Source organism: Leifsonia sp. 1010, assembly GCF_031455295.1.
Taxonomy (GTDB): domain Bacteria; phylum Actinomycetota; class Actinomycetes; order Actinomycetales; family Microbacteriaceae; genus Leifsonia.
Genome location: NZ_JAVDSL010000001.1, coordinates 1852743 through 2080389 on the forward strand (window position 1 = coordinate 1852743; position 227647 = coordinate 2080389).

Annotated in this window: 211 protein-coding genes, 1 tRNA gene and 1 pseudogene (2 of these 213 only partly in view); 125 read left to right on the forward strand and 88 right to left on the reverse strand. The window is 69.7% G+C overall.

Features of this window, described 5'->3' with window-relative positions; translation table 11 throughout:
* Together J2Y42_RS08970 and J2Y42_RS08975 are read left to right on the forward strand one after the other, a co-directional pair.
* Window positions 1–1102 carry the 3' portion of a sodium:proton antiporter gene (locus J2Y42_RS08970; protein WP_309857084.1) on the forward strand. It extends 854 nt beyond the left edge of the window, so 1102 of the gene's 1956 nt are visible here — the last part of the coding sequence; the start codon falls outside the window, past its left edge; its stop codon occupies window positions 1100–1102.
* Between the two features lie 223 nt (window positions 1103–1325).
* A complete protein-coding gene (locus J2Y42_RS08975) occupies window positions 1326–2174 on the forward strand; it encodes a hypothetical protein (RefSeq protein WP_309857086.1) in 849 nt (282 codons plus the stop codon).
* 169 nt (window positions 2175–2343) lie between these two features.
* Here J2Y42_RS08975 and J2Y42_RS08980 read toward each other — a convergent pair whose 3' ends face one another.
* Both J2Y42_RS08980 and J2Y42_RS08985 read right to left on the reverse strand, forming a co-directional pair.
* Window positions 2344–4107, reverse strand: a complete 1764-nt coding sequence (locus tag J2Y42_RS08980; RefSeq protein WP_309857089.1) for a biotin carboxylase N-terminal domain-containing protein — start codon at window positions 4105–4107, stop codon at window positions 2344–2346.
* A gap of 94 nt (window positions 4108–4201) precedes the next feature.
* Window positions 4202–4840 (reverse strand): Maf family protein, encoded by a 639-nt coding sequence (locus tag J2Y42_RS08985; RefSeq protein ID WP_309858092.1) that lies wholly within the window; start codon window positions 4838–4840, stop codon window positions 4202–4204.
* 24 nt (window positions 4841–4864) lie between these two features.
* Between J2Y42_RS08985 and J2Y42_RS08990 the strand changes: the two genes are divergently transcribed.
* The 4 genes from J2Y42_RS08990 to J2Y42_RS09005 all read left to right on the forward strand — a co-directional run bounded on the left by J2Y42_RS08990 (window position 4865) and on the right by J2Y42_RS09005 (window position 9290).
* Window positions 4865–6157 (forward strand): class I SAM-dependent RNA methyltransferase, encoded by a 1293-nt coding sequence (locus J2Y42_RS08990; RefSeq protein WP_309857092.1) that lies wholly within the window; start codon window positions 4865–4867, stop codon window positions 6155–6157.
* Window positions 6158–6299: 142 nt separating this feature from the next.
* On the forward strand, window positions 6300–6959 hold the full coding sequence (locus J2Y42_RS08995; RefSeq protein WP_309857094.1) for a response regulator transcription factor: 660 nt from the start codon (window positions 6300–6302) through the stop codon (window positions 6957–6959).
* Entirely contained in the window at window positions 6946–8271 is a 1326-nt protein-coding gene (locus tag J2Y42_RS09000; RefSeq protein WP_309857097.1) for an ATP-binding protein, read from the forward strand. The genes J2Y42_RS08995 and J2Y42_RS09000 overlap by 14 nt, the downstream gene beginning before the upstream one ends.
* Window positions 8268–9290, forward strand: coding sequence for a hypothetical protein (locus J2Y42_RS09005; RefSeq protein WP_309857100.1), 1023 nt, complete (start codon window positions 8268–8270; stop codon window positions 9288–9290). Before J2Y42_RS09000 ends, J2Y42_RS09005 begins: the two co-directional genes overlap by 4 nt.
* Before the next feature lie 333 nt (window positions 9291–9623).
* Here J2Y42_RS09005 and J2Y42_RS09010 read toward each other — a convergent pair whose 3' ends face one another.
* Together J2Y42_RS09010 and J2Y42_RS09015 are read right to left on the reverse strand one after the other, a co-directional pair.
* Window positions 9624–9872 carry an acyl-CoA carboxylase epsilon subunit gene (locus J2Y42_RS09010; RefSeq protein ID WP_309857102.1) on the reverse strand — a complete coding sequence of 83 codons (249 nt, stop codon included), beginning with the start codon at window positions 9870–9872 and terminating at the stop codon, window positions 9624–9626.
* Window positions 9869–11491, reverse strand: a complete 1623-nt coding sequence (locus J2Y42_RS09015) for an acyl-CoA carboxylase subunit beta (RefSeq protein WP_309857105.1) — start codon at window positions 11489–11491, stop codon at window positions 9869–9871. Before J2Y42_RS09015 ends, J2Y42_RS09010 begins: the two co-directional genes overlap by 4 nt.
* 76 nt (window positions 11492–11567) lie before the next feature.
* Here J2Y42_RS09015 and J2Y42_RS09020 point away from each other — a divergent pair, with 76 nt between their 5' ends.
* Together J2Y42_RS09020 and J2Y42_RS09025 are read left to right on the forward strand one after the other, a co-directional pair.
* Window positions 11568–12347, forward strand: coding sequence for a biotin--[acetyl-CoA-carboxylase] ligase (locus tag J2Y42_RS09020; RefSeq protein WP_309857107.1), 780 nt, complete (start codon window positions 11568–11570; stop codon window positions 12345–12347).
* Window positions 12348–12353: 6 nt separating this feature from the next.
* Window positions 12354–12902 carry a PH domain-containing protein gene (locus J2Y42_RS09025; RefSeq protein ID WP_309857110.1) on the forward strand — a complete coding sequence of 183 codons (549 nt, stop codon included), beginning with the start codon at window positions 12354–12356 and terminating at the stop codon, window positions 12900–12902.
* Here the strand turns inward: J2Y42_RS09025 and J2Y42_RS09030 are convergent.
* On the reverse strand, window positions 12864–13442 hold the full coding sequence (locus J2Y42_RS09030) for a GtrA family protein (protein WP_309857113.1): 579 nt from the start codon (window positions 13440–13442) through the stop codon (window positions 12864–12866). The genes J2Y42_RS09025 and J2Y42_RS09030 overlap by 39 nt on opposite strands.
* A gap of 120 nt (window positions 13443–13562) precedes the next feature.
* Here J2Y42_RS09030 and J2Y42_RS09035 point away from each other — a divergent pair, with 120 nt between their 5' ends.
* Window positions 13563–14705 carry a 5-(carboxyamino)imidazole ribonucleotide synthase gene (locus tag J2Y42_RS09035; RefSeq protein ID WP_309857116.1) on the forward strand — a complete coding sequence of 381 codons (1143 nt, stop codon included), beginning with the start codon at window positions 13563–13565 and terminating at the stop codon, window positions 14703–14705.
* A gap of 42 nt (window positions 14706–14747) precedes the next feature.
* On the opposite strand, the gene J2Y42_RS09040 is transcribed toward J2Y42_RS09035, so the two are convergent.
* Together J2Y42_RS09040 and purE are read right to left on the reverse strand one after the other, a co-directional pair.
* On the reverse strand, window positions 14748–16106 hold the full coding sequence (locus tag J2Y42_RS09040; protein WP_309857119.1) for an LCP family protein: 1359 nt from the start codon (window positions 16104–16106) through the stop codon (window positions 14748–14750).
* Window positions 16107–16116: 10 nt separating this feature from the next.
* Window positions 16117–16620 carry a 5-(carboxyamino)imidazole ribonucleotide mutase gene (gene purE, locus J2Y42_RS09045; protein WP_309857124.1) on the reverse strand — a complete coding sequence of 168 codons (504 nt, stop codon included), beginning with the start codon at window positions 16618–16620 and terminating at the stop codon, window positions 16117–16119.
* A 149-nt stretch (window positions 16621–16769) separates the two neighbouring features.
* Here purE and J2Y42_RS09050 point away from each other — a divergent pair, with 149 nt between their 5' ends.
* Window positions 16770–18017, forward strand: coding sequence for an acyltransferase (locus J2Y42_RS09050; protein ID WP_309857127.1), 1248 nt, complete (start codon window positions 16770–16772; stop codon window positions 18015–18017).
* On the opposite strand, the gene J2Y42_RS09055 is transcribed toward J2Y42_RS09050, so the two are convergent.
* From J2Y42_RS09055 to rfbB, 3 genes are read right to left on the reverse strand one after another with little or no spacing between them, the layout of a single operon-like run.
* Window positions 18002–19150: a glycosyltransferase family 1 protein gene (locus tag J2Y42_RS09055; protein WP_309857130.1), complete on the reverse strand. Its 1149-nt coding sequence runs from the start codon at window positions 19148–19150 to the stop codon at window positions 18002–18004. The genes J2Y42_RS09050 and J2Y42_RS09055 overlap by 16 nt on opposite strands.
* Entirely contained in the window at window positions 19147–19995 is an 849-nt protein-coding gene (gene rfbD, locus J2Y42_RS09060; RefSeq protein WP_309857132.1) for a dTDP-4-dehydrorhamnose reductase, read from the reverse strand. The genes J2Y42_RS09055 and rfbD overlap by 4 nt, the downstream gene beginning before the upstream one ends.
* Window positions 19995–20984: a dTDP-glucose 4,6-dehydratase gene (gene rfbB / locus J2Y42_RS09065; RefSeq protein WP_018190037.1), complete on the reverse strand. Its 990-nt coding sequence runs from the start codon at window positions 20982–20984 to the stop codon at window positions 19995–19997. The genes rfbD and rfbB overlap by 1 nt, the downstream gene beginning before the upstream one ends.
* A gap of 106 nt (window positions 20985–21090) precedes the next feature.
* On the opposite strand from rfbB, the gene J2Y42_RS09070 reads away from it, so the two are divergent.
* Genes J2Y42_RS09070 through rfbA form a run of 3 tightly spaced genes read left to right on the forward strand, consistent with a single transcriptional unit; the run spans window position 21091 to window position 25642 of the window.
* Window positions 21091–24174 carry a hypothetical protein gene (locus J2Y42_RS09070; RefSeq protein WP_309857138.1) on the forward strand — a complete coding sequence of 1028 codons (3084 nt, stop codon included), beginning with the start codon at window positions 21091–21093 and terminating at the stop codon, window positions 24172–24174.
* Window positions 24146–24769, forward strand: coding sequence for a dTDP-4-dehydrorhamnose 3,5-epimerase family protein (locus J2Y42_RS09075; RefSeq protein WP_089874802.1), 624 nt, complete (start codon window positions 24146–24148; stop codon window positions 24767–24769). Before J2Y42_RS09070 ends, J2Y42_RS09075 begins: the two co-directional genes overlap by 29 nt.
* Window positions 24770–24772: 3 nt before the next feature.
* Window positions 24773–25642, forward strand: coding sequence for a glucose-1-phosphate thymidylyltransferase RfbA (gene rfbA, locus J2Y42_RS09080; protein WP_309857142.1), 870 nt, complete (start codon window positions 24773–24775; stop codon window positions 25640–25642).
* Between the two features lie 48 nt (window positions 25643–25690).
* Here the strand turns inward: rfbA and J2Y42_RS09085 are convergent, their stop codons facing one another.
* The 8 genes from J2Y42_RS09085 to J2Y42_RS09120 form a co-directional block, all read right to left on the reverse strand.
* Window positions 25691–27064: a glycosyltransferase family 4 protein gene (locus J2Y42_RS09085; RefSeq protein WP_309857144.1), complete on the reverse strand. Its 1374-nt coding sequence runs from the start codon at window positions 27062–27064 to the stop codon at window positions 25691–25693.
* Between the two features lie 16 nt (window positions 27065–27080).
* The gene (locus J2Y42_RS09090; protein ID WP_309857147.1) at window positions 27081–27938 is read right to left on the reverse strand and encodes a glycosyltransferase family 2 protein; all 858 of its coding nucleotides are present in this window, start codon (window positions 27936–27938) and stop codon (window positions 27081–27083) included.
* 14 nt (window positions 27939–27952) lie between these two features.
* Entirely contained in the window at window positions 27953–29191 is a 1239-nt protein-coding gene (locus J2Y42_RS09095; RefSeq protein WP_309857150.1) for an ABC transporter ATP-binding protein, read from the reverse strand.
* 10 nt (window positions 29192–29201) lie between these two features.
* Complete coding sequence (locus J2Y42_RS09100) at window positions 29202–30104, reverse strand: ABC transporter permease (protein WP_309857153.1); 903 nt, start codon at window positions 30102–30104, stop codon at window positions 29202–29204.
* Window positions 30105–30198: 94 nt separating this feature from the next.
* Window positions 30199–31308, reverse strand: a complete 1110-nt coding sequence (locus J2Y42_RS09105) for a glycosyltransferase family 2 protein (protein WP_309857156.1) — start codon at window positions 31306–31308, stop codon at window positions 30199–30201.
* A gap of 20 nt (window positions 31309–31328) precedes the next feature.
* Complete coding sequence (locus J2Y42_RS09110; RefSeq protein ID WP_309857159.1) at window positions 31329–33365, reverse strand: glycoside hydrolase family 99-like domain-containing protein; 2037 nt, start codon at window positions 33363–33365, stop codon at window positions 31329–31331.
* 20 nt (window positions 33366–33385) lie between these two features.
* Window positions 33386–34210, reverse strand: a complete 825-nt coding sequence (locus J2Y42_RS09115) for a rhamnan synthesis F family protein (RefSeq protein ID WP_309857162.1) — start codon at window positions 34208–34210, stop codon at window positions 33386–33388.
* A 3-nt stretch (window positions 34211–34213) separates the two neighbouring features.
* The gene (locus tag J2Y42_RS09120) at window positions 34214–34450 is read right to left on the reverse strand and encodes a hypothetical protein (RefSeq protein ID WP_309857165.1); all 237 of its coding nucleotides are present in this window, start codon (window positions 34448–34450) and stop codon (window positions 34214–34216) included.
* Between the two features lie 232 nt (window positions 34451–34682).
* Between J2Y42_RS09120 and J2Y42_RS09125 the strand changes: the two genes are divergently transcribed.
* The 3 genes from J2Y42_RS09125 (at window position 34683) to J2Y42_RS09135 (ending at window position 40201) form a co-directional block, all read left to right on the forward strand.
* Window positions 34683–36680, forward strand: coding sequence for a hypothetical protein (locus J2Y42_RS09125; RefSeq protein WP_309857168.1), 1998 nt, complete (start codon window positions 34683–34685; stop codon window positions 36678–36680).
* Window positions 36681–36752: 72 nt separating this feature from the next.
* Window positions 36753–39230: a glycosyltransferase gene (locus J2Y42_RS09130; RefSeq protein WP_309857170.1), complete on the forward strand. Its 2478-nt coding sequence runs from the start codon at window positions 36753–36755 to the stop codon at window positions 39228–39230.
* Complete coding sequence (locus tag J2Y42_RS09135) at window positions 39227–40201, forward strand: glycosyltransferase family 2 protein (RefSeq protein WP_309857173.1); 975 nt, start codon at window positions 39227–39229, stop codon at window positions 40199–40201. The genes J2Y42_RS09130 and J2Y42_RS09135 overlap by 4 nt, the downstream gene beginning before the upstream one ends.
* Before the next feature lie 19 nt (window positions 40202–40220).
* Here J2Y42_RS09135 and J2Y42_RS09140 read toward each other — a convergent pair whose 3' ends face one another.
* From J2Y42_RS09140 to J2Y42_RS09155, 4 genes are all read right to left on the reverse strand, one after another.
* Entirely contained in the window at window positions 40221–41759 is a 1539-nt protein-coding gene (locus J2Y42_RS09140) for a DUF2142 domain-containing protein (protein WP_309857174.1), read from the reverse strand.
* Window positions 41760–41835: 76 nt separating this feature from the next.
* A complete protein-coding gene (locus J2Y42_RS09145) occupies window positions 41836–43380 on the reverse strand; it encodes a DUF2142 domain-containing protein (RefSeq protein ID WP_309857177.1) in 1545 nt (514 codons plus the stop codon).
* A 126-nt stretch (window positions 43381–43506) separates the two neighbouring features.
* Window positions 43507–45051, reverse strand: a complete 1545-nt coding sequence (locus J2Y42_RS09150; protein ID WP_309857180.1) for a DUF2142 domain-containing protein — start codon at window positions 45049–45051, stop codon at window positions 43507–43509.
* 130 nt (window positions 45052–45181) lie between these two features.
* A complete protein-coding gene (locus J2Y42_RS09155) occupies window positions 45182–46354 on the reverse strand; it encodes a hypothetical protein (protein WP_309857183.1) in 1173 nt (390 codons plus the stop codon).
* Window positions 46355–46564: 210 nt separating this feature from the next.
* Here J2Y42_RS09155 and J2Y42_RS09160 point away from each other — a divergent pair, with 210 nt between their 5' ends.
* Genes J2Y42_RS09160 through J2Y42_RS09170 form a run of 3 tightly spaced genes read left to right on the forward strand, consistent with a single transcriptional unit; the run spans window position 46565 to window position 48640 of the window.
* Complete coding sequence (locus J2Y42_RS09160) at window positions 46565–47452, forward strand: glycosyltransferase family 2 protein (RefSeq protein WP_309857186.1); 888 nt, start codon at window positions 46565–46567, stop codon at window positions 47450–47452.
* Between the two features lie 52 nt (window positions 47453–47504).
* Window positions 47505–48242 carry a glycosyltransferase family 2 protein gene (locus J2Y42_RS09165; RefSeq protein WP_309857188.1) on the forward strand — a complete coding sequence of 246 codons (738 nt, stop codon included), beginning with the start codon at window positions 47505–47507 and terminating at the stop codon, window positions 48240–48242.
* Window positions 48239–48640, forward strand: coding sequence for a DUF2304 domain-containing protein (locus tag J2Y42_RS09170; RefSeq protein WP_309857191.1), 402 nt, complete (start codon window positions 48239–48241; stop codon window positions 48638–48640). Before J2Y42_RS09165 ends, J2Y42_RS09170 begins: the two co-directional genes overlap by 4 nt.
* A gap of 33 nt (window positions 48641–48673) precedes the next feature.
* Here the strand turns inward: J2Y42_RS09170 and J2Y42_RS09175 are convergent, their stop codons facing one another.
* Genes J2Y42_RS09175 through manA form a run of 3 tightly spaced genes read right to left on the reverse strand, consistent with a single transcriptional unit; the run spans window position 48674 to window position 52517 of the window.
* Window positions 48674–49963, reverse strand: coding sequence for an exopolysaccharide production protein (locus J2Y42_RS09175; protein WP_309857193.1), 1290 nt, complete (start codon window positions 49961–49963; stop codon window positions 48674–48676).
* Window positions 49964–49972: 9 nt separating this feature from the next.
* On the reverse strand, window positions 49973–51316 hold the full coding sequence (locus J2Y42_RS09180; RefSeq protein ID WP_309857194.1) for an O-antigen ligase family protein: 1344 nt from the start codon (window positions 51314–51316) through the stop codon (window positions 49973–49975).
* Window positions 51317–51359: 43 nt separating this feature from the next.
* A complete protein-coding gene (gene manA, locus J2Y42_RS09185) occupies window positions 51360–52517 on the reverse strand; it encodes a mannose-6-phosphate isomerase, class I (protein ID WP_309857197.1) in 1158 nt (385 codons plus the stop codon).
* A 115-nt stretch (window positions 52518–52632) separates the two neighbouring features.
* On the opposite strand from manA, the gene J2Y42_RS09190 reads away from it, so the two are divergent.
* Window positions 52633–53811: an acyl-CoA dehydrogenase family protein gene (locus tag J2Y42_RS09190; protein WP_309857200.1), complete on the forward strand. Its 1179-nt coding sequence runs from the start codon at window positions 52633–52635 to the stop codon at window positions 53809–53811.
* Here the strand turns inward: J2Y42_RS09190 and J2Y42_RS09195 are convergent.
* Window positions 53786–54295 (reverse strand): hypothetical protein, encoded by a 510-nt coding sequence (locus J2Y42_RS09195; RefSeq protein WP_309857203.1) that lies wholly within the window; start codon window positions 54293–54295, stop codon window positions 53786–53788. The genes J2Y42_RS09190 and J2Y42_RS09195 overlap by 26 nt on opposite strands.
* A gap of 95 nt (window positions 54296–54390) precedes the next feature.
* On the opposite strand from J2Y42_RS09195, the gene galE reads away from it, so the two are divergent.
* The 4 genes from galE (at window position 54391) to J2Y42_RS09215 (ending at window position 60635) form a co-directional block, all read left to right on the forward strand.
* Complete coding sequence (gene galE / locus J2Y42_RS09200; RefSeq protein ID WP_309857206.1) at window positions 54391–55353, forward strand: UDP-glucose 4-epimerase GalE; 963 nt, start codon at window positions 54391–54393, stop codon at window positions 55351–55353.
* A gap of 186 nt (window positions 55354–55539) precedes the next feature.
* A complete protein-coding gene (locus tag J2Y42_RS09205; RefSeq protein WP_018190075.1) occupies window positions 55540–55863 on the forward strand; it encodes a WhiB family transcriptional regulator in 324 nt (107 codons plus the stop codon).
* A gap of 73 nt (window positions 55864–55936) precedes the next feature.
* On the forward strand, window positions 55937–59206 hold the full coding sequence (locus J2Y42_RS09210) for a glycosyltransferase (RefSeq protein ID WP_309857208.1): 3270 nt from the start codon (window positions 55937–55939) through the stop codon (window positions 59204–59206).
* A complete protein-coding gene (locus J2Y42_RS09215) occupies window positions 59199–60635 on the forward strand; it encodes a DUF5719 family protein (protein ID WP_309857211.1) in 1437 nt (478 codons plus the stop codon). Before J2Y42_RS09210 ends, J2Y42_RS09215 begins: the two co-directional genes overlap by 8 nt.
* 41 nt (window positions 60636–60676) lie before the next feature.
* On the opposite strand, the gene J2Y42_RS09220 is transcribed toward J2Y42_RS09215, so the two are convergent.
* Entirely contained in the window at window positions 60677–61120 is a 444-nt protein-coding gene (locus tag J2Y42_RS09220; protein WP_309857212.1) for a metallopeptidase family protein, read from the reverse strand.
* A 42-nt stretch (window positions 61121–61162) separates the two neighbouring features.
* Between J2Y42_RS09220 and J2Y42_RS09225 the strand changes: the two genes are divergently transcribed.
* The 4 genes from J2Y42_RS09225 (at window position 61163) to J2Y42_RS09240 (ending at window position 64936) form a co-directional block, all read left to right on the forward strand.
* Window positions 61163–61372, forward strand: coding sequence for a DUF3499 family protein (locus tag J2Y42_RS09225; protein ID WP_026307082.1), 210 nt, complete (start codon window positions 61163–61165; stop codon window positions 61370–61372).
* A 65-nt stretch (window positions 61373–61437) separates the two neighbouring features.
* Window positions 61438–62859 carry a phosphomannomutase/phosphoglucomutase gene (locus J2Y42_RS09230; protein ID WP_309857216.1) on the forward strand — a complete coding sequence of 474 codons (1422 nt, stop codon included), beginning with the start codon at window positions 61438–61440 and terminating at the stop codon, window positions 62857–62859.
* Window positions 62860–62906: 47 nt separating this feature from the next.
* Window positions 62907–64385: an adenosylhomocysteinase gene (gene ahcY / locus J2Y42_RS09235; protein ID WP_309857218.1), complete on the forward strand. Its 1479-nt coding sequence runs from the start codon at window positions 62907–62909 to the stop codon at window positions 64383–64385.
* Entirely contained in the window at window positions 64385–64936 is a 552-nt protein-coding gene (locus J2Y42_RS09240) for a GNAT family N-acetyltransferase (protein ID WP_309857220.1), read from the forward strand. Before ahcY ends, J2Y42_RS09240 begins: the two co-directional genes overlap by 1 nt.
* 13 nt (window positions 64937–64949) lie before the next feature.
* Here J2Y42_RS09240 and J2Y42_RS09245 read toward each other — a convergent pair whose 3' ends face one another.
* The gene (locus J2Y42_RS09245) at window positions 64950–65630 is read right to left on the reverse strand and encodes a cyclase family protein (RefSeq protein ID WP_309857222.1); all 681 of its coding nucleotides are present in this window, start codon (window positions 65628–65630) and stop codon (window positions 64950–64952) included.
* A 41-nt stretch (window positions 65631–65671) separates the two neighbouring features.
* Entirely contained in the window at window positions 65672–66511 is an 840-nt protein-coding gene (locus tag J2Y42_RS09250) for an RDD family protein (protein ID WP_309857223.1), read from the reverse strand.
* Between the two features lie 17 nt (window positions 66512–66528).
* Here J2Y42_RS09250 and J2Y42_RS09255 point away from each other — a divergent pair, with 17 nt between their 5' ends.
* On the forward strand, window positions 66529–67524 hold the full coding sequence (locus tag J2Y42_RS09255) for a stage II sporulation protein M (RefSeq protein WP_309857226.1): 996 nt from the start codon (window positions 66529–66531) through the stop codon (window positions 67522–67524).
* A 13-nt stretch (window positions 67525–67537) separates the two neighbouring features.
* On the opposite strand, the gene J2Y42_RS09260 is transcribed toward J2Y42_RS09255, so the two are convergent.
* Genes J2Y42_RS09260 through J2Y42_RS09280 form a run of 5 tightly spaced genes read right to left on the reverse strand, consistent with a single transcriptional unit; the run spans window position 67538 to window position 73112 of the window.
* The gene (locus J2Y42_RS09260) at window positions 67538–68869 is read right to left on the reverse strand and encodes a DUF58 domain-containing protein (RefSeq protein ID WP_309857228.1); all 1332 of its coding nucleotides are present in this window, start codon (window positions 68867–68869) and stop codon (window positions 67538–67540) included.
* 9 nt (window positions 68870–68878) lie between these two features.
* Window positions 68879–69886 (reverse strand): MoxR family ATPase, encoded by a 1008-nt coding sequence (locus J2Y42_RS09265; RefSeq protein ID WP_309857231.1) that lies wholly within the window; start codon window positions 69884–69886, stop codon window positions 68879–68881.
* Window positions 69887–71176 carry a DUF4350 domain-containing protein gene (locus J2Y42_RS09270; protein WP_309857233.1) on the reverse strand — a complete coding sequence of 430 codons (1290 nt, stop codon included), beginning with the start codon at window positions 71174–71176 and terminating at the stop codon, window positions 69887–69889.
* Window positions 71173–71832 (reverse strand): DUF4129 domain-containing protein, encoded by a 660-nt coding sequence (locus J2Y42_RS09275; protein ID WP_309857236.1) that lies wholly within the window; start codon window positions 71830–71832, stop codon window positions 71173–71175. The genes J2Y42_RS09270 and J2Y42_RS09275 overlap by 4 nt, the downstream gene beginning before the upstream one ends.
* Window positions 71817–73112 carry a hypothetical protein gene (locus tag J2Y42_RS09280; protein WP_309857239.1) on the reverse strand — a complete coding sequence of 432 codons (1296 nt, stop codon included), beginning with the start codon at window positions 73110–73112 and terminating at the stop codon, window positions 71817–71819. The genes J2Y42_RS09275 and J2Y42_RS09280 overlap by 16 nt, the downstream gene beginning before the upstream one ends.
* Before the next feature lie 180 nt (window positions 73113–73292).
* Between J2Y42_RS09280 and mtrA the strand changes: the two genes are divergently transcribed.
* The 5 genes from mtrA to hpf all read left to right on the forward strand — a co-directional run bounded on the left by mtrA (window position 73293) and on the right by hpf (window position 78967).
* Window positions 73293–73976: an MtrAB system response regulator MtrA gene (mtrA, locus tag J2Y42_RS09285; RefSeq protein ID WP_309857241.1), complete on the forward strand. Its 684-nt coding sequence runs from the start codon at window positions 73293–73295 to the stop codon at window positions 73974–73976.
* A 15-nt stretch (window positions 73977–73991) separates the two neighbouring features.
* Window positions 73992–75626, forward strand: coding sequence for an MtrAB system histidine kinase MtrB (gene mtrB / locus J2Y42_RS09290; RefSeq protein WP_309857245.1), 1635 nt, complete (start codon window positions 73992–73994; stop codon window positions 75624–75626).
* On the forward strand, window positions 75623–77332 hold the full coding sequence (locus J2Y42_RS09295; protein ID WP_309857246.1) for an LpqB family beta-propeller domain-containing protein: 1710 nt from the start codon (window positions 75623–75625) through the stop codon (window positions 77330–77332). The genes mtrB and J2Y42_RS09295 overlap by 4 nt, the downstream gene beginning before the upstream one ends.
* A 98-nt stretch (window positions 77333–77430) precedes the next feature.
* Complete coding sequence (locus tag J2Y42_RS09300; protein WP_309857248.1) at window positions 77431–78174, forward strand: phosphoribosyltransferase family protein; 744 nt, start codon at window positions 77431–77433, stop codon at window positions 78172–78174.
* Between the two features lie 91 nt (window positions 78175–78265).
* Window positions 78266–78967 (forward strand): ribosome hibernation-promoting factor, HPF/YfiA family, encoded by a 702-nt coding sequence (gene hpf / locus J2Y42_RS09305; RefSeq protein ID WP_309857251.1) that lies wholly within the window; start codon window positions 78266–78268, stop codon window positions 78965–78967.
* Window positions 78968–79044: 77 nt separating this feature from the next.
* On the opposite strand, the gene bla is transcribed toward hpf, so the two are convergent.
* Window positions 79045–79983 carry a class A beta-lactamase gene (bla, locus tag J2Y42_RS09310; protein WP_309857254.1) on the reverse strand — a complete coding sequence of 313 codons (939 nt, stop codon included), beginning with the start codon at window positions 79981–79983 and terminating at the stop codon, window positions 79045–79047.
* Window positions 79984–80084: 101 nt separating this feature from the next.
* On the opposite strand from bla, the gene J2Y42_RS09315 reads away from it, so the two are divergent.
* Together J2Y42_RS09315 and secA are read left to right on the forward strand one after the other, a co-directional pair.
* Complete coding sequence (locus J2Y42_RS09315; RefSeq protein WP_309857256.1) at window positions 80085–80666, forward strand: alpha/beta fold hydrolase; 582 nt, start codon at window positions 80085–80087, stop codon at window positions 80664–80666.
* Between the two features lie 81 nt (window positions 80667–80747).
* A complete protein-coding gene (gene secA, locus J2Y42_RS09320) occupies window positions 80748–83558 on the forward strand; it encodes a preprotein translocase subunit SecA (protein WP_309857259.1) in 2811 nt (936 codons plus the stop codon).
* A gap of 61 nt (window positions 83559–83619) precedes the next feature.
* Here secA and J2Y42_RS18685 read toward each other — a convergent pair whose 3' ends face one another.
* Entirely contained in the window at window positions 83620–83913 is a 294-nt protein-coding gene (locus J2Y42_RS18685; protein WP_396427143.1) for an Rv3235 family protein, read from the reverse strand.
* Window positions 83914–84398: 485 nt separating this feature from the next.
* Here J2Y42_RS18685 and J2Y42_RS09330 point away from each other — a divergent pair, with 485 nt between their 5' ends.
* A complete protein-coding gene (locus J2Y42_RS09330; protein ID WP_309857265.1) occupies window positions 84399–85892 on the forward strand; it encodes a histidine kinase N-terminal domain-containing protein in 1494 nt (497 codons plus the stop codon).
* Window positions 85893–86024: 132 nt separating this feature from the next.
* Here J2Y42_RS09330 and J2Y42_RS09335 read toward each other — a convergent pair whose 3' ends face one another.
* Window positions 86025–86273, reverse strand: a complete 249-nt coding sequence (locus J2Y42_RS09335) for a WhiB family transcriptional regulator (RefSeq protein ID WP_018190103.1) — start codon at window positions 86271–86273, stop codon at window positions 86025–86027.
* Window positions 86274–86498: 225 nt separating this feature from the next.
* On the opposite strand from J2Y42_RS09335, the gene J2Y42_RS09340 reads away from it, so the two are divergent.
* From J2Y42_RS09340 to J2Y42_RS09370, 7 genes are all read left to right on the forward strand, one after another.
* Window positions 86499–86939: a hypothetical protein gene (locus tag J2Y42_RS09340; protein WP_309857280.1), complete on the forward strand. Its 441-nt coding sequence runs from the start codon at window positions 86499–86501 to the stop codon at window positions 86937–86939.
* Between the two features lie 35 nt (window positions 86940–86974).
* Window positions 86975–87730 (forward strand): DUF1684 domain-containing protein, encoded by a 756-nt coding sequence (locus J2Y42_RS09345; RefSeq protein ID WP_309857283.1) that lies wholly within the window; start codon window positions 86975–86977, stop codon window positions 87728–87730.
* Between the two features lie 57 nt (window positions 87731–87787).
* Window positions 87788–89284, forward strand: a complete 1497-nt coding sequence (locus J2Y42_RS09350) for an ABC transporter substrate-binding protein (protein ID WP_309857285.1) — start codon at window positions 87788–87790, stop codon at window positions 89282–89284.
* 86 nt (window positions 89285–89370) lie between these two features.
* Window positions 89371–90333, forward strand: coding sequence for an ABC transporter permease (locus tag J2Y42_RS09355; protein WP_309857289.1), 963 nt, complete (start codon window positions 89371–89373; stop codon window positions 90331–90333).
* The gene (locus J2Y42_RS09360; RefSeq protein WP_309857291.1) at window positions 90330–91205 is read left to right on the forward strand and encodes an ABC transporter permease; all 876 of its coding nucleotides are present in this window, start codon (window positions 90330–90332) and stop codon (window positions 91203–91205) included. The genes J2Y42_RS09355 and J2Y42_RS09360 overlap by 4 nt, the downstream gene beginning before the upstream one ends.
* Window positions 91202–92017 (forward strand): ABC transporter ATP-binding protein, encoded by an 816-nt coding sequence (locus J2Y42_RS09365; RefSeq protein ID WP_309857293.1) that lies wholly within the window; start codon window positions 91202–91204, stop codon window positions 92015–92017. Before J2Y42_RS09360 ends, J2Y42_RS09365 begins: the two co-directional genes overlap by 4 nt.
* Window positions 92014–92778 carry an ATP-binding cassette domain-containing protein gene (locus tag J2Y42_RS09370; RefSeq protein WP_309857296.1) on the forward strand — a complete coding sequence of 255 codons (765 nt, stop codon included), beginning with the start codon at window positions 92014–92016 and terminating at the stop codon, window positions 92776–92778. Before J2Y42_RS09365 ends, J2Y42_RS09370 begins: the two co-directional genes overlap by 4 nt.
* Here the strand turns inward: J2Y42_RS09370 and bcp are convergent.
* From bcp to J2Y42_RS09395, 5 genes are read right to left on the reverse strand one after another with little or no spacing between them, the layout of a single operon-like run.
* Window positions 92775–93251 (reverse strand): thioredoxin-dependent thiol peroxidase, encoded by a 477-nt coding sequence (bcp, locus tag J2Y42_RS09375; protein WP_309857299.1) that lies wholly within the window; start codon window positions 93249–93251, stop codon window positions 92775–92777. The two genes, J2Y42_RS09370 and bcp, sit on opposite strands and share 4 nt — an antisense overlap.
* A 4-nt stretch (window positions 93252–93255) precedes the next feature.
* Window positions 93256–94767 carry a DUF2142 domain-containing protein gene (locus J2Y42_RS09380; protein WP_309857301.1) on the reverse strand — a complete coding sequence of 504 codons (1512 nt, stop codon included), beginning with the start codon at window positions 94765–94767 and terminating at the stop codon, window positions 93256–93258.
* Window positions 94764–95807, reverse strand: coding sequence for a Gfo/Idh/MocA family oxidoreductase (locus J2Y42_RS09385; RefSeq protein WP_309857303.1), 1044 nt, complete (start codon window positions 95805–95807; stop codon window positions 94764–94766). The genes J2Y42_RS09380 and J2Y42_RS09385 overlap by 4 nt, the downstream gene beginning before the upstream one ends.
* Entirely contained in the window at window positions 95807–96901 is a 1095-nt protein-coding gene (locus tag J2Y42_RS09390; RefSeq protein ID WP_309857306.1) for a DegT/DnrJ/EryC1/StrS family aminotransferase, read from the reverse strand. Before J2Y42_RS09390 ends, J2Y42_RS09385 begins: the two co-directional genes overlap by 1 nt.
* Window positions 96898–97482: an acyltransferase gene (locus J2Y42_RS09395; protein WP_309857309.1), complete on the reverse strand. Its 585-nt coding sequence runs from the start codon at window positions 97480–97482 to the stop codon at window positions 96898–96900. The genes J2Y42_RS09390 and J2Y42_RS09395 overlap by 4 nt, the downstream gene beginning before the upstream one ends.
* 270 nt (window positions 97483–97752) lie before the next feature.
* On the opposite strand from J2Y42_RS09395, the gene J2Y42_RS09400 reads away from it, so the two are divergent.
* From J2Y42_RS09400 to J2Y42_RS09410, 3 genes are read left to right on the forward strand one after another with little or no spacing between them, the layout of a single operon-like run.
* Window positions 97753–98820 (forward strand): UDP-N-acetylglucosamine 2-epimerase, encoded by a 1068-nt coding sequence (locus tag J2Y42_RS09400; RefSeq protein ID WP_309857311.1) that lies wholly within the window; start codon window positions 97753–97755, stop codon window positions 98818–98820.
* Complete coding sequence (locus J2Y42_RS09405) at window positions 98810–100120, forward strand: hypothetical protein (protein WP_309857313.1); 1311 nt, start codon at window positions 98810–98812, stop codon at window positions 100118–100120. The genes J2Y42_RS09400 and J2Y42_RS09405 overlap by 11 nt, the downstream gene beginning before the upstream one ends.
* Window positions 100117–101178, forward strand: coding sequence for a glycosyltransferase family A protein (locus J2Y42_RS09410; RefSeq protein ID WP_309857315.1), 1062 nt, complete (start codon window positions 100117–100119; stop codon window positions 101176–101178). Before J2Y42_RS09405 ends, J2Y42_RS09410 begins: the two co-directional genes overlap by 4 nt.
* Before the next feature lie 9 nt (window positions 101179–101187).
* On the opposite strand, the gene rsgA is transcribed toward J2Y42_RS09410, so the two are convergent.
* Together rsgA and aroA are read right to left on the reverse strand one after the other, a co-directional pair.
* On the reverse strand, window positions 101188–102252 hold the full coding sequence (gene rsgA / locus J2Y42_RS09415) for a ribosome small subunit-dependent GTPase A (RefSeq protein ID WP_309857318.1): 1065 nt from the start codon (window positions 102250–102252) through the stop codon (window positions 101188–101190).
* Window positions 102249–103616, reverse strand: coding sequence for a 3-phosphoshikimate 1-carboxyvinyltransferase (gene aroA / locus J2Y42_RS09420; protein ID WP_309857321.1), 1368 nt, complete (start codon window positions 103614–103616; stop codon window positions 102249–102251). Before aroA ends, rsgA begins: the two co-directional genes overlap by 4 nt.
* Before the next feature lie 154 nt (window positions 103617–103770).
* Between aroA and J2Y42_RS09425 the strand changes: the two genes are divergently transcribed.
* Both J2Y42_RS09425 and J2Y42_RS09430 read left to right on the forward strand, forming a co-directional pair.
* Window positions 103771–104382 (forward strand): sigma-70 family RNA polymerase sigma factor, encoded by a 612-nt coding sequence (locus J2Y42_RS09425; protein WP_172823274.1) that lies wholly within the window; start codon window positions 103771–103773, stop codon window positions 104380–104382.
* Window positions 104379–104624 (forward strand): zf-HC2 domain-containing protein, encoded by a 246-nt coding sequence (locus tag J2Y42_RS09430; protein ID WP_018190122.1) that lies wholly within the window; start codon window positions 104379–104381, stop codon window positions 104622–104624. The genes J2Y42_RS09425 and J2Y42_RS09430 overlap by 4 nt, the downstream gene beginning before the upstream one ends.
* Window positions 104625–104649: 25 nt before the next feature.
* On the opposite strand, the gene J2Y42_RS09435 is transcribed toward J2Y42_RS09430, so the two are convergent.
* Window positions 104650–105432 carry a VOC family protein gene (locus tag J2Y42_RS09435; protein ID WP_309857324.1) on the reverse strand — a complete coding sequence of 261 codons (783 nt, stop codon included), beginning with the start codon at window positions 105430–105432 and terminating at the stop codon, window positions 104650–104652.
* Window positions 105433–105519: 87 nt separating this feature from the next.
* Between J2Y42_RS09435 and J2Y42_RS09440 the strand changes: the two genes are divergently transcribed.
* The gene (locus tag J2Y42_RS09440) at window positions 105520–106425 is read left to right on the forward strand and encodes a formylglycine-generating enzyme family protein (RefSeq protein ID WP_309857326.1); all 906 of its coding nucleotides are present in this window, start codon (window positions 105520–105522) and stop codon (window positions 106423–106425) included.
* A gap of 67 nt (window positions 106426–106492) precedes the next feature.
* Here the strand turns inward: J2Y42_RS09440 and J2Y42_RS09445 are convergent, their stop codons facing one another.
* Window positions 106493–110365: a multifunctional oxoglutarate decarboxylase/oxoglutarate dehydrogenase thiamine pyrophosphate-binding subunit/dihydrolipoyllysine-residue succinyltransferase subunit gene (locus J2Y42_RS09445; RefSeq protein WP_309857329.1), complete on the reverse strand. Its 3873-nt coding sequence runs from the start codon at window positions 110363–110365 to the stop codon at window positions 106493–106495.
* A gap of 135 nt (window positions 110366–110500) precedes the next feature.
* On the opposite strand from J2Y42_RS09445, the gene J2Y42_RS09450 reads away from it, so the two are divergent.
* The gene (locus J2Y42_RS09450; protein ID WP_309857331.1) at window positions 110501–111940 is read left to right on the forward strand and encodes a GuaB1 family IMP dehydrogenase-related protein; all 1440 of its coding nucleotides are present in this window, start codon (window positions 110501–110503) and stop codon (window positions 111938–111940) included.
* Window positions 111941–112048: 108 nt separating this feature from the next.
* Here the strand turns inward: J2Y42_RS09450 and J2Y42_RS09455 are convergent, their stop codons facing one another.
* From J2Y42_RS09455 to J2Y42_RS09470, 4 genes are all read right to left on the reverse strand, one after another.
* On the reverse strand, window positions 112049–113494 hold the full coding sequence (locus tag J2Y42_RS09455; protein WP_309857334.1) for a DHA2 family efflux MFS transporter permease subunit: 1446 nt from the start codon (window positions 113492–113494) through the stop codon (window positions 112049–112051).
* A gap of 75 nt (window positions 113495–113569) precedes the next feature.
* Window positions 113570–114121, reverse strand: a complete 552-nt coding sequence (locus tag J2Y42_RS09460) for a TetR/AcrR family transcriptional regulator (protein ID WP_309857336.1) — start codon at window positions 114119–114121, stop codon at window positions 113570–113572.
* 59 nt (window positions 114122–114180) lie between these two features.
* The gene (locus J2Y42_RS09465; RefSeq protein WP_309857338.1) at window positions 114181–115218 is read right to left on the reverse strand and encodes a hemolysin family protein; all 1038 of its coding nucleotides are present in this window, start codon (window positions 115216–115218) and stop codon (window positions 114181–114183) included.
* The gene (locus tag J2Y42_RS09470) at window positions 115211–116533 is read right to left on the reverse strand and encodes a hemolysin family protein (RefSeq protein ID WP_309857340.1); all 1323 of its coding nucleotides are present in this window, start codon (window positions 116531–116533) and stop codon (window positions 115211–115213) included. The genes J2Y42_RS09465 and J2Y42_RS09470 overlap by 8 nt, the downstream gene beginning before the upstream one ends.
* A gap of 229 nt (window positions 116534–116762) precedes the next feature.
* On the opposite strand from J2Y42_RS09470, the gene J2Y42_RS09475 reads away from it, so the two are divergent.
* Window positions 116763–117140: a VOC family protein gene (locus J2Y42_RS09475; protein ID WP_309857342.1), complete on the forward strand. Its 378-nt coding sequence runs from the start codon at window positions 116763–116765 to the stop codon at window positions 117138–117140.
* Window positions 117141–117179: 39 nt separating this feature from the next.
* Here J2Y42_RS09475 and J2Y42_RS09480 read toward each other — a convergent pair whose 3' ends face one another.
* Both J2Y42_RS09480 and J2Y42_RS09485 read right to left on the reverse strand, forming a co-directional pair.
* Window positions 117180–118259 carry an NADH:flavin oxidoreductase/NADH oxidase gene (locus J2Y42_RS09480; protein ID WP_309857346.1) on the reverse strand — a complete coding sequence of 360 codons (1080 nt, stop codon included), beginning with the start codon at window positions 118257–118259 and terminating at the stop codon, window positions 117180–117182.
* An 8-nt stretch (window positions 118260–118267) separates the two neighbouring features.
* Window positions 118268–118885 (reverse strand): HAD family phosphatase, encoded by a 618-nt coding sequence (locus J2Y42_RS09485; RefSeq protein ID WP_309857348.1) that lies wholly within the window; start codon window positions 118883–118885, stop codon window positions 118268–118270.
* An 86-nt stretch (window positions 118886–118971) separates the two neighbouring features.
* Between J2Y42_RS09485 and J2Y42_RS09490 the strand changes: the two genes are divergently transcribed.
* From J2Y42_RS09490 to J2Y42_RS09510, 5 genes are read left to right on the forward strand one after another with little or no spacing between them, the layout of a single operon-like run.
* Window positions 118972–119829, forward strand: coding sequence for an ADP/ATP-dependent (S)-NAD(P)H-hydrate dehydratase (locus J2Y42_RS09490; protein WP_309857351.1), 858 nt, complete (start codon window positions 118972–118974; stop codon window positions 119827–119829).
* Between the two features lie 57 nt (window positions 119830–119886).
* Window positions 119887–121227 carry a hypothetical protein gene (locus tag J2Y42_RS09495; RefSeq protein WP_309857354.1) on the forward strand — a complete coding sequence of 447 codons (1341 nt, stop codon included), beginning with the start codon at window positions 119887–119889 and terminating at the stop codon, window positions 121225–121227.
* A gap of 15 nt (window positions 121228–121242) precedes the next feature.
* Window positions 121243–121551 carry a thiamine-binding protein gene (locus J2Y42_RS09500; RefSeq protein ID WP_309857356.1) on the forward strand — a complete coding sequence of 103 codons (309 nt, stop codon included), beginning with the start codon at window positions 121243–121245 and terminating at the stop codon, window positions 121549–121551.
* A 1-nt stretch (window position 121552) separates the two neighbouring features.
* Window positions 121553–121789 (forward strand): hypothetical protein, encoded by a 237-nt coding sequence (locus J2Y42_RS09505; RefSeq protein WP_309857359.1) that lies wholly within the window; start codon window positions 121553–121555, stop codon window positions 121787–121789.
* Window positions 121790–121798: 9 nt separating this feature from the next.
* Window positions 121799–123094, forward strand: a complete 1296-nt coding sequence (locus J2Y42_RS09510) for an MFS transporter (RefSeq protein ID WP_309857362.1) — start codon at window positions 121799–121801, stop codon at window positions 123092–123094.
* A gap of 15 nt (window positions 123095–123109) precedes the next feature.
* On the opposite strand, the gene J2Y42_RS09515 is transcribed toward J2Y42_RS09510, so the two are convergent.
* The 5 genes from J2Y42_RS09515 to J2Y42_RS09535 all read right to left on the reverse strand — a co-directional run bounded on the left by J2Y42_RS09515 (window position 123110) and on the right by J2Y42_RS09535 (window position 128877).
* Entirely contained in the window at window positions 123110–123763 is a 654-nt protein-coding gene (locus J2Y42_RS09515; RefSeq protein ID WP_121259696.1) for a response regulator transcription factor, read from the reverse strand.
* A 32-nt stretch (window positions 123764–123795) separates the two neighbouring features.
* Window positions 123796–125013 carry a hypothetical protein gene (locus tag J2Y42_RS09520; protein WP_309857367.1) on the reverse strand — a complete coding sequence of 406 codons (1218 nt, stop codon included), beginning with the start codon at window positions 125011–125013 and terminating at the stop codon, window positions 123796–123798.
* Entirely contained in the window at window positions 125010–126176 is a 1167-nt protein-coding gene (locus tag J2Y42_RS09525) for an ATP-binding protein (protein WP_309857370.1), read from the reverse strand. Before J2Y42_RS09525 ends, J2Y42_RS09520 begins: the two co-directional genes overlap by 4 nt.
* A gap of 16 nt (window positions 126177–126192) precedes the next feature.
* The gene (locus J2Y42_RS09530) at window positions 126193–127398 is read right to left on the reverse strand and encodes a homoserine O-acetyltransferase (protein WP_309857373.1); all 1206 of its coding nucleotides are present in this window, start codon (window positions 127396–127398) and stop codon (window positions 126193–126195) included.
* Window positions 127399–127554: 156 nt separating this feature from the next.
* On the reverse strand, window positions 127555–128877 hold the full coding sequence (locus tag J2Y42_RS09535) for a bifunctional o-acetylhomoserine/o-acetylserine sulfhydrylase (protein WP_309857376.1): 1323 nt from the start codon (window positions 128875–128877) through the stop codon (window positions 127555–127557).
* A 140-nt stretch (window positions 128878–129017) separates the two neighbouring features.
* Here J2Y42_RS09535 and J2Y42_RS09540 point away from each other — a divergent pair, with 140 nt between their 5' ends.
* Complete coding sequence (locus J2Y42_RS09540) at window positions 129018–129791, forward strand: SDR family oxidoreductase (RefSeq protein ID WP_309857379.1); 774 nt, start codon at window positions 129018–129020, stop codon at window positions 129789–129791.
* A gap of 1 nt (window position 129792) precedes the next feature.
* A complete protein-coding gene (locus J2Y42_RS09545) occupies window positions 129793–130497 on the forward strand; it encodes an ion channel (protein ID WP_309857382.1) in 705 nt (234 codons plus the stop codon).
* Window positions 130498–130514: 17 nt separating this feature from the next.
* On the opposite strand, the gene J2Y42_RS09550 is transcribed toward J2Y42_RS09545, so the two are convergent.
* Both J2Y42_RS09550 and J2Y42_RS09555 read right to left on the reverse strand, forming a co-directional pair.
* Complete coding sequence (locus J2Y42_RS09550) at window positions 130515–131309, reverse strand: aminoglycoside adenylyltransferase domain-containing protein (protein ID WP_309857385.1); 795 nt, start codon at window positions 131307–131309, stop codon at window positions 130515–130517.
* 2 nt (window positions 131310–131311) lie between these two features.
* Window positions 131312–132772: an MFS transporter gene (locus J2Y42_RS09555; RefSeq protein ID WP_309857388.1), complete on the reverse strand. Its 1461-nt coding sequence runs from the start codon at window positions 132770–132772 to the stop codon at window positions 131312–131314.
* A gap of 42 nt (window positions 132773–132814) precedes the next feature.
* Here J2Y42_RS09555 and J2Y42_RS09560 point away from each other — a divergent pair, with 42 nt between their 5' ends.
* The 6 genes from J2Y42_RS09560 (at window position 132815) to J2Y42_RS09585 (ending at window position 137002) form a co-directional block, all read left to right on the forward strand.
* Window positions 132815–133336: a phosphoribosyltransferase gene (locus J2Y42_RS09560; protein WP_018190148.1), complete on the forward strand. Its 522-nt coding sequence runs from the start codon at window positions 132815–132817 to the stop codon at window positions 133334–133336.
* Between the two features lie 8 nt (window positions 133337–133344).
* Window positions 133345–134037 carry a uracil-DNA glycosylase gene (locus J2Y42_RS09565; protein WP_309857391.1) on the forward strand — a complete coding sequence of 231 codons (693 nt, stop codon included), beginning with the start codon at window positions 133345–133347 and terminating at the stop codon, window positions 134035–134037.
* 34 nt (window positions 134038–134071) lie between these two features.
* Entirely contained in the window at window positions 134072–134650 is a 579-nt protein-coding gene (locus J2Y42_RS09570) for an N-acetyltransferase family protein (RefSeq protein ID WP_309857393.1), read from the forward strand.
* Between the two features lie 115 nt (window positions 134651–134765).
* The gene (locus J2Y42_RS09575) at window positions 134766–135791 is read left to right on the forward strand and encodes a hypothetical protein (protein WP_309857396.1); all 1026 of its coding nucleotides are present in this window, start codon (window positions 134766–134768) and stop codon (window positions 135789–135791) included.
* Between the two features lie 19 nt (window positions 135792–135810).
* The gene (locus tag J2Y42_RS09580; protein ID WP_309857399.1) at window positions 135811–136362 is read left to right on the forward strand and encodes a DUF2781 domain-containing protein; all 552 of its coding nucleotides are present in this window, start codon (window positions 135811–135813) and stop codon (window positions 136360–136362) included.
* A gap of 73 nt (window positions 136363–136435) precedes the next feature.
* A complete protein-coding gene (locus tag J2Y42_RS09585) occupies window positions 136436–137002 on the forward strand; it encodes a hypothetical protein (protein WP_309857402.1) in 567 nt (188 codons plus the stop codon).
* A 554-nt stretch (window positions 137003–137556) separates the two neighbouring features.
* Here the strand turns inward: J2Y42_RS09585 and J2Y42_RS09590 are convergent.
* The 5 genes from J2Y42_RS09590 to J2Y42_RS18695 all read right to left on the reverse strand — a co-directional run bounded on the left by J2Y42_RS09590 (window position 137557) and on the right by J2Y42_RS18695 (window position 139607).
* Window positions 137557–137835, reverse strand: a complete 279-nt coding sequence (locus J2Y42_RS09590; protein WP_309857403.1) for a hypothetical protein — start codon at window positions 137833–137835, stop codon at window positions 137557–137559.
* A 110-nt stretch (window positions 137836–137945) separates the two neighbouring features.
* Entirely contained in the window at window positions 137946–138872 is a 927-nt protein-coding gene (locus tag J2Y42_RS09595; protein WP_309857406.1) for a hypothetical protein, read from the reverse strand.
* On the reverse strand, window positions 138827–139012 hold the full coding sequence (locus J2Y42_RS18690) for a hypothetical protein (RefSeq protein ID WP_396427151.1): 186 nt from the start codon (window positions 139010–139012) through the stop codon (window positions 138827–138829). Before J2Y42_RS18690 ends, J2Y42_RS09595 begins: the two co-directional genes overlap by 46 nt.
* Window positions 138931–139254, reverse strand: coding sequence for a hypothetical protein (locus J2Y42_RS09600; RefSeq protein ID WP_309857408.1), 324 nt, complete (start codon window positions 139252–139254; stop codon window positions 138931–138933). The genes J2Y42_RS18690 and J2Y42_RS09600 overlap by 82 nt, the downstream gene beginning before the upstream one ends.
* 179 nt (window positions 139255–139433) lie before the next feature.
* On the reverse strand, window positions 139434–139607 hold the full coding sequence (locus J2Y42_RS18695; RefSeq protein WP_396427144.1) for a recombinase family protein: 174 nt from the start codon (window positions 139605–139607) through the stop codon (window positions 139434–139436).
* 144 nt (window positions 139608–139751) lie between these two features.
* Between J2Y42_RS18695 and J2Y42_RS09605 the strand changes: the two genes are divergently transcribed.
* A complete protein-coding gene (locus J2Y42_RS09605; RefSeq protein ID WP_309857411.1) occupies window positions 139752–139982 on the forward strand; it encodes a hypothetical protein in 231 nt (76 codons plus the stop codon).
* 7 nt (window positions 139983–139989) lie between these two features.
* On the opposite strand, the gene J2Y42_RS09610 is transcribed toward J2Y42_RS09605, so the two are convergent.
* The 4 genes from J2Y42_RS09610 to J2Y42_RS09625 form a co-directional block, all read right to left on the reverse strand.
* Window positions 139990–140337: a multidrug efflux SMR transporter gene (locus J2Y42_RS09610; RefSeq protein ID WP_309857413.1), complete on the reverse strand. Its 348-nt coding sequence runs from the start codon at window positions 140335–140337 to the stop codon at window positions 139990–139992.
* Between the two features lie 206 nt (window positions 140338–140543).
* Entirely contained in the window at window positions 140544–141317 is a 774-nt protein-coding gene (locus J2Y42_RS09615) for a hypothetical protein (RefSeq protein WP_309857415.1), read from the reverse strand.
* A complete protein-coding gene (locus J2Y42_RS09620; RefSeq protein ID WP_309857418.1) occupies window positions 141314–142231 on the reverse strand; it encodes an ABC transporter ATP-binding protein in 918 nt (305 codons plus the stop codon). Before J2Y42_RS09620 ends, J2Y42_RS09615 begins: the two co-directional genes overlap by 4 nt.
* Window positions 142228–142653, reverse strand: a complete 426-nt coding sequence (locus J2Y42_RS09625) for a GntR family transcriptional regulator (protein ID WP_309857421.1) — start codon at window positions 142651–142653, stop codon at window positions 142228–142230. Before J2Y42_RS09625 ends, J2Y42_RS09620 begins: the two co-directional genes overlap by 4 nt.
* Window positions 142654–142777: 124 nt before the next feature.
* Between J2Y42_RS09625 and J2Y42_RS09630 the strand changes: the two genes are divergently transcribed.
* The 3 genes from J2Y42_RS09630 to J2Y42_RS09640 all read left to right on the forward strand — a co-directional run bounded on the left by J2Y42_RS09630 (window position 142778) and on the right by J2Y42_RS09640 (window position 146808).
* Window positions 142778–143917, forward strand: a complete 1140-nt coding sequence (locus J2Y42_RS09630) for an alpha/beta fold hydrolase (protein WP_309857423.1) — start codon at window positions 142778–142780, stop codon at window positions 143915–143917.
* Window positions 143918–143926: 9 nt separating this feature from the next.
* The gene (locus J2Y42_RS09635; protein ID WP_309857426.1) at window positions 143927–145354 is read left to right on the forward strand and encodes an amidase; all 1428 of its coding nucleotides are present in this window, start codon (window positions 143927–143929) and stop codon (window positions 145352–145354) included.
* A 77-nt stretch (window positions 145355–145431) separates the two neighbouring features.
* On the forward strand, window positions 145432–146808 hold the full coding sequence (locus J2Y42_RS09640) for an aminotransferase class V-fold PLP-dependent enzyme (protein WP_309857429.1): 1377 nt from the start codon (window positions 145432–145434) through the stop codon (window positions 146806–146808).
* A 7-nt stretch (window positions 146809–146815) separates the two neighbouring features.
* Here the strand turns inward: J2Y42_RS09640 and J2Y42_RS09645 are convergent.
* Window positions 146816–148613, reverse strand: a pseudogene (locus J2Y42_RS09645) (gamma-glutamyltransferase family protein).
* A 2-nt stretch (window positions 148614–148615) separates the two neighbouring features.
* Window positions 148616–148990, reverse strand: coding sequence for a DUF1844 domain-containing protein (locus tag J2Y42_RS09650; protein ID WP_018190162.1), 375 nt, complete (start codon window positions 148988–148990; stop codon window positions 148616–148618).
* Window positions 148991–149258: 268 nt separating this feature from the next.
* Here J2Y42_RS09650 and infC point away from each other — a divergent pair, with 268 nt between their 5' ends.
* From infC to J2Y42_RS09720, 14 genes are all read left to right on the forward strand, one after another.
* Complete coding sequence (infC, locus tag J2Y42_RS09655) at window positions 149259–149915, forward strand: translation initiation factor IF-3 (RefSeq protein WP_081626596.1); 657 nt, start codon at window positions 149259–149261, stop codon at window positions 149913–149915.
* Window positions 149915–150109 (forward strand): 50S ribosomal protein L35, encoded by a 195-nt coding sequence (gene rpmI, locus J2Y42_RS09660; RefSeq protein ID WP_018190164.1) that lies wholly within the window; start codon window positions 149915–149917, stop codon window positions 150107–150109. Before infC ends, rpmI begins: the two co-directional genes overlap by 1 nt.
* Before the next feature lie 46 nt (window positions 150110–150155).
* Complete coding sequence (gene rplT / locus J2Y42_RS09665) at window positions 150156–150548, forward strand: 50S ribosomal protein L20 (protein WP_309857432.1); 393 nt, start codon at window positions 150156–150158, stop codon at window positions 150546–150548.
* A gap of 153 nt (window positions 150549–150701) precedes the next feature.
* On the forward strand, window positions 150702–151502 hold the full coding sequence (locus tag J2Y42_RS09670) for an RNA methyltransferase (protein WP_309857435.1): 801 nt from the start codon (window positions 150702–150704) through the stop codon (window positions 151500–151502).
* An 85-nt stretch (window positions 151503–151587) separates the two neighbouring features.
* A complete protein-coding gene (pheS, locus tag J2Y42_RS09675) occupies window positions 151588–152628 on the forward strand; it encodes a phenylalanine--tRNA ligase subunit alpha (RefSeq protein WP_309857438.1) in 1041 nt (346 codons plus the stop codon).
* Window positions 152628–155171, forward strand: a complete 2544-nt coding sequence (gene pheT / locus J2Y42_RS09680) for a phenylalanine--tRNA ligase subunit beta (protein ID WP_309857441.1) — start codon at window positions 152628–152630, stop codon at window positions 155169–155171. The genes pheS and pheT overlap by 1 nt, the downstream gene beginning before the upstream one ends.
* A 313-nt stretch (window positions 155172–155484) precedes the next feature.
* Window positions 155485–156543 (forward strand): N-acetyl-gamma-glutamyl-phosphate reductase, encoded by a 1059-nt coding sequence (gene argC, locus J2Y42_RS09685; RefSeq protein WP_309857443.1) that lies wholly within the window; start codon window positions 155485–155487, stop codon window positions 156541–156543.
* Window positions 156544–156586: 43 nt separating this feature from the next.
* The gene (gene argJ, locus J2Y42_RS09690) at window positions 156587–157741 is read left to right on the forward strand and encodes a bifunctional glutamate N-acetyltransferase/amino-acid acetyltransferase ArgJ (RefSeq protein WP_309857446.1); all 1155 of its coding nucleotides are present in this window, start codon (window positions 156587–156589) and stop codon (window positions 157739–157741) included.
* Window positions 157741–158688 (forward strand): acetylglutamate kinase, encoded by a 948-nt coding sequence (gene argB / locus J2Y42_RS09695; protein ID WP_309857450.1) that lies wholly within the window; start codon window positions 157741–157743, stop codon window positions 158686–158688. Before argJ ends, argB begins: the two co-directional genes overlap by 1 nt.
* Before the next feature lie 26 nt (window positions 158689–158714).
* A complete protein-coding gene (locus J2Y42_RS09700; protein ID WP_309857453.1) occupies window positions 158715–159941 on the forward strand; it encodes an acetylornithine transaminase in 1227 nt (408 codons plus the stop codon).
* Between the two features lie 37 nt (window positions 159942–159978).
* Window positions 159979–160935: an ornithine carbamoyltransferase gene (gene argF / locus J2Y42_RS09705; RefSeq protein ID WP_309857455.1), complete on the forward strand. Its 957-nt coding sequence runs from the start codon at window positions 159979–159981 to the stop codon at window positions 160933–160935.
* Complete coding sequence (gene argH, locus J2Y42_RS09710; RefSeq protein ID WP_309857458.1) at window positions 160932–162392, forward strand: argininosuccinate lyase; 1461 nt, start codon at window positions 160932–160934, stop codon at window positions 162390–162392. Before argF ends, argH begins: the two co-directional genes overlap by 4 nt.
* Window positions 162392–162514: a hypothetical protein gene (locus tag J2Y42_RS09715; RefSeq protein ID WP_018190175.1), complete on the forward strand. Its 123-nt coding sequence runs from the start codon at window positions 162392–162394 to the stop codon at window positions 162512–162514. The genes argH and J2Y42_RS09715 overlap by 1 nt, the downstream gene beginning before the upstream one ends.
* Window position 162515: 1 nt before the next feature.
* Window positions 162516–163145 carry a DNA-3-methyladenine glycosylase gene (locus J2Y42_RS09720; RefSeq protein ID WP_309857462.1) on the forward strand — a complete coding sequence of 210 codons (630 nt, stop codon included), beginning with the start codon at window positions 162516–162518 and terminating at the stop codon, window positions 163143–163145.
* Between the two features lie 22 nt (window positions 163146–163167).
* Here J2Y42_RS09720 and J2Y42_RS09725 read toward each other — a convergent pair whose 3' ends face one another.
* Window positions 163168–163773: a hypothetical protein gene (locus J2Y42_RS09725; protein WP_309857464.1), complete on the reverse strand. Its 606-nt coding sequence runs from the start codon at window positions 163771–163773 to the stop codon at window positions 163168–163170.
* Window positions 163770–164399 (reverse strand): DNA-binding protein, encoded by a 630-nt coding sequence (locus J2Y42_RS09730; protein ID WP_309857467.1) that lies wholly within the window; start codon window positions 164397–164399, stop codon window positions 163770–163772. Before J2Y42_RS09730 ends, J2Y42_RS09725 begins: the two co-directional genes overlap by 4 nt.
* A 258-nt stretch (window positions 164400–164657) precedes the next feature.
* Here J2Y42_RS09730 and tyrS point away from each other — a divergent pair, with 258 nt between their 5' ends.
* From tyrS to xerD, 8 genes are all read left to right on the forward strand, one after another.
* Window positions 164658–165896, forward strand: coding sequence for a tyrosine--tRNA ligase (gene tyrS, locus J2Y42_RS09735; protein WP_309858097.1), 1239 nt, complete (start codon window positions 164658–164660; stop codon window positions 165894–165896).
* Between the two features lie 22 nt (window positions 165897–165918).
* Window positions 165919–166080: a hypothetical protein gene (locus J2Y42_RS09740; RefSeq protein WP_309857470.1), complete on the forward strand. Its 162-nt coding sequence runs from the start codon at window positions 165919–165921 to the stop codon at window positions 166078–166080.
* Window positions 166067–166867 carry a TlyA family RNA methyltransferase gene (locus tag J2Y42_RS09745; protein WP_309857473.1) on the forward strand — a complete coding sequence of 267 codons (801 nt, stop codon included), beginning with the start codon at window positions 166067–166069 and terminating at the stop codon, window positions 166865–166867. Before J2Y42_RS09740 ends, J2Y42_RS09745 begins: the two co-directional genes overlap by 14 nt.
* A 98-nt stretch (window positions 166868–166965) precedes the next feature.
* Entirely contained in the window at window positions 166966–167883 is a 918-nt protein-coding gene (locus J2Y42_RS09750) for an NAD kinase (protein WP_018190182.1), read from the forward strand.
* Window positions 167876–169618 carry a DNA repair protein RecN gene (recN, locus tag J2Y42_RS09755; protein WP_309857476.1) on the forward strand — a complete coding sequence of 581 codons (1743 nt, stop codon included), beginning with the start codon at window positions 167876–167878 and terminating at the stop codon, window positions 169616–169618. Before J2Y42_RS09750 ends, recN begins: the two co-directional genes overlap by 8 nt.
* A gap of 40 nt (window positions 169619–169658) precedes the next feature.
* The gene (locus J2Y42_RS09760) at window positions 169659–171386 is read left to right on the forward strand and encodes a CTP synthase (protein ID WP_081626597.1); all 1728 of its coding nucleotides are present in this window, start codon (window positions 169659–169661) and stop codon (window positions 171384–171386) included.
* On the forward strand, window positions 171386–172045 hold the full coding sequence (locus J2Y42_RS09765; RefSeq protein ID WP_309857480.1) for an NUDIX hydrolase: 660 nt from the start codon (window positions 171386–171388) through the stop codon (window positions 172043–172045). Before J2Y42_RS09760 ends, J2Y42_RS09765 begins: the two co-directional genes overlap by 1 nt.
* The gene (xerD, locus tag J2Y42_RS09770; RefSeq protein ID WP_309857483.1) at window positions 172042–172947 is read left to right on the forward strand and encodes a site-specific tyrosine recombinase XerD; all 906 of its coding nucleotides are present in this window, start codon (window positions 172042–172044) and stop codon (window positions 172945–172947) included. Before J2Y42_RS09765 ends, xerD begins: the two co-directional genes overlap by 4 nt.
* 100 nt (window positions 172948–173047) lie before the next feature.
* Here the strand turns inward: xerD and J2Y42_RS09775 are convergent, their stop codons facing one another.
* Window positions 173048–173566 carry a GNAT family N-acetyltransferase gene (locus J2Y42_RS09775; protein ID WP_309858101.1) on the reverse strand — a complete coding sequence of 173 codons (519 nt, stop codon included), beginning with the start codon at window positions 173564–173566 and terminating at the stop codon, window positions 173048–173050.
* Window positions 173567–173681: 115 nt separating this feature from the next.
* Between J2Y42_RS09775 and J2Y42_RS09780 the strand changes: the two genes are divergently transcribed.
* From J2Y42_RS09780 to der, 7 genes are all read left to right on the forward strand, one after another.
* Window positions 173682–174581, forward strand: a complete 900-nt coding sequence (locus J2Y42_RS09780) for a ParA family protein (RefSeq protein ID WP_309857486.1) — start codon at window positions 173682–173684, stop codon at window positions 174579–174581.
* A complete protein-coding gene (locus J2Y42_RS09785) occupies window positions 174565–175431 on the forward strand; it encodes a ScpA family protein (RefSeq protein ID WP_309857488.1) in 867 nt (288 codons plus the stop codon). Before J2Y42_RS09780 ends, J2Y42_RS09785 begins: the two co-directional genes overlap by 17 nt.
* Window positions 175421–176059 carry an SMC-Scp complex subunit ScpB gene (gene scpB / locus J2Y42_RS09790; RefSeq protein ID WP_018190190.1) on the forward strand — a complete coding sequence of 213 codons (639 nt, stop codon included), beginning with the start codon at window positions 175421–175423 and terminating at the stop codon, window positions 176057–176059. Before J2Y42_RS09785 ends, scpB begins: the two co-directional genes overlap by 11 nt.
* Window positions 176049–176801, forward strand: a complete 753-nt coding sequence (locus J2Y42_RS09795) for a pseudouridine synthase (protein ID WP_309857492.1) — start codon at window positions 176049–176051, stop codon at window positions 176799–176801. The genes scpB and J2Y42_RS09795 overlap by 11 nt, the downstream gene beginning before the upstream one ends.
* 277 nt (window positions 176802–177078) lie before the next feature.
* Window positions 177079–178167: a prephenate dehydrogenase gene (locus tag J2Y42_RS09800; protein WP_309857495.1), complete on the forward strand. Its 1089-nt coding sequence runs from the start codon at window positions 177079–177081 to the stop codon at window positions 178165–178167.
* Complete coding sequence (gene cmk, locus J2Y42_RS09805; protein WP_309857498.1) at window positions 178164–178835, forward strand: (d)CMP kinase; 672 nt, start codon at window positions 178164–178166, stop codon at window positions 178833–178835. Before J2Y42_RS09800 ends, cmk begins: the two co-directional genes overlap by 4 nt.
* On the forward strand, window positions 178828–180333 hold the full coding sequence (gene der, locus J2Y42_RS09810; RefSeq protein WP_309857501.1) for a ribosome biogenesis GTPase Der: 1506 nt from the start codon (window positions 178828–178830) through the stop codon (window positions 180331–180333). The genes cmk and der overlap by 8 nt, the downstream gene beginning before the upstream one ends.
* 136 nt (window positions 180334–180469) lie before the next feature.
* Here the strand turns inward: der and J2Y42_RS09815 are convergent, their stop codons facing one another.
* Window positions 180470–182395, reverse strand: coding sequence for a hypothetical protein (locus tag J2Y42_RS09815; protein WP_309857504.1), 1926 nt, complete (start codon window positions 182393–182395; stop codon window positions 180470–180472).
* A 252-nt stretch (window positions 182396–182647) separates the two neighbouring features.
* Here J2Y42_RS09815 and J2Y42_RS09820 point away from each other — a divergent pair, with 252 nt between their 5' ends.
* The 3 genes from J2Y42_RS09820 to J2Y42_RS09830 all read left to right on the forward strand — a co-directional run bounded on the left by J2Y42_RS09820 (window position 182648) and on the right by J2Y42_RS09830 (window position 187235).
* Window positions 182648–185089 (forward strand): glycosyltransferase family 2 protein, encoded by a 2442-nt coding sequence (locus J2Y42_RS09820; protein WP_309857507.1) that lies wholly within the window; start codon window positions 182648–182650, stop codon window positions 185087–185089.
* Entirely contained in the window at window positions 185089–186696 is a 1608-nt protein-coding gene (locus J2Y42_RS09825) for a carbohydrate-binding protein (protein WP_309857509.1), read from the forward strand. Before J2Y42_RS09820 ends, J2Y42_RS09825 begins: the two co-directional genes overlap by 1 nt.
* Before the next feature lie 465 nt (window positions 186697–187161).
* Window positions 187162–187235 (forward strand) — tRNA-Pro (locus J2Y42_RS09830).
* Window positions 187236–188372: 1137 nt separating this feature from the next.
* Here J2Y42_RS09830 and J2Y42_RS09835 read toward each other — a convergent pair.
* A complete protein-coding gene (locus tag J2Y42_RS09835) occupies window positions 188373–189818 on the reverse strand; it encodes a Shedu immune nuclease family protein (protein ID WP_309857512.1) in 1446 nt (481 codons plus the stop codon).
* 358 nt (window positions 189819–190176) lie between these two features.
* Here J2Y42_RS09835 and J2Y42_RS09840 point away from each other — a divergent pair, with 358 nt between their 5' ends.
* Window positions 190177–190887, forward strand: a complete 711-nt coding sequence (locus tag J2Y42_RS09840) for a hypothetical protein (RefSeq protein WP_309857515.1) — start codon at window positions 190177–190179, stop codon at window positions 190885–190887.
* Window positions 190888–190975: 88 nt separating this feature from the next.
* Here J2Y42_RS09840 and J2Y42_RS09845 read toward each other — a convergent pair whose 3' ends face one another.
* The gene (locus J2Y42_RS09845) at window positions 190976–191635 is read right to left on the reverse strand and encodes a hypothetical protein (RefSeq protein WP_309857518.1); all 660 of its coding nucleotides are present in this window, start codon (window positions 191633–191635) and stop codon (window positions 190976–190978) included.
* A gap of 270 nt (window positions 191636–191905) precedes the next feature.
* Entirely contained in the window at window positions 191906–193024 is a 1119-nt protein-coding gene (locus J2Y42_RS09850; RefSeq protein ID WP_309857521.1) for a hypothetical protein, read from the reverse strand.
* Window positions 193025–193664: 640 nt separating this feature from the next.
* Here J2Y42_RS09850 and J2Y42_RS09855 point away from each other — a divergent pair.
* A complete protein-coding gene (locus J2Y42_RS09855; RefSeq protein WP_309857524.1) occupies window positions 193665–194726 on the forward strand; it encodes a serine/threonine-protein kinase in 1062 nt (353 codons plus the stop codon).
* Window positions 194727–194953: 227 nt separating this feature from the next.
* Here the strand turns inward: J2Y42_RS09855 and J2Y42_RS09860 are convergent, their stop codons facing one another.
* The 3 genes from J2Y42_RS09860 to J2Y42_RS09870 all read right to left on the reverse strand — a co-directional run bounded on the left by J2Y42_RS09860 (window position 194954) and on the right by J2Y42_RS09870 (window position 198175).
* The gene (locus J2Y42_RS09860) at window positions 194954–197557 is read right to left on the reverse strand and encodes a LuxR C-terminal-related transcriptional regulator (protein ID WP_309857527.1); all 2604 of its coding nucleotides are present in this window, start codon (window positions 197555–197557) and stop codon (window positions 194954–194956) included.
* 94 nt (window positions 197558–197651) lie between these two features.
* Complete coding sequence (locus tag J2Y42_RS09865) at window positions 197652–197897, reverse strand: hypothetical protein (protein WP_309857530.1); 246 nt, start codon at window positions 197895–197897, stop codon at window positions 197652–197654.
* Window positions 197894–198175 carry a DUF4242 domain-containing protein gene (locus J2Y42_RS09870; protein ID WP_309857533.1) on the reverse strand — a complete coding sequence of 94 codons (282 nt, stop codon included), beginning with the start codon at window positions 198173–198175 and terminating at the stop codon, window positions 197894–197896. The genes J2Y42_RS09865 and J2Y42_RS09870 overlap by 4 nt, the downstream gene beginning before the upstream one ends.
* A 228-nt stretch (window positions 198176–198403) precedes the next feature.
* Here J2Y42_RS09870 and J2Y42_RS09875 point away from each other — a divergent pair, with 228 nt between their 5' ends.
* Window positions 198404–198976, forward strand: a complete 573-nt coding sequence (locus J2Y42_RS09875; RefSeq protein WP_309857535.1) for an RNA 2'-phosphotransferase — start codon at window positions 198404–198406, stop codon at window positions 198974–198976.
* Window positions 198977–198993: 17 nt separating this feature from the next.
* On the opposite strand, the gene J2Y42_RS09880 is transcribed toward J2Y42_RS09875, so the two are convergent.
* Window positions 198994–199212 carry a hypothetical protein gene (locus J2Y42_RS09880; protein WP_309857538.1) on the reverse strand — a complete coding sequence of 73 codons (219 nt, stop codon included), beginning with the start codon at window positions 199210–199212 and terminating at the stop codon, window positions 198994–198996.
* Between the two features lie 102 nt (window positions 199213–199314).
* Here J2Y42_RS09880 and J2Y42_RS09885 point away from each other — a divergent pair, with 102 nt between their 5' ends.
* From J2Y42_RS09885 to trxA, 4 genes are all read left to right on the forward strand, one after another.
* The gene (locus J2Y42_RS09885; protein ID WP_309857541.1) at window positions 199315–199764 is read left to right on the forward strand and encodes a GNAT family N-acetyltransferase; all 450 of its coding nucleotides are present in this window, start codon (window positions 199315–199317) and stop codon (window positions 199762–199764) included.
* Between the two features lie 110 nt (window positions 199765–199874).
* On the forward strand, window positions 199875–200432 hold the full coding sequence (locus J2Y42_RS09890; protein WP_309857545.1) for a PadR family transcriptional regulator: 558 nt from the start codon (window positions 199875–199877) through the stop codon (window positions 200430–200432).
* Between the two features lie 5 nt (window positions 200433–200437).
* Window positions 200438–202156: an AarF/UbiB family protein gene (locus J2Y42_RS09895; protein ID WP_309857549.1), complete on the forward strand. Its 1719-nt coding sequence runs from the start codon at window positions 200438–200440 to the stop codon at window positions 202154–202156.
* 38 nt (window positions 202157–202194) lie between these two features.
* On the forward strand, window positions 202195–202569 hold the full coding sequence (gene trxA, locus J2Y42_RS09900) for a thioredoxin (protein WP_309857552.1): 375 nt from the start codon (window positions 202195–202197) through the stop codon (window positions 202567–202569).
* A gap of 358 nt (window positions 202570–202927) precedes the next feature.
* Here the strand turns inward: trxA and J2Y42_RS09905 are convergent, their stop codons facing one another.
* The 4 genes from J2Y42_RS09905 to J2Y42_RS09920 all read right to left on the reverse strand — a co-directional run bounded on the left by J2Y42_RS09905 (window position 202928) and on the right by J2Y42_RS09920 (window position 205472).
* Window positions 202928–203908 (reverse strand): hypothetical protein, encoded by a 981-nt coding sequence (locus J2Y42_RS09905; protein WP_309857556.1) that lies wholly within the window; start codon window positions 203906–203908, stop codon window positions 202928–202930.
* A complete protein-coding gene (locus tag J2Y42_RS09910; RefSeq protein WP_309857558.1) occupies window positions 203905–204060 on the reverse strand; it encodes a hypothetical protein in 156 nt (51 codons plus the stop codon). The genes J2Y42_RS09905 and J2Y42_RS09910 overlap by 4 nt, the downstream gene beginning before the upstream one ends.
* A 1-nt stretch (window position 204061) precedes the next feature.
* Window positions 204062–204370: a hypothetical protein gene (locus J2Y42_RS09915; protein ID WP_309857561.1), complete on the reverse strand. Its 309-nt coding sequence runs from the start codon at window positions 204368–204370 to the stop codon at window positions 204062–204064.
* 82 nt (window positions 204371–204452) lie between these two features.
* Complete coding sequence (locus J2Y42_RS09920; RefSeq protein ID WP_309857563.1) at window positions 204453–205472, reverse strand: LacI family DNA-binding transcriptional regulator; 1020 nt, start codon at window positions 205470–205472, stop codon at window positions 204453–204455.
* 198 nt (window positions 205473–205670) lie between these two features.
* Between J2Y42_RS09920 and J2Y42_RS09925 the strand changes: the two genes are divergently transcribed.
* The 8 genes from J2Y42_RS09925 (at window position 205671) to J2Y42_RS09960 (ending at window position 217176) form a co-directional block, all read left to right on the forward strand.
* A complete protein-coding gene (locus J2Y42_RS09925) occupies window positions 205671–206984 on the forward strand; it encodes an ABC transporter substrate-binding protein (protein WP_309857565.1) in 1314 nt (437 codons plus the stop codon).
* Window positions 206985–207069: 85 nt separating this feature from the next.
* Window positions 207070–208032 (forward strand): sugar ABC transporter permease, encoded by a 963-nt coding sequence (locus J2Y42_RS09930; protein ID WP_309857567.1) that lies wholly within the window; start codon window positions 207070–207072, stop codon window positions 208030–208032.
* On the forward strand, window positions 208029–208862 hold the full coding sequence (locus tag J2Y42_RS09935) for a carbohydrate ABC transporter permease (RefSeq protein WP_309857569.1): 834 nt from the start codon (window positions 208029–208031) through the stop codon (window positions 208860–208862). Before J2Y42_RS09930 ends, J2Y42_RS09935 begins: the two co-directional genes overlap by 4 nt.
* A gap of 5 nt (window positions 208863–208867) precedes the next feature.
* Window positions 208868–211189 carry a family 78 glycoside hydrolase catalytic domain gene (locus tag J2Y42_RS09940; RefSeq protein ID WP_309857570.1) on the forward strand — a complete coding sequence of 774 codons (2322 nt, stop codon included), beginning with the start codon at window positions 208868–208870 and terminating at the stop codon, window positions 211187–211189.
* A 66-nt stretch (window positions 211190–211255) separates the two neighbouring features.
* On the forward strand, window positions 211256–212419 hold the full coding sequence (gene rhaI, locus J2Y42_RS09945) for an L-rhamnose isomerase (protein WP_309857571.1): 1164 nt from the start codon (window positions 211256–211258) through the stop codon (window positions 212417–212419).
* Window positions 212420–212421: 2 nt separating this feature from the next.
* A complete protein-coding gene (locus J2Y42_RS09950; RefSeq protein ID WP_309857572.1) occupies window positions 212422–214458 on the forward strand; it encodes a bifunctional aldolase/short-chain dehydrogenase in 2037 nt (678 codons plus the stop codon).
* Window positions 214455–215921: a rhamnulokinase family protein gene (locus J2Y42_RS09955; RefSeq protein ID WP_309857573.1), complete on the forward strand. Its 1467-nt coding sequence runs from the start codon at window positions 214455–214457 to the stop codon at window positions 215919–215921. Before J2Y42_RS09950 ends, J2Y42_RS09955 begins: the two co-directional genes overlap by 4 nt.
* Complete coding sequence (locus J2Y42_RS09960; RefSeq protein ID WP_309857574.1) at window positions 215914–217176, forward strand: alpha-hydroxy acid oxidase; 1263 nt, start codon at window positions 215914–215916, stop codon at window positions 217174–217176. The genes J2Y42_RS09955 and J2Y42_RS09960 overlap by 8 nt, the downstream gene beginning before the upstream one ends.
* 652 nt (window positions 217177–217828) lie before the next feature.
* Here the strand turns inward: J2Y42_RS09960 and J2Y42_RS09965 are convergent.
* The gene (locus J2Y42_RS09965) at window positions 217829–218122 is read right to left on the reverse strand and encodes a hypothetical protein (protein WP_309857581.1); all 294 of its coding nucleotides are present in this window, start codon (window positions 218120–218122) and stop codon (window positions 217829–217831) included.
* Window positions 218123–218228: 106 nt separating this feature from the next.
* On the opposite strand from J2Y42_RS09965, the gene J2Y42_RS09970 reads away from it, so the two are divergent.
* The 4 genes from J2Y42_RS09970 to J2Y42_RS09985 all read left to right on the forward strand — a co-directional run bounded on the left by J2Y42_RS09970 (window position 218229) and on the right by J2Y42_RS09985 (window position 221286).
* Entirely contained in the window at window positions 218229–218711 is a 483-nt protein-coding gene (locus J2Y42_RS09970) for a MarR family transcriptional regulator (RefSeq protein WP_309857583.1), read from the forward strand.
* Window positions 218708–219394: an NAD(P)-binding domain-containing protein gene (locus tag J2Y42_RS09975; protein WP_309857584.1), complete on the forward strand. Its 687-nt coding sequence runs from the start codon at window positions 218708–218710 to the stop codon at window positions 219392–219394. The genes J2Y42_RS09970 and J2Y42_RS09975 overlap by 4 nt, the downstream gene beginning before the upstream one ends.
* A gap of 52 nt (window positions 219395–219446) precedes the next feature.
* On the forward strand, window positions 219447–220493 hold the full coding sequence (locus tag J2Y42_RS09980) for an LLM class flavin-dependent oxidoreductase (protein WP_309857588.1): 1047 nt from the start codon (window positions 219447–219449) through the stop codon (window positions 220491–220493).
* 133 nt (window positions 220494–220626) lie between these two features.
* Window positions 220627–221286 carry a hypothetical protein gene (locus J2Y42_RS09985; protein WP_309857590.1) on the forward strand — a complete coding sequence of 220 codons (660 nt, stop codon included), beginning with the start codon at window positions 220627–220629 and terminating at the stop codon, window positions 221284–221286.
* A 106-nt stretch (window positions 221287–221392) separates the two neighbouring features.
* Here J2Y42_RS09985 and treS read toward each other — a convergent pair whose 3' ends face one another.
* Window positions 221393–223678: a maltose alpha-D-glucosyltransferase gene (gene treS / locus J2Y42_RS09990; protein WP_396427145.1), complete on the reverse strand. Its 2286-nt coding sequence runs from the start codon at window positions 223676–223678 to the stop codon at window positions 221393–221395.
* A 78-nt stretch (window positions 223679–223756) separates the two neighbouring features.
* Entirely contained in the window at window positions 223757–224188 is a 432-nt protein-coding gene (locus tag J2Y42_RS09995) for a hypothetical protein (RefSeq protein WP_309857597.1), read from the reverse strand.
* A gap of 102 nt (window positions 224189–224290) precedes the next feature.
* On the opposite strand from J2Y42_RS09995, the gene J2Y42_RS10000 reads away from it, so the two are divergent.
* The 5 genes from J2Y42_RS10000 to nhaA form a co-directional block, all read left to right on the forward strand.
* Window positions 224291–224635 (forward strand): metalloregulator ArsR/SmtB family transcription factor, encoded by a 345-nt coding sequence (locus tag J2Y42_RS10000; RefSeq protein WP_309857598.1) that lies wholly within the window; start codon window positions 224291–224293, stop codon window positions 224633–224635.
* Complete coding sequence (locus J2Y42_RS10005; protein ID WP_309857599.1) at window positions 224635–225543, forward strand: SRPBCC family protein; 909 nt, start codon at window positions 224635–224637, stop codon at window positions 225541–225543. The genes J2Y42_RS10000 and J2Y42_RS10005 overlap by 1 nt, the downstream gene beginning before the upstream one ends.
* An 81-nt stretch (window positions 225544–225624) precedes the next feature.
* Entirely contained in the window at window positions 225625–226800 is a 1176-nt protein-coding gene (locus tag J2Y42_RS10010) for an alcohol dehydrogenase catalytic domain-containing protein (RefSeq protein ID WP_309857600.1), read from the forward strand.
* Window positions 226801–226875: 75 nt separating this feature from the next.
* Window positions 226876–227169 (forward strand): hypothetical protein, encoded by a 294-nt coding sequence (locus J2Y42_RS10015; RefSeq protein ID WP_309857601.1) that lies wholly within the window; start codon window positions 226876–226878, stop codon window positions 227167–227169.
* A gap of 79 nt (window positions 227170–227248) precedes the next feature.
* Window positions 227249–227647, forward strand: partial view of a Na+/H+ antiporter NhaA gene (gene nhaA, locus J2Y42_RS10020; RefSeq protein WP_309857602.1) — the start only. It continues 1494 nt past the right edge of the window; the window shows 399 of its 1893 coding nt (coding positions 1–399); its start codon is at window positions 227249–227251; its stop codon lies beyond the right edge, outside the window.

Genomic DNA, 227647 nt, shown 5'->3' on the forward strand with positions numbered 1-227647 from the left:
CGGCATCGTGCAGGACGTGCAGGACGACCACTCCGGCGTGGGCCCTGCCATCGGTGTCGCCGCGGGCGCGCTCGTGCTCACCATCCTGGTGCGCGCGGCGTTCGTCGCGCCGCTGCTCGCTCTGCTCGCCCGTCGCAGTAAGCGGGGGCAACGGATCCGGCCACGCCTGGAGCAATTGCAGGAGCACCTGACCGATCCGGAAGCGGTGCGGCGCGGCATCGCCGAGCGCCTTGCCAAGCCGGGGGAGCAGCGGGCGCTCGCCGCCGGCCCGTCGGCGTTCGACGGGGATGCGGGCGACGTCGGAGACGAGTCCGGCGCGGGATCGGGTGCCGACGTGCCGGCGGATGCTGCGCCCGACGCTGCCGCCGTTGCGTCGTCTGCGGTCCCGGCGACCGTGGTCCCCGATCCGGCGTTTCCGGACCCGGCCTTCCCGGACCCGGCCTTCCCGGACCGCGCCTTCGGCGACTCCGAGGGCCGTCGCCCGATCTCGCCCAAGCAGGCCGAACGGCGTCGTCGCCGGCTCGCGCGTCGCGGCATCCCGACGGTCGAGAACCTGACGCGCTTCGGCACACGCCTCCGACGGCTTCTCGCCGACATCGAGTACTTCACGGGTGCGCCGCTCGGCTGGCGCGAGGGCACCATCGTGGTGTGGGCGGGGATGCGCGGCGCGGTAACCGTCGCGGCCGCACAGTCGCTGCCCGGCGAGACCCCGGGGCGATCGGTCCTCGTGCTCATCGCCTTCCTCGTGGCTGCCGGCTCCCTGCTGCTCCAGGGCGGCACTCTCGGCCTCGTGCTCAAGGCCGTGAAGCCCGCGGCGGCTGACCCGGAGGCCGAGCGGCTGGAACGGCGCAAGCTGATGGAGCTCCTCTACGAGGCGGCGAAGACCGTCCCGGTGCCGAAGACCACCGAGCGCACGCCGGAGGCGTTCGCCGAGCACAAGAAGGCGCGCCTCGCCCAGCTGCGTGCCCAGCGCGACGCCCTCCTCGACGCGCGCGACGACGGCGCCTTCAGCGCCGACGTCCTCGCCGGCGCTCTGAGCAACCTCGACGCCGACGAGATCAGCATCGACCTGAAGGGCGACCCCACGGAGGCCACCGGCTGACGCGTGCCGCTGGCCGGCCCGCGAAACGGAGGTGTTTCCGCCGGTTTCCCCTTCCGATCTCCTCCGGTCGTGGCGTTCCGGCGGCGTGTCGGCTCCGATCTCCTCCCTTCCGTCCTCCGGGACGCGAGGTGTCCACAGTCGACACCCGAGGGGATCTCTCCACAGATCGCCCCCGTCCGTCCTGACGGCAGGCGCCCTTCCGCAGGATGGGGATATGGATTGGATGACGGAACTCACTCGCCTCGGCGGCGCAGCGTCGCTCGGCCAACTGAAGGAGGCCGGGGCACGAGGGCACATCCTGTCCGCCGCCGTCCGCGAGGGTCGCCTGGTGCGGCCGCGGAACGGCCGCTATGCCCTTCCCGGAATCGGTGAGGCCGCGCTCACGGCGCTGCGGACCGGTGGCCGCCTGGCGTGCGTCACCGCCGCGCGCACATACGGTCTGTGGGGCGGAAGGGACGAGCGGACGCATCTGCTGATCCCTCCGCATGCGGGGCGCTCAGCGGCCGTCGATGATCGGACAGTCCGTCATTGGCGTCCCGCGGAACGGCACCACGAAGTGTGGCGGGTCTCACTGGCCGATTGTCTCCGCAGCGTCGTGCGGTGCGCAGACGAAGAGACCGCCGTCGCCGTGCTCGATACGGCGATTTCGAGTGGCCAGATGACCCGGCATCGGCTGCGACGGATCTTCGCGGATGAACCGCTGCAATCCAGGAACATCGCCAAACGCGCACGGCCAGGGTCCGACTCGGGTGTCGAATCCGTGCTGCGTCAGCGTCTCACCGCCCGCGGACATATCGTCGAGCAGCAACTGGCCGTCGACGGAGTAGGTCGGGTGGACGCCCGCGTGGATGGCGTGCTCTATCTGGAGATCGACGGCTTCGAGTTCCACGCCGATCGCGAAGCGTTCGAGCGCGATCGCCGCCGCGATGTGGTCATGACGCTGAGGGGTCTGCCGAGATTGCGGCTGACGGCGCGTCAGGTGCTTCGGAGCCCGGAGGCGACGGTGGCGACCGTCGAGGAGTTGCTCGGGTCGCTGGAAAGGGAGGAGTTCCGTCGTGCGGCGGCGGGATGACGCGCGAAAGGGAGGAGCTTCCGGCCGGGTGTCGGCGGTGCTCCTCCCTTTCGGAAGGTGGTTGGCGGCGGGCCGGGCGCGCGTGATGGCGCGGCTCGGGAGACGGACGCCGGTGTCAGACGACGCGGTGGTGTTCGACGATGCGGTGGTGTTCGACGATGCGGTGGTGTCAGACGATGTTGAGCAGCAGGTGGCCCGACGAGACCGTCTCGCCGACGCTCGCGTTGATGCCGGAGACGGTGCCGTCCTTGTGGGCGGTCAGCGGCTGCTCCATCTTCATGGCCTCGAGCACGAGCACCAGGTCGCCCTTGACGACCAGGTCGCCGTCGGCGACGGCGACCTTCACCACGGTCGCCTGCATGGGAGCGGTGACGGAGTCGCCGGTGGCCGTGTCGACCGCGTGCGCGGCGCCGCGGCGGCGCGGAGCGGGCGCTCCGGACGGCTCGCCGGCACCACCACTGAGGAGCCGAGCAGGGAGGGAGACCTCGATGCGCTTGCCCTCGACCTCGACGACGACGTTGCTGCGACGCTCAGCGGCGGGCTGGTCGCCGAGCTCGCCCGACCACGGCTCGATCTCGTTGACCCACTCGGTCTCGATCCAGCGGGTGTAGACGGAGAACGGCTCGCCGTCCTGAGGTGCGAAGGCCGGGTCGCGCACGATGGCGCGGTGGAAGGGGAGGACGGTCGGGAGGCCCGCCACCTCGAACTCGTCCAGCGCGCGACGGGAGCGCTCGAGGGCCTCCTCGCGGCTGGCACCGGTCACGATGAGCTTGGCCAGCATGGAGTCGAACGAGCCACTGATCACGTCGCCCGCCTGGATGCCGCTGTCGACGCGGACGCCGGGGCCGCTGGGGGCCTTGAACACGTGGACGGGCCCAGGGGAGGGGATGAAGCCGCGGCCGGCGTCCTCACCGTTGATGCGGAACTCGAACGAGTGGCCGCGGGGGGCCGGGTCGTCGTAGTCGAGCTCGCCGCCCTCGGCGAGTCGGAACTGCTCGCGGACGAGATCGATGCCGGTGACCTCTTCGGAGACGCAGTGCTCGACCTGAAGGCGGGTGTTCACCTCGAGGAAGGAGACGGTGCCGTCCTTGCCGATGAGGAACTCGCACGTCCCGGCGCCCTGGTAGCCGACCTCTTTGAGGATGGCCTTGGACGACGAGTAGAGCTTCTCGGTCTGCTCGGGGGTCAGGAACGGCGCGGGCGCCTCCTCGACGAGCTTCTGGTGGCGGCGCTGCAGCGAGCAGTCGCGGGTGGAGACGACGACGACGTTGCCGTAGGCGTCCGCGAGGCACTGGGTCTCGACGTGACGCGGCTGGTCGAGGTACTTCTCGACGAAGCACTCGCCCCGGCCGAAGGCGGCGATCGCCTCACGCGTGGCCGACTCGAACAGCTCCGCTACTTCCTCACGGGCGCGGGCGACCTTCAGGCCGCGGCCGCCGCCGCCGAACGCCGCCTTGATGGCGACGGGGAGGCCGTAGACGTCGACGAAGTCGAGCACCTCAGCGGCGTCCTTGACCGGATTGAGGGTTCCGGGGGCCAGCGGCGCGCCCACCTTCTCGGCGACGTGACGCGCCGAGACCTTGTCGCCCAGGCGCTCGATGGCGTCAGGGGAGGGGCCGATCCAGGTCAGCCCGGCATCGATGACGGCGCGGGCGAAGTCTGCGTTCTCGGCAAGGAAGCCGTAACCCGGGTGCACGGCGTCCGCGCCGGAGCGGCGCGCGACCGACAGGAGCTTGTCGATGACGAGGTACGTCTCGGCGCTCGTGGTCCCGTCCAGCGCGTACGCCTCGTCAGCGAGGCGGACGTGGAGGGCGTCCCGGTCCTGGTCCGCGTATACGGCGACGGAGGCGATCCCGCTGTCCTTCGCCGCACGGATGACGCGGACGGCGATCTCGCCGCGGTTGGCGATCAAAACCTTGGTGATACGTGGCACAGTTCCCTAGCCTATTGCTCGAAATCGGAGTCGATTTGGGCGATCCCCACAAAAATGGGCGACCGAAGACTCCGGCAGCCTACAACGCCTTGCGTCAGTGGCCGCGGTTCCAGAGCGAAGTCCACGACACGCCCAGCTCGCGAACGAGCTCCCGCAGCGTCGAGAGGGAGAGCCCCACCACGGTGCTCGGATCGCCGTCCACCCGCGTGATGAAGGGACCACCGAGGCTGTCGATCGTGAACGATCCCGCAACCTCGAGCGGCTCGCCGCTCGCCACGTAGGCGTCGATCTCGTCGTCGGTGACGTCCGCGAACGTGACGGAGGCGACGGCGGTCGCGCCGGCCGCGGCGTTCTCCCGCCCGTCGCGGTGGTCGATGAGCCAGTGGCCGGAATGGAGCGTCCCCGTGCGTCCGCGTTGCTGCATCCACCGCTCGCGGGCGACCTCGGGCAGGTGGGGCTTGCCGTGGATGGCGCCGTCGATCGCGAAGGCCGAGTCGCCGCCCAGGATCAGGCCGTCGATCGGCTCACCGTCCAGGGTGCCGCGCACCGCCTCCGCCTTCAGCCGAGCGAGGAACTGGACCATCGCGTCGGCGCTCAGCGGGCCGTGCTCGGCCTCCGCTGCGGCGACGGCCGCCGGTTCGTCGACGTGCGAAGGGACGACCACCGGCTCGACGCCGGCGGCGCGCAGCAACGCGAGGCGGGCGGGCGAGGTGGAGGCGAGGTAGAGGCGCATGGTCACCTGTGGGATGCTCGAAGGATGCCCCAGAAGGACGAGGTCGAACTCGACATTACCAACGTGGCCCACGGCGGGGTGTTCGTCGCACGCCATGAAGGCCGGGTCGTCTTCGTGCCCGACACGATGCCGGACGAGCGGGTGCGCGTCCGCATCGCGGACACCAGCCACGAGCGGTTCTGGCGCGGAGAGGTCGTGGAGGTCGTCGAGCCCGCACCGGAACGGCAACCGCACGTGTGGGGAGCCGCTGCCATCGAGCGCCGTCCCGCCGATCGTGCGGGCGGCGCCGAGTTCGGGCACATCCGCCTCGAGCACCAGCGTGAGCTGAAGCGCCGCGTGATCGAAGACGCGCTGCAACGCACCGCCAAGCTGTCCGCCGACGCCATCGCCACGGCAGGGGTGGACGGAGAACGGGTCCGGGTGGAGGCGGTGGACGGCGAGACGGTCGACGGCACCGGATGGCGCACCCGCGTCCGCCTGCAGGTCGACGGCACCGGCCGCCTCGGTCCGTACGCTCAGCGCTCCCACACCGTCATCCCCGTCACCGACCTGCCCCTCGCGACCGACGCCGTCCAAGAGGCCACCCCGTTCGGGCAGCTGTTCCCCGGAGCCGAGTCGGTCGATGTCGTCGCCACCGGGCTCGGCGCCTCGCATGTGCTCGTCAACGACAAGCCCGTACGCTCCGGCCGCCGGAACGTCCGCCCGCGGCGCCGCCCCGTCCCCATCCGCGAGCGCGTCGGAGACCGCGAGTTCCGCCTGGACGCACGCGGCTTCTGGCAGGTGCACCGCGGCGCGGCGCAGACCCTGACGAGCGCGGTGCAGTCCGCTGTCGACGAGGCGCTCTTCGACCCCCGCGCGGCGAACCTCGACCTGTACGGCGGCGTCGGCCTCCTCGCGGCCGCTCTGGGCGACCGCTTCGGCTCGACGCTCCGCATCACCTCCGTCGAGAGCGACGAGGCCGCAACCGACGACGCGGCCGAGAACCTCGCCGACTGGGTCGGCGCCTCGGCGATCACCGACCGTGTCGAGCGTTACGTCACCCGGCTCGCGGGCGAGGCATCGGCGGCCGAGCGCGCCCGGCTCCGTGCCGCGACGGTCGTGCTCGACCCGCCCCGCTCCGGGGCCGGTCGCGAGGTCGTCGACGCGATCGCCTCCCTCTCGCCCGCCCAGGTGGTCTACGTCGCCTGCGATCCCGTCGCGCTGGCCCGCGACCTCGCCTTCTTCGCGGGGCGCGGCTACGACCTGCGCGGGATGCGCGCCTTCGACCTCTTCCCGAACACCCACCACGTCGAAGCCGTCGCCACCCTCACCCGCTGACGCGCTGACCCGCTGACCCGGCGACCCGCTGACCGACTGGCGCGCGGGCGCGCCGTCGCGCGTCGACGACCGAGCCCGCGCACCCGGACGCGCTGGCGCCCGGACGACCGTCCGCATGCATTCACCCCCTACGATGGTCAACATGGTGCGGGTGGCAATCGTCGATGATCACGAGTCCGTGCGTCTCGGGCTGAAGGCGGCCTGCCAGGACGCCGGGTACGACGTGATCGTCACCGCGCCCACGGTGGACGACTTCGTCGCCCAGCTCGGCTCGCAGGAATGCGACGTGGTCGTCCTCGACCTGTCCCTGGGCGACGGCTCGAAGGTGACCGACAACGTCAAGCGGGCCCAGGCGACCGGGGCCGCTGTGCTGGTGCACAGCATCGCCGACCGCGTCGCGAGCGTTCGCGAGGCGCTCGCCGCCGGAGCTGCAGGCGTCATCCCGAAGTCATCGCCCACCACCACCGTCATCAGCGCCATCGCCACCGTCGCCCGCGGCGACGTCCTGAACAACCTCGAGTGGGCGACGGCGATCGACGCCGACAGCGACTTCGCCAAAGCGCAGCTCGGGCGTCGCGAGCGCGACGTCCTCCACCTATACGCCTCCGGACTCCCCCTGAAGGCGGTCGCCGCCCAGCTGGGAATCGCGAACTCCACCGCCCGCGAATACCTCGACCGCATCCGCGTGAAATACGTGGAGGTCGGCCGGCCGGCGCCGACGAAGGTGGACCTCCTCCGACGCGCCGTGGAGGACGGCATCCTTCCCGGGCTCGACCCCGAGACGGGCAATGAGCGCTCCTAGCGGGGTTCGCCCCGGGGCGCCGCTCGAACCGGCCAAGCCCCGCAACCCCCTCAGCCGGGCGCGGATCGAGCGCATCTCCGACCGGACCGTGTCGGCCTTCGGGCTCGTCTTCGGCCTGCAGACCCTGCCGACGGCCCTCGGTCAGCTCAGCGCCCTCCGCGAACCGTGGGGTGCCGTCTGGATGATCGTCGTGTTCGGCGGCCTCGCCCTCACCGTGATCCTGGCGATCGTGCAGCGCGGGGTGAAGATCGCGATGGGCGTCCTGTCCATCCTGTACCTCGCCGCCATCGTCACGTGGCCGCTGCTCGTCCGCGACCCGAGCGCGTTCAGTTCGGACAAGCCGTGGCTGTGGTTCCTCTGCTCGGTGTTCACCGCGTTCGCCGCGGTCGCCTACCCGCTCTGGCTCGCGATCGTGTACACCTTCGTCGCCCCCATCGCCTACGGCGTCGTCCGGGCCCTGCCCGCCGGCGGCGGCGTCGGGTTCGAGCTGGCGGCGCTCGACACCATCTACGCCGTCATCCTGGGCGGTGTCATCCTCGCGATCATCGCCATGATGCGGCAGGCGTCCAGCGCCGTGGACGCGGCCCAGAGCCAGGCTCTCGCGCGCTACGCCACGGCTGTCCGCCAGCACGCCACCGAGGTGGAGCGCGTGCAGGTCGACGCCATCGTCCACGACAGCGTTCTGACGACCCTCCTCTCGGCCGCGTCCGCCCGGTCGCCGGAGCAGAAGGAGCTCGCCGCCGCGATGGCCGCCGATGCGATCGGGCACCTCCACGCGGCCGAGGCGTCGACTCCGGAGGACCAGTCCCTCGTCGGCCTCAGCCAGCTCGCTGAGCGGCTGGCGACCTCCGCCAACGCCTTCTCGTCGCCGTTCGCCGTCGAGGTGCGCGACGTCGAGGTGCACATGCTGCCCGTGAATGTCGCGGAGGCGGTCTACTCGGCTGCCGTCCAGGCGATGGTGAACAGCATGCAGCACGCCGGCGGCCCGGAGGTGCACCGCAGCCTGTCGATCCGCGGGGGCGGCCCCGCGGCCACCGTCGAGATCATCGTCGGCGACGACGGACGCGGGTTCACCGAGGCGGAGGTCCCGGCGGAGCGGCTCGGCCTGCGGATCAGCATCCGCGACCGTCTGGCCAAGGTGGGTGGCCGTGCGAACATCCGCTCGGAGCCGGGTGAGGGAACGACGGTCACGATCCTCTGGCCCTCAGCCGAGCCGCAGCCCGTCGGTGCGCAGGCGCCCGGAGCAGCGCGCTCCGACCAGCAGGGGTCCTTCGCCCCGCGTGAGCCCCGCGAGACGGAGGCGGCGGAGTGATCACCCTCAACCGCGTCCTCTTCCTGATTCTCGGCGCGCTCTTCTCCGCCTATCATCTGTTCCTCGCGCTGTCGTCGTTGTGGATGCCGCGCTCCGCCGGTCCGATCGTCGTCGCGATGGTGCTCTACGGCGTCGCGACGGTGATGAGCCTGTGGCCGACCAGCCCGACGAAGATGCCGCTCTGGCTCGCCGCGTTCGACCTCGCTGTGTGCGTCGTCATCCCGATCCTCGTGACGAGCCAGCTGGACGCGTCGAAGGACAACGGGTACGCCACGTGGTACGTCGCCGCGGTCGGAACGCTGATGACCATCTGCGCGGTCCGTCGGCAGCAGATCGTCGCGTGGGCCGGGGTCGCCTTCCTCGCCGTGCAGACGGTCGTCTGGGCCGGTCTCGGCGCACTCGCCGGGTTGGGCGTCATCGGGTCGGTCGTGTGGGTCGGTGTGGCCGTCGTGATCTCCGGCTCGCTCGCGAAGGCCGGCCGGGACGCCCTCCAGTTCGCTCGAGCAGAGCGCGAGGCGACCGAATGGCAGGCCGCGCAGGAGGCGCACGTCATGGAGCGCCAGCTGCGCCTCCGGCAGACGTATCGCGTCGCCGCCCCGATGCTCGCAGAGATCGTGCGTCGCGGGGGAGACCTCACCGAGGCGGAGCGCCGCGAGTGCCGCTACCTGGAGGGTGCGATCCGCGACGAGATCCGCGGACGCCGCCTGCTCAATGACGACGTCAGGCGCGAGGTGATGGACGCCCGTCGCCGCGGTGTCGTCGTTAGCCTGCTCGACGAGGGCGGTATCGACGACCTCGACCAGCGCGGCCTCGAGACCGTGCTGCGGCGACTGGCGGACGCCATTCGCGGGACGACCACGGACAAGCTGATCATCCGGACCGTCCCCCGGTCGTCGAAGACCGCGGTGACGGTGGTCGGCCTGCGGATGTCGGACGACGGCGCGGCGAACGCGCTCGGCGCGGAGTCGGAGGACGACGAGGTCGACCTCTGGCTGGAGATCCCCCGGCCGGTCGGCTGACCCTTCCGAGAACGGAACACGCCTCTTAACGAGGAGAAAGGGGCCGACACCCGAATTGTCGGCCCCTTTTCAAACCCCGAGTCAGGGCGACAACCCGAATATCGCCCTGACTCGCCCCCAAAGCACTCGCCCGCTTACCCTAGTCGGCGAGTGATTGGCGGTGTGACTCACGAGGAGAGACACCTAGCAATATCTATAGTGGCTTCGCTCTCAGAAAATACATAGTCGTCATTTTGGAGGACACCTGGGGGACATTTCACGACCCCCGTTCGTGGCACACGCCGAAGAATCCGCGTGTCCCTTACTTGGGGGACGCCCCGATCGGGGTACATCTCAGCCCGAGAACGACCGCCAGGCACCCGCGCCGGGCCGGAGCTCGCCGCGGAGGCTGCGCTGCGTGCGTGCCCAGGCATCCGGGCCCCGCTCGGCCCTGGCCTTCCGACCGGCGGCCGCCTGCTCGGCGGCGGCAGCGGTCAGGACGGCGGTCACGGCGGCGATCTCCTCCGCGGTCACACCGCGGGTGACGAAGCGCAGCTGCGACGGATCGAGCGGCGCGCCGCCCTGGGCGTCGTTGCCGCTCACAGCGGGATGTTCCCGTGCTTCTTCGGGGGCAGCGTCGCCCGCTTGGTGCGCAGCGCGCGCAGCGCCTTGATGACCGACACGCGCGTCGCCGCCGGCTCGATCACGCCGTCGAGCTCTCCGCGTTCGGCGGCGAGGAACGGGCTCGCGACGTTGTAGGTGTACTCGTTGGCGAGCTTCGTGCGGACGGCCGCCACATCCTCGCCGGCCTCCTCCGCCCGTTTGATCTCACCGCGGTAGAGGATGTTCACCGCGCCCTGGCCGCCCATCACCGCGATCTCGGCGGTGGGCCACGCGAGGTTCATGTCGGCGCCGAGCTGCTTGGAGCCCATGACGATGTAGGCGCCGCCGTACGCCTTGCGGGTGATGATGGTCACCAGCGGCACGGTCGCCTCGGCGTACGCGTACAGCAGCTTCGCGCCGCGCCGGATCACGCCCGTCCACTCCTGGTCGGTGCCAGGCAGGTAGCCGGGCACATCCACCAGGGTGAGGATCGGGATGCTGAAGGCGTCGCAGAAGCGGACGAACCGGGAGGCCTTCTCGCCCGCGTCGATGTTCAGCGTTCCCGCCATCGCGCTCGGCTGGTTTGCGACGATGCCCACCGACCGGCCCTCGACACGGGCGAACCCGATGACGATGTTGGGCGCGAACAGCGGCTGGATCTCGAGGAACTCGCCGTCGTCGACAACGCCCTCGATGATCGTCTTCACGTCGTAGGGCTGGTTCGGGGAGTCGGGGATGATCGTGTTCAGCCGACGGTCGGCGTCGGTGATCTCGAGCTCCGGCTCGGACTGGAACGTCGGGAGCTCGGCCAGGTTGTTCTGCGGCAGGTAGCTGAGCAGGGTCCGCGCGTAGTCGAGCGCGTCCTCCTCGTCGGAGGCGAGGTAGTGGGCGACGCCGGAGACCTTGTTGTGGGTCAGCGCGCCGCCGAGCTCCTCGAAGCCGACGTCCTCGCCGGTGACCGTCTTGATGACGTCCGGGCCGGTGACGAACATGTGGCTCGACTTGTCGACCATGATGACGAAGTCGGTGAGGGCGGGGGAGTACACGGCGCCGCCGGCGGCCGGGCCCATGACGATGGAGATCTGCGGGATGACGCCGGAGGCCGCGGTGTTGCGCCGGAAGATCTCGCCGTACTTGCCGAGGGCGACGACGCCCTCCTGGATGCGGGCGCCGCCGGAGTCGAGGATGCCGATCATCGGAACGCCCGTCTTGAGCGCGTGATCCATGACCTTGATGATCTTCTCGCCGGCGACCTCGCCCAGGGAGCCGCCGAAGATGGTGAAGTCCTGGCTGAACACCGCGACGTTGCGGCCGTGAATGGTGCCGACGCCGGTGACGACCGCGTCGCCGTAGGGACGCTTGGCCTCCATGCCGAAGGCGTGGGTGCGGTGGCGGACGAACTCGTCGAACTCCACGAAGGAGCCCTGGTCGAGCAGGAGGTCGATGCGCTCGCGGGCGGTCAGCTTGCCCTTGGCGTGCTGCTTCTCGATCGCCGCCTGACCGCTCGCGGTGACGGCCTCGTGGAACCGTTCCTTCAGGTCGGCGAGCTTGCCGGCGGTGGTGGTCAGGTCGGGGAGCTGATCGGTCTGACGAGGTTCGGTGTCGGTCACGTCGTTCACTCTACCGGCCAGCCGAATGGCCGTGCCGTTGACGAAACCCTACAAATCCACCGCCCCGCGCTGGCAGACTGGTCCAGTGCGAGAGACTGACCCCGTCGACTTCCGACGCAGCCGAACCATCGTCCCCGTGCTCGAGGTGCTCCCCGAGGCCGGTTCCACCAACGATGTCCTGAGCGCCCGTGCCGGCGACCTCCCGGACCTCGCGGTGATCGTCACGGGCAATCAGACCGGTGGTCGCGGCCGGCTCGGCCGGGTCTGGGTGACGCCGCCGGGACGGGCCCTGGCGATCTCCGTGCTGCTCAAGCCGGTCGGCCTGCCGCCCGAGTCGTTCGGCTGGTTCCCGCTGCTCGGCGGGCTGGCGATGAGCCGCGCGCTCGGCCGGTTCGTCCCCGGCGGGGTGCAGGTGAAGTGGCCCAATGACGTCCTCATCGAGGGCGACAAGGTGTGCGGCATCCTCGCCGAGCTGCTGCCGGGGATGTCGGGACTGGTCATCGGCGCCGGCGTCAACCTCACGCAGACGCGTGACGAGCTCCCGACCGAGACGTCGACCTCCTTGGCTCTCGCGGGCGCGCACGATGTCGACGCGGATGCGGTGCTCTCGGCCTACCTCATCCAGCTGACGACGCTGTACCGCGAGTTCCTGGCCGCCGGGGGCGATCCGCTCCGCAGCGCGCTGCGCGACGAGGTCGCGGAGGCCTGCCACACGATCGGCCGGCCGGTCCGTGTGCAGCTGCCGTCCGGCAACGACCTTCTCGGCACCGCCGTCGGCATCGACGAGAGCGGTCGGCTGATCGTGGAGTCGGATGCGGGCCGCACCGCAGTGGCGGCGGGCGACGTGACGCACCTGCGGTATTAATGGAGCATGAGCAGCAGCCCGGACGGGATACCCGCCCAGCCGCCCGAGCGCGTGGTGGCCCGGCTGCGTTCGAACGCCCGCCGGCTGTTCTTCCCGAGCCTCGTGCTGATCGCGACCGCCGGCGCGGTCGGATACCTCGCGGGCCGGGTCGGTGAGGTCTGGGAGATCGTCCTGCTGTGGTCCGCGGCGGCCGCTGTCGTGCTTCTTCTCTTCCTCCTGCCGCTCGCTGCCTGGCTGAGCCGCCGCTACACGATCACCAATCGCCGTCTGATCATCCGGCACGGGTTCTTCGTACGCGTCCGTCAGGAGCTGCTGCACAGCCGCGGCTACGACGTGAGCGTGCGGCGGACCTGGCTGCAGAGCCTGTTCCGGTCCGGCGACGTGCTGATCAACTCGGGCCTCGACCATCCCGTCGTCCTGAAGGATGTGCCGAAGGCAGACCAGGTCCAGCGCGCGCTGTCCGAGCTCATGGACCACTCGCAGACCGTCGTGGCCGTGCGGCGTCAGCAGTCGCAGTCAGTCTCCGACGAGACCACGGTCTGGGGCGCTCGCTAGGGTCGAGCCGGTGATCGGCGCCTTCTCGCGGCCGAGTGACGGCACGTGCGGCCGCGCCGAAACCGGTGCGCGACGGCCGGCGCGTGCGACCGCGCGGTCGGGCGAGAACACCCACCAGCGGTAGAACGCGAACCGGAACACCGTGCCGAGCGCGAGACCGACCACGTTGTTGGAGATGTTGTCGGCAAGCAGGCTCTGGTAGCCGAGCAGGTAATGCGACACCCAGACGCAGAGGAGGGGGATCGCCATGCCCGCCAGGCTCACGATGAAGAACTCGATGCCCTCGCGCGTGGCGTTCTCGTTGCGGTTGCCGGAGAACGCCCAGTACCGGTTGCCGATCCAGTTGGTGCCGATGGCGACCAGCGTCGCGATCGCCGTCGAGAAGAGGGTCTTGTGCGGCACGTTCACGAGGACGAAGACCATCAGCACGTTGAACACGAGCAGATTGACCACGAAACCGACGGCTCCGACCGCGCCGAACTTGATCAGTTGCGGAAGGAGCCGCGCTCGGCGCGCCGGTGTGCTGGTCTCGGTCGTCATGCCCCTGCTCTGAGATGCGGGAAGATGGTCAATGCGTTCGTCACAGTACGCGGACCAGGTTTCGCGTTCCTGTGAGTTCCCCCCGGCCAGCATGAAAAGTATCAGAGGAGCGGATGGTCCATGGCTAGTCACATCGTCGGAGTAATCGGCGGAGGTCAGCTGGCACGGATGATGATTCCCCCGGCGATCGAGCTCGGGGTCGACATCCGTGTGCTGGAGGAGGCGGAGGGCATGAGCGCCGACATCGCCGCGTCGGGCGTCGGCGACTACCGTGATCTCGACACGGTGCTCGCGTTCGCCGAGACCGTGGATGTGGTCACCTTCGACCACGAGCACGTGCCGCAGGCGATCCTCCGGGAGCTGGTGTCCCGCGGCATCCCCGTGCATCCGGGACCCGACGCGCTGCTGTACGCGCAGGACAAGCTGCAGATGCGGGCCAAGCTCAGCGAGCTGGGGCTGCCGGTGCCGGACTGGGCCGCGGTGGAGTCCGCGGACGAGCTGGGCGCCTTCCTCGCCGACCACGGCGGCCGGGCGGTCGTGAAGACCGCGCGCGGCGGCTACGACGGCAAGGGCGTCCGCGTGGTGTCCGACGCGAGCGGGGCCGACGACTGGTTCCTGGCGCTCGCCGAGGACGGCCGTGGTGGCGCGCTCCTGGTCGAGGAGCTCGTGCCGTTCCAGCGGGAACTCGCACAGCTCGTCGCGCGCCGTCCGTCGGGGGAGATCGCGGCGTGGCCGGTCGTCGAGACCGTGCAGCGCGACGGCGTCTGCGCCGAAGTGCTCGCGCCGGCCCCGGGAGCGGCAGGCCGGGTCGCGGAGGCGGCCGCCGACATCGCGCGCAGCGTGGCGGCGGGACTCGGGGTCACCGGGGTCCTCGCCGTCGAGCTGTTCGAGACGACGGATGGGCGGGTGCTGATCAACGAGCTGGCGATGCGCCCGCACAACAGCGGCCACTGGTCGATCGAGGGCGCCGTGACGAGCCAGTTCGAGCAGCACCTGCGCGCCGTTCTCGACCTGCCGCTGGGGTCGACCGAGCCGCGCGCCGACTGGTCGGTCATGGTGAACATCCTCGGCGGCCCGTCGGAGGGCAGCCTCCAGGACCGTTACCCGGCCGCGCTCGCTGCGCATCCCGAGGCCAAGTTCCACGGCTACGGCAAGGAGCCGCGGCCCGGCCGCAAGGTCGGTCACGTGACGGTCGTGGGCGGGGAGGATGTCGAGGACGTCGTGTACCGCGCTCGCGCGGCGGCCGCCTTCTTCGAGGGCTGACCTGGGCTGGCCGAGTCGAGCCGAAGGGCGGCCGGCTGCCGGTCAGCTCCCCTTCGGCTTCGCCGTGGCGGGGTTGACCGCCTGGCGCACCAGCTCCTGGATCTGCGCGTAGTCCGGCTCGGTCGGGTTGACCGTCGGCGGCACCAGTTCCAGCTGCTGCACGGGCAGCTTGCGCGTCTTCATGCCCAGGTCGACGAAGTAGCCGAGCATCGACTGCGGGATGTCGGTCTTCATCACCTGCGCGCCGGCCGTCGCGATGCCCTGGAACTTCGACACCACGTTGACCGGGTTGACCTGTTTCAGGATGGCGTCCTGCAGCTGCCGCTGACGGGCCATGCGGTCGTAGTCGCTGGAACCATGGCGGGCGCGGGCGTACCACTGGGCGTGGTAGCCGTCGAGATGGCGCTTGCCCGGCTCGATCCACTCGGCGACGCCGTTGAGGTTCTCGTCGCCCCCGATCGGCACACGGTCGGTGACGGTGACGTCGACACCGCCGAGCGCGTCGATGAGGTCGGCGAAACCCTGCATGTCGATGAGGACGTAGTACTGGATCTTCAAGCCGGTCGCGCCTTCGAGGGCGTCGCGCATGGCCTCGATGCCCGGCTCGCTCTTGTTCTTCTTCGCGTTGGGGTACAGGTCCGGCTTGTACAGCTCCACCTCGGTATAGATGGAGTTCAGCTGGCAGACGTCCACGTCGCAGCGGTCGTTGTAGCCGTAGCCGTCCGGGTACTCCTCGTGCAGCGGCGACGAGGCCGGGAAGGGCACGGGGTCGAGGTCGCGTGGCAGGCCGACGGTGACGGCCTGACCCGTGTTCGCATCGATGCTGACGATGGACATGCTGTCCGGGCGCAGCCCGTCGCGGTCGGGGCCGGCGTCGCCGCCGAGCAGCATGATGTTGTACCGGCCGTCGACGGGAGGCTGTGACGGCCCGGCCGAGAAGATGTCGCCGAGCGCGCCCCGGGCGGACCCGGCGACGACCGACGCATAGCCGGCCGTGCATGAGAGCCCGACGAGGACGAGCACCGAGAACGCGGCGATCCAGCCGCGGGCGTTCGGCGCGGTTCGGATGAGGCGCACCAGGCGCAGGGTGTCGAGCGTGAGCACGACCCACAGCACCGTGTAGACGATCAGCAGGGTCTGGACGAGGGTCAGGCTCCCCGCCTGCGTGAAGAGCGTGTAGATCGACGACGGCGAGACCAGGTAGACGACCAGCGTCACGATGCCGAGCAGCCAGAGCAGGAGCGTGGCCAGCACGCCGACCCGGCCGAGGAGGCGGTTCCCGGCGACGACCTGGGCGGAGCCGGGCAGCAGGATGTTCATGGTGACCAGCCACCAGCCCCGCTTCGTCATCGTCTGGGACGAGGAGGCGTCGGGGTGGCGCAGCGGCGTGGCGATCGTCATCGGGCGGTTCTCACAGCTGGGCTTGCAGGGCCTGGTTCTTCTGCTCGACGCTCGCCTCGAGGTCGGCGGCGAAGCGCGCGAGAGCGTCGGCGAGGGCGTCGTCGGAGGTGGCCAGGATCTTGACGGCGAGGAGGCCCGCGTTGCGTGCGCCGCCGATGGAGACGGTCGCGACCGGCACTCCGGCGGGCATCTGGACGATGGAGAGCAGGGAGTCGAGTCCGTCGAGGCGGGCGAGCGGCACCGGGACGCCGACGACGGGGAGGGTCGTGACCGCGGCCAGCATGCCGGGAAGATGCGCTGCGCCGCCCGCTCCGGCGATGATCACCCGGACGCCGCGTCCGGCCGCCTCCTTGCCGAAGGCGATCATCTTCTCCGGGGTGCGGTGGGCCGAGACGACCTCGACCTCGTGCGCGACGCCGAACTCGGTGAGCAGGCGCGAAGCCTCCTGCATGACCGTCCAGTCGGAGTCCGATCCCATGACGACGGAGACCAGCGGTGACGTGGATGCAGGCATAGCGAACATGGTAGGTGCCGCCTGCCATGTGGCCGTGCCGCCACGCGGATGGCCGCTCTCTCGCATCCAGCTGACCCCTGAACGGGTCACAGGAACTGCCCAGGGCCGATGGGTACCGTCGCCCGCCTATGACGGGTACAGGTGTAACGGTGGCAGACAAGACGAAACAGACGACGGGCGGCCGTTTGGCCGCGCTGGACGGTCTGCGCGGCATCGCCGCGGTGGTCGTCCTGCTGCACCATGCCATGTACACGAACCCGGACTTCCCGGGCGCTCCGGGCACCGGGTCCGCGCCGACCGGATCTGCGATGTGGTGGATCAGCTACACGCCGCTGAAGCTCGCGACCGCCGGTGTCGAGTCGGTCATCGTCTTCTTCGTGCTCTCCGGCCTGGTGGTCACGCTTCCCGTGATCCGCCACCGCGGTTTCGACTGGGTCGCCTACTTCCCTCGCCGCGCCGTCCGGCTGCTGGTCCCGGTCATGGCGTCCGTCCTGCTGGCCGCCGTCTGGGTGATGGCCATCCCGCAGGTGTCCACCCAGCCGAAGGGCACCTGGCTGAGCAGCTCCTCCACGCCGAACTTCAGCTGGGAGTACATCGTCAAGGCCTGGGACCTCCTGGGCGGCGACGGGCAAATCAACAACCCGCTGTGGTCGCTCCGCTGGGAGCTGCTGTTCTCGCTCGCCCTGCCGATCTTCGCGGTGGCGGCCCTCGCCGTGCGGAAGTGGTGGATGGGCGCCCTGGCCGCCGCGTGCGCCTTCACCTACCTGGGCGTGCACGCCGATTCCGGTGCGCTGCAGTACCTGCCGGCGTTCTTCGTCGGCGCGGTCATCGCGGTCCGCCTCGAGGCGGTGCGCAACGTCGCCGACCGCATCAACACGCACTGGTACCGCCACCCGCTGTGGGCAGCGCTCACCGTGGCCAGCATGCTGCTGCTGATCGCCCCCTGGCTGGTCGGGCCGAACGTCGGCGAGATCCCCGAGCTCGAGCCGGTGCTGAAGGGACTGGTGCCGCTCGCCGCGGCCGGGCTCGTGGTGGCAGCGCTCGGCTGGAAGCCGCTCCGCGCCGTGCTCGACACGCGCCCGGTGCAGTTCACCGGGACGATCTCGTTCAGCCTCTACCTCGTGCACGTGCCGATCCTGATCTTCAGCACCTACCTGTTCGCGGACGAGCCCTGGTACGTGCCTCTGCTCTTCGGCATCCCGGTCGCGGTCGTTGTGGCCGTCGGCTTCACCTGGCTGATCGAGAAGCGCAGCCACGGCTGGTCGAAGGCCGTCGGCAACTGGGCGTCCGACCGGTACCGCACCTGGTTCGGCCGTGACGACGAGACCGACGAGCGAGCGTCGGGGGCGACGGCCGACGAGCGCACTGCGCAGGAGGCGGGTCAGAGGTCGGCGTGAAGCTGCCAGACCCGCTCGGCGGAGTCACGCCAGCTGAACGCGCGCGCACGGTCGGAGGCGAGCACCCGGAGACGGGCGCTCAACTCGGCGTCTGACAGCACGCGGCCGATGGCGGCTGCGAGACGCTCGGCATACGGTTCGTCGTCCTCACCCGGAGCGGGACGCTCGACCAGCACGCTCGCGCCTGCGGCGACCTCGACGAGGGCGGCGTCATCCGAGTGGATGACGGGCAGACCGAACTTGAATGCCTCCACGATGGGGAGGCCGAACCCTTCGGCGACGCTCGGGTACACGAAGAGCGTCGCACGGTCGAGGGCGACGGCCAGGTCTCCGTCGTCGAGGCGGCCGAGCGGGCGCACACGATCCTCCGGAAGTCCGGCGGCCGCGGCGACCCCCGTCGCGGAGCTTTCGCCGACGCGGTCGCGTCCCGCGATCAGCAGGGGAATGCCCTGCGCCTCGGGGCGCGCGATCGCGCGGATCAGGGGCGCGATGCCCTTCCGCGGCTCGACCGTGCCGAGCGTGAACGCGTACCGCTCGGGGAGATCCAGGCGCGCCGCGCGCTCGTCGGCGTCGGCCGGCAGGCGCAGGGCGGTGGCGGGAGCCCCGCCGATCACGCGGATGCGGTCGCCGAAGTCGAGGTACTCGCCGAGCCGGTCGGCGACGGCGTGGGTCGGCACGACGATCGCGTCGGCGTGCTTCCTGGCACGCTTCGCCATCGTCTTCGTCCAGATCGTCGCCGCGGACCCGAGCGATTCGGGATGCGTCCACGCGAGAGTGTCGTGGATGGTGACCGCGATCTGCTGCGGGGTGTCCAGCTGCACGTGCTTCTTCAGCGGTGCGAGAAGGGTCGGAGCGTGCAGCATCCCGGGCGGGCCGCCGACCGACAGACCCGACTGCCAGGCCAGGGCCAGCTCCCGCCGGGCGAGCGGCAGGCGGGTGACAGCAGCGACACCCGGAAGGCGGTCGCGGACCGCCTGCACCTGCTCGTCGCTCACGTGCGAGACGATCGCCTCGACATAGCAGTCTCGCGGCGCCGTGGCGATGAGCTGACGGGTGAGCTCCTCCGTGTACCGGCGCGCGCCGCCGGGCTCGTCTCCGACGAGCTCGTCGACGATCACACGGAGAGTGGTCATTCCGCGAAGAGGCCTTCCGCCGTCGCCGCGGCGAGGGCGTCCTCCCACGGACGCAGGGGAGCGAGGCCGGCACGGGCCCAGCCGTCGTGGCCCAGCACCGAGTACGAGGGGCGCGGAGCCGGCCGGACGAAGGTCGAGCTGTCGGTGGGCTTCACGCGCTCCGGGTCGAGCCCGGCCTGCGCGAAGACCGCACGGGCGAACCCGTACCAGCTCGTCTGACCCGAGTTCGTGCCGTGGTACACCCCGGCCGGGGCATCGCTGTCGAGCAGCGCGACGATCTGCGCGGCGAGGTCGCCCGTCCACGTCGGCTGGCCGAGCTGGTCGTCGACCACGCTGACGCTCTCGTGGCTGCCCGCGAGCTTCACCATCGTCTTGGCGAAGTTCGGGCCGCCCGCGCCGTAGAGCCAGGCGGTGCGCACGACGAACGTGCCGTCGGGATGCGCCGCGAGCGCGAGCTCCTCGCCCGCGGCCTTCGTGCGGCCGTAGGCGTTGATCGGGTCGCGCGGGGTGTCTTCCGCGTACGGCTCCGTCGCGTGGCCGTCGAAGACGTAGTCGGTCGAGACCGTCACGAACCGTGCGCCGTTGCGTGCGGCGGCGATCGCGAGGTTCTCGGTGCCGAGCGCGTTGATGGCGTAGGCGTCGTCCTCGTGCGTCTCGGCGTCGTCGACCTTGGTGTAGGCCGAGGCGTTGACGATCACGTCGTGGCCGGCGGCGGCCGCGAGCACGGCGTCACGGTCGGTGACGTCGAGGTCGGCACGGGAGAGCGCCGTGACGTCGCGGTCGGCCAGCGCCTTCTGCAGGTCCTGGCCGAGCATCCCGGCCGCGCCGGCGATGAGGATGCGCATCAGTTGTCGAGCGCGGCGCGGGCCTTCAGCGGCTCCCACCACGCGCGGTTGTCGCGGTACCACTGCACCACATCGGCGAGGCCCTGCTGGAACGGCACCAGCGGCTCGTAGCCCAGCTCGGACTGGATCTTCGAGATGTCGACCGAGTAGCGGAGGTCGTGGCCGAGCCGGTCGGCGACGCGGTCGACGTACGACCAGTCCTTGCCGGTGGCGTCGAGCAGCAGCTGGGTGAGCTCCTTGTTGGTGAGCTCGGTGCCGCCGCCGATGTTGTAGATCTCGCCCGCGCGGCCGTTCACGAGCACCATCGCGATGCCGCGGGTGTGGTCGTCGACGTGGAGCCAGTCGCGGATGTTGTTGCCCTCGCCGTACAGCGGGACGTGCTTGTCGTCGATCAGGTTCGTGACGAACAGCGGGATGACCTTCTCGGGGAAGTGGTACGGCCCGTAGTTGTTGGAGCACCGCGTGATCGAGAGGTTGAGCCCGTGCGTGCGGAAGTAGCTGCGCGCGAGCAGGTCGCTTCCGGCCTTCGACGCCGAGTACGGCGAGTTGGGCTCGAGCGGGCGGTCCTCCGCCCACGAGCCCTCGGCGATCGAGCCGTAGACCTCGTCGGTCGAGACGTGCACGAAGCGCTTGAGGTTGTTGCGCAGCGCGGCGTCGAGCAGCTGCTGCGTGCCGAGGACGTTGGTCTCGACGAAGATGGAGGCGTCGCGCACGGAGCGGTCGACGTGCGACTCCGCCGCGAAGTGGACAACCGCATCCACCGTGGGGAACAGCTCGTCGAGCAGGCCGCCGTCGCGGATGTCGCCCTTCACGAAGGTGTAGCGAGGCGAGTCGGCCACCGGCGCCAGGTTGGCGAGGTTTCCGGAGTACGTGAGCGCGTCGAGCACGACCACCTCGGCGCCCTCCAGGCCCGGGTAGGCATCCTGCAGGGTGCGACGGACGAAGTTGGAGCCGATGAAACCGGCGCCGCCGGTGACGAGAATCTTCATGGGGATGTTGGGTGCCTTCTCCTACGATGGTCGCGAGCAATCCTAGCGAAAGTGTTCCCGGGCCACCTGAGACTCTGCAGCGCACCCCACGACGACTTGGAGACCGATGACCCGCCGCGTCGACCTGATGGACATGCTCGCGCTCTCGCGCGACTTCCTGCGCGACCCCGCGAAGCGCCAGGCGCTGCGGGCCGCCGCCGCCGCGTATGACGCGCAGCGAGGTGCTGAGAGCGCCCCCGCGCCCGCCGACGTCGTCGAGCAGACGCCGGCCGCTCCCGTCCGCCCGTCGTCGCCGTATCGCGGGCTGACGCCGTTCTCGGAGTCGTTCCTGCACTGCACCATCGCCGACGCGGACGCCGCGCTCGACCTGGTGCTGCCCGAGCTGCATCCCGACGGCATCTTCGCCGGGGTGAAGACGGCGCTCGAGTTCGCGGCGGGGCTCGGCCGACGTCTCGGCCTGCCGGTCCGGATCGTCCTCCTCAAGCCGACGGACCAGGCCGACGCGATCCGCGCGCGCCTCGAAGCGTTCGGGATCGGCGACGCCGCCATCGTCTCCGGCGACGAGATCGACTCCGCGACGTTCTCGCGGTCCGATCTCTGGGTCGCGACGCACTGGTGGACTGCGCACGCCCTGGATGTCGCCGCGCGCACCGGCCGGATCGACGCGTCCGACGTCGTGTACCTCATCCAGGACTACGAGCCGGGATTCGTCGGCTGGTCGACGGACTCCGCGGTGGCCGAGTCGACGTACCGCGCTGGCTTCACCCCCGTGGTGAACTCCACGCCGGTCGCCGCCTACCTGGCCCGCAGCGGAGCGCCCGAGGTGGACCCGGACTTCGTGTTCGCGCCCTCCTTCGACCTCGACGCCCTGCGGGAGACGGCCGAGGCGCGTCGCCGGGCGGACACGGTGCGCATCTTCTTCTACGGTCGCACCGCGCGTCCGCGCAACATGTACGGGCTGGGGCTCGCGGCCCTGCGGTACGCCTCGCGCCGGCTGGCCGCCGAGGGCATCCCGGCGTCGTTCGTCATGGCCGGTGAGGACGGCCCTGATGTCGACCTCGACGGCGCCGTGCTGGTCAACCGCGGCGTGCTGACGCGCGACGACTACTTCGCCCTGCTCTCGGAGGTGGATGTCGGCCTGAGCCTGCAGGCCAGCCCGCACCCGAGCCACCCGCCGTTCGACCTGGCGATCTCGGGGGCCGTCTCGGTGACCAACGACGTGGACGGCGCTCGCGGCGGCCTCCACGAGCGCCTGCGCGCGGTCGAGGCGCGACCGGACGTGCTCGGGGAGGCGCTCGTCGCCGCCGCCCGGCAGGCGCTCACCGAGGATCCGGGGGAGTGGGCGGCGCCCGCCGCCCTCGGCCGCCCCTTCGCCGAGGTCGTCGACGCTGTCGCCGCGGCGCTCGGCGATCGTCTCGGCCGAAGCGCCCGGCCCGTCGATGTCGCGGCGCCGGTGCCTGCGCGCGAGTCCGTCCCGTACAGGCCGGCGGCCGATTCCGGCGATCGGACCGACGGTTCGACCACCCTGACCGTCGACCCGAGCCGGGGAGTCGGCGACTCGTGGGCGTCGGAGGCGAACCGCCTGCTCTCCAGGGTGTCCACGCGCCACGCGCTCCTCCTCGACCCCGCCGTGCGGCTGGACGACGACGCGGCCGCCGAACTGCTGCGCGTCGCCGTCTCGACCGGTGCCGCGTTCGTCCAGCCCGTGATCGTGCGGGAGTCGGGGACCGTCGTGGACGCCGGGGCCGTCTTCGCCTCCCGCGGCGCCCCGCCCCTCCGGCTGTTCGAAGGGCACCTCCCCGCCGACCTGCCGGCGGGGGAGTCGCTCCCCGCTCGCGTCGTCGTCTCCCCAGCGGTCCTCGTCGACCTCGCCGTGTTCGACGGATTCGCCCCCGGAGAGCCGGCGGACGTCGCGCTCGCCCGGGCCAGCGTCGGGAGCGGCGCCGTCGTCGCCCTGCGCGCACGCGCCGAGGTCGCCGACGCCCACAGCCGCCGGCTGGTCGCCTCGCCTTCCAGCCGCACGGCCTGGAGCGGGCTGCCGAGCGAGAGCCTGGTCGAGCCCACCCCGTCGGCGGTGTACGGGCACGCCGGGCTCGCCCTGGTCGGACTGGCGGGCGATCCGGTGCCGGACCTGCGCCGCCGCATCGTGCGCAACGACTTCGACGACGTGGCGCGTCGCGCCCGGCCGATCCTGGTGCGCGAGGCCGAGCAGGGCCCGGCCGACGCATCCCGCGCGCTGCGCTGGTCGATCCGCAGCGGCGCTCCGCTCGGCCCGGAGGGGCGGGTCTGGGGCGACACCTACTTCGCGGAGGACCTCGCCGCGGCCCTGCGCGAGCGCGGCCAGCAGGTCGTCATCGACACCCGGGAGTCGATGGTGCGGCCGGACTCCGACCACCTCGACGACGTGTCGATCGCGCTGCGCGGGCTCTACCGCCTGCCGACCAATCCGGCGGCCGTCAACATCCTCTGGGTCATCAGCCACCCCGAGCTCGTGACGCTCGACGAGATCGAGAGCTACGACCTGGTCTTCGCGGCCGGGCCGCGGTGGGCGGAGCGGATGGATGCGCTGTCGGCGGTCCCCGTGCGTCCTCTGCTGCAGGCCACCTCGCCGGCACGCTTCAGTCCTGAGAGGTCGGATCCGGCGCTGGCCTCCGACGTGCTCTTCGTCGGGAAGACGCGCAACGTGTTCCGTCCCGTCGTGCGCGACGCCGTCGAGGCGGGAGCCGACCTGGCGGTGTACGGCGACGGATGGGAGCGGTTCATCGACCCGGCGCACATCCGGGCCGAGTTCCTGGACAACGACCGGGCCTCCGCCGCCTACGCCAGCGCACGGATCGTGCTCAACGACCACTGGCACGACATGGCGGCGGAGGGATTCCTCTCCAACCGGCTGTTCGACGCGGTCGCAAGCGGGGCGCGCGTCGTCACGGACCCGATCGACGGTCTCGAGATCTTCGGAGGTGCGGCCCGCGCCTACGCCTCGGTGGACGAGCTGCGCGAACTGATCAGCTCGGAGGCCGGCTGGCCCGACGGGCAGGCGATGGCGGCCATCGTCGAGAGCATCCGGCAGCAGCACTCGTTCGGCGCCCGCGCGGACGTCCTGATCGAGGCCGCGCGCGAGACGGCGCGGCTGCTCAGGAGGCCCTTGCTAGACTCCTCGGGTGCAAATCCGCGAGCTCTCCATCCCTGACGCCTACGAAGTGACGCCGCAGCAGCATGCGGACGACCGCGGCGTCTTCTTCGAGTGGTACCGCTTCGACCGGCTGGAGGAGGCGGTCGGGCACCCCCTGAACCTGCGCCAGGCCAACAGCTCGGTCTCCAAGCGCGGTTCGGTGCGCGGCATCCACTTCGCGGACATCCCGCCGAGCCAGGCCAAGTACGTCACCGCCCCCAAGGGTGCGGTCCTCGACTTCGTCATCGACATCCGCGTCGGGTCGCCGACGTTCGGGAAGTGGGACAGCGTTCTGCTCGACGACGTCGACCGCCGCGCTATCTACGTGGCCGAGGGCCTCGGGCACTGCTTCGTCGCACTCACGGAGGGCGCGACCGTCAGCTACCTCGTCACCGACACGTACAACCCGACCCGCGAGCACGGCATCAACCCGCTCGACGCGGACATCGCCCTGCGCTTCCCGGACGAGGCGGGCGAGCCCCTGCTCTCCCCGAAGGACACCGACGCACCCGGCCTGCACGAGGCCGCCGAGGCGGGGCTCCTCCCGACGTGGGAGGCCGCACGCGCCTTCTACGCGTCACTCGACCAGGCAGCGAACCAGGGAGGCAAGTAACCCATGCGCGGAATCATCCTGGCCGGCGGATCCGGCACGCGGCTCTGGCCGATCACCAAGGGCATCTCGAAGCAGCTGATGCCGATCTACGACAAGCCGATGATCTACTACCCGCTGTCGACGCTGATGATGGCGGGCATACGCGAGATCCTCATCATCACGACGCCGGAGTACAACGAGCAGTTCCAGGCGCTGCTCGGCGACGGATCGTCGCTCGGCATCCGGCTCGAGTACGCGGTCCAGCCGTCGCCCGACGGCCTGGCACAGGCCTTCATCATCGGCGAGGAGTTCATCGGCGACGAGTCCGTCGCGCTGGTGCTCGGCGACAACATCTTCCACGGCGCCGGCCTCGGCTCGTCGCTGCGCAACCACAACGACATCGATGGCGCGCTGATCTTCGCGTACCACGTCAGCAACCCGACGGCGTACGGCGTCGTCGAGTTCGACGACAGCTTCACCGCGCTCTCGATCGAGGAGAAGCCGACCACTCCGAAGAGCAACTACGCGGTCCCGGGCCTCTACTTCTACGACAACTCGGTGGTCGAGATCGCCAAGACGATCACGCCGAGTGCGCGCGGTGAGCTGGAGATCTCGACCGTCAACGAGCGCTACCTCAACGCCTCGAAGCTGCAGGTGCAGGTGCTCGACCGCGGTACGGCGTGGCTCGACACCGGCACATTCGAGTCGATGATGCAGGCGTCCGAGTACGTGCGCGTGATCGAGGATCGCCAGGGCTTCAAGGTCGGCTGCATCGAGGAGATCGCCTGGCGCGCCGGGTGGATCGATGACGAGCAGCTCGCCGAGCTGGCCAAGCCGCTCGTGAAGAGCGGCTACGGCACGTACATCATGGCGCTGCTCGCAGCCGAGTCCTGAGGCTGCTCAGACCGTAGCGGCCCGACCGGCTTATTCGATCGGCTCGGCCTATTCGGGCCGTTCGGGCGCCCGCCCACGGAGGCGGGCGACCCACTCGCCGGCCAGGCGCAGTGGGGCGGTGACCCGCCACGACGAGCTCGACTCCATGCCCGCGATGCGCTTCCGCAGGTCGGCGGTGATCTGGTTGCGCTGCGAGATGACCCCGCGGACGCGGTCCGCCGCCGGGTAGGGCGCCCGCACGTAGCGCACCAGCGGTTCCAGGGTGGTCGACCAGTGCATCCGCCCGGCGAATGCCCGCACGTTCTCGCGGATCCGCCCACGCTCCGCATCGTCGAACAGCAGCTCGCCGAGCGCGGCCTCCAGCGCCTCCACGTCCTGCGGCGGCACGACGCGTCCGAGTCCGTTGTCGCGGATGAGCGGCGCGAAGGTGTCGCCATCGGTGGCGACGACCGGCAGGCCCGCCCACCAGTAGTCGAGCACCCGGGTGCGGAAGCTGTAGGCCGTCTCGATGTGCTCGAGGTGGGTGCTCACGCCCAGGTCGGCGTCCAGCAGGAAGTCGGCGCGCTGGTCGTAGGGAACCCAGGTCTCATTGAAGAAGACCACGGAGTCGGTCAGTCCCAGCTCGTCGGAGAGGCGGCGCGCGGCGCGCTCCATCTCCATCTGCGGCACGTCCGGGTTGGGGTGCTTCACGCCCAGGAAGAACAGCCGGACCTCCGGGTGCTCCTTCGCCAGCCGGCCGACCGCTGAGATCAGCGTGAGCGGGTCGAACCAGTTGTAGACACCGCCGCCCCACAGGATGACCTTGTCGTCCGGTCCGATGCCGTCGACGACGCCGCGGATGCCGTGGGCCTTCTGCACGGGCGGGGCGTCCTGTATTCCGAACGGCGCCACATCCAGCAGGTTGCGGAGCGTGGGGTCGGCCGCGTAGGTGGCCGGGTTCACCCGGGTCATCGCCGCGAGCTGACCGAGCCAGAAGTCGCGCTGCTTCTCCGAGGCGCACACCATGAAGTCGGCGCGCTCGATCTGGTCGTTCATGACTTCGACGGAGTCGACGGAGGATGCGTAGTAGTCGGCCTCGGGGAGGTCGCGGCCCTGCTCCAGCCACTCCAGGTGCACGGGGTCGTAGATGTCCGCGACGATGAGCACATCCATCGCCTTGAGCCACGTGTGCGTGCGGAGGATGTGGCCCTGGATGATCACGACATCCGCCCACTCCGCGTGGGGCTTCAAAGCGTCCTGCCCGGCGTGGACGATGGTGAACTCCGGCGAGGTGACGGTCGCGCCGACCGTGGAGGCGAGCCGCACCTCTCCGACGGCACTGAGCGCCTGGGCGACGTGCCACGCCCGGATGGCCGGGCCCGCCATCCGCTCGCCGATCGTGTCGGGTGTCACGATGAGGATGCGTTTCGCGCGATTCTCCATCAGTCGGTCGTTCCTCTCATCGGGTGACCCACCACTGCCGCACGCGCAGGCCGACCCACAGGACCACGCGGACGGGCAGCAGGTACCAGCCGGTGTATTTGCGCGACAGATAGCGGTACGCGCTCTCGTGATGGACGGCCTCCATGCGCCGGGAGGCGGTGCTCGTCGAGTGCGCTCCGGTGTGCACGACGCTCGCGGTCGGCGCGTAGAGGTTGGCCCAGGCGGCCTTGCTGAGGCGGGCGCCGAGGTCGACGTCCTCGAAGTACATGAAGTACGAGGTGTCGAAGCCGCCGATCTGCTCGTAGGCGTCGCGACGCACGACCAGGCACGCACCGGACAGCCAGCCGACCGGACGGACGGCGTCGCTCTCGTAGTCGACCCCGCGGTAGCGTCTCGTCCACGGGTTGCCGGGCCAGATGCGGCCGAAGATCGCGTGACCGACCCCCGTGCGGAGCGAGGGGAGGCTGCGGGCGGACGGATACACCGTTCCGTCGACGTTCAGGATGCGCGGCCCGGCGGAGCCCGCGGCCGGCCGTTCGCGCAGCACGCGCACCAGCTCGTCCACCGATCCGGGGGAGAACTCGACGTCCGGATTGGCGATGACCAGGAACTCCGCGTCGGACGATCCGTGCCGGACGCCCTCCTCGATCCCACCGCCGTAGCCCAGGTTCTCGTCGAGGGCGAGGAACTCCGCACCGAACTCGGCGCACGCCTCCCGCTCCACGGTCGTGTCGGCCGAGGCGTTGTCGACAACGACGATCTGGGCCGGCTGGGCCGTCGCGGTCCGTGCTGAGCGCAGGAAGGCGCGCAGCACCTCGCCGGTGTTGTGGGTGACGGTGACGATCAGGACGGAGGGGGAGTCGGCTCCGGGCATCTCAGCGCAGGGCCTCAGTCGTCGACGATCGAGAAGGTCGGCTTGGCGTACAGCATCCCCACCGTCGACGGATCCTGGGCGACATCGAAGCTGGTCGCCTGGGGGAGGTCGGCGAAGTGGCGGCCCGTCGGGTCCATCAGGGACACGTTGACGAAGTACTTGCCCGGGCCGAACTGCGGCCGCTGCAACCGCAGCTGCAGGGTCTGCGGCCCGGTCGACGCGGGCAGGTCCGTCCCGGCGCGCGGCGTCGAGGTGCCCAGGACGACCTGACCCATGGCGTTGTCGATCTGGACGCCGCAGGTCCAGCCCTCGACGGGCTGGTAGTGATCGATCTGCATGGTGATGAGGAGGTCGTCGTCGCGCTCCAACGGGGAACCGACGGTCTTGCCGTCCGGCTTCGCGGAGACCACGTTGATGCGGGCCTCGCGCTCCGGGGCGGTCAGACGGCCGTTGGCGTCGACCTCCGTCACGCGGCGCTCCTCGAGGATGTCGCGGAACTGCGACACCGCGTCACGCGGCTCCCCGTCGAACACGATCTCGCCCTGGTTGAGGAGGATGGCGCGGTCGCACAACTCGATCACCTGGCTGAGGGTGTGCGTCACCAGGATGATGGTGCGCCCCTCCTCCTGGAACGAGCGGATCTTGTCGAGGCACTTGCGCTGGAACGCCTCGTCGCCGACAGCGAGGACCTCGTCGACGAGCAGCAGGTCGGGGTCGGTGTGGACGGCAACGGCGAAGGCCAGACGCACGTACATGCCGGAGGAGTAGAACTTCACCTGGGTGTCGATGAAGTCGCCGATGCCCGAGAACGCCACGATGTCGTCGAACCGGGCCTCGGTCTCGGCGCGGCTCAGCCCCATGATCGAGGCATTGAGGTAGACGTTCTCGCGACCGGTCAGGTCGGGGTGGAACCCGGCCCCCAGCTCCAGCAGCGCCGCGATGCGGCCGCGTCGGCTGACGGTGCCGCTCGTCGGGTCGACGATGCCGCCGATGACCTTGAGCAGCGTCGACTTGCCGGAGCCGTTGTGACCGATCAGGGCGACGGTGTGACCGGCGGTGATGGTCGCCGAGACGTTCCGCAGCGCCCAGAACTCCTCGCGATGCTTCCGGCCGCGGCCGAAGGCGACGAGGCGCTCCTTGAGGGAGTTGTCCTTGCGCAGCACGAAGCGCTTCGAGACATCGTCGATGACGACGATCTCCGGCGAGCTCTCCGCGGTGCGGGTCTCCGGGCGGGTGGTGAGTTTGTCCGTCATACCGTGCTTCCTAGAGAGCCTGCGCGAAGTTGCCCTGGAGGCGCTGGAAGACGCGCTGGAAGGACACCAGCAGCACCAGACCGATGACGAAGGCGATGCCGAGGCGCAGAGCGAGGCCGGCGGGGTACTCCGCGGTGGCCTGGCCGCCCATCCAGAACGCCTTCTGGAAGCCGAGGACCGCCAGCGTGATCGGGTTGTCGGTGTAGATCTCGAGCGCGAGGCTCGGGCCGAGGATGTCCTTGACCATGCTCCACGAGTAGACGATGGGGGAGGCCCAGAGCAGGAGGAGCAGCAGCACCTCCACCAGATACTGGATGTCGCGCAGGTAGACGTTGAGTGCCGAGAGCAGCAGGGCGAAGGCAGTGCCGTAGACCAGCAGCACCAGCAGTGCCGGGAAGAAGTAGAAGAAGTCCGGCGACCACGGAAAGGAGCCGAGGATCGCTGTGAAGATCAGCAGGATCCCGAGCTGGATGGCGAAGTTGAACAGTGCCGATCCGACGCTCGCCAGCGGGAACACCTCGCGGGGGAGGTACACCTTCTTGATCAGTCCGGCGTTGCCCACGATCGAGGCGGTACCGCCGCCGATGATCTCGCTGAGCAGGCCGTAGGCCGTCAGACCGGTGAAGACGTACACCGCGAACTCGGGGATGCCGCGCTCGGCGGACAGGAACTTGCCGATGACGATGTAATAGATGAACAGCTGCGTCAGCGGCCGGATCAGTGTCCAGACGAAGCCGAGGGCGCTGTCCTTGTAGCGGGACTTCAGGTCGCGCCGGACGAGCAGCGAGAGCATCTCGCGGTGCGAGAAGATCTCCTTCAACGCGGCGATCGACCGTCGGCCGGTGGGCGAGGCGGCTCCGACCGGCGCCAGTTTCTGGCGGGAGAGAGCCTCGAATCGCGCCTGGGCTGACATGCACTTCTTTTCGTCGGGGGCGGGGGACCTCGCAAGTATAGTCGGCCGCTCCCGGACCCGGCCGTGCGCCGCCTGAGTGCCCTGGGAGGCGGAATCAGGCGTGGTCGCGGCGGCCGGAGCGCTGCCGGACGACCCGGGCGACCTTGGCGGAGAGCCGTTCGTCGGCGCGCTGCCGTGCCTCCGTCAACGCGGCGGAGAGTTCGGCGATGTGCGCGTTGAGGGCTCCGACCTGATCGCTCAGTTCGAAGATCATGTCGCGCTCGCGCACGCCCTGCCGCTCCAGCTCCCGGATGCGCAGCTCCATCGCGCCGAGCTCCCGGCCGTACGCGTACTCCTGCGCGTACGCCTGCTCGTCCACGAGCTCGTCGGGGACGGGCGACGGCCAGCGGTCGGCGATCCGCCGCTCCAGCCGGAAGGAGCCGTCGGCGAGCCCGCGCTCAAGCTCTTCGGAGGTCGGATTGCGCACCAGGTAGGACGCCAGCAGGGAGCCGGCGCGGAGCCGGCGGTAGTCGCGCATCCCGTGATGGTTGGGGCTCGGCGTGAGCTCGGGGTTGCTCTCGTAGGCGCGGCCGGCGTTCTCGACCTTGTGGGCGAACTGCCGCCACGAGCGCCACGGGAAGTGGAGCACCTCCACCGCGTAGGCGGGGTCCGGCTCGCCCGTGCTCTCGAGGTTGACGAAGTGGTTGCCCTGCGCGACCTCGATCTCGGGGTCGCCGACGTGTACGGCGTCCGGCGTGGAGTGGGCGTGCAGTCCGACCGCGTTCAACTGCTCGACCGACCGCTCGTCGCGGTAGATCAGTCGCTGCAGACCGGTGCCGGCCAGGGCGGCCGGCCCCGTCATGTCCACGACCGGGACGGTGAACGCACGGAGCGCCGGGTCGATGTGCTCGAACGCCTGCTTGAGCGTGAGCGCCGGGTCGCGGGTGACCCAGAACTCGTCGGCGTCGGCGTTGACGACCCAGTCCGCTCCGTACCGGGTGGCGGCGTCGCGCGCCATCCCCGTGACGACGGAGCTCTGCTGCTTGCGCTGCACGGGATCGTGGCGCAGGTCGATCAGGCCGCGCTCGGCGAACTCGCCGAGGATCTCCGCGGTGCCGTCGACGGAGCCGTTGTCCGTCACGATCAGGATGTCGACCCCCTGATCGAGATGGTGCTCGATCATCGGCCGGATGATGTCCGCCTCATCGCGGACCATCACCGTCATAGCGAGTTTCACGGGTTTCCTTACCTGAGGAGCGCATCCTTCACGGCGAGCAGGAACGTCCGGCCGAAGCGCTGCGACGGTTCGAGCACAGCAGACTCCGCCCACTCGTTCCACGCGTTCACGAAGACGATGCGATGTTCGGGTTCACGGTCGGCGACGGCGGAGATGGCCGAGTTCAACCAACGCCGGAACGTGTACGGATTGGAACCATACCAGAGGTCGGGTCGCCATTGGCGGCGCGCCGTGTTGTCGAAATTGACCATCACGCCGGGGTAGCGTTCGTCCTCCACGGGCTCGCGGAGGACGAGCTCCGAGGTGACCGCCATCTCGGGATAGCTGAGCACGTGCCCCTCGAAGCGCGGGTCGAAACGGTCGAGCTTCTCGAGGTCGACGGTGGTCCAGCGGCGATTGTGCGGAGCGAACTCGAGGAAGGCGTCGATCCCGTAGTCCGAGAGGGCGCCGTCGATGCCGTCCATCTCCCGCCCCACGTCGACCGTGGCGATGTGGAGGCCGGGCAGGCCCTCCTCGACGGCGCGCTCCCGCCAGCGCTGCAGCGTCTGCGGGAAGTCGGGCAGCTGGGCGATCTTGTACACGGCGACCAGCGGCTTGCCGTCGACGCGGATGTACCGCGGATCGAGGAGCAGGTGCATGACGTCCTCGATGAACTGCTCCGCCGGCACCTGGTCGTAGTCCTGGGCGATGAGGATGCTGGACTCGCTGCCGTCCCAGCGCCGCGACCAGTTCTCGTTGGCCCACATCAGACAGAACGGCTGGTCCCCATCGGCGGCGTGCAGCCGCTCCACGGGCAGGTCCATGAGCTTCTTGCCGGAGAACCAGTAGTAGTAGTACATGAAGCCCTCGATGCCGGCGGACCGGGCGAGGTCGTACTGCCGATCCCGCACACCCTCCACCGAGAGGTCGTAGAAGCCCAGTTCCGAGGGGAGCAGCGGCTGGTTGTGCCCTTCGAAGATGGGCCGTGCCGCCGTGACGTTCGACCACTCGGTGAACCCCGGTCCCCACCACTGGTCGTTCTCGGGGAAGGTGTGGAACTGCGGCAGGTAGAAGGGGATGACGCGGGCGCGCGCCGTGCGGTCGGCGTCCAGCTCGAAGTGCCGCCAGCTGTCGTCGGCGGGGGCCTCGATGGTCCCGCGGCCGGCGATCCGGTAGCCCGCCTCGAGCGTCACCAGCCCGAGCGCGCGCTCGACCGCGTGCGCGGTCGTCCCGTCGACCTGACCGGCCTCCGGCTCGAAGTCCTCCGCGTCCATGGCGAACGCCCGGAGTCCCTGAAGCAGGAAGCCGCGGATCCAGTACACGGAGCCCGAGGCGAAGCGGAGGTCGTGCTCGCTGACCGAGAGCTGCAGGCGGCGCATGAGGGCTCGCGTCCGCTCCAGGTCGCCGCCCCAGAACTCCGTGCCGACGATGTCCTCGTCCGCGGTGACGATCCCGACGCTCGGGTCTTCCGCGAAAGCGCCGAGCACGGTCTGCACGTTGTCCGCCGAGCCGAGCACGGTGCCGTAGAGAGAGGAGCGCCAGTCGTCGCCCGTGCCGGACAGTTCCGCGTGCTCCTCCCGCCAGGTGCTCTTCTTCGTGTGCACCTTGAGGACGAGCTCGTACGGGTCGAGCAGCCCGGCGTTGACGACCTCGACCATCGGCAGGATGTCGCGGCCGTGATTCGCGACGGGCAGCACCGCGACGTGTCCGGCCAGCGGGACGCCATCCAGAGGGAGGTCCAGCTCCTCGCCGCTCGCGTTCGTGACGATGAGGTCGAACGGCACCGGGATGTTCCGCAGCTGTTCGCACAGCTCGGCCACCAGATCCGTGTAGAAGACGTGCATCAGCACGCCGATCCGGGCGGGTGCCGCCGGGTACTCGTACCGCGACGCCCACGCGTCCGGCAGCGTCGGCCGGAGCTTCCCGGTGCGACGATCCACCCAGGCCGCGTGGTCCGCCGGGTGGGGCTGCGGCGGGATGACCGTCTCGCGCGGAGCGATGCCGCTCGCCGCGATCTGGAACGCTGCGCTGATGTTGCGGCGGATCTGCCGTCCTCTGGATGCCACGGGCGCTCCTTCCTGGCCGCTCACAGCCACTCGTCGACGTCGGCGCCGAACCGCTCGCGGATGATCTCGGGGGCCAGACGGGCGTCCGGCGTGACGGAGGGGTCACGCACCAGTTCCCGCTTGACGAACGGGAAGCCGAGCTCGACCAGTCGCCGCCACCCGGTGATGACCGGGTTGTCGGTGGGCGACACGACACGCTCCGAGTCGAACCACGCGCGCGACGTCAGGCCCTCTGCGCGCAGGAGGCGGCTGAAGCCCAGCTCGTAATCGCCGATGATGCTGGTCTTGTCGTCGAGGTGCTTGATATTGCGCCAGAACTGACGGATCGCGGGATCGGCGAGCACGCCCCCGTGGAAGCCCAGCAGGTAGCTCTGCAGGTGCGGCACGATCTGCCGCGTGTTCGTGGCGCCCCAGACGTCGGCGGCGGTCCCCTCGAAGGAGTCGATCATCCCGTCGAGCGGTGCGAACGGGCCGAGCATGGAGTCGTTGACGAGGATCACATTGCGGCGCTTCGCGACGGAGCGGAACCGGTCGAGGCCGACGGCCCAGGAACCGAAGTCGTAACCGATGTTGGGCTTGCGCACGACGATCGTCGACTCGGGCAGGGGAGTCGGCCAGCGCAGCGGCGAGCGGTCGTCCGATGCGCGGACCACGATGGACGGGTAGCCGGCCGCATCGAGGGCGCCGACCAGCTCGCCGAGCGAGCGGCTCACCTGGTTGTCGGTTCCCCAGCTGGCGACGATGGCGATGCGGTCGCCGGCGGGCGGCCGGGCCGGTCCGCGCTCGACCGTGACATCGCGGCGGACGAGATCGAGGACGCGCTCGGAGGCGCGGTGCGGGGCCACCCGTCAGCCCCGGCGCGCGAGCATGCGGAGCGGCTTGGTGATGCGCCACGACATCGACGAGCGCATGGCGGTGACCTGCTTCCTGTAGCGCTCCGCCTGCTCCTCGGCCGCCGTCACCTGACGCCGGAGGTCGTCGATCGTCGGCGCGTTGGACGCGAGCTCGGCGCGCAGCGCGCGGATCTCGCGCCGGGCGGCGGCCAGCTCGTCGTCCGTGGATGGACGGGAAGGGGTGGAAGCCATCGGAACCGTTCTCTCTGCCGTGCGTGTGCCCCTGCCATCTTACGAGGGCCGCCTCCGTGCCCCTCAAAGAGGGGCAGTCAGAGGAGCGCGACAGCCCGCTCAAATGCTGGGAAAGCGCCGAGAGCTGACGTACTCTGATGGCGGATGCGCCCGCCGACCCGGTGCATCCGGGCCGCCCGGCGCCGCGAGAGTGCGCTGGGGAGTGCTCCCGCCGACCAGGGAACCCCCAACCATGAAGCGAGTCCTCTCCATCCTCGGGACGCTGCTGCTCGCCGTCGCCGTGCTCGTTCCGGTGACCCAGCTGCTGCCGGCTCCGTCGGCAGAGGCGGCGAGCGGAAGCGACTTCCAGCCGGGCTACATCATCAGCGACGAGAACTTCTACGATCCGGCCGCGATGACGACCGCCGAGATCCAGTCGTTCCTCAACTCGCGCGTGCCGAGCTGCCAGTCGGGGTACACCTGTCTGAAGAGCTTCACACAGAGCACCTACAGCCGGGGCGCGGACCCGATGTGCCGCGCGTACAGCGGGGCGTCGAACGAGTCGGCCGCTCAGATCATCTTCAAGGTCCAGCAGGCGTGCAGCATCAGCGCCAAGGCGATCCTGGTCACGCTCGAGAAGGAGCAGGGGCTCGTCTCCTCGACCGCCCCGACCGCATCCCGCTACCAGATCGCGATGGGCTACGCCTGCCCCGACACCGCACCGTGCGACTCGGAGTACTTCGGCTTCTACAACCAGGTCTACAAGGCGGCGTGGCAGTTCAAGCGCTACGGCAACCCGGCGGGCACCAGCAACTTCTTCACCTGGATCCCGGTCGGCGGCGTCGCGAACATCCAGTACAGCCCGAACGCGGCCTGCGGCACCAAGGCGGTGCAGATCCAGAACGCCGCCACCGCGGCGCTCTACTACTACACGCCGTACACGCCCAATCCGGCGGCCCTCGCCAATCTCTACGGCACGGGCGACGGATGCTCGGCGTACGGAAACCGCAACTTCTTCCGCATGTACACCGACTGGTTCGGCTCGACCACCGCGCCGCACTACGGCTCGTTCGACAGCGCAGCGGGCGCCTACAAAGGCATCCAGATCAGCGGGTGGTCCTACGACCCGAGCACGGCGGCGTCGTCGTACATCTGGGTGAACGTGGACGGCCAGGGCGGCCCGTACAAGGCAGACAAGCCACTGAGCTGGTTCAACAACATGTTCCCGAACTACGGGGCGAATCACGGATTCTCGGAGCTGATTCCCGCGTCGCCGGGCGATCACCAGGTCTGCGTCTACAACGTCCGCGGCTCCAACAACTCGCTTCTCGGGTGCAAGTACGTGACCGTCCCGTATGGTTCGGGGAGCCTCGACACTGCGGCGGGCACCTGGGGTGGCGTCCGCCTGACGGGCTGGGCTGTCGACTTCGCGACGACGGCGCCCGCCTACATCTGGGTCAACGTCGACGGTCAGGGCGGTCCGTACAAGGCGGGCAACCCGACCAGCTGGCTGAACAACTACTACCCGGGCTCGGGCGTCAGTCACGGCTTCGACGTCACCGTCCCCGCCTCACCAGGGGCGCACAAGATCGACGTCTACGGCGTCTACGGAACCCAGAACGTCCTGATCAAGAGTGTGACCCTCGCGGTGCCGCGCGGGACGGGATCGTTCGACTCGGTGACGGCTGTGCCGGGCGGAGTGCAGATCGCGGGCTGGTCGGCGGACTACACCTCGCCGGCGCAGTCCTACGTCTGGGTGAACGTCGACGGCGCCGGCGGCGCCTACAAGACCAACAAGGCGCTGAGCTGGCTGCCCAACCTCCTCCCCGGCATCGGACAGGGCAACGGGTTCGACCTGTTCATCCCGGCGGTGAAGGGGACGCACCAGATCTGCGTCTACGGCGTCGGCGGCACCACCCTGCTGAGCTGCAAGAACGTCACCGTGACCCAGTCGGATGCGGCGGCGCTCGACGGCGTCGAAGCGGTCGCCGGCGGTATCCGGGTCCACGGCTGGGCGGTCGACCTCACCCAGCGGAGCGCTTCGTCGTACGTCTGGATCAACGTCAATGGCGTGGGCGGACCGGCCAAGGCCAACCTGCCGGTCAGCTGGTTCAACGGCCTCTATCCCGGGGCCGGGATCTACCACGGCTATGACGTGACCCTTCCGCGGCCTCCGGGCACCTACTCGGTCTGCGTGCAGACGAGCACCGGATACACACAACTCGGCTGCCGCTCCGTGACCGTGCGCTGACGGTCGCGGCGCAGCCGTCGCCGGGGGGCCGATTGCTAAGATCGGTTTCCGCAAGCGAACAGGAAGGCCTCTATGCCGAACCTCCGTCCCGGCGTCGTCTCCGTCGTTCTCGTGAACTTCCGCGGGACCGACGACACCCTCCAGGCGATCCGTCATCTGCGTGAGCAGGACTGGCCCGCCGAGCGTCTCGAGATCGTCGTCGTCGAGAACGGTTCGGGGGACGACAGCGCCGAGCGGCTGCGCGCGATCGAGGGGATCACGCTGATCGTCTCGAAGAAGAACCTCGGGTTCGCCGGCGGCTGCAACCTCGGTGTGCGGTCGTCCTCCGGCGACATCGTCGCCTTCCTGAACAACGACGCCCGTCCGGATGCGCGGTGGATCGCGGCCGCCGTCGAGCGCTTCGGCGAGAGCAGCGCGATCGGTGCGGTCGCCAGCAAGGTGCTCGACTGGGACGGCGAGCTGGTCGACTACATCGGCTCGGCGCTGACCTGGTTCGGTCAGGGCTACAAGCCGCTCACCGCCCAGCCCGTCCCCTCCAGCGCCGACGAGCCGGCCGACGTGCTGTTCGGCACCGGGTCGGCGATGTTCGTCCGCCGCGACGTCTACGACGCACTGGGCGGTTTCGACGAGCGCTACTTCATGTTCTTCGAGGACGTCGACCTCGGCTGGCGTCTCAACCTCCGCGGCTGGCGCTACGTCTACGAGCCGCGTTCGCTGGCGTACCACAAGCACCACGCCTCGATGAGCAAGTTCGGGGCGTTCAAAGAGACCTACCTGCTGGAGCGCAACGCGCTGTACACGCAGTACAAGAACCTCGGGGATGAGGCGCTCGCCGACGCGCTGCCGGCCACCCTCGCGCTCGCCGTCCGACGCGCGGTGGCCAAGGGCGACCTCGACTCCGCCTCCTTCGACCTCCGCAAGGGCGGCGACGACGCGCCGACGCAAGAGGTGTCGCGCGAGACCCTGGCCGGTGTCTTCGCCATCGACCAGTTCGTCGAGAACCTGCCGTCGCTGGCCGAGTCGCGGCGCGAGATCCAGGCATCCCGGGTCGTCTCGGACGCGCGGCTGTGGTCGCTGTTCGGCCAGACGGATGCGCCCTCGTTCCAGAACGATCACTATCTCGAGGGCTACGACAAGCTGGCGACCGCGTTCGCCGTCACCGAGCCGCCCCAGGTGACCCGCGTGCTCATCATCACCGGCGACCCCATCGGCGAGAAGATGGCCGGCCCCGCCATCCGCGCCTGGCACATGGCCGAGGCGCTCTCCGCCGACAACGAGGTCACCCTCGTCTCGCTCGCGGGCGTCGAGCCGGTCTCCGCGCCGTTCCGCGTCGCGCATGTCCGGCCCGGAGACGACCGTGCGATGAAGCCGTTCGAGCGCGAGGCCGACGTCATCGTCTTCCAGGGCCTGGCGATGGCGCTGTTCGACAGCATCCGCACCACCGACAAGATCATCGTCGCCGACATCTACGACCCGATGCACCTCGAGCAGCTGGAGCAGGGCCGCGAGCTCGGAGCCGCTCAATGGAAGAAGCAGGTCGGCGACGCGACGGACGTCCTCAACGAGCAGCTGGAGCGCGGCGACTTCTTCCTGTGCGCGTCGGAGCGCCAGCGTCACTTCTACCTCGGTCAGCTGGCGGCCCTCGGCCGCGTGAACCCGTCGGTGTACGAGACCGACCCGGACCTCGAGCGGCTGATCGACGTCGTACCGTTCGGGCTCTCCAGCACCCCGCCGCGGCACGAGCGCGAGGTGCTCAAGGGCGTCCGGCCGGGCATCGGCGTCGAGGACAAGGTGCTGCTGTGGAGCGGCGGGCTCTACAACTGGTTCGACCCGACATCCCTCATCCGGGCCGTCGCCGCGCTGAACGAGACGCACCCCGACGTCCGGCTGTTCTTCCAGGGCACCAAGCACCCGCATCCCGGTGTCCCGGAGATGGGCATCGTCGCGGAGTCGCGGGCGCTCGCCCGCGAACTCGGCGTGCTCGACAGTGCTGTGTTCTTCAACGACTCGTGGGTCGACTACGCCGACCGGCAGAACTACCTCACCGAGGCGGATGCGGGCGTCAGCACGCACTTCGCCCACATCGAGACCACCTTCTCGTTCCGGACCCGCATCCTCGACTACCTGTGGGCCGAGCTGCCCATGGTGGTCACCGAGGGCGACCACTTCGCCGATCTGGTGCGCGAGGAGAAGCTCGGCATCGTGGTCCCGTCCGGCGATGTCGCCGCCCTGCGCGACGCGCTGGAGAAGATCCTCTACGACGAGGCGTTCGTGAAGGCCGCGAAGCGCAACATCCGTCGCGTGCGCGAGCGGTACTTCTGGGAGAACGTCCTGCGCCCGCTCACCGCGTTCGTCGCCGACGCCCGGCACGCGCCGGACCTCGTCGAGAGCGGCGCCGTGCGGTCGTCGCGTCCGGTCGCCGGGCGGGCCGTGCGCCGCAAGAAGCACGGCATCCGCCATGACGTCGGGCTGTTCTTCCACTACCTGAGCAACGGCGGCCCGAAGGTCGTCGCCAAGAAGATCACCAGCCGGGTCAAGCGGTCGCTGTGACCCGTCCGTCGGTCTCGGTCGCGCTGTGCACGTACAACGGCGCGGCCTTCCTCGACACCCAGCTGCGGTCCATCCGGGCTCAGACGCGGCCGCCTGCGGAGATCGTGGTCTCCGACGACGGCTCGGCCGACACGACGGTGGCGGTCGCGGAGACCGCGCTCGCCGGGTTCGCCGACGCCCGCATCCTCCGCAACGAGGTCGCTCTGGGGGTGGTCCGCAACTTCGAGCAGGCGGTCACGGCCACCCACGGAGACCTGATCGCACTCAGCGACCAGGACGACGTGTGGATGCCGGACAAGCTCGAGCGGATGGCCGCGCGCTTCGCCGACGATCCGTCGCTCCTGTTCCTCCACACCGACGCGCGGCTGATCGACGGCGTCGGACGGCCGGCGGGGGCGACCCTGTTCCAGTCGCTCGAGGTGTCGCGCGCCGACCGCGACAGCATCCACGCCGGTGACGCCTTCCGGGTCTACCTGCGCCGCAACCTGGCGACAGGCGCGACGGTCGTCTTCCGCCGGTCCCTCCTGGAGGCCGCCCTGCCGTTCCCGGACGAGTGGGTGCACGACGAATGGCTGGCGATCATCGCGGCGGCTCTCTCGGGCGCCGACGTGCTCGAGGACCCGCTGACCGACTACCGTCGCCACGGCTCGAACCAGATCGGGGTCGCCGACCCGACGCTCCGGGGCAAGGCGGCGCGGGTCCTGCAGGCTCGCGGCGACCGCAACCGCGGGCTGGCGCGACGGGCCGACCTGCTGGTCGCCCGTCTCGAAGCACTGGGGGAGCGCATCCCCACCTCGTCGATGGCGCTGGCCAGGCGGAAGCGGGAGTTCGAGACCGCACGCGCCGCCATGCCGCCCGCGCGGATCCTCCGGGTAGCGGCCGTAGCTCGGCTGGCCGCGCGCGGCGACTACGCGCGCTTCGCCAGCAGGGGCAACGCGGACATCGTCCGCGACCTGCTGCAGCCGGCCTGACCGAGCGCTGCGCTCCGAGTCAGCGGGACTCGACCGCTCCTGCTTCCGTCGGCGTGGATTCCGGCGAGGCGTCCACCGGGTCCGCGAACATGCGCGGCAACGCACGCCACAACGCGACCGTCGCTGGGATCAGGACAGCCGCCATGATGACGACCAGCCCGATCGTCCCGCCGGGCGGCAGCCAACTCGGCCGGAACAGCGCGTGGAGCCAATTCGAGTCGACGACGGCGTAGCGACGAACCACGGCGGCAAGGGCGACGAACTGGCCGACGGACACCAGAACCAGGATCGCCCGGAGGACACTCACCGTTCGGCGCGGCCCACCGAGCCGCGCGGTGTCGAGCGCCAGTCCGCCGGTGATCGCGAGCATCAGGAGGACAGCGAGGACGTACCGGCCCTGCCAGACATCGCCGACCTGTCGCCAGAGGGCGACCTGTGTCACAACCGGGATGACCACCATCGCGCCCACGAGCCCCAGCGTCACCCACCTCTCGCGGCCGCGGCCGAGCACGACGGGGAGCAGGCAGAGCGCGAAGATGAGGCAGGTCCACAACGCCGGCACGAATTGCGGCATCCCGTAGTCGACGGCGCCCTGGCCGGCCATCTGCTGCCAGTACCGCACCGTCTCCTCGAGCATGTTCTGCGCGACGATCAGCCTGTTCCCGGCCACGGGTGCCCCTGCCCCGGGGCGTACGGCGTTCTCCGGCCGTGTGAACCAGAGCAACGCGCCGACGCAGATCACCGCGAGAAGAACGGCCACGATCCACGTCGACCTGCGGCGGAGGAGCTCACGCCAGTCGCTCCTGTTCATCACCGCGATGACCGCCGCGGCGGCGAGCACGACCCACAGCAGTGCCAGGCTGCGGCCGCCGGTCACGAACAGGGTCGAGATCACCGCGCTGGCTCCCGCGAGGCCCAGCAGCCATCCCGTGGGCCTGAGCCGTGCGAGCACGAACAACGACACGAGGAGAGCGCCCGCCGAGGCGACCTCCATGCCATTCGGATTGACCGAACCGCCGAGGAAGAGGACCTCGGGATTGATCACGGCGAGGCCGAGCAGCCATGCCCAGCGGCGGCCGGGGAACGCCGCGAGCAAGGCAGCCGTGACGGCGAAGGTCAGCGCCGTCAGCGCGGCGGAGAGGATGCGCATCCCATAGATGGCGGGCAGACCCTCGGACACCAAGGTGGGCAAGCCGACGGCCAGGTAGTAGATCGGGCTGTTCGTGTCGGCGGTGCTCCACAGGCTGCGCGTCTCGTCTCCGCCGGCGGGATCGCTCGTGCATGCCGGAGTGCGGTCCATACGGCCGGCGTAGCACGAGAGCACTCCCGTGTTCTGCGCACCGGGGATCTTCAGGTAGGCGGGAACCTGGAAGTTCGAGTCCGTTCCGACGATCTCGCCGCGCACCGCCGCGGCCGCCCGGATGGAGTGCGACGCCTCGTCCGGAACGGCGTACAACGGGGTGGCCAGCGCCCACACGGTCATCAGCCCGAAGAGGACCACGAAGACGGCGGAGAAGAGGCGCCACGGGAAGCGGGCGAGGGCGGCTACGGGGCTCATGATGGAGAACTTTCGGTCGCCCCGTTGTCGGTTGGGGACGCACCATTCTACCAATCAGGCCGACGATCGTCCTGACTTACGACACCCCGGAGGCCGTGGTGACGAGGGCAGGCGGGCGTGTCACCGACCGTGCCAGAAGGATGACCCCGGCGACGGTCCCGATGGCGAACACGACCGTCACGGGCAGCCATCCGCCCGGCGGTTGCCAGTGCGGTGAACGGACCAGGTCGAGCCATGTGGTGTTCCAGGACAGGCCGATCACGTAGCGGCGGAGCACCCAGATGAACGCTGCCAGCTGCCCGATCGCCACCGCACTGAGGGAGATCCACACGACCCGACGGCCGACACCCGACATCGATGCACCCGGAAGGCCGTCGTCCAGGCTCCTGCCCGCGACCATCACCAACAGGACGGCGAGAGCCAGTGTGTACCGGCCCTGCCAGATGTATCCAGCGTCGTGGACGACGGCGGCCTGCGAGAACGGTGGAACCAGGACGAGCACGAGGGCGATCATCCCGAGCGCGAGACCCGTCCGCCGACGTGTCACCGCGGCGCCGAAGAGGAGCGCCGCCCCGCCGACCGCCGCCACGACGGCGACGGTGAGGGCCGGCGCCGGCGACTCCAGCCACCCGAACTGCCCGATCCACCCGACCATGAACGAGAACGTCTGGTCGAGGGTCGTCGAGAAACCCTGCGACCAGCTGCTGCCCCCGCCGACCGGCTGGTACGAGGGCGTGAGCGCACGAGGGCGCAGGTAGTAGAGGGCCGCTCCTGCCGCGATGAGCGCGACGAGTACCGCCGCGGCGACCACCCACCAGACCCGCACCACCGCGCGCAAGGCTCCGGGCGACGCGATCAGCAGAGCGGCGACGAGAGCCACGAGCAGCCAGAGGATGGCGATGCTCCTGGTGAAGATCAGAAGGGCCCCGATGACGACGACGGCGCCGACGACGAGCGGGGTGAAGAGTGACGGCGGACGCGAGAACAGCAGCGTCAGCAGGGCGAAGGAGGCGACGGTGGCGGCGATCTCCAGACCGTTCGGGTTGAGTGTGCCTGACAGGAACAGCGCCATGGGCGTGAGACCGACACCGAGGGCTGCCGCGGTCCAGCGCCAGCGTGGCAGTGCGCGCACCGCGGCGAACGCCACCCCGAGCAGGACGGCGCACAGGAGGGCGCTGACGAGGCGCATCCCGTACAGGGCCTTGGACTCGTGCAGGAACAGGCTGGGCCAGCCCGTCAGCACATAGAACACGGGCGTGTTCGCCGTCGCGGACGAGTGCCCGGTCACGATGGGATCCGCGGCCGGAAGCGGCGCGACGCAGGCGGGGGTCTGTGTGATGACCCGCTTGAAGCAGGCCATCCGGGTCTCAAGCTGGGCGAAGTACTGCGGAACGCGAAGGTCGATGGTGCCGGGCGCGCTCCGCGAGGCCGGGCCGTCGAGCTGTCCGTGTGCTGCTGCGAATGCCCGCATGGCGTGGGCGGGCTCGTCCGGGCTGCCCCCTTGCGGAGTCGCGAGCGAGAAGGAGGCCATGAGGACGAAGAGGATGCCGGCGGCGATGCCGAAGACCCGTGCAAGCACTTTCGGCGTGGCCGGCGTCTCCGGGTTCTCGCTGTCGGTCACAGGTCTCCTTGGGATGTCGGACTCGGCTGACCCGCCGATGCCAGGTCCGATGGTGCGCGGCGGTGCCCCACCGGAAGGACCAAGTGGACATTACCAGTGGGACCCCGCGCGTCCCGTGGACGCTGCTCAGGCAGTCCCGGCCGGCGTGAGCGGGCGCGGGTCGCGCGGCCACACGGACGCCGTGAGGAGGACACCACTCGCCACGAGCACCACCCCCATGAGTCCGAGCCAGAGCAGGTTCCCGCCGGGAGGCGTCCAGGGCGCTCCGCCGAGAAGGAACAGCTTGAGCGTTCCGTTCCCGCCGACGGAGTAGCGTCGCAGCGTCGCCTCGAAGGCCCACCACTGGGCGCCGACGCCGACGGCAGCGACCAGGAGGATCAACCGTCGGAACGTCGTCGCCCCGATCAACTCGGCGCGCGGCCCGAGAAGAGCGGCAGCACCGACGACGAGGCAGAGGAAGAGCGGGAGGTTGTAGCGGCCCTGCCAGATGAGGCCGCCACCGTGGATGTAGACGGCCTGCACGATCGCGGGGAACAGCAGGAAGGCGGCGACCAGGATCGCCAGCGCGAGCAGGCGCCGCCCCCGGAGCACGAGGAGCGCGCTTACGACGAGTGCGGCGATTCCGGCCCCGTAGACGTAGATCACCACGTCGGGGGCGGGGGTGTCCAGCCAGCCGAACAGACCGATGAGACCCTGCCCGTAACCCACGGTTCCGGTGAACACGCGAAGGAATCCGGTCACCGGTGATGCGCCGACTCCCGGGAAGTGGAGCGCCTCCTCCGGCTTCGCGATCGCATTGGCCAGCGAATTGGATCCCAGGGTCCAGGCGAGGGCGCCGACAACGAACAGTGCCGAGACGGCAATGGCGACGAGCGTCGCCCGGCGGCGCACCAGTGCGAGGAATCTGGTGCGAGGGATCAGAACGAGCGGCGCTCCGATGGCGACGAGCAGCCACAGAGGAGACAGCCCCCGGGCGTTGACGCCGACGGCGATACCCGCGGCCACGACGACGAGGTCCGAGCGGAGGCGCAGCGACCGGACATCCAGAACGATCGAGAGCATCGCCACGAAGACGGCGAGGGTCGCTGCGGCCTCGAGGGTGTTGGGGTTCACCGTGCCGCCGAGGAACAGCATCATCGGGGTGATCGCCAGGGCGTAGGACAACATCGCCAGGCGCCGCTGGGGGAGGGTCGTGGTGATCGCGAAGGCGAGCGCGAGGAAGAGCGCCGTGAGGAGGGCGCTGACCGCTCGCATCGCGTAGATGCCACCGGTGTCGTGGATGAGGAGGGTGGGCCACCCGACGGCCAGGTAGTAGAGGGGGTTGTACAGGCCGGCGGAGGTGGTCGACCGGACGTCCGCATCCGGATCGGCCGGTTCGGCGACACCGCAGTCGGCATCGACGGCGGGGTTGAAGGCGAAGCACGTGACCGCCTGCGACCGCGCGATATACGCCGGCACGGTGACGATGTTGCCCGTCGACGAGGCGGGGCCGACCCACTCGCCACGGACGACACTGGCCGCGCGGACGATGTGCGCGGGCTCGTCCGGGGAGCCGGAGATCGGCGTGGCGAAGCCCCAGCAGAGGCACAGCGCCGTGAGCAGGGCCCAGGAGACGAGGAAGGCCCGGACCGGGAATGCCGGACGCGGGGCGGTGGCTGTTTCGTCGTTCACAGGGTTCGTCTCATCGGCGCCGACAGATCGCTGCAGGACCGTCATGTCGCCGTCGCACGCGCATTCTGCACATCAACACCATAGGGGATTCGCAGCTAAGTCCGCGTCATGAACCAGCGGTTCCCACGTGTTACCGAACGCGCATCCCGACCAGGTGCACGACGAGACCGACGGCGGGACCGGCGGCCAGCGCGAGCGCCGCTCTCTCGGGCAGGGGCAGCGGAAGGAACAGAAGAGCCAGAGTGACCACCGAGGCCGCCACCCACCCGATCGCATAGAGCCCGTGAAGGTTCCGCGCGAGAACGGCGGAGCCGCTCACAAAGAGTGCCCCGATCAGCCCGGACGAAGCGATGAGCGCGACCAGGACCCCCGACCCGAGGTCGAACTCCGGCCCGAACACGAACCGCATGACCGGCAGCCCCCAGAGCCACGCCGCCAGGCACAGCACCGCGATCACGGCCGCGATGGCGCCGAGCAGCACGGCCACGGTCCTTCCCGTGTTCTCCGGGTGGTGCGAGAAGCGGTTCACCAGGAAACTGGACAGCGCCGTCAACGGGACGAGGATGGGCGCGCGCGTCAGCGTGATCGCCAACACGAGCGAGCCGAGGTCGGCGTGGTTGTCGGGGCCCGCGAAGAACGAGAGTACGAGCGGGAAGCCGTTGATCAGCACCGCGGTCGCGGATGCCGCGAGCATCGTGCGGCCGGTGTTCGCGACCAGGGCGCCCAATCCGAGCGAGACGCGCGCATTCTGGACGAGCGCCCGAGGCGCGGTCAGGAACACGATCGCGAGCGACACCGGGAACGGCAGGATCACGGCGATGGCGAGCGGGACGATGTCATCCGTGACGCCGAGCACCGCGACGACCCCGATGACACGCAGGATGCCGTCGAGCGCGACGATCGCGGCCAGCTGCCGCCACATCCCCGCCCCCGCCATGACTCCGGATGCAGCCGCCACCAGGCAGTTCAGCGCCGCCCCGGCAGCCACGAACCACGCGAGCCCCGCGTTCGCCGCGCCCAGGCTGGGAACCGCCCACAGCAGGCTCGTGAGGAGAACGACGACGCCCACGGTCACGGCGGCGACGGAGGCGAAAGCCCAGAGAGAGGTCGTCCGGGGGGAGGCGGCCGGTGCATCCGGAACCGCTGAGGGCTCCGCCACAGCGCGCGCGGTCTGTGCGGTCGCCCGCGTCGACTCCTGCTGCAGACCGAACAGAATCCCCACGACGAGGAAGAGCGCCGACCAGAAGACGGAGAAGACGCCGTAGCCGGCAGCGCCCACCTCCGTGTACACCCGCCACGTCACGACATAGCCCGCAACACCTGCAATCGCGGTCGCTCCGAGGATCAGAACGACGGACGAACGGGCCGATCGAGGAGCCGCCGGTTCCTCGAGATCCGGGATGGGCTCGTTCAGCGGTTCGAAAGCGGTGATGGGTGGCTCCCCGTGACGCATGAAAGGATGGACGGCGACCGCGGCGCGCGGCACGCTTACCCTACGACGAAAGTCAGACGAGTGACGATCGACATCATGATGCCGTTCTACGGCGACCCGGACCTGTTCCGTGCCGCAGTGGAGAGCGTCTTGGCGCAGACCGACCCTGACTGGCGTCTGGTCGTCGTCGACGACGTGTACCCCGACAGGGAGCCCGGCGAGTGGGTCGCCTCCCTGAGCGACCCGCGTGTCGAGTACGTCCGCAACGAGGCGAACCTCGGCGTGAACGGCAACTTCTCGAAATGCGTCCGGCTGGTCGAGGCGGACTACTTCGTGCTGATGGGATGCGACGACCTGATGGAGCCCGGCTACGTGGCGTCCATGCGCACGGCCATCGCGGAGCATCCCGACGCCTCGTACCTTCAGCCGGGGGTGACGGTCATCGGCGACGACGGCCTCCCCGCCCTCCCGCTCGCCGACCGCGTGAAGACCTGGTATCGGCCGGACAAGAGCGATCCACTGGTCATGACCGGTCAAGACCTCGCCGTGAGCCTCCTGCGCGGCAACTGGACCTACTTCCCCTCGATCTGCTGGCGCAGGGAGGCGGTGGACCGACACGGATTCAACGGGTCCTTCGACGTCGTGCTCGACCTCGCGCTGCAACTCGACATCGTGCTCGATGGAGGCGACCTGGTTCTGCTGCCCGAGCGCACGTTCCGTTACCGTCGCCACGAGGGGAGCGTCTCCTCCTGGACGGCGCTGGACGGAACGCGCTTCGAGGAGGAGCGCGCCTTCTTCCTCGAGACCAAGCGGCGGCTCCGGGCCCGCGGGTGGACGCGGGCCGCGCGCGTCGCGTCGGCGCACCTGTCGAGCCGGCTCAACGCCGCTACTCGGCTCCCCGCGGCCGTGTCCAAGCGCGACGGCGCAGGGGTCCGCTCCCTGCTCGGTCACGTCCTGCGCGGGTGGTGAGGGCCTCGCCTTCGCCGCTTCCGGACACCCCCGACTGCTAGAATCCCTGATCATGCCCACCTCGCTCGCACAGACGCTGATCGTCGTGCCCGCCTTCAACGAGGAGGCCTCCGTCGGCGCCGTCGTCCACGAGATCGCCGAGAAGCTGCCCGGCGTGAGCGTCCTGGTCGTCGATGACGGCTCGGCCGACACCACCAGCGTCGTCGCGGCCGAGGCGGGCGCCGAGGTCGCCCGGCTTCCCTTCAACATGGGCGTCGGCGGCGCGATGCGCTTCGGCTTCAAGTACGCGCTGGAACACGGCTACAGCAACGTCATCCAGATCGACGCGGACGGCCAGCACGACCCGGGCAACGTGCCCGCTCTGCTCGCGGCGCTCGAGAACGCGGACCTGGCGATCGGCGCCCGCTTCGCCGGCGCAGGCGACTACACCGTCCGCGGCCCGCGCAAGTGGGCGATGCGGATGCTGTCGCGCACGCTGAGCCGTACGGCAGGGACGACGCTCAGCGACACCACCTCCGGATTCAAGGCGAGCGGTCCGCGCGCCGTCGCCCTGTTCGCCCGCAACTACCCCGCGGAGTACCTCGGCGACACCATCGAGGCGCTCGTGATCGCGGCCCGCGCCGGCTGCCGCATCGTGCAGGTCCCGGTGATCATGCGGCCGCGTGCCGCGGGCGTCCCGTCGCACAACCCGGTCAAGGCTGCGACCTACCTCGGCCGCGCCTTCCTCGCTCTCGGTTTCGCCCTGTTCCGCCCGATCGCCCCCGCCGAGAGGCAGCTGAACGCGTCGTGAGTCTCACCGCCTACATCCTCGGCATCCTCGCCGCACTGCTCACCCTGGGTGTCGTCATCGAGATGATGCGCCGCAAGCGGATGCGCGAACGGCACGCCATCTGGTGGCTGCTCGCCGGCACGCTGGCGCTCATCATCGGCATCTTCCCGGGCATCCTGAACTGGACGGCCGAACTCCTGGGTGTCGGCGTCGGAACCAACCTCGTGTTCTTCGTCAGCATCGCTGTGCTGTTCCTGGTCTGCATCCAGGCGAGCGCCGAGCTCACCACCCTCGAGGACAAGACCCGGTCGCTCGCCGAGCAGACGGTGCTGCTGCAGCTGCGCGTCAAAGAGCTCGAGCGCCGGCTCGCCGCCGACGACGGCCGCGCCTCGGACGCGGGCGCGCCTCCCGCGGCCTGACCATCGAGCCGGAGCTGCGCACGCCCTGCGGGCTCAGCTCGCGTCGCGGTGCGGCAGCCGAAGCCGCCAGCTCATCCCCTGCGACGCCTTCACCGTGCAGATGACGAGCACCATCCAGCCGGACTCCACCAGGATCGAGCTCTCGAACACGCTCGTGACCAGCAGCGCGACGAGCACGAGCGGGGCCCAGGCGTAGACGACGCTGCGGCGGTTGGAGGCCAGCAGCCAGGAGCGGCTGAACGCCAGCGCGATCAGGGCGACGAAGAGCAGCAGGCCGATGACGCCGACCTGGAGGTACACGTCGAGGTACGCGTTCAGTCCGTCGGAGTGATAGACCCCGGTGTTCGCCTGGATGGCCGTGAACGGGTAGAGGTCCGTCGGCCAGGCGCCGATCCATCCCCACCCGACCGTCTGCTGCACCGGGATCAGCTGCCAGATCTGGATCCACAGCTGATAGCGCACCTGGAAGTCGGAGCGCGCGTTGAGCAGGTCGATCACGCGCGTGCGGTAGATGTAGGCGGTCACGAGCGCTGCGACGGTGAGGATCGCGAGTCCCCACTGGAAGTACGGGCGCTGGTTCGCCGGGGCCTTCCGCAGCAGGTAGAGGGCGAGGGTGGCGAGTCCGACGACCACCGAGACCGCCGCGATGACGGGGGAGTGGGCGAGCAGGATGCAGAGGCCGGCGAGCGTGATGGAGTACGCCGCGACGGGCGGCCGCACCGATCGGGTGCGGAGCTCGACGAGGAACGTCACGAACGCGATCAGGGCGACGATGCTGAGCTGGTTGCGGGTGCCGAACAGCCCCTGGATCGGGCCGCCGAGGCCGATGTTGCCCTGGATGCCGAGGAAGCGGATCGGCGCATCCAGCAGCAGTCCGCTCAGCACCTCCAGCGCCAGCGACAGGGTGAGCAGGAATCGCAGGGCGTCGCCGACGACGCGGACGATCTGGATGGCGTCGCGCACCAGCGCGATGTACACGGCGATGAAGGCGAAGATCAGCTGGTACACCACCCCGGTGAGCGTCGCCCACTGGTACTGGCTCCACAGGATGGAGGCCGCACACCATCCGACGAACAGCAGCGCAGAGATGGGCAGCAGGCCGTGCCACTCGATCAGCCGCCACTGCGCCGCGAACGAGAGGGCCGCGAGGACCACCAGCACGGCGAGGGCGCCGATCAGCCCCGGCCAGCCGATCAGCCCGCGGATGGCGTGCGTCGAGAACCCGGTGATGACCGCCAGCAGGGCGAGCGTCGAAGTGAAACGGGCGGAACCGAGGAACTCGATGACCGCGGGCGGCACCAGGGTTCGACGGGGCGTTGCCATGCTCACAGACTACGGGGCCGTCGTGTTCGCGGACCGCTTGGTGGCCACCGAGAGCGCCACGAGGAGCGCCCAGCCGCCTTCGATCAGGATGCGGCTCTCGGCGAAGCTCTGAGCGATCAGGGCGCCGAGGAGCAGCAGCGGCAGCAGGGTGACCGCGCGGTACGGCTGGTCGTCGACGATCGTGGAGCGGGGGCGGTCGACGGCGAGGAACCAGGCGCGGCCGAACGTCGTGAGCACGAGCAGGATGAAGACGACGAGGCCGACGATCCCGAGTTGCAGCCACACGTCGAGCCACGCGTTGTGCGCCTGCAGGTATTCGACGCCGTTGCGGGTGGCGAGGCCGTCGAAGGGCTTCACCCACGGCGCCCAGTAGCTGACCCATCCCCAGCCGAAGGCCGGGCGTTCCTGCGCGAGGTGCGTGACAGCCGCCCAGATGTCGAGGCGCCCGGTGAGGTCCTCGCTCTTGCCGAACAGGGCGGGGATGCGCGAGGAGAACAGCGAGACGCCCACGATCACGGCCGCCACCACGACGATCGCCACCAGGTAGACGGGACCCCGTCGCTCAGCGCCGGCACGGCGGCCCCACAGCGCGAACGCCAGCACGACGGCGGTGACGAGCGCGGCCGCGGTGACCGTCGCCGAGCGGGTGAGCGCGAGGGTCAGCACCGCCACGATCAGCCAGCCCAGCGCCGAGCCGTGTCGCGTGGTCCGGTCGGCGACCTGGATGGCGAACACCACGATCGCCAGCAGCGCGATCATGGCCAGCAGGTTGCTGTTGCCCACGATGCCCTGGATCGGTCCGCCGTGGAACAGCAGGTCGCGGCTCCAGAAGAAGGCCTGGGGGAGCTTCCCCTCCGGCACTGTGTAGACCGGCGTGAGCGGAAGCACCGGCTGCCGGACGAAGAGGGCGACGACCAGCTCGAAGACCAGCGAGAGACCCAGGATCCAGCGGAACGCGTTGCCGAGAGCGCTGAGCAGGCCGGGCCACCCCAGGCGCAGTCCGAGGAAGACCCCGCCGAGTGCCGTGACGAGCGTCGACAGGACTCCGAGAGCGCTCGCCCCCGGGTACGCCGACCATGCGATCGACGCGATCGCCAGCACCAGGAACAGCAGCAGCGTCTTCGGCGTGGTCCTCCAGCGGAAGCGGGGGCGCGAGCTCACGATGAGCACCGCGCTGACGACGGCGAGCACTCCGGCCAGGACGAAGTACCCCGGCCAGCTGATCGTGTTGCGCCAGAAGTCGCCGGCGAACAGGGTGAACAGCACGAGCGCGGCGAACGCGTTCTCCGCCGTGCCGGTCGCGGTGCGCGCGACGGCGATGCGGGCGGGGAGCGTGGCGCGGGGCGATGTCACCTGGGAAGGATAGCCGACCGCACCCGGCGATCCCGTCGGCGGCTCAGGAGTTCGGGTGCGCGACGAACACCGTACCGTGGCCGCTCACCCTGAGCTCCGTCTCGTCGACCACGACCGCCGACTCACCGCGGGCGAGCGTCACCGTGTCGTTCGCGCCGCTCAGCTTCACCTCTCCGTCGGTGACGAGTGCGATGGCCGTGCCGGGGAGGCGGACGGTCGTGGGTTGTCCGTCGTCGACGACGATGTGCTCCAGAGCGAAGTCGGGCACGTCGGGCCGGAAGGTCTCCACGCCGGCGGCCGGGTGCTCCGGCGCGAGCGGCGTCGCCTCGATCGGCGTGAAGTCGAGCACGCTCACCAGCTCGGGTACGTCGATGCGCTTGCGTGTCAGTCCGCCGCGGAGCACGTTGTCGGACGCAGCCATCAGCTCGATGCCGAGACCGCGGAGGTAGGCGTGGATGTTCCCCGCGGGCAGGTAGAGCACCTGGCCGGGGCGCAGAGTCGCGCGGTTCAGCAGCAGTGCGAGGACGATCCCGGGGTCGCCGGGGAAGGCCTCGTCGAGCATGCGCACCGTGTCGGCGTCGCGGTCGTCCGGGAGGGCGCGCGCCGCACGGACCACCTCCGCGACGAGCAGGTCGACTTCCGGGTCCTCCCCGAGCAGCCATTCTGTCGCACGCCGCAGCGCGGCGCCGGGCTCGCCGACGAGGGTGCGGGCGAACCCGCTGAGCACGGCACCGCCGGGGGTGGCGGCCGCGAGACGCTCGAAGGCATGGCGCGACTCCTCCGTGTCGCGGAACCCGCACAGGGCCTCGAAGGGATCACTGAGGGCGAAGATGAGCTCCGGCTTGTGGAACGGGTCCTTGTAGTTGCGCTCAGGAGAGTCGGGCGCGAGCCCCGCCGCGTTCTCGCGCTCGAAGCCGGCGCGGGCCTGCTCCGGGGAGGGATGCGCCTGCAGCGACAGCGGCCCCGCAGCGGCCAGCACCTTCAGCAGGTACGGGAGGTCGCGCGTGCGCTCCCAGGCGGCGAGGTCGGCCGCGCCGCCGGCCAGGGCCGGGTCGAGCACGCGGGCGGGGGAGCCGGGATGGGCGCCGAGCCACAGCTCCGCCTCCGGTCCGCCGCTCGGCTCCGTGCCGAGGAGGCCCGCGATCGCGGTCGTGGAGCCCCACGCGTAGTCGCGCGGGGTGTTGCCGATGCGCACAAACATCCGTCGCCATCCCTTTCGTTCCGTTGGACCAAACTACCAATCGCTTTGTCCGCGCCGCGCGCGTTCCTTAGGCTGACGGCGGCCCGACCATCCCTGTGGACGCAATGGAGCAGACATGCCCTTCGAGACCATCGCCGGCGACTTCTACGGCTTCGAGAACCTCCTCTCCGACCGTGAGAAGGACTTCATCACCACGCTGCGCTCGCAGCTGGAGTCCGAGGTGAAGCCGATCGTCAACGAGTACTGGGAGAAGGCGGAGTTCCCGCACCAGATCATCGACGTCCTGCACAGGAACGGCGCCATCGGACTCGGCTTCCCGGAGACCGCTCCATTCGAGAACTCCGCCGTGTTCCGTGGCTGGGTCGCACTGGAGCTGGCGCGGGTCGACGCCTCCGTGAGCACGTATGTCGGCGTGCAGAACGGTCTCGCCCTCGGGGCGATCGGCGTCTGCGGTTCGGACGAGCAGCGCGCGGAGTGGCTACCGAAGCTGGCGAGCGGCGAAGTGCTCGGCGCCTTCGGTCTCACCGAGCCGACTTCTGGCTCGGACTCCGCGCAGGGCCTCAAGACCGTGGCGACCCGCGACGGCGACAACTGGGTGCTGAACGGCTCCAAGCGCTGGATCGGGAACGCCACGTTCAGCGACATCACCGTGATCTGGGCGAAGAGCGCGGAGGACGGCCAGGTGAAGGGCTTCATCGTCCCCAACTCCACCCCCGGCTTCACGACGACGAAGATCGAGGGCAAGCAGTCCCTCCGGATCGTGCAGAACGCCGACATCACGCTCGAGAACGTCGTCGTTCCCGAGTCGCTCCGCCTGCAGAACGCGAACAGCTTCAAGGACACCGCCCGGGTGCTCCGCCTCACCCGCGCCGAGGTCGCCTGGGCTGCCGTCGGCGTCGCGGTCGGCGCCTACGAGGCGGCCCTGCGTTACACGAAGGAGCGCGTCCAGTTCGGCAAGCCGATCGCCTCCCACCAGCTCATCCAGGACCTCCTGGTCAAGTCGATCGGCAACATCACGGCCTCGATCGGCCTGTGCACCCGCGTCTCGCAGATGCTCGACGACGGCGAGCAGCGCGACGAGCACTCGGCCCTGGCGAAGGCCTTCGCGACCGCGCGGATGCGCGAGACGGTCGCCTGGTGCCGCGAGGCTCTCGGAGGAAACGGCATCGTGCTCGACTACGACGTCGCCCGCTTCTTCGCGGATGCCGAGGCCCTGTACTCCTACGAGGGCACGCGCGAGATGAACACGCTCATCGTCGGCCGCGCGATCACCGGGCAAGCGGCGTTCGTGTGAGCTTCTCCGCGGCCTCCAGTCGCATCGTCAGCCGGTGGGCGAACAGCAGAGGGATGACCCCGAACACACCGAACGACATGTCGATCAGCTGCCAGCCGATCGGGATGCTGCGCGCGGCGCCCGCGATCAGCGCGAGCGGGATGACGCCGGCGCAGGCGATCATCCCGAACCGGATCACCCAGATGTTGCGGACGGGATCGACCAGCGGGCCGATGAACGCCACCGCGATGACGAGGTGCGCGAACGCGAGCCAGTCCGTCCCGTAGGCGAGGAACGGGTAGCGCGTCCCCGTGTCGGTGACCGCGTCGCGGACGCGGTCCACCCAGTGGACGAGGTCGGGCAGCAGTGCGGGCGCCGGCGTGAAGTGCAGGACCTGGGACGCCCAGCGGAGTTCGGCCTCCAGCGGGAACGCGGTCAGTCCGCTGAGGACGAGTCCGACGAGGAAGACGACGAGCCAGACCCGGACGGCCGTGATGGTGCGCATGCTCCGACCGTAGGACGGGGCGGGCGCCCGTCGCGTCCGTCGAGCGGACGATAGTCTGGCGGCATCCCGTTGACGAACGATCAGGAGGACCGCACGTGGCGTGGTTGGTGACCGGAGGCGCAGGCTATATCGGAGCGCACGTCGTGCGGGCGTTCCTCGACGAGGGGATGGACGTGGTCGTCGTCGACGACCTGTCGAGCGGTCACGAGGAGTTCGTGCCGGCGGATGTGCCGTTCTACCGGGGCACCATCCTCGACGGCGAGCTGCTGTCGCGCATTTTCGCCGAGAACACGGTCTCCGGCGTCGTGCATGTCGCCGGCTTCAAGTACGCCGGTGTGTCCGTTCAGCGGCCGCTTCACACCTACGAGCAGAACGTGACCGCCACCGCGGTGCTGCTCGCCGCGATGCAGGACGCCGGCGTCGATGCCGTCGTGTTCAGCTCGTCCGCCGCGGTCTACGGCACGCCGGACGTCGACATCGTCACCGAGGCGACGCCCAAGAACCCCGAGTCGCCCTACGGCGAGTCGAAGCTGATCGGCGAGTGGCTGCTGCGCGACCAGGGCGTCGCGGCGGGCCTCCGCCACACCTCCCTGCGCTACTTCAACGTGGTCGGATCGGGCGATCCGGCGCTCCGCGATACCAGCCCTCACAACCTGTTCCCGCTCGTCTTCGACGCCCTGGTCGCCGGCCGCACCCCTCGCATCAACGGGAACGACTACCCGACCCCCGACGGCACCTGCGTCCGCGACTACATCCACGTCGCCGACCTGGCGGTCTCGCACGTCGCGGCCGCGAAGCGACTCGACGCCGGCGAGGCGATCGAGCCCGTCTACAACCTGGGCAGCGGCGACGGCGTCTCCGTCGGCCAGATCATGTGGACGGTGGCCGAGGTGACGGGAATCGCCTTCACCCCAGAAGTGGGGCCTCGACGCGCAGGGGATCCCGCGAGGATCGTGGCTTCGGGAGACCTCGCAGCACGCGATCTCGACTGGAGGATGCGTCACTCGCTCGAGGACATGGTGCGCAGCGCCTGGGAAGCACGCCAGGCGGCGTCCTGACACCGTTCCCGACAGGCCCGGCCGACCGGGCGTGTCGGGATTGTTGTCGTTCTCCGGCGCGTCGCGAACTCTCGACCTGCGGTCAAGGCTTTACGATTCGCGACTTGACGTGAGCGAATGACAACGGTGTAATTAGGGCAACGCGGGAATCTCGTGTTTCAGCAGTTCATGGGTGGGGAGACCGATATGCCAGTTCCTGAATATCGTTCTGGGGTACCCGACGACTGGTTCATCGACCCGGTCCGCCTCGGGGTCCCGGGCGTCCGACCGGCGGAGGTCGAAGAAGACAACCCGCTGGCCTGGCAGACCGACGCTCTCTGCGCTCAGACGGATCCGGAGGCGTTCTTCCCCGAGAAGGGCGGCTCGACCCGCGACGCGAAGCGCATCTGCACCTCGTGCGAGGTGCGGTCGCAGTGCCTCGAATACGCTCTCGCCAACGACGAGCGGTTCGGGATCTGGGGCGGCCTCTCCGAGCGCGAGCGCCGCAAGCTCCGCAAGCGCGCCGGCTGACTCGTTCGCTGAAACCGCGCCGCGCCCGACCCAAAGACGGGATCGGCGCGAGCCCGACCTAGGCTGACTGGCGATGTATCCGAGAGTCACCGCCATCGTCGTCGCCCACAGCGGCGGCCCCCGCCTGCAGCGCACTCTCGACGCCCTCGCGGAGCAGACCCGTCGACCGGACGCCGTGATCGCCGTCGACTGTGCGACCTCCGACGACGCCGCCCGTCTGCTCTCGGAAGCCCAGCCCACCCAGCTGCTCAATGTCCCCGAGAAGCTCCCGTTCGGCGCTGCCGTCGCGACGGCTGTGCGGGTCCTGCCTCCCGCGTCCGATTCGGAGCAGCTGCTCTGGCTGCTGGCGCAGGACACCGCGCCGGAACCGGGGGCGTTGGAGGCGCTGCTCGCGGCGCTCGAGGTGTCTCCCTCGGTCGCCGTGGTCGGTCCGAAGCTGGTGGATTGGGATGACCCGGCTCTGATCCGCGAGTTCGGTGAGGCGATGACGCCGTTCGGCGCCTCTGTGCCGCTGGTCGAGAACGAGCTCGACCAGGCTCAGCACGACGGCCTGAGCGACGTCTTGGCCGTTTCGAGCGCGGGGATGCTCGTCCGTCAGGCGCTCTGGGAGCGGCTCGAGGGCTTCGACCCCGCCCTGCCGACCGTCGAGGACGGTCTCGACTTCTGCACACGGGCCCGCCTGGCCGGGTTCCGCGTCACGTTGGTGGCTCAGGCGCGCGTCGCCATCGCGGGGGAGGGCGTCGCCGGGCCGAACCTCTCGTCGAAGTGGACGGTGCGCCGTCGTCTGTCGGGGGAGCGGCGCCGTGCGCAGTTGCATCGACGGATGGTGTACGCCCCCGGATGGGCCGTCCCGCTGCACTGGCTGACCCTGGTGCCGCTCGGCATCCTGCGCGGGCTCCTGCGGCTTCTGCGCAAGGAGCCGGGCTCGGTCGGCGGTGAACTCGGTGCCGCGTTCCGGGTGGCGTTCTCCGGCCTCGCGGTGAGCGGCGCCCGGCGGCGCCTCGCGGCCGCCCGCGAGGTGAGCTGGGCGGCAGTCGCCCCTCTGCGCATCCCGTTCGCCGAGGTGCGCCGCGCCCGTGCGCTGAAACACGAAGCGGCGATGGTCCGCCAGCAGGGCGAGAAGCAGGACCTCGACTTCTTCGGGACCGGCGGCGGCTGGGCGGTGCTCGCCGCGCTCCTCGTCGGCGTCGCCCTGTTCTTCCCCCTCATCGGCTCCGGCGCGCTCTCCGGCGGCGGACTCCTGCCGCTCGACTCATCCGTCGGCCAGCTCTGGGCGGACCTCGGCTACGGCTGGCGCGACACGAGCCTCGGCTTCGTCGGCGCCGCTGACCCGTTCTCCGCGGTGCTCGCGGTCCTGGGAACGCTGACGTTCTGGCAGCCGTCCCAGTCGCTCGTGCTGCTCTGGATCCTCGCCGTGCCGCTCGCGGCGCTCGGCGCCTGGCTCGCGGCCGCACGGCTGACCACCCGGGCAACGCTCCGTGCGTTCGCCGCGCTCGCCTACGCGTTGGCACCGACCCTGCTGGTGGCTCTGCAGGGCGGGCGCCCGTCGGCAGTGCTCGCGCACATCCTGCTGCCGTGGCTGTTCTTCGCCGGCCTCGCCGCCCGCCGGTCCTGGGCGGCCAGCGCCACCACGGCCCTGCTCGCCGCAGCGACGGCGGCGTGCGCCCCGATCCTCATCCCGGCGCTCGTCATCGCGTGGATCGCCGCCCTCGTCTTCGCCGGCCGTCGCGCCGCGCGCATCGCGTTCATCCCGCTGCCCGCCCTCGTGCTGTTCGCGCCGCTCGTCTGGCAGCAGGGAGCCCGCGGAGCCTGGCTGTCGATCTTCGCGGACCCGGGCGTCCCGCTGGACGCACGGCAGACGCCGGCCTGGCAGCTCGCGCTCGGCTTCCCGGACGGCACCCTCGGCGGCTGGCATGCTCTCGCCACCGCCCTGCAGCTGCCGACGGCGTCGGCCAACCTGATCGTCCCGATCCTGCTGGCGCCGCTCGGCGTGCTGGCGATCCTCGCCCTCTTCTTGCGGGGCACGGTCCGGGCGATCGTCGCCCTGTTGGTCGCCCTCGCCGGGTTCCTGACGGCCGTCGCCGCCCTCCACGTGCAGGTCGCGGTCTCGGGCGGCACCGTCGTCCCGATCTGGCCGGGCACCGCGGTGAGCCTGTACTGGCTCGGGCTCATCGGCGCCGCCGTTCTCGCGCTGTCCGCCATCGGACGCGCCGCCGTCTATCCGGCCTGGGTCGCGATCGTGACGCTGGCGATCGCCGTCGTGCCGGTCGGGATCGTCAGCCTCACGGGTCACGCCGAGGTCGCCGAGAGCGACGGCCGCACGATGCCCGCCGTCGTCACGGCCAAGGCGGCCACGCAGCCGCGCACCGGGACGCTGCGCATCATCCCGCAGGGCGAGGGCGGCATCCGCGCCGAAATCGTGCGGGGCAGCGGTCAGACGCTCGACGACCAGTCGACGCTCGCGGACACCCAGCGCGCGCTCACGGCCGACCAGCGGGCGCTGGCGCAGCTGGCGGGCAACCTCTCCTCCCGAAGCGGATACGATGCGTCGGCCGAGCTGAAGCGCCTCGGCATCGACTTCGTTCTGCTGACACCCCCGCAGACCGCCCTGCCGGGCCAGGACGTCGCGGCCGGCGACGCCACGCGTACGCGCGCGGCCGTGGCGATGGATGCGAACCCGCTGCTCGCGCCGGTGGGCGTCACCTCCACCGGTCGGCTCTGGGCCTTCGACCGAGGAACGTCCGATGTCCCCGCCGCGGCCCAGATCCCCGCGAACGCCGGAGGCATCTGGCGCGTCATCGTGCTGCTCGTACAGGGCATCGTCGTCGGTCTCACTGTGCTGATGGCCATTCCGACCACGCGATCCGCAGACCGCATCTCCGAGCTGTCGGCCCGCCGGCCCGACCGTCGGCGCCGTGAGGAGGCCGCGGTCGAGCCAGACGATGAGCCCGAGACGCCGGCCGCCGCCGATGGTGTGGCGGACGAGAGCCTCGACGAGTACGAGGCGGAGCCGGACGACGAGGCCGTCGTGGAGTCCGCCGAGGAGGAGGACGTTCCGGACGTCGAGCCGGCGGTGGAGAGCGAGCCGGCTGTGGAGAGCAAGCCGGTCGTGGACACCGAGCCGGTCACGGAGAGCGAGCCGGAGCTGCCGTCCGCGTCGGATGGCGAGCCCGAATCGAGCCGGGACGAGCCCGTCGACACCGCCCTCGACGACACCGATCGCCCCTTCGAGCGCGAGCCGGAGCGCGTGACGACGCCCCCGTCGCCGACGACGCTCGAAGACGGACTGGAGGAGACCATCATCCGACCACGACGCAGCTTCGAGGGAGGCGACCGTGGCTGACCGCAGAGGCATCGCCCGCATCGGTGCGCGCGCCGTCGGCGGCCTGGTGGGCGTCGGCATCGCCGTCGTAGCCGTCGCCGGGGCCACCCTGCTCCCGCTGCCCGACTTCGCGATCGGGGCACCCGCACAGGTCGTGACCCCCGTACCGGCGGATCAGCAGCGCATCTGCCCCGGGCCGCTGCTCCAGCTGGCGGCCGACGCGGGAGAGGCCACCCGTCCGAGCGCAGTCGGCGCCCCGACCTACACCTCCCGCGCGGAAGGCGCAGAGGTGCGCACGAGCACCCTGAAGCCGGACGCCGACACGTCCTCGTCGGACGAGTCGCCGCTGGTGGCGACCGTCTCCACTCCGCAGGGCGCCACGAAGCCGCCGCTGTTCGCCGCCGCCCAGTCCCAGACGGCCGCCGCGGACGACCTCTTCGGGCTGGCCGCCGCTGCGTGCGCCGAGCCGAGCGCCGACACCTGGCTCGCCGCCGGCTCGACCTCCCTCGGCCAGACGAGCCTTGTGATGCTCTCGAACGCGAGCGAGGTCGATGCAACGGTCGACCTGACGCTGTACACCGAGACCGGCCCGGTCAGCGCACCGGGCGCCGCCGGCATCCTGGTCCCGGCCGGATCCCAGAAGGTCGTCCCGCTCGCCGGGCTCGTGCCATCCGCCGCGGCGCCGGTCGTCCGTGTGCAGACGACCGGCGGCGAGGTCGCCGCATCGCTCCAGCAGAGCTTCGAGCAGGGCATCCAGCCGCGCGGAGCCGAACTCGCCGGGCCGACCGGCGCCCCGGCACGCCAGCAGATCATCCCAGGGGTCACGATCGCCTCGATGGCGGCGGTCCAGGCGGAGCAGTCGGCGGAGGGCGTCGGATTCACCTACCCGGTCGTCCGACTCCTCGTTCCCGGCGACACCGACGCCCAGATCACGATCGGCGCCGTCGGCGAGGCCGGCACGGCAGCGGGCGACTCGTACGCCACCACCGTCAAGGCGGGAACAGTCGCCGAGGTTCCGCTCGACCACCTCAAGGACGGCAACTACACGGTCACCGTGAACGCGAACGTCCCCGTCGTCGCCGCGGTCCGCACCTCGGTCATCGGGACCAGGACGCGCGACTTCACCTGGTTCTCGTCGGCCCAGCCGCTCCAGAAGGATCTGCTCGCAACCGTCCCGACGGACGGCGCGGCCACCTTCCACTTCGCGAACGCCGGCGAGGCCGACAAGACGGTGACGGTGCAGGGGCTCGCACCCGGCAGCAAGCCCGCCACGCTGACGGTCCCCGCGGAGGGAGGCGCGCTGTTGCGCGTCGCACCGGACAGCTACCGCATCACGGGCGCGGACGGCCTGCGCGGCAGCATCAGCTTCGCCGCGGACGGTCGCGCGAGCAGCTTCGCGCTCACTCCGCCCGGTCCGCTCGCCGCACCGATCACGGTCTACCCGAACTGACCGGAGGGGCGGATCGCCCCTCGCCGATCAGACGTGCCGGATCAGAAGTGCCGGTAGCGGTCGGGGGCGAGGTCCCACGGGTCCTTGCCGAGCAGCTCGGCGACCGCGCGGAAGACGCATCCCTCGATGTACATGCGCCGGTGCAGCTCGTCGTCGTGGTGCAGCTTGGTCAGGCGCTGGATGGGCACCCGGTAGAGGACGATGCGCCGGTGGACCGCATCCACCCGCCAGCGGTCGACGCCGTCGGCGCCCGAGTTGCCGATCGGAGTCGCCGCGACCTCGAAGTGGACGTTCGCCAGTTCCTCCGGCCAGACGCCCTTGAGGTAGTCGGCGGTGGATGCGACGGTCATGTCGAAGAAATCGATCCGGTTCTGGAGCATCGGCAGGTGCGGGCCGGTCACCGGCCCCCGCGCGCCACGGCCGTGCCTGCTCCGCCAGCGGCTGGTCGCCGGGGTCTGACTGCTGGTGCGGCGGTTGCGGGGCATGTCGCCATCCTACGTCGGCCGCCGTCCGGTAGTCTGAGCCCGATGTTGAGCCGTCCCTGTTCCCGTGTCGCGTGTCCTCGCGATGCCGTGCAGACGCTCACCTACGTCTACGCCGACTCGATGGCCGTGCTCGGACCGCTGAGCCTGAAGCACGAGCCGCACTCGTACGACCTGTGCGCCATCCACGCCGAGCGGCTCTCCGCACCGCAGGGCTGGCAGATCGTCCGGCACGTCAGCGTCGCCGACGCCTGACTCCGGCGCCTGACTCCGGCGCCCGGCTCCGGCATCCGGGGCGGCCGTCGCGATAGGTTAGGGCCATGAGCATCACCGACCCGCGTCTGCAGTCCGTCGTCAAGACCTACGACATCCGTGGACTGGTCGGGAAGGACCTCACGGAGGAGGTCGTCGAGGCCATCGCCGCGGCCTTCGTCGACGAGGTGGAGGCCGCGGGGACCGACGTCATCGTCGGCCACGACATGCGCGACTCCTCTCCGGCTTTCGCCGCGGCCTTCGCCCGCGGAGCGCAGGCGCGCGGTGCCGACGTCGTGTCGATCGGGCTGTGCTCCACCGACGAGTCGTACTTCGCCTCCGGCTCTCTGCAGGCGCCGGCCGCGATGTTCACAGCGAGCCACAACCCCGCGACGTACAACGGCATCAAGCTCTCTCGGGCCGGTGCCCAGGGCCTCAGCATGGACACCGGCCTCGGTGCGGTGCGCGACCGTGCCGCCGAGTACCTGCGCGACGGCATCCCCGCCGTCGACCGCCCGGGATCCTTCCGCGAGGAGGATGTGCTCGAGCGCTACGCCGCCTACCTGCGCTCGCTCGTCGACCTGAGCGGCATCCGGCCGATCAGGGTCGTGGTCGACGCGGGCAACGGGATGGGCGGGCTGACCGTTCCGGCCGTGCTCGAAGAGGCCGCCGGGCTTTCTGCGCTTCCGATCACCGTCATCCCGCTGTACTTCGAGCTCGACGGCACGTTCCCCAACCACGAGGCCAACCCGCTGGAGCCGAAGAACATCGTGGACCTGCAGCGCGCGGTCGTCGAGCACGGCGCCGACCTCGGTCTCGCCTTCGACGGCGACGCCGACCGCTGCTTCGTCGTGGACGAGCGCGGTTCGGCCGTCACGCCGTCCGCCGTGGCCGCGATCGTCGCCCTGCGAGAGATCGCGCGGGCTCGGGCCGAGGATCCGGACGCGGAGATCACCGTCATCCACAACCTCATCACGTCGAACATCGTCCCCGAGACGATCGAGGCAGCGGGGGCGGTTCCGCTGCGGACCCGCGTCGGCCACACCCTCATCAAGGATGCGATGCGCCGCTCCGGCGCCGTGTTCGGCGGCGAGCACTCGGCGCACTACTACTTCCGCGACTTCTGGAGCGCCGACAACGGGATGCTCGCGGCGATGCACCTGCTCGCCGAGTTCGGTGCGCAGGACCGCCCGCTGTCCGAGCTGTCCGCCCGCTACACGCCGTACGCGATGTCGGGGGAGATCAACTCGACCGTCGCGGACGTCCCAGCGGCCTTCACCCGCATCGTGGAGGCGTTCACGCCGCGCGCCGACTTCGACGAGCTCGACGGCCTCACGGTCACCGGCCGGGTCGGGCAGGACGAGCCGTTCTGGTGGTTCTCGGTGCGCCCGTCCAACACCGAGCCGCTGCTGCGACTGAACGTCGAGGCGGCCGACCAGGCGACGATGGCGCGCATCCGCGACGAGGTGCTCGCGCTCATCCGCGCCTGAGCGTCATCCCCGGGACGCAGCGGGGAGGGCATGCCACAATAGAGGCCATGCCTGCTAGTGCCACCACCGCCCTGCCGTTCAAGGTCGCCGACCTCTCCCTCGCCGCCGCCGGGCGGCACCAGATCCGGCTCGCCGAGAACGAGATGCCCGGGCTGATGGCCCTCCGCGCGGAGTTCGGCGACGCGAAGCCGCTCGCCGGTGCGCGCATCGCCGGCTCCCTGCACATGACCGTGCAGACCGCCGTGCTGATCGAGACCCTGGTCGCGCTCGGCGCCCGGGTGCGCTGGGCCAGCTGCAACATCTTCTCCACGCAGGACGAGGCGGCCGCCGCGATCGCCGTCGGCCCGACCGGCACCCCCGAGGCGCCTGCGGGCGTCCCCGTATTCGCCTGGAAGGGCGAGACGCTGGAGGAATACTGGTGGTGCACCCAGCAGATCTTCGACTGGTCGACGGAGGCCGCCGCCGACGGCGCCGACTACCTCGGCCCGAACCTCATCCTCGACGACGGCGGCGACGCGACCCTGCTCGTCCACAAGGGCCGCGAGTTCGAGCTCGCAGGCGCCGTGCCGGAGGACGCCGCGTCCGACAGCCACGAGTACCGCGTCATCCTGGCGGCTCTGCGCGAGTCGCTCGCCGCCTCCACGGACCGCTGGACCCGGATCGCCGCCGACATCCTCGGCGTCACCGAGGAGACCACCACGGGCGTGCACCGACTGTACGAGCTGGCCAAGGACGGCCAGCTGCTCTTCCCGGCGATCAACGTCAACGACTCGGTCACCAAGAGCAAGTTCGACAACAAGTACGGCATCCGCCACTCCCTCCCGGACGGCCTGAACCGCGCGACCGACGTCCTCATCGGCGGCAAGGTCGCGTTCGTCGCCGGCTACGGCGATGTGGGCAAGGGTGCGGCGGAAGCGCTCCGCGGCCAGGGAGCGCGCGTCATCGTCAGCGAGGTCGACCCGATCAACGCGCTGCAGGCGGCGATGGACGGCTACCAGGTCGCCCGGCTCGAGTCGGTGATCGACCAGGTCGACATCCTCATCACCGGAACGGGCAACGTGAACGTGGTGACCCTCGACCACCTGCTCGGCCTCAAGCACCTCGCCATCGTCGCCAATGTGGGCCACTTCGACAACGAGATCGACATGGCGTCGCTCGAGGCACTGCCCGGCGCGGAGAAGGTCGAGATCAAGCCCCAGGTGCACGAGTGGCGCCTGCCGACCGGCCGCAGCATCCTGGTGCTCTCCGAGGGCCGTCTGATGAACCTCGGCAACGCCACCGGCCACCCCAGCTTCGTCATGAGCAACTCGTTCACCAACCAGGTGCTCGCGCAGCTCGAGCTGTACGTGTCGCCGGAGAACTACCCGGTCGGCGTGTACGTGCTGCCCAAGCACCTCGATGAGAAGGTCGCGCGCCTGCACCTTGACGCGCTGGGTGTCGAGCTGACGACGCTCACCGACGAGCAGGCCGCCTATATCGGCGTCCCGGTCGACGGTCCCTACAAGGTCGACCACTACCGCTACTGATGGTCCTCGACTTCGCCGACCGGGAGCTTCCCGACGGCCTGATCCTCCGGGTGCGGAGAGAGCAGGACGCCGGGGCGCTCGCCGCCGCCTACCAGCGCAATCGCGGGCACCTGGCCCCGTGGGACCCGACTCGCACGGAGGACTTCTTCACGGAGGCCGGGCAGCTCGCTCAGACGCGTGAACTACTGGCGCTGCGCGACGTGGATGCGGCCCTCCCGCTCGTGATCGCCGACGGCGACCAGATCGCCGGCGGGTTCACGCTCAGCCAGCTCGTCCGCGGCGCGTTCCAGTCGGCGAGCGTCGGCTACTGGCTCGACCGCGACCACGTCGGCCGGGGGCTCGCCTCCGCGGCGCTCGGTGCGCTCATCGACGCGGCACGCGACGAGTACGGCCTGCACCGCATCCAGGCGGCGACGCTGCTCGCCAACCATGCCTCCCAGTCAGTCCTGACCCGCGCCGGATTCGAGCGGATCGGTGTCGCCCCGAACTATCTCAAGATCGCGGGCCGCTGGCAGGACCACGTGCTGTTCCAGCGCATCCTGCACGACTGAGCGCGGTCACGCGTCAGTCGGCGGCCGGCACTTCCGCGAAGGCGCGCACCGGGAACGTGCCGAATCCCTCGATGGCCGGCGGCACCGCCGTGAACAGGGCCCCGCGCTCCGGGAGCGCGCCCAGCCCGGTGAGGTGCTCGACGACGTGGATGCCCGCGGCAAGCAGGATGCTGTGCGCCGGCCTGCTGCCGCCCGACTCGGCGTCGTCGATGTTGAGCGAATCGATGCCGACGAGCGCGACACCGGCATCAGCGAGCATTCGCGCGCCGTCCTCGGTGAGGAACGGGGCGCCCGTGGCGTATGACGGCGTCCCGAAATGCGCATCCCAGCCGGTGTGCAGCAGCACCGCGGAGCCCCGCTCTGCACGGCCCTCCAGCGCCGACACCGTGATGCCGCGTTCCTCCCGCCCGGTCAGGCGGACGACCTCCGCCGGCAGACCGACGAGCGTGTCGAGGTCGAGACCGGCGAGGTCCGCGCCGTCCGCGTAGCGATGGAAGGGGCTGTCCAGGTAGGTGCCGGTGTTGCCGATCATGGTGATGACATCCATCGCGAACTCGGTCCCCGCGGCGTACACGGACCGGGACGCCTCGCGCGTCAGGTGCGGCTCGATCGTCGGCGCGGGGAGGCCGGGATAGGTCACGAGGCCCGCGCGGATGCGGTGGCTGAGGTCGATGATGCGGCGGCGGTGCGTCATGGCGTCTCCAGTCAGGGGGCGGGCGGCGACAGGAGGGGCGGTCAGCGGTCGGGGAAACCGTGCGGGAGAGCGCCGAGCACCGGGTCCAGCCGGTCGAGGCGCTGCTTCTCGAGAGCCAGTCCACGGGCGTCGCGGTCGCGGCGCAGCACCGCGACGGCGACGAGGAAGGTCTCAGCGTCGACCGGTGGCAGCGGTGAGACGTACGGGGCGGCCTCCCGGGCGAGCTCGGTGCTGAGCCCGTGACGAGCCGCGGGAGTCAGGTCGGGCGCCTGGCGGACGAACTGGGCGATGCGGCGCGAGAGGCGGTCGGGCAGGCGGGCGACATCCGCCGTCGCGGCCCAGGCGGTCAGGTGCGGCGCGAGGTAGAGGGGGAGCGGGGTCGGCCGCGGCACGCGGACCAGCTGGCTGTACGTGCCCGCGAGGAGGTCGCCGAGGCGCTTGGAGCGGCTGTTGAGGAGGCCGGTCAGTGCTGCGATCGACCCGAACGTCAGGAAGATCTCGAGCACGCCGACCAGCGCGCGGATGAACGCGTGCCGGAAACCGGTGGCCCCGCCGTCGTCGCGGACGATGCGTGCCCCGACCGCCAGCTTGCCGAGGGATCGGCCATGCGAAAGCAATTCGACCGTGGTGGGCAGGATCACCATCCCGAACACCAGGATCAGGATGACCAGCGCCCGCGCGAGGGCCTCGTCGAGCCCGGCGCCCGTGTACGCGAGCAGCACGATGCAGCCGAACATGACGAGCAGGTAGGCCAGCCAGTCGATGATGGTGCCGGCGGCCCGCAGGATGTAGCTGGCCGGCTTCACGTCGAGGGCGACGGCCTCGCCCGTGACCAGTTCGCGGTCGTCCTGAGACACGTTCCCCGCCCCGGCCTGCATCATAGATATCATCTAAGCAGATGGACCTCGACGCCTACACCGCCGCGCGCAGCGCCGACTGGGAAGAACTCTCCCGGTTGGCGTCGAAGCGACGCCTCGACGGCCCGGAGGCCGACCGCCTGATCGACCTCTACCAGTCGGGAGCGGCCGACCTGTCGGCCATCCAGACGAGCGCCGGCGCGACGGCGGCGGGCGACCGGCTCTCGCTCGCGCTGTCGTCAGTTCGGCTGCGATTCACCGGCGCAGGAGCGAATCTGTTCGCCCAGCTGCCCCGCTTCTTCGTGCTCCAGCTGCCCGCCGCCCTGTACCGGCTGCGGTGGATCGTCCTCGGCGTGACGGTCGCGACGATCGTGATCGCGACGCTGTACGCCCTGTGGATCACGGGCAACCCGGATGTGCTCCGCAACCTGGGCGACGACGCCAACCTCCGGAAGTACGTCGAGCACGATTTCATCGACTACTACTCCAACAACCCGGCGGCGTCGTTCGCCGGGCAGGTGTGGACGAACAACGCGTGGATCGCCGCTCAGTGCATCGCCTTCGGAATCACCGGGCTGTTCGTGCCCTACGTGCTCATCCAGAACGCCGTCGGCGTCGGCACGGCGGCCGGCGTGATGTTCGCCTACGGGCGCGGCGACGTGATGTTCTCGTACATCCTGCCGCACGGCATGCTCGAGCTCACGAGCGTCTTCGTGGCGGCCGCGGCAGGGCTCCGCATCTTCTGGGCGTGGATCGCCCCGGGGCCGCGGACTCGCGGCCAGGCGCTCGCCGAGGACGGCCGGGCACTCTTCACGGTCGCCGTCGGCTGCGCCATCTCGCTGTTCATCTCGGGACTGATCGAAGGCTTCGTGACGCCGTCGGGGCTGCCCGTGTGGGCGAAGATCAGCATCGGCGCTCTCGCGCTGGCGGCGTTCCTCGCCTACATGCTGGTGCTCGGCCGACGGGCCGTGCGCGCGGGGGAGACCGGCGACCTCGAGGAGTTCGAGGCGGGCGCGCGCCGCATCGTCGCCGCCTGACGACAACCGCGGTTCAGAGCCGACCGGCCGCCTTCAGGGCCAGATAGCGGTCAGCCAGCGCGGGCGGCAGATCGGCCGGTGACCCCGTCACGACGTCGCCGCCGAGGCGCTTCACCGCCGCGGCGACGCGGCTGAGGTCGAGCAGCGAACGCTCCGCCGCAGCGGCGCGGTACACCTCGGCACGGTCACGGCGTTCGCCGGTGGCCGCAACTGTGTCCGGATCCATCACGCTCGCCACGACGACCAGATGCTTCGCCGTGAGCTGTGGAAGCACGGAGAGCAACCCCCGGGAGCCTCCGGGGGACTCGATCGAGGTGAGCAGCACGACCAGCGAGCGCTGCGAGGTCAGCGCGGAGACCTGGGCCGGGATGGCGGACCAGTCCATCTCGATGAGGGCCGGCTCGATGCCGGCCATCGCATCCACCATTCGTGAGAGCAGCTCCGGGCCCGTCGCGCCCTGCACCCGACCGCGCACCATGCGGTCGTAGGCGACCATGTCGACACGGTCGCCGGCGCGGGTGGCGAGGGCCGCGAGGAGCAGCGCCGCCTCGAAGGCGGTGTCGATGCGCGGCTCGTCGGACACGCGGGCCGCGGAGGTCCGGCCGGAGTCGATCACGACGATGACCCGGCGGTCCCGCTCGGGGCGCCACGTCCGCACCATCACACGTGCGCCATGCCCGCCGTTGGGATCGTGCCGCCGTGCCGTGGCCCGCCAGTCGATGGAGCGCACGTCGTCGCCGCGCACGTACTCGCGCAGCGAGTCGAACTCCGTCCCCTGGCCGCGGAGCAGGACGCTCGTGCTGCCCTCCAGCTCGCGCAGCCGCGCCAGGCGCGACGGCAGGTGCTTCCGGGCGGTGAACGGCGGGAGGACGCGGATGCGACCGGGAGCGTCGAGGGTCGCCTGACGAGCCCACAGGTGCAGGGGCCCCCACGACCGCACCGTCACGTTCCTCACGCGGCGTTCGCCGCGCCGCCACGGTCGCAGGGACGCCACGACCCGGCGCCGCTCGCCCGAGGGGATGTCGACCTTCGTCCGGGTCGGTTCGGCGGCTGCCGACGGCTCCCAGGCGTCGCGGACCGTTCCGTGCAGCCTCCGGCGGCCGGTGTTCGTCACGTACAACTCGGAGACGGCCTCGGCGCCGAGACGCACGCGGCCGGGCAGCGTGCGCTCGAGCGCGACCGCACGCGGGGACGCGGCCAGGAGGAGGTCGAGCAGCCCGAGGACGACGCAGAGCAGCAACCAGCCGCCGAGCACGGCGTACGCCATCCCCGTCGCACCGCCGAGCAGCACGACGGGAAGCGCGCCGAGCGCGAGCAGGGCGACGAAACGTCCGGATACGGTCACAGCGGGGGCCTAGATCGGAACCTGGACCTGCTGCAGGATCGACCGCAGGATCGCGTCGGCGCCCACCCCTTCGAGCTCGGCCTCCGGGCGGAGCTGGATGCGGTGGCGCCACACCGGCACGAGCATCGCCTGCACATGGTCCGGTGTGATCGACTCGTAGCCGGAGAGCCACGCCCAGGCCTTGGCGGCGGCGAGCAGCGCGGTGGTGCCGCGCGGGCTCACGCCGAGGCGCACGGAGGGGCTGCGGCGGGTCGCGCGCGCGAGGTCGACGATGTACGCGAGAACGTCGGCGTTCGCGCCGACCAGGGCTGCGGACTCCCGCGCCGCCTGGAGCTCGGCGGCGCTGAGCACGGGCGTCACTCCGGCGGCTGCAAGATCGCGCGGGTTGAACCCTGCGGCGTGACGGCGGAGCACCTCCACCTCGGTGTCCCGCTCGGGCACATCGAGTGTGAGCTTGAGAAGGAAGCGGTCGAGCTGCGCCTCCGGAAGGGAGTAGGTGCCCTCGTACTCGATCGGGTTCTGCGTCGCCGCCACGATGAACGGGACCGGCAGGCGGCGGCTGACGCCGTCCACGCTGACCTGACGCTCCTCCATGGCCTCGAGCAGGGCCGACTGGGTCTTCGGGGGCGTCCGGTTGATCTCGTCCGCGAGCAGGATGTTCGTGAACACCGGCCCCTCACGGAAGACGAAACCGCCGGTCTGGGCGTCGTAGACCAGCGAGCCGGTGACGTCTCCCGGCATGAGGTCGGGGGTGAACTGCACGCGCTTGGTGTCGAGACTGAGGGCCTGGCTGAGCGAGCGGACCAGCAGGGTCTTCGCCACACCGGGCACGCCCTCCAGCAGCACGTGGCCGCGCGCCAGCAGCGCGATCATGAGACCCGTGACGGCGCCGTCCTGTCCGACGACCGCCTTGCCCACCTCGGTCCGCACGGCGGAGAGGGCGGAGCGGAGGCGCGCCGCGTCAGCGGGTGCGCCGGGGGAGGAGGGGAACGCCGTCCCCGTCGTGACGTCTGTCATTCATCCATTCTTCCGGTCGGGCCCTGCGGAGGGCGTAACGGCGGACGCGGTGGCTCTCTCGAGCTCCGCGAGTTCGTCGGACAACGCGATCAGGTCGCGGTCGGTCTGGGGGATGCGCTCGACCAGCAGGTCGCGGACGGCCAGTCGGTCGCGGCGCGTGATCGCGGCGACGGCGTCGGCGACCTCCGGCACGGTTGCCGTGGTCGGCAGACCCGCGAGGGCGGAGAGCCGGCCGATGGTTCCGACGCGCAGGGCGTCGGCCGCGCGCAGCCGCGCGGACGACCGCTGATAGAGGCGCGCACGGCCCTCGCGGGTCTCGCCGGCGCGGACCACCACCGGCAGGCTCTCGACGACGAGAGGGCCGAACCGGCGCCCGCGCCAGATCGCAGCAGCGATGAACACCACGACGAGCAGCAGCATCACCGGGGTCACCCACCCGGGTGTGAGCTCCGCGATGTCCGGCGGCCCACTGACCGGACGGTCGTCGAGGGAGGGCAGGTACCAGACCAGAGTGCGGTGGCCGCCGAGGAGGTTGAGGGCGAGGGCCGCATTGCCGAGGCGGTCGATGCCGTCATTTGTCAGGACGGCGGCAGATCCCAGCAGGTAGACGGGTGAGGCGTTGAAGGAGGTGCGCACGAGCGAGGAGCGCCCGCCGGTGTCCGAGAAGCACGCGGCAGCGTCGTCGGCCACCCGGAAGGTTCCGGGGACGACCACATCCTCCGTCGTGGACGTGGTGCGCGGGTCGATGCGTTCGGCGCGCTCGGCGGCGGGCACGTCGCAGTCGGCGGGAGCCGGACCACGCGGTGCCCCCGCCGCCGTCACATCGCGATCGAGAGTCTGCAGGGCCTCGAAGTCCGGTTCGACGACGACCAGCGTCCGTCCCTCGCCGGTCAGGGCACGATAGCCGTCCGAGGTCAGATTGCCGAGGGGATCGTAGACGAGCACGGTGGCGCCGTCATCGGCGGCCGCGGTCGCACGGTCGAGTGTCGACACCGTCCGAACATCCACCCCCTGCCCGCGCAGGACCTGCGCGACCGCCTTCGCTCCGGCGGGTGCGGGGTTGGTCGCGTCGAGCGTCTCGCCCGGCGCGACGCGTCCGCCGGTGAGCAGCGCACCGCCGAGTGCGATGACGACCGCGATCACGGCGAGCACGATCCACGGGAGCGCGCGGCGCGCGGTCTGACGGACCGTCGGGGTCTGAGCCGTCGCAGCCTGAGCCGTCGTCGCCTGCGAATTGCGCGTCTCACGCTGGACCGTCTCCGGGCCGCGCACCGGCGACGGGGCGCTCACGCGTTCACCGCCGGCAGCTGGGCCCGCACGCGCTGCAGCCGCTGATCCAGCGCGACGAGGTGCTGGTACGCGGCCTCGGTGCCGGGCCGGTCGAGGTAGCGGACCTCATCGAACGCGCGGGCGGCCTGCCGGAGCGCGTCGCCCTCGTCGGTCGCGATCCGCGCGGCGTGCGCGGCGAACTCGTTCGCCGTCGTTCCCGGAGTCACGTGGACGAGCGTGCGCTCGTCGAGCGAGACGGCGATCGCGCGGAACTGCTCCTCGACAGCGGTCACCCAGTCGCCCTGACGTGCCGCCTGTTCGGCGGAAGCACGCAGGTCGGCGGCGCTGCGCGCCTCGTCCGCTCCGAACAACGCGCGCCGATCCAGAGCGGAGCGGCGATTGACCCGTGGCCGCCCGAACAGGAAGAATGCGGCCACGATCAGGCCGGCGATCACCAGCACGACGACGAGGAGCAGGACGGGTGCGGCGTCGCCGCCCGGACCCTGGAACAGCGAGCCGATCCAGTCCTGCACGGCTTTCGACGCGAGATCGAACCACGTCGGCTTCGCCGCCTGGTATTCCGGGCGCGACAGTTCCCCGCGCAGCCAGTCCTGCGCTTCCGGCGAGCTGGGGTCGACCGGGACGTCGAAGCGGATCACGGTCAGGCGTTCGGCCACCCGGCGGGCGGCTGCGGAGGCTGATACTGCTGCTGCGGCTGCTGAGCCTGCGGAAGATAGGGGTCGGGCAGCTCCTGTCCCGTCTGGCGGCCTTCGACGAAGCGCACCAGCTGGAGGTCGAGCCCTTCCTTTCGCATGCGGAGATCGATGTAGAGCAGTGCGACCGCTGCCGTCTGGATGACGCTGCCGATGGCACCGATGATCGAGGTCACGATGCTGGAGAGCACATTGACGCTCAGCTGCGTGACGAGCACTTCCTGCATGGGATCGGCCGAGGTCGCCGACGTCGGCGCGAACACCCCGCCCGCGAGGCCACCGATGATGCCGAACGGGATCGCGACCGTCTGCGTGATGGCGTAGACGATCACACCGACCAGCAGGATGATGCCCAGCGTCCGCCAGAAGTAGCCGGTGGTGAGGCGCCACGACCGCGCGACCGCCTGCGTCAGCGGCAGGCGTTCGAGCACGATCACGCTCGGCACCATCGCCAGCTTGGTGTTGATCCAGAAGGCCAGCGGGATCAGGGCGAGGCCGCCGACGACGCCCACGAGCACTGCTCCGATGGCCCCGGCGCTCCCACCGAGCGCGGCCAGCGCGACGACGACCGCGACGACCAGGGCGATCACGACGATCCAGGCGAGAGCGAAGAGCAGCGTCCATCCGATCAGTGCACCGATCCGCCCGCGGACCAGCTGCCACAGGGCCCGGAAGGTCAGCTTGTCGCCGAGGGACTCCCGGGCGACGTCGCCGACGATCACGCCCTGGAGCAGGGCGCTGAACACGGTCGTGATGACGAGCGAGAGCACGCCGAGCAGGATCGTGCCGCCGATGAAGCCGGCCTGGAGCGCCGGCTGATCCCGCGCTTCAGCGGAGAAGACGCGACCGGCCAGCAGGCCGATCCCCCCGGCGATCACGACACTCACCACGATGGACGGGATGCCCTGCAGCAGAAGCGCCGCGCCGACGGTGATCCGCGGGTTGCGGCGGAGGGCCTGGAACGGGGCGGCGAGGAGCGGGCCGAGCGTCAAGGGCCGCAGCGGGATCAGGCCGGGCTTCGGCGGAGGAGTCCAGGCGGGCTGTGCGCCACCCGGCGGGTAGGCCTGCTGCCATCCCGGCTGCCCGGCAGGCGGCTGCTGCCATCCCGGCTGCTGACCGTACTGCCCGTATTGCGGCTGCCCGTACTGCGGCTGCTGCTGCCCGTACTGTGGCTGCTGCTGCTGCCCGCCTTGCGGCGTCGACCCGTTCGAGCCGGGCGCCTGCCAGTTCTGTTCGTCGCTCACGCCGTACCTTTCGTTCCCCCCGTGCGTTGCTCCCATGCTGGCACAGTGCTCTCGCGCGCGCTGTCCCATCCACAGGGCACGTAATGGTTTCATTCAAGCTGGTAGCAGACTGCTCCATTACGCTGGTCATGTCACTTCACGGCCAGAGGCCGCTCGAGAGGGGTTCGGGGAACTTCGCACATGACTAGTCGCATCCTGGTTGTCGACGACGACACCGCGCTTGCGGAGATGATCGGCATCGTCCTCCGCACCGAGGGATTCGACCCCGTGTTCTGCGAAGACGGATCCCTCGCAGTGGACACCTTCCGGTCGTCCAAGCCCGACCTCGTGCTGCTCGACCTGATGCTCCCCGGCCTCGACGGGATCGAGGTGTGCGGTCGCATCCGGGCCGAGTCGGGCACCCCGATCATCATGCTCACCGCGAAGTCCGACACCGCCGACGTCGTGAAGGGCCTCGAGTCCGGGGCGGACGACTACATGGTGAAGCCCTTCAACCCGAAGGAGCTGGTCGCCCGCATCCGCACCCGGCTGCGTCCGGCGCCCGCCGCGCCGCCGACCGACGAGCTGACGGTCGGCGACCTCATCGTCGACGTCGCCGGGCATGAGGTACGCCGCGGAGACACCCGCATCGCGCTCACCCCGCTGGAGTTCGACCTCCTGCTCGCACTCGCCTCCAAGCCGCAGCAGGTCTTCACGCGCGAGATGCTGCTCGAGCAGGTCTGGGGCTACCACTACAAGGCGGACACGCGTCTGGTGAACGTGCACGTGCAGCGCCTCCGCGCCAAGGTGGAGCAGGATCCGGACAACCCGAAGATCGTCATGACCGTGCGCGGCGTCGGCTACCGCGCCGGCGCCGCGGCCTAGCGACCGGAGCCACGGATGGGCGCGCGGTGGCCGACTCGGGACTGGTGGCGCCAGGCGCCCACCCGTCTCGCGCGCCTGTGGCGCAGCTCGCTGCAGTTGCGGACCGTCGCCATCACGCTGCTGCTCACCGGTGTCGCCATCCTCGTCACCGGCGTGTACATGTCGCTGAGCATCAGCAACGACCTGTACCAGTCGCGGCTCGACCAGGCCCTCCGCGATTCCAGCCGCGCGACCACCACCGCGCAGTCGACCCTCAACGCCTCCGACGTGTCCTCCGGGGATGCGGGCAAGAATCTGCTCAACACCGTCCTGCAGAGCGTGCAGGCCTCGACCTCGAGCCGTCTCGTCGCGGCGTACCGGGTGCCCGGTCAGGACACCGGCATCCTCGCCCCGCCCGACCGGGGCAGCCCGGCGATGAACTCGGTCATCTCGCCCGAACTGCGCGAGAAGGTGCAGAACGGCGGATCGAAGCAGTACTACCAGTCGGTCGCCCTGCCTGCCGGAGGCGACACCGACCCGGGAATCGTGGTCGGATCGCAGCTCACGCTGCCGTCGTACGGCAAGTACGAGCTCTACATCGGCTACAACCTGCGCGACTCGGAGAACACGCTGCTCTTCGTGCAGAACACCCTCCTGCTGGCCGGCCTCGCCCTCATCCTGCTCATCGGCGCCATCACCTGGGTGATCGTGCGGTTCGTGGTCGAGCCGATCCGTGTCGCAGCGCGCACCAGCGAGCGGCTCGCCGCCGGCGATCTGGCCGTCCGCATCCCGGAGCGGGGTGAGGACGTGTTCGCGACCCTCGCCCGGTCGTTCAACGGGATGGCGGACAGCCTCCAGAGCCAGATCAACCAGCTGGCGACGCTGTCGCAACTGCAGCAGCGGTTCGTGTCGGACGTGTCGCATGAGTTGCGCACACCGCTGACCACCATTCGGCTGGCCGGCGACGTCATTTTCGACCAGCGGGAGGGGTTCGCTCCGGCAACCGCCCGGACGGCCGAGCTGCTGCACACCCAGATCGAGCGGTTCGACCGTCTGCTCTCCGACCTGCTCGAGATCAGCCGCTACGACGCAGGGTCGGTCGTGCTCGACGCCGAGCCCACCAACCTCGTCCGGCTCGCGGAGGACTGCGTCGACGAGCTCAGGACGCTGGCCGAGCAGAACGGTTCCGAGCTGATCCTCGACGCCCCCGGCGGCTACTTCGACGTGCCGATGGACCCCCGGCGCATCCGCCGGGTCGTGCGCAATCTGATCGGCAACGCGATCGAGCACGGCGAGGGGCGTCCGGTCGTCGTCACCGTCGACAGCAACGAGAGCGCCGTCGCCCTCACCGTGCGCGACTACGGCATCGGGATGAGTCCGCAGGACACGGGCCATGTGTTCGACCGGTTCTGGCGGGCCGACCCGTCGCGCAAACGGACGCTCGGCGGGACGGGCCTCGGACTCGCGATCTCGCTGGAGGACGCGACGCTGCACTCCGGCTGGCTGCAGGTCTGGTCGGCGCCGGGGGCAGGTTCGTGTTTCCGGTTGACCCTTCCGCGCGTCGTCGGACGCGAGATCACCGCATCCCCTCTGCCGCTTCCCCCGGCCGACGCCGGGGCGACCATGCCCGCGACGAACCCGTCCCCGACCGGGAGCGAGGCCCACGCATGAGCGGGCGCAGGCGGTCGTGGGGCGTGCGTGCCGCGGTGGCGTCGGCGACCGCACTGGTGCTGGTGGCGCTCGCCGCGTGCGCGAGCATCCCGGACTCCGGACCCGTGCGGCAGGGCGCGCCGGTCGCGCAGGTCAACGACCCGCTCGACCTGGACTTCAACCCGTCGCCGCCCGAGAAGGGCGCGAGCCAGCAGCGGATCGTCCAGGGCTTCATCGATGCCGCGTCCAGCCCCAAGAACAACTTCGCCATCGCCCGTGAGTACCTGACACGGTCCATGGCGGCCAACTGGAACCCGGACGAGTCGGTCACCGTCGACGACGGGCGCAACCGCAGCTATGACGACCAGGGCTCGCTGTGGCGCGTGGAGGTGACCCCCGTCGCCAACATCGACGCCGTCGGCGCGTTCCATCCCGTCGGGAGCACGGCCCCGGTCGGTCTGAACTACCAGCTGGTCAGGGAGAACGGGGAGTGGCGCATCTCGGTCGCGCCCGACGGCGTGGTGATCGACGATCCCACGTTCCGCGCCGTCTACACGCAGCAGACCCTGTACTTCTACAGCCCCGGTTACGCCTACCTCGTCCCGGACGCGCGCTGGTTCCCGGCGCGGGTGGCATCGGCCGCGACGCGGGTCGCGAGCTCACTGCTCGCCGGACCGGTGCCGTGGCTGACCGGGGCGGTGGCGACCGCGTTCCCGAAGGGGACCCAGCTCGCCGTGCCCTCGGTGACGACCGCGGGCGGCGTGGCCCGGGTCGACCTCAGCTCCGAAGCGGCCCAGGCCGATCCGACCCAACTGCAGCGGATGCAGTTCCAGCTCGAGCAGTCCCTCGGCAGCCTGGCGCAGAGCGTCCAGCTCTCGATCGAGGGCAATGTCCAGCAGGTCCCGTCGCTCAGCGCCGCTGCTCTGCCCATCCGGAATCCGTCCGTCGATTCGCATCCGTTCGTCGATCGCGGAGACGTGTTCGGCCCGCTCAACGGCGACACCGTCAGCGCATTGAGCGGCCTCAGCGACAAGGTCGCGTCGTTGCACCCGTCGGCGATCACCCTCAGCGCTTCCCGTGATCAGGCCGCAGTGCTGTCGCAGGCGGGCGTGTATTCGGTGCGCAAGAACGGCGATCCGGTGCGGGTGGATGCGCGGCCCGGCCTCATCGGACCGTCGCTCGACGCCGACGGCTGGGTCTGGTCGGTGCCCGCTGCCACGCCCAACGCCATCCAGGTCGCCACAGCCACCGGCGCCGAGCCGCACGCCGTCACGGCCGTCTGGCCGAACGCGACCGCCATCCTCTCGCTCGCGGTCTCCCGCGACGGCACCCGTGTCGCAGCGCTCCTCAAGACCGCGACCGGCTACTCGCTCATGGCCGCGGGGATCGTGCGCGGCGGCAACACGTCGCCCACCTCTCTGACCGAACCGGTCGAGCTCGCGGTGCCGACATCGGAGCCCCGATCGGCCGCATGGACCAGCGACCTCACCATCGCGGTGCTCAGCTCGACGAACGGCGAAGCCACCAGCATCGCGCAGCAGACGGTCGGCGGCGAGCAGACGACGACGTCCGGTCCGGCCGGCGGCCGCACGATCGTCGGAGCGTCGGGGCTGGCTCCCTACGTCGTCCTCAGCGCGGACGGTACGCTCCTGGCGCCGACCGGCACGGGCTGGCAGGCGCAGACCGACAAGGTGGGCGCCGTGGCGGTGCAGCAGGGGCAGCCCTAGCCGGACGCCGCGTGCTCACAGCCCCGGCGCCCCGCCGGTTCTCCACAGATTCGTCGGTCGACGGTCCCCCCTCGGTGCCGCACCGGGATGCTCGAACCATGACAGCTCACACCCTGGTCCGTGAATCCCTCCTCGACGCCGCCGCGATCGTCCTCCCCGTGCGATGCGCCGGGTGCCGTCGCCCCGATCGATCGCTCTGCGACGAGTGCGAAGCGGAGTTACGACCGGTCACCCGCCTCGACGCAGTGGGCGAGATCCCGGTCTGGTCGGCGCTGAGCTACGAGGGCGTCGCCCGACGCGTGTTGCTCGCTTACAAAGACGGCGGGCGAGTGGATGTGGTGCGAGCGCTGGCGCGCGCCCTGCGTTCCGCGGTGGCAGAAGCGCAACGGCAGGCCGCGCGGGGTGGACCGGGTGCCGGCGGAGGCGCCGCGTTGCTGCCGGTGCTGATCCCCTCCACCCGATCCGCGTGGCGCCGCAGGGGCTATCACCCGAGCCGCTCGGTGCTCGCCCGCGCGCACATCCTGGTGCCACCGCTCTGGCGGGCGCTTCGACTTTCGCGTCAGACGGCCGACCAGGCAGGGCTGAACGTGGAGCAGAGGTCCGGCAACCGGCGCGGCAGCTTTGTGGCCTCGAAGCGGTTGGCGGGCCGCACCTGCCTGATCGTGGACGACATCGTCACGTCCGGGGCGACCATCGCCGAAGCGGCACGAGCGATTCAGGCCGCGGGTGGCCGCGTAGCGGGCGCGGCAGCGATCGCGCGGACGCCGCTCCGAGCCGGAGGACGTCTTCAGGGAGCACCCAGCAGACCCAGGGGGGATGCCGTATGTTTTCCGGTTTCTTAATGGGGTCGGCGGCACTACGGTAGTCGAAAAGGTGTGGTCGATCCGCCCTTCGTGATCCGGGCGGTCGTCACGCCGGAACAGGGAGGTCTCCATGGACATCAACATCATCGGACGCAACCTGGGTATCACTGATCGCTTCCGGGAGTACGCCACCGAGAAATCCGAGAAAGTGGCGCACCTGGCCGAGAGGGCGATCTCGTTCGAGATCAAGGTCAGCAGGCACAACGAGAAGCTGGGAAGCCAGAACGGCGATGACCGCGTCGAGTTGACGCTCGTCGGTCCGAAGGCGGTCGTGCGGTCGGAGGCGACCGGACAGGACAAGTACGCGGCCTTCGACATCGCGCTCGGCAAGCTCCTCGAACGGGTGCGGCGCGCGAAGGACCGACGGAAGGTCCATCGTGGTCAGCACAGACCGACCTCGTTGCGTGAGGCGAGCACCGACGGTTTCAGCGCGGTCGGCCTCGCGGCGGCACCTGTCGCAGTGCTGGACCAGGTGAGAACCGGCGCACTGCCCGCCGTGTCCGATGAGACGGAGGAGAAATCGGAGGCGGAGGAGGAGTACTGCCCCGTCGTCATCCGAAAGAAGGTCTTCGCCTCCGTACCGATGACCGTGGACGACGCTCTGTATTACATGGAGCTCGTCGGCCACGACTTCTATCTGTTCGTCGACCAGGAAACCATGCGCCCCAGCGTCGTCTACCGGCGCAAGGGCTGGGATTACGGCGTGATCTCGCTCGACGAGGAGGCCGAAGAGCTGCAGGAGGTCGCGACCGCGGCACGCAAGCTGGGCTGACTCCGACAGCACCCGCGGGAGCGTCGATGGCGGCCGCCCGGGCGGCGGCCGCCATCGACTCCGTCACGGCTGCGACATCAGAGCCCCAGCGCCGTCGACACGACCTTCGCGGTGTCCGCGATCAGCGCGTTGTCGTAAGCGGCGTCCTTGTCCGCTTTTCGGGAGAGGACGACCATCACGACAGGAGCGTGACCCGGTGACGTCAGCACCGCGATGTCGTTTCGCGTTCCGTACGACGCGGCGCCGGACTTGTCGGACACCGTCCACCCGCTCGGGGCCCCGGCCCGGATGAGCGGATCGCCCGTGGCGTTCCCGGTCATGTCGTCCACGAGGAGCTTCCGCCTGTCTGCAGGGAGTTCGTCGCCGAGAGCGTACGCCCGCAGATCGGCGGCGAGGGCGCGGGGAGTGCTGGTGTCCCGCGGGTCGCCCGGAGCGGCCTCGTTGAGGTCAGGCTCGGTGCGCTCGACCTCCGTCGTCTCGTCGCCCAGCGCACGGAGTGACTTCTCGAGTTCGGCCGGTCCGCCGAGTTGGCGGAAGAGCAGGTTCGCCGCGGTGTTGTCGCTCTTCTGCAGCGCTGCCGCGATGATGTCGCGCAGCGGCATCCCGACGCCCGCCATGGTCTCGGTGACGGGCGAGTAGGAGACGAGATCGTCGCTGGTGTACGGAACCGTGGCATCCAGCTGCTCGTCCGAAGACCGCGCGAGCACCGCGCCGGCGAGCAGCACCTTCGAGGTCGACGCGTACGCGAAGCGGTCGTTCTGGCGGTAGCCGACCGATCGGCCCGTGCCGGTGTCCACGGCGTAGACGCCGAGGGTCGCCCCGTACTGCGACTCCAGTTCAGCCAGCGCGCGCGCCGCCGCCTCGGACCGTGGATCGGCCGTGCGCGTCGGCGTCGAGTGGGGCGACGACGAATGGGGCGACGTCGACGGCGCCGCGACACCGGTGGCGGAACAGCCGGTGAGCGCGACGACGGCGATCGCGAGCGCTGTGAGGGAGCGGATCGGGCGAAGGGTCATGTCTGCGAGTCCTTTCGAGAGCGGTGCTCGTCGGCATCCGGCCCAGGGATATCCTGGCCGCCTGGGCTGAGGCATCCCCTCGGACAACCGGAAGGGCGTGCATGCGAACAGTCATCGTGCCGGGCATCGGAGGCTCGGACAGCGAGCATTGGCAATCGATCTGGGAGTCCCGTCATCCCGAAATGCGACGCATCGAGCCGTCCTCCTGGGACGAACCCGATGCGGATGACTGGTCCGGAGCGCTCGATCGTGCGGTCGACGGGGGACGGGCGATCCTCGTCGCGCACAGCCTCGGCTGCCTGCTTGCTGTCCGCTGGTCGCACCTCCGCCCCGAGAACGTCGCCGGCCTGTTCCTGGTGGCAGCCCCGGATCCGGCAGGTCCGCGGTTCCCCCGGGAGGCGGAGTCGTTCTCGGCGGGGCTCGATGTCACGCCCGCCGTCCCCGTCCTCATGATCACCAGCGATGACGACCCGTACTGCTCGCCGGAGCGTGCGGAGCAGTTCGCGGCTCAGTGGGGTGCGGTCAGCGTCTCGCTCGGCCCACGCGGACACCTCAACTCGGCGAACAACCTCGGTGGGTGGGACGAAGGAGCCAACCTCCTGACCGCGTTCACCGCCGGCATCCAGAGTCCTCCCAGGCCGGGCAGGTCGAACGTCGGGGCGGAGCAAGTAGCATGTCTCTAGCGTCGGCGGAGTATGCCGTCCGGCGTGCGTCCGCCGGGGCGCCGGGCTGTCAGCCCGACCGAGCGTAAGTGGAGTGCATCAGTGGCCTCAGTTCTTGAAAAGGTCCTCCGTGTTGGCGAGGGCCGTACCCTCCGTCGGCTGGAGGCGTACGCGAAGGCGGTCAACGCCCTCGAAGACGACTTCAGCGAACTCACCGATGAGGAACTCGCGCACGAGACCGTCGAGCTGCGCGAGCGCTACGGCAACGGCGAATCCCTCGACGACCTGCTCCCCGAGGCGTTCGCGGCCGTCCGCGAGGCGGCCAAGCGCACCCTCGGGATGCGTCACTTCGACGTGCAGATCATGGGCGGCGCGGCGCTCCACCTCGGCAACATCGCCGAGATGAAGACCGGTGAGGGCAAGACCCTCGTGGCGACCACGGCGGCCTACCTCAACGCCATCGCCAGCCGCGGGGTCCACATCGTCACCGTCAACGACTACTTGGCGAGCTACCAGTCCGAGCTGATGGGTCGCGTGTTCCGCGCCCTCGGGATGACGACCGGCGTGATCCTCGCCGGCCAGACCCCCGAGGAGCGCCGCGAGCAGTACGCGGCCGACATCACCTACGGCACCAACAACGAGTTCGGCTTCGACTACTTGCGCGACAACATGGCCTGGCAGGCGAGCGACATGGTGCAGCGCGGCCACTTCTTCGCGATCGTGGACGAGGTCGACTCGATCCTCATCGACGAGGCCCGCACGCCGCTCATCATCTCTGGCCCGTCCTCCGGCGAGGCGAACCGCTGGTTCAACGAGTTCGCGAACCTGGCGAAGCGCCTCACGCCCGACGTGGACTACGAGGTGGATGAGAAGAAGCGCACCGTCGGTGTGCTCGAGCCGGGCATCGAGAAGGTCGAGGACTACCTCGGCATCGACAACCTCTACGAGTCGGCCAACACCCCGCTCATCTCGTTCCTCAACAACGCCATCAAGGCGAACGCGCTGTTCAAGCGCGACAAGGACTACGTGGTGATGAACGGCGAGGTGCTCATCGTCGACGAGCACACCGGCCGCATCCTGGTGGGGCGCCGCTACAACGAGGGCATCCACCAGGCGATCGAGGCGAAGGAGGGCGTGGAGGTCAAGGCCGAAAACCAGACCCTCGCCACCGTCACGCTGCAGAACTACTTCCGTCTCTACAAGAAGCTCTCCGGCATGACCGGTACGGCCGAGACCGAGGCCGCCGAGTTCATGAGCACCTACAAGCTCGGCGTCGTGCCCATCCCGACCAACAAGCCGATGCAGCGCATCGACCAGTCCGACCTCGTCTACAAGAACGAGAAGGCGAAGTTCGACCAGGTGGTCGAGGACATCGTGAAGCGTCACGAGAAGGGCCAGCCGGTACTGGTCGGCACCACCTCGGTCGAGAAGAGCGAGTACCTCTCGCGTCTGCTCGCCAAGCGCGGCGTCCGCCACGAGGTCCTGAACGCCAAGAACCACGCGCGCGAGGCCGCGATCGTCGCCCAGGCGGGGCGTCTCGGTGCCGTCACCGTCGCCACCAACATGGCCGGCCGTGGCACCGACATCATGCTCGGCGGCAACTCCGAGTTCCTCGCCGTCGCGGAGATGAACGCCCGCGGCTTGTCGCCGGTCGAGACGCCGGACGAGTACGAGGCCGCCTGGGAGGGCGTCTTCGAGAACGTCAAGGCGCAGGTCGCCGAGGAGGCGGAGAAGGTCATCGAGGCCGGCGGTCTCTATGTGCTCGGCACCGAGCGTCACGAGTCCCGGCGCATCGACAACCAGCTCCGCGGTCGTTCCGGCCGCCAGGGCGACCCGGGCGAGAGTCGGTTCTACCTGTCGCTCACGGACGACCTGATGCGTCTGTTCAACGCGGGCGCGGCGGAGAGCCTCATGGGCCGCAGCAGCGTCCCGGACGACATGGCCATCGAGTCGAAGGTCGTCAGCCGTGCCATCCGCAGCGCGCAGTCGCAGGTCGAGGCCCGCAACGCCGAGATCCGCAAGAACGTGCTCAAGTACGACGACGTGCTGAACCGTCAGCGCGAAGCGATCTACAGCGACCGCCGTCACGTGCTCGAGGGCGACGACCTCCACGAGCGTGTGCAGCAGTTCCTCACCGACGTGATCGACGACATCCTCGACCAGCACACCGGCGAGGGCAGCGGCGACGATTGGGACTTCGACGCCCTGTGGGCCGAGCTCAAGACCCTCTACCCGATCGGTGTCAGCATCGACGAGGTCATCTCGGAGGCCGGCAACAAGGGCAGGATCAACCGCGACTTCATGCGCCGTGAGATCCTCTCGGACGCGCGGATCGCCTACCAGCGTCGCGAGGAGTCGCTGGGCGCCCCCGCGATGCGCGAGCTGGAGCGACGCGTCGTGCTCTCGGTCATCGACCGCCGCTGGCGCGACCACCTCTACGAGATGGACTACCTGAAGGACGGCATCGGCCTCCGTGCGATGGCTCAGCGCGACCCGCTGGTCGAGTACCAGCGCGAGGGCTACGCCATGTTCCAGCAGATGATGGGCGCCATCCGCGAGGAGACCATCGGCTTCCTGTTCAACCTGGAGGTCGAAGTCAATCAGGCTCCTGGCGAGGTCGAGGCTCCTGCGGTCGCCGCGAAGGGTCTCGCGCGGGGCGAGAGCGACACGAAGCTCAGCTACTCGGCTCCGGCCGAGCAGGGCGGCGTCGAGGTGCGCAACCAGCGCGGACAGCTGGAGCAGGCCGCGACCGCGCGTGCTCAGCGCGCCGCGCAGCAGCAGGCGGCCGCACCGGCCGCTCCGCCCGCGCAGGCGTCGAACCAGCGCGGGGCCTTCGGCCAGCGTGTCGAGTCCTCCGACGATGCGGCTCCCGTGAACCGTGCGGAACGTCGCGCGCAGGCGAAGAAGCGCTGATCGCACCTCTGATCACCACGACGATGGCGGCCCCGCGGGGCCGCCATCGTCGTCTTCGCGGCTAGAGGACGTTGATGGCACTGGCGCGCCACCGGGCACGGTGACGCTCCAACCGGATTGCCACGGCCCGGGAGCGACCGGGCTGATGGACCATGACGACCGCTTCGACGACGCCCTCGACAGGAAACGCCAGGAGCGGGTCGCCGATGGTCATGCGCGGCCGGAGCGGGTTCTCGGCCGCGGTGGTGCGTGCCTGGACGGTGAGCATGGTGCGGCGCAAGAGATGGACATAGACCGAGTCGCTCACCCAGCGGCCGATCTGATCGAGCGGACGCGCGCCCGCGAGGATCTCCACGACCGATCGCGCGAGGTTGGAGCACAGTGTCGCCGGACTCGGCTCGTCGCCCGTCGGGAACTCGACGAGCGTTCCTTCTCCTGCCCGCGCATCTCCGAGACGAGTGGCCGCAATTGAGGCGCGGCGGTCAGCGCGGGCCGGCCTCGTCCGCCCGGACGGGTGCTCGTCCGGCACCGCGACAGAGGCCTCGGGCATGCCAGGACGGGGAGTCGGGTGGGCACCCGGGCGGTCTCCGGGCCGGGTGCTGGAACGGCCGGGTTCCGCGGCCCGTTCACCGGGAATTCCGGCGATGGACGGGGTCGCGGGTGCGAGGGCGCGGTGGTGCATTTTTTCTCCCGAGGGGGTGTGTCGGTGGTCGGTGCTGAAATAGACCCGTGATATGTACGATGCCTCACTCAAACAGGTCGGCGCGCGCCGGACCAGGGCATAAACGCGTTGTGGATAACTCTCGTCATGCCTGACGGAGCGCCGTTTAGGATGGGGTGATGTCCACCCTCAGCGATCTCGTCCACGCTCACGGCCGCTCCTCGGAAGAGGACGTCGAGTGGCTGCACGGCCTCGTCGGCGACTGGCAGCTCCTCGCCGACCTCGCTTTCGCGGACATCGTGCTCTGGGTGCCGACCGCCGATGACGACTTCGTCGCGGTGGCCCATGCCCGCCCTTCCTCGGCGGCCACGCTCTTCTATCGCGACTTCGTCGGTCAGCGCATCAAGCCCGAGTGGCGCCAGCAGGTGACCGATGCTTATCGGTCGAAGCAGATCATCGACACATCGGCGCCGGATTGGTACGAAGAGACGCCGACCCGGGTGCGCGCCGTTCCCGTGATCCGCCGCCTGACCGTGCACTCCCCGGACACCGCGCCGGAGCCGGTGGCCGTGATCACGCGCCACACCAACCTGAGCGAGGCGCGTACGCCGAGCCGCCAGGAGCTGACGTTCAACGAGTGCGCCAACGATCTATTCAATATGATCGCCACCGGCGACTTCCCGGACCTCGGTGCCCCGGCTGCGCCTCGCCGAGGGGCGCCTCGCGCGGCTGACGGTCTCATCCGTCTCGACGTCGACGGTGTCACCACCTTCGCCAGCCCTAACGCGCTGAGCGCCTTCAACCGCATGGGTTTCACCGGCGAGCTGGAGGGGGAGTCGCTCGCCACGGTGACGACCGGACTCCTCGCCGGCACCATCACCGTCGACGAGTCCCTGCCGCTGGTGGTGACCGGCCGCGCCCCCTGGCGCACCGACATCGAGGCCCGCGGGGTCACGGTGTCGCTCCGCGCCATCCCCATCCGGAACCGCGGTGAGCGCGTCGGGGCCATCGTGCTCTGCCGCGACGTCTCGGAGCAGCGCCACCAGGAGCGCGAGCTGATCACGAAGGATGCGACCATCCGCGAGATCCACCACCGGGTGAAGAACAACCTCCAGACCGTGGCGTCCCTCCTGCGCATCCAGGCGCGCCGGACGCACTCGGAGGAGGCGCGGGAGGCCCTCAGCCAGGCCATGCGCCGGGTCGCCGCCATCGCCGTCGTTCACGACACGCTGTCGACCGGGCTCGCACAGATCGTCGACTTCGACGACGTGTTCGACCGTGTGCTGCTGCTGGTGGCCGAGGTCGCGGCGAGCCACACCACGACCGTGCACCCCAAGAAGTCGGGCACCTTCGGTCAGTTGCCGTCGGAGTACGCGACGCCGCTCGCATTGGCGCTCACGGAGCTCGTGACCAATGCGGTCGAACACGGGCTGGCCGGGCGCGAAGGAGAGGTCGAGATCGTCGCCCACCGGTCCGAGGAGTCGCTGACCGTGAAGGTCGTCGACAACGGCTCGGGCCTCCCGGAGGGCAAGGTCGGAACGGGTCTCGGGACGCAGATCGTGCGCACCCTCATCCAGGGCGAGCTCGGTGGTGCGATCGACTGGCACACGATGATGGGACAGGGCACCGAGGTGACCATCGAGGTCCCATTGCGCTACCTCAGCAAGATCTGAGCGCCGCCCACCTGCTCAGAGGCATGAAAAATGCCGAGGGGCGCTCGATGCTAGGTGTGTGAGCGCCGCCTCGGCTGTGTCGGACGCGCGGGAGGGCAGGGCCCGCGCCGACGAGTGGGGGAAGGTGGAGCGTCAGGACGCGCGGCGTGCGCGCGCGGCGCGGCGCTTGAGAGCGCGGCGCTCGTCCTCGGAGAGACCGCCCCAGACACCCGAGTCCTGACCGGTCTCGAGGGCGTACTGCAGGCAGATCTCGGTCACGGTGCAGCGTGCGCAGACCGCCTTGGCCTTGTCGATCTGGTCGACCGCAGGGCCGGTGTTGCCCACCGGGAAGAAAAGCTCGGGGTCCGCGGTGAGGCAGGCGGCTTTGTCGCGCCAATCCATGAAGATGTGCTCCTTGTTTACTGGGGTTCCTGACCCGAGAGGGCCATAGAATGCAGATAAGCAGTCGGGTTGCAGGGTGCTTAGATCCGTGGGGAATCAGACCTGCCCACGACCCTGTGAGCGTTAACTCGACCGTTGAATATGCTCCCATAGCGGTTATTGCGAATCAATAGTTTTGTATGGGATAACGCTGAGAACACGAGCCGGAAACGTCAGGATGCTATAGTGCCCGACCCCCAGAACGCCGCGGAGGCGGCCGCTCAGGCCCGCCCGTCGCGTCCACCTCTTCTCACGGTACTGACCGTCATTCTCGCCCTGGAGACGGTCCTCGTGGTCGGCGTCGCGTGCTGGCTCGTGTACGAGTTGCTCACGCAGAAGCCCGAGTCGTACCCGTCCGCGGTCGCGATCGTGGTCCTTGTCCTGCTCGCGGCGGCCTGGCTGATCGCGACCCTCGTCGGCATCCTGCGTCTGCGGAGCTGGGCGCGCGCCTCGGCTCTGACCATTCAGATCCTTCAGCTTGCGGTCGCCGTCGGATGCTTCCAGGGCTTCTACGCCCGGCCGGACGTCGGCTGGGCGCTCCTGGTACCGGCGGTCGTCGCGGGCGTCATCGCCGTGTCACCTGCGGTTGTCCGGGCCACGGCCCGCAACACGGAGCAACACGAATAGCGTCCACCGGGAACAAGCCGGAGACTCGGATGGTTATGTCCGGCATCGTGACTGATATCTCCACACAGACCTCCGCTTCCTCCGCGACCATCGAGCGCGCCCGCGCAGGCTGGGACGCCTGGCGCGCGAACCGCCTGAGCAGCGTGACGGCGCCCACCGGCAACCTCGCCCTCATCGAGACGCGGTGGCTGCAGGAGGGCGACACCACGACTCCGGAGGAGGCCCTGGCCGGCCATCCGGCGACGGTAACCGCGACAGAGCTCACGCGCCGCAGCCTGGAGACCGGCGAGGTCGAGCGCGGCATCCGGCTCTGGGACGCCGCATCCCCCGCCATCCGCGACTTCGACACTATCGAGGTCTTCCCGTTCGACCCCAGCTGGGTCATCGAGGCGACGTTCACGCCCGTCAGCGACGACCGGACCATTCCGTTCGAGCACATCCGCGACAACGGGCTGACCCGCGAGCTCGTGGTGCCCGGCGACATCACGTTCGAGCGGGAGGGCGTTGCGTACACGCTAAGCGCCTTCGACGACGACGGGACGCTGCTCCTGGTCTTCGGCGACCCGACCAACGGCGCCGAGGGGGAGGACGGGACCTACGCGTCCGGCCGCTTCCTCTTCGTCGAGCACGCCGACGACCACGTCGTCCTCGACTTCAACCGCGCCTTCGTGCCGCCGTGCGGATTCTCGGACCAGTACAACTGTCCGCTGCCGCCGCGCAACAATCGTTTCCCCGTCGCGGTCACCGCGGGGGAGAAGCGCGTCACCTTCCGCGGCGGCGCACGCCACTGAGCGGGCCGAGCGCCCGAGACACCCTTCGCATCCACCCCACAGCACTGGAGAACCACCGTGAGAAAGACCCCCTTGTTCGCTGCGCTCGCGATCGGCCTGGCGTCGGCCCTGACCCTCGCGGGCTGCGCGGGCGGCTCGTCGTCCGCCGGCGGTGACGGCGCGACCATCGCGATCGGCTCGCTCTACGAGCCGGTCAACCTCGACAACACCGCAGGAGGCGGCCAGGGCGTCACCGAGGCGCTCAACGGCAACGTCTACGAGGGGCTGTTCAAGCTCACCGACGAGGGCAAGGTCGAGCCGCTGCTCGCGACGAAGTACACCACGAGCGCCGACGGCCTCACCTACACCTTCACCCTGCGCGACGGTGTGAAGTTCCACTCCGGCAAGCCGCTCACCAGCGCCGACGTGAAGCGCAGCATTGAGCGCGTCACGTCCGACGACTCGCAGTCGGCACGCAAGTCGCAGCTCGAGGTCATCAAGAGCATCGACACCCCGGATGACAAGACGGTCACCATCACCCTGTCGTCCCGCTCCATCTCGCTGCCGTACAACCTCAGCTACGTGTGGATCTACGGCCCGGGGACCTCGAACTACAAGACCGCGGAGGACGGCACCGGACCGTACACGCTGGGCACCTGGAAGCGCGGCAGCTCGCTCAGCCTCGAGCGCTGGAGCGGCTACTGGGGCGATAAGGCGAAGAACAAGGAGGTGGAGTTCGACTACTTCACCGACGCCTCCGCCCTCTCGAACGCGCTGCAGACCAGGCAGGTCGACATCGTGACGAGCATCCAGAGCCCGGACGCCCTCAGCACCTTCAAGGGCAACAAGGACTACACGATCTCCGACGGCAAGTCGACCACCAAGGAGCTCCTGGCGTTCAACGACAAGGTCGCCCCCTTCAACAACGTCGAGGTCCGGAAGGCGGTCTACTCGGCGATCGACACCAAGAAGCTGCTCAACTCCATCTGGGGCGACTACGGAACGCTGATCGGCTCGATGGTGCCACCGAGCGACCCCTGGTACGAGGACCTCACGAAGGTGAACCCGTACGACGTGAACCTCGCCAAGAAGGAGCTGGCCGAGGCCGGATTCGCGAACGGGTTCACCTTCACGCTCGACACGCCCACCTACGACCCGCACCCCGCGGTCGCCGAGTTCCTGAAGAGCGAGCTGGCCAAGGTCGGCATCACCGTGAACATCAACTCCATCTCGGCGGACGAGTGGTACACGAAGGTGTTCAAGAACCACGACTTCACCGCGACGCTGCAGGAGCACGTCAACGACCGCGATGTCGTCTGGTACGGAAACCCGGACTTCTACTGGGGCTACGACAACCCGCAGGTCACGGCCTGGGTGAGCGAGGCCGAGCAGGCGAGCACGACGGCCGAGCAGACCGCCAAGCTGAAGCTGGTCAACGAGCAGATCGCGAAGGATGCGGCCAGCGCCTGGCTGTACCTGTACCCGCAGATCGTCGTCGCTGACAGCGACGTGAGCGGCTACCCGGTCAACGGACTGAACTCCCAGTTCTTCGCGTACGACATCGTCAAGAAGTAGGCCGGTTCTCCACAAGGACCGCTCTTCCACAACCCTGATGCTCGGGGAGCCGACCGGCTCCCCGAGCATCTACGCTGAAAACCACCATGGCTCTTTACCTCCTGCGTCGCACCGCGTTCCTCGTGGTGTCACTGCTGCTGGCCATGGTCGTCCTGTTCTTCCTGCTGCGCGTGCTGCCGGGCGACCCGTCGAACGCGCTGCTCTCCGTCGGGGCGACGAAGGAGCAGATCGCAGCCGCGCAGCACCAGGTCGGCAGCGATCAGCCGCTGCTGCAGCAGTTCTTCTCGTGGTTCGGCAGCCTGCTGTCGCTCGACCTCGGCGAGTCGTTCATCAGCTCGCTGCCCGTCGGCCCCGAGATCGCCGCGCGACTGTCTGTCACCATCCCGCTCACGCTCCTCTCGTTCGTCCTGGCGCTCGTGCTCGCGCTGCCGATCGGCTTCGTCGCGGCGTGGAAGGCCGACCGGTGGTACGGCGTCCTGCTGTCGGCGTTCTCGCAGCTGGGCATCGCCGTGCCGGTGTTCTGGGTCGGCATCCTGCTGGTCGACGTCTTCGCGATCACCCTCGGGTGGTTTCCGTCCGGTGGATTCCCGCGTGACGACTGGTCCGATCCGGCCGACGCCCTGACCTCTCTCGCTCTGCCCGTGGTGACGATCGCGATCGTGATGAGCGCCTCCATCTCGCGGTACGTCCGGAGCGCGACGCTCGATGTGATCGGCAGCGACTATCTGCGCAACGCCCGTGCTCTGGGGTCGGGCTTCGCGGGTGCGATGTGGCGCCACGGTCTGCGCAACGGCGCTGTGCCGGTGATCTCGGTGCTGGGGATCGAGCTCGCCACCACGTTCCTCGGAGCGGTCGTCGTCGAGAGCGTCTTCACCCTGCCTGGGCTCGGCAGCATGCTGCTGAAGGCCATCGAACAGCACGACTACCCGAACATCCAAGGCATCCTGTTCGTCTCGACGCTGCTGGTGCTGATCGTCGGCTTCCTCGCCGACATCGCGCAGCGGCTCGTCGACCCCCGCCTCCGTCGCAGCATTTCGGGGAACACATGAGCGCGATCGTGGAGCAGGCCGCCGAGGCGGCGGCACCGGAAGCGCGGGGGCGGCGACGCACCCGCCGTTCGCTGACCCTCGGCATCGGTCTCATCCTGGTCGGGCTGGTGGTGATCGTCGCCGTCGTGTCGTTCTTCTGGCTGCCGTACGCGCAGTCCGACACCTCCGGCACCCGGCTCGAGCAGCCGAGCGCGGCGCACTGGCTCGGAACGGACCGGTTCGGGCGTGACCTGGTGACCCAGTTGATGATCGGCGCGCGCATCGCGCTGGCCGTCGGCCTCGGTTCCGTCGCGATCGGCGCCGTGGTGGGCGGCACCCTCGGCCTGCTCGCCGCCTTCGCGACGAAATGGCTGGACGACACGCTGTCGGCCGTGCTCGACATCCTGATCGCGTTCCCCACGCTGCTCCTGGCGATGTTGATCGTGGCCGCTCAGGGTGCATCGCTCGGCACCGCCATCGTCGCGATCGGGCTCGCGATGTCGGCGGTCGTCGCGCGGTTGACGCGCGTGCTCGCGAAGCGGGTGCTCTCGCAGCAATACGTCACCGCCGCGCGCACCTCCGGCACCTCGTGGCCGGGGATCATCGCACGGCACATCCTGCCGAACATCTGGCCGACGCTCAGCGTGAACCTGGCGCTGCAGTTCGGAGTGGCGGTGCTCGCCGAGGCGAGCCTGTCGTACCTGGGGCTCGGGGCACCGCCGCCCAACGCCTCGTGGGGCCGCCTGCTGCAGGAGGCGCAGGGCACCGCGTCCACCGCTCCCGCCGGCGCCATCGCCCCTGGCGTGGCCCTGGTCGTGCTGGTGATCGGCGTCAACCTGGTGGCCGACGGCCTGAGGGATGTCGGCGACCCGACCCGCAGGAGGTCTCGATGATTGCCGACGGGAATGCGGCGGGCGCCCTCCTCGAGGTCGACGGCTTGAGTATCGCGACGCGGGACGGCGACGTGCTGGTGAGCGACGTATCGTTCCGTCTCGCCGCGGGGGAGCGGCTCAGCCTGATCGGCGAGTCCGGCTCCGGAAAATCGCTGACGTCGTTCGCGCTCACGGGCCTGCTGCCCGAAGGACTGCGGGCGACCGGCAGCGTCCTGCTCGACGGCGTGCCGGTCATCGGCGCTCGCGAGCGCGACCTGGTCGCGCTGCGCGGCCGGGTGGCGTCGACTGTCTTCCAGGAGCCGATGACTGCGCTCGACCCGCTCATGCGCCTCGGGCGCCAGGTTGCCGAGCCGCTCCGCCGGCACCTCGGGCTGCGCGGCGACACCTTGCGTCGGGCGGTGCACGACGCGCTCGCCGAAGTCGGCCTCCCCGAGCCGGAACGCATCGCGCACGCCTACTCCTGGGAGATCTCCGGTGGTCAGCGGCAGCGCGTCGCGATCGCGGCGGCCCTCGCCTGTCGGCCGCAGCTGCTGATCGCCGACGAGCCGACGACCGCGCTCGATGTCACCGTCCAGGCCGACGTACTGGCCCTGCTCGAACGGCTGGTCGCCGAACGCGGGATGGCGCTCCTGTTCGTCAGTCACGACCTCGCCGTCGTTTCCCGCATGGCCCAGCGGGCACTCGTGCTGCGTCAGGGGCGCGTCGTCGAGGAGGGTGCGATCGAGCGCCTGCTGTCCGACCCGCGCGACCCGTACACCGCCGAACTCGTGCGGAGCGCCCGAGAGCTCGATTCCGCGCTGGAGCTGCCATGACGCCCATCCTCGAACTCCGCAACGCGGGCTTCCGGTACCGCCGGGCGACCAGCCCGGCGCTGGACGACGTGACCTTCGCCGTCGAACCGGGACGAAGCCTCGGCCTGGTCGGCGAGTCGGGCGCGGGCAAGACGACGGCACTCTCACTTCTCCTGGGCCTGACCGCGCCCACGAGCGGCACCGTTCTCTTCGACGGACAGGCCCTGAACCCGCGCGACCGGACGCAGCTGCGCGCCTTCCGGCGGAGCGTCCAGCCGGTCTTCCAGGACCCGTACTCCTCCCTCGACCCGCGGCAGAGCGTCGGCAGGATCGTCGGCGAACCCCTCGCCTCCCTCGGCCTCGCGGGCGGCGAGCAGGCGCGCGAACGCGTTGCACAGGCGCTGCACTCCGTCGCCCTGCCCGCCGACGCGGCGCGCCGCTACCCGCACGAGTTCTCCGGTGGCCAGCGGCAGCGTATCGCCATCGCCCGGGCGATCGTGTCACGACCGCGCGTGCTGCTGGCAGACGAGCCGGTGAGTGCGTTGGACGTGACGACGCGCATCCAGATCATCGACCTGCTCGGCGAGCTGGCGGCGAACGAGGGCATGACCGTCGTCATGGTGTCGCACGATCTCAGCGTTGTCGCAGCGCTCTGCGCTCAGACGGTGGTGCTGCGCGGCGGGCGCGTCGTCGAGCAGGGCGCCACGAGCGAGGTGCTCAGGACGCCGAAGGACGACTACACCCGCCGCCTGCTGGCGTCGGTGCCTCGGCTGCCGGCTTAGGCGTCGATCCCCAGCTTCTTGCGCAGCGAGGCGACGTGCCCGGTCGCCTTGACGTTGTAGAGCGGCAGGCGGATTGTGCCGTCCGGGTCGACGACGAACGTCGACCGGATGACACCTTCGACGGTCTTGCCGTAGAGCTTCTTCTCGCCGTAGGCGCCGTACGCGCGGTGGACGGCGAGGTCTTCGTCGGACAGCAGCGGGAAGTTGAGGCCCTCCTGCTCCTGGAACTCCTTATTTCTGGCCGGCGCATCCTTCGAGATGCCGATCACCTGGTATCCGGCCGACTTGAGCGAGTTCAGGTTGTCGCGGAAGTCGCAGGCCTCCGTCGTGCACCCCGGGGTCATCGCCGCGGGGTAGAAGTACACGATCGCGTTCTTCCCGGCGAAGTCGGAGAGCGAGACGGCGGCGCCGTCCTGGTCGGTGAGCGTGAAGGCGGGAGCCGGAGCGCCGGCCTCGAGTCGATCGTCAGTCATGGGTCTATTCTCCTGTCACGGTGGACTCGAGCGCACGGTAGCGGAAGCCGCGCAACGCGTTTCGGCGTGCGGTCGAGAGCCCGAGCACCACGGCCGCCGCGACCGCGACCGCGAAGGCGAACGAACCGAGCACCCACATCTGCATCGGCAGCACGGGGATGGGCCACCACCAGACGACCCCCGAGTTCAGGTTGAGGTACTGAGCATCGGTGCCTGTCGTGTACCGGTGGATGTTGGTATACAGCGCGATTCCGTTGGCCCCGATGAGCAAAGCGCCCATCACGATGAGCTGCAGGCGGCTGAGGCCGAGGTCGAAGCGGTTCATCCCGTAAAGGCAGAGGCCGACGAGCAGGATCAGCAGGGGATAGATGTAACGCGGCTGGACCCCTGTGCCCACATGGATCTGCTCGCGCATCAAGATGTAGAGGGGCACGAACACGACTGCGAGAGCGGAGATCGCGAGGACCACCACCTTGCGGGCGGTCATCCGGCCGAGTCCCCAGAAGGCGAGCCCGGAGACCACGAGCGTGACGGAACCCCAGACGCTGACCGGCATGAAGGTGTCGAGCCAGCCCAGCCCGGTGTACCCGAAGGAGCTCGCATAGAACCACGGCAGATCGAGCAGGTTCTTCCAGAGCAGCCAGGCGAACTCGTAGGGCGGCAGTGTTGAGTGCTGGCGGGTGATGACTCCGCCCTGCGAGGCGCTCAGGTACAGCAGGACGCTGACGATCGCGAGCCCGACAGGCAGTAGGGAACGCAGGAGGAAGGCGCGGGTGCGCTCCGCCTTCAGGACGACCACGAGGATCATCGCGAGCACTCCGTAGGTGGCCGCGTCGGCCCGGGCGCCGGCACCGATGATCGTGCTGATCGCGGCGACCACCCCGAGCCCGATCGTTCGACCTCGGCTCGCCGCCTCGTAGTAGCCGAGAAGGGCGAGCCACAGCGTGGTGGCCGACAGCACCGCCCACCCGCTCGGATTCGTGCTCGCGACGAGGAACAGCCCGAGAGGGATGAGCGTTGCCAGGGCGGACCACACGAGCAGGCCGCGCCGTCGCGCCGGGAGAAGCAGGAACAATGCCGTCAGGAGGCCGACGTACAGGAACGCGTTGAACACGCGGATCGAGATCACGGCGGTTCCCAGGTGCGGGGAGGCAAAGACGCTCATCACGGCGTAGTACACCGGTGGATAGCCGTGATCGTTGAAGTTGCCGCGGTCGGTCGGGACCAGCCCCTCCGCGTCCGGGATCGCACACTTGCCGGGGATCTCGGAGTGGTGCGCGTAGCACAGCGAGGAGAGCGTCATCGCCCGGGGGACAGAGCGCTCGTCCGGCTTCGGCCCCGGCTCGCAGAGACCTGCCCGGTCGCCTTGGGCGCACCAGATGCTCGTCAGGTGATAGTCATCGTCAGGCGCGGCGCCCACCGGCGAGGCGAATGCCCAGGCCACCAGCCCGAAGAAGAGGGCGACGGGCATCAGAACCGCGACGACGATCCGCCACGGCTTCCAGGCCGCTCTCATCGGCCCGAGCCGTTCCCGGCGAGGCGCCCCGCGAGGGCGCTGGGCAGAGTCTCGGGGTCGACCTCGATCTCGCGCTGTTCGTCGGCCGACCGCATGACGGCTTCGGCCACGGCCAGAGTGGTGAGACCCTCGTCCATCGTCACGATGCCGGGTCGGCCATGGAGGATGGCGTCGCGGAAGGCCTCGTGCTCGATGCGCAGCGGCTCGCGCTTCTTCAGCGCGAACCGGATGACCGATCCTTCGGCGACCCCGCGGAAGTTGGAGACGGCATCCCACTCGGTCGCGTCCGTGCCGTTCTCGTAGTACGTCAGGTCGCCGCTGAGCGTGTCTGCGACGAACGCGCCTCGCTCGCCGGTGACGACGGTGATGCGCTCCTTCATCGGCGACAGCCAGTTCACCAGGTGGTTGGTGATGATCCCGTCGTCGAGGCGGCCGTTGAAGGCCACCATGTCCTCGTGCGGTCGACCGCTCCGGCGGGAGGTGTTCGCATGCACGGCCCGGAAGGGGCTCTGCGCCAGCCACGAGGTGAGGTCGATGTCGTGCGTCGCGAGGTCCTTGATGACGCCGACGTCGGCGATGCGGATGGGGAACGGTCCCTGGCGCCGCGTGGCGATCTGGTACACCGAGCCCAGCTCGCCGGCCTCGACGCGGCTCCGCAGATTCTGCAGGGCCGGATTGAACCGCTCGATGTGCCCGACCGCTCCGACGAGGCCGTTCCGGCGGAAGGCGTCCGCCATCCGGCGGGCTTCATCCAGATCGGCGGCGATCGGCTTCTCGACGAGGGCGTGGACACCGGCGTCGGCGAGCTCGAGCGCCGTGGACTCGTGGAGGGTCGTGGGCACGGCGACGACGGCGGCGTCGACGCCCGCCTCGATGAGCTCGGCGACGGACCGGTAGACCGGGGCGTCGATGGAGGCGGCACGCTCGGGGGCCGTCTCCACGACTCCGGCGAGCTCGACGCCGTCCAGTTCGCGCACCACGCGCGCGTGGTGCGATCCCATCACGCCGAGGCCGACGACGCCGACCCGCAGCGCGGCCATCAGCTTCCCGCCTTCGCGAGCGTGTTCACGGCGGACACGATGCGGTCGAGGTCCTGTTCGCTGAGCGAGGGATGCACGGGGAGCGAAAGCGCTTCGCGAGCGGCCCGTTCGGTCTCCGGCAGGTCGAGCTCGAGTCCGAAGACGGGGAGCCGGTGCACCGGGGTCGGGTAGTAGACGCCGGTGCCGATCCCGTGCTCCTCGCGGAGGGCGCGCGAGAACCCGTCGCGGTCTTCCGCGATGCGGATCGTGTACTGGTGGTAGACGTGCTCGGCGCCCTCGGCGACGGGAGGTGTCACCACTCCCGTCAGCTCGGCGTCGAAGCGGGCCGCGTTCCTGCGCCGCTGCTCCGTCCAGCCGGCCAGCTTCCGGAGCTGGGCGCGGCCGATCGCCGCGTGCAGGTCGGTCATGCGGGCGTTGAAACCGGCGACCTCGTTCTCGTACGGACGGGCCATGCCCTGGTTGCGGAGAAGGCGGACGCGCTCGTCGGTGGCGGGGGAGGCGGAGACGACCATCCCGCCCTCGCCCGAGGTCATGTTCTTGGTCGGGTACAGGCTGAACATCGCCCAGTCGCCGAAGGTGCCGACCGGTCGCCCGTCGAGCGTGGCGGCGTGAGCCTGCGCGGCATCCTCGAAGAGGGCCAGCGAGTGCTCGGCTGCGAGGGCGGACAGGCGGCCCATGTCCGCAGGGTGGCCGTAGAGGTGCACCGGCATGATCGCAGCGGTGTTGGGACCGATCGCTCCAGCGACGGAATCGGGGTCGAGGTTGAACGAGTCCGGCTCGATATCCGCAAAGACCGGAACGGCGCCCGCGAGCACGACGGCATTGGCCGTCGCGGCGAAGGTGAAGGAGGGGACGATGACCTCGTCGCCCGGGCCGATGCCCGCGGCGAGCAGGCCGAGGTGGAGACCGGACGTGCCGGAGTTCACCGCGGCCGTCGGACGGCCGGCGACGAGCGCGTCGGAGAACTCGCGCTCGAAGGCGGCGACCTCGGGGCCTTGCGCCAGCATCCCGCTCTGCAGCACGGCGTCGACCGCCGCGCGCTCCTCGTCGCCGATGAGCGGCCGGGCGGCCGGGATGAAGTCCAGATCGGTCACGCGACCACCTCCAGCTTGTCGTCGTTCTCGCGATAGCGCTCGCCGGTGGTCGGGCAGACCCACCCCTCGGCATCTTGGACGAGCGGGATGCCCGCTCGGCCCACCCAGCCGATCCTCCGCGCCGGCACGCCGGCGACCAGGGCGAAGTCTGGCACATCCCTGGTCACGACCGCTCCGGCGGCCACCGTCGCCCAGGAGCCGATCACCACGGGTGCGATGCAGACGGCGCGGGCGCCGATCGATGCTCCAGAGCGCACCACGACGCCGACGGGCTCCCAATCGGCGGCCGACTTGAGCGTGCCGTCCGGGTTCACGGCGCGCGGGAACGTGTCGTTGGTCAAGACCACGGCAGGGCCGATGAAGACGCCGTCCTCGAGCACGGCCGGTTCGTACACGAGCGCCTGGTTCTGGATCTTGCAGTTGCTGCCGACGCTCACGCCGGAACCGATGTACGCCCCGCGCCCGACGATGCAGTCCTCACCGATCGTGGCGTTCTCGCGCACCTGTGCGAGGTCCCAGATCTTCGTTCCGTCACCGACCGCGGCGGACGCGGCGACATCGGCGTTCTCGGCAACAAACAACGAGTCTCTTCCTCCCCTGCGCCCGGGCTCCCTGAGGGAGTCTTCCGTCTCGGCGCGCGTCGTCCGGCCACGTCGGGCAGACCAAATAGAATGTATCATCGAGTGGCTTCCGGTTCGGCTGGAGGCTCGGGCTCTCCACAGCATCTGCGCGGTCGAACGGACGCGGGCGGATGGTGTGGGATCACCCAGGTGTCACAGCGCCGATCCCAACGGTGGAGCGGTCAGCTCGCGACACGAAGCTCACCGACCCAGAAGGCGCAACACTCGACCATGATCGTGTTCATCTACGGAACGACGGCGGAGGCCATCAAATTGGCCCCGGTCATCCGCCGGCTCCGGGAGCGCGGTGTTGCCACCCAGCAATGGGTGACGATGCAGCACACCGAGGCTCTGATGACCGCAATGGAGCAGCTGGGGCTCGGCACTCCCGATCAGGTCATCGCGCACGGCGCGGCAGGCAAACCGCTCCGGGGCACCGGCGACGTGATCCGCTGGGGGATGACGGTGCTGGGCTGGCTGCGGAAGAACCGCAAGCGGGTGGCCGCATCCCTGCCGAAGAACACGGTGATCGTTGTGCACGGCGACACCATCACCAGCGTCGTCGGCGCCTGGATCGCCAAGCGGATGGGCTTCGACTGCGCCCACATCGAGGCGGGCCTGCGCAGCGGAAACTGGCGGCATCCCTTCCCGGAGGAGCTGGACCGGCGCATCGTCGGGACCATGGCGACGGTGCACTACACGCCGTCGATCGAGGCGACCGAGAACCTGAAGAAGCGTTCGAACGTCGTCTACACGCACGGCAACACGGCCCTCGACGCCGTGCTCGACCACGGGATGCGCGACGCAGGCACGGATGCTCCGTACGGCGTCGTGCTGCTTCACCGGTTCGAGTTCATCTCCAACAGCCAGCTGGTCGACGACACGCTCGAGGTGCTCGCCACCAGCGAGGTCCCGCTACGGCTCATCGTCGACGCCTACAACCGGGAGACGCTGGAGCGGCTGCTCGCCAACCAGGGCGGCAACCGCATCACCGTCCTCCCGAAGCTGCGACACGACGAGTTCGTCGCCCTGCTGGAGAACGCCGCCTTCGTCGTCACCGACTCCGGCGGGATCCAGGCCGAGTCGGCGCTACTCGGCGTCCCCACGCTCATCCACCGCAAGACGACGGAGCAGGGCGAGGGCATCGGGCGCAACATCGTGCTCTCCGAGTGGGACCTCGGCCGGCTGCGTTCGTTCCTGAGAGATTACGAATCCCTTCGGCACGAGCCCGACCGCCCGGAGCGGTCACCGTCGGACATCATCGTCAACGACCTGATCAGTCGAGGGTATGCCGACTAGCGCGGGCGGCGATCAGCCGCAGCGTCGCGCACCGGGGATGATCAGCCGCCACGGTCGCGCGCTCGCCGAGATCGCCGGCGTCAGCGTCGTGGGGATCGTGGCGACGACCGCGTTCCAGCTCATCACGATCCGCGGGCTCGGGCCGGCCTCGTACAGCCTCCTCGCCGCGGCTCTCGCGCTCATCAACGTGGCGGCCATCGGCAGCTCCGCGCTCCGCAACTCCGTCGCGGTCACGACAGCGGAGGCGCTCCACGCGCCGCGCAGCATCCCCGGCGACCGGGTCCGACGGGTGGATGGGGCCCTCGTCGAGGCGCTCGTGCTGGGCGGGATCGGGACGCTAGCGGTCTTCGCCCTGTCGTCGACGCTCGCGGCTCCCGGCGCCACGGGTGTCCTGACCGTCGTTCTCACGGCCGCCGCGATGATCCCGAACTTCCTGTTCGCGCTCGCCCAGGGACGCCTGCAGGGGGCGGGCGACTCGCGCTCCGTGGTCTGGTGGTCGACGGGCGCCCAGGTCGCCCAGGCGGTGCTCGCCCTGATCGCCATGCTCGCGCACGCGGGCTCCGCGGCCATCCTGGCCATCCTCGTCCTGACCGCACTCACCGGTGCGATCGGCGCGGGCGCCGTGGCCCGTCGCCGATCCTTGGCGGTCGGCCGGTCGCCGTTCACGATGCAGAGCACCGTCGTGCTGCTTCTCACCGTCGGGTTCGCGTGGCTCACCAATGCGGATGTGGTGCTGGTCCGCGCCGGAACGCCCGAGGAGCTGGCCGGCGCCTACGCCGCTGCCGCCGTGCTGGTGAAGACGACCCTCATCATCCCCGCCACCTTCTCGCTGTACCTGCTCCCGCGGTTCGTCCGCAGCAAGGGCAACGCCGCGCTCACGAACCTCGGCGTGACGGTGATCCTCGGCGTGACGCTGTTGACCGGGGTGGCGATGTTCCTCCTGGTCGTGCTGTTCGGGCCGTGGATCGTCGGCTTGCTGTTCGGCTCCCACTACGCCGCGACGGCGCAGATCGTGGTGGGCTTCTCCCTCGCCTGGATCCCGTGGGCGCTCGCCCAGGGTGTCCTGGTGCGCATCACGGCTGCAGCGTCGAAGGCGGCGCTCGCCGTGTTCCTGCTCGCCGCCGTCGCGCAGTGGGTCGTCGCCTCCGCGACACTGCCCGACGTCGATGCCTGGCTGGTCGGCAACGGGCTCATCGGGCTGGTGACCTTCCTGGCTCTGTACGGCATCCACTGGGCGCTCCTTCTCCACAGCCGGCGCACCGGACGGACGGCCGTCGTCGAGGAGCAGCCCGCGCCATGACCTCGCCCGCCCTCAGCATCGTGATCGCGTCGTACAACTCGGCGCCCTGGCTCCCCAGCACGATCGGCTCGCTGACGACCGCGCTCGGCAACAGCTCGGTGGATGCGGAGATCGTGGTCGTCGACGACGGCTCCACCGACGACACCGCCGCCGTGCTCGCCGGGATCGCGGCGGCGTCCGCTGTCCCGCTCCGCGTGATCTTCCAGCCCAACAAGGGGCGGTTCCTCGCGCGCTGGGAGGGTGTCCAGGCGGCGCGCGCCGATCGCATCCTGCTGTTCGACTCCCGGCTCCTGATGGCTCCGGACGCATTCGCCTACCTCGAGAGCGTGGATGCGCTCCGCCCCGACGCCCGCGCGTGGGTCGGGCACGTGCCGACAGATCCCGCGGCCCCGCTGGTCGGCCGGTTCTGGGAGGTACCCACCCACGTCTTCTGGGGCGGATACCTGGCACATCCCGCACCCACCGACATCACGTCGGAGAACTTCGACCGCGTGCCGAAGGGCACCGGGTGCCTGGTGATCGACCGCGCGGCCTTCGCCGACGCGTGCCGTGCGGCCTGGCCGGAGGAGAACGCCGACCTCGTGTCGGACGACACGCGGCTGCTGCGGTACGTCGCCGACCACGGCGCCCTCCGCATCGACCCGGGCTTCCGCGCGCTCTACCGTCCGCGCATCACGGTGGGCGGCTTCCTCCGTCACGGTTTCGTACGCGGCACGCTGTTCGTCGACAGCTACGCAGGCACCAGCCTCCTCCGCAACCTGGTCCTCGTCGCGCTGGTCGTCGCACCGGTCGTCGCGCTCGTGCTGCTCGTGCTCGCGATCGCGTTCGGCCTCTGGTGGCTGGTGATCGTCGTGCTGGCCCTCGCGGTCTCCGGCGTGCTCGCCCTGGTGCTCGTCGCGGCAGCACGGGCGGCGGCTGGGAGAGCCGTTCTGTCGTTCCTGCTCTACGTCATCCCCTTCGGCGCGGTCTTCTGGGCCGGCCTCGCCCGCGGCGTCTGGGTGCACCGCGCGGCGTTCCGCGGATCCCGGGCCGACGCTCGGGCCGGCTCGACCCCCTGAGCCCTCGTTTCAGCGCGCGAAGGTCGCGAGCAGTCGCTGCAAGGAGTCGAGCCGCGCGCGTCCGGCTTCGCCGAGCTTCCCGGCCTCGACGGCCTCGATGATCGCGCAGTCCGGCGCATCGGGGAGGTGGGTGCAGCCGCGCGGGCAGTCCTCGGCCAGCTCCGCGAGATCGGTGAAGGCCTTCAGGATGCTGTCGGTGTTCACGTGCCCGAGCCCGAAGGAGCGGACGCCCGGGGTGTCGATGACCCAGCCGTGGCGTCCCTCGTCGTCTTCGACGCGGAGGGACACGGTCGACGAGGAGGTGTGCCGTCCGCGACCGGTGACCACGTTGACATGGCCGGTGGCGCGGTGCGCGCTCGGGACGATCGCGTTGACCAGGGTGGACTTGCCCACCCCGGAGTGCCCGACGACGACCGTGTCGTGGCCGATCAGCGCCGCAGTGATGTCGTGCAGGGGGATGTCGTCCTGGCGGCTCGTGAAGACGGGCAGATCGAGTCCGGCGAAGTTCGACAGGAACGGCTCGGGGTCGGCGAGGTCGGTCTTCGTCACGCACAGCATGGGGTCGATCCCGGCGTCGTACGCGGCGACGAGATAGCGGTCGACGAGCCGGGTGCGCGGCTCCGGGTTCGCTGCGGCGACGACGATGAGCATCTGGTCGGCGTTGGCGACGACGATGCGCTCCACCTCGTCGGTGTCGTCCGCGCTTCGCCGGAGCAGGGTGGCCCGCGGTTCCACACGGACGATGCGGGCAAGAGTGCCCTCCTCGCCGGTGGTGTCTCCGACGACGGCGACGCGGTCGCCGGTCACGATCGGGTTCCGCCGCAGTTCGCTGGCGCGGGCCGCGGTGACCTGCCGCTCCTCCGGAGTGTCCTCGTCGAGCAGCACCGTGTAGCGGCCGCGGTCGACCCCCAGCACACGGGCGATCTGCGCGTCGGCGTGCTCGGGACGCGTCTTCGTCCGAGGGCGGTTGCCCTTCGGGTTCGGACGGCTCCGGATGCTGGACTCGTCGTAGAGGTCGAGCTCGTCCTCATCCTCGTCGTCGTCCGCCCACCAGGAGCCGCTGTTGTCCGTCACGCGACGTCGACGCCCTTCTGCAGCATCCGGCTCCACAGCTGGGTGAACTGGGGCAGCGTCTTGGCGGTGGTGGCGACGTTCTCGATCTCGACGCCCGGGACCACGAGCCCGACGATCGCGCCGGCCGTCGCCATCCGGTGGTCCTCGTAGCTGCGCCAGACGCCCCCGTGGAGCGGGCGCGGGTCGATGCGCAGGCCGTCCTCCAGCTCCGTGACGGCGCCGCCGAGGCCGTTGATCTCGGCGGCGAGGGCCGCGAGGCGGTCCGTCTCGTGGTGGCGGATGTGGCCGATACCCGTGATCTCGCTCGGGCCGTCCGCGAGTGCGGCGATCGCCACGAGGGCGGGCGCGAGCTCGCCGCCCGTCGTCAGGTCGAGCGTGATGCCGGTCGGACGCTCGGGGCCGGTGACGGTGAGACGGTCGCCCTCGCGCGTGACCGTCGCCCCGAAGAGCGGCAGCAGGTCGGCGAGGTCCGCACCCACCTGGGTGGTGGACTCGGGCCATCCCGTGATGGTCACCGTCCCGCCCGTCACGACGGCCGCGGCCAGGAACGGCGCCGCGTTGGAGAGATCCGGTTCGATGTCGACGTCGCGGGCGGCGATGGTGCCGGGGGAGACTACCCAGCGGCCGACCTCGGGCGACTCGACGGTCACGCCGCGGGCGGCGAGGGCCGCGATCGTCATCTCGATGTGGGGCAGGCTGGGGAGCCGCTCCCCGGCGTGCGTCAGATCGAGACCGTCGTCGAAGCGGCTGGCCGACAGCAGGAGCGCGCTGACGAACTGGCTGGAGCTGGACGCATCCACCTCGACCGCGCCGCCGGCGACCCGGCCGGTGCCGTGCACGGTGAACGGCAGGGAGCCGCGGCCATCGTCGTTCACGTCGACGCCGAGAGCGCGCAGAGCCGCGATGATCGCGCCCATCGGACGGCCGCGGGCCGAGTCGTCGGCGTCGAACATGGTGGGGCCGAGAGCCAGCCCGGCGATCGGCGGGACGAACCGCATCACGGTGCCCGCCTGACCGCATTCGATCGTCGTGCTGCCGAGCAGCTCCTCCGCCGGCGTGACGAGCAGGTCAGCTCCGAACTCGCCGTCGCCCGGCTTCTCCTCGATGGACACGCCCAGGGCGCGGAGGGCCTCCACCATGTTGGCGCTGTCACGCGAGTGCAGCGGGGCCCGCAGCAGAGACGGTCCGTCGGCGAGGGCGGCGAGCACCAGCTCCCGCGCCGTCAGCGACTTCGAGCCCGGCAGGGACACGGTCGCGGTGACCGGACCGCCGGCCACCGGCGCGGGCCACAGCGTGTTCGGCTCCTCCACGCGGTTGTCGCCGTACGGGTCGAAGTCGGGGGCGGAATATTTCGAGATCAGCATTGTTGTCCAGATTATCCGTGTTCCCGGTATGAGGAAGGATCCGCCCGTGGCCGCCACCGCCGTGCTCGACGCTCCTCGCGTCGCATCGCACGACCTCGTCGACCCCGAAGGCCTTCTCAGCGCATCCCTGGCGTCGCAACTAGACTGGCCGGTGATGAGCACCGAGACCGAGGATCTGGGCCACCTCTTCGAGGATCAGGCCCTGCCTTTCATGGACCAGCTGTACGCGGCTGCCCTGCGCATGACACGCAATCCGTCCGACGCGCAGGACCTCGTGCAAGAGACGTTCGTGAAGGCCTACGCGGCGTTCGGCCAGTTCCAGCAGGGCACGAACCTGAAGGCATGGCTGTACCGCATCCTCACCAACACGTTCATCAACACGTACCGCAAGAAGCAGCGTGAGCCCTACCAGGGGACGATCGACGAGCTCGAAGACTGGCAGCTCGGCGGCGCGGAATCCATGTCCTCGTCGTCCAGCCGCTCGGCCGAGGCCGAGGCGATCGACCACCTGCCGGACAGCGCCGTCAAGGACGCGCTGCAGGCCATCCCGGAGGACTTCCGGCTGGCCGTGTACCTCGCCGATGTCGAGGGATTCTCCTACCAGGAGATCGCCGACATCATGAAGACCCCGATCGGCACCGTGATGAGCCGCCTCCACCGCGGCCGCCGGATGCTCCGGGAGCTTCTGACCGACTACGCGCACGAGCGCGGTCTCTCCGCCGTCCAGGGGGACCGGGCCGTGCAGACCCCCAGGAGCAAGAGATGACCGACTGCGGTTGTGAGAAGGCCAAGGCCGAACTCGAAGAGTACCTGCGCAACGAACTGTGCAGCGAGGATGCTGCCGACGTGCGCGAGCACCTGGCGAACTGCACCGGGTGCTCCGACGAGGCGCACCTGAACGTGGTGCTCACCGAAGTGGTGCAGCGGGCGTGCAAGGAGACCGCGCCCGAGACGCTGCGCACCGAGGTGCTGCTGCGCATCCGCTCGTTCCAGGCGAGCGTGCACTGAGCCCTATGGGTGTTGCGGCGACCGCCTAAGCGGCGCCGCCCGTCCCCACCTCGTGCAGGAAGAACAGCCCGCCCAGCGGGTCGGTGACCTGCGCGAAGCGGCCGAACTCGCTGTCCCACGGGTCGCGGATGACCGTGCCGCCCAGGTCGATCACACGCTGTGAGGCGGCCGCCGCGTCGGCGACGCCGAAGTAGACGACCCAGTGGGAGGGGACTCCCTCCGGCAGCATGCCGTCCGCGTCGTAGACGCCGCCGGCGGGAGCATCCGGGTCGCCGAAGGTGACGTACCGGAAGTCGGCGGTGTCGCCGAGCACCTGCGTCCTCCAACCGAAGACCCGGGTGTAGAACTCGACCTGCGCGGCGTAGTTGCGCGCATACAGCTCGTGCCAGGCGAGGCCGCCGACCTCAGCGACCAGTTCGAAACCACGGTGCTGATCCGGGTCCCACAGCCCGACGACCGCCCCACCCGGGTCGGCGATGACCGCGAGCCTGCCCTGATCGCCGACCGTCATCGTCGGCGCGATCACCTGGGCTCCGGCGTCCAGCGCCGCCCTCTCCGCCGTGTCCGCATCCTCCACGAGCAGGTAGGTGAGCCACGTGTTCGCCTGCGCGTCGCCCATGGTCGGGCCGAGGCCGGCGACCCGGCGTCCGTCGCGCAGGAACGTCACGTAGCCGCCGTACTCCTCGCCGGCGGTCTCGGCGGTCCAGCCGAACAGGCTCGTGTAGAACTCGGTCGCGCGCGGCACGTCGGAGCTGGTGTAGTCGACCCAGCAGGGCTCGCCGAGGCGGTGGGTGGTGACGACGGTCATGCGCTCACCATACGCCGCGGCGCGCGGGGCCGGCCAGCGGTGACGGCGGTCTGTCCGCGAGCCCTCCGGGGTCGATAGCGTGACGCCATGGACGACATGGTTCCCTTGCCGGGCGGACGGTTCCGGATGGGCTCTGCCGAGTTCTACCCGGACGAGCAGCCCGTCCACGAGCGCTCCGTCGCGGCGTTCCGCATCGATCGGTTCGAGGTGACGAACGCCGACTTCTCCGCGTTCGTCGCGGACACGGGCTACGTCACCGTCGCCGAGCGTCCCCTCGATGCGGCGGAGTTTCCGGAACTGGCCGACGACGACCTCGTTCCCGGCGCCCTGGTGTTCACGGCGACGGAGGGACCGGTCGACCTCTCCGACTGGCGGCAGTGGTGGCGGTGGGAGCCGGGAGCCGACTGGCGGCATCCCGAGGGTCCGGCATCCAGCATCGACGAACGGATGGACCGGCCCGTCGTGCAGGTCGCCTACGAGGACGCGGTGAGCTACGCCGGATGGGCGGGTAAGCGGCTCCCGACCGAGGCGGAGTACGAGTATGCAGCCCGAGGCGGCGTGGACGGCGCCCGCTTCGCGTGGGGTGACGATGCCTACCCGGGCGGAGAGGCGCAGGCGAACTCGTGGATCGGGCGCTTCCCTTACGACAATCGCGGCCGTTTCGGGGCCACCCCCGCACCCGTCGGGTCGTACCCGGCGAACGGTTACGGGGTGCACGACCTGATCGGAAACGTGTGGGAGTGGACGAGCGACTACTACGCGCCGCGGCACGTCGTCCCCGGCCAGAGCGCGCCGGACACCGGCGGACGGCTGAACCTGCTCGGGGCGAGTAGCGCGGAACCCGGTTCGGACATCCCTCGTCGGGTGCTGAAGGGCGGCTCGTACCTGTGCAGCCCGGAGTACTGCCTCCGTTTCCGGCCGGCGGCGCGGTCGCCGCAGGCGGAGGACACGGCGACCACCCATATCGGGTTCCGTTGCGCGGCCGATCTCTGACGCCCGGGGCAGGACGACGGGAGCCCCGGTCCTTCTCGGACCGGGGCTCCCGTGACGCGTGAGCGGATTACAGCGTGAGCGCGCGCTGGATCAGCACCTGCTGCTCCTGTGCGTGACGCTTCGCCGACCCCGCGGCCGGCGACGCCGACGGCGGGCGCGAGACCACACCGAGCGGGCGCGGGCCGAGCTTCGACGTCTCGAGGATCATGAACGGCCAGGCGCCCTGGTTCTCGGGCTCGTCCTGCACCCACACCAGTTCGGCGTTCGGGTACGAGTCGACGACCGCCTTCAGCTCGGCGGCGGGGAGCGGGTAGAACTGCTCTACGCGCACCAGCGCGATCTCCGGATTGGGGTTCTTCTCGAGCTCGTTGAGGAGGTCGTAGTAGAGCTTCCCGGCCATCAGCAGGACCCGCTTCACGGAGCCCTTGTCGCTGATCCGCGCATCGTCGATCACCGGCTCGAAACGGCCGTTGGTGAAGTCCTCGACGTTGCTCGCCGCACCGCGCAGTCGCAGCATGGCCTTCGGAGTGAAGACGACGAGCGGACGCCGCGGGCGGGCGTAGGCCTGGCGGCGCAGCAGGTGGAAGTACGACGCCGGAGTCGACGGACGCGCGACGGTCATGTTGTTCTCGGCGCACATCTGCAGGTAGCGCTCGATGCGGGCGCTGGAGTGGTCCGGTCCCTGACCCTCGTAGCCGTGGGGGAGGAGCAGCACCAGCGACGAGCGCTGGCCCCACTTCTGCTCGGCGGAGGAGATGAACTCGTCGATGATGGTCTGGGCGCCGTTGGCGAAGTCGCCGAACTGTGCCTCCCAGAGCACGAGGGCGTCCGCGCGCTCGACCGAGTAGCCGTACTCGAAGCCCATCGCGGCGTACTCGCTGAGGAGCGAGTCGTAGATCCAGAACTTCGCCTGGTTGTCGCTGAGGTTCGCGAGCGGCAGCCACTCCTGGCCGTTGACCCGGTCGTGCAGCACCGCGTGGCGCTGCACGAAGGTGCCGCGGCGCGCATCCTGACCGGCCAGGCGCACCGGGGTGCCCTCCACCAGCAGCGAGCCGAGGGCCAGCAGTTCGCCGAAGCCCCAGTCGATGCCGCCGTTGCGGCTCATCTCGCTGCGCTTGTTCAGCAGCTGCTGCAGCTTCGGGTGGACGGTGAAGCCGGCGGGCGGGTTGTTGAACGCATCGCCGATCATGCGGATGACCTGCTCGCTGACCGCCGTCGTCTCCGGCTCGCCGACGTTGTCGTTGGCGTCCGACTGCGCCGGCTTCTCCAGGTCGGCGGACTCGTCGGCGTTCAGCACCGGCGTGGAGTTCGTCTGAGCCGCGTGCGTCTCCATGAACGCCCGCTCGAGGCGGTCCTGGAAGTCGCGGTGCGCCTGCTCGTACTCCTCCTCGGTGATGTCGCCGCGGCCGACGAGCGCCTCGGTGTAGAGGCGGCGGACGGACCGCTTCGCCTCGATGAGGCTGTACATCAGCGGCTGGGTCATCGAGGGGTCGTCGCCCTCGTTGTGGCCACGGCGGCGGTAGCAGACGAGGTCGATGACGACATCGCGCTTGAACTCCTGCCGGTAGGCGAACGCGAGCTCCGCGACGCGGACGACGGCCTCGGGGTCGTCGCCGTTCACGTGGAAGATGGGCGCCTGGATGGTCTTGGCCACGTCGGTCGAGTACACCGAGCTGCGGGCCTCGCCGGGAGGGGTGGTGAAGCCGACCTGGTTGTTGATGTTGACGTGGATGGTGCCGCCGGTGCGGTACGCCCGCAGCTGCGACATCTGCATGGTCTCGACCACGACACCCTGACCGGCCATCGCCGCGTCGCCGTGGATGAGGATCGGCAGGGTCAGGAACGTGCCGGCCGGACGGCGGTCCTGCTTCGCGCGGACGATGCCCTCCAGGACGCCGTCGACGGCCTCGAGGTGCGAGGGGTTCGCGGCCAGGTAGACCGGGATCTCCTCGCCGCCCGCGCCCTTGAAGGTGCCCTCGGTGCCGAGGTGGTACTTGACGTCGCCGGAGCCCTGGACCGTGCGCGGGTCCTGCGTCCCCTCGAACTCGCGGAAGATCTGACCGTAGGTCTTGCCCGCGATGTTGGTGAGGACGTTGAGGCGGCCGCGGTGGGCCATCCCGATGGCGACCTCGTCCATCCCGGCTTCGGCCGCGCCCTGCAGGATCGAGTCGAGCAGCGCGATCGTGGACTCGCCGCCCTCGAGGCTGAAGCGCTTCTGGCCGACGTACTTGGTCTGCAGGAAGGTCTCGAACGCCTCGGCCTCGTTGAGCTTGCCGAGGATGCGCAGCTGCTCGTCGTGGTTCGGCTTCTCGTACGGCCGCTCCAGCTTGTCCTGGAACCATTTGCGCTGGGCCGGGTCCTGGATGTGCATGTACTCGATGCCGACCGTGCGGCAGTAGGAGTCGCGCAGCACGCCGAGGATGTCGCGCAGCTTCATCTTGCGCTTGTCGCCGCCGAACTGGCCGGTGACGAACTCGCGGTCGAGGTCCCAGAACGTGAGGCCGTGGCTCTCGATCTCGAGGTCCGGGTGCGACCGCTGCTTGTACTCGAGCGGGTCGATGTCGGCCATCAGGTGGCCGCGCACGCGGAACGAGTTGATCAGCTCCTGGACGCGGGCGGTCTTGTCGACGGCGCTGGCCAGATCGACGCTGATGTCCGGGTTCCAGTGGATCGGCATGTACGGGATGCGCAGCTCGGCAAAGATGTCCTCGTAGAAGTTGCGCTTCCCGATCAGCATCTCGTGCACGATCTTGAGGAACTCGCCGGAGCCCGCGCCCTGGATGACGCGGTGGTCGTAGGTGCTGGTCAGCGTGATCGTCTTGCCGATCGCGAGGCCGGCCAGGGTCTTCTCGCTGGAGCCCTGGAACTCGGCCGGGTACTCGAGGGCGCCGGCGCCGATGATGCAGCCCTGGCCCTTCATGAGACGCGGGACCGAGTGGACGGTGCCGATACCGCCCGGGTTGGTGAGCGAGAGCGTGGTGCCTGCGAAGTCGCCGGCGGCGAGCTTGTTGTTGCGGGCCTTGCTGACGAGCTCCTCGTACGCGGCGAGGTACTCGCCGAAGCGCATGGTGTCGGCGCGCTTGATGCTCGGGACGAGCAGGGCGCGCGTGCCGTCGGGCTTCGGGATGTCGATCGCGATGCCGAGGTTGATGTGGGCCGGGGCCACCACGGACGGCTTGCCGTCGACCTCGTCGTAGTAGACGTTCTGGCTCGGGAACTCCTTGAGCGCCTGGATGAGCGCCCAGCCGATGAGGTGGGTGAACGAGACCTTGCCGCCGCGGGCGCGCTTCAGGTGGTTGTTGATGACGATGCGGTTGTCGATCATCAGCTTCGCCGGGATGGTGCGGACGCTGGTCGCGGTCGGCACCGTGAGCGACGCATCCATGTTGGTGGCGAGCGTCTTGGACATGCCGCGCAGCGGGGTGACCTTGTCCTCCTCGGCGGCCTCGACGGTCGCGTTCGGAGCGGTCACCGGGGCGTCGGCGGGAACCGGCTGCGGCTTGGGCGCGACCGAGGTCGTGCGGGCGACGGGCTGCTGTCCGATCACCGGGATGGGCGTGGTGACCGGCTTCGGCTCGTTGGGGTGCGGCGCCGGGGCGCCGCCTGCCGGGGGAGCCGGTGTCGACGGCTCGGACGGGCCGGGTGCTGTCGGCTCCGAGGGGGTCGGGACGGTGGGCTCCGCGGGGCTCGGGGCCGTCGGCTCCGAGGGGGTCGGGATGGTGGGCTCCGACGGCGTCTCCGTCGGGGTCTCACCGGGTGACGGGATCGATTCGTCCTTCACCGCCGGGTGGTAGTTCTCGAGGATGGGCCACCACGACCTGTCGACCGAGTTCTTGTCGTGCACGAACTGCTCGTACAGCTCGTCCACCAGCCATTCGTTGGCTCCGAATTCGCCCGCGGCGCCGTCTTCGGTCCCTACTCCGGTCAATTGGCTCGACACAGCCGATCGCCCACTCTCTCCATCGATTCGTCGTGACCGGGCGGCCTGTCACCGCCCGCTTCCATCCGATCCTCAAGCCTAATCCCATCGGTACTCCGGTGCGGGCGCTCAGCCGAGCGGGATAGCGTTATTCCCATGCAGTTCTATGGAACATCGCCGCGCCACGATCTGACCTACTCGGATGTGTTCCTCGTGCCGTCGCGGTCGAACGTCACGAGCCGTCTCGACGTGTCCCTCGCCCCCAACGACGGCACCGGTGCCACCATCCCGATCGTGTCCGCGAACATGAACTCGGTCACCGGGAAGCGGCTCGCCGCGACCCTCGCGCGCCGCGGCGGTCTCGGCGTCCTCCCGCAGGACATGCACCTGCAGGACCTCGACGAGGCGATCCGCTGGGTGAAGGCCCAGCCGGTGATGTTCGACACCCCGTACGAGGCGCACCCGGATGAGAGCGTCGCCGACGTGCTCCGCCGCATCCCGGCCGTCGAGGGGCACGGCATCGTCGTCACCGGCGAAGACGGCAAGTACCTCGGCTGCCTCGCCGCCGTCCAGCTCGGGTCCGCGCTCGCCGACGCGAGGGTCGGCGACCTGCTGCACGGCGCCCTGACCTCGCTCGAGGCGGAGGACCTCTCCGACGGGCGCGCGGCGTTCCAGGTGATGGATGCGGCCGGCATCGACTTCGCTCCGGTCCTCGACCACGGCCGCGTCGTCGGCACGCTGTCGAAGCGCAGTGCCCTCCGCTCGACGATCTACACGCCGGCGCTGGACGCGCACGGCCGTCTCCGCGTCGCCGCGGCGGTCGGCATCAACGGCGACGTCGCGGGCAAGGCGAAGGCGCTCGCCGCAGCGGGAGTCGACGTGCTCGTCATCGACACGGCGCACGGCGACCAGGACGGCATGATCCGCGCGATCCGCATCGTCAAGGAGCTGAACCTCGGCCTGCCGATCGTCGCGGGGAACGTCGTCACCGAGCAGGCCGTCCGCGACCTCGTCGCGGCGGGCGCCGACATCCTGAAAGTCGGCGTCGGCCCTGGCGCGATGTGCACGACGCGCATGATGACCGCCGTCGGCCGTCCGCAGTTCTCCGCGGTGCTCGAGACCAGCGCCGCTGCGCGCGAGCTCGGGGCGCATGTCTGGGCGGACGGCGGCGTGCGGTACCCCCGCGACGTGGCGCTCGCGCTCGCCGCGGGCGGAGCATCCGTGATGATCGGATCCTGGTTCGCCGGGACGATCGAGGCGCCCGGCATGCTCGACCGGGATGCGAACGGCGGCCTCTACAAGGAGAGCTGGGGCATGGCGTCCACCAAGGCGGTGAAGGGCCGGTTCGAGCGGCTCGACGCCTACGAGCTCGCCCGCAAGGAACTCTTCGCCGAGGGCATCTCCAGCTCGCGTATCTACCTGGATCCGCTGCGCCCGTCCGTCGAGGACCTGTTGGACATGATCACGACCGGTGTGCGCAGCTCGTTCACGTACGCCGGCGCGCGCACGCTCGCACAGTTCCACGAGCGTGCGCTGGTCGGCATCCAGTCAGCCGCCGGCTACGAGGAGGGCAAGGCGCTCCCCGTCAGCTGGTAGCCTCCGGCGCCTCCATCCCCCACCGTCGAGTACGCACAAACTGCACGCCAAGCGCGTGGCTGGCGTGCAGTTTGTGCGGACTCGACGGAGGGGCGGCGGGGCGGAGGGTCAGTTGGAGCGGGAGCGGGAGCGGGAGCGGACCAGCGCCGTGATCGCCGCACCGATGACCGCGAGTACGGCGACGCCGAGGAACAGCAGGAGGAATCCGCCGGCGGCGGCGTCGGCTCCGCTGCTTCCCGCGTCCAACAGCGTGGAGGTGCGGGCGGAGGCGATGCCGCCGAGGACGGCGAGGCCGAGCGCGCCGCCGATCTGCTGCGCGGTGTTGACCAGACCGCTGGCGAGGCCGGACTCCGACTCCGGCACACCACGGACGGCGAGCTGGGTAACGGTGACGAAGGAGGCGCCCAGACCGAGACCGATCACGATGCTCGGCAGGATGAACCCGGCGACGAATCCGGCGCTCCCGGCGAGGGCGAACCAGACGACACCAGCGGCGAGCACGACGAGCGCGCCGGCGGGCGTCGTGCGGAGCCCCGCCCGGGCGACCACGGCCGGGATCACACCGGCGATCGCGACGAGTGCGATGGCGAGGGGCAGCTGGCTGAGTCCGGCCGACAGCGCGTCCAGGTGCAGCACCTCCTGCAGGTAGACCGAGAGCGCGAAGAACAGCGCGACCGTGGCGCCGCCGACCAGCAGCATCACGATGTCGCCGGCGAGGGCGTCGCGATTGCGGAGGAAGGAGAACGGCAGCAGGGGGTGCGCGGTGCGGCGCTCGATCAGCACGAACGCGGTGAGGAGGACCACCGCTGCGGCAGCGAGCCCCAGGACGATCGGGTTCGTCCAGCCGAGCGTGCCGCCCTCGCTGAGAGCGGCGACGGCGGCCGCGAGTCCGAGCGTCGCGGTCGCGGCTCCCGCCGCATCCATACGCTCGGCATCGCCGGCCGGGTCGCGGTTGATGAGGAACGGGATGACCGCGAGCACGAGGATGCCGACGGGCACGTTCACGAAGAAGACGGCGGACCAGCCGAAGGCCGCGGTGAGCACACCGCCGAGCAGGACGCCGGCCGCGCTGCCCATCCCGGCCACCGCACCCCAGAGGCCCAGTGCCTTCCCGCGCGCCTCGGCGTCGGGGAAGAGCTGCGTGAGGAGAGCGAGGGATGCGGGCGCCAGCAGGGCGGCGAACGCACCCTGCACGGCTCGTGCACCCAGGAGCATGGTGCCGTTCACGGCGAGACCGGCCGCGAGCGACGCCAGTGCGAAGCCGGCGACGCCGATGAGGAAGACCCGGCGGTGCCCGAACCGGTCGGCGAGACGTCCGCCGAGCAGGAGGAGACCGCCGAAGGGCAGGACGTAGGCGGTCACCACCCAGGCGAGCGCCGCGGTGTCGAGACCGAGGGCGGTGCCGACGGTCGGTAGCGCGATGTTGACGATGGATGCGTCCAGCACCACCAGGAACTGTGCGAGGGCGAGCACGCTGAGCGCCCACCAGCGGTGCGTGCTGCGGGGAGTGGTCGCGGCGGCAGGTGCCGCTGCTGTGGCGAGAGACGTTTCCATGGGACTGTCCTTTCGTTGTGAGTGATCGATCAATCACCTTGGGAGCTGGGTGATGATGGTGGGGTCGAAGGGGGATCAGGGGTGCTGGATGCCGTTCGTGAGCGTTCGTGCCCATTCCTCGGGCACGTCCTCCAGGCGGGCCGTGACCACCAGGTGGCACAGCTGCCCGTAAGCGATGAAGCGCTGGACGGCGTCCGGCTCTGCGCCCGATCGGATCGTGGCGAAGCGGGTGATCCGGGCGAGTCCGCGCCGGAGCGCCTCCCGGATCTCCGGGACGTCCGAGGCGGACTGGGCGTGCACCTGCAGCATCAGGAGCGAGCGGTCTCCGATGAGCTCCGCGTACGCGTCGCCCATCCGGTCGAGGATCACCGTCGGCGTCTCGCCGTCGGCGCCGCGCGCACCCGACTCCAGCGCCTGCTCGATCCGCTCGAAGCAGCGCTCCAGCGCGGCCACGAATAGTCCCTCCTTGCTCGGGAAGAGCTTGAAGACGTAAGCCGGGGAGATGTCCGCGTCCTTGGCGACCGCCGCGATGGGGGTGCCCAGATAACCGCCAACGGCGAAGACGGCGATGGCGCTGTCGAGCACCGCCTCGCGGCGGTCGTCTGCGGTGGAGAGCGTTCGTGCCATGTGAGTGACTGTACACTCACTCTTCGCTAGCGTCAAGAAATGGTGGGTGAAGAGCCGGCTCAGGTGCGCCGGGTCGCGTCCTGGACCTCGCCGACGAGCTCCTCGATGATGTCCTCCAGGAACAGCACTCCGGCCGTCGCGCCCTCCGCGTCGACGACCCGGGCCAGGTGGCTGCCGGACCGGCGCATGGTGGCCAGGGCGTCCTCCAGGTCGCTGCCGGCGAAGACGGTCACCAGGCGACGGATGCGCTTGGCCGGCACGGGGAGTTCGAAGCCGGTCTCCTCCAGGTCGAGCACGTCCTTGAGGTGCAGGTAGCCGGTCGGCTCGCCGTCGGCGTCCGGGACGACGTAGCGCGAGAAACCGTGCTTGGCGACGGCCTTCTCCACGTCGGCGGGAGTCGGGGCGGACGGAAGGGTCACGAGCGCGTCGAGCGCGACCGCGACATCCCGAACCTTCTTCTCGGTGAACTCGAAAGCCGCCGTCAGGGCGCCGGTGCGGTCCGTCAGCACGCCCTCACGGGTCGACTGCGACACGATCGTCGCGACCTCGTCGAGGGTGAAGGTGCTGGCCGCCTCGTCCTTCGGCTCCACCCGGAACAGGCGCAGCACCGCGTTCGCCGTCGCGTTCAGGGCGACGATGATCGGGCGGACGGCACGACCGATGCCGACGAGCGGCGGAGCCAGCAGCAGCGCGGCCTTGTCGGGCATCGAGAACGAGATGTTCTTCGGCACCATCTCGCCGAAGACGACGTGCAGGAACGACACGACGACCAGCGCGACGATGAAGGCGATCGTGCCGATGACCTCCTCGGACCAGCCGGTCGCGTGCAGCGGCGCCTCGAGCAGGTGGTGGATCGCCGGCTCCGAGACGTTCAGGATCAGCAGCGAGCACACGGTGATGCCGAGCTGCGTCGTGGCGAGCATCAGCGTCGCGTGCTCCATGGCGTACAGAGCGGTCTTGGCGCTGCGCTTCCCGCGCTCCGCCAGGGGCTCGATCTGCGAGCGGCGTGCCGAGATGACGGCGAACTCGGCGCCGACGAAGAAGGCGTTGACTGCGAGCAGCACGACCAGCCAGGCGATTCCGGCCCAGTCACTCATGAGCGGCCCCCCCTCCGTTGATGCCTTCTGTGACGGGCACCGGATCGGGCGTGTAGCGGATGCGGTCCACCCGGCGGCCGTCCAGGCGCTCGACGCGCAGGGTGCCGCCGTCGATCACGACCTCGTCGCCGACCTTCGGCAGCCGGCCGAGCTCGTTCATGACGAAGCCGGCGACGGTCTCGTACGGACCCTCCTCGGGGACGGTGACGCCGGCGCGCTCCTCCAGTTCGTCGGGGCGGAGGATGCCGGGGAAGGTGATCGAGTCGCGCCCGCGGATGACGCCCGCGCGCGTGCGGTCGTGCTCGTCCGCCACCTCGCCGACGATCTCCTCGACGAGGTCTTCGAGCGTCGCGATGCCCGAGGTGCCGCCGTACTCGTCGACGACGACCGCGAGCTGGTAGCCGCGGGCGCGCAGCTCGCCGAGCAGCGTGTCGAGACCCATCGTCTCCGGAACGCGCAGCGGGTCGGTCATCAGAGCGGAAGCGGGCACACGCGAGCGTCGCTGCCGGGGGACGGCGACGGCCTGCTTGACGTGGACGACGCCGAGCACGTCGTCGATGTCGTCGCCGATCACCGGGAACCGCGAGTAACCGGTCTTCCTGGCCAGCTCGCTGACGGCCTGGGCCGGGTCGGTGCGCTGCACCGCTTCGATGCGCGGCCGGGGTGTCATCACATCCGAGGCGGTACGGCTCGAGAAGGCGAGCGTGCGGCTGAGCAGGGTCGCGGTGTCCTCCTCGAGGACACCGGCGCTCGCCGACCGGCGCACCAGCGACGACAGCTCGTCCGCAGTGCGCGCGCCCGACAGCTCCTCCTTCGGCTCGATGCCGAGCAGACGGAGGATCCCGTTCGCCGTGCCGTTCAGCAGAGCGACGAACGGCCGGAACACCGTGGTGAACACCGTCTGGAACGGGATCACCAGCTTGGCTGTCGCGAGCGGGAGGGCGAGGGCGAAGTTCTTGGGGACGAGTTCGCCCAGGATCATCGACAGCAGGGTCGCCAGGGCGATCGCGACGACCGACGCGATCGGCGTGACGGCACCCTCCGGCAGCCCGGTCGCCGTGAGCGGTCCGCGGAGGAGCGAGCTGATGGCCGGCTCCATCGTGTAACCGGTGAGCAGCGTGGTCAGGGTGATGCCGAGCTGCGCGCTCGACAGGTGCGTCGAGGTGATCTTCAGCGCCGCGATGGTCATGCTGAGGCGCGACTCTCCCCGCTCACGACGTGCTTCCAGATCACCGCGATCGAGGTTGACGAGGGCGAACTCGCTGGCGACGAAGAGCCCGGTCCCGACCGTCAGCAGCAGGCCGACTGCGAGCATGATCCACTCATAGAGCACGGCGGTCACCTCGCTCGGATCCCAGCGGGCTCGAGACGGGCAACGGGCTGGCAGAGGGAGGGTCGTCCATTTGCCCGCCAGTATATCGAGGCGGAGAGCGCTGGAGCCGGGGTTTCCGGGGCGGATTCCCAGGCGGCGTAGACCCTCGATTCCAGTGGCCCCGATCGCGCCGCACGCGCGTATGGTGCCGCCTGGATGAAGGAGGATCCCCATGTTGGAGTCGTATGTGACGTACTCCGTCCTTCCTGCTTCTGACCTGCAGCGGGCCACCGAGTGGTACCGCGACAAGCTGGAGCTCGAACCGGAGCGGACGACCGAGGGCGGTGTGCTGTACGGCACCGGATCCGCGGCGAAGATCTATGTGTATGAGACCGGGAACGCCGGCACCGCACAGAACACGGCGATGTGCTGGCTGACGCCCGACATCGAGGCGACGATGGCCCACCTGAGAGAGCGGGGGGTCACGTTCGCGGACTATGACTTCCCCGGTCTGCACACCGAGAACGGGATCGCGACGGACGAGATGGGCCGGTCGGCGTGGTTCCAGGACAGCGAGGGCAACTACCTCTGCCTCACTCAACCGGCCTGACCGCAGGCCCGACGATCGGCCCGACGCCCGGCGGGCAGCTCAGCGCCAGCGCGCGCGGAGGTACTGCGGCGGCCAGTAGCCGATCTCGACGCCGAGCTCGTGTGCGGCCCGCAGGGGGAAGTGCGGGTCGCGCAGGAGCTCGCGCGCCAGCATGACCGCGTCCGCCTGGCCGCTCTCCACGATCTCGGCCGCCTGCTGCGGCGTGGTGATGAGCCCGACCGCGCTCACATCCACGTCGGAAGTGCTGCGCACGTGGTGCGCGAACGGCACCTGGTAGCCGGGACCGAGCGGGATGCGGATGCCGGCCTGGATGCCGCCGCTGGAGATGTCGAAGAAGTCGGCTCCCGCCTCTTCGGCCCACGCGGCCACCGTCGCGGTCTGGTCCTCGTCCCATCCGCCCTCGGTCCAGTCGCTCGCGGAGAAGCGGACGAAGAGCGGCGCGTCGGGCGCCTCCTCGCGGACCGCCGCGATGATGCGCAGCAGCAGCCGCGCCCGGTTCTCCAGCGATCCGCCGTACTCGTCGGTCCGCCGGTTGGAGATCGGGGAGAGGAACTGGTGCAGCAGGTAGCCGTGAGCCGCGTGCAGCTCGATCACGCGGAAGCCCGCCTCGATCGACCGACGCGCGGCGGAGCGGAAGTCGTCCACGATCGTGTCGAGACCGGCCGCATCCAGCTCGACGGGAGTGTCGAGCCCGTCGAACGCGATGGGCGACGGGGCGACCGTCCGCCAGCCGCCCTCCGCCTCGGGGACGGAGCGGGTGCGGCCCTCGAACCCCCACGCCGGCCACGACGACGCCTTGCGACCCGCGTGCCCGAGCTGGATGCCGGGTACGGCCCCCTGGCTCTCGATGAACGCGGTGATCGGCTTCCAGGCGTCCCGCTGCTCGTCCGTCCAGATGCCGGTGTCGCGCGGGCTGATCCGCCCCTCCGGGCTGACCGCTGTCGCCTCGCTGAACACGATGCCGCTGCCGCCGGTCGCGAACGATCCGAGGTGGATCAGGTGCCACGTTCCGGGGACGCCCGACTGGTCGAGCACCGAGTACTGGCACATGGGCGAGGTCCAGATGCGGTTGCGGGCGGTGACGCCGCGCAGGGTCAGGGGATCGAAGAGAGAGGGCATACCCCTATCTAAGCCTCGAGGCCTTCCAGATATGCCCGGAGACCGCTCGGCGAGACGAAGACGTGCCCGGCGATGCCGAGCGCTTCGGCGCCGCGCACGTTCGCCTCCTTGTTGTCGATGAACACCGTCTGCTCCGGTGTCACGCCGAGCTCGGAGAGCACGTGCTCGAAGATCTCCGGACTGGGCTTGATCGTGCCCAGCTCTCCGCTGACGAACACCTTCTCGAACAGGTCGCCGAGGGTCCCGTGACGGAAGTAGGAGCCGAAGTCACGTCCCGCGTTCGAGAGCAGCGCCATCCGCGTGCCGCCCTCCTTGAGGTCGAGGAGGACCTGGAGGGTGTCGTGGTCGATCGTGAGCCAGCTCCGGAAGTCGGCGAGCCACAGCCGGTGGATCTTCGCGTCGCCCCAGCTCTCGCCGAGCTCTCGCTCGATGCCACGCCAGTACGACTGGATGCTCAGCGTGCCCTGGTCGAGCGCATCCCGGTGCCGCCAGTAGGCCGGCCAGAATACATGCGGGTCGCCGCCTGCGAGTTCGGTCAGGGCGGCGCGGTCCTCGTCGGACGGGGTCACCGAGATGACCTCGCCGTAGTCGAACACGATCACCTTTCCGGGGATGCTGATCGCCATGCTCACAACCTATCGTGAGGTCGGTAGGGGTTCGATGGGCCTGAGCCGCGGTGTGCGGACGACAGGGGCGACGACGGGAGGCGCCGGTGACCGACTGGCAGAGCTGGGACGAGCGGGATGCCGCGGCATGGATCGCCGTGCCGCAGGAGTCGAGCGACAAGTATTCGCGCGGAGTCCTCGGGGTGGTGACCGGGTCCGACCGTTACCCCGGCGCAGCCGTGCTCGGAGTGGAGGGCGCGTCGCGGACCGGCGTCGGCATGATCCGCTACCTCGGAGCCGACCGCCCGGCCGAACAGGTGATGCGCCGCCGACCGGAGGTCGTGACCGCCCCCGGGCGCGTGCAGGGCTGGCTGATCGGCTCCGGCATGGATGCGGCCAGCCGCCCGGCCGATGACGCCCAGCGCCTGCGCTCTGCCCTCCGCGACGGGACGCCGCTCGTGATCGACGCAGGAGCCCTCGACCTCGTCGGTCGCGCCTCCGCGCCGGTCGTCGTCACGCCGCACTTCCGCGAGCTGGCGACGGTGCTCGCCGCAGGTGCCGACGACGACTCCGACGCGGTGACCGCCGACGACATCGCGGCCGACCCGGCCGGCTGGGCCGTCCGGGCCGCCGAGAGCCTGGGCGTGACCGTCCTGCTCAAAGGCCACACCACGTACGTCGCGGCGCCCGGCGGGCCGCGCTACGCCGTCACCGCCGGTCCTGCGTGGCTGGCGACGGCCGGGAGCGGCGACGTGCTGGGCGGCGTGCTCGGCGCCCTCGTGGCGACGCATGCCCGCGAGATCGACGAGGACGGCCACGCGGCGCTCGCCGCACTCGCCGCCACCGCAGCCTGGGTGCACGGTCGGGCGGGGGAGCGGGCGTCCGACGGCGGGCCGATCGTCGCCCTCGACATCGTGGGCGAGCTCCCCGGGGTGGTGCGCGAGCTGGTTCGCGCGGCGGGCTGAGAGACCGCGCAGCCCGGTTCAGGAAGGCGCCCATCGCATCCCCTAGGATGTGGCGCTATGGGGATGGATGCGGTGCCGCTGAGCGCCGCGCCGACCCCTCGGGCACAGCCCGGGCTGCTGCAGCGGGTGGCCTACAGCCCGCTGTCGCTGTGGATCGCGTTCCTCGCCGTCCACCTGATCATCAGCGGCCTCGCGCTCGACCAGGGCAAGGGCCTCGGCGACGTCTTCCTCGTCTACAAGCCGTGGGCGCAGCTCGCGGCGCAGGGCACGCAGATCGTCGGCGTCGACTCCGACTGGGTGTATCCCTTCGGCGCGATCGTGCCGATCATGCTGCCGCTGCTGTTCGGCGCTGACGGCTACGTCTGGGCCTGGCTCAACATGGTGCTGCTGCTGAACGCCGCCGCCTTCGCCGTGCTGATCGTCGGCCGCGAGCCGCGCCGGCTGATCGCGGCCTGGTGGTGGCTAGGCTTCCTGCTGCTGCTGGGGCCGATCGCGGTCGGCCGTCTGGACTCGGTCTCGGCGTCGCTGGCGATCGTCGGGCTGCTCTGGCTGACGCTGCACGAGCGCGCCGCGGTCGTGGTGCTGACGGCGGCGACGTGGATCAAGGTCTGGCCGGCCGCCATCCTGCTCGCGGCCGTCGTCGCCCTGCGGTCCCGCTGGCACATCGTGCTCGTCGCCCTGACCACCTCACTCGTGATCGCGGCAGTGCCGCTGATCTTCGGCGCAGGGTGGCACATCCTGAGCTTCATCACCATGCAGACCGATCGCGGCCTGCAGATCGAGGCGCCGGTGAGCACGTTCTGGATGTGGCAGGCCGCCTTCCACGTGCCGGGCGCGGAGGTCTACTACGACCGGCAGCTGCTCACGTTCCAGGTCAGCGGCCAGGGGACGGCGGCGGCCGGCGCGCTGATGAACCCGCTGTTCGCGGTGACCGCGATCGTCGTGCTGCTGATCGGCGTCCGGGCGTACCGGCGGGGCACCCCGTACACGCGCATCCTCCCGGAGCTCTCGCTCGCGCTGGTGACCGCATTCATCGCGTTCAACAAGGTCGGCTCGCCGCAGTACGTCGTGTGGCTGGCCGCGCCGGTCGTCATCGGGCTGGTCTATCAGGGCCGGGGGTTCCGCATCCCGGCGCTGCTGGTGCTGGTCACCGCGGGTCTCACCCAGGTCTTCTATCCCTTCCTGTACGACTGGTTGCTCGTGCCGGATCCGGCCATGGTCGCCGTGCTCACCGTGCGCAACGTCATGTACTTCGTGATACTGGGGTGGACCGTTGCGGCGCTCTGGCGCCGGCGTCACCGCCAGGAGGCGGCCGGCGACCTGGTCCCGGCCCACGCGTGGCCGTTCCGGTCGGCGCCGGGAGCGCATCCCGAGCCGGTCGGCGGAAGCGCACGCTGAAAGAAGGAGGAAGACATGCTGGTGGCGTTCTCTGTCGCGCCGAGCGGCGGTGAGGGACCGGACGCGTCGGTGCACGACGCGGTCGCCGCGGCCGTGCGCGTGGTGCGCGAGTCGGGCCTCCCGAACCGCACGGACGCGATGTTCACGACGATCGAGGGGGAGTGGGACGAGGTCTTCGATGTCGTCCGTCGCGCCACCGAGGCCGTCGGGCAGTACGGGTCGCGGGTCTCCCTCGTGCTGAAGGCGGACATCCGCCCGGGGTACTCCGGCGAACTCGACGGCAAGGTCGAGCGGCTCGAGGCCGCGCTGGAGCGGGGCGACTGACGTGGATGTCGACACCCTGCTGCTCCTGCTCTTCGGCCTCTTCGTGCAGTTCGGACCCTTCCTGATCATCGTCGCGGTGCTCGTGGGCGGTGTCCTGCTCGGCTGTGTCGTCGTCGCCATCGTCGGCGCTGTGCGGACCGGGATGTCGAAGCCCGATGAGACCCGCGATGTCGATGTCGCCCAGTTCTTCGAGGAGCAGACCGCTGCAGCCGCCGCGGGTCGAAACGATTCGATATAGGCTGGTGCGGTGACCCCGCTTATCGACGGGCCGACGAAGCTGTCGTCGGCCCGTATCCGTCTTGCGCTGCTGGCGCTCGCCCTCGGTGGATTCGGCATCGGATCGACCGAGTTCGTCGCGATGGGCCTGCTGCCCAACATCGCGCACGACCTGCTGCCGCAGCTGTACGCCGCCTCGCCGACCGACGCCAACGCACAGGCCGGCTGGATCATCTCGGCGTACGCGCTCGGCGTGGTCGTCGGCGCCCCGACGATCGCGGCGGTCGCGGCTCGTTGGCCGCGCAAGAAGCTGCTGCTCTGGCTCCTCGTGGCGTTCACCGTCGGCACGCTCGCCTCGGCGGTCGCCCCGACCTTCCAACTCGTGATGCTCGCGCGCTTCGTCTCCGCGCTGCCGCACGGCGCGTACTTCGGCATCGCCTCCCTCGTCGCGGCCTCGCTGATGGGACCGGGGAAGCGCGGGCGGGGGGTCGCCTTCGTGCTGTCGGGCCTGACGATCGCCAACGTGATCGGCGTTCCGACCATCACCTGGATCGGCCAGCACAGCGGCTGGCGTATCGCCTACCTGGTCGTCGCCGCGATCTTCGCTCTGACGTTCGTCGCGGTCGCGCTGCTGGTTCCGTGGCAGGCGGGCGACGCCAAGGCGACCATGAAGAACGAGCTGCGGGCGTTCACCCGGCTGCAGGTGTGGCTCGCGCTGCTGATCGGCGCTGTCGGCTTCGGCGGCTTCTTCGCCGTGTACACGTACATCGCGCCCATCGTGACGACGATCACCGGGATGCCCGAGTCGACCGTTCCGCTGGTCCTCGTGCTCGCGGGCCTCGGAATGACGGTCGGCAACATCCTCGGCGGGCGTGCGGCCGACCACAGTGTCCAGCGCAGCATGCTGCTGTTCTTCGCGATCCTGCTGGTCGGCCTTGCGGCCCTCTGGCTGACCGCATCCACCATCCCCGGCCTGCTGATCTCGGTGTTCGTCGTGTCCGGAGCGTGCTCGGCGCTCTCGCCGACCATCCAGACCCGGCTGATGGATGTGGCGCGCGACAGCCAGTCGATCGCCGCGGCCCTCAACCACTCGGCGCTCAACATCGCGAACGCCGCCGGCGCGTTCTTCGGCGGCCTGACCATCGCCGCCGGCCTCGGTTACCTCTCGCCGGTCGTCGTCGGCGGACTGCTGGCGCTCGGCGGCATCGCCCTGGCCCTGATCTCGTTCGGCATCGACCGATCGCGCATCCGCCGCGGTGTCGCCACCGGTTCGGTCGCGGCTCAGCGACCTGCGGAGCGGACCCCGGTCTCCGCGCCCGTCGACTGACGGACGCGGGTTCCGTCAGTCGTTCTGCAGCAGGATGCCGTCCTGGATGGCGCGCTTGCGCAGGGCGACCTTCGTGCCGACGTCATAGCCGGCGACGCGGTATTTCTCGCGGATGCGCTTGAGGTAGCTCTTGGCGGTCTCGTCCGAGATGCCGAGCTGGAAAGCGACGGCCTTGACCGGCTCGCCGGCGCCGTAGAGCGCCATGACCCGGCGCTCCTGCGCGCTCAGCTTGGGAGCGCCGCCGACCTCGCCGGCGTTGAGCGCGAGGTCTAGCTCGGCCGAGATGAACGACTCGCCCTTGCGGGCGGCGCGGATCGCCTCGACGATCATCTCCGCATCCTCGCTTTTCACCAGGTAGCCCATCGCTCCGGCGGCCAGCGCCTCGCGGACGACTGCGGGCTCCGAGTAGGTGCTCATCAGCACCGTTGCGACGCCGGTCGTCTTGAGCGTCGACAGCTTCAGTGAGATCGGGATGTTGTCCTTCAGATCGAGGTCGAGGAGGACGACGTCCACCGGGAACTCGGGATGCGTCAGCAGCTCCGGCCAGCTCGCGACGGCCGCGACCATCCGGATGTCGTCCGCTGCGCTGCGGATCCACTCGGTCAGTGCTCCCAGCAGCATCTTGTGGTCGTCGACGATCGCGATCCGGATCGGGGGTTCCTCGCCCATGGGGTGCCTCTCTCTGTATCGAACCAGCTGGATCAGGCCAGCTCGGCTGATGTGTCGCTCACCGTGGTGATCTCGATGCGCAGGGTCGAACCCGAGAACGACTCGACGTAGCGGCCCACTTTACGGATAGCTTGCCATGCCGCGGGGTCTACCCCGTTTCGCGGCACACCGCTGGTCGCGATCACGATAGCCATTGTGGCCCCCGGATTCGCCGTCCGCGGGTAAGTGCCGACCGGCCGTGTCAGGTCGAGGGTCAGCGTGCGGGGCTGTCCGGCGCCGCTGCGGACCGGGTCGCTGATGAGCAGCCAGACCGCGGTGAGCAGTCCGTCGCGCTGGTCGCGGTTGAGGCCGGCGGCGAGACCGTCCGGATCGGTCAGCGTCACCGACGGCCCGAGCAGGGCGGACTCTGTCACGGCATGGTACAGCCACGTCTCCCGGCGGCCCTGGATGAGGTGGAGGCGCAACTCCGTCGCGATCGAGGCCGCGGCGTCGGCGGTGTCCTCATCGAGCGGCAGCGCCGTGCGTCCCGTGGCCACTCCGTCCAGCAGCCGTTCGGCGGCGAGGTCGAGGCGGGCGAGCTCCTCCGAGGCCAACATCCCGATGGCGTAGCCGGGGGAGACCACGGTGCTCTGCACCTGGACGAGGTCGAGCTCCAGCTGGACGAGCGTGCGGAGCGACCGCACGATCTGCACACCGACGAGCGGAGGGGCCACGGCGATGGCGACCGTGACGAGACCGGGGCCGAGCAGCTGGAGGTTCGGCAGCGACCGCCAGATCTCGACGACGGCAAGGACGACGCCCAGCACCGCCGTGGCGAGGACGATGTCGCGCGCCGGGCGCACCGGGACGCAGAGCAGCAGCGCCGGGCCGACCGCGGCGGCCGCCGTCAGCGGCACGATGGCGCCGTCGATCGGCCAGGTGCCGGCGATGTCGAGCGCGACGGCGGCCGCCCAGACTCCCAGAGCACCGAGGAAGAGCCACGACGGCAGCTCGTCGGGGAGCCGGAAACGCAGCACGAGCGCGGCCACGAGGGTCACGGCGACGAGCACCCACGCCGAAACGGTCAGCCCCAGCAGCGGGTACTCGGCGATGTTCAGCCCGAACAGCGTGAGCAGGAAGGCGACGAAGGCGACCGTGGCAACGTTGAAGCCGAGGTCGAGCCGCGCGCGGCTCAGCGCATCCCGCTCGTCCCCGGCGGCGCCGCGCGCCAACGGGCTGCGCGGGACGGTCCGCTCGTCGACCCGGGTCACTTGGGCACCTCCAGCACGACGGTCGTCCCGCTTCCGGGCGACGAGAACAGGCGGGCGTTGCCGCCCACATCGCGGAGGCGCGCCACGATCGACTCGGTGAAGCCCAGCCTCCCGGTGTCGATGGAGGCGACATCGAAGCCCTTGCCGGCGTCCGTCACCATGGCGCGCACGTTCGTCTCGTCGTCCGTGATCGTCACGTGCGCCTCGAGAACGCCCGAATGCCTGCGTACGTTCTCGAGGCATTCGCCGAGAGCGAGGAGGAACGCGTCGAGGACGTCGCTGGGGAGCAGCACCTGACCGGCGCCGTGCCAGTTCACCTCGAGTCCCATGCGGCGGAAGCGCTGCTTCACCGACTCGAGCGTGTTGCCCAGCGTGGACTCCTCGACCGGCTTGAGCTTGTAGTCGCCAGAGCGGGCCGGGTCGGGAGTGAAGCCGAGCCGCAGCTGCCGGAGGAGCGCCGCATCCTCGGCGGCTTGCTCGCGGAGCGCCCCGTGGCTGACGCCGACACCGGAGTGCGCGAGGAGCGTGAGCGTCGCCAGCACCGTGTCGTGGAGCAGCCGCGCGCTCTGGCGGCGGCGGGCCTCCGTCTCGCTCGCCTGGCGCTCCACGCGGTAGGCGCGGCTCATCGTCGAGATGCGCTTCAGAGTGCGGGGCACCGTGCGCGACAGCCAGACGCCGGTGGCGGTCAGGGCGATCCAGCCGGTCATCGTGAAGACGAGGGCCTCGACCATGCGGGAGTGCGTCATCCCGAGCGTGACGCCCTGCGCGGTCACCGTCGCCGCGGCGGCCGCCACCAGCAGCACGAGCCTGCTGCGCGAACTCACGCCGACCACGCACACGCACGCGACCGACGCGGCGCCGATCACACTGACGGCGCTGATCGCGGACGGCCCGAGGGCGGTTCCCGGCAGCAGGTGGATGAGAATGAGCCCGACGCCCGCGACCACGATGACCCACATCCAGAGGGTCAGCCGCAGCAGGGCGGCCAGCTGCCACTGCGCGTAGCCGAGGCACACGATGAGCACCAGCGACGCCAGGTAGAGGGGGAGCGGGAGCGAGCCCGGGATGCTCAGGCAGAAGAGCGCCGTGACCGTGGCCGTCAGCCCGACGGTGCGGGCCGTCGCAGCGAGGAGTCGATCACGCTCCTTCTGGATGCGCGACATGCCCCTCCGTCCTCCGTCACACGTCGAGCAGTCGCCTCAGCTGGGCGCTGACGGCGTCGTCCTCGATCAGGAACCCGTCGTGGCCGAAGTCCGACCGGATCACCACTGGAACTCTACCGTCCAGCGTGGCCGGAACATGGTAGGCGATCTGCTCCTGTCCCTCGACGGGGAACAGGCGATCGCTGTCGATGCCGACGACGAGGGTGCGCGCCGTCACCCGTGACAGTGCTGCGGCGAGTCCTCCGCGGCCGCGTCCGACGTCGTGGGAGTTCATCGCCTCCACCAGCGTGATGTAGCTGTTCGCGTCGAAGCGGCGCGTGAACTTGTTGCCGTGGAAGTCGAGGTACGACTCGACGGCGAACCGTCCGCCGCCGCCGAGCGGGCTGATCTCGCTCTGCCATGCCCGCTGGAAGCGCTCGTTCAGCTCGGACGGGCTGCGGTAGTTCAGCAGGGCCATCCGCCGGGCGAGCGCGAGTCCGCGGTGCGGGCCGTCGCCGTCCTCCGCGTCGTAGTACTGGCCGCCGCGGAACAGCGGGTCGGTGCGCACCGCCTCGATCTGGACCGAGTTGAGGGCGATCTGGTCGGCGGTCGAATACGGGGGAGCGGCGATCACCGCGAGCCGCTCGACCCGCTCGGGGAACATGACCGCCCACTCCAGTGCCTGCATTCCGCCCATCGAGCCGCCGATGACGGCAGCCCAGCGGTCGAGCCCGATGGCGTCGGCAAGAGCGGCCTGCGCGGCGACCTGGTCGCGGATGGTCGTGAACGGGAAGCGGGCGCCCCACTCCGCTCCGTCGGGCGCTAGAGAGGCGGGACCCGTCGTGCCCTGGCATCCGCCCAGCATGTTCGGCGCGACGACGAACCAGCGGTCGGTGTCGATCGCCTTGCCGGGGCCGATGATGCCCTGCCACCAGCCGGGCGTCCTGTGGCCGCGGCCGGCGGGTCCGACCGCGTGCGAGTCACCCGTCAGCGCGTGCAGCACCAGGACGGCGTTGTCGCGCTCCGGCGACAGGGTGCCCCAGGTCTCGTAGGCGACCCGGACGAACGGGAGGGTCTCGCCGCTCTCGAAGGAGAACGCGCCGATCCCGGCGAACTGCCGGTCGCCGACCGGATCGGACTCCTTCCAGGCGCCGCTCGCCGGCGGCTTCCCGAGCAGCGTCCTCGCCTGCGCCTCCGTGATGAAACTCGACGGCGCCGTGTCGGCGGATGTCTGCCACTCCATATCGCTCATTCTCCCGGACGCGGCGCCCCGCCCTCGCTCTGTTACGCCGCGCACCCCCGCCCACCGTCGAGTACACGAAAACTGCACGCGAAACCGGAGTTTCGCGTGCAGTTTTCGTGTACTCGACGGTGGGGCGCCGAGCGGAGGGGCGGGGGGTTACGCGCGGGCGGCCTCGGCGACGGACCGGGCGGCGGCCAGGCCGGCGGAGAGGTCCGCCTTCAGGTCGTCGATGTTCTCGAGGCCCACCGAGAGGCGCACGAGGCCCGGGGTGACACCGGCGGTCAGCTGCTGCTCGGGGGTGAGCTGCGAGTGCGTGGTCGACGCCGGGTGGATGACGAGGCTGCGGACATCGCCGATGTTCGCCAGGTGGCTGAACAGCGAGAGGTTGTCGACGAGGGCTGCGCCCGCATCCACACCGCCCTTGAGCTCGAACGAGAGCACCGCGCCCACACCCTTCGGGGCGTACTTGTTGGCGGTCGCGTACCACGGGCTGGTCGGCAGACCCGAGTAGTTGACCGACGCGACGTCGGGGTGCGCCTCGAGGAACTCGGCGATCTCCTGCGCGTTCTGCGTGTGACGCTCGACGCGGAGCGACAGCGTCTCGATGCCCTGGATGAGCTGCCAGGCGCTCGCCGGGGCGATCGCCGCGCCGAGGTCGCGGAGCAGCTGAACGCGCGCCTTGATGATGTAGGCGAGGGCGTCTCCGACCGCGGCCGTGTAGCTGGCGCCGTGGTACGACGGGTCCGGCTCGGTGAGGCCCGGGAACTTCTCGACGTTCTTCGACCACTCGAACGAGCCGCCGTCGACGATGATGCCGCCGATGACCGTGCCGTGACCGCCGAGGAACTTGGTGGCCGAGTGGACGACGATGTCGGCGCCGTGCTCGAACGGGCGGATCAGGTACGGCGTCGCGATCGTGTTGTCGATGATCAGCGGGACGCCCGCCTCGTGCGCGACCTCGGCGACGAGCGCGATGTCGAGGATGTTGATCTTCGGGTTGCCGATGGTCTCGGCGAAGAACAGCTTGGTGTTCGGGCGGACCGCGCGGCGCCACTCCTCGGCGTCGTCCTGGTTCTCGACGAAGGTGGTCTCGATGCCGAGCTTCGCGAGCGTGTACTTGAACAGGTTGTACGTGCCGCCGTAGATCGAGCTGGAGGAGACGATGTGGTCGCCGGCCTGCGCGATGTTCAGCACCGCGAAGGTCTCAGCGGCCTGACCGGAGGCGACGAGGAGGGCGCCGGTGCCCCCTTCGAGCGCGGCGACGCGCTCTTCGACGACCGCCTGGGTCGGGTTCTGGATGCGGGTGTAGATGTTGCCGAACTCGGCGAGGGCGAACAGGTTCTTCGCGTGCTCCGCGTTGTTGAACACGTACGACGTGGTCTGGTAGATCGGGGTCGCGCGGGCGTTGGTCACCGGGTCGGGAGCAGCGCCGGAGTGGATCTGCTTGGTTTCGAACTGCCAGTCGGCGGCGTCGGTCATGGCGTCTCTCCTTCGGGTCTGTGAGCGCATGATGCGCGGGGTCTGCGAGCGGTCGGCCACCGCCGTTGTCAGCAGGCTAGACGCGCCGCCGCACGCGGGCAACGTATCCGAAACACGCCGTAACCCGCGACAATGAGGGCATGAGCAGACGTGTGGTCGTGACGGGAGCGAGTTCGGGCATCGGTGCGGCGACGGTCCGCGCCTTCCGGGGCGAGGGCTGGGACGTGGTGGCGGTGGCCCGCCGGGAGGACCGCCTGCGGGAGTTGGCCGACGAGACCGGCGCCGAATTCGTCGTCGCCGACCTGACGAAGCAGGATGACGTGGATGCGCTCCGCGACCACCTGGCGTCGACCGGCGGCATCCACGCGCTCGTCAACAACGCGGGAGGCGCGCACGGGCTCGACTCCGTTGAGGCCTCCAGCGTCGACGACTGGGTGTGGATGTACGAGATCAACGTCATCGGAACGAAGCGCGTCATCTCCGCCCTCCTCCCGCTGCTGCGGGTGGGCGCGACCGAGACGGGGCACGCGGACATCGCCGTCGTCACCTCCATCGCCGGTCTCACCGCGTACGTGGGCGGAGGCGGGTACAACGCCGCGAAGTTCGCCGAGCACGCCCTGACCGAGGTGCTGCGGCTGGAGTTGAACGGCGAGCCGATCCGCGTCGTCGAGATCGCGCCGGGGATGGTGGCGACGGAGGAGTTCTCCCTCGTCCGGTTCGGCGGCGACAAGGCCAGGAGGGACGCCGTCTACGAGGATGTGCCCGAGCCGCTCTCGGCCGAGGACGTCGCCGACACGATCGTCCACGCGCTCACCCGCCCCCGCCACGTCGACCTCGACCTGATCGTGGTCAAGCCGGTCGCGCAGGCGGCGCCGTACCGGCTGCACAAGGGCGAGCTGACGGTCCGCGGCTGACATGGTCGACGAGGACGACGCGAAGCGGCTCCGCTGGGAGCGCGCGACCGCCTGGCCCGGAATCGCCGCCAGTGCGCTCTTCCTCATCGCCTACTCGTGGAACATCCTCGACGAGTCCCAATCGACCGCAGTGCACGTGACCCTGCTGGTGGTGCTCGTGGCGGTGTGGCTGTTCTTCTTCATCGACTACGTGATGCGCCTGCTGCTCGCCCGGCACAAGCGGGAATTCATCCGCCGGAATCCGGTGGATCTGCTGTCGGTGTTCGTCCCGATGGCGCGACCCTTCCGCCTGCTGACGGGGCTCCGCCATCTGAACGGGCTCCAGGGCAACAGCGGGTCGCACCTGCGGCGTCGCATCGTCATCATCGCGTCGAGCTTCATCGTCATGTTCATCTACGTCATCGCACTCGCCGAGTTCCAGGCCGAGCGCTACGCGCCCGGGTCGAACATCCGTTCCTTCGGCGACGCCGTGTGGTGGGCGTGCGTGACCATGGCGACGGTCGGCTACGGGGACTATTACCCGGTCACCATCCCCGGCCGGATCCTCGCAGTCGTCCTCATGATCGGCGGCGTGGCGATCGTCGGAACAGCGAGCGCGACGATCGTCAGCTACCTCAACGACCGGACGCAGCACCTGCGCCACCACGAGCCGAGGCCGCGCGACGCGCATCCCGCTCCGGAAGAGGAGAACGACGCCTCGAGCTGACGCTGCGCCGGACCGGGTCAGCCGTTCGCGACGGCCACGCACGCCCGTAGCAGCCGGAGCGCCTGGCGCGCGTCGCGCACCGTGAACTCCTGGCGGTCGCCTGTCCGATCCCGCACCGCGCGCTCCAGAAGCTCGGCGTGCTCCGGCCAGCGCTCGGCGGCGAACGCGGCGGCGGCGGTCTTCGAGAGCACGTCGCCCGTCTCGATGGTGGCGACCAGCCGGATGGGGCCGAGCGCCACCCAGCGCACGGTCTCCGCGCGCACGGGGCCGTCGTCCGGCCGGTCGGCGAGCTCCGCCTCCAGTCCGTCGCCGATCCGCTGCCAGTAGTCGAGCAGGTTGTCGCGGGAGAACGCGACGACCCCTTCGGCGGTCTGCGGGTGGCGGTCGGAGACCGGCGACCAGATGACGTCGCCGCCGTCGACGATGCCCTGCACGCCCGACTCCAGCTCCCGCCAGGTGATCCAGCTGAGCTGCGCGCCCGCGAGCGCGGAGACCAGCACGCCCTCGACCACCTGGGGAGCGGTCTGGACCACATCCGGCCCACGGGCGATCTCCGACTCGGTCAGATACACGCCGTCGATGTGCGGCTGGGAGGCGGCGTGCAGCTCCGCGAGGGCGGGCAGGTCGTCGACCGGGTCGCGGGTGACGACGAACACCACGTCGATGTCGCTGGCGCCGGGATGCCAGTCACCGGCGACCGCAGACCCGGTGACGATCGCACGGCTGACGAGTCCGGGGGCGACGCGTCTCTGTTCCAGGAGGAACGCGGTCAGGGCGTCGGCGACGGCGGGCGGGAGCTGCTGCTCGGACATGGTCACTCCAGGGCGGGTTCGGGATCCGCGAACGCGAGCCGCGGCACGAAGAAGAGGAGCACTGCGGCGACGAGCGCGCCCAGACCGCAGATGGTCCAGACGAGCATGTAGCCGACGAGGCTGGCGGCGGTGGCCGTCACGGTGGCTGCGCCGGCGAGCAGCACGACGCCGAACACGGCGGACGCGAACGACCCGCCGATGGTCTTGGTCGTGTTCGTCAGAGCGGTGGCGACGCCGGTCTGCCCGCGCGGTGCGGCGGCCGCCGCCGCTGCGGGCAGCGCCCCTACGAGGGCACCGGAGCCGACCCCGGCGATCGCCATGTTGGTGAACACCTCCCACGTCTGGAGGTGGAACGGCAGGAACATCAGGTATCCGATCGCGACGAGGAAGGCCGCGCCGATCAGCGTCACGCGCGGCGTCAGCCACGACGACACGAGCGGGAACAGCACCGCGCCGACGATCATCGAGATGAGGTACGCGCCGATCAGGATGCTGCGCTGGCCGGCCGAGAGCCCGAGCCCGTACCCGTTCGCGGGGTCCGTGCCCGCGTACGTGCTGAGCGGCGCCTGCGCGCCGAGCAGGCTGATCCCGATCAGGCCGGCGGTGAGCTGCACCGGCCACATGGTCGGGCGGCGGAGCACGCGCAGGTCGATGGCGGGATCGGCCTGCCGCAGCTCCCAGCGACCGAACGGCAGGAACGCGAGCACGCCGATCGCGATCAGCGCCCACACCCACCAGGTGCCGACGCCGTTGAGTCGCAGGAAGGTGAGCCCGGACGTGATGAGCAGGAGCCCCAGCGCCAGCAGGGTGAACCCGACGGCGTCGAGGCTGCGCCCGGGCACGGGCTCCGACTCCGGAACGCCGAAGAGGATCGCGAAGAACACGAGCGTGACCGCCACCGCCGGCACCAGCAGGGTGAGCGTCACATCCCCGCCGAGCGCCTCGAAGAGCAGGCCGGCGCCCACCGCGCCGACGATCGCCCCGGCCTCCAGCGCGACGACGAGCAGACCGGCCGCACGTCGCGTGCCCGATGCGGCCGTCCCCGTCCGGCGTCCGCGGTCGAAGATCAGCGCGACCTCCAGCGGGAGCCAGACGACGTAGAAGCCCTGCAGCGCGAACGCCAGCAGGTAGGTCGTGAAGTCGCCGGCGAAGGCGAGCCACCAGGACGAGAGGGCGGTCACGGCGGTGGCGATCAGCAGGATGCGCTTGTGCCCGAACATGTCGCCGAGCTTCGCCAGCACGGGCACGACCAGGGCGGAGACGAGCAGCTGGGCGGCCTCGAACCAGTTGTAGTCGGCGTCGTGGATGCCGAGGTGCTTCACGATGTCGGAGATGAGCGGGACGTAGTACCCCTGCAGGATGCCGCTGGTCAGCTCCACCAGGGCCAGCCAGCCGATGAGGCCCGCCGTGGTGCCGATCACGACCGCCGCCCGGCGCTGGGCTGACGTCTTCTCCGAGGTCATGCGCGGATGCTAACACCCGGGCGGCCCCGGTACGGTAGAGCAATGGCCAGCGAACTCGACGATTCCGGTGCAGACGTCCTCCAGGAGGCGGAACGGGAGGTCCTCGGCTGGTTGGAGTTCGGCGAGGCGTCGCGTCACCTGGCCGGTGAGGTCGTGGAGTCCGGGTTCGAGCCGGACATGGTGGTCGCGATCGCCCGCGGCGGCCTGCTGCTCGCCGGCGCCATCTCGTATGCGCTCGGCATCAAGGCGTGCGGCGCGCTGAACGTCGAGTTCTACACGGGCGTCGACACCCGCCTCCCCGAGCCCGTCGTGCTCCCGCCGATGCTCGACTCCGCCGCCCTGCAGTCGAAGCGGGTCCTCCTCGTCGACGACGTGTCCGACTCCGGCCGGACGCTCGCGATGGTGGTGGATCTGATCGCGGCCTCCGGCGCTGACGTCCGCACGGTGTGCCTCTACTCCAAGCCGCGCACGGTGCTCGAACCCGACTTCGTCTGGCGCCGCACCGACCGCTGGATCACCTTCCCGTGGTCCGCCCTCCCGCCGGTGACGGCCGCGACCCACTGAGCGGGACCGTGCCGAAGACGCTCGCGGAGCTGGCCGCCGACGGTTCGATGGACCCGGGATGGGCGGCCGCCCTCGAACCCGTCGCGGACCGCATCGCGGCGATGGGCGAGTTCCTCCGCGCCGAGGTGGCCGCCGGGCGGCACTACCTGCCCGCCGGTGACGCCGTCCTCCGAGCCTTCCGGGCGCCGCTCGCCGACGTTCGCGTGCTGATCGTCGGCCAGGACCCGTACCCGACGCCGGGGCACCCCATCGGGCTCTCGTTCGCCGTGGAGCGCCACGTGCGCCCGCTGCCGCGCAGCCTCCAGAACATCTACCGCGAGCTTGGCGACGATCTGGGCGTGACGCCGCCGCCCCACGGCGACCTCGGCGCCTGGTCCGACCACGGGATCATGCTGCTCAACCGCGTGCTGACGGTCCGGCCGGGGGAGCCGGCTTCGCACCGCGGGAAGGGATGGGAGGCCGTGACCGAGCACGCCATCCGCTCGCTCGTGGCCCGCGGCCGGCCGTTCGTGTCCATCCTGTGGGGGAGGGATGCTGCAACGCTCAGGCCGCTGCTCGACGGCAACCCGGTGATCGAGTCGGCGCACCCCAGCCCGCTGTCGGCGTCACGCGGCTTCTTCGGGTCGAAGCCCTTCTCGCGCGCCAATGCCCTGCTGACGAAACTGGGCGAGAAGCCGGTCGACTGGTCGCTGGAACCGTAACCCGCCTGCAATACGGGCGACGTAGGCTTGACGGGTGCTGGAAGAGGAATACCAGGAACGTCGGGTGCTGCCGCGGCACCTGCGCAAGCCTGCGCCCGCGGAGGCGCCGTTCGAGTACGCGATCCGTGAGGCGCGCCCGGAGGACCTCCCGCACGTCCGCGAGATCTACAACCACTACGTGGCCAACAGCACCGTCACCTTCGACGAGGATGCGATGACGCTGCGCGAGTGGAAGAGCAAGTACGCCTACCTCAAGAAGCTCGGGATGCCGTTCATCGTGGCCGAGTCCCCGAGCGGCCAGATCCTCGGCTACGCCCTGGTGCAGCCGTGGAAGCAGAAGCGCGCATATCGGTTCACGGTCGAGAACTCGATCTACCTGGGTGCCGCATCCACCGGGAAGGGGCTCGGTCCGGTCCTGATGCAGGAGCTGATCGACCGATCCAAGGCGGCGGGCCTCAAGGAGATCATCGCGGTGATCGCCGACAAGGGCGCAGAGGCGTCCATCCGGATGCACGAGAACTTCGGTTTCACCGAGATCGGCCGGATGGGCCGCGTCGGCTACAAGTTCGACCGCTGGCTCGGCACGGTGCTGATGCAGAAGTCGCTGAAGTAACGCTTCGGCAACGGCGGCACGGCGCGGGTCCGCGTTGCGCTAGCGTCCTCCTGAGCGCCCGATCCGCGGCGCATACCGAGGGGGGAATATGAACGGCCGCATTGCTCGAAGTCTCGTGGTCTCCGCTGCACTTGCGCTGATCCTGACCGGATGCGCGCACAGCGTTCCCGGGTCTCAGCCGACGCCGCGGACGGCGACGCCCACGCCCACTCCGACGCCGGTCATCACGGCGCAGCCGGTCCGCGTCCCGACCACGTGCGACCAGCTCGTGCCGGCGGGAGTGCTCGCCCGGATCGGTGCGGGTCTCGTTTCGGAGGAGGCGCCGCACACGCCGTACCTGTCGTCGTGGATGAACGAACGCGTCGGCGCGCTCACCTGTTCGTGGTCGAACGGTGCGGGCGACTCCAGCGCCGACCTTCTGCGACTCACCCTCGTAGTCGGCCCCGAGGTGACGCGCGAGTCGTTCGAGGGATACCTGAACGGCGAGCAGGGGGGAGGAATCCACTACCCGGCTGCCGGACCGGATGCCTACACTCTTCGCGCAGGCGACAAACCCTTTGGCTTCGTCTTCCTGACCGCGCACTACGGGGGTTCGGGGAATGTGATGGCCGGATCGAACGTGCCCCTTCCCCCGGACGCCGACGCCATCGCGCTCCAACAGATCTCCGGCGTGGTCTCGGCTCTCGCAGCCCCTGGTCCGCTGTGGACACCGTCCCCGACCCTGACCGGCGCGACGGGATGCGACGGGCTGGCCACGGCGGACCAGCTCGGTTCTCTCGGCGGCCTGCCTTCCGCGCGGGTGGTCAAGAGCGATGCCGGGGAATACTCGGTGTCGCTCTTCGACATCGACCGCCAGGTCGGCGGGTACTGGTGCACGTGGCTGTCTGAGGATGCATCGGACACTGCCTCGATCTCCGTCGGCGTACTGCCCGGAGGGGCGGAGTACGCGAGGAAGGTGCGCCCAGCGGGATCCGTCGACGTTCCGGGAGTCGGGGCATCCGCGTACCGGAGCCCGGACGGCGAGCTGAATGTGATCGCGGACGGCGGCTGGGTACAGGTGCACGGCTACGACGGCGTCACGCCCGAGCAGCAGACGGCGTTGGCGAAACAGGTGCTCCTCAACGTCGGCTACAGCGGCTGACGGGCGCTAGGCTCGCCGCGTGAGCACCGTGACCCCTGGAACCGCGACGAACGGTGTCGCCACCGCACCGGTGGCGCCCGCCAATCTGCCTCTGCGCAAGCGTCCGGTCGACATCTTCTTCATCGTGATGTTCTCGCTGTTCATCGTGACCTGCATCATCAGTGACGCGATCCCCACGCTCGGGATCCCGCAGACCGCCACGACGACGAACATCCTGGCGCAGTGGAACTACACGTACTCGTCGCAGTACGACCCTCTCTACATGCAGGAGCCGCTGTGGCTGCGGTTCATCACCGGGACGAGCGCCTTCATCTACCTGCCGTTCTACGTGCTGCTGGTCGTCTGCCTCGTGAAGGGCTTCAACTGGATCCAGCTGTTCGCCGTGATCTACGCGACGATGATCATCAGCCTCACGGCCATCCCGATCTTCGGCGTCGAGTTCTTCGGACCGGTGGGGCAGCGCACGCCCAACCCGGTCGTCTTCCTGCTCTACAACGGGCCCTACGTTCTGGTGCCGTTGCTGCTGCTCATCCGGATGCGCAAACCGCTGCCGTTCACGAGGAGGTTCTGATTCTGGCCGGGAATGTCGCAGGCGCGCGCTATCTTCAAACTGACATTGACTCAAAGTCAGATTGGAGCGACAAGTGGCGCACCCAGCTCACCAAGACCAACAGGCCACCCAGACCGAAGAATCAATCAGGCGGGGCACGGACGCCCTCATCAGATTTTGCCTGACGACTTGGAAGCCGTCTCTCGACAGCCTCATTCGGGAGGTCGTAGTCGATCAAGCTTCCACGTTCGACCGTCTCGATGCAGAGGGCAAGAGGGCTCTTCGGCAGTCGCTTGATCAGGCCATCCTGCAGTCTGGCTCCGAGTTGGAGGGAAGGCTGCGGGATCTGGTGGCCACGGAGCTGAAACGAAGTGGTGCGCTCGGGTCGAACCTGAACGGTCGTCTTGACGCTGAGCTGAGAGAAATCGCCCAGCCCGTGGCAAAGGTCTTGTACGAGGCTGGTTTCAGGAACGAAATAACTGCAATGGGCTTCAACTATGAGATTGAGATTGACGTAGGTCAGGCTGCTGAGCAAGCTGCGGGCGCACTCGATTTGGACATCAACCAGTTGCGGGACGTGCGGAGGCAAATTGCCGCGCACGAACACTCGGATCGAAAGGATCGCGTTGCAGACGAATGGGATGCTCTCAGCGGTCAGTGACTAATCGCGCCGCTCGACACAAAGATAATCAGCGTGGTATCTGAGAGCACGATTGAGTCAACGCCCGCAATGCCCCCAACGACGGCGTACCACGGAGCACGCGGAACGTCCCTTGCCTCGATGTGTTCAACGCTCTTCTCGACCTCGCGCGGGCGGCACAAACCGAATCGCGGGCACAGTCGATACGCCGATCATCCTGAGCCGTGACCGACACAGCGAGGATGGACTACTGCATGTCATGGTTCGCGACTTTGAGGGCGGCGAGTTGCGCTGCCCTTCCGAAATGGGAAGTACACGCTAACCGCAGACCGCCTGTATGAGACTCAGAAGGGCCGTTGGCGAGGTCAATCAGAAGGCACGCCAAACCAACCTTGGACCGCGAACCAGGGCGTACTGATGAACTTGGAGGCTAACCCGGGTGAGGCCATGACAATTGCCGACATGAAGGCTCGGTACGCCGGGGAGTCGGTCGAGAGGGTTAGTCGCTACCTCTCGGAGCTTGCCTCGGCGGGATTTATCGAGAAGGTCGAATACGGCGTCTACCGCTACAACCCCTAGTCACTGCCGATGGCGTACTCGATTTTTCCGGATTGAATTCCGTTCACGACCTCATCAAGTTGCCCAGCGAGTAGCTCGACAGCTTCACTTAGCCGGGACACCGTGAGCTGTAGACCGCGAGGCCACACGTCTGCCTCACGACTCTCGGCAATGCGCTTGGCGTCTCTAGCGAGGACCACGGCGTCTAGCACCAGTCCACGTGTAACCGTACCGATCTCTTTGCCGCGATCCGGCTGAATCTCGGGACCGACAATCTCAAGGTGACGTTCGCTCATGGTCGGGACTATAGGGCGCTTCATGATTCGTTGGCCATGCTGTAGCGTCCGCAGGCATGGGACTTCGCTACTACGTCAGTTACACCATCCTGAGTGGGCGGCCGGAGAATCTAACGCTCAATGGCCAGCGCACCTACATGTCGAGCGACGACAAGGACATCGCCGAACAGCGCGCCGCGTATCTGCAGACTAAACAAGGCTCGGCTGAGCTTCTGCAACAGCTTCTCAACAAACCGGAGTACCGCGGCTCGGAGATGCTGCGCATACAGCATGTGGAAGTTCGGGAGGTAGATGACGACGGCACTGACTAGAACGCCTTGACGTCCATTGGCTCGGCCTCTTTCTCGTGGCTTGTGCGTAGTCGGTGGCTTCCGTCCCCCGCATGAGGGTGACTGACTCGAACAGTGACCGCACGATATCCTGACGCTTCGAACCGGGAACGCGGCCCAACGCTCTTCCCAGCGCGGGAACACCTTGGTCGCCTCGGCGGTGGCCCAATCGCCGTAATCCGTGGACGCCTCACGTGCGTGCAGACTGGCGCGGGTGTCACTAGCGACAGCGGCAGTGATTGCGGTATCGGCGTCCGCAAGCTTGAGGCCAAGTTCAGCGATGCGCTTGCGGGCGGCGGAAACGTCTGCGCCCGGAGCTTCAGCAATCTCCTGCTGCACCTGCCTCTTGCGGGCCAGCTCAGCATGCTTCACGCGCAACGCGGTCAGGTCCGCGGATTCGGATTGCTCGGGGGAGTGAGCGAGCGCCTCGAGCTTCATAAACACCAACTCCGCCAGCTCGTGCTCTGCCTTTTCGGTGCGAATGCTCGGATGCGTGACGCCGTCGTTCCTGTCGCCCGCATGCTTCGGGCACCTGAGCTTTTCGTATCGGTAGGTCTTGCGCTTGACGGTCGTGCTCGACGGCGGTGACGCCGGCTTGCTTCCGCGTACGGAACACTGCACGAGGCCAACGGCCGTCCAGGTCTTCGGTTTCGGGCCGCGCGCTACCGTTCGGGCAGGGTTCTCAAGTATGGCCTTCGCGGTCTCCAATATCTCACGATCGACAATCGCCGGGCGGTTGGCACCGGAACCTCGACGCCCTTGTGCTCTAGAACGCCTGCGTAGCGACCACGGCGGAGCATCTTGCCGACGTTGGCGGCACGCCACTGACTACCGCGCGAAGTTGGAATGCCAGACGCTGCGAACATCTGCGCGAGGAGTAGAGCGATTCGCCATCCAGGACCATTCGGTAGGCCGTGCGGACTAAGTCGGCTTCTGCCTCCACGATGCCCTTGCGGTCCTCTGTGAAGCCGAACGGACGCGCCCCGCCCAAGTCTTGGCCCAAAGCAAGCCGACGCTCCAGGGAGGCTTTTACGCGCTCGCGCTTCACGTGGCTTTCGAACTCCGCAATAGCCCCGCTGATGGTGGACATACACCCTCTGCGGTGGCGGGATCGACCTTGCCCGACGCTAACGTGTGCCAAACCACACCGTGCCTGGCGCATTCCGCCTGGAAGCCGATTGCGTCCTGAGCGCTACGAGTGAACCGATCCTCAGCCACGGCGAGCACAACGTCATACCGGTTCGCTTGTACGCCGCTGATAAGGTCAAGCTAACCGGGTCGGGTGTTGTCGGTGAAGCCGGAAATGCCGTCATCGGCGCGAACGGCCACGATCTCATAGCCCCCACGCTCCGCTAGTACCCGGCAGCGCTTCTCCTGATCTAGTCTGGCCTCAACATTCGGATGAGTCTGCGAAATGCGAGCATAGATGGCAGCACGGGTCATGTGTGCGAATTGACACTTCGGACCGGTGGGGCAGCGCACGCCCAACCCGGTCGTCTTCCTGCTCTACAACGGGCCGTACGTGCTGGTGCCGTTGCTGCTGCTCATCCGGATGCGCAAACCGCTGCCGTTCACGAGGAGGTTCTGATGCCGCTGCTGGAAGACCTGACCGTCTACGAGGACGGCGATCGCTACGACGTCTACGACCACTCGTTCCCGGACGAGGATGCGGAGCTCGGCCGCGGCCGTCTGCTCGGCGCGGTGACCGTCACGCCCGAGGGGGAGTACGTCCCGGCCGGCGAGGGTGCTCGCTACGAGTACATCGCTCCCGCCCGGACCCTGGACGAGGCGCTCGGCGCGTTCGTCGGCTCGGCCTGACCGGCCGCTAGGCGGCGGGGTGCTTCGCGCCCAGTTCGAGCAGGCCGACGCCGCCGATCACGAGAACGAGCCCGGCGATCTGCACCCAGCTGAGCGACTCCTTGAAGAACACCCAGGAGATGATCGCGATCGCCGCGACACCGACGGCCGACCAGATCGCGTAGGCGATGCCGAGGGGCACGCCGCGGCCGAGCGCCAGGGACAGCGCGAAGAACGACGCGACGTAGCCGACGACGACGATGACGAATGCCCACCACTTGGGGTTGTCGCCGGAGGTGAACTTCAGGAAGGTCGTCGCGACGACCTCTGTCGCGATGGCGACGGCGAGAAACAGGTAGCCCAGCACGGAAGACACGCTAGCGAACCGTGGGTCGCTCCTCGCATCCCGCTATGAGTTCACCGAACGTTCTGTCGCGCGTCGCCGCAGCGGTTTAGCCTGACGACGCCGACATCGTCGGACGGCGTGGAGAACGCGCCGGCCGAGTGAGGCCGATGGCATGAAACCGTGGCCGGGAGCGCGAGACTCCCGGCCACGTCCATGCCCGGCATCCGCCGGTCCGCTCAGCTGCGCGGGGTCGCCCGGCCGAGCACCGCGTACCCGGCGACCGCCGCCAGCGCGGTCGGCAGCAGCAGCCACGCCGTGATACCGACCGGGCCGTTCGCGACGAACCAGTCGCCGACAGCCGGCCAGCTCTGCGTGAAGGTGATCAGGGCGATGACGCCGACCACCAGCAAGGCGAAGACCGCACCGGCCACGAGGATGCCGTTCATCCGCCAGCGCATGAAGAGCGCGGCGGAGAACGCGCCGACGGCGAAGAAGAACAGCATGGCGGCGAACACGGTGAAGAGGCGCCCGCCGAGACTCTCCCCGTCGAAGTAGACCGACGTGAACAGGTGGCCGCCGAGGCCCCAGCCGTTCGTCCACTCCTCGATGGCCGAGAGCAGGGTGAAGCCGACGGCGTACCCGGCGGCGAGCATGAGGAAGGTCAGCCCGGAGCCGAGGGCGAAGTCGCGCCGGGTGGTGCTGTAGCCGAGCGCGAAGGGGAATGTCGCCGTGATGACCTGGATGCCCACGATCAGCATGTAGACGAAGATGTAGAACCCGCCGCCGCTCCACTGCGTCCCGTCCATTGCGTCGGCGCGGTCGGCCGGAGCGGTCGCCGCCCAGATGATCCACCAGATCAGCCAGTTCACCAGCCAGATGAAGAACATGATCATGACCGGGATCCAGATCGCGGTCCACTTGTTGACGAGGTTGAGGCGCACCACGCGCCAGACGCGGTGCCCCAGCGGGGGCGCGGCGATCAGCGCGGGGGCCGGGTTCACGGTGGTCATGCGGTCTGCTCGATTCCTGTGTCACGGACGTCGGTCCTGCGGACGATCAACTGCTGGAGCGACACCGGCGCGAGCTCCAGGCCCGCCGCCGCTGCCTGCGAACGGTCGGAGGCGCTGAGGCCGGCGACGGTCACGGAGGCGAGGCCGCCGACGCCGTCGCGGTGCAGCACCTCGCGAGCCCGGACGAACTCGTCGACGGCTCCGCGCGGGCCGACCACGGTGGTGGCGGAGGTGCGCAGGGTCTCGGCGTCCTCATCCATCAGGATGCGGCCCTGGTCGATGACGATGACGTGCTCGAGGAGGTTCGCCACCTCGTCGATCAAGTGCGTCGAGAGCACCACGGTCCGCGGATGCTCGGAGAAGTCCTCGAGCAGGCGATCGTAGAAGAGCTGGCGTGCGACGGCGTCCAGTCCCAGGTACGGCTCGTCGAAGAACGTCAGCGGCGCACGCGACGCCAGTCCGACGATCACGCCGATCGCCGAGAGCTGTCCGCGGGAGAGCTTCTTGATGCGCCGATTGAGGGGGAGCCGGAACTCCTCGACGAGCTGGTCCGCGTAGTCGGCGTCCCAGTTCTCGAAGAACCAGGGCGCACTGCGCAGGACGTGCTTCGGCTGGAAGTCCTCGGGGTACCGCTGGCTCTCCTTGATGAAGCAGATGTTCTGCAGCACCCGCGGGTTCTCGGTCGGCTTCTCGCCGAAGACGTGGATGTCGCCCTGCGTGGCGAAGTCCTGCCCGGTGATGAGCTGCATCAGCGTCGTCTTGCCTGCGCCGTTGCGGCCGAGGAGGCCGTGGATGCGGCCCGGCTTGATGGTGACGGACACGTCGTCGATCGCGGTGAACGATCCGAACCGTTTGGTCAGGCCCGACACCTGCACCGCCGGGGCGATGGAGGTCGGGGCGGGGGCGGCGCTCATGCGCTCACTCCTTTCGAGGGGGACGTCGCCGAGGACGTCGTCTGCGGTTCCTGGGTGGCCGGCCGCTGGTCTGCGGCCGTCTGGATCATGCGGGTCAGCTGCTCTGCGCCGATGCCGAGCTTCGCGGCCTCGGCGAGCAGCGGGCGGAGGTACTCGTCGCTGAACGCGTCGCGGCGCTTGGCGACGAGCCGCTCGCGGGCGCCGTCGGAGACGAACATTCCGATGCCTCGTTTCTTGTAGAGGATTCCGTCGTCGACCAGGAGATTCACGCCCTTGCCCGCCGTCGCCGGGTTGATCCGGTAGAAGGCGGCGAACTCGTTCGTGGACGGCACCTGGGTCTCGGCGGGGTAGACCCCGTCGATGATGTCGTCTTCGATCTGTTCGGCGATCTGGACGAAGATCGGCTTGCCTTCGTCGATCACGCGAGCTTCACCGGTTCATTACTCATGTAACTAACCAACCAGGCTTCGCCGCCGCTGTCAAGAGGCGGTTTCCGCGTCACGAAGCGACACCTCGGCTCGTCCTCCGGGTATGGGGTGGATTCTCGTGGCCATCGGAGCGGCCGGCCTGTTGTGGGCCGGCGCGCTGTGGTGCGTCCGTCGCGCCGCGATCGCGCTCGCCCGCGCGATCGTCGCGCCCAGCCCGCGGCCGCAGACCCGCATCCACGCGAGCACCGACACGACCGTCACGCTCGAGGCCGACCGCCGGACGCTGCACCGCGGGCAGTTCGGCCTCTGGTTCGGCGACGGCGGTCATGCTGTCGTCGGTCACGCCATCGCGTACGACCGCGAGACCGGCACCGTCTCCCGCGAACTGCTGGAGGTCACCGGCGATCTGTCGGCGGCGGCCGAGGGCGTGTGGACGGGGCACCTCCATCCCGATCCGGCCGCGCTCCGGCGGCGATACGGGGAGGTGCGGCTCCCGGTACCGGGCGGTGCGGCACCGGCCTGGGTGGTCGTGCCGGAGGAGGCCGGGCATCCGGTGACGTGGGCCATCCACATCCACGGGCACAACAGCACCCGCGTGACGGCCCTCCGCTCCGTGCCGGCGACGGACGCCCTGGGCATGACGTCGCTGGTGGTCTCGTTCCGCGGCGACGGGGAGGGGCCGTCCGTGCCGGGCGGTGCCTCCCAGCTCGGTCAGCGCGAATGGGAGGACGTGGATGCGGCGATCGCGTTCGCGCTCGCACACGGTGCCGAGCGGGTGGTGCTCGTGGGCTGGTCGCTCGGGGGAGCGCTCGCGCTGCAGCTCTCCGAGCGGAGCGCCCACCGGGCGGCCATCGACCGGCTCGTGCTCGTCGCGCCGGTCACCGACTGGCGCGCGGCGATCCGCAACGTGGCCGCCGAGCGCGGGCTTCCGGGGTGGGTGGGGGCGCTGGCGATCCGGGCGCTCGCCGATCCGGTCACAGCCGGGAACGCGGGCCTGCCCGAACCGATCGACTTCGACCTGCTCGACTGGTCGCGACCGGGGAGGCTCACCGTCCCGACGCTCGTACTGCACTCCGACGGCGACCGGGAGGTACCGCTGTCGTCGTCCCTGCTGTTCGCCATGGCCAACCCCCGCCTGGTCCGGCTCGTGGAGCTCCCTCCGGCCGAGCACACGTGGGAGTACAACGTCGACCCCGCCGCGTTCAACGCCGCCGTGATCGAGTTCCAGCCGGCCCGGGAGGACGGCGCGGTCGGCTAGCCTGGCCCCATGGCCGACCTCCACGAGCTGACGGCGCTCGCACTCTGGCAGGAACTCCAGTCCGGGCGGGTGTCGCCCCGGGAGCTCGCCGCCCACTACCTGGACCGCATCGAACGCCTGAACCCCGAGCTGGGAGCATTCGTCACCGTCACGCGCGAGCAGGCTCTCGAGCGGGCCGACGAGGTGGCCGAGCGGGTGCCCAAGACCGCCCCGCTGTGGGGGCTGCCCTCCGGCGACAAAGACCTGTGGATGCGCGCCGGCGTGCCGACAGGGTTCGGCTCCCGCGCGATGGCCGGCTTCGTTCCCGACACCAGCGACGAGATCGTCGAGACGCTCGATGCCGCGGGCGCCGTGAGCCTCGGGAAGACGAACGCACCGGAGTTCGGCCTCCCCGCCTACACGGAGTCGCTCGCCGCGCCGCCCGCGCGCAACCCCTGGAACCCGGAGCTCGGCGCCGGCGGATCGAGCGGAGGGGCCGCAGTCGCCGTGGCGGCGGGGATGCTGCCCTTCGCCCCGGGGTCCGATGGAGGCGGCAGCATCCGCATCCCCGCCGCCGCATGCGGGCTCATCGGACTGAAGCCCTCCCGAGGACTGGTGCCCGCGGGCAGCGGGATCGACTCGCTCGCGGGGCTCGTCGTCGACGGGCCGATCGCGCGCACCACGGCGGACGCGGCGCTGCTGCTCGACGGGATCATCGCGAAGCGCAACGGCCGGATCGACCACCACTACACGCTGCGCGCTCCCTACGATGACGACGGTCCCTTCCTGGGGACCGCCGTGCGCGGGGAGGGCAGATTCCAGCTCGGCGTGATGACGACCTCCGCCTGGGACGGCGCCTACGACATCCACATCTCGCCGGAGGCGCGCGAGGCGCTCGCCGCGGCCGTCGACGCCGTGTCGTCGCTCGGTCACGGGGTCGAGGAGACGGCGCTCGAGCCGGACGACACGTACGCCCCGGCCTTCCGCACGATCTGGCAGGCCGGGGCGGCGCGCATCCCGGCCGAAGGGGAAGCGCTCGCGTTGCTCGAGCCGCTGACGGCGTGGCTGGTGGAGCGTGGGCGTTCGCTCAGCGCCCGAGAGCTCGGCGAGGCGCTCTCGGCGCTCACCGCGTACGAACGCTCCTTCATCCGGCAGCTGTCCTCGTTCGACGCCGTGCTGACGCCCGCGATGGCGCTCACCCCGCGCCCGGTCGGCTGGTACGACCAAGAGGACGGTGAGCGCAACTTCGAACAGCAGGTGCAATACACGCCCTTCACGTCGATGCTCAACGTCACCGGTCTCCCGGCGATCGTCCTCCCGGTGTCGCAGACCGCCGACGGGCTGCCGATGGGCGTCCAGCTGATCGGCCGTCCCGGCGGCGAGCGGACGCTGCTCTCGATCGCCGCGCAACTGGAGCGCCGCCTCCGCTGGGCGGACCGCCGGCCGCCCGTCTGGTGACGAGAAGCTCGGGGGTGCTGCCTTGCGCCTCCGAAACGAGCAGCAACGAGCGCCTCGGCGCGCACTAGCATGCGCGTGTGACTGATCCGGAGGGATTCCGCGAGCCGCTGGACCAGGCGGTGGCGTCGGCGGAGCGCTGGCTCGACGGCATCCGCGACGGGCGCATCCCGCCCGAGACCGACGTGGAGCAGGTGAAGGATGCGCTGGGCCGGACGCTGCCCGACCGCGGCCCGGCGCCCGCCGAGGTGATCCGTCGCATGTCGGCGGCGATCGAGCCCGGGCTGATGCGCATCCACTCGCCCCGGTTCCATGGCTGGGTCATGGGAGGGGCGCAACCGGTCGCGCTCGCCGCCGACTGGCTGACGTCGGCGTGGGACCAGAACAACGGCCTCCGCTCCGTCACGCCCGGGGTCGCCGGAGCGGAGGAGCTCGCGGCCGAGTGGCTCCTCGACCTGCTCGCCCTGCCCGAGACCGCGGAAGTGGGATTCGTCACGGGAGCCACTGTCGCGAACGTCGTCGGGCTGACGTGCGGACGGGACGAGCTGCTGCGACGGACCGGCTGGGATCCCGGCGACGGGCTGGCCGGGTCGCCGCGCATCCGCGTGCTGGTCGGCGCCGAGCGGCACGGTTCGGTCGACAGTGCCGCTCACCTCGCCGGGCTCGGGCGCGGAACGGTCGTGGCGGCGGACGCTCAGGGGCGGATGCTGCCGGACGCCCTGCGCGAGGCGCTGGCGGACGGCGACGGCCCGGCGCTGGTCGTGCTGCAGGCGGGCAACATCCACTCGGGCGCCTTCGACCCGTTCCGTGAGCTGATCGAGATCGCGCACGCCGCCGGCGCCTGGGTGCACGTGGACGGCGCCTTCGGGCTCTGGGCGGCCGCCGCCCCTGGACTGCGTCCACTGACGGACGGTATCGGAGGCGCCGACTCGTGGGCGACGGACGCGCACAAGACGCTCAGCGTCCCGTACGACTGCGGCATCGCCGTCGTCGCCGACGCTGCCGCCCTGCACGGCGCCATGGCGCAGCACGCGGCCTACCTCGCCTCCTCCGCCGACGTGGCCGACCCGAGCGATCGCGTCCCGGAGCTCTCCCGTCGCGCCCGCGGGCTGACCACGTACGCGACGCTCGCGCAGCTCGGCCGCGCCGGCGTGGCCGACCTGGTACAGCAGCTGGCGGATGCGGCTACGGTGATCGCCGACGGCATCCGCGGCATACCCGGTGCGGAGGTGCTGAACGAGGTCGTCTACACCCAGGTCTGCGCGTCCTTCGGCACCGACGACCGCACCCGTGCGGTCGGGGCGGCGCTCCTCGCCGATGGTGCCGCGCTCGCGTCCCCGTCCACCTGGCAGGGCCGGCCCGTGCTGCGCTTCTCCGTCAGCAACTGGCTGACCGACGCGGAGGAGGCGGCCCGGACGGTCGCCGCCGTCCGTCGCGCGGTCGAGTCCGTGGCCTGACGCGCCGTCAGCGACCGGCGGCGTAGCCCTGCTGGCCGCGCGGGTTGGCGGCGGCGCTCAGCACGCCCGTCTGCGGATCGCGACCGACGGACGACAGGCGGCCCAACGTCCAGTCGCCGGCGCGGGTGACCCGGTGGCCGCGTGCCTCCAGACCCGCGATGACGGCGTCGCCGAGGCGGTCCTCGACGACCGCGCCGGCGGGAACCCAGGTGCGCGGCCAGAACGACTCCGCGATGGAGGTGGTGTGCAGCGCCGGCGCATCGATGGCCTGCTGCGGGGAGTAGCCGCCCACGATCGTGCGCAGCAGGTACAGCAGTTGCCACTGATCCTGCTGGTCACCGCCGGGGGAGCCGAGTGCGGTCACCGGCACGCCGTCGCGCAGCACCAGGGTCGGCGTCAGCGTCGTGCGGGGGCGGCGGCCGGGCGTGAGAGTCGACGCGGAGCCCTCCTCCAGCCAGGTCATCTGCAGGCGGGTGCCGAGGCAGAAGCCCAGCTCGGGGATGGTCGGGGACGACTGCAGCCAGCCGCCGGACGGCGTCGCCGAGACGATGTTGCCCCAGCGGTCCACGACGTCGATGTGGCAAGGTGTCTCCGCGCGTCTCGCCGGTGCGCAAAACGGTCGGCTCGCCGACGCCTTCTGCCGCGACCCCCGACGGTGGGGTGTAAGCGGTGCGCAGTGGGGGCGTGAAGGACTCGCGGCCGGGGAGCACCCCCGGACGGAACTCGGCGGCCGCCCGCTCGCCGATCAGCGCGCGACGCTCGGCCGCATAGGCGGGCGAGAGCAGCGTCCCGAGGGGCACGTCGTCGTCGCCGAAGTAGGCGTCGCGGTCGGCGTACGCGAGCTTCTGCGCCTCCAGCACCGTGTGGGCGCCGAGCTCGGTGGAGGGATCGAGCCGGTCGTCGTCGAGGCCGTCCAGGATGGCGAGGGTCGCGAGCAGCGCCGGTCCCTGGCTCCACGCGGCGGTCTTCGCGATGGTGTGCCCGCGGAACTCCAGGGTCACCGCCGGCTCGTACGACGCCCGGTACCCGGCGAAGTCGGACGCGGCGATGACGCCGGCATGATCCCCTCCGTCGGAATGGCGGTGCGGCGTGCGTACGAACGCCTCGGCGGCTTGCGCGACGAATCCCGTCGCCCACTCCGTGCGTGCCGCCTCGATGCGCTCCTCCCGGCTCGCCGCGCCGTCGCCCGCGGCGACGAGGCCGCGCAGCACCCGCGCGTAGGCGGGGTCGAAAATCAGCTCACCGGGTTCCGGGATGCGGCCGCCGGGCATCCACCGCTCGGCCGACGTCGGCCAGTGCTCGGTGAACAGCGGTGCGACGCGCGCGATCGTCGCGCACACCCGCTCGAGCACGGGATGCCCACCCTCGGCGTAACCGACGGCGAACGCGAGCACGTCGGCGAGCTCCCAGGTGCCGTGGTCCTTCAGCAGCAGGAGCCAGGCATCCACGGCTCCCGGGACGGCCGCGGCCAGCGCGCCGGAGCCGGGCACCAGCTCCAGACCCTCGGCGAGGTAGTGCTCACGGGTCGCCCCGGCGGGCGCGGGGCCCTGACCGGAGAGCACGACCGGCGTCGGGTCGTCTGCCGTGGCGAAGAGCGCGACGAGGTCGCCGCCCGGACCGTTCAGGTGCGGTTCGACGACGTGCAGCACGAAGGCGCCCGCCGCGGCCGCATCGAACGCGTTGCCGCCTCGCTCCAGCACCGCCTGCGCCGACGCCGTGGCGAGCCAGTGCGTCGAGGCGCTCATGCCGAACGTCCCCTGCAGAGTGGGGCGCGTCGTGAACGCGGGAGGCGGCGTGAACGCCATGGTCAGCTGACCGGGCCGGTGTACTTCTCGCCGGGACCCTTGCCGATCTCGTCGGGGATCGCGGACGCCTCGCGGAAGGCCAGCTGCAGTGACCGGAGTCCGTCGCGGAGGCTCCTGGCGTGCTGGTCGCCGACATGCGGCGCGCTCGCCGTGACGAGGCCGGCGAGGGCGTCGATCAGCTTGCGCGCCTCATCCAGATCCGTCTGGTGCTCCGGGTCGTCCGCCAGCCCGCACTTGACGGCGGCAGCGCTCATCAGGTGCACTGCCGTGGTGGTGATCACCTCGACGGCGGGCACCTCGGCGATGTCGCGGGTGGCCTCGGCCACGCCGTCCTCGTCGTGGCCGGAGTCGTCGAAGGTGAAGGATGTGTCGCTCACTGCATTCCTCTGTTAGAATCATTCGGGCTCCGGGACTTCTGTCCCGGTACGAAAGTGGAGATTCCTCCCACCCGCGCTTGACCGTTTTATAGGTTACCGGGTCGTTGCACTCCGCCACCGCGTGCGAACGCGAGGGTAGTCAGGGTGCTGTACCAGGCCTGTGATCGTCAGATCGCAGGCCGTGCTGGTGCGTGGAACCTCCTCTTTCGCCGGACCGTCACCGACGGCCCGTGGCTCGCGAAGAATCGCTTGATCAGAGGAGACAGACATCAGCGAACCCCGTACGAATGACCGTATCCGCGTCCCCGAAGTACGACTTGTCGGCCCCAGCGGAGAGCAGGTCGGTGTCGTCAAGATCGAGGTCGCATTGCGACTCGCGCAGGAGGCCGACCTCGACCTGGTCGAAGTCGCGCCCAACTCCAAGCCGCCGGTCGCCAAGATCATGGACTACGGCAAGTTCAAGTACGAGGCTGCGCAGAAGGCCAAGGAGGCCCGGCGCAACCAGGCGAACACGATCCTCAAAGAGGTCCGTTTCCGCCTCAAGATCGACAAGCACGACTATGAGACCAAGCGCAAGCGCGCCGAAGGCTTCCTGAAGTCCGGCGACAAGGTGAAGGCCATGATCCTCTTCCGAGGCCGCGAGCAGTCGCGTCCGGAGCAGGGCGTGCGTCTGCTGCAGCGCTTCGCGGAGGACGTCGCCGAGCTCGGCACGGTGGAGTCCAACCCCACGATCGACGGGCGCAACATGGTGATGATCATCAGCCCGGTGAAGAACAAGTCCGAGGCCAAGGCCGAGGCCAACGCAGTACGTGCCGCTACCAAGGCGCGCGCCCAGGGGCGCGACCAGGACGCGGTTGCTGAGACAGCCGACGCTGCTCAGTCCGACGAGAGTTCGCCCGCCCAGGCGACGAACGAGGAGAAGTAATGCCCAAGCAGAAGACCCACTCCGGCGCCAAGAAGCGCTTCAAGATCACCGGCAGCGGCAAGGTCATGAAGCAGCAGTCCGGCATGCGCCACAACCTGGAGCTCAAGTCCAGCCGTCGCACCCGCCGGCTGAACCAGGAGCAGGTCGTCCCCGAGGTGGACGCCAAGGTCATCCGCCGGATGCTCGGCAAGTAACGACTCGCCCGCTCAGATCTTTTATCAGCACTAAGGAAATCGACTAATGGCAAGAGTGAAGAGGGCGGTCAACGCCCACAAGAAGCGTCGGGTCATCCTCGAGCGCGCCGAGGGCTACCGCGGTCAGCGGTCGCGCCTGTACCGCAAGGCCAAGGAGCAGGTCACCCACTCCCTGGTCTACTCCTACAACGACCGCCGCAAGCGCAAGGGCGACTTCCGTCGTCTGTGGATCCAGCGGATCAACGCGGCGAGCCGCGCCAACGGCCTCACCTACAACCGCTTCATCCAGGGCCTGGGCCTGGCGGGTGTCGAGGTGGACCGTCGTATCCTCGCCGACCTGGCCGTCACCGAGCCCGCGACCTTCGCGGCCCTCGTCGAGACCGCCAAGAAGGCTCTGCCGGCCGACACGTCGGCCCCGAAGGCGGACGCCGCGGCGTAACACGCGCATCCACGAACGGCCCGGTCGACGCATGTCGGCCGGGCCGTTCTGCGTGTCCGGCACGCCTATGGGTCGCAACACGCCGTTATGGCCCGGCCAGAACGGCGTGTTGCGACCCACGGGCGCGGGGCCGTCCGCCCCTAAGCTGGTGCCATGCTGGACAACCCGCGCTCACCGCGCGTCAGGGCCGTCGCCAAGCTCGCCAAGCGCCCCGCCCGTGCCGAGACCGGGCTGTTCCTCCTCGAAGGACCGCAGGCCGTCGAGGAGGCCCTCGCCTTCCGTCCGGAGCTCGTCGTCGACCTGTTCGCGACCCCGACCGCGCTCGAGCGGTATCCGGAGATCGCCCGCGCGGCGTCCGACGCCGGGATCGAGGTCGAGTTCGTCTCCGAGCACGTGCTGGATGCGATGGCCGACACGGTGACGCCGCAGGGTTTCGTCGCCGTGGCCCGGCAGTTCCCGACCTCGATCCGTGACATCTTCGCCGGGTCCCCGCGGCTCGTCGCGGTACTGGAAGAGGTGCGGGACCCCGGAAACGCGGGAACGATCATCCGCGCCGCCGACTCGGCCGGGGCGGATGCGGTGGTCCTGAGCGGCCGCACGGTCGACCTCTACAACCCCAAAGTGGTCCGCTCGACGACCGGTTCGCTGTTCCACCTTCCGGTCGCTGTGGGCGCCGACCTGGGCGATGTCGTCGGACGGGCGCACACCGCGGGCCTGCAGGTGCTCGCCGCCGACATCAAGGGGGAGGACCTCCTCTCCGCCCGCCGCGACGGCGAGCTCGCGCGGCCGACCGCGTGGGTGTTCGGCAACGAGGCGCACGGGCTCGCCGACGAGTTGCTCGAGCTCGTGGATCGAGTGGTGACCGTCCCGATCTACGGCAAGGCCGAGTCGATGAACCTGGCGACGGCCGCCTCCGTCTGCCTCTACGAGTCGGCGTTCGCACAGCGCTCCTGACCAGGCTTTCTCCACAGGCGGACGTCATCCACAGGCTGGTCGCCGCGCCGAGAGGCCGGGCTCGCGCCGACTAGACTGGGTGACCGTGTCAGATTCCACGGAGATCACCGAATCCGCGGTCGAGTCGGCGGTCAGCGCGGCGCTCGCCGCGATCTACGCCGCGAGCGACTCGGCGGCCCTGAAGACGGTGCGCCACGACCACACGGCCGAGGGTTCGCCCCTCGCCCGGCTGAACGCGAGCATCCGCTCGCTCCCGGGCGACCAGAAGGCCGCGGCGGGCAAGCTCGTCGGCGGCGCACGCGCGCGCGTCAACCAGGCCTTCACCGCCAAGGAGGCCGAGATCGCCGCGGCGGAGGAGGCGGCTCAGCTCACCGCCGAGGCCGTCGACGTCACCGCGCTCCCGTCGCGGTGGACGCCCGGCGCCCGGCACCCGCTGAGCCTGCTCCAGGAGCGCATCGCCGACGTCTTCGTCGGTATGGGCTGGGAGGTCGCGGAGGGCCCGGAGCTCGAGAGCGAGTGGTACAACTTCGACGCCCTCAACTTCGACGCCGACCACCCGGCGCGCGCGATGCAGGACACCTTCTTCGTCGAGCCGACGGACGCCCACCTCGTGATGCGCACGCACACCTCGCCGGTGCAGCTGCGCGCCCTGCTCGGCGACGACCTGCCGGTGTACCGGATCGCCCCCGGGCGGGTCTTCCGCACCGACGAGTTCGACGCGACGCACCTCCCGGTGTTCCACCAGACGGAGGGCATCGCGGTCGACAAGGGCCTCACCATGGCCCATCTGCGCGGAACGCTCGACCACTTCGTCAAGACGCTGTTCGGCGACGAGGCGCGCGTGCGCCTGCGCCCCAACTACTTCCCGTTCACCGAGCCGAGCGCCGAGCTCGACCTGTGGCATCCCACCTTCAAGGGCGGTGCCCGCTGGATCGAGTGGGGCGGCTGCGGCATGGTCAACCCCAACGTCCTGCGCTCTGCCGGCATCGACCCGGACGTCTACTCCGGCTTCGCGTTCGGGATGGGCGTGGAGCGGGCCCTGATGTTCCGCAACGACGTCAAGGACATGCGCGACATGGCCGAGGGCGATGTCCGGTTCTCCCAGCAGTTCGGAATGGTGGTCTGATGCGCGTCCCCCTGAGTTGGCTCGGCGAGTTCGTCGACCTGGAGCCCGGCACCACGCCCGAGGAGGTGCACGCCGCCCTCGTTTCCGTCGGACTCGAGGAGGAGGACATCCACACCTTCGAGCTGAGCGGTCCGATCGTCGTCGGCCAGGTGCTCGAGTTCGTCGAGGAGCCGCAGAGCAACGGCAAGACCATCCGCTGGTGCCAGGTGCGCGTAGCCCCCGAGGGCCAGAACGCCGCCGACGGCGGTGCCGACGTGCGCGGCATCGTCTGCGGCGCCCGCAACTTCTTCGAGGGCGACAAGGTCGTCGTGACGCTGCCGGGCGCCGTGCTGCCCGGTCCCTTCCCGATCGCCGCACGCAAGACCTACGGGCACGTCTCCGACGGGATGATCGCCTCGGCCCGCGAGCTCGGCCTCGGCGAGGACCACGACGGCATCCTCCGCCTGTCGACGCTCGGTCTCGACCCGGAGGTCGGAACCGACGCGGTCGCACTTCTCGGGCTGGACGACGCCGCCGTGGAGGTCAACGTCACGCCCGACCGCGGGTACGCGTTCTCGATCCGCGGCATCGCGCGCGAGTACTCGCACGCGACCGGCGCGGCCTTCCGCGACCCGGCCGATGCGGTGCCCGTCGGCTCCGTGGCCGATCACCCGAGCGGCTTCAGCGTGACGGTCGACGACACCGCGCCCATCCGCGGTCGCGTCGGCGCGAGCGTCTTCGTGACCCGCGTCGTCCGCGACGTCGACGGGTCCCGCCCGACCCCGCCGTGGATGATCGCGCGCCTCAAGCTCGCCGGCATCCGGTCGATCTCGCTGATCGTCGACATCACCAACTACGTGATGCTCGAACTCGGCCAGCCGATCCACGGGTACGACCTCGACAAGCTGTCCGGCGGCATCGTGGTGCGACGTGCGACGCCGGGGGAGAAGCTCGTCACCCTCGACGACCAGACCCGCACTCTCGACCCGGAAGACCTCGTGATCTCCGACGACTCCGGCGCGATCGGACTGGCCGGAGTCATGGGCGGCGCCTCCACCGAGATCGGCGACGGCACCCGCAACGTGCTCATCGAGGCGGCGAACTTCGACCCGGTGTCGATCGCGCGGACGGCACGCCGTCACAAGCTGCCCAGCGAGGCGTCCAAGCGCTTCGAGCGCGGGGTCGACCCGCAGGTCGCCGTGGCGGCCGCTGCGCGCGTCGTCCAGCTGCTCGAGCAGCTCGCCGGCGGCCGCGCGGACGAGCTGGGCTCGCTGCTGGATGCGTCCGAGACCGCCGAGGCCATCCGCCTCCCCAAGGGGTACATCGCTTCGCTCATCGGCGTCGAGTTCACCGACGACGAGGTGCGCGGAGCGCTCGCCGAGATCGGCGGGACGGTCACCGAGTCGTCCGACGACCTGCTGGTCGCGCCTCCCACCTGGCGTCCCGATCTGCGCGACAAGTCGGACCTGGCGGAGGAGGTCGCCCGCATCGTGGGCTACGACCGCATCCCGTCGGTGCTGCCGGTCGCGCCTCCCGGCCGGGGGCTCACCCGTGAGCAGCGCCTGCGTCGTGCTGTCGCGCAGACGCTCGCCGACAACGGCGCGACCGAGGTGCTGTCCTTCCCGTTCGTGAGCGAGGCGCAGAACGACCTCTTCGGCTCCGCCGAGGCGGGCGGCGTGCTCGCCGTACGGCTGGCGAACGCGCTCGACGCCACGGCGCCGTACCTGCGCACCTCGCTGCTGCCCGGCCTGTTCGATGCCGCAAAGCGCAACCTGGCGCGTGGCCTCGTCGACCTGAAGGTCTACGAGCTCGGGACTGTCTTCCGCCCGTCGGAGGGGTCGATCGGCAGCGAGACGCTTCCGCCGGGCGCCGCGCTTCCCGGAGCCGACATCCTCGCCGGGCTGAACGCCGGCATCCCCGCGCAGCCGCGCCACCTCGCGGGCCTCGTCATCGGCAACGCCGTCGAGAAGCAGCCGGGCCTGGCCGCCGTGCCGGCCGGGCTGGTGGATGCGCTCGACATGGTGCGGCAGACCGCCGCGGCCGTCGGCGTGACGGTCGACCTCGTGCAGTCGTCGCACCAGGCGCTTCACCCGGGACGCACGGCGCGCCTGGTCGCCCGAGGCGCCGATGGCGCCGAGGTCCCGGTCGGCTACGCCGGAGAACTGCTCCCGGCCCTGGCCCACGATCTCGACCTGCCCCGCGTCGTCGCCGTCTTCGAGCTCGACCTCGACGCGCTGATCGCCGTCGCACCGGTCGACATCGTCGCCGGTGTCATCGCGGGCTTCCCGGCCGCGACGCAGGACCTGTCGCTCGTCGTGCGCGAGGACGTCCCGGCGGGAGAGCTGCTTCGTGCCGTCCGCGAGGGCGCCGGTGAGCTGCTCGAAGACATCCGGCTGGTCGACGACTACCGCGGCCCGGGGCTCCCGGAGGCGCACAAGAGCCTGACCTTCGCGCTGCGCTTCCGCGCGGACGACCGCACCCTCACCGCCGCCGAGGCGAGCGAGGCCAAACTGGCCGGAGCCGCGCGCGCCGGCGACCTTTTCGGCGCGACGATCCGCGAGTAACCGTCACGCGACCCCGACGCGACACCCCCGACCGGTCCCGGACCGCTGCGAGACACATCCCGCAACGGACCGGGACCGGTCGCGTGCATCCCGCCCCGGATTTGGCGACCGCCCGGGCAGGAGCGCTAGGGTTGTCCCATGCTTTCCGTCCGGTGCACCGCTTCGACGCGTGCGGCTCTCGCCGCCCGCGCCATGCGCCGACGCCTGCGCGACCGCCGAAGCTAGGCGGCGTTCCGGGCGGTCCTGACCAGTGGATCGACGTGGGCGCCGCCGTCGCCGAGACAACCGTCGTCCACTCGAACAAGGAACAAGCATGACTTTCTCGGTCGCCGTCGCAGGCGCTTCCGGCTACGCGGGCGGTGAACTGCTGCGCATCCTCGCGGGGCACCCCGATTTCGAGGTCCGCACCGTCACCGCGCACCAGAACGCGGGCCATCCGCTGATCGCGCACCAGCCGCACCTGCGCTCGCTCGCTCACCTCACCCTGCAGGAGACCAGCGCCGAGACGCTGAGCGGGCACGACGTCGTCTTCCTGGCGCTCCCGCACGGCACGTCCGGCGAGATCGCCGCACAGCTGCCGGACGACACGATCGTCGTCGACTGCGGCGCCGACCACCGGCTGGAGGACCCGGCCGACTGGGCGGCGTTCTACGGCGGCGAGCACTTCGGCGCCTGGGCGTACGGCGTCCCGGAGCTGCCTGTCGCCGATGCCGCCGGCGGCTTCGGCAAGCAGCGCGATCACCTCGTCGGCGCACGGCGGATCGCCGCTCCCGGCTGCAACGCGAGCGCGGTCTCTCTCGCGCTCGCTCCCGGCATCCGGGCGGGGCTGATCGACGACGAGGACATCGTGGCGGTGCTCGCGGTCGGTCCGTCGGGCGCAGGGAAGTCGTTGAAGACGATGTACCTGGCCAGCGAGATCCTGGGCTCGGCGAATCCGTACGCGGTGGGCGGGACTCACCGGCACATCCCCGAGATCCAGCAGAACCTGCGGAAGGCGGGCGCCGGATCGCCGACGCTGTCGTTCACGCCCGTGCTGGTGCCGATGTCGCGCGGCATCCTCGCGACCTCGACCGCGCGGGTGAAGCCCGGCGTCACCGCCGCTCAGGTCCAGGCCGCGTGGGAGGAGGCGTACGCGGGGGAGCCGTTCGTGCAGGTGCTGCCGGCGGGCGCGGTCCCGCGCACCGCCGACGTGCTCGGGGCGAACACCGTGCTGATCGGAGTGGCACTGGATGCCGCGGCGGGCCGGGTCGTGACGGTGCTCGCGATCGACAATCTGTACAAGGGGACGGCCGGAGCGGCCATCCAATCCGTCAACATCGCCCTCGGACTCGACGAGACCGCGGGCCTGACCGTGAACGGAGTCGCACCGTGACGCCAACGACCACCCCTGCACCGATGGCGACGGGAGCACGGTCGTGAGCGTCACCGCAGCCTCCGGGTTCGCCGCGTCGGGCGTCGTCGCCGGCCTCAAGGCCAGCGGGCGGCGCGACCTCGCCCTCGTGAAGAACCTCGGTCCGCTGAACGCCGCGGCCGCCGTCTTCACCACCAACCGCTGCAAGGCGAACCCGGTGCTCTGGAGCGAGCAGGTCATCCAGGACGGCGTGGTCTCCGCGATCGTCCTCAACTCGGGCGGGGCCAACTGCTACACCGGCTCGCAGGGCTTCCAGGTGACGCACGCGACCGCCGAGGCCGTCGCCACGGAACTCGGCGTCTCGGCGGGTGACGTCCTCGTCTGCTCGACCGGCCTGATCGGCGATCAGTTGCCACTGGACAAGCTGGTCGCCGGTGTCTCGACGGCCGCCAACGCGCTCGCCCGCGATGCCGGCCTCGGCGCGGCGGAGGCCATCATGACCACCGACACCCGGGCCAAGGAGGCGCAGTTCCGCTCGCCGAACGGCTGGACCGTCGGCGGCATGGCGAAGGGCGCCGGGATGCTCGCGCCCGGCCTCGCCACCATGCTCGTCGTCATCACGACCGATGCCGTGCGGACCTCCGACCAGCTGGATGCGGCCCTCCGCCGGGCGACGCGCGTCACGTTCGACCGCCTCGACTCGGACGGCTGCATGTCGACCAACGACACGGTCGCGCTCCTCGCCTCCGGAGCGAGCGGTGTCGAGCCGGGCGACGACGAGTTCGCGCGGGCGCTCACGGACGTCTGCCGCGACCTCGCCGAGCAGCTGCAGGCCGACGCGGAGGGCGCCTCGCACGACATCGCGATCGAGGTCGTGAACGCCGCCAGCGAGGACGACGCGGTCGTCGTCGGCCGGGCGGTGTCGCGCAGCAACCTGTTCAAGGCCGCGATCTTCGGCAACGACCCCAACTGGGGCCGGGTGCTGGCCGCCGTCGGCACGACCGACGCCGCTTTCGATCCGTACGGCATCGACGTCGCGATCAACGGCGTGCAGGTGTGCACGGCGGGCGAGCCCGACCAGCCCCGCGAGCTGGTGGACCTGACGCCGCGCGCGGTCCACATCCTCATCGACCTGCACGCGGGCGAGGAGACGGCGACCATCCTGACCAACGACCTCACGCACGACTACGTGCACGAGAACAGCGCGTACGCCAGCTGATGACCGCGACGGACGACATGGACACCGACCAGAACGAGAGAGACCTGGCTGCGGACGCCGCCGAACGCGACCACGCGGCCGCGGCGGCGAAGGCCGAGACCCTCATCGAGTCGCTGCCGTGGCTCAAGACCTTCCACGACCGCATCATCGTCGTGAAGTTCGGCGGCAACGCCATGGTGAACGAGGAGCTGCAGCGCACCTTCGCCGAGGACATGGTCTACCTGCGCTACGCCGGTCTCCGCCCGGTCGTCGTGCACGGCGGCGGCCCGCAGATCTCTGCGATGCTCGACCGGCTCGGGATCGACTCGGAGTTCCGCGGCGGCTACCGCGTGACGACCCCCGAGGCCATGGAGGTCGTGCGGATGGTGCTGACCGGGCAGATCAATCGCGACATCGTCGGCAACATCAACAAGCACGGTCCGCTCGCGGCGGGACTGTCGGGCGAGGACGCCGGGCTCTTCCAGGGGCGCCGCCGCGCTGCGGTCATCGACGGCGAGGAGGTCGACCTCGGTCTCGTCGGAGACGTCGTCGCCGTGGATCCCGAGGCCGTGCTCGCGCAACTGGCCGCCGGACGCATCCCCGTCGTGTCGTCGATCGCGCCGGACATCGACGACGCGGCCCAGGCGCTCAACGTCAACGCCGATGCGGCGGCCGCGGCGCTCGCGGTCGCGCTCGGGGCGGCCAAGCTGGTCATCCTGACGGACGTGGCCGGCCTGTACAGCGACTGGCCGAACCGCGACTCGCTGCTGTCGAAGATCGGCGCGGACGAGCTGCGCGAACTGCTGCCGTCTCTGGAGTCGGGCATGATCCCGAAGATGGCGGCGTGCCTCGACGCGGTCGACGGCGGAGTGGAGAAGGCGGCGATCATCGACGGGCGGGTGCCGCACTCGATCCTGCTCGAGGTGTTCACGCAGTCCGGCATCGGGACGGAGGTGGTGCCCGCGTGAGCGAGGACCAGGAATGGAACAGGACCATGACGGAAGAGCCCGAGAGCCCTGCGCCCGGAGCGCAGTGGCGCGACGGCGCCTGGCGTGCGCCGTTCGGCGAGACGATCATGCGCACGCTGGCGACGCCCAAGGTGATGCTGTCGCACGGGCAGGGCTGCCGGGTGTGGGACGTCGACGGCAACGAGTACCTCGACTTCCTCGCCGGGATCGCGGTCAACTCGCTGGGGCACGCGCATCCCGCCCTGGTGGATGCGGTCAGCCGTCAGGTCGCGACGCTCGCGCATGTCTCCAACTACTTCTCGACCGCTCCGCAGCTCGAACTCGCCGGGCGCCTGCGGACCATCACGGGAGCCGGTGACCGCGGCCGGGTGCTGTTCGGCAACTCGGGGGCGGAGGCCAACGAGGCCGCATTCAAGCTGGCCCGACTGAACCGCGGCCCGCACGGGCGGAAGACCCGGGTGCTGGCTCTGCACAACGCGTTCCACGGCCGCACCATGGGCTCGCTCGCGCTCACCGGCAAGCCGCCCATGCGGGAGGCGTTCGAGCCGCTGCCGGGCGGAGTCCAGCACATCGACTCCACGATCGCGGCGCTCGAAGCAGCCATCGACGATCACGTCGCCGCGCTCTTCGTCGAGCCGATCAAGGGCGAGGCCGGGGTGCTCGACCTGCCGGCCGGCTTCCTGAAGCGCGCACGCGAGCTCACGGAGCAGCACGGCGCGCTGCTCATCATGGACGAGATCCAGACCGGTGTCGGCCGCACCGGTGCCTGGTTCGCGTATCAGCACGAGGGCATCCTGCCGGATGCCGTCACCGTCGCGAAGGGCATGGCCGGCGGCGTGCCGATCGGCGCCCTGGTGACGTTCGGCTGGGCGTCCGACCTGTTCACGCAGGGCCAGCACGGCTCGACGTTCGGCGGCAACCCGCTCGCGACAGCGGCGGGCAACGCCGTGCTCGCCGAGATCGAGCGCTCCGACCTGGTCGGCAACGCCGCCCGGCGCGGCGAGGAGCTGAAGGCGATCATCCGATCGCTCGAGTCGCCGCTGATCGGCGATGTGCGCGGCCACGGCCTGCTCATCGGCATCGGGCTGACGGACGGCGAGGCGCACCGCCTCTCGGACGCCGCCCTCGCCAACGGCCTCATCATCAACGCGCCCAACGAGTCGAGCATCCGCCTGGCTCCGCCGCTCATCGTCGGCGATGCCGAGCTCGCGGAGTTCCGCGACTGCTTCTCGCGGGCGCTCGCCACCCTGTGATCCCGCGCCGACCATCCCCATCCACGAAAGGGCCAGCATGACCCGCCACTTCCTCCGTGACGACGACCTCACGCCCGCCGAACAGGCGGAGGTCCTGGACCTCGCGGCCGCACTGAAGCGCGACCGCTTCTCGGCGAAGCCGCTCGCCGGCCCGCAGACGGTCGCGGTGATCTTCGACAAGACGTCGACGCGCACCCGCGTCTCGTTCTCCGTCGGCATCGCCGATCTGGGAGGCAGCCCGCTGATCATCCAGAGCGGCGAGAGCCAGCTCGGCGGCAAGGAGTCGCTGGCCGACACCGCCCGCGTGCTGGAGCGCATGGTCGCGGCGATCGTCTGGCGCACCTACGCGCAGGCGGGGCTGGAGGAGATGGCCGAGGGGACGCGCGTCCCGGTCATCAACGCGCTGTCGGACGACTTCCACCCGTGCCAGATCCTCGCCGACCTGCTGACGGTTCGCGAGCACAAGGGCCGCACCGAAGGGCTCGTCATGAGCTACTTCGGCGACGGCGCGAACAACATGGCGCACTCGTACCTGCTGGGCGGGGCGACCGCCGGCATGCACGTCCGTATCGCGGCGCCGGCCGACTACGCGCCCGCCGAGGCGTTCGTCGCGGATGCGCGCGCCATCGCCGAGCGCACGGGCGGCTCGGTGACGGTGCTGACCGATCCGGCCGAAGCCGCGGCCGGTGCGGATGTCATGGTCACCGACACGTGGGTTTCCATGGGCAAGGAGGATGAGAAGGCCGAGCGCGTCGCCGTCTTCGGCGACTACACGGTCGACGAGCGACTGATGGGGCTCGCTGCGTCGGACGCCGTCTTCCTGCACTGCCTGCCCGCCTATCGCGGCTACGAGGTGAGCGCGGAGGTGCTCGAGGGCCCGCAGTCCGTCATCTGGGACGAGGCGGAGAACCGCCTCCACGCGCAGAAGGCGCTGCTGGCCTGGCTGCTCGCGAAGAACGAGCTGCTCGCGAAGAACGAGGAGGCCGCAGCATGACCGACACCGGCGAGACCGGCGGCGTCGGCCGCACCGGCGAAGGCTCCCTCTGGGGCGGCCGCTTCGCCGACGGTCCGTCGCCGGAGCTGGCGGCGCTGAGCAAGTCGACCCACTTCGACTGGCAGCTCGCCGCCTACGACATCGCGGGCTCCCGCGCGCACGCTCGCGCGCTCGCGGCCGCCGGATACCTGACCCCCGAGGAGCTCGACGGCATGCTGGCCGCCCTCGACAAGCTCGACCGCGATGTCGCATCCGGCGCCTTCGTCGCGGCCGAGAGCGACGAGGACGTGCACGGCGCCCTCGAACGCGGCCTGATCGAGCGGGCGGGGGCGGAGATCGGCGGCAAGCTGCGCGCCGGTCGCAGCCGCAACGACCAGATCGCCACGCTCGTCCGCATGTACCTGCGAGACCACGCGGGGGTCATCGCCGAGCAGCTCATCGCGCTGATCGACGCCATCGCCTCGCAGGCGGACGCGCATCCCGCCGCCATCCTTCCCGGGCGCACGCACCTCCAGCACGCCCAGCCGGTGCTGCTGGCCCACCACCTGCTCGCGCACTGCTGGCCGCTGGTGCGCGACCTGGAGCGTCTGGCCGACTGGGACCGCCGGGCCGACGTCTCGCCGTACGGCTCCGGTGCGCTCGCCGGCTCGACCCTCGGGCTCGACCCCCTGCTCGTCGCTCGCGAACTGGGCTTCGCCCGCAGCTCCGAGAACTCGATCGACGGGACGGCGGCACGGGATGTGGTGGCCGAGTTCGCCTTCGTCGCCGCCCAGATCGGCGTCGACCTGTCGCGGTTCGCCGAGGAGATCATCCTCTGGAACACGCGCGAGTTCGGATTCGTCACCCTCGACGACGGCTACTCGACGGGCTCGTCGATCATGCCGCAGAAGAAGAACCCGGACATCGCCGAGCTCGCCCGCGGCAAGGCCGGTCGCCTGATCGGCAACGCCACCGGCCTCCTCACCACCCTCAAGGGCCTGCCGCTCGCGTACAACCGCGACCTGCAGGAGGACAAGGAGCCGGTGTTCGACTCGGTGCGGACGCTCGAGACGGTGCTGCCGGCGTTCACCGGCATGGTCGCGACACTGCGCTTCCACACCGAGCGGATGGCAGAGCTCGCGCCGCAGGGCTTCTCGCTCGCGACCGACGTCGCCGAGTGGCTGGTCAAGCAGCACGTGCCGTTCCGCACGGCCCACGAACTGAGCGGCAGCCTGGTGCGCTTCGCCGAGGAGAACGGTCTGGAGTTGCACGAGGTGGACGACGAGCAGCTGGCGGCGATCTCGCCCCTGCTGACCCCTGAGGTCCGCACGGTGCTCTCGGTGGAGGGATCGGTGGCGAGCCGCGACGGCGTCGGCGGCACCGCGCCGGACCGCGTCGCGGAGCAGTTGGCGGCGCTCACCGACCACGTGAGGAAGGCCGCGCTGGCCCTCCGCGCATCCAGAAGGGACCTGGTCTGATGGCGCGCTTCGAACCGGAACGGAAGCGACCCTGGATCATCCCCGCCGTCGTGGTGCTGGCCGTCGCGGTCATCGTGATCGGACTGGTCGTCGCCGTGGCCGCGGGCGGCCGGATCTTCTGACGTGACGTTGTACCGGCCCGAGCGCGACGTCTTCCTGGCGTCGTCGCTCGAGGTCGCGCCGCAACTGCTCGGCGCCGTGCTGCGGCACGAGACGCCGGAGGGGACGGTGGGACTGCGGATCACCGAGGTGGAGGCGTACATCGGCGACGGCCTCGACCCCGGGTCGCACGCGTTCCGCGGTCGCACGCGCCGGAACGCCGTCATGTACGGGCCGCCCGGGCACCTGTACGCCTACTTCACGTACGGGATGCACGTGTGCGCCAACGTCGTGTGCTCGCCGGAGGGCGAGGCGTCGGCGGTGCTGCTGCGGGCTGCGGAGGTCATCGAGGGGGAGGATCTGGCCGAGACGCGGCGGGTCGGGGGCACCGGCCGCCGCATCCCGCACCGCGACCTCGCGCGAGGCCCCGCGCGGCTCGTCGTCGCCGCGGGGATGAGTCTCGCCGACGACGGCGCCGACCTGTTCGTCCCGCCGTTCGAGCTGCTGCTGCCGACCGAGCAGGCCGAGTACTCGACCGGGCCGCGGACGGGAGTCTCCGGGGCGGGCGGCGGCCTCGCGTACCCGTGGCGCTACTGGCTGACCGGCGACCCGACCGTTTCGCCGTACAAGCGGCATCCCAAGTCCGACGACTGACGGCATGCCGCGGCGGCGCTGTTCAGCCGGCCACGATGCGGAAGACCCCGGCGCAGACGCACGCCCAGATGATGCTGGTCAGGGTGCCGATGATGAAGCGCTCGCGCGCCTCGGCCTCCTCGAGTTCCGTGAACCGGCCGACGCCCTTGATGGCGACCAGCACGGCCAGCCCCTCGGGGAAGCCGGCCATGATCGTCCCGGCCGCGGCCAGCCGCTCCAGCAGGCCGATGGTGGTGCCGCCGCGGAGTACCTCGCGCGTCGTCGTCGCGCCCTCCGGCGTGACCGCTCTCACCAGGATGCCGCCGTGGGCGCTCGGCTCGGTCGTGCTCCGGGTGGCCAGCGCGAGGACCAGTTGCGAGACGGGCCAGCCGCCGAGCACCGCCAGGGCGAGGGCGGCAGCGCCGATCAGCAGCCGGAGCACGAAGGGGGCGTGCTGCGCCGGGATGAGCACGATCACGACGGAAGCGGCCAGCAAAGCGGTCGCGCAGTAGACCAGCGGTCGGCGCGGTGTCCGCAGCGTGGCCACGATGCAGCCGAGCGCGGCGAGCAGAAGGAGGAGGGCGAGCACCCAGAGCGCATGGGGCGCCACCTGGTTCAGCAGCACCGGCACCGGCGGCCACGTGGTCATGCGTCCTCCTCGGGTGTCCGCCGATCGGCCTGGGCCGCGTCGGCACGTGCCAACAGCCTAGTCAGAGCCGGGATGGCCGCCAGTTCGACACGGAGCGCCCCGGCCCGTGCGCGATCGCTCGCCGACTGCGGCGTGATTCCGAGGCGGGCGCCCGCCTCGGCCTGGGTGAGGCCGGACGAGACGAGGTCGTAGAGCTCCCAGCCGGCGGCGGTGCGCCCTTCGCGGAGTGTCAGCAGCAGGGTGAGGAGCGCTTCCGCATCGGCTGCGGGCTCCTGCGCGGCGACGGCCTCGACGGCGAACCGGGCGGGGGCCCGCTTGGCACGGGTGACCGCCGCGCGCGCCGCGATGAACGCATCCCCGGTCGCCTCCCGGGTGTTCTCCGGCAGGGGGAGGCGCACGTCGCCCAGGCCGAGCCCCACGCTCCAGGCGTCGTCACGGGTGAGCTGGAGGACGAGATCGAGGGCTGTGGCGGGATCCGCCGTCAGCGCCTGCAGCTCGTCTCCGGCATTGCGGTCCGGCGGCAGGGCGAGGCGCTCGCCGAAGCGCTCGCGGATCGTCTCGAGCGTCGGGGCGACGATGTCGGGGCGCCGTCGGCTGTCGACCTGGTCGGCTGTGATCACGAACACTCGGGACCTCCTTCATCAGGGCCATGAGCCTGATGCTGATTGTATCAGGTCTCTGAGCCTGATGACCAGTACATCAGGTCTGCTGCCCTGATCGAGGGATGGCGACCACGCCGCGTGCGCCCGAAGACCCGCTGATAACCTGAACGCGTGTCAGAAACCGCCCTCTCCCGCGACCCGAGCAGCAGCGCAGACAGCGTCCGCGCGCACGGCTTCGCCGCACAGGCCAACGACGCGTCCTTCGACGACGTCTGGGACGAGCTGAAGTGGCGCGGACTCATCCATGTGTCGACGGATGAGACCGCCCTCAAGGAGCTCCTGGCCGGCGGCCCGATCACGTACTACTGCGGCTTCGACCCGACCGCGCCGAGCCTGCACCTCGGCAACCTGGTGCAGCTGCTCACCATGCGGCGCCTCCAGCTCGCCGGCCACCGGCCGCTCGGACTGGTCGGCGGATCCACCGGGCTGATCGGCGACCCCCGTCCGACGGCGGAGCGCACCCTCAACACGAAGGAGACCGTCGCGGAGTGGGTCGGCTACCTGCAGGCGCAGGTCACCCGCTTCCTGTCCGACGAGGGCGACAACGCCGTCCGGCTCGTGAACAACCTCGACTGGACGGCGCCGATGTCGGCGATCGACTTCCTGCGCGAGATCGGCAAGCACTTCCGGGTGGGCACGATGCTCAAGAAGGATGCGGTGGCCGCGCGCCTCAACTCCGACGAGGGCATCTCGTACACCGAGTTCAGCTACCAGATCCTGCAGGGGATGGACTTCCTCGAGCTCTACCGGCAGTACGGCTGCGTGCTCCAGACCGGCGGCAGCGATCAGTGGGGCAACCTGACCAGCGGCACCGAGCTCATCCGCAAGATCGAGGGCGCGCATGTGCACGCCATCGGGACACCGCTGATCACCAACAGCGACGGCACCAAGTTCGGCAAGAGCGAGGGCAACGCCGTCTGGCTCGACCCGACGCTGACGACGCCGTACGCGATGTACCAGTTCTGGCTGAACACCGACGATGCCGACGTGATCGACCGGCTCAAGATCTTCACCTTCCTGACCAGGGCTGAGATCGACGAGCTGGCGCAGAAGGTGGCCGACGAGCCGTTCAAGCGCGAGGCGCAGCGCCGGCTGGCGTTCGAGGTGACGTCGCTCGTGCACGGTGTGGCGGCGACCGAGGCGGCCATCGCGGCCTCCCAGGCCCTCTTCGGCCAGGGCGACCTCGCCGACCTCGACGCGCCCACGCTCGAGGCGGCCCTCCGCGAGCTTCCCAGCACGACCACGACCGAGCCGTCCACCACGGTCGCGCAGGCGCTCGTCGACACGGGGCTGACATCCAGCCTCGGCGAGGCGCGACGCGCGGTCGCCCAGGGGGGCGTCTACGTCAACAACGCGAAGGTCGAGGACGCGGAGCAGCCCGTCGGCTCCTCGGTGCTGCCGGGCGACATGGTCGTGCTGCGACGCGGAAAGAAGACCCTCGCGGGTGTCTTCGTCGCGTGAGACGCTGACGTACGGTTGAGCCATGTCCGATGAACCGCAGGGATCGGTCGACGAGGGCGGCCTCGTCGACCGGCTGGATGTGATCGAGGAGCAGCCGCTGGCGGCGCGCGCCGACGCGTACGCGCAGCTCCACGAGCAGCTCCGTCGCACCCTGGAGGGCGACGACGACCATGGCCGGAACTGAGCGGCGTCTCGACGTCGCCCTGGCCGAGCGCGGCCTCGCCCGCTCGCGGTCGCACGCGGCCGCTCTGATCGCGGAGGGGCTGGTCACGGTCGACGGGCAGGCGGTGGTCCGCGCGTCGGCGAAGGTCGGCGACGGGCAGGAGCTGCGGATCGCCGGAGCCGACCACTACGTCAGCCGGGGCGCCCACAAGTTGATCGCCGCCCTCGACGGCTTCGGAGTCGACCCGGCGGGTCGGGTCGCACTGGACGCCGGCGCATCCACCGGCGGCTTCACACAGGTGCTCCTGGAGCGCGGTGCCGCCCGCGTGATCGCCGTCGACGTCGGTCACGGCCAGCTGTCTCCCGTGCTGGCGGGGGAGGAGCGGCTGGAATCGTACGAGGGCGTCAACGTCCGCTCGCTCTCTCCCGACGTGCTCGCCGGGCTGACCGGCGACGACGTGCGCCCGGACCTCGTGGTGGCCGATCTGTCGTTCATCTCGCTGACGCAGGTGCTTCCGGCGCTCGTGGCCACGGCCGTCCGCGGCGCCGACTTCCTGCTGCTCATCAAGCCGCAGTTCGAGGTCGGGCGGCAGGGCATCCGCGAGGGTGTGGTCCGTGACGCGGGCCTCCGGGCCGACGCGATCTCGGACGTGCTGTGGGCCGCCCACGATGCGGGCCTCGGAACGGCGGGCCTCATCCCGTCGCCGATCGCCGGAGGGCACGGCAACCGCGAGTTCCTGGTCTGGTTGCGCGCGGGGGCGCCGGACCCGTCCGGGCTGCGTGACGAGGTCGTCCGACTTTCGCGCTAGGTGAACGTTCTCCACAAACCTGGCCGCGTGGCCTCGCCCTCCGCGTGAAAACAGACAGAATGGGAGAACGGCTTTCGACAGGAGGGAACGTGACACTGATGGGTGCAGCGACGCGGTACATCCTCGTCGTCGCGCACACCGGTCGTCAGGACTCCCTCGAGGCGGGTGTCCGGGTGTCCCGGCAGCTGCTCGACGCGGGCGTCGTCCCGGTGCTGAGCGCCGACGAGCGACGAGATCTGCTGGAGGCCGATCCGTCGCTCGACGCGGTGGCTGTGCTCGGCGACGACGTGGCGCCGAGCGAGCTGGAGCTGGTCATCGTCCTCGGGGGCGACGGCACCATCCTGCGCGCGGCCGAACTGGTGCGCGGCTGCTCGGCTCCGCTTCTCGGTGTGAACCTCGGTCACGTCGGCTTCCTCGCCGAGAGCGAGCGCGACGACCTCGAGACGGCGGTCGCCCGCGGCCTCGAGAAGGACTACGAGGTCGAGGAGCGCATGACGCTGTCGGCCCGCGTGAAGGTCGGCCGCGAGGTCGTCTACGAGAGCTGGGCCCTCAACGAGGCAACGGTCGAGAAGGCGAGCCGCGAGCGGATGCTCGAAGTCGTGATCGAGGTCGACGGCCGCCCCATGTCGAGCTTCGGCTGCGACGGCGTCGTCATGTCGACGCCGACCGGGTCGACCGCGTACTCGTTCTCCGCCGGCGGCCCGGTGGTCTGGCCCGGCGTCGCCGCGCTGCTGCTCGTGCCGTTGAGCGCCCACGCCCTGTTCTCGCGCCCGCTGGTGGTGGATGCGGACTCCTCGCTCGCGGTCGAGCTGCTCGACCGTGCGGGCGGCGCCGGCATCCTCTGGTGCGACGGCCGCCGTCCGTTCGACCTTCCGCCGGGGGCCCGTGTCGTCGTGCGGCGCTCGCCGATCCCGGTGCGGCTCGCGCGGCTCCATCCCGGGCCGTTCACCGACCGTCTGGTGCACAAGTTCGACCTTCCCGTGACGGGTTGGAGGGGGCCGGTCGGTCGTGACTGAGGCGCGCGGAGGCATCGAGGAGATCTCGATCAAAGACCTGGGCGTCATCGCCGACGCCTCCCTCCCGCTCGGCGCGGGATTCACGGCCATCACCGGCGAGACCGGCGCGGGCAAGACCATGGTGGTGTCGGCGCTCGGCCTGCTGCTCGGCGAGCGTGCCGACACCGGCGCGGTCCGCCTCGGGAGCCCGCAGGCCTGGGTGGAGGGCCGTTGGCGCGTGCCGTCGTCGGGTGAGGTCGTCGCGCGCGTTCGCGACGCCGGCGGCGATGTCGACCCGATCGACACCGCGGAGGCGGAGCTCGTCCTGAGCCGTTCCGTCTCGGCCGAGGGCCGTTCGCGAGCCGTCGTCGGCGGGCGCAGTGCGCCCGTCTCCGTGCTGACCGAACTCGGCGAGCAGCTCGTTGTCGTCCACGGACAGTCCGACCAGATCCGGTTGCGTTCGGCGATCGCCCAGCGGGCGGCGCTCGACCGGTTCGCCGGTCCGCGGTTCGCGGAGCAGCTGGCGACGTACGAGCAGGTCTTCCACCGTTGGCGCGACAACCGCGCCGAACTCGACGAGCTGATAGCCGACCAGGATCGCCGCGCACGTGAGGCGGAGGACCTGCGGGTGGCGATGGCCGAGATCGAGTCCGTCGCGCCGCAGCCCTGCGAAGACGATGAGCTGGCCGAACGCGCCGAGCGGCTCACCAACCTCGAAGACCTCCGGCTCGCCGCGGGTGCCGCCCGTGAGCTGCTGAGTGCCGAGGAGTCCGAGGGCACGGATGCCCTGGGTCTGCTCGACAACGCACGCCGCCAGCTCGAACGCGTCGCACCCCACGACAGCGCCCTCCAGCCGCTGGCCGAGTCGGTCGCAGAAGCGAACTACCTGATCTCCGACATCGCGGCACAGCTGTCGACCTACCTCGCGACGCTCGACGCCGACGGGGCGAACGAGCTGGAGGCCGTGCAGGATCGCCGTTCGGAGCTCGCGATCCTGATCCGCAAGTACGGCCCGACCCTCGACGACGTCATCCGCACGCTCGAGACGGGCAGCCTGCGCCTGCTGGAGCTCGACGGCGACGCCGACCGCATCGGAGAGCTCACGCAGGAGGTCGAGGCGGACGCCGCGCTGGTCGCGGAGCTCGCGGCCGGCCTGAGCGCCGAGCGCACGGCCGCCGCCGCGCGCCTGTCCGAAGCCGTCACGGAGGAGCTCTCCGCGCTGGCGATGCCCGACGCGCGCATCGTCGTCGAGGTGACGCAGCGCGACGACGCAGACCCGCAGGCCTACACCGCGAGCGGCCGCGACCAGGTCGCCATCCTGCTTCAGCCGCATCCCGGCGCCGAGCCCCGCCCGCTCGGCAAGGGTGCATCGGGCGGCGAGCTGTCGCGCGTGATGCTGGCGATCGAGGTCGTCATCGCGGGAAGCGACCCCGTGCCCACCTTCATCTTCGACGAGGTCGACGCCGGCGTCGGCGGCGCCTCCGCGATCGAGATCGGCCGTCGCCTCGCGCGGCTCGCCGAGACCGCCCAGGTCATCGTCGTCACGCACCTGGCCCAGGTCGCCGCGTTCGCCTCCAACCACCTGACCGTGGTCAAGGGCAGCGACGGCGCCGTGACGGAGTCGTCGGTGCGGCGCCTCGACGGCGATGAGCGCATCGCCGAGATGGCCCGCCTGCTCTCCGGCCTCCCCGACTCCGAGAGCGGCCTCGCCCACGCCCGCGAGCTGGTAGACATGGCGTCGGCCGCGCGGCGCTGACGGTCAGCCGGGGCCACGGCGGGTGATAGGCTATAAGCCCGTGGTGGATTATTCAGACGCGGGCACATCGAACGGCACTACCAAGCACATCTTCGTGACAGGTGGTGTCGTTTCTTCGTTGGGGAAGGGCCTCACGGCAGCCTCCCTCGGCAACCTTCTGACGGCCCGCGGTCTCCGCGTGGTCATGCAGAAGCTCGACCCCTATCTCAACGTGGACCCGGGCACGATGAACCCGTTCCAGCACGGTGAGGTCTTCGTCACCGACGACGGTGCGGAGACGGACCTCGACATCGGGCACTACGAGCGCTTCCTCGACATCAACCTCGGGCAGTCGGCCAACGTCACCACCGGACAGATCTACTCCAATGTCATCGCGAAGGAGCGCCGCGGCGAGTACCTCGGCGACACCGTCCAGGTCATCCCGCACATCACCGACGAGATCAAGCGCCGGATGCGTCTGCAGGCGCAGCCGGGACCGGACGGCGAGCCCGCGCCCGACGTCATCATCACCGAGATCGGCGGAACGGTCGGCGACATCGAATCGCAGCCGTTCATCGAGTCGGCCCGCCAGGTGCGCCACGAGCTCGGCCGCAAGAACTGCTTCTTCGTGCACGTCTCGCTCGTCCCGTTCATGAACGCGTCCGGCGAGCAGAAGACCAAGCCGACGCAGCACTCGGTCGCCGCCCTCCGCTCCATCGGCATCCAGCCGGACGCGCTCGTCCTGCGCAGCGACCGCCCGGTGTCCGACAGCAACAAGCGCAAGATCGCGCTGATGTGCGACGTGGATGAGCAGGCCGTCGTCAACGCGGTCGACGTCCCGAGCATCTACGACATCCCGACCATGCTGCACGAGCAGGGCCTCGACGCGTACATCATCGACCAGCTGGGCCTCGACAAGGCCGCCGACGTCGACTGGGACGGCTGGGCTCGCCTGCTCGAGTCGGTCCACGACCCCAAGCACGAGGTCACCATCGGCCTGGTCGGCAAGTACATCGACCTGCCGGATGCCTACCTCTCCGTCACCGAGGCCCTCCGCGCCGGCGGGTTCGCCCACCGCACCAAGGTGAAGCTCAAGTGGATCGCCTCCGACGAGTGCCAGACGCCCGAGGGCGCCGCGGCGCAGCTGTCGGACGTCGACGCGATCTGCGTACCGGGCGGCTTCGGCGTCCGCGGCATCGAGGGCAAGGTCGGCGCTCTCCGGTTCGCGCGTGAGAACGGCATCCCCGCGCTCGGCCTGTGCCTGGGCCTCCAGTGCATGGTCATCGAGTACGCCCGGCACGAGGCCGGTCTCGGCGGCGCGTCGTCGTCGGAGTTCGACCCGGACACCGAGTTCCCCGTGATCGCCACCATGGCAGAGCAGGTGGACATCATCGCCGGCGGCGACCTCGGCGGCACCATGCGCCTGGGCCTCTACCCGGCGAACCTCGCCGAGGGCTCGCTGGTCTCGGAGCTGTACGGCTCGAACGAGGCGTCGGAGCGTCACCGCCACCGCTACGAGGTGAACAACAACTACCGCGAGCAGATCGCCGACGCCGGCCTCTGGTTCTCGGGCACGTCGCCGGACGGCCACCTGGTCGAGTACGTCGAGCTGCCGCGCGACGTGCACCCGTTCTACGTCGGCACGCAGGCCCACCCCGAGCTCCGCTCGCGCCCCAACCGCGCGCACCCGCTCTTCGCCGGGCTCGTCGGCGCCGCCCTCGACCGCCAGAAGGCCAGCCTCCTGTTCGAGGTCGCCGAGGCGGACGCCGAGATGGTCGCCGAAGCCTGATGACGGAGAACACGGACGTCGAAGCGGAGACCGCAGCAGCCGAGCTGAACGACCAGCCCTTCCGCCCGGAGATCGTCTCGTCCGAGACGGTGTTCGAGGGGAAGATCTGGAACGTCCGCCGGGACGTGTTCCGGTACAACGGCGACGAGATCACCCGGGAGTACGTCGACCACACCGGCGCCGTCGGCATCCTCGCCCTCGATGACGACGGCCGCGTGCTGCTGATCCGCCAGTACCGGCACCCCGTCCGCCACCGCGACTGGGAGATCCCGGCCGGGCTGCTCGACATGTCGGGCGAGAGCCCGCTGGAGGCCGCGAAGCGCGAGCTGGGCGAGGAGGCCGACCTCCAGGCCGACGAGTGGAACGTGCTCGCCGACGTGTTCACGAGCCCCGGCGGCAACGATGAGGCGATCCGGATCTACCTGGCCCGCGGCATCCACTCGACCGGCTCCCAGTTCGCCCGCGAGGCCGAGGAGGCCGACATCGAGGTGCGCTGGGTGCCCCTCGACGAGGCGGTGCATGCCGTGCTGCAGCGCCGCGTCCACAACGCTCCGCTGATCATCGCCCTGCTCGCCGCCCGCACCGCGCGCGACGGCGGCTGGACCACGCTCGGCTCGGCGGACGAGCCCTGGCCGAGCCACCCCAAGCTCGAGAGATGACCGTCGCGGCCGATGTCGACGCCTTCCTGAGGCATGTCGCCATCGAGCGCGGCCTCTCGGCGAACACCGTGGCCGCCTACCGCCGTGATCTGGCCGTCTACGCCTCCTGGCTGGAGGAGCAGGGAATCGGGGATGTCTCGGTCGTCACCCCGGCGACCCTCTCGGAGTTCGCCGTGCATCTTGGGACGCGGGAGGAGTCGCCGCTGACGGCGTCATCCCTCGCCCGGATGCTGTCCACGGTCCGCGGGTTCCACCGCTTCCTGCTCGAGGAGGGGCGCGTGGAGGCCGACGCGGCCCGTGACCTGCGCCCGCCCAAGCTGCCGAGCCGCCTCCCGAAGGCGATCACGGTCGACCAGGTGGCGGCGCTGCTCGCCGCGACGGACGGCGACGACGTGGCCGCTCTCCGCGACAAGGCGCTCCTCGAGCTGATGTACGCCACGGGCGCCCGGGTCAGTGAGGCGGTCGACCTCAACGTGGACGACGTCATCGACACCGATGTCGTCCGGCTGACCGGTAAGGGCAGCAAGCAGCGCATCGTGCCGCTGGGCGGCTACGCCCAGGCCGCTCTCTCCGCCTATCTCGTGCGTGCCCGGCCGGTGCTTTCTGCGAAGGGACGCGCCACTCCTGCGCTGTTCCTCGGGATGCGCGGGGCGCGGCTGTCGCGGCAGAACGTGTGGCTCATCATCCGGGCTACCGCGGAGCGGGCGAAGCTCGACCTGGAGATCTCGCCGCACACGCTGCGGCACTCGTTCGCCACGCACCTGCTGGCCGGGGGAGCGGACGTGCGGGTCGTGCAGGAGCTGCTCGGCCACTCGTCGGTCGCGACGACGCAGATCTACACGCTGGTGACCGCCGACACCCTCCGCGACGTCTACACCGCCTCCCACCCTCGCGCGCGCTGACCTGCTCGAGCCGCCCTCCCTCCCGTGACGGAAGTCGCGAGATTTGGCGCAAATCGCGGTTATAGCGCGGCGATAACCGCGATTTGGCGCAAATCTTCGCCTACGGAGCCGTGCGATGCCGGCGGCGCGGGGCCCGGCAGCGCAGCCACACGAATACGGAGCGCGCGTCCCCGCCGGCGCGGCGCGTCCCGGCGAAGCCGAGCTTGCGGAGCACGCCGAACGAGGGTGCGTTCCACGTCGCGACCGTCGCCCATAGGGTCGGGAATCCCGCGTCGAACGCCGCGTCCGCGACAGCAGCCGCGGCCTCGGTCGCGTAGCCGTGCCCGACCTGCCCGCGCAGCAACTCGTACGCGAGTTCCGGCTGGGATGCGCTGGCCCGCCCGACCACCAGCCCGCAGTACCCGACCGCCTCACCCGTCGAAGCGAGCTCGATCGCATACAGCCCGAACCCGCGTTCCTCGAACGTCGCGCGCTGCGCATCCAGCCGCTCCCGCTCGTCCTCCAGGGAGCCCGGAGCCCGGCCGAGGGGATGCTCGGCGAGCAGCGCGAGGTTCCACTCGGCGTCGCGCCCGTCGCGCGGGCGCAGACGCAGGCGCGGGGTCTCGAGGGCGGACGGCATCGGCTGCACGCCGCCAGCGTACCGAACCGCCGGGCGCGCGCCCCGCAAGCGGGGCACGGCGCGGATAGACTGTCCCCTTGAAAGACCGGCCACGAGAGGGACGAGGAACACCCAGGTGACGCGCAACGACGAGGTCGAGACCGAGCTGCCGGGCATGGATGCCGCATCCATCGCTCCGAAGCCCGGACCCACTGGTCGGCCGCTTCGTGCGTTCCCGGTGCCCGCTCCGCTCAAGCAGCACGGCCCGGCGAAGATCATCGCCCTCTGCAACCAGAAGGGCGGCGTCGGCAAGACGACGACCAGCATCAACCTCGGCGCGTCGCTCGCCGAGTACGGCCGCCGCGTCCTCGCCGTCGACTTCGACCCGCAGGGCGCGCTGTCCGCCGGCCTCGGCGCCCACACGCACGACGCGACGACCATCTACGACCTGCTGCTGAACCGCAATGCGGACGTGCAGGGAGCGATCCAGACGACGTCGACGCCCGGGCTCGACATCATCCCGGCCAACATCGACCTGTCCGCGGCCGAGGTGCACCTCGTCAACGAGGTCGCGCGCGAGCAGATCCTCGCCGGCGTGCTGCGCAAGGTCGCCAACGACTACGACGTGATCCTCGTCGACTGCCAGCCGTCGCTCGGCATCCTGACGGTCAACGCGCTCACCGCCAGCCACGGCGTGCTCATCCCGCTCGAGTGCGAGTACTTCGCCCTCCGCGGCGTCGCCCTGCTCATCGAGACGATCGACAAGGTGCGCGAGCGGCTGAACCCCGCGATCGAGCTGGACGGCATCCTCGCCACCATGTACGACTCGCGCACGCTGCACTCGCGCGAGGTGCTCGAGCGCGTCGTCGACGCCTTCGGCGACCGCGTGCTCGAGACGGTCATCTCGCGCACCGTGAAGTTCCCGGACGCGTCGGTCGCGGCCACCCCGATCACGCAGTTCGCGCCCGAGCACCAGGCGGCGGAGGCGTACCGCCAGCTGGCGCGGGAACTGGTGTTCCGTGGCGCCGTCGCCTGATACGAGCGAACCGGGGACGACCGATCCGGGGACGACCGAACCGGCGGCGACCCTTCCCGCCGAGGAGTCGTCCGGTTTCCGCGTCTCGCTCGGTGACTTCGAGGGCCCGTTCGACCTGCTGCTCTCGCTGATCACCAAGCACGAGCTCGACATCACCGAGATCTCGCTGAGCCGGGTGACGGACGAGTTCATCGCCTACCTCCGCCAGCTCGACACCGACGAAAGCCTCGACGAGGCCAGCGAATTCCTGCTGGTGGCGGCGACCCTCCTCGACCTGAAGGTGGCCGGTCTGCTGCCGCAGGGCGAGCTGGTGGATGCGGAGGACGTCGCCCTGCTCGAGGCCCGCGACCTCCTCTTCGCCCGGCTGCTGCAGTACCGCGCCTTCAAGGAGGCATCCGCATGGTTCGCCCAGCGGCTGGAGGCCGAGGGCGCCCGCCATGCCCGGTTGGTGCGCCTGGAGGACAAGTTCCGCCAGCGCGCACCGGAGCTCGTCTGGACGCTCAGCCTCGACGACTTCGCAGCCCTCGCCACCCTGGCGATGACGCCCCGCGAGGTCCCGGTCGTCGGGCTCGACCACCTGCACGCGCCGCTCGTCAGCATCCGCGAGCAGGCCGCCGTGGTCGTCGGGATGCTGCGCCACGGCGAGCCGATGAGCTTCCGCCAGCTGGTGGCCGGCGCCGAGCAGAAGGGCGTCGTCGTCGCACGCTTCCTCGCCGTGCTGGAGCTGTACCGGCGGGCGGCGATCGCCTTCGAGCAGCTGGAGCCGCTCGGCGAGCTGACGCTGAGGTGGACCGCCGAGCACTGGTCAGAAGAGAACCTGTCGAATCTGGGAGCCGACTATGACGGTTGAGAACACGGACGTCGCGGATGCGACCGAGACGACCGAGGTGACCGACACCACGGAAGTGCCCGCGCCGGTCGAGGACGCGCAGATCGAGCGCGCCCTCGAGGCGATCCTCATGGTCGCGGACGAGCCGATGAGCGTGGTAACGCTGGCCACGGCCGTCGGCGCGCCGGTGAAGCGCGTCCGGGCGGCGCTCGCCACGATCGTCGCCGACTTCGACGGCGAGGGCGGCGGTGTGCGCCGCGGCTTCGAGCTGCGCGAGGTGGGCGGCGGATGGCGCATCTACGTGCGCGAGGAGTTCGACCACGTCGTCGCCGACTACGTGCTGCAGCAGAACCCCACCAAGCTCTCGCAGGCGGCACTGGAGACCCTCGCGGTGATCGCGTACAAGCAGCCGATCAGCCGCGGCGCCATCGCATCCATTCGAGCCGTCAACGTGGACTCGGTCGTGCGGACGCTGCTCGGCCGCGGCCTGATCACCGAGCTGTTCACCGACAGCGAGACCGGCGCGATCAACTACGGCACCACCGACCTGCTGCTGAGTCAGCTGGGCATCAACTCGATCGACGAGCTGCCCAAGATCTCGCCGCTGCTGGCGGATGGTGCGGACGGGTTCGAGGGCGATGTCCGCTGAGTCGATGCAGGGCGAGCGCCTGCAGAAAGTGATGGCGGCCGCCGGTGTGGCCTCGCGCCGGGTGTCGGAGGACATGATCGTGGCGGGCCGCGTGACGGTGAACGGGAAGGTCGTCCGCGAGCTCGGAACGCGCGTCGACCCGGAGGTGGATCAGGTGGCGGTGGACGGCACGGCCGTGCAGCTCGACACCTCCCGCCGATACGTGATGCTCAACAAGCCCGTCGGCGTTGTGAGTTCGATGCGCGACGAGCAGGGCCGGCCCGACCTGTCGCGCTTCACGGCGGACTACCCGGAGCGACTGTTCAACGTGGGCCGGCTGGATGCGGAGACCTCCGGACTGCTCATCCTCACCAATGACGGCGAACTGGCGCACGTGCTCGCGCATCCATCGTTCGGGGTGACGAAGACGTACATCGCCCGCGTGCGCGGCGTCGTCACACCGCAGACCATCGGGCGGCTGACGAAGGGCGTCGAGCTGGAGGACGGCCCGATCGCCGCCGACAAGGCCAAGCTGCTGCAGTCGAACCCACGCGGTGACGATTCGCTCGTCGAGATCACCCTGCACTCGGGCCGCAACCGGATCGTCCGGCGGATGCTCGCCGAGGTCGGGCACCCGGTCGTCGAGCTCGTTCGCCGGCAGTTCGGGCCGCTGCACCTCGGCACGCTGAAGTCCGGCCAGCTTCGCGACCTCACGAAGGCGGAACTCGGCCAGCTGCTGACCATCTCGCGCGAGAACCGCTGAGCTCTCCGGCTCATCCCCGCGGCAGCTCGGCGGGAACGGAGGAGGTTCGGCGCGTGCGCGCCGCCACGACCTCCGTTCATCCTCGGGCGCCGGCGTGTCGGCCCGGAACTCCTCCGTTTGCGCGTACCCGCCTCAGCTGTGGCGAACGGAGGACTTCTCCCGCGCCGCGCCGGGCGCACGCCGAAAACGGAGGGGATCCGTGACGGATATCGACGGAGCCTCCTCCCAGACCGGTCGAGTGCGAAAACGGGCGGCACGCGCTGGCTAAGGTGGACGGGTGACTGAGATCTCCGCCCGCCTCTCCGGCCCCGTCCGCGTCGTCGGCGCGGGGCTGCTCGGCGCATCCGTCGGACTCGGGCTGCGCGCCCGGGGTGTCGACGTGCTGCTCGCCGACGCGTCGCCCGCGCACCTGCGGCTGGCGGCGGACTATGGGGCGGGCCGGCTCGACGACGGGGGAGCGGAGCCCGCGCTCATCGTGGTCGCCGTGCCGCCGGACCTCACCGGGAAGGTCGTCGCGGAAGAGCTGGCCGCGCATCCCGATGCCATCGTCACCGATGTCGCCAGTGTGAAGGTCGCTCCGCTCGCCGAACTGCAGGAGGCCGGGGTCGACCTGGCCCGCTACGTCGGTGGCCACCCGCTCGCCGGGCGGGAGCGCGGTGGGCCGTCGTCCGCACGCGCCGACCTGTTCATCGGCCGGCCCTGGGTGGTCGCCGCGCGTCCCGAGAACCCGCGACCGGCCGTGAGCCTGGTGGAGGCGCTCATCCTCGACCTCGGCGCCACCCCGGTCGAGATGGATGCGGCCGAGCACGATGCGGCCGTCGCCCTCGTCTCGCACGCGCCCCAGCTCGTCTCCTCCCTCATGGCGAAGCGCCTGGCGGACTCGCCGGACACGGCCCTCGCCCTCGCCGGCCAGGGCGTCCGAGACGTGACGCGCATCGCCGCGAGCGAGCCGGAGCTGTGGGTCCAGATCCTCGGGGCGAACGCGCCTGCCATCGTCGAGATCCTGCGCGCCTACCGCGACGACCTCGACCGCGTGCTCATCGCCCTCGGCGACGTCGACGCCGCGGGCGCCCGCCGCACGATCGCGGAGGAGATCGCGGGCGGCAACATCGGGGTGTCCCGGCTCCCGGGCAAGCACGGCCAGGACCGGAAATATTCGCGCTTCGTGGTGATGGTGGAGGACCGCCCGGGCGAACTCGCGCGCCTGCTGCACGAGCTCGGCGAGCTCGGCGTGAACATGGAGGACTTGCGCCTGGAGCACTCGCCCGGCGCGGCCTTCGGCCTCGCCGACATCGCGGTGCTGCCCGAGGTGCTGCACCGCACCGTCGAAGACCTGACCGAACGTGGATGGAGGATCACCGGATGACCGAGACGATCGTGGTCGCGGTCGACGGGCCGGCCGGCAGCGGCAAGTCGAGCGTGAGCAAGGCGGCCGCCAAGCGGCTCGGCTGGGCATACCTCGACACGGGTGCCGCCTACCGTGCGCTCAGCTGGTACGTCGTGGAGCGGCAGGTCGACCCGACGGACGCCGCGGCGGTGATCGACTCCCTTCCCGACTTCGATTACCGGATCGGCACCGACCCGGACACGTACCACGTGTTCGTCGGCGACTCCGACGTGACCGAGGCCATCCGGACGCCGGAGGTGACCGCCGTCGTCAGCGCGATCGCGCGCGTCCCCGAGGTCCGGGAGTTCCTCACCGGGCTGTTCCGGCACATCATCCGCACGACCGACCGCGACGGGATCGTGGTCGAGGGCCGCGACATCACGACGGTGGTCTGCCCCGATGCGCCGGTGCGCATCCTGCTGACCGCCGACGAAGCCGTTAGAATGGCCAGGCGTTCCGCCGAGCTGGCCGGCCATTCCGCCGCCCACGTCGGCGAGGCACTTCGGAGACGCGACGAGGCCGACGCCCGTGTCGTCGACTTCATGAACGCCGCGGACGGTGTGACCACCGTCGACTCCACCGACCTCGACTTCGACCAGACCGTCGACGCGGTCATCCAGGTCGTACAGAAAGCAGCACATGTCTGACATCGAAAACGAGCCGACCGGCGACGACGACCTCGTCACCCGGCTTTCCGAGCTCGACGAGGAACTCGCGGTCCAGCGCGCCAACGCGCTGCGCAGCGGTCTCGAGGAGTACGAGCTCGACGAGAGCGACCTCGACATCCTCGAGGTCGCAGGCGAGGACGTCGACGGCATCACCTACCTGCCGGCGCTGCCGGTGCTCGCGATCGTGGGGCGCCCGAACGTCGGCAAGTCCGCGCTCGTCAACCGCATCCTCGGTCGCCGTGAGGCCGTCGTCGAAGACACCCCCGGTGTGACACGCGACCGCGTCTCATACCAGGCGGAGTGGAACGGTCGCCGGTTCACCCTCGTGGACACCGGCGGCTGGGAGCCCGACGCCCGCGGGATCGACGCCTCGGTCGCGGCGCAGGCCGAGGTCGCGATCGACCTCGCCGACGCCGTGCTCTTCGTCGTGGACGCGACGGTCGGCGCGACCGCCACCGACGAGCGCGTGGTCCGCCTGCTGCGCAAGACGGACAAGCCGGTCTTCCTCGCCGCCAACAAGGTGGACGACGCGCGCCAGGAGCCGTACGCGACCGAGCTGTGGTCGCTGGGACTCGGCGAGCCCCATCCTGTGTCGGCACTGCACGGCCGCGGCGTGGCCGACCTCTTGGACGAAGTGCTGAAGGTCCTGCCTGAGGAGTCCGCCTTCGCCAAGCGCGAGATCGGCGGCCCGCGTCGCGTCGCCATCATCGGGCGCCCCAACGTCGGCAAGTCGTCCCTGCTCAACAAGACCGCGGGGGAGGAGCGCGTCGTCGTCAACGAGCTCGCGGGCACAACGCGCGACCCCGTGGACGAGCAGGTCGAGCTCGGCGGCCGCATCTGGCGGTTCGTCGACACGGCCGGAATCCGGCGGCGCGTGCACCTGCAGCAGGGCGCCGACTTCTACGCCTCGCTCCGCACATCCACCGCGCTGGAGAAGGCGGAGGTCGCCGTGGTCGTCCTCGACGTGAGCGAGCCGATCAGCGAGCAGGACGTCCGGATCATCGACCTCGTGCTCGAGTCGGGCCGCGCACTCGTGCTGGCGTTCAACAAGTGGGACCTCCTCGACGACGACCGCCGACGCTACCTGGAGCGCGAGATCGAGCAGGATCTGGCGCACGTCTCGTGGGCGCCGCGGGTCAACATCTCCGCACGCACCGGCCGTCACCTCGAGAAGCTCGTGCCGGCCCTGGAGCTGGCGCTCGAGTCGTGGGACACCCGCATCCCGACCGGCAAGTTCAACGCGTTCCTCGCCGAGCTCACGGCCGCGCACCCGCACCCGGTTCGCGGCGGCAAGCAGCCGCGCATCCTCTTCGGCACGCAGGCGTCGAGCCGACCGCCGACATTCGTGGTGTTCACGACCGGGTTCCTCGACCCGGGCTACCGGCGGTACATCATCCGCCGGCTCCGCGAGGTCTACGGGTTCGAGGGCACCCCGATCGTCCTCAACATGCGCGTCCGCGAGAAGCGCAAGCGCTGACCCCGCCCCTCCCACCCACCGTCGACTACGCACAAACTGCACGCAGAACCGCTGCGAGACGTGCAAAAAGTGCGGACTCGACGGTGGGGCCGTGGGGGGTCTGTGGGGTGGGGCGGGCGCGGCGGTGCGAACGGCGTCAGCGCTGGCGGGCCACGTCGAGGATGGGGTCGAACGCGTCGGGTTCGTGGACGACCACGACCGGGGCGGTTCCGCCCGGGAAGAGGCGGCGGACCGCATCCGGGTCGGCCCGGTCGTCGACCGTGATGTCGATCGACTCGCGCCAGCGCCCGTCCGAGAGCCGCTGCACCGTCGCCTCCCAGGTGATGCCGGGCGTCGACCGCGCCTGCAGCCGCAGGTGGATGCCGACAGCACGCCGCCGCGCGAGCAACGACAGCAGTCCCCGGTACACCGCGGTGCGCCCGGCGGCGATCAGCCACGGATCGAGCTCGCGGACCAGGATGTCGGCGTTCCACAGGATCGTCGTCGCGAACCCGCTGCGCGACTGGTAGACGTCCACCGCGATCACACCCGGCAGCCGCCGCACGGTCTGCCTCAGCGTCCCGCGCGTGATGCCCTCCTCGACCGTGCTGTGCAGGTACAACGGCACCGACGGCCGCGGCGGAAGCCCTCCCGCACGCACGGCTGCCCGGTCGTGAATGCGCTGGCCCGGCCCGAAGAACGGCGCCAGCCCGGCGAGCAGCAGGGCGACGGACGGATCCGGCGGGTCCGCCTCGACCATCGCCGCCGTGTCCGCGTAGGCCGTCGACTGGTGCAGCGCTCCGATGCGGAAGCCGAGCGACAGCGGCGGCCGCGCCTTCACCGTCAGGAAGGGTGCGCCGGATTCCGCGCGGAGGGGATTCTCGCGCCCTTCGATCCGGGGAACCGGATCGAGCACATGCTCCAGTGCCAGCACGCTCACCGTCGGCGGCACGGCGATCCGCCCGAGCGGCGAGCCCGCGACCACCAGGTGCGTGACGTCGAGCCCGTCGGCGACGGCTGAGGCGGCGATCTGCGCGGCGACCATCCCACCCAGGCTGAATCCGGCGAGCAGCACCGGCTCGCCGGGCCGGATGCCCGCCTCCCGCATCGCCGCCAGCCCGGCGCGCGCGACCGTCGGCTCGTCGCCGGCGCCGATCAGCAGGTCGGCCGTGAGGTCGTTGGGCGCCGCGCCCGCTCTCGGATGCCAGGATTTCGTGCTCGCGAACTGCACGATCCAGTGTCGGCCGGAATCCCCGGTCGGGGGCACCTCCACGATCCGCACCGTCCCCACGTCGGCACGGTCGTCGAGGTCCGGGTCGCACAAGTCGTCGATCTCGCGCTGGCTGAGGAGCACATCCCGCAGCGAGCGGATCGACCGCCGTCGCATCGCCCCGGCGGCGATGCCCGGCTGTCCGAGCGGATCGGGGGAGGGCCCGAGCGGCAGTCCCAGCAGCCCTGCGGGGACGTCGGGCAACCCGGGCGTCGGCGTGTAGTCGTCGCCGGCGTGCGGGTCGTTCCACCAGTCGAGGACGTCGCGGATGAGCGGGAACGCACGCCCGAGGAAGTCGTCGTAGCCGGTCAGCACCGCGTCGTGGCCGTCGCGCACCAGTCCGCGCCGACGGCCGAGGTTGACGACCTTGCGCAGCAACGAGGGCAGCGTGAAGACCGCGAGGTAGGGCTTCGCGCGCCAGCGGGGGAGGAAGATCCCGATCAACGACACGAGCAGCGCGAGCGGCGAAAGCAGCCACGCGGCGACACGGGCGACGCCGCCGACGGTCCGCGGCACGAGCGACAGGTACAGGCCGCTGAGGGCGACGCGTCTGCTGCGCCGGGTCGTGGGCGGCGGTGCGCCGAAGGGATACGGGATGCGCCGCGAGCGCTGGACCGCGTACCAGACCCACGCCGCCGCGACGGAGAGCAGCCAGCCGATCGCCGCGAGGACGCCGCCGACCACGCCGAGCGCGAGCAGCAGCATCCCGAACAGCAGGGCCATGGGGATCCCGGCCACCAGGCCCACGATCAGGAGCACTGTTGCGGCCGGACTGCGCCCTCGCCACAGCTGCGGTGACGGCTGCGACGGCATGCCGCCAGCCTAGACCGCCCCCTCCGACACGCTCCCGACGTTCGATGCATATGCATGGAGATCAGTCGGCGCAAGCGCGACACACCCGCCGCTTCTGAGAAAGACGACAGACAACCCACCCCAAAGAGGGGGCGACCCTAAGAGGGGTATTTGTACCCCGGATTGTCCTCACTAGTGTGGACAACTGGGAGCCACCCGACCGTGCCCACCCGAGGGCCGGGCTCCCGTCTTCTGAAGGACGCATACCCGATCATGAGTTCTACAACCGCATACACCCCTGCCCGAAAGCGCCAGCTCGGCTCCGAGAAGCGCACAGAACCGCTCCCGACGGTTCACCCCAAGCCCTCCGACCGGAAGATCACCTGGAGCCGCGTCGCCATCGTGCTGACCGTCCTCTTCTGGGCGATCTACGTGGTCACCACGATCATCCGCCAGTTCATCGACAGCGGCAGCCAGAACTTCCGTTTCACGATGGAGGCCATCGGCTACACGGTCGTCGTCACCTTCCTCACCTTCTCCGCCCTCATGTACCTGGTGGCCCGGCAGGGAGCGCTCCAGCGCTTCCAGAAGCACGTCCGCGTGCCGCGCGCCGAGCTCGACCGCCACTTCGCCGACAACCAGCCGTCGATCACCGTGCTCGTCCCGTCGTATGCCGAAGAGCCGGAGGTGGTGCGGATGACGCTGCTCTCCGCCGCCCTGCAGGAGTTCCCGTCCAAGCGGGTCGTGCTGCTCCTCGACGACAACCCCGACCCGAGCGACCCGGATGTTCGCGAGCGCCTCGACGCGACCCGCGACCTCGCGCACGACATCAGCGCAACCCTGGCCGAGCCGCGGTTCCGGTTCTCCGACGCGCTGATGCGCTACGAGCTCGGCGACACCGGCGTGTACGCGACCGACGAGGCCGCTGGGGAGCTCGCCGACCACTACCGCTGGGCCGCCCAGTGGCTGTACGCCCAGGCGGACGCCCACACGGTCGAGGACCACGTCGACGTCTTCTTCGCCGACCAGGTGCTCCGCGCTCTCGGCGACGACCTGGCGCTCACCGGCGAGGCCGTCTCGGCCGCGATCGCCGAGGGCGCCTCCCTCACCAGCAAACGCGTCGCGCAGTTGTACCGCCGCCTCTCGTGGACGTTCGACGCCGACCTCGCCGTCTTCGAGCGCAAGAAGTGGGCGTCCCTCTCCCACGAGGCGAACAAGGCGATGAACCTGAACGCCTACATCGGACTGATGGGCGGCACCTACCGCGTCGAGGAGACGCCGGAGGGACAGATCCTCACCCCGGTCGCCGCCGGCCAGCGCCGCCCCGGTGACATCGAGATCCCGGACAGCGACTTCCTGCTGACCCTGGATGCCGACTCCATCCTGCTGCGCGAGTACTGCCTCCGGCTCACCTACTTCCTGCAGCAGCCCGACAACGCCCGCGTCGCCGTGACCCAGACGCCGTACTCGTCGTTCCGCGGCGCCGGCACCCGCATCGAGCGTCTCGCCGGTGCGACCACCGACATCCAGCACATCCTGCACCAGGGCAAGTCGTACTACGGCGCGACGTTCTGGGTGGGCGCGAACGCGGTGATCCGCAAGGCCGCGCTCGACGACATCGTCGAGACCGAGTTCGTCGGCGGCTTCGAGGTGCGCCGCTACATCCAGGACCGCACCGTCATCGAGGACACCGAGTCGAGCATCGACCTCGGCACCCACGGCTGGACGCTGTCCAACTACCCGGAGCGCCTCAGCTACTCCGCGACCCCGCCGGACTTCGGTTCGCTGATCGTGCAGCGTCGCCGCTGGGCGAACGGCGGCCTGCTCATCCTCCCGAAGCTGTGGCGTCAGGTGAAGGAGCGAAAGCGCCGCGGCGAGACCGTCTCGCGCATCGAGCTGCTGCTGCGGGTCAACTACATGGCGTCGATCAGTTGGGCCAGCTTCGGCCTGATCTTCCTGCTGGCGTACCCGTACGACGGCCGGCTGCTCAGCCCGATGGTGCTCCTCGCCGCCCTGCCGTACTTCATCAGCCAGGCGGCCGACCTCCGCTACAGCGGGTACAAGGCCACCGACATCTTCCGGATCTACGGCTTCAACCTCATCCTGCTGCCGGTGAACCTGGCCGGGGTGCTGAAGTCGATCCAGCAGTCGCTGACCGGCAAGAAGATCCCGTTCGCCCGCACGCCGAAGGTCAAGAACCGCACCGCGTCGCCGCTGCTGTACGTGATCGCGCCGCTCGCGATCGTCGCCTTCTCGCTGTTCACGCTGTGGCGTGACGTCAACGCGCACAACTGGGGCAACGCCGCGTTCGCCGCGTTCAACGCCACCCTGGCGATCTGGGCGATCGTCGCCTACATCGGCATCTGGAACACCATCGTCGACATCTGGATCGGGATGACGAAGCCGCTGTACGTGGACAAGTCGCGCCGCCGTTCGACCGAAGAGGCCGCACCGCAGACCGCATCCATCGACTGGCGTTCGGTGCTCTATCACGGTCACGCGGGCGGTGAGGTGCCGCACCTCGCCCGGGTCGGCGCGGTCGTCGACGCCCGGACCGAGGACGCCGAGGTGTCGCGGTCGGGCTCGGAGGTCGCCGTCGATGGCGCTGCCGCGCACGCGGCGGAGGCGTCCGGCGCGGAGGGCTCCGAGGCGGCGGCCACCGCGAACGGATCCGCTCCGGCCGAATCCGTCTCGGGCGAGAGGCAGGCCGCCTGATGGCTCGCGCATCCCAGAAGGCCTCGGCGGACGCCGTCGAGCGCGCCCAGGCTCCCGAGTCCGCGGGCGGCCGCCGCCTGTCGCCGTGGCGTGTGATCGGCGCCGCCCTCGTCGCGATCGTGGTCGTGTCCGTCGGCGCGGTCGGCCTGCAGTGGTGGAGCGCCCGCGCGGCGGTCGACGCGAAGCCGTGGTTCGCCTCCTACGTGGATGTGACGGCGACGCCCCGGTTCGCGTTCGAGAACCTGGGCGGCACGACGACGAAGGACGCCGTCCTCTCGTTCGTCGTGTCGTCGCCGTCGGACCCGTGCGCGCCCAGCTGGGGCGGTGCCTACTCGCTCGACCAGGCTCGCGGATCCCTGGATCTGGACCGCCGCATCGCGCGCCTCCAGCAGCAGGGCGGCACCGTCGCGGTGTCGTTCGGCGGCCAGCGGAACGATGAGCTGGCTGTGAACTGCGTCGACGCGTCGGCGCTGAAGAACGCGTACGCGTCCGTCGTCGACCGTTACAAGATCGGCACGATCGACCTCGACCTCGAGGGCGGCGGACTCACCGACAAGGACGCCGCCGCTCGCCGCGCCGAGGCGATCGCCGCACTGCAGCAGGAGCGCCGTGCCGCGGGCAAGAGCCTCGCCGTGTGGCTGACCCTGCCGGTGGCGCCCACGGGCATGACCTCGGACGGCACGGATGCGATCGCCGCCATGCTGAAGGCGAAGGTCGACATCGCCGGCGTCAACGTGATGACCATGGATTTCGGCGACGCCAAGGACGCGAAGACCTCGATGGCGAAGGCCGCGGAGTCCGCCGTGTCCGCCGCGCAGCGCCAGCTCGGCATCCTCTACGACCGCGCGAAGCTGCACCAGAGCGACCCCAGCCTGTGGGCGAAGCTCGGCGCCACCCCGATGATCGGCCAGAACGACATCGAGGGCGAGGTGTTCTCTCTCGCGGACGCCGCCTCCTTCAACAGCTGGGCCGTGTCGAACGGCCTGGGACGGATGTCGATGTGGTCGGCGAACCGCGACAAGACCTGCGGGTCGAACTATGTGGATGTGACCGTCGTCTCGGACGCCTGCAGCGGCGTCGACCAGGGCAAGAAGTCGTTCGCGACCGTCCTGGCGAAGGGCTTCGACGGGCACATCGCGCTGGGTGAGGGCGCCGTCACGACGGCCGAGCCGACCTCCACGGCGACGGCGGACGACCCGGCCCACTCGCCCTACCCGGTGTGGGCATCGAAGAACTCGTACCTCAAGGGCACCAAGGTCGTCTGGCACCACAACGTGTACCAAGCGAAGTGGTGGACGAAGGGCGACGTTCCCGACAACCCCGTACTGAACGCGTGGGAGACGCCGTGGGAGCTCGTCGGCCCGGTGCTCCCGGGCGAGACGCCCATCCCGCAGCCGACCCTGCCCGCCGGAACGTACCCGACCTGGGCCGGCACCAGCGCCTACGACAAGGGTCAGCGGGTCCTCTTCGACGGGGTACCCTACGAGGCGAAGTGGTGGACCCAGGGCGACAGCCCCGAGGCCGCCAGCGCAAACCCCGACTCGTCGCCCTGGACCCCGCTCAGCCAGGACGAGGTCGACCAGATCATCGGCGGCTCCGGCCGCTGAACACAGCTCGGCGGCGGGACGCTGACTCCCCCCACTCGCGTCCCGTCGCCGACTCCTACCTGGACACCCGCTGCGGGGCGGGGCGGTCCGGGTGCCCGTCTGCACAGGTCTCCGGCCGGTGCGACGGCGCAGTGCCGGCGGGGATGCGTGTGCCTTCGGGTGGCGCACCGCATCCCTGCCGGCACGAAAGACAGGCGATGACGCTCCCGGCGGGGGCCGACACCGACGGTGACCATGACGTCCACCGCTACAGCGACACCGACTCCGGCCATCGCCTCGCCCGACGACCCGCTCGACGCGCAGACTGCGTGGACGTCATCTGTCACCTCGGCGGCACCCTGGGCTCGCCGAAGCTGATCGACTGGGGCGACGAAGGACATCTGACCCGGCGTGCGCGGGGCACCTCTCCGACACGGTAGGATGGTCGAGTTGCCCCGCGCGGAGCCTCGGTTCCGGCGGCGACAACGGGCTGTGGCGCAGCTTGGTAGCGCACTTGACTGGGGGTCAAGGGGTCGCAGGTTCAAATCCTGTCAGCCCGACGCAGTGGGCCGTTTACGAAACTGTTTACGGAACCGAGCTCAAAACGAAATCGCCCCGGGCATTTGTCCGGGGCGATTGTCGTTTTTGGTTGGTGTTGCCGATAGATCGCACTGATCCGCGGCTCAGTGGGACGTTTGCGCAGATTAGGGCGTACGCGGGTGTTTTCGGGCATGCTGGCGCTGTCTGCAAGCAGGGTGGTTGCGCTCTCGAGCGGTGTTGCCGAGGGTGCCGGAGCTACTCCAGCGGAGGGGGCCCTCCGGTCCCATCACCGACGTTAGGGCGTCCTTTCTTGGTGGAAGGGCGGACGACCTCGGGGGATATGACCCGGTGTAAGGGTTGTGGTGCTCGCGGTCGCGCTTGCGAACCTTAAGCTCGCTCGGATCCTTGGGGCCTCCGGTCGCTTCTTCATGGATAGCGTCGTCGATGAAGCTGAGGATCTTGCGGATGTTGAAGGCCGTCACGATCATCGTCATCATCACCTAGGCGGCAGCGAAGCCGCGGACAGGTCGTCTGGTCGAGTCGTGCAGGTTGTGGCCGCCGCCACCCTTGATCTGGGAGTTCAGAGATTCGATCGAGTTCCGCGCGTGACGGTGGAAGTTCTCCCGTTCTTCCGTTCCGAAGGGGAATGCTCGGGCCTCGCGGCGCAGACCGGCGGGGTCGAACGAAGCGCTATGCCTTCACAGAAGCGTCGAGCGACGTCATTCTCGAGACTCAGGGAAGTCGAATCCCACAACTGCGCGCCGAAGCTGGACCGAGCGCGAGCGAGTCCATAGAGGGTGTCGACGAACTCGTAACGATGGCGACCGATGGGACAACTTTCGTGATGCGTTGGCCGGCATCGGCTCAGGTGTCCGTCCGCTGAGCATCAATATGCTGCCGTTCACCTTGCAGACTGACCTTCAGCGTGTCAACGAATGGACAAACGTAAAGTACGTGCTCCTCCAACCAACGTTCCGCGTTGGAGAGGCTGAGCATGGTGACAAAACCCTCGTGACGGCCGACGCCGCAGGGACTGTTAGCTTGCTGGATGCGCTACTGGTCGAGGCGGTCCCAGGGCCGCCGTATGTTCGGGTGTTAGGCACCCGTGAAGTCGTCCGATCCGGCCGGCCAGGCGTTATGGATCAGGGGCTGGATCGTTAGGTTGGGCGCGAGTTCCGCTGCTTGTCGCTGACCGCATCGGCAGGGCTCGTGTCCGGCGCATCCTGGGCGTCACCATTCTCTCCGTTTCGTACGAGGTCGCGAAGCTGAATGAGCTTGGCCAGCACCTCGTCGTACGTGACGACGGTGACGACCATCGAGTTTCCCCGAAACATCTCGAAGGACTTCTTCTCTGCTTCTCCCTCCGGAGTCGTGCCGGCGATCAGAAATGCCTTCACCGCGAACGTTTCGATTGCCAGTTCCCTATTGTCGGAGCGAATCGAGTCGATCTTCGTTTGCAGTCGATATCGCTGATCAAGTACCTGAACGATCGACGAGGTGAGTTCGGCGCTCGGGCCGTGTACCTCTCCTCGATATTGTCGCTGTTGGACCATGGCAGTTCGTGGCTTCTTGATCTCGACGAGAGCGACGTTGTTCGTGAGCGGGTTCTTCGCCAGAAAGTCGGCGACTTTCGTGCCGCCACCGTCCAGCCTGGTTCCCCCTACTGAAGCCTGGTCTTGGACAATTGTGACTGGGTAGCCGAGCGCCATGTGAAGCGCGAACGGATTCTCAACGAAGAACTTTTGCCAGAACGGCTCCGATTTCCCTTCATCCAATGCTGCAGAGAAGCTTTGGATGAGCGAGTCAAGGGTGAGCATCTCGAGGTCACTTCGGAGCTTTCCAAGGCGGTCCGGGCGCTCGGTGGCGATCCGTGCACTTTCCGACATCGCCGCTTCGACCAGCGCGTCGATCGCCGACTCGTCCAAAACAGCTCCTCCAGCTGCTTCGTCGACGAATTGCTGCACGTGCGGGTGTCGACCGCGTTTGATCGGTACCTGGTCATCTCCCGTGAACTCGGCAATCGCGTTATGCACCCACGCTTCACGGACTCGAAGGCTCGCCGAGTTAGCTCGCGCCTTGATTCGGTCGATCTCTGACCGGATACGTTCAAAGTCGTCCGGACTGATCCGAAAGTTGAAACCGTCCAACTTGGTTTCAACGTCGAAGATCAGCGTTTTGGCATCGGAGACCTTCTCGATGGTCGAGATGATCATTTTGTAGTCCTTCGGAAGACCGAGCCCGAACTGGTAGTGGCGACTCAATCCGCGCGGCAACTCATCGAAAACACTGGCGAGGTCTGCGTCGCTAGAGAACTCCGAAAGCGAGTACTTGTCGGCACGGAAAGGCACGACAATTGTTCGTATCTTGTCGTACTTCGGCGCGAGAAAAAGTCCTTCCGACGCGAAGGTGTTCAAGGGCGTGATGGTGAGCGTGGCGGCGTTGAAATCGAGCACCGCAATCGTGTGGCGGCTACCTGGTTCGAGTTTCGCTCTTTCCAACGCTGACTTCAGTGGTCGAAGTGAGAACGTGACCGTTCTCGCCGGCTCGTCCACTAGCACATCGAGTTGCCCGGCGTCCTCATTCACATAACCGAAATCAGCCATAGCGTGTGACCCCCTCGCCTGAATCTATCGGTTGCTTTTTCGACCGGGTAAGCAGACGGGACAGGGAGCCCTGTCCCGTCCCGGTCGCCGTCTCAGGCCGGTCGAGCACATTTCTGCCAGTGCCGCGAGCAGCGACGCTTTTCGGCCAGGCCTCCAAGCCGAAGAAGGACGCCGACCCGCACCGGCTCGCGGCCTGTTCCCGTGGATACGCCGCTACGACAGCGAAGGCCGATTAGTACTCGGCAAACTGCCGGATTGTGGCGCATTCCCTTGAACCTCGGAGCGGCCTCAGAGGGGGAGGGAGCGACGCTAATTTGCGGAGCCGAACCGCGGTACCAGGACGTCCTAGACTCGCCGGGTGACATTCAGCGAAGAGGTTGCCGCGTTCAAGAAGGCTTGGGAGGACGCCGAGGCCGGCGCCGTGCGACAGCGCGTTGAGGCAGGCGAAGCTCACCAGGCGGCTCGGGCTGCGTTTGACGAGGAGATTGCCGACCTGTGGCGGTCGGCCCAGGAGTACTGGGGAGCAAACGCGCGTCGCATGAACGCTGCGGAGATCCAATACATCGCCGACGGGACATACTCCGGTCCGACCGATGAGACAGCCACTCTCCCGTTCCCTCGTATCGACACCTGGCAAGCGCCACACACCGATCTCGCCATTGTCGATGCCGATGGGAATCTAGTGCAGGTGCGCCGTGGATGGGACGAAGGCGACCGAATCTTCTCCGCCTTCGAAGAGGGCATCGACGTGAGCGGCTGGTTCGCGCTGGCCGCACCTGGGGAGCTTCGGGTAATCCGTAACGACAACGAGGATGGTGGAAAGTACCGATACGAGACGGTCTCCGGTCACGGGGCCCGGCCAGTCCTTGGTGACCCCACCATTCCTGCGTACTGCGTCCTGCTCTACGGACGCAAGAACAGCATGCCGGAGGTCGCGGTCCGGCGTACTGTTGACCAGCCCGCGGAGATTTGGACACGTACCGGGATGACCTCGTTCACTCGGAAAGGCTCGCTCCGCGAGTACGTGGTTGCCGCCGTCGCGAAGCTCCCGCTCGGCAACGAGAGCTGAGAGACCGGCAGTTGGCCGTGAGGCGACGTGGACGTTCGGCATCCGTGCGGGATTCGCGGCAATGCATCCGGACTGTGGATGCTGCCGTTCAGCGGTGCCCTTGACTTCCCGGCCCTGTCTGATGATCTGCCGGCTTTGTCGGTGAGGTCGTCAGCAATCGCTCAATGATGTCATCGACCTGTTGCTTTCGCTTGGCTGCCAACTCATCGGCTCTGCGCTGGATCTCCGTCTCTACGCTTCGAGGCTCGTCGACCCACTTCCCGACTAATTCTCTTAGGCCCTGTCGAACGGCGCTAACTCTGATAAAATCGGTGGGCGCGCGAGTTGTGTCGTTCGATTTGTACACGAGTTCATGGGTCTGGTCCGCAACGACTTCGAGAAGCTCGCGCCCTCGGTTGTTTCTGGTGAGGCCGACCGTGTGCCTCGCTTCAGCTATCGCTTCGTCGTAGGAGCGCTTCTCGTCATCCCTCATGGCCCGCGCGAGGACTGCTAGATCGATTGCCTTGATTAGCGCCGCCCCTTCCGACCGGCGTTCAAGCCGAAGCGCTTCGCTTAGTTGGGCCTTCAGGGCCTGCCTCTGCAAGCTCGCAGAATTGCGCAACGTCGCGAGAGTGACTTTGCGCGCACTCCGCGTCGCGGCCACAATGGTGACCGCAGTCACCGTCCCGGTCACGAACAGATTGGCGAGCAACTCCCAAAACGGAAAGCTGTCCTGGTATGACGCGCACACCCCCGGCCAGAAGAGCATGCATTGTTCCATGCTCAGCACGATAGCGAAGGGTGCCGGTGACACGTGAGTGAGTCGGGAAGGATGGGCCGGCATGTGCATCGCGATGGCACTGGAGCGCCCCAGCCGTCTGGATTGATTGCTTCGCGTCGGCGCTCGGGGGCAAGATCTGCTGGGCGCAGCAAGGCGACAGTGAGTGAGCCTTCGCAGCCGAACGTATTCATCGCCGACATAGGGTCGTGCGTGCGACACCAGCGCTTCGGAGTTCAAGTAGCCGTGGAGGCGTGGACCCTAGACGTAGCGATTCACTGGGTCATATCGACCGTCGACGATCTCAATCCGGTCAATTGTGAAATCCCAATCGCTCAGGTCCGGAGCGTCGGCCGAAATGTACGCAATCGCCTCAACATCTTGTTCTTCCTCTAGGTCTGAATCCACCGTTTCGCTTCGGTAATCCCACCGTACATACTCGATGGCGACGTCAAGCCGAATCTTGGCTGTAGCAGTAGCCGAACGCTCTTTGAGGGAGATCTCCACGTTATCTACGCTGTCGACAGCACTCACGCGAACCACCGAAAACTCGGGCACATGCGTGAGATCACGACGAGGATTGAACAAGAGGTTCTCGCCCGACAACGCGTAGGCGCGCAATGCTCCGCCATCCTGGTCAACGTAGGTGAGTGCACTCTCAACGCTTTCTTTGAGAGCCTCGGCCGCCACATCCGAGCCCTTCCTCAGCTTGATGAGCTCGTTTCGAACGCTCCATAGGTCCCGCAGGATGATTGGCGAAGGTCCGTGTCTGAAGTGGGTACGAGCGTCCTGGTCGCCGGAGGCGAGAACCACACGATGCAGTTGGTCGCCTGCGGCATGCGCGACGAGTCGAAAAGACGCACTGTCGGCGGCTCCTGTCTTCACTCGGGCACCAGACTGCGGCTTGGTTCGCCCCGGTCCCGTACGCAACACCTGGTCACGTAAGCCTAGAACCGCGGCATCGGGATGCTCACTGAGTTCAAGGATCCGAATCGCTGGCGAGTCATCATCCAGGTAAATGTCCTGTAGTCCATCACTGAGCGTTTCCATAACGTCGTCGACGCTCTGTTCGAACGACGGCGCCACATCGAACCCAGAGATTCCAGCGTCTTCCAGCTCCCTCTGCCTCGAACGAAACTCATCTCTTGTTCGGACAGCCAAATCGTAAGCGTGATCGGCCCACTCCCATAAGACTGGTTCCGGGACCCAAACCTCGATTTGCAGTTCCTGCGCACTAATGGTCGCGGCAAGATCCTCAATCTGGCGGAAGCTGATCCGGCCACTAGCAGCGGCATTCGTGTCGATCGCAATCGCTATAACGTCGTCGGGCAGCTTGTGCGTCGCATCTGCCGCCGTGGTCGCCTCGCGTCCTCTAGACATGCTTCTCCTCACCCGCCGGCGACGAGTCTATGGCTGGGCTAGGTGGGGAACGATAGCGGACACGGCATGAACGCTATTGGTAGCCCAGTCTGATCATCGCCTCAGATCCGGCGCCTGTTATCGACCTGCGTCGCCGGGCCCCAGTAATATTCAAGTTACGGAGGCGTCGACTGCTGGGTGAGGGGGACGATTTGAGAATCGTCGGCATCAAGAATGCTAAGGACTCCATCGGTTGGGTGATCGTCGAAGGGGGTAGTCGTGCTGAAGCGATTGTGCTTGCCCAGTCCGAGGCCAGCGCACCAATCGGCGACAGGGCCGGACAACTAGCCTGGGTCCGGCGCGAGGTGTTAGAGATCCTTGCGCGGCACCCGGTCGAACGAGCCGCGATCCGCCTAGCGGAGGCGGGACAATCGGGGGTGCCGAACTTCGCACGCGCCGAGTTGGACGGTGTTGTGCAGGCCGCCCTTGGCGAAGTCGGCATACCCACTCGCGGATTCAAGAGCGCGACGGTCAGAGGCGCTTACGGTCGGTCAAAGGCCGACGCGGAAGCTGCTCAGGCTCGAGTGGCCTGCATTAGCAAGACCGCTAAGGTGCGCAGGGACCAACTGGTGGTAGCCCTAGCGCTCTTGCCAGAGACGCTGTGAGCTACCGCCCTATTCGCGTCCTCGGTGCCGGACACTTCGGGACGGTAAGACTGGAGTACGACGAAGCTCTAGGGCGATACTGCGCTGCAAAGTACCTGAACCCGCAGTACCTACCTCCCAGCGTCGCTATCCATGCGGAGGCGCAAGCGATGATCGCGGCCAAACACGAGAATGTCGTCGAGGTCTATTCGGCGGATGAGGTTGCCCAGACGATAGCAGGAGGGCACACCGTCACATTTCCGGTGATCCGAATGGAATACCTGGAGCGTGGGAGCATTGAGGACATTAACCACGGCGCGATGCTGGGAATAGGTAACGCACTTCGGGCTATCGAGGATGCTTGCCGAGGCGTCGAGCATCTTCATTCGCGTGGTCTACTACACCGCGACATAAAGCCTGGAAATCTAATGATGGACTCGGCCGGCCGAGTGAAGGTGAGTGATTTCGGCCTCTCGAGCAAGCAAGGCGCGGCCACAGCGATGCCGCCGTGGAGCTACACCGTGCATGTACCTCCAGAAAGCGTCAATACGGGAAACGGTATTGAGTCCGCTCTCGGAGACGTCTACGCATTGGGTGTCACGGCGTATCGGCTGCTCAATGGAGACGAAGGGTTTCGCAACTCATTGCTTCAGGGTGAAGCGCTGAAGGCAGCGATTATCGATGGCACGTTTCCTGACCGAAACGGATGGGCGCCGCACATCCATTTGAGTCTCCGGAAAGCGGTCATTAAGGCAATGAGCCCCATCCCATCGTCACGATTTCAGTCAGCTGTGGATTTCCGTCATGCGCTCGAACGCGCCCGCCCGCGAGTTGATTGGGTGCCCGGCCCGGACGGCGCTGGAATCGTCTGTAACGGAGTGGACGTCCTTTCCAACAACGAGTGGTCAGCCAGGATCAGCGAAGTTTCGCCCGCTGAGTGGTCGTTCGCTTTAAAGAAGAGGGTCCCTGGTGGTGATTGGCGAAGAGTCAACCGAGAAGGTGTAGGACCGGTCCCCCTGGCGGCGGTGCGGGCTCATGCCGCCGGTGTCCTGGGACGCATAGCTGTAGAAGGCAGGTGACGGTGTCCTTCTCCCAGACGATGGGTCCAGTGAAAATCAGAGGAAAAACGGTCATCCTTCGGAGGAAAGTGCTACCGGGCCCAAGTCGTGATGATTCATACCGCGGGGTTCTGTGAACGGCCCACGCAGTGAAAAAGCCGGCGGGCACGAGGTCGCTTCGCGACCGACGTGCCCACCGGCTTTTGCACTGCTCGCTGCTGTCTATCGGGTCCCCGCGCGGAGCGCGGTCAGACCAGCCCCAACTCGCCCGCTGCCCTCACAACCTCGCGGCGGCTGGAGACTCCGAGCTTGCCGAGCACGGCCGAGACGTGGTGGTCGGCCGTCTTGGGGGAGATGTAGAGGCGCTCGGCGAGTTCCCCGTTCGTGAAGCCTTGGGCGATGAGACGTGCCACGTCGAGTTGACGGTTCGTGAGCCCGGCCGGGTTGCTTCGCGTCGTCTTCCGCGCCGGCGCAGGAATGGACCGGATTCCGCGTTCGAGCAGCATGGCGCGCGCCCGGGCTGCCGTCGCGTCGACGTGCAACTGGTGGAGGCGCGCAAGAGCGGCAACCGCCACCTCGGGGGACTCGTCGTGCACGCCCGCCAGGGCGGCGTCGAAGGGGGCTCCGATTCGGAGCCAGGCCTGCGCCGCATCGCTGTGGCGGCCCTCGAGCTCCAGCCGATAGGGGTCGGCGACCTGGTCTGCGTTGCGGCGCACGCCGAGCCTGTCGAGCCAGACGAGGAGATCGCCGATGGCCCACGCGTTGCCCGGTCGAGAATCGGCAGCCGCGATGAAAGCCGGCGCTTCGTCGAGCAGGGATTCCGGGTCGCCCGTGAGCCAGGCACGCTCGGCGTGGGCGGAGAGCACGGCGAGCAGCACCGGTGCCTCGCCGATCTCGTTCGCGTACGCCCACGCGAGTTCCAGGTGGCGGTCGATCACCGTCCGGTCGCCGCCCTGGCGCATGGCGAGGAGCGCGGACAGGATGTGCGGCCAGATGAGAGCGAGTGGCGCGCCGTGTCCCTCGAGAACGGTGTCCGCATCCTCCGCCGACGCGGTCCAGCGTCCCCGGATGAAATGCAGCCGGGCGCGCATCCCGGTCTGCCACTGGTTGCAGATCGGGATGTCGCGCGTGATCGTGACGGGGATGGACTCGGCCAGTACCGCCTCCGCTTCGGCGAGGCGTCGATGCTCGATGTCGATCGCCGACAGGTTGGAGTGCGCGGTCGTCCCGATCTCGTCGAGGGAGACCTGGAACGCCGCGGCCGCCTGCATGAGAAGGCGGGCGCGGCTCGCCACCGAGCCTTCGAGCAGATCCGACGCCGCCTCCGTGATCTCGATCCGACGGCGGGCGGCATCCGCGGCGTCATCCGCATCGTGCACGAGCCGACGGGCGGTGGATGCGATCGTGCGCGCCGTGTCGACGTCCTGCCGGCGGTAGGCGAGATAAGCGCGTGTGGCCTGCGCGGAGGCGGCAGCGGCGGCTCCACCGCCGGCGTGCGCGGCGAGGTCCGCCTGTTCCTCTGCCTCTCGGCGTCTCGCTGAGTAGTACTCGATGATTGCGCGACGCTCGTGCGCGGCGGCGACGCCGTCAGGGTCGGCGAGTCGTTCGCGGAGGTCGAGGGCGGCGCGGGCGGAGTCGCGTGCATCGGCGAGGCGGCCGACCATGTACTGCTCCTCGCTCAGCGCGGCGAGCAGCTCCGCACGTTCGACGGAGTCGCCGGTCAACTGCTCTAGGGCGAGCGCGAGGAAGGCGACCGCTTCGGAATGGGCTCCCGCCCGGGTCGCCTCCCCGGCGGCGAGGCGAGCGTAACGGAGGGTGCGGTCCGGGTCTGCTGCGCTGACGGCATGATGCGTCAGCACCGCATGATCGGTCGACCGGACGGCTTCGAAGGCGTCGAGCAGACGCTCGTGCAGGAGCCGGCCGACGGCCTCCGGCGTTCCGTCCACGATGGCGAGACGAGCGAGCTCATGCCGAAAGGCGATGCCACGGCGCGTGCGCACGAGCAGGCCGCTCGACTCCACACGGCGAAGGGTCGGAACATCGATGCCGAGGCTTGGAAGGAGGCGGTCGTCGAGGGCGTCGGGAGCGGCGGCGATGAGCTGGAGGACCTCCACGTCCTCGGCGGCCAGCCCGAACGTGCTCGCGATGACGGCGTCGCGCACGGTCCGCGGCATCCGCTCGCCCGGGTGCCGTGCGATCTCGGTGACGAAGAAGGGATTGCCGCCCGTGACCTCGTGGACGCGCACGGCATCCAGCCCGTCGTCTGCCAGGACGGCGCGGACCCCGTCGACCGAGAGCGGGCGCACGGCGATGTGTGCGGAATGGTCGCTGCGCGCGATCTCGCCGAGAAGCGGGAGCAGCGGATGACCGAAGCCGACATCCGCCTCGCCGTCCCGGTAGCTCAGGATGAGCAGAAGCGGGAGCCGGTCGATCCTTCGGGTGACGAACCGCAGCACCTCCACCGATCCGGCGTCGATCCACTGGGCGTCCTCGATCACGACGACGGTCGGCTGCTCGCCGACATGGTCGAGGAATCGACGCTCGACCGCCGACGGGTCGTCGAGGTTCGACCGGGAGAGTCCGTCGAGGTCCGCCAGGATGTCGCGGATCGGTCCGAGCGGCCGTGGCGTGCCGAGCGGGTCGCATAATCCGCGAAGCACTCTCGGCCCGTCACCGCCCAGTACGGCACTGACACTGGGTGGTCCGTCGTCACCGCCGAGGACGGCGGCGAGCAGGGCCGTCTTGCCCGATCCGGCGTCGCCGGTGAGCGTGACGACCCGGCCGGCCTCGTACAGCCCGGCGAGTTCTCTGCGCAGCGCTTCGGCCTCGAGGCCGCGCTCGAACAGCCCCATGGCAGCATGGTAGACGCCATGGGGCTGTTGCGGGCCGGTCGCTTTCGCGAGCGCATCGCTTCTCGAGGGCCGGGTGGCAGCGCGCACGAGCGCCTCAGAGCAGCTGGTGCGCGATGAGGACGCGTGCCCGCTCCGCGCTCGCTCTGAGCGCGTCGCGTGCGCGGTCTTCTCGGTGCAGCATTCCGGCCGTCTCGTGCGTCATCAGCGGACGGGAGGGACGCAGGGCCCTGACCCGCTCGCGCAGGACGCGGCCGAGCGGGACGCGCATCCCGCCGGGGCTGACCGGACGGTGCTCGATGCGAGCGCCAGACGATGCGAAAGCCGGCGTCGCGGTGTTCACGCGGCGTCCTCCGCTGTCTGCGGGCCGAACTCGGTGACGACCTCGGCGACCAGGTTCGCCGGGAAGCCGCCGCGCCGGGCGTGTTCGCGAACCAGTTCGGCGCTGTCGGCGGCGTGCAGGCAGTAGAGCTTGTCGCCGGCGACGTATGTCGTGATCCACCGATACGGGACGCCGAGGGACTCGACCGCGGCGTTCGAGGTGCACGCGATCTCGACGAGCTCGTCGTGGCTGAGGCTCGAGGCGCCGGGCACTTCGCGTTCGATGAGGAAGGTTTTCATGAGGGATCCGTTTCTCTTGGACCGGTGTTCACCGGAGTGGATCCATGCTCATGCGCGCCGCCCTGCTGTCACATCGGAGGTGGTTCCCTATGTTCCGGGGGCCGCATCCCTATCTTCCGCAGGCAGATCGGCCGCGGGGGCCCGGGCGACCTGATGAAGTCGCCGCGGCTTGGCGGTACGGTGAGGGGCCGCCTCGATGGAGGCGAACGTCGGGGAGGGGTCATATCGGTGTTCAGCGAAACGCAACTGAGTCGGGCGGTGACCCACGCATTGCGTCACGCGCCGGGCGAGTACGGGCTTTCCGTGGACCCCGATGGCTGGGTGGAGATGCGGTCCTTGGTGAACGCGCTGAGGGCGGGCGGCTTCGACGGCCTGACGGAGGACGCGGTCCTTCGGATGATCGCGAACTCTTCGAAGGTTCGGCACGAAGTCCTGGGCGACCGGATTCGCGCAACCTACGGTCATTCGATCTCGATTGCGGATGATCTCGTCAACCAGGAACCGCCGCTGGAACTGTTCCACGGAACTGTCGCCGAGGCCGTCAGCAGCATCCTGGAAATCGGAATCCTGCCGATGCAACGCCAGCATGTGCACCTGTCGCCTGATCCAGCAACGGCGTACGAGGTTGCTCGTCGGCACGGGCCGGATACGGTGCTGCTGAGCGTTCGAAGCCGCGAAGCGTTCGAGGCCGGTGTTCGATTCCAGCGGCGTGGAGAACTCATATGGATTGCCGACGCGATACCGCCGACATTCGTCACTCGGGCGCGGGGCGGTCTCCGCTCAGGGAACGAAGCCGGATGATTCCGTCGGTCACGCCCCTACGACGCCTGCTCCCGCATCACCTGCCGCAACGCCCTTCGCAGTTGCGCCTCGATGACGCGGGCCTGTTGGGCCGTCACGTTCTCGTTCTGGCTGCGGCGCTCGGATCCGGCGCAGCGGTCGCCGCTTCCGGTGAAGTGGATCGCCGTCCGGCCGTCCGCGAGCACCGGCTGCTGCTCGCCGCAGTGTGCGCATTCCCTGAACGTGAACGAGGTCATGAGACCACGCTACGGAGAGGGTATTTCGGCAGCGTTGCGCGCTGAAGAAGAGACGATGACGGGGGTGGGCCGTATGTCGGTGGATCGCGCTACCGTCCACCCATGGACCTGCGCATCGAAGAGCTGTCGACGTCGAACCTGCGCGGGCTGCGCGACCTGCGGCTCGCGCCCGGCCAGGAACGGTTCGTCGCGCCGGTCCTCGAGTCGATCGCCGAGGCCTATGTGACGCCGACGGCGTGGCCGCGCGCGATCGTCGGCGACGGCGAGGTGGTCGGTTTCGTGATGGCGAACTGGGACCCGGACAGCGAGCTGGAGGCGTTCCGCGCGGGCATCTGGCGGCTCAACGTCGACGAGAAGGCGCAAGGCCGCGGAGTCGGTCGGTTCGCCGTGAATGAGGTCGCCGCGGAGGCCCGGCGGCGCGGCATCTCCCGCATCACCGTGCTCTGGGAGCGGGGCGAAGGCGGCCCTGAAGCCTTCTACCTCGCCTGTGGGTTCGTCCCGACCGGGGAGGAGCTGTTCGGCGAGGTCGTCGGTGCGCTCGAGGTGGGCTGAGGCCGCCGGGGCAGCCTGCTGAACGTTCGCTCGGAAGCAGCGCCGATCTCTTCTCCCCGCTCCGTCAGCGATATATCGTTGACTATCGCTACCTGATCGAGGAGGCACTCATGTCCAACTCATTCCCCACCGGCGGGTTCGGCGCCCGCATGGACCCGGACGCCATGTGGCAGGCGTTCGAACAACTGCGGTCGACGTTCGAGAAGAAGGTCGGCACCCGGATGGGCCGCGGCGATGTCCGCGCGGCCGTCCTTTCGCTGCTCAGCGAGAAGCCGATGCACGGCTACCAGATCATCCGCGAGATCGAGGAGCGCAGTGGAGGCAGCTGGAAGCCCAGCGCAGGCTCCGTCTACCCGACCCTGCAGCTGCTCGCCGACGAAGGACTCATCTCGGCCGAGGAATCCAACGGGCGCAAGACCTACGCGCTGACCGAGGCGGGGCGCGAGGTCGCCGCCTCCGAGGCATCCACACCCTGGCAGACCGGCACGAGCGACTCCGGAACAACGACCGGAGAACGTCGCGGAGCCAACCTCCCGAAGGCCGGCGTCGAACTCGCCCAGGCGGCCGCGCAGGTGCACCGCAGCGGGACGCCCGAGCAGGTCAAGGAAGCCGCCGACGTGCTCGACGAGGCACGCCGGAAGCTGTACGCGATCCTCGCCCAGGGCTGACCGGGGTGACGTCGGACCAGGCGCCCGCCGCGCCGTCGAAGGCGCCGGCGGGGACGCCGGCCACGCGCGCGCGCTACCGCCGCATCCTCCGGTTCGCCGGCTGGAATCTCGCCGTGACCTGGTGGTATGAGCTGTTCCTGCCGCGCATCGGGCTCGCCGGCGTCGCCGCGCGCAGCCGGTCGCGGCGGATGCGGCGGTTCGCGCAGCGGTTCCACGGGCTCGCCGTCGAGCTGGGCGGCCTGATGATCAAGGTCGGGCAGTTCATGTCGTCCCGGCTGGATGTGCTGCCGCCCGAGATCACCAGCGAGCTGGAGGGGCTGCAGGATGAGGTGCCGGCCGTCCCGTTCCCAGCGATCCGGGCGCTGGCGGAGGCCGAGCTCGGCGTGCCGCTGGAGAGCGCGTTCGCGTTCATCGACGAGACGCCGGTTGCGGCCGCATCCCTCGGGCAGGCCCACCGCGGGCGCCTCACCGCCGAGGTGGCGGCGGAAGCCGGGCCGGACGCCGTGGTGCTCAAGGTGCAGCGTCCCGGCATCGACACCATCGTGGATGTGGACCTCGCCGCCCTGCGCAGGGTCGGGCGCTGGCTCAGCCACGTCCGGCTGGTCTCCGACCGCGTCGACGCACCGGGACTGGTGGAGGAGTTCGCGCGCACCAGCCTGCAGGAGATCGACTACCTGCACGAGGCGGGCAACTCCGAGCGGTTCGCCGAAGAGTTCGCGGGCGACGACCGCGTCGCCGTGCCCGCGGTGGTCTGGGAGCGGACCACCCGCCGTGTCCTCACCCTTCAGGACGTCACGGCGATCAAGATCACCGACGCCGACGCGCTGCGCGCCGCGGGCATCGACCCCGCCGAGGTCGCGCCGGTGTTCGCCGAGGTGATGTTCGACCAGCTCTTCACCAACGGGTTCTTCCACGCCGACCCGCACCCGGGCAACATCTTCGTGACGCCCCGGCCCGCTGTGGCGGGGGAGCGCCCCTGGCTGCTCACGTTCGTGGACTTCGGGATGATGGGCGAGGTTCCGGCGGGAACGCGGAGCGGGCTCCGCAAGCTGCTCATCGCCGCCGCCTCGCGCGACGGGAAGGGCCTCGTGGATGCGATCCGCGACGTGGGCGTGCTCCTCCCGACCGCCGACACGGCAGAGCTCGAGCGTGCGATGACCCACCTGTTCGCCCGGTTCGGGGGGATGGGGTTCGCCGAACTGCGCGAGGTCGATCCCCGCGAGTTCCGGGAGTTCGCGGTCGAGTTCGGCGACGTCGTCCGCTCGTTGCCCTTCCAGCTGCCCGAGAACTTCCTGCTCATCATCCGGGCGATGTCGCTGACCTCGGGCGTGTGCAGCGCGCTCGATCCCGCGTTCAACCTGTGGGACTCGGTCGAACCCTACGCGGCCCAGCTGCTGCGCGATGAGCGCGGCAACCTGGTGCAGGATCTCGGCCAGCAGGCGCTCGAGATCGCCGGTATCGCCTGGCGGCTGCCGAAACGATTGGATGCGCTGGTCACCCGGGTCGAGGACGGCACGGTGGCGGTCACCTCGCCGCGCCTCGAGCAGCGGGTCGGCCGGCTGGAACGTGCGGCGCGGCGGCTCGTCGCGGCGGTCGTCTTCGGCGGCGCGATCATCGCCGGAGCGATCGTGCACGCGTCGGACGCGGTGCTCGGTTCGGTGCTGATGATCGCGTCGGTCGTGCCTCTCGCGTTCACCGTCTTCACAGGTCGGCGGGGGAGCTGAGTCGGAATACTGCCTGGTGAGCTTGCGTTTCATCCACCATGGCAACCACAGAGATCACGTCGACCAACCACGACCAGACCGTCGCCGACGGCATCGTGCTTCTCGACTTCTGGGCCGACTGGTGCGGCCCGTGTCACATGTTCGCTCCGATCTTCGAGAAGGCGTCCGAGCAGCACTCCGACATCACGTTCGGCAAGATCGACACCGAGGCCCAGCAGGCCCTCGCCGCCTCGTACGGCATCCAGTCGATTCCGACCCTCGTCGCATACCGCGACGGCATTCCGCTGTTCTCGCAGGCCGGCGCCCTCCCGGGCGACGCGGTCGAGAACCTCATCGAGCAGATCCGCGCCCTCGACATGACCGAGGTCCGGAAGCAGTACGACGAGCTGAAGGCGGCGCAGCAGCAGAGCTGAGCGCAGCGGCAGCAGCAGGGCGCGGCCCCGTCATCCGACGGGCGCCGCGCCTTCGTCGTTTCGGAGGCGATCCGCGCCGAACGGGATGCGGAACGCCTCCGTTTCGCGCACGCCCGCGGCGTGTCGCGTCGGAACTCCTCCGTTCTCGCCGCCGTGGGAAAGGGAGGATGCGGCGGGCGACACGCCGGACAGGAGCGCGAAAGGGAGGAGCCGGCGGAGTGAGCCGCCCGGAAGTCCTCCGTTTGCGGCGCGAGGGAAAGGAGGACGGGCCGGGCGGCACGCCCGTAACGGCGGACTTGGGCCGGCCGGGGAGGCGGGACGTCCTCCCTTCGCGGCGGTCGAGACCGGTGCGTGCCGATCATTCCTCCGAAAGAGTGCGCTCGAGGTCCTCGATCTCGCTGTCGAGTCCGTTGGCGCCTCCGCTGCGGAAGCGCCGGAGCTGCGCCGAATACACCGCCCGAGCGGAGTCGGTGTCGCAGTCGAGCAGAGCCGCGATGCGGGAGACGGCTGCCCGGTCGTCGGGGGCGTCCGCGACAGCGTCGACCACCTCTGCGATCGCTTCGCGAGCGCTGCGCAGCGTCCGCAGCATCCGCAGATGCTCGGCGGCGGTCATGCCCGGACGAGGTGGGGCACCGAGGGGGTGGGTGCGCGGACGATGCGCCGCGATCACCCCGGACGTGAGGTCGACCCGCAGCGGCTCGGACGTCAGCCGAAGATCGGCGGTGTGCGCCACGATGTCGTGCAGACCGGGCTTCAGGTCGCGCCACCGGCCGCTCTCGATGCGTGCGGTCACCCGCGCGTAGTCGCCGGGATCGAGCGGTACGGTGCCGCCGTCACCCGTCCAGCCGAAGTAGAGGTCGCGGAGCCCGCCGCCGACGGGCACGATCGACGCGAATGTGTTGAACGTGTCTCCGGTGGGCAGCCAGCGGGTCGACCCCTCGTTGACGATGTCGATCGACAAGCGATCGACGTCGGCAAGCTCGCGCGTCACCGCCGACCAGCGGAGCACCAGGCCTCCGCGGCGTTCTGCGACACTCGGGCGGACCGGCAGCGCATGCGGGTAGAACGACACTCGCGCGGGAGCCCCATCGCGGGCGGCATACACCTGCCCCACCGACCACGACCGATGGTCGCCCGAGACCGGTGCGCCGATCAGCAGAGGGGCCTCCTCGACAGGCGGCGGCCCGAGAACGCGCCAGCCGTCCGGCACGACATCCCCGGGTTCGGACGTGCCCACGCCGAGCCGCGCGAGCATGTCGGCCAGCGGTTCACCTTCTCCGACGAGCGCCCCCGCGTCGACGTCATAGGAGCCGATCTGCGGGGACGTGTCGTCTCTCACTCGACCACCCTGTCGCGCGCAGGCGAGTCGCCGGACGCGCCCCGCACATCCCGGATGCCGTCCGCGACCCCGCGGCGGACCACCCAGTACAGCGCATAAAGCGCAGCGCCGGAGAGGACGACGGTCAGGGCGAGAGCGCTGAACGCATCCACGTCAGCTCTCCGCGACGCCGGTCTCGCCGGGTTCCACATCCGCGCTTAACCCGAGCACGCGGGCGATGTACGCCATCACCATCGAAGCGGCGATCAGGGCGATCCCGAGCGGCAGCAGCGTCTGCCGGATGAGGTCGAGCACCACAGTCAGCGCCGTGAGCATGCCCTGGTCCACAGGGGTCGACGCATTCACCTGCACGGTGAGCGCATAGCCGACCTGCGGCAGCAGCATGTTCAGGAGCAGTCCCGCCACAGCGAGGCCGATGCCCCACCACAGCACCACTTTCGGCCGGAGCCTGGATTCGGTCACGAGCGTCCCCCTTCGTCGCGGTGTCCACGTCGAGACTAGCGGGCCACGCGTATGTCGTGGCGGATCCGCGGAGACGATCGCGCTACTCGGCCGCGTCCGCCGAGCTGCTTCCGCGCACCACGAGCTCCGGCTGGTAGAGCACGTGGCGGGGCTCGCGCTCCGGATCCTGCGCCTCCTCGATGAGGATCTCGACGCCGGTGCGACCGATCAGGGCGCTCGGCTGCCGGATGGACGTGAGGGGCACGACGGACGCGCTCGCGAACATGATGTCGTCGTAGCCGACGAGCGAGATGTCCTCCGGGATGCGGATGCGGCCGTTGATGTAGAGCCCCTGCAGGAGGCCGACGGCGACGAGGTCGTTGGCGGCGAAGACGGCGTCCGGGCGGCGAGCTGCGCTCCGCTGGACCAGCTCTTCCCCAGCGCGTCGTCCCTCCAGCACGGTGAGGGCCTCGACGGGAATGACCTCGAGGGAGACGCCGGGATGCTTCTCCACCTCCTGTCGGGCGCCGGCGAGGCGGTCGCTCACCTGGCGGATCTGCAACGGGCCGCCGACGAAAGCGAGCCTGGTCCGCCCCGAGTGGATGAGGTGGGCCGCCGCGAGGGCGCCTCCGGCCACGTCGTCGACCGAGACGGAACTGAACGAGTCGTCGCTGCTCACGCGGTCGACCAGGACCGCCGCGATGCCGCGATCGCGCAGCTGACGCAGCCGGCGGGCGGGATCGCCGACGGGGGAGAGCAGCACGCCGCGCACGCGCAGCTCCTCGAACAGGTTCAGGTACCCCGACTCGCGGGTCGTGCTCTCGTTGCTGTTCCCGACGATGACGCTGTAGCCGGCATCGGCGGCGGCGTCTTCCGCCGCGGTGGCGAGGTCGGTGAAGAACGGGTTGCCGCCGCTCAGGGTGACGAGCCCGAGCGCCTGGCTGTGGCCCAGCCGCAGTTGGCGTGCCGCCTCGTTGCGAACGTAGGACAGCTTCTGCATGGCCGACATCACGCGTTCGACGGTTTCGGGCGCGACGATCTCCGGCCGGTTGAGCACGTTCGAGACGGTGCCGACGGAGACCTGCGCCAGTGCGGCGACGTCTTTCACGCTTGCGGAAGCCATGCGATCCCTCCTGGCTGCGATCGTAGCGGATGGATGAGTTGAATCGATCAATCCTGCAGGATTCTCAAGCGTGTCTTGAATCGTTATATTCGCGCTTGACGGGGATCGCCGAATGCACTTATGTTCAGTGAAGCGTTTCAAGCCCACCCGAAAATCCCCCCGGGGCGCCGACGCTCACTCAATACAAGGAGGTATTTGATGTTCTCTCGGAGAACGGTCACACGGGTCGCCGCCACGCTCGGCGGCGTCGCGCTCATCGGCGCTGCTCTGGCTGGATGCAGTTCGTCCGGCGGGTCCGGCAACACCACCATCTCCCTGCTCGCCGCGGGCAACGACCCGGCGAGCACCAGCTTCGCGAAGGACCTGTCCAAGGCGTTCCACAAGGCAAACCCGTCCATCACCGTCAAGGTCGAGACCCGCCCCGGCGGCACCGATGGCGACAACCTGGTGAAGACGCGCCTGTCGACGGGCGACATGAACGACGTCTTCCTGTACAACTCCGGTTCGCTGTTCCAGGCGCTCCGCCCGGACAGCCAGCTCCAGCCCCTCACCGACGAGTCGTGGGCGAAGGACCTGACGGAGGACTTCAAGAACTCGGTCAGCACCGACAAGGGGCTGTACGGAGCGCCGACCGGCACCACCTTCAACGGCGGCATCATGTACAACAAGAAGGTCTACGAGAAGCTCGGGCTGACCGTGCCGAAGACCTGGAGCGAGTTCATCTCGAACAGCGAGAAGATCAAGGCGGCGGGCATCGCGCCGATCATCCAGTCGTACGGCGACACCTGGACCAGCCAGCTCTTCGTGCTCGGCGACTTCGCCAACGTGAGCGCGCAGGACCCGAACTGGGCGAAGGACTACACGGCCAACAAGGCCGATGCCAAGTACTCGAAGGAGCCGGCGTTCGCCGGATTCGAGCACACCCAGGAGGTCTTCGAGAAGGACCTGCTGAACAAGGACTACGCGTCGCTCACCAACGTGAACGCGCTGAAGATGCTCGCGACCGGCGAGGGCGCGCAGTACCCGATGATCACCACGGTCATCAGCAACGTGCTGCAGAGCAACCCGGACCAGATCAACGACATCGGCTACTTCGCGATGCCGACCGACGCGGGCGAGCCGCACGCGACCGTCTGGGAGCCCACCGCGGCGTACATCCCGAAGTCGACGTCGGGCGACAAGCTGACGGCCGCGAAGAAGCTGGTGGCCTTCATCAACTCGTCCGAGGGATGCGACATCCAGAACAGTGCGGGCACTCCCGCCGGTCCCTTCGCGATCAGCACCTGCAAGATCCCGGACGACGCCCCCGCGCTGGTCAAGGACGAGCTGGCCTACCAGGACGCCAAGAAGACCGGGCTGGCGCTCGAGTTCCTCTCGCCGATCAAGGGCCCGAACCTGGAGAAGATCCTGATCCAGGTCGGTTCCGGGATCTCCTCGGCCAAGGAGGGCGCCGCTCTCTACGACCAGGACGTCAAGGCCCAGGCCCAGCAGCTGGGGCTCAAGGGCTGGTGATCCGCCCGGCCGGGTCGGCGGATGACGCCGGCCCGGCCGCAGGCACCGCACAACGGCCACACGAGACACTCGACGAGGAGCGGACATGTCGACGGCTACCCCTTCGACCGCGGCACAGGCGGCCGAGATCCTGACGGACGTGAGCAGTCCGGGAGGGCGAAAGCCCGGCGGGCGGAAGTCCGCGCGCAAGGCCATGCGGTCGCACTACCCGACCTGGTTCTTCATCCCGGCGCTGGTGCTCTACGCGGTCTTCTTCGCCATCCCGTCGCTGTCGTCGTTCTACTTCTCGCTCACGCGATGGTCGCTGTTCGACGCACAGTTCATCGGGTTCGCGAACTACGTCCAGTTCTTCCAGGACCCGCAGCTGTACACGAGCTTCATCCACACGTTGGTGTACGCGGTCCTCACCTCGGGAGCCAAGGTCATCATCGGCTTCTTCCTGGCCCTGCTGCTGACCTCCCCGGTCGTCGGCCGCGGCTACCTCCGGGCGATCGTGTTCTTCCCGGTGCTGCTGTCGACGATCGGCGTCGGCATCCTCTGGAAGGCGCTCCTCGACCCGTTCCACGGCATGGTCAACGGCGTGCTCGGGTTCTTCGGGCTCCCGCAGCCCGGCTGGTTCACCGACCCGAACCTGGCGCTCTACACGATCGCCGGCGTCGATATCTGGAAGGGCGTCGGCATCGCAACACTCATCTTCATGGCCGGCATCGTCGCCATCCCCGGCGAGTACTTCGAGGCGGCGAGGATGGACGGGGCCAGCGGCTGGCGCATCCTGCGGGACATCACCATCCCGCTCAGTCGCGGTGCGACCGCGACGGTCATCATCCTCTCGCTGATCGGCGGCCTGCGCTCGTTCGACATCATCTGGGCGACCACCGGAGGCGGCCCGGGCTTCACCAGCGACGTGCTCGCGTCGGTGATCTACAAGCAGTACCAGGCGGGCTTCTACGGTCTCTCGACCGCCGGCAACGTGGTGCTGTTCCTGGTCGTGACGATCATCATGGTGCCGCTGTCGTACTTCCTGAACAGAAAGCAGGTGGAACTGTGAAGCGGCAGCGCATCCGTTCCTGGACGATCGGCGTCATCGCGATCGCGGTCTCCGTCATCGTCTTCCTCGTCCCGCTCGCCTTCGTGCTGCTGCAGGCGGCGAAGACGCCGGACGACGCCTCCAGCCTCGCCTTCACCTGGCCGAAGGAGTGGAGCTTCTTCCCGAACCTCATCGCCGTGCTGGAGAGCGGAGACGGGCTCATCTGGCGCGCGTTCTTCAACTCGGCCGTCCTGACCGTCTTCTCGGTCACGCTCATGGTGATCATCGCGGCCATGGCCGGCTACGTGCTCGCCCGCAAGCGCAGCAAGTGGGGCCCGGTCGTCAACTTCTTCGTGCTCGCCGGGCTGATCGTGCCGCCGGCGGTGGTCCCCACGATCTGGGTGCTGCAGGGGCTCGGGCTGTTCAAGACGATGCCGGGCATGATCCTCATCGAGACCACCTTCGGGCTGTCGTTCTCGATCCTCATGTTCCGCGCGTTCTTCGGGACCGTCCCCCGTGAGGTCGACGAGGCCGCGGTGCTCGACGGCGCCGGACGGGTCCGGATGTTCTTCCAGGTCATCCTCCCGCTGCTGCGGCCGGTCATCGTGACCGTCATCGTCGTGCAGTCGGTGTTCGTCTTCAACGACTTCCAGAACCCGCTGTACTTCCTCCCCGGCGCCGACAACGCGACGGTGCAGACGACGCTGTACAGCTTCGCCGGGCAGAACCTGAGCTTCTACAACCTGCTCTTCATGGACTTCCTGCTCATCACCATCCCGCCCCTGGTCGCCTACATCTTCTTCAACCGGCAGATCATCGCCGGCATGACGAGCGGCGCGGTCAAAGGGTGACCGCCATGAGCACCGCCACCGCGAACGACACGACACAGAACCGGAGAGACACCGCAATGAACTGGCACGCCCGCATGATCGCCGCTGGAGAGACCTTCGACGGAGCACCGCTGCTCCGGCGTGAGTTCGCACTCGAGACGGGACACGGGGCGGTGACGCGTGCGACGCTGCACCTCACCGCGCACGGCATCGTCGAGGCCTGGATCAACGGCCGCCCGGTGTCCGGCGACCTGCTGACGCCCGGCTGGAGCGCTTACGAGTGGCGCCTCCGGTATGCGGACTACGACGTGACCGAGCTGCTCGAGGACACGTCGGTGCTCGGCCTCGCCCTCGGCAAGGGCTGGTTCGGCGGCCGCCTCGGCTGGGCCGGCGGCGGCTCGTACTACGGCGACAGCCTGGGTGCGTTCGCGCAGCTGGAGGTCGAGTTCGCCGACGGCACGACCCAGCTCGTCGTGACCGACCAGGAGTGGACCTCCGGCCCGAGCGCCGTGCTCGCCAACGACCTGTACGACGGCGAGACGATCGACGCCCGCCTGCGCGACGACGCCTGGAAGCGTCCCGGCTTCTCCGGGGATGGATGGACCGGCGTGCGCGAGCTCGACTTCGACACGACGTCGCTGACGCCGTACATCGGCCCGCGGGTGACCCGCTGGGCGGCGCTGCCCGTGCAGGAGATCACGACCTCCCCGTCGGGCAAGACGCTGGTCGACTTCGGCCAGAACCTCGTCGGCTGGATCAAGCTGCGCGTGCAGGGCGAGGCTGGAACGGAGATCGTCGTCCGGCACGCCGAGGTGCTCGAGCACGGCGAGCTGGGCACCCGTCCACTGCGCAGCGCGAAGGCCACCGACCGCTACATCCTGAGCGGAGGCGTCGACGAGTTCGAGCCGACGTTCACCTTCCACGGCTTCCGCTACGCCGAGATCGAGGGATGGCCGGGCGAGCTGAATGCGGAGGACCTGACCGCGATCGCGATCGGCTCCGAGCTGACCCGGATCGGCGAGTTCCGCACGTCCGATCCGCTGCTCAACCAGTTCCACGAGAACGTGGTGTGGGGGATGCGCGGCAACTTCGTCGACGTGCCCACCGACTGCCCGCAGCGCGACGAGCGCCTGGGCTGGACCGGTGACATCGCCGCGTTCGCGCCGACGGCCGCCTTCCTCTACGACGTCGACGGGTTCCTCTCCGACTGGCTGGTCGACCTCGACCTCGAGCAGCAGCACCACGACGGGATCGTCGGCTTCGTCATCCCGGACATCCTGAAGAAGATCGACCAGCCGACCGATTTCGGCCCCGTCGACTCGACGGCGATCTGGAGCGACGCGGCGGTCTGGGTGCCGTGGACGCTGTACCAGGCGTACGGCGACGACGCGGTCCTGCGACGGCAGTTCGGCTCGATGGCCGCCCACGTCCGTCGGGTGGAGTCGCTGCTCTCGCCCGCCGGGGTCTGGGACACCAGCTTCCAGTTCGGCGACTGGCTCGACCCCGACGCCCCGCCGGAGGACCCGGCGAAGGCGAAGGCCGACACGGGTGTGGTCGCCACGGCGTGCGCCTACCGCTCGGCGACGATCGTCGCCGAGACCGCGAAACTGCTCGGCCGCGCCGAGGAGCAGGCGGAGTTCGAGGCGCTGGCCGCGCGCCTCCGCCAGGCGTTCAACGCGGAGTACGTCCGCGACGGCGTCGTGAAGAGCGACTGCACGACCGTCTACGCCCTCGCCATCGTCTTCGGCTTGCTGAGCGTCGCGGACGAGGAGTTCGCCGGCAACCGGCTCTCCGAGCTCGTCGCCGAGGCCGGCTACCGCATCTCGACCGGATTCGCGGGCACGCCGTTCATCACCGACGCCCTCACCCAGACCGGCCACCTGGATGACGCCTACCGGCTGCTGCTCGAGCGCGAGTGCCCGTCATGGCTGTACCCGGTGACGATGGGCGCCACCACCGTCTGGGAGCGCTGGGACTCGATGCTGCCCGACGGAACGATCAACCCGGGCGAGATGACGAGCTTCAACCACTACGCCCTCGGCGCCGTAGCCGACTGGATGCACCGCGTCGTCGGCGGCCTGTCGGCGCTGGAGCCCGGCTACTCCCGCGTACTCGTGGCGCCGCAGCCCGGCGGCGGCCTGACCGAGGCCGAGACCTCGCTGGCCACCCCGCACGGCACCGTCAGCGTGCGGTGGTCGCTCGACGGCGACGACCTCACCGTCGAGGCCGAGCTTCCCGACGGCGTGGAGGGTGTGCTCCGGCTCCCCGGACGCGACGACCAGACCATCGGCGCCGGGCGCACGAGCGGGACGACCGCGCTGCCGGCCGTCGCCGACGTGGCCCGCTGACCGGCGACCGTCCGACAACAACCGCGGCCGCGCATCCCGCAGCGGCAGAGAGAAAGCGAAATACCCATGACCCTCCCCGTCGAGATCCGGGATCAGCTGGCGTTGCAGGCGATCGAGCTGCCGAGCTGGGCGTTCGGCAACTCGGGCACGCGGTTCCGCGTGTTCGGGACGCCGGGCACGGCCCGCGATCCGTTCGAGAAGATCTCGGACGCCGCGCAGGTGCACAAGCACACCGGGCTCGCGCCGACGGTCGCGTTGCACATCCCGTGGGACCGGGTGGACTCGTACGCCGACCTGCGCAAGCACGCGGAGGACAACGGGGTCGAGCTGGGGACGGTGAACTCGAACACGTTCCAGGACGACGATTACAAGTTCGGGTCGGTCACCCACGCCGACGACCGCATCCGGCAGAAGGCGATCGATCACCACTTCGAGTGCATCGACGTGATGAACGAGACCGGGTCGCGGGATCTGAAGATCTGGCTGGCGGATGGGACGAACTACCCGGGCCAGGATTCGATGCGGGCCCGGCAGGACCGGCTGGCGGACTCGTTGCAGAAGATCTACGAGCGGATCGGCGAGGGCCAGCGGCTGGTGCTGGAGTACAAGTTCTTCGAGCCGGCGTTCTATCACACGGACGTTCCGGACTGGGGGACCAGCTACGTCCAGACCGCGGCGCTCGGCGACCGGGCGGTGGTGTGCCTCGATACCGGGCATCACGCCCCGGGGACGAACATCGAGTTCATCGTCATGCAGCTGCTGCGGTTGGGGAAGCTGGGCTCGTTCGACTTCAACAGCCGGTTCTACGCCGACGACGACCTGATCGTGGGCGCGGCGGACCCGTTCCAGCTGTTCCGGATCATCTTCGAGGTGATCCAGGGCGGCGGGTACGCGAACCCCGAGGTCGCGTTCATGCTCGACCAGTGCCACAACCTGGAGGCGAAGATCCCGGGCCAGATCCGGTCGGTGCTGAACGTGCAGGAGGCCACCGCGAAGGCGCTGCTGGTGGATGCGGAGGCGCTGGCCGCCGCGCAGGCCGCGAACGACGTCCTGGCTGCGAACACGGTGTTCATGGATGCGTTCAACACGGATGTGCGCGCTGACCTGGCTGCGTGGCGGGAGTCGCGCGGGCTGCCGGCGGACCCGATGGCCGCGTACAAGGCCTCCGGGTACCAGCAGAAGATCGAAGCCGACCGCGTCGGCGGCACCCAGGCGGGATGGGGAGCGTGAAGATGACGAACGAGACCGTCGCATCCCTGCTGGCCCGCTCGAACCGTCTCGCTTCGGACCCTGCGAACACGAACTACGCGGGCGGGAACACGTCGGCGAAGGGCACCGAGACCGATCCGGTGACGGGTGAGCCGGTCGAGCTGCTGTGGGTGAAGGGTTCCGGGGGAGACCTCGGCACGCTGACGGAGTCGGGCCTCGCTGTGCTGCGGCTGGATCGGCTGCGGGCGCTGCAGAACGTCTACCCGGGCGTGGAGCGTGAGGACGAGATGGTCGCCGCGTTCGACTACACGCTGCACGGGAAGGGCGGTGCGGCGCCGTCGATCGATACGGCGATGCACGGGCTGGTGGATGCGGCCCACGTCGACCACCTGCACCCCGACGCCGGGATCGCGATCGCGACCGCGGCGGACGGGGAGGAGCTGACGAAGGCGATCTTCGGTGGCCGCGTGGTGTGGGTGCCGTGGCGGCGCCCGGGGTTCCAGCTCGGGCTCGACATCGCGGCGATCAAGGCCGCGAACCCGGACGCGATCGGCACCATCTTGGGAGGGCACGGAATCACGGCGTGGGGCGACACGAGCGAGGAGGCGGAGGCGAACTCGCTGTGGATCATCCAGACCGCGGCTGAGTACATCGCCGACAATGGTCGTCCCGAGCCGTTCGGTCCGGTGCTGCCGGGCTATGAAGCGTTGCCGGAGGGCGAGCGGCGGGCGAAGGCGGCGGCGCTGGCTCCGCACCTGCGCGCCATCGCCTCCACCGACCGGGTGCAGGTGGGCCACTTCACCGATTCCGACGTCGTGCTGGACTTTCTGGCGTCAGCCGAGCATCCGCGGTTGGCCGCGTTGGGCACCTCGTGCCCGGACCACTTCCTCCGCACGAAGGTGAAGCCGCTAGTCCTCGACCTGCCGGCCGACGCATCCATCGAGGACTCGGTGGCGCGGCTGGAGCAGCTGCACGAGCAGTACCGGGCCGACTATCAGGCGTACTACGACCGGCACGCGACCGCGGATTCGCCCGCGATCCGCGGGGCCGACCCGGCGATCATCCTCATCCCGGGTGTGGGGATGTTCTCCTACGGCAAGGACAAGCAGACGGCCCGTGTGGCGGGCGAGTTCTACGTCAATGCGATCAACGTGATGCGCGGGGCGGAGGCGCTGTCGTCGTATGCGCCGATCGACGAGGCGGAGAAATTCCGAATCGAGTACTGGGCACTGGAGGAGGCGAAGCTGCAGCGGATGCCGAAGCCCAAGCCCCTCGCCGGGCGCATCGCGCTCGTCACAGGCGCTGCCTCCGGGATCGGCAAGGCCATCGCGACCCGGCTCGCCGCCGAGGGCGCGTGCGTGGTCATCGCCGACCTCGATCTGGAGAAGGCGCAGGCCGCCGCTGCCGAGATCGGCAACGCGGATGTCGCGATCGGCTTGGTCGCGGACGTGACTGACGAGAAGGCGGTGGAGGCGTCCATCCGGGAGGCGCTGCTCGCGTTCGGCGGCCTCGACCTGGTGGTCAACAACGCCGGCCTGTCGATCTCGAAGCCGCTTTTGGAGACCACGAACGCCGACTGGGACCTGCAGCACAACGTGATGGCCAAGGGGTCGTTCCTGGTCTCCCGCGCCGCCGCGAAGGTGCTGATCGACCAGAAGCTCGGCGGGGACATCGTGTACATCTCCTCCAAGAACTCGATCTTCGCCGGACCCAACAACATCGCCTACTCCGCGACCAAGGCCGACCAGGCGCACCAGGTGCGGCTGCTCGCCGCCGAGCTCGGTGAGCACGGCATCCGGGTCAACGGCATCAACCCCGACGGGGTCGTCCGCGGGTCCGGGATCTTCGCCGGCGGGTGGGGCGCCAAGCGCGCCGCCGTCTACGGCGTGCCGGAGGAGGAGCTCGGCCAGTACTACGCCCAGCGCACCCTGCTCAAGCGCGAGGTGCTGCCCGAGCACGTCGCCAACGCGGTGTTCGTCCTCTGCACCAGTGACCTCGACCACACGACCGGCCTGCACATCCCGGTGGATGCGGGAGTCGCGGCCGCCTTCCTCCGATGAACGCGGCAGCGGCACCCGCGGTCGGCACCGTCGCCGCCGTCGACCTCGGCGCCACCAGCGGACGGGTCATGCACGCCCGCGTCGGTGCGAACACGCTGGAGCTGACGGAGGCCGCTCGGTTCCCCAACACGCCGGTGCGCGTGTGGGAGGGTGACCGCGAGGCGCTGCACTGGAACCTCACCGGGCTGTACGAGAACGTAGTCGACGGACTCGCCTCCGTCGCGCGGTCCGATCCGGCGCTCGCGAGCATCGGCGTGGACGCGTGGGCCGTCGACTACGGACTGCTGCGCAACGGGAGGCTGCTGGGGGAGCCCTACCACTACCGTGACGAGCGGACGGCCGCCGGGGTCTCGGCGGTGCATGCCGCCGTCGACCCGGGAGAGCTGTACCGCGAGGGCGGACTCCAGTTCCTGCCGTTCAACTCCCTCTACCAGCTGGCGGTGGATGCGGCGGCCGGCTCGCTGGAGCGCGCGGACCGCTTCCTGCTCGTCCCCGACCTGCTCACCTTCTGGCTGACCGGGGCCGCGCAGGCCGAACGGACCAACGCCTCCACCACCGGGCTGCTCACGGCCGACGGTGCGTGGAACGATGCCCTCATCGCGCGGCTCGGGCTTCCGCGGAACGTGTTCCCGCCGCTCGTGGATGCGGGGACGCCGGTCGGGCGCTTCCTGCCCTCCCTGCGCGGCGACCTGCCCTTCGACGGCGCGGGCCCGGTCGTCACGGCGGTCGGTTCGCACGACACCGCGTCGGCGGTCGTGGCCGTGCCGATGGACGCATCCCGCGCCGCCTACATCTCCTGCGGAACCTGGGGACTGGTCGGGGTGGAGCTCCCGCAGCGCATCGTTTCGGCGGAAGGCCGGGCCGCGAACTTCACCAACGAGGGGGGTGTGGATGGGCGCATCCGCTACCTCCACAACGTGATGGGTCTCTGGCTGCTGAGCGAGTCGGTGCGCGAGTGGCAGCGCCGCGGACTGCGGGTGACCCTGGAGTCGCTGCTCGCCGAGGCGGCCGAACTGCCCCGGCCATCGGACCTTTTCGACCCCGACGACCCGCGCTTCATGGCGCCGGGCGACCTCCCGTCGCGCATCGGCGAATGGTTCTCCGAGCGCGGGCTGACCGCGCCGGCGTCGCCGGCCGGGATGGTCCGTGTCATCGTCGAGAGCCTTGCCGCCGCGTTCGCCGACTCGGTGCACCGAGCGGCCGCGCTGACCGGCGTGGCGGTGGACACCATCCACATCGTCGGCGGCGGAGCCCGCAACAGGCTGCTCTGCCAGGCGACCGCCGACCGGAGCGGCCTGCCGGTGCTCGCGGGCCCCGTGGAGGCGACCGCGATCGGCAACGTGCTCGTGCAGGCTCGCGCTGCCGGCCTTCTCACCGGCGACCTCGAAACGCTGCGCGCCCTGGTCGCCCGCACCACTCAGATCACGCGCTATGACCCCGTTAGGATCCTTGCCCATGGTTGATCGCCAGTTGCCGCGTCCGGTGGAGGTGCTGGAGTTGATGCGGTTCAAGAAGCCGGACCTGAACCTGAAGAAGCGGCGCCTGGAGTCCGCGCTCACGATCGAGGACCTGGCCAGGATCGCGCGCCGGCGCACCCCGAAGGCCGCGTTCGATTACACGGAGGGTGCCGCGGAGGGGGAGCTGTCGTTGGCGCGGGCCAGGCAGGCGTTTCAGGATGTGGAGTTCCACCCGTCGATCCTGCGGGACGTGTCCACTGTGGATACGTCGTGTGAGATTTGGGGTGGGCCGTCGGCGTTGCCGTTCGGGATCGCGCCGACCGGGTTCACCCGGCTGATGCAGACCGAGGGCGAGACCGCGGGGGCGGGGGCTGCGGGGGCGGCGGGGATCCCGTTCACCCTGTCCACGTTGGGGACGACGTCGATCGAGAAGGTGAAGGCGGCGAACCCGCATGGCCGGAACTGGTTCCAGTTGTATGTGATGCGGCAGCGGGATATCTCCTACGGCTTGGTGGAGCGGGCGGCGGCGGCGGGGTTCGATACATTGTTCTTCACGGTGGACACCCCGATCGCGGGGGCCAGGTTGCGGGATAAGCGGAACGGGTTCTCGATTCCGCCGCAGCTGACCGTGGGGACGATTGTGAACGCGATCCCGCGCCCGTGGTGGTGGTACGACTTCCTCACCACCCCGAAACTCGAGTTCGCGTCGTTGTCGTCCACCGGCGGCACGGTCGGTGACCTGTTGAATGCGGCGATGGACCCGTCGATCAACTACGAGGACCTGAAGATCATCCGCGACATGTGGCCCGGGAAACTGGTGATCAAGGGCGTGCAGGCCCTCGAGGACGCGAAGACGCTGGTCGATCACGGGGTGGATGGGATCGTGCTCTCCAACCACGGGGGACGGCAACTCGACCGCGCCCCCATCCCGTTCCACTTGTTGCCTTCTGTCGCCCGGGAGGTGGGGCATCACACCGAGATCGCGATCGACACCGGCATCATGAACGGCGCCGACATCATCGCCGCCTACGCCCTCGGGGCGAAGTTCACCCTGATCGGCCGCGCGTACCTCTACGGGCTGATGGCGGGCGGGCGCGCGGGCGTCGACCGGACCATCCAGATCCTCACCGACCAACTCACCCGCACCATGAAACTCCTGCAGGTCACTTCCCTCGCCGAGCTCGGCCCCCACCACGTCACCCAACTCACCCGCCTCCACCCCCTCCGCAACGCCCCCGCACGCGAGGACGCCGACGCCTAACCCTCCGCGCACGATTTGCGCCAAATCGCGGCAATGCGGCCCCGCCTCCGCGCGAGATTTGCGCCAAATCACGGTAATGAGGCGCCCAAAACCGCGATTTGGCGCAAATCTTCACGATGACGAGAGGCGCCAACCCTCGATTTGGCGCAAATCTCACGCCGCGGATTCGGGACGAACGCCGTGAGAGCCTGCGCAGATTCGTGCCGAATGTGCGCTTAGCGCGCCGCATTCCGCACATTCGGCACGAATCTCGCGGGGAGCAGCGAGAGGTGTGTACTCGGAGGCGACGGATCAGCCCGCGATTTGCGCCAACTCGTGGGAATGCCGCGCCCAAAGCCGCGATTTGGCGCAAATCTGGCGCCGCGGAGTCGGGGGAACGCCGTAAGGGCGCCGACATTCGTGCCGAATGTGCGCTTTGCGCGCCGCATTCCGCACATTCGGCACGAATCTCGCGGGGAGCAGCGAGCGATGTGCACTCGGAGGAGACGGCGGATCACCCCACGATTTGCGCCAAATCGCGGGAATGCGGCCCCCCAAACCGCGATTTGGCGCAAATCTCACGCGGCGGCAGGGGAGGAAGGGGGCGGACATTCGTGCCGAATGTGCGCTTTGCGCGCCGCATTCCGCACATTCGGCACGAATCGCGGGGGCGTCAGCGCGGGGTGTACTCGTAGACGACGGCGGACCAGTGGTCGCCGAGCTCGTCCCAGGACTCGGGGCCGTGGAACGCCAACCGGTACTGCACGTTGAGCAGGGGACCGAGCACGTCGAGCACATCCGGCCGGAACGGGGTGCCCGCAGGGAAGCCGAGGCCGAAGCTGTGGATGATGCTGTCGTCCGCTGCGCGCAACCACACCCCCCAGCCCTGCGCGACCGGCATGGCGACCACGCGGAACACGTGCGCGGGGTCGTAGTCGGCGGGGAGGGCGTCGGGCAGCTCGCTCATGGTGCAACGGTACAAGGCGCGCGTCGGAGGCGGGAACAAATCCATCCGGCCCGCGGTTGATTGACATGTCAGCTATTTGGCTGACGTGACAGAGATCGAGGACCGCATGACCCCCACCGAAGCCCCCGAGCGACTCACCGACCGTGAGCTCGCCGTGTGGCGGTCGCTGCTCGACACCACGGGCGACCTTCGCCGGCTGCTGGCGACCGAGCTGCAGCGCGTGGAGCTGTCTCCCGGCGACTATGCGGTGCTGCTCGCCCTCACCGAGGCATCCGAGAGGACCCTGCGGTCGTCCGAGCTGGCCGACGCGATCGACTGGGAGCGCAGCCGGGTGTCGCACCACCTGGGGCGCATGGAGAAGCGCGGCCTCATCCGCCGCACCGAGTGTCCCGGCGACAATCGCGGCGCGCTCGTCGTCCTCACCGAGGACGGCTACGAGGCGATCCGCCGAGCCTCGGGACCGCACCTCCGGGCCGTGAAGCGGCTCTTCGCCGACGCGCTACGCCCCGACCAGCTCGACGCCCTCGCCGGAGCCCTCGAGAGCATCCAGAACCACCTCGCCGACACGACGGAAGGACACCGTCCATGACCACCACCGTTTCCGCGCGACCCCGCGTCGCGATCCTCGGCGTCGGACACGTCGGCTCGGCGCTCGCGCGCATCCTGCTCGACGCCGGCTACGAGGTGGATGTGGCGGCCTCGGGCGACCCGCAGCGCATCCAGCTCATCGCCTCGGTCGTCATGCCGGGCGCCCGTCCGGCATGGGCCGCGGAAGCCGTCGCCGGCGCAGACATCGTCATCCTCGCCATCCCGCTGCACCGGTTCGCCGGCCTCGACCGCGGGATGCTCGACGGCAAGCTGGTCATCGACTCCATGAACTACTGGGCGCCGACCGACGGCGTGCAGCCGCTGTTCGAGGACACGACCCTCACCAGCAGCGAGATCGTCCAGCGGGAGCTCCCAAACTCCACGATCGTGAAGACGTTCAACCACATCGGCTACCACGAGATGGAGGAGGACCGCCGCCTCACCGGAGACCCGGACCGCCGCGCTCTCGGCGTGGCCTCGGACGACCCGGAAGCCGCCGCGCTCGTCGCCTCCCTCATCCAGGACGTCGGCTACGACACCGTCCTCGTCGAGAGTCTTCGCGACGGCGTCGCGTTCGAGCCGGGCGGACCGGTCTTCGGTGCGCGCCTCGACGCGGGCGGTTTCCGGGCAGCCGTCGAGGGCGAGAGCGCGCCGGAGCTCGCCTCCGCCGAGGCCGCCGCCTGACCCGGCGGCGACCGCATCACCTTTCCTCACATCCACACCCGAAAGCACACAAATGAACACCGCATCCCAGAGCTTCCCGCTCACCTTCGGCCTGAACACCTTCGGCGACGTCACGAGCGACGCCGACGGCCGGCCCATCTCGCACGCCCAGACCATCCGTGACCTCGTCGGCCACGGCATTGCCGCCGAGCAGGCGGGGATCGACTTCTTCGGCATCGGCGAGCACCACGTCGACGACATGCCGCTCTCGGCGGCCGACATCGTGCTGAGCGCGATCGCGGCGCGCACCGAACGCATCCACGTCGGCTCGGCCGTCACCGTGCTGAGCTCCGACGACCCGGTCCGCGTTTTCCAGCGCTACTCCACCCTCAACGCCGTGTCGGACGGTCGCGCCGAGATCATCCTCGGCCGCGGTTCGAGCATCGACTCGTTCCCGCTGTTCGGCTTCGACCTCTCCGACTACGAGCAGCTGTTCGAGGAGAAGACCAACCTGTTCGCGCACCTCCGCGAGGGCGGGCCGGTCACCTGGGAAGGGAGCACGCGCAGCGGGCTCCGCGACCAGGATGTGGTGCCGCACCTCGAGACACCGCTGCCGACGTGGATCGGCGTCGGGGGCAGCCCGGAGTCCGTCATCCGCACCGCCCACTACGGATTCTCGCTGATGCTCGCCGTGATCGGCGGTCCCGCCTCGCGCTTCGCGCCGTACAGCGAGCTCTTCCATAAGGCGCTGGAGCAGTTCGGCCGCGAGCCGCAGCAGATCGGCCTACACTCGCCTGGCCACGTGGCGGCCACCGACGAGCAGGCGCGGGAGGAGTTCTGGCCGCACTACCGCGACATGATCACCAAGGTCAGCGCGACGCGTGGCTTCGCCGTGCCGACCGAGGCGTCGTTCCAGCGCGAGCTGGGCCCGGACGGCAGCCTCTACGTGGGCTCGCCGGAGACGGTCGCGGCGAAGATCGCCGCCAATCTGCGCGTGGTCGGCGCCAACCGCTTCGACCTCAAGTACGGCATCCCCGGGATGACGAACGACTCGCTCCTCGAGGCGATCCGTCTCTACGGCACCGAGGTCGTCCCGCGCGTCCGCGCCCTCCTCGCCTGACCGCCCCCTCCCGGATCCGCCCACCGTCGAGTCCGCACTTTTTGCACACTCCGACGGCGCGTCGCGTGCAAAGTTCGCGGACTCGACGGCTGCTAGCCTGCACCCAACCGACACACCGAGCTCAGGAGGACGCATGGCGACGCACGCCGACAAGACCTACGCCCGCATCACCGGCTCGCCGGCGCCGCGTGACCTGGAGTGGACCGAGTTCATCAGCTTCTGGCAGGACCGCGCCGACCAGGTGGACCAGGAGACCGGCGATCGCCTGGCCGTGAAGCTCAACGGCCACCGCGAGGTCTTCCGGCGTCAGCACGACGGTCGCGTCTCCATCGAGGACATCGAGCGCGCACGCCACCTGCTGGCGGCGACCCCCGAGCCGAAGGGCCACGGCGACCTGCTCGCGGTCGCGATCGACGCCGAGCACGCCCGCATCTTCGACTTCGACCTGGATGCGCGCACCGTCAGCGACACGGAGCACACGATCGCCGACGAGGACCGCCGCGCCCACCACCTGCGCACGGTGGAGCGGCACACCGGTCACGACGACGAGCGCGACCTGAACCATTTCTTCGACGCCGTCGCCGAGGCGCTCCGGTCGACCGCCCCGGAGCGCTCGTTCGTCGTGATCGGCCACGGGTCGGGGAAGGCGGATGTTGCGGCCGAGTTCATTGAGCGGCTGCGGGCGGCCCACGCGGATGTCGCGGCTCGCGTGACCGCGCTCACCGAACTCGACCTCAGTGCGGCGAGCGACGCCGACATCGAGGCCGCCGCCCAAGCGGCCGTCCGCCTCTAGGGCGCGCATCCCCTCGCCGCCCACCGTCGAGTCCGCAAACTTTGCACGCGACGCACCGCCAGAGCGTGCAAAGTGTGCGGACTCGACGGTGGGCAGGCTGAGCGGGTCAGGGCTGCTCGACGGGGGTGCGGCGCAGGATGAGGAAGCGGGCGCCGTAGGCGGGCACGCTGACCGGGAAACTGGCCAGGTCGTCCACCGTTCCGACCTCGCTGCCGTCGGCGGCGTCCGTCACCGTTGCCCGATGGGGGAGCGCCTCCGAGCGGACGGTACCGTCGACGGCGGAATCCGTCATGTTCAGCACGGTCAGCTGCACGACGGGCAACTCCTGCTCGTCGAGCGTCTCCAGCTCGTGCACCATCACGAGCATGCCCGGATGCGCGACATCCGGAACGTCGACCTGGCGCGCGCTCGCGATGCCCCAGCGGTCGCGGATGCGCAGCAGCTCCCGCAGCCGGTTCGCGAACGAGTCGCGGTTGCGCAGCTGCTCCGGGAGCGGGCCGTACAGCGAGCGCGCCCGCGGCATCCCGTAGGCGGAGCGCTCCGCTTCGGGAGCCGACCCCAGCAGGTCGTGCGCTCCCCGCTCGACCCAGCGCGTGTCGCCCTCAGCGATCAGGTCGGCCACCTCGCCGCGGGGCACCGTCAGGGCGCCCAGCAGGTCCCATCCCGACAGCGCGAAGACGCCCGGCTGCCACGCGTTGAACGCGGCGAGCAGCAGGTGCGCGTCGCGGATCGCCGGGATGTCGTCCTCGGTGATCGAGTCCAGGGTCGCGTGCCCCTGCGTGGCGGCGATGAGGGAGGCCGACGTGCAGGCGATCCCGTTGGTCGTGAACACGAGGTTGTAGTCCGCCGTCGGTTCCGTGATCGCCTCGACGAGGTCGGCGCGGATGCGCTGGGCCAGCTCGCCGCCGCTGATCTCCTCGCCGCGGAACGTGTAGAGGTCGTTCTGGTGCAGCGTCGCCCAGTGCACGAGCTCGTAGGTCAGCTCGTCGTGGTTCTGCATCCCGTGCACCAGGCTGACCGGCTCGACGCCCAGCTCCAGTGAGGTCCGCAGCGTGAGGCGCAGGAACTCGGTGTCGCCGGTCGCGAGGGCGTGGTGGTACGCCGGTCGGTTGATGAAGTCGTAGGAGAGGTCGGCGCCCACCGCGCCGGTATCGCGGATGTCCTCCACGGTCAGGTTGAGCTCCTGGAACGTGAACCCGCCGACCTTGCGCACCATGCCGGCGATGATGTGGTTCGCCGCGTGCGACAGCGGGTGCCCCTCCGACCAGGCCGGCATCCCCTCCGCGCTCTTCTCGACACCGAGGAAGCCGTTCGCATCCAGTCGCAGGGCGCTCGTGCCCAGATCGCCGAGCGAGTGCAGGGCGTCACCGATGACCAGCCGCATGCCCGAGAACGTCGGGTCGAGCCAGTTCACCGACGGCTGGCCCTCCTTGAAGTAGTGGAGGTAGACCCAGCGCCGCGTGATGCCGTCGACGCCGATGACGGGCGCGGTGGCGCTCCAGTTCGTCTCCTTCACCCCGGGGGCATAGAAGATGACGCGCTGCAGTTCGCCGATGATGTAGCCGCGCTCGGCGAGCGCCGCCTCGGTCGACTCGTCGAGGTTGACGGAGTCGCGGCCCTCGGGCACCTCCGGCAGCAGGTGCCACTCGTCCGGCGGGATCTCGACCATGTGGTAGATCCCCGGGTAGTCCTTGTACGCCATCTCGGCGAGGCGGAAGTCGGCGCCTTTGCCGGTGTGGCCCGGCACGATGTCGTCGATGACGCTGCCGCCGTGCTCCTCCGCCACGTCGGTCAACCGCCGGAACGTCTCCTCGTCGCCGAACGCAGGGTCGATCTGCGTGCCGATGCGGTCGAAGTGGCCGTCGACGCTCGGGGTCTCCTGCCAGCCGCGGATGCCGCCGGCCCGCTTGACCGGACCGGTGTGGATGCCGTTGATTCCGATCCGCTGGAATGCCCGCCACAGTTCCGGGTCGGCGAGCGCCGTGAGGAACGACTCGCCCGGCCGTGTGATCAGCGAGATCGGGTAGGCGGTGAACCACACGTCCGAGGTGGAGACGGCGCGGCGGGCGTCCGGCCGGGCGTAGGGGTTGCGCCACATGCTGGGGGAGCCGGACAGCTGCCGGCTGAGCACGTCCGCATCCTTCAGCATGGATTGGCGCACCAGCCACTCGACGTAGGCCGGGTTCTGCCCGTTGGCCGCCCGGGGGTCGGAGAAGGTGCGGCGGATGCTGCCGCCGCGCAGGTTGGCGCGCGGGCGCAGCCGGCGGGGCCGGGCGGGGTAGAGCTGTTCGTCGTAGGTGATCTCCTCCGGCGCCGCCTGCTCTTCTGCAGCGGCGTCGTCGGGTGCCGTCACCGCGTCCTGCCCCGTCACCTCGAGTGCCTCGTCGTCCACCTGGTCTCCTTCCGTGACTGCCAACGTAACCCCGGAAACGGTCGGCGTCTGCCGAACGGCGCGGCCGGATTCAGCCGGTCATTCGCTGAGGCGCTCGATGAGCTGCCCTTTGGTCAGCCGGGAGACGTTCAGGAGGCCGCGGGCGCGGGCCGCGTCGCGCAGCGCCTGCACGGTCAGCTGGTCGAGCTCCGGGTCGTGGGCGACGGTTGTGGTGACCGATCCGGCGAACTCGACCGTCGCCTCCACGGTCTCGTCGCGGACGGACGGGAGGGGCGGAGTGAGGTCGAGGCCGGACGCCTCCGCGGCGCCGTCGTCGGGGGAGGCGGTGGCTGCGCTCGCGTCGTGCGCGCCGCCGGTCAGCGCTGCCAGCTCCTTCTCCAGCGCGCGCGCACGCTTCTTCGCCTTCTTCTTGTCGAGCTTCTCGGCCGCCCGACGAGCGTCGGCGACGGCCGCCCCCGCCCGCTCGAACGCCTTCTTCGCTGCCTTCTCGAGCTTCTTCTGCTTGGCCATGCGCGCTCCGTTCCGTTGCGTTCACCGTGCACGCTGCCACGGGACCGGCGAGGGAGCAAGGCGCACTCTTGTCATATCAGCACTCGGTGATATCATCCGATCATGAACTCATTCGCCGTGCTCGCCGACCCGGTCCGTCGCCGCATGGTCGAACTCCTGACCGAGGAGGAGGCGCCGGCCGGTCGGATCGGTGCCGTCGTGATGGAGGAGTTCGGAATCGGCCAGCCGGCCGTCTCCAACCAGCTGCGGGTGCTCCGTGAGGCCGAGGTCGTCTCGGCCGAGCGCCGCGGATCGCAGCGCATCTATCGCATCGTCCCCGGCGCTCTGGACGACATCGCCGCCTGGGTCGACCGGTACGGGCGCCTGTGGTCTCAGCGGCTCGACGCGCTGGAGACCGAGCTCGCCCGCGGCAGCCGCGGAAGCATCCGACCCGGAGGAGGTCGCTGATGGATGCGCGCACGATCCGCGCCCTGGTCGGCACGAGCGAAGACCCCGAACTCATCCTGCGGCGCGAGTACCGGTCGACCGCCGCCGAGGTGCGGGACGCGTGCACGGCTCCCGAGCGGCTGGCCCGCTGGTTCGGCGTGGTGGCCGGCGACCCGTCGGGCGTCGGGTCGGAGTTCACCGTGCAGCTCGATGGGGAGTCCCGCGCGCGGGGTCGGGTGCTCCAGTGCGACGCCGACGCGCTGAGCGTGTCCTGGTCGGTCGACGGTGAGCCGGCGAGCATCCTGACGGCCGAGTGGACGGATACCGCGAACGGTGGAGCGGAACTCACCCTGCGTCACCGGCTCGCCGGACGCGACGACATCGTCACGGCGGGCGGCGGATGGGATGACGCGCTCTCGGCACTCGACCAGGTCCTGTCCGGGCGCGCGGACGACGGAGTCGCCTCCGCCGCGCGCGCAGCCGACGGAGGCGTCTGGCGGACGTTCGTCGCGCATCCCCTCGAACTGGCACGCACGATCGACGCGGAGCGATCCCGCGTCTGGAACGCCATCGCATCGGCCGATGGGCTGCAGACGTGGTGGTGGCGGCACTGGCACGACGTGTCGATCGTCGCGGACGTGAGGGTCGGTGGTATCTACCGGATCGCCGCACCGGCAGCGGGCATCGTGGTCGAGGGGCGCTATCTCGCGGTCGAGCCGTTCGAGCGGCTCGCATTCGAGTGGCGGTGGATCGACGACGACGGGCCCAGCGCCGACGAGGCCGTGGAGTTCCGGCTGACCGACGACGGCGCCGGGACGCGCCTCGTCGTGCGCCATACCGGACCGTGGGCGGATGGCTCACCCGCCGAGTCGTACCGCCAGGGCTGGGAGTTCACCCTGGGGGAGCTCGCGGCCGTCCTGGCGGGCTGAGCAGCCTTGGCGCCCAAGGGACGCCCGAGCGGATGCGCGCAACCGGTAGCAGGGGAGGGAGACCGGGCGTATGAACGGTCCATGAGAGCACTCACCTGGCAAGCCACCAAGAAGGTCGAGGTCGTCGACGTCCCCGATCCCGTCATCCAGGAGCCGACGGATGTGATCGTGCGGATCACGTCGTCCGCGATCTGCGGAAGCGACCTGCACCTGTACGACGTCCTCGGGCCGTTCCTCGCGAAAGGCGACGTGCTCGGTCACGAGCCGATGGGCATCGTCGAGGAGGTGGGATCCGCGGTGCGCAACCTCCGCGTCGGCGACCGCGTCGTCATCCCGTTCGTGATCGCGTGCGGCGAGTGCTTCATGTGCCGTCGCGGGCTCACGACGCAGTGCGAGACGACGCAGAACTACGACCACGGGACCGGCGCGACGCTGTACGGCTACACCGAGCTGTACGGCTCGGTGCCGGGCGGTCAGGCCGAGCGGCTCCGTGTTCCGCTGGCGGACTTCAACGCCTACAAGGTCGGGTCTGAGTTGCCGGACGAGCGCTACCTGTTCCTCAGCGACATCCTGCCGACCGCGTGGCAGGGCGTGCAGTACGCGCAGCTGCCGGAGCACGGCGTGCTCGGGGTCATCGGTCTCGGCCCGGTCGGGCAGTTCGTCAGCAGGATCGGCGTGCACCTGGGTCACCGCGTCGTCGCGGTCGACCCCGTTCCAGAGCGGCGGGCGATGGCGGAGCGCCACGGCGTCGACACGTTCGACCTGAGTGACGACGTCGCCGTCTGGTTCCGCGAGGCGACGGACGGGCGCGGGCCGGACGCGATCGTCGACGCGGTCGGGATGGAGGCGCACGGCAACCCGGGCACGGCCGCCGTGCAGTCGGCGGTCGGGCTGCTGCCCGATGCGGTCGCGCAGAAGCTGATGACGACGGTCGGGGTGGACCGGATGGCCGCGATGACCCTGGCGTTCGACGCCGTGCGCCGTGGGGGCACCGTTTCGCTCAGCGGTGTCTACGCGGGCGTCGCCGACCCGGTGCCCTTCATGAACCTGTTCGACAAGCAGGTGACCCTGCGGATGGGGCAGTGCAACGTCCACGCCTGGCGCGACGAGCTCCTGCCGCTGGTGGAGGACCCGTCCGACCCGCTCGGCACCGAGGACCTCGTCACCCACAAGGTCCCGCTGGAGGAGGCGGCGCGCATGTACGACGTGTTCCGCGACAAGGAGGACGGCTGCATCAAGGTCGTGCTCACTCCCTGAACCGTGTCAAGGCCTGGGAGCGGTTCGGTCGCCGGGTGAGGGTGGACGTACGGACCGAGGTGAGGAGTGACGGAGATGGGGATGTTCAGCCCGGGCAAGTCGGCGGTGTTCTACGTGATCGGCGCGGTGCTGGTGATCGCCGGCGCCCTCTGCCTGACGCGGTACGGGGTGGAGACGCCGGGGGCCAACGACACCGGCCAGTACGTCGTCTGGAACGTCGGCTTCACCGTCGGCGCGGCGATCCTGATCGGGGTCGGCATCCTGCTGCTCGCCACCGGATTCGTGCGTGGGCGTCGCCGGAAGTCCGAGCGTCACGCCGGCCCGTCGCGCGACCTCGAGCCCGGCGCGACCTCGGAGGTGCGGCGCTGAGGCGCCGTCACGCACCGACAGCCGAGGGGGCTGACGCGGCCGAGTGACCCCGGGCGCGGGACTCGCTAGAGTTTTCCCCGTGACCACCCCGCTCACGCTCATCCAGCGTTCCCCCGACCCGGAGTCCGTCGGGCAGTCGCGCGACCGCCGGCCGAGCATCGCCGAGCGCTTCCGCTCGATGGGCCGGAGCCGCATCGGCGCGCTGCTGCTCGTGGCGGCGACGCTCGTCGCGATCGTGTGGGCGAACATCTCGTTCACGGGGTACGAGCAGTTCTGGGACACCCACCTGATCATCGGGGTCGGCGACCTCCACCTCGACTTCACCCTGCACGCGCTGGTCAACGACGCGCTGATGGCGATCTTCTTCTTCACCGTCGGCTTGGAGGTGCGGCGCGAGTTCGCGATCGGGGAGCTGACGAGTTGGTCGCGCGCCGTCGTCCCGGTGGTCGCCGCCGTCTTCGGGCTCGCGGTCCCCGCG

What these genes read in the sequence shown, in the direction of transcription:
- J2Y42_RS08975 (WP_309857086.1), top strand. Translation starts at nt 1,326, where the DNA reads ATGACGGAACTCACTCGCCTCGGCGGCGCAGCGTCGCTCGGCCAACTG.
- J2Y42_RS08985 (WP_309858092.1), bottom strand. Translation starts at nt 4,840, where the DNA reads ATGCGCCTCTACCTCGCCTCCACCTCGCCCGCCCGCCTCGCGTTGCTG.
- J2Y42_RS08990 (WP_309857092.1), top strand. Translation starts at nt 4,865, where the DNA reads ATGCCCCAGAAGGACGAGGTCGAACTCGACATTACCAACGTGGCCCAC.
- J2Y42_RS08995 (WP_309857094.1), top strand. Translation starts at nt 6,300, where the DNA reads ATGGTGCGGGTGGCAATCGTCGATGATCACGAGTCCGTGCGTCTCGGG.
- J2Y42_RS09000 (WP_309857097.1), top strand. Translation starts at nt 6,946, where the DNA reads ATGAGCGCTCCTAGCGGGGTTCGCCCCGGGGCGCCGCTCGAACCGGCC.
- J2Y42_RS09025 (WP_309857110.1), top strand. Translation starts at nt 12,354, where the DNA reads ATGAGCAGCAGCCCGGACGGGATACCCGCCCAGCCGCCCGAGCGCGTG.
- J2Y42_RS09030 (WP_309857113.1), bottom strand. Translation starts at nt 13,442, where the DNA reads ATGACGACCGAGACCAGCACACCGGCGCGCCGAGCGCGGCTCCTTCCG.
- J2Y42_RS09035 (WP_309857116.1), top strand. Translation starts at nt 13,563, where the DNA reads ATGGCTAGTCACATCGTCGGAGTAATCGGCGGAGGTCAGCTGGCACGG.
- J2Y42_RS09040 (WP_309857119.1), bottom strand. Translation starts at nt 16,106, where the DNA reads ATGACGATCGCCACGCCGCTGCGCCACCCCGACGCCTCCTCGTCCCAG.
- purE (WP_309857124.1), bottom strand. Translation starts at nt 16,620, where the DNA reads ATGCCTGCATCCACGTCACCGCTGGTCTCCGTCGTCATGGGATCGGAC.
- J2Y42_RS09055 (WP_309857130.1), bottom strand. Translation starts at nt 19,150, where the DNA reads ATGACCACTCTCCGTGTGATCGTCGACGAGCTCGTCGGAGACGAGCCC.
- rfbD (WP_309857132.1), bottom strand. Translation starts at nt 19,995, where the DNA reads ATGCGCATCCTCATCGCCGGCGCGGCCGGGATGCTCGGCCAGGACCTG.
- rfbB (WP_018190037.1), bottom strand. Translation starts at nt 20,984, where the DNA reads ATGAAGATTCTCGTCACCGGCGGCGCCGGTTTCATCGGCTCCAACTTC.
- J2Y42_RS09070 (WP_309857138.1), top strand. Translation starts at nt 21,091, where the DNA reads ATGACCCGCCGCGTCGACCTGATGGACATGCTCGCGCTCTCGCGCGAC.
- rfbA (WP_309857142.1), top strand. Translation starts at nt 24,773, where the DNA reads ATGCGCGGAATCATCCTGGCCGGCGGATCCGGCACGCGGCTCTGGCCG.
- J2Y42_RS09085 (WP_309857144.1), bottom strand. Translation starts at nt 27,064, where the DNA reads ATGGAGAATCGCGCGAAACGCATCCTCATCGTGACACCCGACACGATC.
- J2Y42_RS09090 (WP_309857147.1), bottom strand. Translation starts at nt 27,938, where the DNA reads ATGCCCGGAGCCGACTCCCCCTCCGTCCTGATCGTCACCGTCACCCAC.
- J2Y42_RS09095 (WP_309857150.1), bottom strand. Translation starts at nt 29,191, where the DNA reads ATGACGGACAAACTCACCACCCGCCCGGAGACCCGCACCGCGGAGAGC.
- J2Y42_RS09100 (WP_309857153.1), bottom strand. Translation starts at nt 30,104, where the DNA reads ATGTCAGCCCAGGCGCGATTCGAGGCTCTCTCCCGCCAGAAACTGGCG.
- J2Y42_RS09105 (WP_309857156.1), bottom strand. Translation starts at nt 31,308, where the DNA reads ATGACGGTGATGGTCCGCGATGAGGCGGACATCATCCGGCCGATGATC.
- J2Y42_RS09120 (WP_309857165.1), bottom strand. Translation starts at nt 34,450, where the DNA reads ATGGCTTCCACCCCTTCCCGTCCATCCACGGACGACGAGCTGGCCGCC.
- J2Y42_RS09125 (WP_309857168.1), top strand. Translation starts at nt 34,683, where the DNA reads ATGAAGCGAGTCCTCTCCATCCTCGGGACGCTGCTGCTCGCCGTCGCC.
- J2Y42_RS09130 (WP_309857170.1), top strand. Translation starts at nt 36,753, where the DNA reads ATGCCGAACCTCCGTCCCGGCGTCGTCTCCGTCGTTCTCGTGAACTTC.
- J2Y42_RS09140 (WP_309857174.1), bottom strand. Translation starts at nt 41,759, where the DNA reads ATGAGCCCCGTAGCCGCCCTCGCCCGCTTCCCGTGGCGCCTCTTCTCC.
- J2Y42_RS09165 (WP_309857188.1), top strand. Translation starts at nt 47,505, where the DNA reads ATGCCCACCTCGCTCGCACAGACGCTGATCGTCGTGCCCGCCTTCAAC.
- J2Y42_RS09175 (WP_309857193.1), bottom strand. Translation starts at nt 49,963, where the DNA reads ATGGCAACGCCCCGTCGAACCCTGGTGCCGCCCGCGGTCATCGAGTTC.
- manA (WP_309857197.1), bottom strand. Translation starts at nt 52,517, where the DNA reads ATGTTTGTGCGCATCGGCAACACCCCGCGCGACTACGCGTGGGGCTCC.
- J2Y42_RS09190 (WP_309857200.1), top strand. Translation starts at nt 52,633, where the DNA reads ATGCCCTTCGAGACCATCGCCGGCGACTTCTACGGCTTCGAGAACCTC.
- J2Y42_RS09195 (WP_309857203.1), bottom strand. Translation starts at nt 54,295, where the DNA reads ATGCGCACCATCACGGCCGTCCGGGTCTGGCTCGTCGTCTTCCTCGTC.
- J2Y42_RS09205 (WP_018190075.1), top strand. Translation starts at nt 55,540, where the DNA reads ATGCCAGTTCCTGAATATCGTTCTGGGGTACCCGACGACTGGTTCATC.
- J2Y42_RS09210 (WP_309857208.1), top strand. Translation starts at nt 55,937, where the DNA reads ATGTATCCGAGAGTCACCGCCATCGTCGTCGCCCACAGCGGCGGCCCC.
- J2Y42_RS09220 (WP_309857212.1), bottom strand. Translation starts at nt 61,120, where the DNA reads ATGCCCCGCAACCGCCGCACCAGCAGTCAGACCCCGGCGACCAGCCGC.
- J2Y42_RS09225 (WP_026307082.1), top strand. Translation starts at nt 61,163, where the DNA reads ATGTTGAGCCGTCCCTGTTCCCGTGTCGCGTGTCCTCGCGATGCCGTG.
- J2Y42_RS09230 (WP_309857216.1), top strand. Translation starts at nt 61,438, where the DNA reads ATGAGCATCACCGACCCGCGTCTGCAGTCCGTCGTCAAGACCTACGAC.
- ahcY (WP_309857218.1), top strand. Translation starts at nt 62,907, where the DNA reads ATGCCTGCTAGTGCCACCACCGCCCTGCCGTTCAAGGTCGCCGACCTC.
- J2Y42_RS09240 (WP_309857220.1), top strand. Translation starts at nt 64,385, where the DNA reads ATGGTCCTCGACTTCGCCGACCGGGAGCTTCCCGACGGCCTGATCCTC.
- J2Y42_RS09245 (WP_309857222.1), bottom strand. Translation starts at nt 65,630, where the DNA reads ATGACGCACCGCCGCCGCATCATCGACCTCAGCCACCGCATCCGCGCG.
- J2Y42_RS09250 (WP_309857223.1), bottom strand. Translation starts at nt 66,511, where the DNA reads ATGATGCAGGCCGGGGCGGGGAACGTGTCTCAGGACGACCGCGAACTG.
- J2Y42_RS09255 (WP_309857226.1), top strand. Translation starts at nt 66,529, where the DNA reads ATGGACCTCGACGCCTACACCGCCGCGCGCAGCGCCGACTGGGAAGAA.
- J2Y42_RS09265 (WP_309857231.1), bottom strand. Translation starts at nt 69,886, where the DNA reads ATGACAGACGTCACGACGGGGACGGCGTTCCCCTCCTCCCCCGGCGCA.
- mtrA (WP_309857241.1), top strand. Translation starts at nt 73,293, where the DNA reads ATGACTAGTCGCATCCTGGTTGTCGACGACGACACCGCGCTTGCGGAG.
- mtrB (WP_309857245.1), top strand. Translation starts at nt 73,992, where the DNA reads ATGGGCGCGCGGTGGCCGACTCGGGACTGGTGGCGCCAGGCGCCCACC.
- J2Y42_RS09295 (WP_309857246.1), top strand. Translation starts at nt 75,623, where the DNA reads ATGAGCGGGCGCAGGCGGTCGTGGGGCGTGCGTGCCGCGGTGGCGTCG.
- J2Y42_RS09300 (WP_309857248.1), top strand. Translation starts at nt 77,431, where the DNA reads ATGACAGCTCACACCCTGGTCCGTGAATCCCTCCTCGACGCCGCCGCG.
- hpf (WP_309857251.1), top strand. Translation starts at nt 78,266, where the DNA reads ATGGACATCAACATCATCGGACGCAACCTGGGTATCACTGATCGCTTC.
- bla (WP_309857254.1), bottom strand. Translation starts at nt 79,983, where the DNA reads ATGACCCTTCGCCCGATCCGCTCCCTCACAGCGCTCGCGATCGCCGTC.
- J2Y42_RS09315 (WP_309857256.1), top strand. Translation starts at nt 80,085, where the DNA reads ATGCGAACAGTCATCGTGCCGGGCATCGGAGGCTCGGACAGCGAGCAT.
- J2Y42_RS09330 (WP_309857265.1), top strand. Translation starts at nt 84,399, where the DNA reads ATGTCCACCCTCAGCGATCTCGTCCACGCTCACGGCCGCTCCTCGGAA.
- J2Y42_RS09335 (WP_018190103.1), bottom strand. Translation starts at nt 86,273, where the DNA reads ATGGATTGGCGCGACAAAGCCGCCTGCCTCACCGCGGACCCCGAGCTT.
- J2Y42_RS09345 (WP_309857283.1), top strand. Translation starts at nt 86,975, where the DNA reads ATGTCCGGCATCGTGACTGATATCTCCACACAGACCTCCGCTTCCTCC.
- J2Y42_RS09355 (WP_309857289.1), top strand. Translation starts at nt 89,371, where the DNA reads ATGGCTCTTTACCTCCTGCGTCGCACCGCGTTCCTCGTGGTGTCACTG.
- J2Y42_RS09360 (WP_309857291.1), top strand. Translation starts at nt 90,330, where the DNA reads ATGAGCGCGATCGTGGAGCAGGCCGCCGAGGCGGCGGCACCGGAAGCG.
- J2Y42_RS09365 (WP_309857293.1), top strand. Translation starts at nt 91,202, where the DNA reads ATGATTGCCGACGGGAATGCGGCGGGCGCCCTCCTCGAGGTCGACGGC.
- J2Y42_RS09370 (WP_309857296.1), top strand. Translation starts at nt 92,014, where the DNA reads ATGACGCCCATCCTCGAACTCCGCAACGCGGGCTTCCGGTACCGCCGG.
- bcp (WP_309857299.1), bottom strand. Translation starts at nt 93,251, where the DNA reads ATGACTGACGATCGACTCGAGGCCGGCGCTCCGGCTCCCGCCTTCACG.
- J2Y42_RS09380 (WP_309857301.1), bottom strand. Translation starts at nt 94,767, where the DNA reads ATGAGAGCGGCCTGGAAGCCGTGGCGGATCGTCGTCGCGGTTCTGATG.
- J2Y42_RS09385 (WP_309857303.1), bottom strand. Translation starts at nt 95,807, where the DNA reads ATGGCCGCGCTGCGGGTCGGCGTCGTCGGCCTCGGCGTGATGGGATCG.
- J2Y42_RS09400 (WP_309857311.1), top strand. Translation starts at nt 97,753, where the DNA reads ATGATCGTGTTCATCTACGGAACGACGGCGGAGGCCATCAAATTGGCC.
- J2Y42_RS09405 (WP_309857313.1), top strand. Translation starts at nt 98,810, where the DNA reads ATGCCGACTAGCGCGGGCGGCGATCAGCCGCAGCGTCGCGCACCGGGG.
- J2Y42_RS09410 (WP_309857315.1), top strand. Translation starts at nt 100,117, where the DNA reads ATGACCTCGCCCGCCCTCAGCATCGTGATCGCGTCGTACAACTCGGCG.
- aroA (WP_309857321.1), bottom strand. Translation starts at nt 103,616, where the DNA reads ATGCTGATCTCGAAATATTCCGCCCCCGACTTCGACCCGTACGGCGAC.
- J2Y42_RS09425 (WP_172823274.1), top strand. Translation starts at nt 103,771, where the DNA reads ATGAGCACCGAGACCGAGGATCTGGGCCACCTCTTCGAGGATCAGGCC.
- J2Y42_RS09430 (WP_018190122.1), top strand. Translation starts at nt 104,379, where the DNA reads ATGACCGACTGCGGTTGTGAGAAGGCCAAGGCCGAACTCGAAGAGTAC.
- J2Y42_RS09435 (WP_309857324.1), bottom strand. Translation starts at nt 105,432, where the DNA reads ATGACCGTCGTCACCACCCACCGCCTCGGCGAGCCCTGCTGGGTCGAC.
- J2Y42_RS09440 (WP_309857326.1), top strand. Translation starts at nt 105,520, where the DNA reads ATGGACGACATGGTTCCCTTGCCGGGCGGACGGTTCCGGATGGGCTCT.
- J2Y42_RS09450 (WP_309857331.1), top strand. Translation starts at nt 110,501, where the DNA reads ATGCAGTTCTATGGAACATCGCCGCGCCACGATCTGACCTACTCGGAT.
- J2Y42_RS09455 (WP_309857334.1), bottom strand. Translation starts at nt 113,494, where the DNA reads ATGGAAACGTCTCTCGCCACAGCAGCGGCACCTGCCGCCGCGACCACT.
- J2Y42_RS09460 (WP_309857336.1), bottom strand. Translation starts at nt 114,121, where the DNA reads ATGGCACGAACGCTCTCCACCGCAGACGACCGCCGCGAGGCGGTGCTC.
- J2Y42_RS09465 (WP_309857338.1), bottom strand. Translation starts at nt 115,218, where the DNA reads ATGAGTGACTGGGCCGGAATCGCCTGGCTGGTCGTGCTGCTCGCAGTC.
- J2Y42_RS09470 (WP_309857340.1), bottom strand. Translation starts at nt 116,533, where the DNA reads ATGCTCGCAGTCGGCCTGCTGCTGACGGTCGGGACCGGGCTCTTCGTC.
- J2Y42_RS09475 (WP_309857342.1), top strand. Translation starts at nt 116,763, where the DNA reads ATGTTGGAGTCGTATGTGACGTACTCCGTCCTTCCTGCTTCTGACCTG.
- J2Y42_RS09480 (WP_309857346.1), bottom strand. Translation starts at nt 118,259, where the DNA reads ATGCCCTCTCTCTTCGATCCCCTGACCCTGCGCGGCGTCACCGCCCGC.
- J2Y42_RS09485 (WP_309857348.1), bottom strand. Translation starts at nt 118,885, where the DNA reads ATGGCGATCAGCATCCCCGGAAAGGTGATCGTGTTCGACTACGGCGAG.
- J2Y42_RS09495 (WP_309857354.1), top strand. Translation starts at nt 119,887, where the DNA reads ATGGGGATGGATGCGGTGCCGCTGAGCGCCGCGCCGACCCCTCGGGCA.
- J2Y42_RS09500 (WP_309857356.1), top strand. Translation starts at nt 121,243, where the DNA reads ATGCTGGTGGCGTTCTCTGTCGCGCCGAGCGGCGGTGAGGGACCGGAC.
- J2Y42_RS09515 (WP_121259696.1), bottom strand. Translation starts at nt 123,763, where the DNA reads ATGGGCGAGGAACCCCCGATCCGGATCGCGATCGTCGACGACCACAAG.
- J2Y42_RS09525 (WP_309857370.1), bottom strand. Translation starts at nt 126,176, where the DNA reads ATGTCGCGCATCCAGAAGGAGCGTGATCGACTCCTCGCTGCGACGGCC.
- J2Y42_RS09530 (WP_309857373.1), bottom strand. Translation starts at nt 127,398, where the DNA reads ATGGAGTGGCAGACATCCGCCGACACGGCGCCGTCGAGTTTCATCACG.
- J2Y42_RS09535 (WP_309857376.1), bottom strand. Translation starts at nt 128,877, where the DNA reads ATGACCGACGCCGCCGACTGGCAGTTCGAAACCAAGCAGATCCACTCC.
- J2Y42_RS09540 (WP_309857379.1), top strand. Translation starts at nt 129,018, where the DNA reads ATGAGCAGACGTGTGGTCGTGACGGGAGCGAGTTCGGGCATCGGTGCG.
- J2Y42_RS09545 (WP_309857382.1), top strand. Translation starts at nt 129,793, where the DNA reads ATGGTCGACGAGGACGACGCGAAGCGGCTCCGCTGGGAGCGCGCGACC.
- J2Y42_RS09550 (WP_309857385.1), bottom strand. Translation starts at nt 131,309, where the DNA reads ATGTCCGAGCAGCAGCTCCCGCCCGCCGTCGCCGACGCCCTGACCGCG.
- J2Y42_RS09555 (WP_309857388.1), bottom strand. Translation starts at nt 132,772, where the DNA reads ATGACCTCGGAGAAGACGTCAGCCCAGCGCCGGGCGGCGGTCGTGATC.
- J2Y42_RS09560 (WP_018190148.1), top strand. Translation starts at nt 132,815, where the DNA reads ATGGCCAGCGAACTCGACGATTCCGGTGCAGACGTCCTCCAGGAGGCG.
- J2Y42_RS09590 (WP_309857403.1), bottom strand. Translation starts at nt 137,835, where the DNA reads ATGAGCGAACGTCACCTTGAGATTGTCGGTCCCGAGATTCAGCCGGAT.
- J2Y42_RS09600 (WP_309857408.1), bottom strand. Translation starts at nt 139,254, where the DNA reads ATGTCCACCATCAGCGGGGCTATTGCGGAGTTCGAAAGCCACGTGAAG.
- J2Y42_RS18695 (WP_396427144.1), bottom strand. Translation starts at nt 139,607, where the DNA reads ATGACCCGTGCTGCCATCTATGCTCGCATTTCGCAGACTCATCCGAAT.
- J2Y42_RS09605 (WP_309857411.1), top strand. Translation starts at nt 139,752, where the DNA reads ATGCCGCTGCTGGAAGACCTGACCGTCTACGAGGACGGCGATCGCTAC.
- J2Y42_RS09615 (WP_309857415.1), bottom strand. Translation starts at nt 141,317, where the DNA reads ATGACCACCGTGAACCCGGCCCCCGCGCTGATCGCCGCGCCCCCGCTG.
- J2Y42_RS09620 (WP_309857418.1), bottom strand. Translation starts at nt 142,231, where the DNA reads ATGAGCGCCGCCCCCGCCCCGACCTCCATCGCCCCGGCGGTGCAGGTG.
- J2Y42_RS09635 (WP_309857426.1), top strand. Translation starts at nt 143,927, where the DNA reads ATGGCCGACCTCCACGAGCTGACGGCGCTCGCACTCTGGCAGGAACTC.
- rpmI (WP_018190164.1), top strand. Translation starts at nt 149,915, where the DNA reads ATGCCCAAGCAGAAGACCCACTCCGGCGCCAAGAAGCGCTTCAAGATC.
- rplT (WP_309857432.1), top strand. Translation starts at nt 150,156, where the DNA reads ATGGCAAGAGTGAAGAGGGCGGTCAACGCCCACAAGAAGCGTCGGGTC.
- J2Y42_RS09670 (WP_309857435.1), top strand. Translation starts at nt 150,702, where the DNA reads ATGCTGGACAACCCGCGCTCACCGCGCGTCAGGGCCGTCGCCAAGCTC.
- pheT (WP_309857441.1), top strand. Translation starts at nt 152,628, where the DNA reads ATGCGCGTCCCCCTGAGTTGGCTCGGCGAGTTCGTCGACCTGGAGCCC.
- argC (WP_309857443.1), top strand. Translation starts at nt 155,485, where the DNA reads ATGACTTTCTCGGTCGCCGTCGCAGGCGCTTCCGGCTACGCGGGCGGT.
- argB (WP_309857450.1), top strand. Translation starts at nt 157,741, where the DNA reads ATGACCGCGACGGACGACATGGACACCGACCAGAACGAGAGAGACCTG.
- J2Y42_RS09700 (WP_309857453.1), top strand. Translation starts at nt 158,715, where the DNA reads ATGACGGAAGAGCCCGAGAGCCCTGCGCCCGGAGCGCAGTGGCGCGAC.
- argF (WP_309857455.1), top strand. Translation starts at nt 159,979, where the DNA reads ATGACCCGCCACTTCCTCCGTGACGACGACCTCACGCCCGCCGAACAG.
- argH (WP_309857458.1), top strand. Translation starts at nt 160,932, where the DNA reads ATGACCGACACCGGCGAGACCGGCGGCGTCGGCCGCACCGGCGAAGGC.
- J2Y42_RS09715 (WP_018190175.1), top strand. Translation starts at nt 162,392, where the DNA reads ATGGCGCGCTTCGAACCGGAACGGAAGCGACCCTGGATCATCCCCGCC.
- J2Y42_RS09725 (WP_309857464.1), bottom strand. Translation starts at nt 163,773, where the DNA reads ATGACCACGTGGCCGCCGGTGCCGGTGCTGCTGAACCAGGTGGCGCCC.
- J2Y42_RS09740 (WP_309857470.1), top strand. Translation starts at nt 165,919, where the DNA reads ATGTCCGATGAACCGCAGGGATCGGTCGACGAGGGCGGCCTCGTCGAC.
- J2Y42_RS09745 (WP_309857473.1), top strand. Translation starts at nt 166,067, where the DNA reads ATGGCCGGAACTGAGCGGCGTCTCGACGTCGCCCTGGCCGAGCGCGGC.
- J2Y42_RS09750 (WP_018190182.1), top strand. Translation starts at nt 166,966, where the DNA reads ATGGGTGCAGCGACGCGGTACATCCTCGTCGTCGCGCACACCGGTCGT.
- J2Y42_RS09765 (WP_309857480.1), top strand. Translation starts at nt 171,386, where the DNA reads ATGACGGAGAACACGGACGTCGAAGCGGAGACCGCAGCAGCCGAGCTG.
- xerD (WP_309857483.1), top strand. Translation starts at nt 172,042, where the DNA reads ATGACCGTCGCGGCCGATGTCGACGCCTTCCTGAGGCATGTCGCCATC.
- J2Y42_RS09775 (WP_309858101.1), bottom strand. Translation starts at nt 173,566, where the DNA reads ATGCCGTCCGCCCTCGAGACCCCGCGCCTGCGTCTGCGCCCGCGCGAC.
- scpB (WP_018190190.1), top strand. Translation starts at nt 175,421, where the DNA reads ATGACGGTTGAGAACACGGACGTCGCGGATGCGACCGAGACGACCGAG.
- J2Y42_RS09795 (WP_309857492.1), top strand. Translation starts at nt 176,049, where the DNA reads ATGTCCGCTGAGTCGATGCAGGGCGAGCGCCTGCAGAAAGTGATGGCG.
- cmk (WP_309857498.1), top strand. Translation starts at nt 178,164, where the DNA reads ATGACCGAGACGATCGTGGTCGCGGTCGACGGGCCGGCCGGCAGCGGC.
- der (WP_309857501.1), top strand. Translation starts at nt 178,828, where the DNA reads ATGTCTGACATCGAAAACGAGCCGACCGGCGACGACGACCTCGTCACC.
- J2Y42_RS09815 (WP_309857504.1), bottom strand. Translation starts at nt 182,395, where the DNA reads ATGCCGTCGCAGCCGTCACCGCAGCTGTGGCGAGGGCGCAGTCCGGCC.
- J2Y42_RS09820 (WP_309857507.1), top strand. Translation starts at nt 182,648, where the DNA reads ATGAGTTCTACAACCGCATACACCCCTGCCCGAAAGCGCCAGCTCGGC.
- J2Y42_RS09825 (WP_309857509.1), top strand. Translation starts at nt 185,089, where the DNA reads ATGGCTCGCGCATCCCAGAAGGCCTCGGCGGACGCCGTCGAGCGCGCC.
- J2Y42_RS09835 (WP_309857512.1), bottom strand. Translation starts at nt 189,818, where the DNA reads ATGGCTGATTTCGGTTATGTGAATGAGGACGCCGGGCAACTCGATGTG.
- J2Y42_RS09845 (WP_309857518.1), bottom strand. Translation starts at nt 191,635, where the DNA reads ATGCTCTTCTGGCCGGGGGTGTGCGCGTCATACCAGGACAGCTTTCCG.
- J2Y42_RS09850 (WP_309857521.1), bottom strand. Translation starts at nt 193,024, where the DNA reads ATGTCTAGAGGACGCGAGGCGACCACGGCGGCAGATGCGACGCACAAG.
- J2Y42_RS09860 (WP_309857527.1), bottom strand. Translation starts at nt 197,557, where the DNA reads ATGGGGCTGTTCGAGCGCGGCCTCGAGGCCGAAGCGCTGCGCAGAGAA.
- J2Y42_RS09870 (WP_309857533.1), bottom strand. Translation starts at nt 198,175, where the DNA reads ATGAAAACCTTCCTCATCGAACGCGAAGTGCCCGGCGCCTCGAGCCTC.
- J2Y42_RS09880 (WP_309857538.1), bottom strand. Translation starts at nt 199,212, where the DNA reads ATGACCTCGTTCACGTTCAGGGAATGCGCACACTGCGGCGAGCAGCAG.
- J2Y42_RS09885 (WP_309857541.1), top strand. Translation starts at nt 199,315, where the DNA reads ATGGACCTGCGCATCGAAGAGCTGTCGACGTCGAACCTGCGCGGGCTG.
- J2Y42_RS09890 (WP_309857545.1), top strand. Translation starts at nt 199,875, where the DNA reads ATGTCCAACTCATTCCCCACCGGCGGGTTCGGCGCCCGCATGGACCCG.
- trxA (WP_309857552.1), top strand. Translation starts at nt 202,195, where the DNA reads ATGGCAACCACAGAGATCACGTCGACCAACCACGACCAGACCGTCGCC.
- J2Y42_RS09920 (WP_309857563.1), bottom strand. Translation starts at nt 205,472, where the DNA reads ATGGCTTCCGCAAGCGTGAAAGACGTCGCCGCACTGGCGCAGGTCTCC.
- J2Y42_RS09925 (WP_309857565.1), top strand. Translation starts at nt 205,671, where the DNA reads ATGTTCTCTCGGAGAACGGTCACACGGGTCGCCGCCACGCTCGGCGGC.
- J2Y42_RS09930 (WP_309857567.1), top strand. Translation starts at nt 207,070, where the DNA reads ATGTCGACGGCTACCCCTTCGACCGCGGCACAGGCGGCCGAGATCCTG.
- J2Y42_RS09940 (WP_309857570.1), top strand. Translation starts at nt 208,868, where the DNA reads ATGAGCACCGCCACCGCGAACGACACGACACAGAACCGGAGAGACACC.
- rhaI (WP_309857571.1), top strand. Translation starts at nt 211,256, where the DNA reads ATGACCCTCCCCGTCGAGATCCGGGATCAGCTGGCGTTGCAGGCGATC.
- J2Y42_RS09950 (WP_309857572.1), top strand. Translation starts at nt 212,422, where the DNA reads ATGACGAACGAGACCGTCGCATCCCTGCTGGCCCGCTCGAACCGTCTC.
- J2Y42_RS09955 (WP_309857573.1), top strand. Translation starts at nt 214,455, where the DNA reads ATGAACGCGGCAGCGGCACCCGCGGTCGGCACCGTCGCCGCCGTCGAC.
- J2Y42_RS09960 (WP_309857574.1), top strand. Translation starts at nt 215,914, where the DNA reads ATGGTTGATCGCCAGTTGCCGCGTCCGGTGGAGGTGCTGGAGTTGATG.
- J2Y42_RS09965 (WP_309857581.1), bottom strand. Translation starts at nt 218,122, where the DNA reads ATGAGCGAGCTGCCCGACGCCCTCCCCGCCGACTACGACCCCGCGCAC.
- J2Y42_RS09970 (WP_309857583.1), top strand. Translation starts at nt 218,229, where the DNA reads ATGACCCCCACCGAAGCCCCCGAGCGACTCACCGACCGTGAGCTCGCC.
- J2Y42_RS09975 (WP_309857584.1), top strand. Translation starts at nt 218,708, where the DNA reads ATGACCACCACCGTTTCCGCGCGACCCCGCGTCGCGATCCTCGGCGTC.
- J2Y42_RS09980 (WP_309857588.1), top strand. Translation starts at nt 219,447, where the DNA reads ATGAACACCGCATCCCAGAGCTTCCCGCTCACCTTCGGCCTGAACACC.
- J2Y42_RS09985 (WP_309857590.1), top strand. Translation starts at nt 220,627, where the DNA reads ATGGCGACGCACGCCGACAAGACCTACGCCCGCATCACCGGCTCGCCG.
- J2Y42_RS09995 (WP_309857597.1), bottom strand. Translation starts at nt 224,188, where the DNA reads ATGGCCAAGCAGAAGAAGCTCGAGAAGGCAGCGAAGAAGGCGTTCGAG.
- J2Y42_RS10000 (WP_309857598.1), top strand. Translation starts at nt 224,291, where the DNA reads ATGAACTCATTCGCCGTGCTCGCCGACCCGGTCCGTCGCCGCATGGTC.
- J2Y42_RS10005 (WP_309857599.1), top strand. Translation starts at nt 224,635, where the DNA reads ATGGATGCGCGCACGATCCGCGCCCTGGTCGGCACGAGCGAAGACCCC.
- J2Y42_RS10010 (WP_309857600.1), top strand. Translation starts at nt 225,625, where the DNA reads ATGAGAGCACTCACCTGGCAAGCCACCAAGAAGGTCGAGGTCGTCGAC.
- J2Y42_RS10015 (WP_309857601.1), top strand. Translation starts at nt 226,876, where the DNA reads ATGGGGATGTTCAGCCCGGGCAAGTCGGCGGTGTTCTACGTGATCGGC.